This window comes from Streptomyces nodosus, from assembly GCF_008704995.1.
Classification (GTDB): domain Bacteria; phylum Actinomycetota; class Actinomycetes; order Streptomycetales; family Streptomycetaceae; genus Streptomyces; species Streptomyces nodosus.
This window is the reverse complement of record NZ_CP023747.1, coordinates 6124388-6355073: the sequence shown is the minus strand read 5'-3', so window position 1 is coordinate 6355073 and position 230686 is coordinate 6124388. Positions and strand designations below refer to the sequence as shown.

Genomic DNA, 230686 nt, shown 5'->3' with positions numbered 1-230686 from the left:
AGCGGCCGTCATCTCGCTCTCGCGTTCGTACAGGGAGTTCCCCGGACGATCGCGTCCCTCCACGATGGTGGTCCTCCCGGTGCGCTGCCGTTCCGACACTCCGCCGCCCCTGATCTGCCGGTATGCCGGAAGCCTAGCGAAACGCGGACGCGGACCGCAGAGGTGCGGGGGAATTGGTTGCGGTGGCCGTTTCGAGGGCACTCACGCCGGAACGCTCCCGGACGGGCGGGCCGGCCGGGTGCGCCACGGACGCGGCCGAGCCGAACACCCAGCGCGCCGGCCACGCCCGCGCCGAGGCCGAAGCCGAGGGTCGGGGAGAGGGAAGCGCGCCGTGCCCCCGCGCCGACGTCGGCCGCCGGGTCGTGCGGGGCCCGGAAGGGCTCCTCGACCCAACTGGTGCCGACCGCCACGGCGATGCAGACCGCCACGCCGCTGAGAAGGCAGTCCAGGCAGACCGGGATCTCTCCGGCCGCGCCCGCGCACAGTACAGCGCCGGCGGCGAGGGAGGCCACGGTCGCGACGGTCATCGGCGGTCGGCGGCCGTGACGGTCCGAGGCGGCCCCGGGCGCACCCCCGCGTGGAACATCACGGCAGGTCACACACCCGCACCGGCCGCCTCGGGCACCACCCCGACCACATCGGCAACAGGCAGAACTTAAGGACCTGTTGACTCGATTAAATGACGATCATAGGCTCCGTCGCCGACGGCTCCCGCCCGCTCGTACGTCCGAGATCCGGATATGCGTGCGAGTTGCCTCGCGTCGCCCTGCCGGCGGCCGGTCAGGAGCCGCCGCTCGACCGCACCACCTGCACCGCCCCGCACCTGACTCTCCGGGAGGAGCAAGTGAACAGACGTCGCGCGGCCACCTCGGCCGCCTCGGCTCTCGTCACCACCTTCGCGTTGACCGCCACGCTCGCCGGTCCTGCCACCGCGGCGCCCGGCACGGCGACCGAGCCCACCACCACAACGCAGGCCGGGGCGGGGGCGGTTGCCACCGCGACCACCCCCGTCACGCACCAGGAGAACGACCGTGTCCCGGAGGGCTCGGTCTGGACGCAGCACTACTTCCCGTCCTCGGACCGCTCCGGCACCGAGCTGCACGCCGACGTCCTGTTGCCCGAGAACCTGCCCCGGGGCAAGAAGGTTCCCGTCATCCTGTCGATCGGCCCGTACTTCGGGCACTCCGGGCAGACGGACCCCGAGGGCTGGACGCACACCGGTCCCTCGTCCCGCTTCCAGGACTTCGTCGAGGGCACCGACCTGTTCGCCCGCGGCTATGCCTTCGTCATGGTGGACCTGCGGGGCTTCGGCGGCTCCACCGGCTGCCTCGACTGGGGCGGCCCCGGCGAGCAGGCCGATGTCAAGGCCGCGGTCGACTGGGCCTCGAAGCAGTCGTGGAGCACGGGCGCGGTGGGCATGTACGGGAAGTCGTACGACGCCGTCACAGGCCTGATCGGCAACGACCTGAAGCAGAAGCCGCTCAAGGCCGTGGTCGCCCAGGAGCCCGTCTGGGACATGTACCAGTACATCTACTCCAACGGGGTGCCCCGCCCGAACGTCACCGGCACCGCCAACGCCTACAACGGCATCGCCACGCTGCCCCAGTTGGCGGACGACGACCCGCACTACCTGGCCAACGCCGAGTGGGAGAAGACCCACCCGGAGTGCCTCACGGAGAACTCGGCCGGATACAAGATCGCCGACCAGAAGGACAAGCACTGGACGGACCGTGACCTGGCGAAGATGGCCAAGGGCACCACGACCCCGCTGTTCGTCACTCAGGGCTTCGTCGAGAACAACACCAAGCCCGAGGAGATGCAGGAGTACCTCGACAACCACGTGGGCCCCGAGCGCGGCTGGCTCGGCCAGTGGGACCATGTGCGCGGCGGCGACCGGGTCGGCGACGGGCGCCTGGCCATGGGCCGCGAGGGCTGGTACGACGAGACCCTGTCCTTCTACGACGAGTACCTCAAGGGCATCAAGCCAAAGGTGAAGTACCCGGCCTATGTCGTGGAGGACTCCACCGGTGCCTGGCGCACCCAGAAGACCTGGCCGGAGGTGAAGCGGTCCGTCACCCTGCCGCTCGGCAACGGCTCGTACCTGGACGACGGCGGCGCCTCGGGCCGTGCGGCCCTGGCCGCGTCCGGGGAGCAGACGCCGCAGACGCTCGGACGGCCGTCCGGCACCTGGGACATGGAGAACGCGCCCGCGACCGAGCAGCCGGCCCCCAAGGGACTGGCCAAGGGACTGGCGAAGCTCCAGAAGGACGGCAAGGTCACCTCGAGCTTCTTCGTGTGGTCCAAGCCGCTCGGGCAGTCCGCGCGGGTCACCGGCACCCCGCAGGTCTCCCTGACCGCCAAGGGCACGGGCAACGTCATGCTCAAGCTGTACGACGTGGCTCCGAACGGCACCGCCGTCATGTTCGACGAGCAGGTCTCCCTGCTGCACTCGGGCCGGATGACGGTCGACCTCAAGGCCACCGACTGGACCCTGGCGGCCGGGCATGTCCTGGCCGTGGAGATCGGTTCCATCCAGACAGGTTCCTGGCGGGCCACCCCGTCCAAGGAGACGATCGAGGTCAAGGGCGCGCAGCTCCGGCTGGCCCTGAACGACCCGGCCCGTGACATCGCCACCGCCGGCGGCCGCTCACCGTTCCTGGACACCTATCTGCGCCAGTACACGGTGAATCTGCAGGCCGGTCCCGCGACGTTCACGGTGCTCCCGGGCAACCACCTCTGATCCCCGGGCCGGCGTCGGCGGTCGTGGCTTCCGGACCTGACCCGGAACGCCCGCCGGCGCCGGCCCCTCGTCCGTGCCCGGGCACGCGGGTGCCGCGGCCCCGGCGGGACAGGGGGATGCGCGATCCGGCCCGGCGGGACCGGCCCGCACACGGCTACGGCCGAGTGTCCGGCGTGTCCTCGGCGGTGAGGGCGGAGCCGTCGGCGCGGGTTCCGCACAGCCGGTGGGTGCGCACCTCCCGGCAGGTGCGCACCTGCTGGAGGACGAGGGCCGCGAGCACGGCCCCGACCATGGGTGCGACCAGATAGACCCAGAGGAAGCCGAGCCTGCCGGAGACCACCGCAGGGCCGAACTGGCGTGCGGGGTTGTCCGATCCTCCGGAGGTGGTGCCCAGACCGGCGATCGCCCCTCCGATCAGCAGTCCGACGAGCCAGGGGACCAGAGGGGCCAGCCGGGGGCTCTGCAGGAAGAATCCCACCAGATAGACGATGACGCCCATGCTGACGGCCTCCACCACGAACAGTTCGGCGGCCGTCCAGCCGGTCGCGGGCTGCAGGGCCGCATGGGTGACGGGCGGACGCCCCGTCACCGGACCCCACAGCGCTCGGGCCGCGAGCACCCCGAGCAGCGAGCCGACGAGCTGGGCCACCGCATAGGGGGTGACGGCCGCCCCGGGGAAGACGCCGAAGCGCCACATGGCCAGTGAGATCGCCGGGTTGATGTGCCCTCCGGAGATTCTGCCGGGCGGGCTGATGATCAGTGCGGCCAGCAGCAGCCCCACACCGCCGCCGATGATGAGGAGCTGCAGATGGATCTGCGGGACGGCCGCCGAGAGGGGGGAGGGTCCGGCGACCCAGCGCACGATCGTGACCACACCGAAGAGCAGCACGGCCGTCAGCAGCAGTTCCAGGGCGCTGCGTTGTGCGATCACCGCGGGGGTGAAGCGGCTGTCGGCTCCGTTCTGCGGTTCCGGCGGGCCGGACGGTGCGGGGTCGCGGGAGGGATGTGTCATGGCCGGCCTCCTGCCCTGGCCGGGAGGTAGTGGGAGACCTGGAGGGAGTCCGTGGGGTCCAGCATGGCCCTGGTCCTCGCCTCGGCCTCCCGGTCGTAGCCGGTGAGCCGGCCGCCGTGCTGCCGGAGATGTTCTTCCCAGGAGGCCACCAGAAAGGTCTCCAGATAGCGCTCGGGGTCCGCGCCGTCCCGGTAGAGGTTCCAGTGCAGTGCGCCGGTGCGCAGCCGGGAGCGTCCTACCGTGCCCATCGACGTGACGAAGGCGTCGGCGCGGTCAGCGGGCACCCGGTAGGCGACGGTGACCAGGACCGGTCCGGCGAACTGCGCGGGATCGAGCATCATCACGGGTGCCGGGTGGTGCAGTGCGGGAGACCGGTCCAGAAGGTTGTCGGGGACCGCGAGGCGATACCCGGCCAGTGAGCCGACGGCCAGCACCACCGCGGCCACCAGCACGGCGGCGCCCGCACCGACCGCGTCGGCGACCGCTCCCCACACCGCGGCGCCCACGGCCATGCTCCCCTGGAAGGCCGTCAGATAGACGGCCAGGGCCCGTGCCCTGACCCATTCGGGCACCGTGACCTGCATCTGGGAGTTGAGGGTGGACAGTACGGCGACCCAGGCGACGCCCGACAGCACCAGGACCACCCCGATGAGCCAGGGGACGCGCACCAGCGCCAGCAGGGCGAGGACGATCGCAAGGAGGACTCCCCCGCCCACCAGCGCCATATTGCTGGACCACCGGCCGCGGACGCGGGGCAGCAGTACGGCACCGAGCACGGCCCCGACCCCGATCGCGCCGAGCAGCAGCCCGTATCCGCCCGCGCCGAGCCCCAGCTGCCGCCGGGCGAGGACGGGCAGCAGCGACCACAGGGCGGCGCCGGCCGGGACGAACAGCAGGGTGCGGGCCAGCACCCGGCGCACCCGGGGGGCATGGCGCACATAGCGGTAGCCGGCGCGCACCGCGGGGAGCATCCGCTCGGCCCCCAGCGGGTCAGGTTCGCTCCGCCGGTGCCAGGTGAGCAGCGCGGCGACGGTGGCGACGAAGGAGAGCGCGTTGAGGGCGAAGACCGCCGCGGTGCCCACCAGGGCCACCACCAGGCCGCCGAGGGCGGGGCCCACGGCCCTGGCGAGGTTCATGTTCACCCCGCCCAGGGTCGCGGCGGCGGGGATCTGGTCGCGGGGCACCAGCTCGGGCAGGATCGCCTGCCAGGCGGGGTTCATCAGCGCGGTGCCGCAGCCGAGGACGAAGGTCAGGGCGAGTACGCCGTAGGGGTTGATGTGTCCCGCCGCGGTCAGGGCGGCCAGCAGTCCCGCGGCCGCCACCATCAGCACCTGGGCCAGGAGCAGCAGTCGCCGGCGGTCGACGATGTCGGCCAGGGCGCCGGCCAGCAGGCCCAGGAGCAGCACGGGCAGGCTGCTCGCGGTCTGCACCAGAGCGACCATGCCCGCCGCCCCCGGAGCAGGGGTGCATGATTCCGTCGGAACGCGGAGGAATGCCCCCACCGAGATGATCGGCCGTGGCCGCGGGACCTGCCACTCGTCCGGATCTCCGGCCCCAGGATGCGGCACTCCGGCCCGCTGTTTACGCTGTGTGAGCGCCTGACCCCGCCATGTCGACAGGGCGTGGTGAGGCCTGGCGGGCGTCGCCCTGGTCCTGCGCCGGAACGGCACGAGTACCGATCAGGCCCGGTCCCGGGCCGCCGCCATCCGGATGCGAGCGTCGCCGTCGGCCTCCTCGTCCTGAAGGAGCTCCCATGAAGAACCGTGTTCTCGCCTGTCTGCTGCCCATGGCGGTCGCGTCGACCGTGCTGCTCTCCCCGGCGTCCTCCACCTCGGCGGACAGCGACCAGGAAGCCGACCGGAGCAGCCGGGAGCGGATAGCCGTCGGCCCTCAGTACGACACCGCGCATGTGTATGTCGCACCGGGCGAGCTGGCCGCGTTCACCGCCAGTTGGAAGGCCACCTTCGGGGGAACGAGCACCGCCGTCGCGGACACCGATGTCACCCCGACCCCCAGCCGGACCAAGTCCGAGCTGATCTTCTCGCCCGTCGGCACGCTGTCGGTCTTCGGCTTCGAGACACCCGTGCCGTATCCGTTCGGAGCGGAGCGCACCGGCTGGCTCCTGAAGGACTTCGACGCCGGGATCCGGCGCGCCCGGGCCAGCGGGGCACACCTTCTCGTCTCCCCGTTCTCCGACCCGATCGGCCGGGACGCCGTCATCCAGTTCCCCGGCGGCATCAACACCCAGGTGTACTGGCACACCACCGCGCCGTCGTACCAGCCGCTGGCGACGGTTCCGGAGAACCGGGTCTATGTCCCGGCCGACGCGGTCAGCGCCTTCACCCGCTCCTATCTGGCGTTCACCGGCGGATCGGTCGTGTCGGACGACAGGAAGGCGGACGCGGGAGAGATCGGGCTGTCCGGCCGGACGTACCGCAGGATCAGCCTCTCCTCCCCCTTCGGGAACACCCTGGTGATGGTGACCGACGGGCATCTGCCCTATCCGTTCGGGCGGGAGACCACCGGCTACCGGGTCACCCGTCTCACGGACACTCTGGCCAAGGCCAAGTCGGCCGGAGCGACGGTCCTGTGGGGGCCGCACCGCGCCGCGGGCCGCAACAGCGCCCTGGTGAGATTCCCGGGCGGCTATGTCGCCGAGATCCATGACGGGGCGGAGACCCCGACCGTGTGAGCCGGCCGCGTGAACCCGTGATCAGGATCGTACGGCCGGACGAGCGGCCGCCCGTGCGGTCAGTGCGGATCGCGGATCAGGGACATCAGGTGCCGGTGGGTCTCGGCGTCGGCGGCCGCGACGAGCCCGCGGCTCGCCGGCCCGATCGGGGTGCCGTCGATGCCGGTGACCACGCAGCCGGCGGCTCTGCACAGTGCGATGCCGGCGGCGAAGTGGACGCTCGCGGACGGGTCGGCGCCGTCGGTGACATAGGCGGCGCGCTTTCCGGCGGCGACCCAGGCCAGTGCGAGCGTCGTGGAGAGGACCCGCGGCTGGAACCGCTCGGCGAACCCGGGGTGGGCCAACAGGTCCACGGCCCGGAATCCGGGCGCGCTCGGGAACGGCGGATCCAGGTTGACGTCCACCAACCGGCCGGCGGACGTGGGCGTCAGCCGGGTGTCGTCCTCCTCGCCCTTCCGTACCCGGGCGGTCTCACCGTCGGTGAAGAAGATCTCTCCGCTGAACGGGTCGGCCACGGCGGCCGGTCCCGTGCGCAGCGCCACATTGACGGCGACCAGGGGGTTGCCGGCGGCGTAGTTCAGCGTGCCGCACAGGGGATCCACCAGCCATCGGCGCTCCGCGTCGGGATCCCCGTGCCGTCCGCTCTCCTCGCCGAGCACCGCGTCGTCCGGCCGGGCGGCGTGCAGCACGCCGAGGATCGTCCGCTCGGCCTCCACATCCGCTGCCGTGGCGAAGTCCCCGCCGCCCTTGTCGATCCGGGCGAGCCGCCGGCCGTACAGGGTGCGCACCACCTCCGCGCCGGCCCGTGCCGCGGCCAGGGCGACCCCGGCGTCGTCGAGATCCGTGGAGGAGCTGGTCATGCCGCGCAGAATAGTCGAGTACGGACTCGCACCGAGCCGGTTCGGCCTGCATCTGCCCGCCAGGGGGCCGGAGTTCGTGCCCTGGAGGGGGTCCGGCCACGGTCGCGGTCGGGGTGCTCACCGGGTCCCCGCGTTCCTGCCGCGCGCGTCCGGTGGGGCGAAGACCGCCTGCATGGCGTGATGGGCCCGGTCGCGCAGCCACCGGTGGGCGCGGTCGTTGTCGTACCGCTGGTGCCATAGGAGGAACAGCGGGATCGGCGGCATGTCCAGGGGCAACGGCAGTGTCGCCAGGCCCAGTTCCTGCCGGGCGGACCGGGTGACCGCTTCCGGGACGGTCACCAGGAGGTCGGTGCCCAGGGCCAGACGCAGGGCGGTGGCAGCGGTGGGGGTGGCGGCGACGACGCGCCGTCGCAGATCGAGGGCGTCCATGACGTCGTCGACCGGATCGCGCAGCCGTCCGCGGCGGGAGACGGTGAGGTGTTCCGCGGCGGCATAACGCTCGGCGGTGAGCGGTTCGCGTTCAGCGGTGAGCGGGTGCCCGGGGCGCAGGGCGACGACCAGTCGGTCCTCGGCGATGAAGCGGCTCCGGATGTCGGGCACGGCCGGCTCGGCGGACCCGGACTCCAGATCCACTGCGCCGCGGCGCAGTTCGGGGGTGTCGGAGCCCGATTCGGCGACGATCCTCAGGCGGACCCCCGGAGCTTCCCGGTGCACCGCGGCCACCAGGGCAGGTCCGCAGGCCGCGGCCAGCGCGTCGTGCCAGCGCACGGTGAACACCCGCTCCAGCGTGGTCAGATCGACCTCCTGCTCCGGGGACAGCACGGCGTGGGCGCGTTGCACCAGGTCGTGGACCTGTTCACGGATGGCCAGCGCATGGGCGGTGGGGACCATGGTGCGCCCGGTACGGACCAGGATCTGGTCGCCGGTCACCTTCCGGATGCGTCCCAGGGAGCGGCTCATAGCGGGTGCGGTCACATGCAGACGGTCCGCGGCGCCGGCCACGCTGCCCTCCTCCAGCAGCGCGTCCAGTGCGGTGAGCAGATTCAGATCCAATTGCATGAGAGTAATGCTACGGCTTACAAGCATGCACTTGTCGTTAATCCGCTCACTCCTTAACGTCGGAGACACAGGCGGCCCCGGCACCCGGGAACGGGCGCACCCGGCGGCCGCTCCCCCCATTCATCGCGAGGAGTTCTCCATGTCCGCTGCCATGACTCCCGGTGTCGACGAGGTCCTGCTGTCCCGGGTCGTCGCGGCCGTCACCGTCGCCGGGGCCACCCTGCGCGACCGCTCCACCCGCCACGCCCGTGGCGTGAGCCTGCGGGAGGTCGTCGACGAGATCCATGCGAACGACGCCGCGGTTCTGGACGTTCTCAAGGCCCCTCTGCTGGAGGCCCGACCCGGCTCCGGGTGGGCCGAGGACGAGCTGGCGGGCGGCGCGCTGCCGGACGGCGAGTGGTGGGTCGTCGACCCGGCCGAGGGCAACATCAACCATGTCCACGGCATGCCGGACTGGGCGGTGACCGCCACGCTCGTACGGGACAACCGCCCGGTACTGACGGTCGTTCACCTCCCGCTGACCGGCGACACCTACACCGCGCTCGCGGGAGCGGGTGCCGAGCTCAACGGCGCTCCGCTGCACGTCTCCGCCAAGACCGACCTGGCCGCCTCCCTCGTCGGCACCGGCCAGGCGAGGCCCGGCGAGGACGAGACCACCTTCCGCAGGATCGGGGAGTCGGTCACGGCCATGCTGATCAACGGTCTGGTGGTCCGGGTCTCCGTCCCGGCGACCCTCCAGCTGATCCATGTCGCGGCCGGCCGGATGGACGCCTTCTGGCAGTTCTCCGACGTCCGCTCCGGCCTTGTCGCCGGCGCGCTGCTGGTCTCCGAGGCCGGGGGCACCGTCACCGACCTCCATGGCGCCCCCTGGACGCTCGCCCACCGCGACTTCCTGGCCGCCGCCCCCGGCATCCACCGGGCCGCCTCCCGGGTCCTGGCCCCACTCGCCTGAGCACCGCCCGGACCGCGCCCCGACCTGCGACACCTCGACCCTCGCCAACCCCGACCCGTGAGACCCCGACCCGGGACACCTCCATCGACGACACCCGACCGCGACACCCGATCCACGACGACCGATTCACGACAACCGGACAAGGAACCCCGTCACCATGACCACCATCGGCATCCTCGGCACGGGACGCGTCGGCGGCCGGCTGGCCCACGCGCTCGCCTCCGTCGGCCACGACATCATCCTCGGCAGCCGCAACCCCGACGCGATGGACCCGGACCGGACCGCCGGCCTCGGCCCCGCGATCCGCCTCGCCGAGCAGCGCGCCGCCATCGCCCTCTCCGACATCGTCATCCACGCGGGCCCCGGCGACACCGCCCTGGACCGGCTGCGGGCCCACGAGGCCGAACTCGCCGGCAAGATCCTGATCGATGTCTCCAACGCGACCCACGACGCGCCGGACGGGCTCCCCGGCGAACTCGTCCACCCCGACGGCAGCCTGGCCGAACGGCTCCAGCGGGCCCTGCCCGAGACCCGTGTCGTCAAGACCCTGAACACCATGCTCTTCCCGGTGATGACCGCGCCCGGCTCGCTGGCCACGCCGCCGACCGTCTATCTCTCCGGGGACGACGAGGACGCCAAGAAGGCCGTCGCCGGGATCCTGGCCGATCTGGGCTGGCGTCCGGAGTGGATCGAGGATCTCGGAGACATCACCACCGCCCGCGCGACCGAGGCGCTCATCCTGCTGGTCCCCCATGTGATGCGCCGGGGCGGCTTCCGGCCGTTCGCCGTGTCCCTCGCGCGCTGAGGTTCCGCACCGGGACATGCTCTATGTCCGGCCGACCATGGTGGCGGGACGGACGATGCGGTCGAAGTCGTCGGCGCTGATGTAGCCGGAGGCCAGGGCGGCCTCGCGCAGGGTGGTGTCCTCGTCGTCGGCCTTGTGGGCGATCGCGGACGCCTTGTCGTAGCCGATCACGGGTGAGAGCGCGGTGACCAGCATCAGGGACCGGTCGACATAGCTGTCGATCCGGTCCCTGTTGAGCTGGACGCCCTCGATGCAGAACTGACGGAACTTGGTGCAGGCGTCGGCGAGGATGGTCGCCGCGTGCAGGAAATTGTCGATGACGATCGGGCGCATGGCGTTGAGCTCGAAATTGCCCTGGGTGTCGGCGAAGGTGACGGCCCCGTCCTCGGACAGCACCTGGATGCACACCATGACCATGGCCTCGCACTGCGTCGGGTTGACCTTGCCCGGCATGATCGAGGAGCCCGGCTCGTTCGCCGGGAGGGCGAGTTCGTCGAGGCCGCAGCGGGGTCCGGAGGCCAGCCAGCGGATGTCGTTGGCGATCTTCATCAGCGGCAGGGCCAGAGCCCGCAGCCCGGCGGAGGCGCCGCTCATGGCGTCCAGTCCGCCCTGGGCCGCGAACTTGTTCTCCGCGGAGGTGAACGGATAGCCGGTCGCGGAGGCGATCTCGGCCGCGGCCTGCTCGCCGAACCCGGGCGGGGCGTTGAGCCCCGTGCCCACCGCGGTACCGCCCATGGCCAGCTCGTACAGGCCCTCGGCGGAGCCGATGAGCCGGTCGGCGGCCTGCTGCAACTGGTGGGCGTAGCCGGACCATTCCTGCCCCACCGTGAGTGGGACGGCGTCCTCCAGATGGGTACGGCCGATCTTCACCACGTCGTGCCACTGCTGCGCCTTGGTCTCGATGGCCTGCTGCAACGCCCGTACACAGGGCAGCAGATGTTCATGGACCTCCTTGACCGCGGCGATGTGCATGGCGGTGGGGAAGGTGTCGTTGGACGACTGCCCCATGTTGACGTCGTCGTTGGGATGGATCGGGGACTTGCTGCCCAGCTTCCCGCCGACCAGCTGAATGGCACGGTTGCTGATCACCTCGTTGGCGTTCATGTTGGACTGGGTGCCGGAGCCCGTCTGCCACACGAACAGCGGGAAGTGACCGTCGAGTTCGCCGTCGATGACCTCGTCGGCCACCCGCTCGATCAGTTCGGCCTTCCAGCCCGGCAGCCGTCCGGCGCGCCCGTTGACGCGGGCGGCGGCCTTCTTGACGTGGCCGTAGGCGTGGTAGACCGCCTTGGGCATCCGGTCGTCCCCGATGGAGAAGTGGATCAGGGACCGCTGTGTCTGGGCGCCCCAGTAGCGGTCGGCCGGCACCTCGATGGCCCCCATGGAGTCGGTCTCCCGCCGGGTGCCGGTCGCGTCCAGGCCGATGGGGATGTCGAGGATCTCCGGGGCCTCGTCCCGGTGAGCCGGTCCGTCCCGGCCGGGGTCGGAGTGCGGTGTGCTCATGGCCTTGTCCTCCGCCGCCTGTCGAGGGCGTCGCTCCAGGGCGCTGTCGGATTCATGACGCCGTGCCGTCGGTGTAGACCGGCTGCCACATGGCTTCCCGGACGGCCTCTTCGATGTCGGTGGGTTTGCTGGTGGCCACGCCGTCCTCGAGGGCCGCCCTGACCACCGCGATCGCGGTGAGTGCGGAGGATTCCCGGAGATCGTCCACCGGCGGCAGCAGGGAGGCGCCCGGCTCGGACGGGTCGACCTGGTCCGCGACGGCCCCCGCGGCGGCCAGCAGCATGCCCGCGGTCACCTGGGACGCCCCGGAGACGATCGTGCCCAGGCCCAGTCCCGGGTACAGCAGTGCGTTGTTGGCCTGCCCGATCTGATGGGTCACCCCGCCACAGGTCACGGGCGGGACCGGAATGCCGGTCGCGACCAGCGCCTTTCCCCCGGACCAGGCGAGGACGTCGGCGGGCATCGCCTCGATCCGCGAGGTGGGGTTGGAGATCGGGAAGATGACGGGCCGCTCCGTGCCCTCGGCCATGGCCTCGACGACCTCACGGGTGAACGCGCCGTGCACCGTGGAGGTACCCAGCAGGATCGTCGGCCTGACCCGACGCACCGTCTCCAGCAGGGAGATCGCCCCGTCGTCCCTGGCGTCCCTGGCCCAGTCGGCGACCTCGCCGGGATCGCGTGCGTAGGGCTGCTGGAAGTCGCGCAGACCGGTCATGTCCCGGGTGAGCAGCCCCTGTCTGTCGATGAGCCAGACCTGGGCGACGGCCCGTTCCGGATCCTGGCCGTCGCGGATCATCGCGTCACGCAGCTGGTCGGCGATGCCCACCCCGGCGGTCCCGGCACCGAAGACGACCAGCTTCTGGTCCCGCAGCCGCAGCCCGCTGACCTTGACGGCGGAGAGCGCGGCGGCCAAGGTGACGGCCCCGGTGCCCTGGATGTCGTCGTTGAAGATCCGGTAGCGGCCGCCGTGCCGGTCCAGGATCCGCCGTGCGTTGCCGGGGCCGAAGTCCTCGAAGTGCAGCAGGGCGTCGGGGAAGGCGGACGACGCGGTCTCCAGATAGGTCTCGATGAACGCGTCGTACCGCGCGCCGCGGACCCGGGGGTGCCGGTTGCCCAGATACAGCGGGTCCTCCAGCAGCGAGGTACGGTCGGTGCCCACGTCCAGCGACACGGCGACGACACGACGTGGGTCGACACCGGCGGCCGCCGTGTACACCGCCAGTTTGCCGACCGAGATCTGGATCCCGCCCACGCCCCAGTCGCCGATGCCCAGGATCTCCTCCGCGTCGGTGCACACGATCAGATCGACGTCCTCGGGCCCGAGTTGAAGCGTGGCGAAGGCCTTCTCCATGTCGTCGGGCCGGTCGACGGACAGAAAGATCCCGCGGGGGCGGCGGTACTCATGGGAGTACTTCTCGATCGCCTCGCCCACGGTGGGGTCGTAGACGATGGGCAGCAGCTCCGCCAGATGGTCACCGAGAACCTTGAAGTACAGGGTTTCGTTGCGGTCGTGCAGCTGCTCCAGATAGACGTTCTTGGCCAGGTCGCTGCCCTGGGCCCGCATCTGCCGGTAGGCGCGCCGAGCCTGCTGGGTGAGCGTGAGCACTCCGGAAGGCAGGCGCCCGGTCAGGCCGAGGGCCTCGCGTTCCCGCGCCGTGAAGGCCACACCGCGGTTACGCAGCGGATCCACCAGGACGCCGGGGGTGGCCGGGGTCCGCGCGTGACTCTCGGTCATGAGAATCTCCACTCTGTGCGCATGCCGCGCCGGGTCCGGCACGGCTGACCGCACGGGCCCTCCGGGCCACGGTCACCGGCACGTCGGCACATCGATACACGGTCACCGGCACGTCGGCGCATCGATACGTCGACATCCGGGACCCGGCGGACGTATGAAGGTGTGGGAGGACGCCTCTTCGACGCCGGAGCCTGAAATCAGCCTAACCACCGGCCGACGGGCCCCGCGACTTCACCCGTCGGCCTCCACCGGACGACGGCGACGCGTCGCTCCGTCGGGGTGGACGGACGGATGCCCCCGCCTACGGCGTCGAGATCCGGACCGACGGCACCATGACCGAGAGGCATGGCGTCCGGCCTCAAGGCGGGAACGCCATGCCTCTTCACGGTTCATGGGCACCGCGGCGGAGTGCTGTCGCGGTGTTCCGGTAGGCCCCGGAGGGGTCCGGCTAGCCCTGTCTGACGTGGGCCGCCAGAAGGTGGGAGTCGAGCAGGGAGACATCAGCGGTCCGGTCGGCGCGTGCGAAGCCGGCGAGCATCCGCTTGGTGAGCACGAGGGCCTCGGGCGAGCGTCGGACGAGTGGTCTCGTCCAGGCGTCGACGACCTCGTCCAGCCGGTCGGCCGGGGCGACCTTGTGGAGGATGCCGATCCGGTGGGCGGTGGGCGCGTCGAACGATTCGCAGGTGAGCATGAGTTCGCGGATCCTGGCGGCGCCGGCCTCGGCGACCAGGCGGCCCATGGCTCCTCCCCAGGCGGGCGGGAGTCCGATGCCGACCTCCGGCATCCGGAACCGGCAGGTGTCCGCGCCCGCGCGCAGATCGCAGAAGGAGGCGAGGGCGAGCCCGGCGCCGACGACCCTGCCGTGGAGCCGGGCGATGGTGATCGCGTGGGTGTTCTCCAGTGCCTGGCAGAGCCGATGGGCCCGGTCGACGATGCGCCGCACGGACGCGCCGGTCGGGTCGGTGGCCAGCGCCGCCTGGAACTCGTTGCGGTCGGCGCCCAGGCAGAAGTCGGTGCCCAGGGAGGACAGGACCAGGATGCGGGTGTCGGGCCTGTCATGGAGGTCGTCGAGCAGGGCGATGAGATCGTCGAGGACGGCGACGCCCAGGGTGTCGTCCTGCTCGAAGGGGTTGAGGCGTACCTGGACCACCGGCCCTTCCCACTCGACGTGTATCGCCTTGTAGGAGGGCGCGGTGAGGGTACGGGCGGGGTCGGTCATGCGAGGGCCACATCCAGGTTCAGCAGACGCCGGAACGCCACCCGGGGCGCCCAGGTGGGACGTCGTACAAGGGTGAGGCGGGGCAGGCGCAGTATCAGTTGGTGGAGAAGGGTCTGCGCCTCGAGTCGGGCCAGCGGGGCGCCGAGGCAGTAGTGGATGCCTCCGCTGAAGGCGATGTGGCCGGGCTGGCGCAGAGGGTTGAACTCGTCGGGGTCGCTGTGTCTCGCGGGATCCCGGTGCGCCGCGCCCACCAGGAGGTGGACCATCTCGTCCCTGCGGACCTCCACGCCCTCGAGGAGGCAGTCCTGGGAGGCGACGCGGCTGATCACATGGGTGGGCGGGTCATATCGCAGTGTCTCCTCCACGAAGGCGGGCACCAGTTCGGGGTGTGCGGTCAGCAACTCCCACTGCGCCGGGCGCTCGACGAGCAGCAGCGTCATGATCGACAAGAGCGTGGAGGTGGTCTCCAGGGCTGCCAGCATGACGAACAGCGCCAGGAAGTAGACGGCCTCGTCGGCCTTGTCGCGGTCCTGTTCAAGGGTGTCCCAGGTCTGGATCCAACGGGACACGGGATCCTCGCCCGGGTTGGCGCGTCGCCTGCGCACCAGGTCCATGAAGTAGCTGCGCAGTTCGGCCGTCGCGGCGTCCGACAGGGCCAACTGGCTGGCCGAGGGCAGCAGTTCCTGGGTGAAGACCTGGTCGTGGGTGAGCTGCCGCAGCCGGGGCCAGTCCTCCGACGGCAGTCCGAGCCAGTCGCCGATGGTCGCGATCGGCAGTTCGTCGCTCACCAGGGCGGAGAAGTTCGCCTCGCCGTCGCGCAGTCGCTCCGCCAGGGAGTCGAGCAGCTCGGTGGTGACCCGGCTGACCGTCCGGCCGATCTGTTGCACGGTGTTCCGGTCGAAGGTGCCCGCCGCCCGGCGCACTCTGGTGTGGTCGGGCGGATTGAGCGCGGGCAGGGTAGAGCTCATCTCACGCGAGGAGGGCGCGTTCCACCGCGTGCCCGGGCCCTGCCGCGCGCGCCACTCCTTGTCGGGCTCCAGCCAGTCACGGCTGCGCAGAATCTGGTCGCAGACGTCGAAACTCGTCACGATGGAACCACCCCAGGGCGCGGGGCTGACCCCGCCCCGCTCCCGGAGCTCCGCATAGATCGGGTAGGGGTCCGCCTGTCCTCTGGGCGTCCGGAGACGCGAGAAGAGCGACACGGCGGACCGACGGTCGTACGTCGGAGTTGTGGCAACCCCCACTTGACGGCTCCTTTCTGAGCATCAGCCGCCATACGTACCCGTGAAATGATCTAGGCATCCAATAACACTGTGTTCTCGAAGGGTTACTTACATCACTCGCCCCTCGTCCAGGCCAGGAACCGGCTGAACAGACCTCCCTTGGCCGGGGCGGGGCTCCCGCTCACCGAGGGCGCCGTGCCGACCGTGGGGCGCGGGGCCGCGGGCGCCGGTCGCTGGGGGGCCGTCTGGGGACGAGCGGCACCGGCGGTGGACTGCACGCTGCGCGGGGTGAAGCGGATCGGCAGGGTCACCAGCGCGCGGCTCCATGGCGTGGGCACCCAGGTGAGCGTCTTGAAGGGGACGCGCATCGAGACATCGGGCAGCCGGTTGAGGAGCGCCTCCACCGCGGTCACCGCGATCGTGTACGCCGGGTCCTTGGCCGGGCAGGCGTGCGGCCCCGCGCCGAAGGCCAGATGCGCCTTCCCGCTGAGCTGTTCGCGGTGCTCGGTCAGCTTGGGGTCGGTGTTGGCCGCCGCGAACGAGATCAGGACCGGCTCGTTGGCCCGGAGCGTCCGGTCGCCCAGCTCGACGTCGTGGGTCGGGTAGTGGGCCGCGTAGTTGGCGATCGGCGCGAAGTTCCACAGCGTCTGGGCGACCGCGTCCTCGACCGGGAGATCGGTGTGCCAGTCCTCGCTCAGGTAGAGCGCGCTGGCGGTGCCGATGGTGGCGGTCAGGGGCGCGGTGCCGCCGGAGAGCAGGGTCACCAGCTGGTGCAGCACCTCCTCGTCGCTCAGCTGGGAGGGGTGCTTCATCAGACGCGTCGTCAGGTCGTCACCGGGACGGCGTCGCTTGAGGGCGATGAGCTCGGAGAGCGCACCGGCGAGCAGCTCGTCGGCACCGGCGGTGCCTTCGAAGATGCCGCTGATCCCCGCGATCACGCGGTCACCCACCTCGGGCGGACAGCCGAACAGTTCGCTGAAGACCAGCAGCGGCAGCGGCTGGGCGTACTCCGCCATCAACTCCGCCTGACCACGCGGCTCGGAGCTGAAACGGCTGATCAGATAGTCGGCGGACTGCTGGGTCTGCCGGGCGAGCTGAAGCTCGTCGACCGTGGCCAGACTGTCGGTGACGGCCTGGCGCAGCCGGGCGTGGGCCGCCCCGTCGCTGAACAGCGCGTTGGGGCGGTAGCCCATCATGGGCAGGGCGGGGCTGTCCTCGGGGACCCGCCCTTCGTTCAGCGCCTTCCAGCGCCGGGAGTCCCGGACGAAGGAGGCGGGGTTCTGCAGGATGTACAGCGCGGCGTCGTAGCTGGTGACCAGCTCGACCTGGACGTCCGGGGAGATGTCCACGGGTGCGCTCATGCCGAACGAGCGCAGCTGCGCGTAGTGACCGTCCGGGTCGGCCCCGAACGAGGGACCGTACAGCTGGACGTTGGCGTGCGCGGGGCAGCCGGACGTACTTGCCTGACGGTCAAGAGGCTGTTGCATGCCGGACTCCTAGCCGGTGAGTGACATGAGGTGCTGCACGAGGGTGATGAGTGCCTGCGCCGAAGAGCCCTCGCTGCGTACGTCGCACTGCACGACAGGGGTCTCGGCGGAGAGGTTCAGCGCCTCTCGCACTTCGTCGAGGGGGTAGTCGGGGGTCCCCTCGAAGTGGTTGACCCCGATCGCGTACGTCAGACCGAAGCGCTCGACCAGGTCCAGGATGGGGAAGGACTCGTCCAGCCGCTCGGGGTCGACGAGGACCAGCGCGCCCAGCGCGCCGCGGGACAGCTCCTCCCACATCTCCTTGAAACGCTCCTGTCCGGGCGTTCCGAAGAGATAGAGGACCACCGAGTCGCTGAGGGTGAGCCGGCCGAAGTCCATGGCCACGGTGGTGGTGGTCTTGTCCGGCGTGTTCGACAGGTCGTCGAAACCCTCACTGGCCTCGGTGATCTCCTCCTCGGTCCGCAGCGGCTCGATCTCGGAGAGACTGCCGATGCAGGTGGTCTTCCCGACCCCGAAGTGCCCCACTATGAGGATCTTCACCGCGTGGGAGACATCTGGATCCAGGTACACGAGTCACGCTCCGAATCGGTTCTTCAAGCCATCGAGCACGGCGCTGACCAGTTCTCTGTCGAGCCGTTCGGCGCGCGGAATGGGCTTCCTGACGAAGACCAGGCTGCTCTCCTCCAACTGCGCCAGCAGGATGCGTACGACGCCCAGCGGCAGGCGCGTATGGCCGGCCACCTCGGCGACGGACAGGAAGCCGTCGGCGATCAGGTCCATCACCTGACGCGCTTCCGGAGACAGTGTGCGTGCCGCGGTGGAGGCTCCCTCGGCCGCCGTCACCAGAGCGGTGTGCTCGTACTGGTGGGCCGGCGGAAGGGCGCGCCCGTTGGTGATCACGAACAGTGGCACTAATGAGGAGGTGAGCTCCAGCTCCTGGTCCAGGTCGTGTTCGTCAGACACGGTCGAACCCCTCTCCTCGTGCTGTCGTCGCGGTCAGCTTGGGCACGGCATCGTGCAACCGCGTGGTGAACTCCTCGATGTCACAGTCGTGTTCGGCCGCTGCGGCCAGGAAGGCACCGGCGCCGGCCGCGATCAGGAAGATCCAGCCGTGCTGGAACTCGATGACCGTCTGGCGCCACTCGGCGTCCTCCTCCACCCCCGCGAACTGTGAGGTGACACGGCTGTAGGCGTGGATGCCCGTCATGGCGGCGGAGATCGTGTCCGCCAGGTCCCGGCTCATCCCCGAGGTCGCCCCGCGGGGCAGACCGTCGGCTCCCAGCAGCACCGCGTGCCGGGCGCCCTCCACCTCGGTGATCACCTGGTCCAGATCGGCGATCACAAAACCGGGTCCGGCCGCGGCCTCGCGCCGGGCCGGGGCGGCCTCGCTCCCCCCGGCGGCCTCCTGGGCGTTCACCCGCGGCGGCGAGGTGAGGTTGTTGCCCAGCCGGGCGACCAGCCGGTGCATACGGAAGGAGATCTGCTGCATGTCCACGTCGGGGGCAGCGGCGGCGGCCAGATAGGCGCCCTGGCCCGCACCGATCAGAAAGATCCACCCATGGGAGAACTCGATGATCGTCTGGTTCCACTGCCGGTCCTCCGCGGTTCCCGCGAAGTGGGCCGTGGCCCGGCTGAGCGACTGCATCCCCGCCATCGCGGCGGAGATGGTACGCACCTCCTTCTGCGCCAGGCCCTCCGTGGCCCCGCGCGGAAGGCCGTCCGCGGACAGCAGGACGGCGTGCCGTGCCAGGGGCACGTTCTGCACGATGTCCTCAAGCATCCACGACAGGTCAGCGGTCATGCGTCTTCGGACCCTTCACGTGACGGGGCATCAACGTTGCGGCCGGACACGGTGCCGCGCTGGAAGGCCCCCAGCCTGCGACCGGACGTCCGGCCGGCCTCCTCGGTCGTGCGCGGCACGGACCGGGGCGTCCCCGCGTCGGGGACGCTCGCGATGGGCGACTGCCGCGATCCACGCTTGGGCAGTCCGTGCATGGTGCGCGTTCCGCTCTGCTGCGGACGCTCCTCGACGCGCCGGATGTTGCTGACGGGCGCCTCCGGGGCGGGCGGCGGCGTCTCCTCCACGGTCCACAGCTCCTCGGGCAGCAGGACGACGGCCCGGACGCCGCCGTACCGGGAGACTCCCGTGACGTCCACCTTGAAGCCGTACTGACGGGCGATCAGGCCGATGACCGGGAAACCGAACTTCGGCTGGTTTCCCAGCTGGGACAGGCGCGGAACGGCATCGCCGGACAGCAGCACGGTCGCCCGCTGCCGGTCCTCGTCGTTCATGCCGACACCGGCGTCGTCGATGACGATGCACAGGTTGTTCTGGACCCGCTGGAACGTCACCTCGATCGGCGCGTCGTGCTGGGAGAAGCTGGCCGCGTTGTCGAGCAGTTCGGCCACGGCGAGAGCCACGGGTGCCACCGCGGACGCCTTCAGCGCGAGACCGGCCTGCTGCATGATGTCGACCCGGTGGAAGTTGCGGATCTGCCCCTGGGCGCTGCGCACCACGTCGTAGACGCTGGCGGCCTTGTTGCGGCGGCCGAGCGGGGCACCGCACATGACCGCGATGCCCTGCGCCTTACGCGCCATCTGCGCGTTGGCGTGGTGGACTTCCAGCAGGTCGCTGAGGACGGGGTGGCCGCCGTAGGTGCGCTGGATGCCGTCCAGGAGCGTGGTCTGCTCGGCCGCGAGGCTCTGCAGGAAGCGGGCGGCACCCTTGAGGACGGCCTTGGTGTTCTCCTCCGCCGCCTCCTTGGCCTCCAGGATGGTCTCGTCCTGCTCCTCCCGGTACTTCTGCAGCTCGGCCCGCGAGTGGTTCAACTGGCTCTCGGCAGCCTGCAGCTGCCGCCTCAGCTCAGCCTCGGCCTGCTGCTTCTTCGCCCCCAGGGCCTTACTGCGGGCAGCAAGCGCCACGACCGCGACGACGGCTATCGCCGCCACCACGATCAGGCACCACACAAATGCGTCTCGATTCATGGAAACCTTTCCCGGCGCGTGGCATGCAGACGGCGACGGATACGCCCCGCGAGGATCCGCGACACAGCCGCTCGGCACTGCTCGGCGCTGTGGCGCGGGAAGCATGCCGATCTCGATCCAGCCTGTGAATCGAGTGGTTCAAGATCGCAGATGTCGGGATGTTATCACCGGGAACCCCGCCTCAAGCGGCGTCCTCGATCACCCCAGATGCACCCAACGCGGCTTCTGTGCAGCCGCATTGCGAGACAGGAGGCCTTCCGGCCGGGTCGGGCGGCGCGGCGCTCACTCCAGCACCTTTGATTCGTTCACAAATCTTCACCCGAGGCGGCTCGGTCCCTTACACACCCGCGGGCTGCCGGGCGGGCGCCGCCGCTCCGGGCCGGCCCCGGTCATCCCCGCGTTCCGCGCTCCTCACGCACCTTGCGCACCAGGGTGTCGATGAAGCGCTCCAGGAGCCGCCACTCGTCCTCGGGCAATGCCGCGGCCGCTCGAAGTGCCGGGGCACGGCGGTCGGTCTCCGGATCGGCCGCCGCCCGCAGACGGGCGAGCACCGGCTGGAGGGCCTCGTCGAGGGCGGACTCCGGTTCGGCGCTGAGCCAGCCGTTGGGTTCCCCGAAGAAGAAGCGCTCGACACCCGCCTGGGTGGAGGCGAGGGGACCGCCGGGACGCGCCGGCCGTCGTCCCGGATCAGCCGCGTCCCCCGTCTTCTTCGGATTCATACGGCCGTTGACGAGGTTGGACAGGGACGCCCGGGTCGCCCCGAAGGAGGATGCGATCTCCTCGTAGGAGTGCCGGGAACCGTCGGGGCGCCGCCGGGTCTCCCGGAGATGGGCGATACGGCGGACGATCCGGTCGGTGATGTCCTCCAGAGGAGGCCGGCCACCCTTGAGAAGTGTCCGGACGACATCGGGAGGGACACCGCACTCGACCGACAACCGCCCCACATCCAGCACATCATCGCGACACTGCCCTTTTCCCAGCAGGGAGTCGAGAAGGCCCAGGGTCTCGGCGAGCGCCTGGCGCGGGTCTCTCACCAGCAGGTCTCCTGAAGTCAGGCGGGGGGAGCCCCAACGACAGCTCGGTGAACGAGACGATAACGGCCGGCCGAACGGCCCGCCAGACAAGGGATATTCAAATATCCCCGGACGGCTACAGCTGTTGACATCGCCTGCCGGGGGTTGCAGGATCGCCGCACGACGTGACCGCCCGCCCATCGCGTCACCGCAGGGCGACGCCCTGCGTCTCGCGACTGTGCGCTCCCGTCAGGCCCGGCCCTTCGGCCCGGCGCACCGGAAACGGGCTGCGTCCGTGCACGTTTCAGGGGTGCACGGACGCAGCTTTCGGCCTCCACGGCAGACGGAGGGACCGGTCAGGTCCCGCCGGTCCGGCCGTGGAAGGAACCGGAAACACTCACGAAAGGCCCGCCCGCCCCCGCCGTGTCGAGCGCGGGAGCGGGCGGTGCCGCGTCAGGGCCTCACGGCTTCAGGCGCAGCACCTGCGGGTCGTGGTCGCTGGTCTGGTCGGCGAACTCGGAGTTGATGTGCACCACCTCGTAGCTGACCTTGCCCAGCATGGTGGGGTTCACCAGGATGTGGTCCAGCACCTGCGAGTTGCCCTGGAAGACGTAGGAGTAGCGCTCCTCCTTGGGCAGCGTGTTGATCATGTCGGTCAGCACGGTGCCGTTGCCGGTCAGGGTGTTCAGCGCGGGGGAGAACTGGTAGTCGTTGAAGTCGCCCAGGGAGACGATGAGCGCCTTGGAGTCGGCGGCCTCAAGCTTCTTGACGAAGGCGTTCTCCAGCATGGCCTGCTTCATCCGCTGCACCTCGGAGCTGCGGACCGGCTCCTGGATGCGGCCGGCGATGTTCTGGTCGCCGCCCTTGCTGTTGAAGTGGTTGGCGATGACGAAGATCGTCTTGTTGTTCCGGGTGAGGAACTGGCCGACCATCGGCTTGCGGCTGCTGTTCCAGGCCTCGTCGTTCGGGGTGATCCGGCCGGGCGAGACGGTCAGGCTGGTCTTGTTGTTCTTGCCGGTGACGTCCACGGCGGTGGTGGCGTCGCCGCCCGGCCAGTCGACAAAGCTGACCTGCGTCGGGTCGAACAGGAACGCGGTGCGGATGTTGCCGCCCGGCTGACCGCCGTCCTTGTCGTTCTGCGGGCTGATCTGACGCCAGGAGTACTGCGGCCCACCGGCCGCGGCGATGGCGGCGGTCAGCTTGTTCAGCGTCTTGTCGGCGTCGACGGTGCCGTCGTCGACCGCGCCGTTGTTGTCCTGGATCTCCTCCAGGGCGACGATGCCGGGCGCGCGCAGGTTGGTGACCAGGCCCTTGGCCAGGCGGTCGAACTTGCTCTGCGCGTCGGTCGGGGCCAGGTTCTCCACGTTGTACGTGGCGATGGCGACCTCGTTGGACTTGGGCGCCGCGGCGACCTGCGGCTTGAGGCCGTTGTCCACATAGGTGCCGAGCGTGCGGGCCTCGAGGATGTAGGTGCCGGCGTACTGGCTGTAGTCCAGCGGGCCCTCGGTGACGCCCTTGAGGGTGTCACCCACGTTCGCCATCGGGAAGGCGTCCGAGGTGTTCATCGCCTGGACCTGGAGGCGGGTGGAGTTGGGGTCGTCGTAGGACGGGTAGTAGGTGCCGCCGCGCTTGGTCTTGTTGTGCTTGGGGTCGACGCTGACCCACAGCTCCTTGTACGCGTCCGTGGCGCCGACCACACCGGCGTCGGAGATCTGGACGTTCATGCCCTCCAGCGACTCGTAGAAGTCCAGGGCGTACTTGGTCGGCTCGAGCTCGAGGTTGTCGATGCTGCCGTCGCTGCCGCCCGCCGGGGACCAGGCGGTGGGGATGTTCTTCTTGGTGAGGACGACCGGGGCCGGCAGCGCGTTGCCGCTGGACAGCACGGTGACGATCGGCTTGATGATCTCGGTGATCGACTGGATGCCGCTGTCGTAGCCGCCCGGGTAGTACTCGGAGACCACACCGGCGACGGAGACGCTGTCGCCGACCTTCACCGTGGGGTTGGAGCTGGTGTAGACGAAGATGCCCTCGCTGGTGCGGGGGTCCTTGTCCGCCTTCGGGTCCTGCATCCAGAAGCCCTTGGACGTGGAGGACGTGCTGGTGGTGCGGACACCGGTGACGATACCGGTGACGTCCTTGACGTCCTTGGTGGCGAGCGGGGAGCGCCGGGTGGTGCCCTGGATGTCGTGGATCTTCGCCGAGATCGCGTCCGCGGGGGGCGTCGCGGTCGGGGACGGCGACGGGGAGGAGCCGTCATCGCCGGTGCCGCCACCCGCGCCGCCGGAGTTCTCCGGGGTGGGGGCGCCCGCGGCGAAGTCGGCCGCGTTGTCGTCGGTGTCGACCAGGGTCTTGCGGGCGACCGACTCGGTGTTGCTGGCGCCGGCGGCGGCACCCGAGCCCTCGTGGACGACGGCGGTACCGAAGCCGACCAGGTCCTTGACGCGGGAGTCGGCGGCGCAGTCCTCGGCGGTCACGCAGGTCAGCAGGTCGGTGCCCTTGACCAGCGCGACGGTGCCGGTGGTGCCCGACATGTTGATGTTGCCGGTGGCGTCCGGGGTCGGCAGGGTGGTGGTGCCGCCGGTGCCCGCGGCCTCCTGGATCAGGTAACGGCCGTTGCCGGCGAGGCTGCCGGTGAGGCGGGTGGCCTGCCACTTGGTGGTCGGACCGGGGTTGCCCGACAGGTACTGGACGGTGTAGTCGGAGAGGTCCAGGGTGCCCGCACCGGCGTTGGCCAGCTCGATGAAGTCGTTGGTGAAGGTGGCGCCGGAGTTGCCGCCGCCTCCGTAGACCTCGGAGATGACTGCGTCGGCCGACGGCGTGGCGAAGGCGGAGTGGACGCCCACTCCGGCCAGCACCACCGAACCGGTGATCGCCAGCGGTATCAGCCGCTTGCGCAACGGGTTCGCGCGGTGTCGTGCGGGGCGGAACGTTTCTTCATCGCTGGAGTGCGACACGGAATGGGTCTCCTTGGGAACCGGGAAAGGATGGGGGCGCGTTGAGACACGCCGACCGACCCGGATCCGCTGTCAACGGCCGGGGTCAGGCACCGGAATACGTTATGTGCCAAGGCCCGCCCTAAACAGACTCGCGGGTTAAGTCTTGGCGACTTTTGGCCGACGCCTGACCCGTCCGGCGCCGCCGCGGACGGCGGCCCGAGCGAAAGGCGGGCCGGTCGGCCGGAGGTGCAGGTGACCGCGAAAGGGGTCCGGGTGCGGGTCTCGACCCCGGGACCATACCGGAGCGGCCGCGGAGGTCGGGTCCACCGGGCTGCCGCGTGGGCCCTCGGCGAGCCTTGGGTCACCTGGACTGAGACGGCCGGGCCGCCGACCCGTAGGGAAGGTGTGACAGGAGTTGGGCCCCATGACGCAGAGGCCGTCGGCATGCGCTGCGACGGCGACGATGACGGCGACGGCGACGGCGACGGCGACGGCGACGGACAGAGCACACCGACGAGCGGCGACCGCACACCGAGGGACACACGCGAGGACGACCGTCAGGGCGATGGTGAGAAATACGCCGGCCGATACACCGACGCGGCAGGTCACGCGCCGGACGGTGACGCCCCGGTCCCTCCTGCCGCGCTGAAGTCGGCCTTCCGTGACGCGTTGCGCGCGGACGCCCTCGACCCGGCGGCCGAACAGCACGCCCTGGCCGCCTTCCGTGCGGCCCGGGACGCGGAACCGGACCAGGAGGAACGGGCCGGGGGCGACAACGGCCCGCGGGCACCGGGCAGTTCACCACCGCCCCGGATGAGGTCCTGACACCCCCTCCGGGACGGCTCGGCGGACCCGTGACCGATCGGGGCCCTCCTCATGCCGCGGGCCGGGCCGCGTCTCCTCGACGTGGCCCGGCCCGGGATGCTCGCGCCGTGATCCGGCGTGGGGGTGCGGTGGTTGTGCCCGGTCTCAGCAGTTCTGCCACAGCCGGGTCATCACCCGTACCCCGAAGCGCAGCCCTTCGAGCGGGACCCGCTCGTCGACACCGTGGAAGAGCCGTCCGTAGTCCAGATCGTGCGGCAGCTTCAGGCCCTTGAAGCCGAAACAGCGGATGCCGAGCTTGGTGAAGGCCTTCGCGTCGGTGCCGCCCGGGTTGCAGTACGGCACCGGATGGCCCTCGGGGTCCTCGGCGCGTACGGCCTCGCACATGGCGTCGACCAGAGGACCGTCGAAGGAGGTCTCCATGGCGATGTCATGGTTGACCCACTTCCTGGTGACCGACGGCAGCAGCAACTCGTCGATGGTGTCGATGAGTTGCTGCTCATGGCCGGGAAGGAAGCGGCCGTCGACACGGGCGGTGGCCCGGCCCGGGATCACATTGGTCTGGTAACCCGCCGAGAACATGGTGGGGTTGGCGGAGTTGCGCAGCACCACCTGCATGAAGTCGGTGACCGGCCCGAGCTTCGCCAGTTCCGCGTCGAGGTCCTCGGCGTCGAAGTCGACGTCGACGCCCTTGAGCCGTGCGGCCTCGGCGAGCAGTGCGCGCACCGGTTCGATCAGACGGATCGGGAAGGTGTGGCGGCCGATGCGGGTGAGCGACTCGGCGAGGTCGGTGACCGCGTTCTCGTCGTTGGGCGAGGAGCCGTGGCCCGCGCGGCCGGTGGCGGTCAGTTCCATCCAGGCCATGCCGCGCTGGGCGTTCTCGATCGGGTACAGGCGCCGGGTGTCGTCGAGCGCGTAACTGAACCCGCCGCCCTCGCCGATCGCCTCGGTGACACCGGCGAACAGCTCGGGCCGGTGCTCGACCAGCCAGTGGGCGCCGTAGCGGCCGCCCGCCTCCTCGTCGGCGAGGAAGGCCAGGACGATGTCACGGGCCGGACGGCTGCCGGTGCGGGCGAAGCGCCGGGCGGTGGCCAGCATGACGGCCACCGTGTCCTTCATGTCGATGGCGCCCCGGCCCCACAGATAGCCGTCGTGGATCTCACCGGAGAAGGGCGGGACGCGCCACTCGGCCGGGTCGGCCGGCACGACGTCCAGATGTCCGTGGACCAGCAGTGCCCCGCGGGCCGGGTCGGTGCCGGGGATGCGGGCCACCACATTGGCTCGGCCCGGCGCGCTCTCCACCAGTTCCGAGTCGATGCCGGCCTCGGCCAGCCACTCGACGACCCGGTCGGCACAGGCCCGTTCGTTGCTGGTGGGGTTGGAGGTGTCGAAGCGGATCAGCTCCGCGCACAGTTCGACCACCTCGCGCTGTGCCTCCTCGGAGGCGGCGACGAAAGAGGGAGTGATGCTCATGGTGCTCCTACGGGGGCCGTGCCGCTGACGGACGGCGACTGCCCGGCGCCGTCCACGGGCTCGTCGTCCAGGGTGGTGGTGCCGTAGGTCCTGATCCAGCCGGCGAGTCCGAGGACGCAGTACAGGACGAAGGCGGTCAGCAGGGAGTTGAGGGCGGGAATGCCTCCGGTGTAGAACTTGCCGACGCAGAACGCGGCCGCCCAGATGACCAGGGACATGGGCACCCACACCGGTGAGGTGGCGGGCAGGGTCTGTGCCTCGCGGGTCTCGTCGAGCGGTCCCCGCATGCGGCGCACCACCCAGTACTCGGCGACGATGATGCCTCCGACCGGCGGGATGGCGACGCCCAGCACCGACAGGAAGTCGGTGAAGTGGGTCATGATGCCGACCGCGGACAGGGCGGTGCCGGCGATGCCGAGGACGATGGTGACCGCGCCGCGGCGCAGGCGCTTGCGGAAGACGACCTGGAAGAAGTTGACGACGCCGAGCGAAGAGCCGTACAGGTTCCAGTCGTTGATCTTCGCCGTGGACATCAGGACGACCAGCACACCGAAGACGCCGGAGGTGGAGAGCACGATCTGGGAGACCTGGTTGCTGCCCACCATGTGGCCGAGCAGGACACCGGTCAGCCCGACGATGTACTCGGAGAGGATCATGGACGAGGCACTCTGCACGAAGACATGCGCGCCCTTGCGGTTGTAGCGGGTCATCTCGGGAGCGACGATCGCCCCGGTCATGAAGCCGCCCGCGATGGCGGTCGCGGCGACGGACAGCGGCAGCGCCGGGCCGGGTGCCGGGGAGTGGACGAGTTCCGAGAGGGAGTGCTTGCTCAGGGCGTCGGTGACGGACCAGGCGACCATCGCGAAGAACAGCGGGGTGACGATCTTCGCGAAGACCGCCATATAGCGGAACCCGAAGACGACCAGGACCGTGATGGCCAGGCCCGCCACGATGCACCACAGCCAGGACGGGCCGCCGACCAGCGCGGAGACGCTGTTGCCGAAGATCGTGTTCTGCACTCCGAACCAGCCGACGAGGCTGATGGAGATGACGAGGCTGACGAGCGCGGAGCCGTTGCGGCCGAAGCCGACCCAGCGGGTCAGCAGCGGTGTCGCCAGGCCCTCGCGCATTCCGGCGAGTCCGATCGCGAAGATCACGACTTCCAGGATGACCGCGCCGAGGGTGAAGGCGAGGAAGGCGTTGCCGAAGGACATCCCGACGCCGATGGTGGCGCCCAGGGTGAACTGTGAGATCGATCCCGACTGGGCGAGCCACTGGAGCAGCATCGTCCCGAAGCCGAGCCGTTCGTCGCGCGGGACGCGGGCGAGGGCGTAGTCGTCGCTGCCCAGCTCTCTGCGGCCGGCGGCGTCGGTGTCGGCGGTTCTCTTGTGTCCGGTCATGGTCAGGACTCCTGGGATGTGCGGCCGAGGGTCTGCAGGTGGGCCAGCGAGCCGTAGCGGGACACGAGCCGGTCGAACTCCGGAGCGTCGTGGAACTCCAGTCGTCCGCCGCCGTAGGCCTTGGCGGTCTCGACGGCGAAGCGGGCGGCGGCCGCGATGTCGGTCTCGTGGCTGGCGCCGGTCTGGCAGCCGGGCACCGCGGCGGCCGAGGTGATCGCGAGGCCGACGACGGGGGCGGCGGTCGCCGTGGCCGGCTGGAGGATCGAGTTGATGTGGTGGACGCCGTTGCCGTACGGGGTGATGTCCTGGGTGGTCACCGGGTAGGTGACCAGGGGCTCGCCGGTGACCACGGCCAGCAGCTCGCCCAGCTGCTCGGCGACCTTGAGCACCCAGCCCTCCTTGACGGTGGGCGACAGGGCCAGGCCCTTGTGGTTGATGATCCGGTTGCCCTTGGTGGTGTCGATGGAGAGCACCGCCTCCATCTCGTCCGTGACCTCGTGGCGGTTCATGGTGGCGATGTCCACCGGGGAGTCCATGAACGGCACCGGGTCGTGCGGTGCGGTCGGGGCGTTGGGGCAGATGTGTGTGGCCACGATCACATCGCCGTCGAGCACATCGCCGCGCCGGCGCATGTCCAGCAGCTTGGCTGCGGTGGCGAGCGCGGCGATCGCGCCGTCCGCGTCCGAGACCAGGCCGGTCATCTCTGGGCGCGCCCCCACGCCGCCCAGCCGTCCGACCACACCGAGGGTGCGCGAGGAGCCACCGCTGCCGCGGCCGGTGCGGCCCGGCACACGTACCTGGACGAAGTCCGTCGAGCCCTTCTCACCGGTGACGGTGGTGACCTGGGCGCCGGAGCCGTCGGCACCCGCGACGGAGTCGAGGTAGGCGGCGACTCGCTTGCCGTCGGCGCCGGGATCGTCCAGCAGATCCACGATGTCCAGGACGTACTTCAACATGGGCAGCTTCTCCTGATCCGCACCGTGAGGCGGTGCAGACAGAAGGTTCAGGATCCATTAACCTTCTACGCAACAGTTTCCCGTTATTTGCAATTCAGGTCTGAATGGCGAGATGGGCCGAGGGATCGGTCGATCCGGAAGTCGCTGGAGGAGTCACCGTGTCCGAGGTTCCCGTCGAGCGGAAGACACCGGCCGGGGCGCTGCAGACCGTGGACCGGGCCCTGCTGGTGCTGCTGGCCTTCGAGCGCACCCGGCCCGACTGGGGGGTGACGGAGGTCGCCACCGAGTTCGGCTGGGACACCTCGGTCGCCCAGCGGTTGCTGTCCACGCTGGCCGGCCGTGGCTTCCTGGTGTCCGATCCGGCGACCCGCCGCTATCGGATCGGCCCCGCCGCGCTGCGGCTGGGCCGCCTGTGGGAGCGCTCCGGGTCGCTGGAGCTGCTCGCCGAGCCGGTTTTGCAGGAGCTGCGCGCCGCCACCGGTGACACGGTCCTGTTCTGTCTGCCCGACAGCTTCCACATGCGGTGCGTGGCGGCCGTCGAGGGGCGGGAGGGACCGCTGCGCTACTACCCGCTGGTCGGCGAGCTGTATCCGGCGCACGCGGGCGCGACCAGCAAGTCGTACTACGCGTTCCTGCCGGACGATCAGCGCCACCGGCTCTTCCGCGGCCGCCCGATGGCCCGCTTCACCGACCGCACGGTCACCGACCCCGACCAGTTGGAACACGAGTTCCGACAGGTGCGGGCGCAGGGGTACGCCTGGACGGTCGGCGAGTACGACACGGGCATCGGCACCGTCGCCGTACCGGTCTTCCTCGGCGCCGAGCCCTACGGAAGTCTCAGCCTGGGCAGCCCCCGGGACCGCTTTCCCGACGGGCCCGAGGACCGGCTCGACGCGCTGCGCAAGGCGGCCCGGCTGCTGGAACAGCGTCTGACGCACCCTCCCCAGCACCACCGCCGCCCGCGCACCCGCACCGCCTGAAGCACCGAACCGATGGTGAGGAACACCCTGTGAACCTGCTGCTCCTGTCCAACTCCACCCAGTACGGCCGTGGTTACCTGGAACACGCCCTGGACACCGTGACCGCTTTCCTGCCGGCCCGGGCTCGGCTCGCCTTCGTGCCGTACGCCCTCGCCGACCACGACGGCTACACCGCCAAGGTGCGCGCCGCGCTCACGGGCGCCGGCATCGAGGTGCACGGTGTGCACGAGGGCGGGGCCCCGCTCGACCGACTCGCCGAGGCGGACGCCGTGTTCGTCGGAGGCGGCAACTCCTTCCGGCTGTTGAGCGCGCTGTACCGGACGGGCCTGCGGGAGGCGTTGGTCAAGGCGGTCGGGGACGGGCTGCCCTATATGGGCGCCAGCGCGGGCACCAACATGGCGGCCCCCTCCCTGCGCACCACCAACGACATGCCGATCGTGCAGCCCCCGTCCTTCGAGGCCCTGGGGCTGGTCCCGTTCCAGATCAACCCGCACTATCTCGACCCCGATCCGCACTCCACGCACAAGGGCGAGACCCGCGAGGAGCGCCTCACGGAGTTCCTGGAGGAGAACGACGTACCGGTGCTCGGTCTGCGTGAGGGCTCCTGGCTGCGGGTGACCGGGGCCCACGCCTCGGTGGAGGGCGCCCATGCCGCGCGTCTGTTCCGCCGGGGCGCGGAGCCGCGCGAGCTGCTGGCCGGCTCGGACGTGTCCGAACTGCTCACGGTCACACCGGAGTACGACACCGCGGCGCGGTAGTACGGGTCCCGCCGCTCGGCGCCCGTGCCTGGACGTCGTCAGGGCCACTGCCGTGGGGGTGGGGGCGCCGGGCAAGAAGGAGTACGCACCTCTCGCCACTCTCAACCTATAGCGCACCGGGGGGCTTGCGGCAAGGCCCGGGGGATGCCGCACAATCGCTGACCTGGGCCGGAACCTGGGGAAACGGGAGTTTTGCGACGTGCCTATGCAGTTGTCAGCTTGTGAGTCGGACGTCGGCACCGGAGCGCGGGGGCGGGCGTCGTCGGGCGCCGCCGCCCCGGCCGCGGATCGGAGCCGATGACATGGGTTCCACGGCCATCAGCGCGTTCGACCTTCCCGACCGCCTCTCCCCCAAAGCCGACCCGACGCTCATCGCCGCCGACGAGAAGCGTTTCGCGGCCATCGCCGAGAGCCTCGACCAGACGATCGCCGAGCTGTCCGACCGCCTCGCCGCCCTACTCAAGGCACCCGGCGGCGTCGGCCGTGGGGCGCTGGAGCGGGACACGGAGGTGCACCGGCTGAACGGCCGGCTCCGTGCCTTGCGCCGCTTCGGACTTGATCTGTGCCTCGGGCGGATCGTCGGCACGGAGGACCCGGAGCCCGTGTACATCGGACGGCTCGGCCTCACCGACAGCACGGGACGCCGGCTGCTGGTCGACTGGCGCTCCCCCGCGGCCGAGCCGTTCTTCGCGGCGACCCACGCCCGGCCGATGGGGCTGGCGAGCCGCCGCAGATATCGCTGGACCGGCGGCCGGATCAGCGACTACTGGGACGAGGTGTTCACCGCCGAAGGGCTCGAACGGCACGCCGCGCTCGACGACCAGTCCGCCTTCATCGCCGATCTGGGCAGCCATCGGTCGGCCCGGATGCGCGATGTGCTGGCCACCCTCCAGGCCGACCAGGACGCCGTCATCCGGGCGGGATCCCGGGGTGCTCTCGTGGTCGACGGCGGCCCCGGCACGGGGAAGACCGTGGTCGCTCTCCACCGCTCCGCCTATCTCCTCCACTCCGACCCCCGCCTCGGTCACCGTCGGGGCGGTGTGCTGTTCGTCGGTCCGCACCAGCCCTATCTGGCCTATGTCGCCGATGTCCTTCCCAGCCTCGGTGAGGACGGCGTGCGAACCTGCACCCTGCGGGATCTCGTCGCCGAGGGAGCCGGGGCGGAGCACGAGAGCGACCCGGAGGTGGCCCGCCTGAAGTCGTCCGCGGCGATGGTGCGGGCGATCGAGACCGCCGTCAGGTTCTACGAGGAGCCGCCCGCCGAGGGCATGACGGTCACGACCGACTGGGGCGACATGGAACTGAGCGCCGACGACTGGGCCGAGGCCTTCGAGACACCGGGACCGGGTACCCCGCACAACGAGGCACGCGACCAGATCTGGGAGGAACTGGTCACGATCCTGAGGGACCGGCACGACGGTGACGTCCCGCCCGACCTGTTCCGGAGGTCGCTGCGGCGCGACGCGGACCTGGCCGGCACGCTCGACCGCGCATGGCCGCTGATCGAAGCGGCCGACCTCGTCGGGGACCTGTGGTCGGTCCCGGCCTATCTGCGGATGTGCGCTCCCTGGCTCGGCCCGGACGAGGTGCGCCTGCTCCAGCGCCAGGACGCCCGGCGCTGGACGGTGTCCGATCTGCCGCTCCTGGACGCGGCACGGCAGCGGCTCGGCGACCCGGGGGCGTCGCTGCGCAGGCGTCGGCACGACGCCGCCGTCGCCGCCGAACGCGAGCGGATGGCCGGTGTCATCGACCATCTGCTCGAGGCCGACCCAGACGGTGAGGGTGCCGTCACGATGCTGCGCGGACAGGACCTGAAGGACACCCTGGTCGACGAGACCGCACTGCCCGGCTCGCACCCGGAGCCGCTCGCCGGTCCCTTCGCGCATGTCGTCGTGGACGAGGCTCAGGAACTGACCGACGCGGAGTGGCAGATGCTGCTGCTGCGCTGCCCGTCCCGGAGTTTCACCATCGTCGGGGACCGTGCCCAGGCCAGACACGGGTTCACGGAGTCGTGGCGGGAACGGCTCGAGCGGGTCGGGTTCGGCCGGGTCGAGGTGGCCTCGCTGAGCATCAACTACCGGACACCGGAAGAGGTCATGGCGGAAGCCGAGCCGGTGGTCCGGGCCGTGCTCCCGGACGCCAATGTGCCGGTCTCCATCCGCAGCAGCGGCATCCCCGTCGTCCACGGTCCCGTCTCCGACCTGGGTCAGGTCCTCGACTCCTGGCTCACCGCGCATGCCGACGGGACCGCCTGCGTCATCGGCGATCCCACGTTCCGGGCGACACCCCGCGTCCGGTCCCTGACACCCGAGTTGGCGAAGGGACTCGAGTTCGACCTGGTCGTCCTCGTCGACCCGGAGGCGTTCGGCGAGGGGGTCGAGGGAGCGGTCGACCGCTATGTCGCGATGACCCGGGCGACCCGGCAACTCGTGGTCCTCAACAGCCCCTGACGGGGGTGCCCGAAAACCGGTGGAGCGGCGCCGCTGTGCGCCATTACCGTGCTGCCGAACCAAGTCGTCTGGGCAAGGACGTGCCGTTGTACACCCTGTGAGACCTCCCGAGCGCTGATGTGTCGCGCGTCGCGTAGGTGCGCCGCGCTCCTTTTTGCTGCGGATTTCTCACTGAAACCGGTGTACTTCTGTGCTCACGAACTGGGTGATCGTGCCCACCTGCCTGCCGCTCGTTCGCCGCCGTTGCCATACGTGCGGGTCCGAGCGCTTCCGGGCAAGCGGAAAATTCCGCGTCAACGCCAACCACAAGCTCATCGACGTCTGGCTCCTCGCGCTCTGTGCTGCTTGCGGGGAGACCACGAAGCTCACGGTCCTGGAACGCACGCATGTACGCTCCGTACGGCCCGAGTTGCTGGACCGGCTGCATGACAACGACCCTGGCCTGACAGCCGAGCTGCTCCAGGATCCGGTCGTGCAGCGCCGTAATCGCATCGCCCTCGACTGGAACGACGCCTGGCGCCTCGACACCGGCGGATCGGATCACCTGGACCGCGAGGTGATCGACGTCTCGGTCCGCTTCGCGGCGCGGATCCCCGTCCGGCCGGTGCGACTGATCGCTGAAGGCTGCGGAATTCCGCGGGCCGAGGTCGAGAGACTGATCACGGAGGGGAAACTCGTCTCGGCGGTCCGGCTGAGCGGGAGGCTCTCCGGCGACTTCACCTTCACGCTCAAGCGCTGAGCCCCCCTAGGAACCACGGGCCTGTCCGGCGTGCTCCGCCGGACAGGCCCTAGGAGACCTGGGCACCCGGGGCGGGTCAGAGATGGGTGAGGAGGCGTTCCAGGGGGCGGGGGACGCGGTCGGGAGGCAGGTGCGCGACCAGTGCCTGGGCGTAGAGGGCCTTGCGGCCGCTGTGTGTGCCCATGAAGCGCCGTAGCTGGTGTTCCAGGGGGCGTTCCCGTTGGGCCGGCTGGCCCTGGAAGGTGTGGAAGGGGCGCGTCTCGCCCTGGGCGTCGATCACCTGCCGCACGCCCTCGGCGCCGACGGCGCGGATCAGTTCGTCCTCCAGGTCGGCGACGCACACATGGAACCCCAGGGTCTCGAGTCCGGCATGTGTGAGACGGGCCCCGAGCCCGACCCGCTCCAGATGGCGCCGGAAGTGCCGCTCCTCACCTATGTCGCAGAGACCGGCCAGCGGGAGGCCGAGCCCGGGAGGGCCGCACACGTCCAGGAACCGCCCGATGTTGGTCGCACCTCCGAGCGGTACCACCGCTACGCCCTCCGCGCCGAGGTCGCGGCCGTGGCGCGTGGCCAGCGCCTCGAGGGCGACCTGATCGCTGTTCCCCTCGACCAGCACGACCGTCCGCACACCGCCGTCGGCCAGCTCCCGCGCCAGCACGGCGGCCGACCCCGCCTCCGCCCCACCGGCCGCCCATGCGGTCAGCGCACGGCGGAATCGCCTCAACTCGTCCACGAGACCTCGCTTCCCGACGTCGTCCTGCCTCCCTCGACCACGGGAGCGGCCCCTGGGCTCCGCCTGCTACTGCCCCACTCGGCCGTCGACGCATTCCCGCAGCAGGTCGGCGTGGCCGCAGTGGCGGGCGTACTCCTCGACACGGTGGACCCACAGCTCCCGGACGGAGTTGCCGTCCTTGCCCACCCGTGTGCCCAGATCGGTGTACTCGGCGAACGCGGCGTCCGTCGCCGCCTGTTCGCGAGCCAGGTCGGTGAACGCGCCCTCCACCAGGGTCTGTTCCGCGACGGCTCCGTCGAAGTCGCCGTCACGCGCCCCGTACAGCTTCGGTGCCGGGTCTCCCGGCACGATCCAGTTGCGCCAGTCCCGCTCCACCTCGGCAAGATGCCGGACCAGGCCCAGCAGGGACATCGTCGACGGCGGCACAGAGCGGCGCGCCAACTGCTCGGGACCCAGCCCCTCGCACTTCATCCTCAGGGTCAGCCGATAGCCGTCCAGGAAGTCCCGCAGCGTCGCCAACTCACCCTCCGGGCCGGCTCCGTCCTTGTTGCGGGGGTCCTTGTCGGGGTCCGCCCACATATCGGGATAGACGCTGGCCTGGGTCCATCGTTCGGGTACGTCGCTCATCGAGTGCATGATTCTGAACAGCGGTCCGACGGGCAAGCGATTATTCGGGCGTGGCGGCGGCACCGACGGAGGGAGTCACCACGCGGTGGTGCCCCCGGTGAGGAGGGCACCACCGCGCTTCGGACGAGGTCAGGTCAGGAGGTGCGCAGCCAGACGCCGGTGTCCGGGGGGAGCCGGGTGCCGTCGAGGGGGCCCGAGCCGAGCAGCACACTCCGGTGCTCCGGGAGGTCCACGGGAGCGTCGGAGAGGTTGAGGACACAGGTGAAGGTGGCGCCGCGGGCGAATGCGAGGACGCCGGCCGGGGCCTCCAGCCACTGCATGGGGCCGTCACCGAGCGCGGCATGGCCGGCGCGCAGGGACAGTGCCTCGCGGTAGAGCCACAGCATCGAGGCGGGGTCGGTCTCCTGGGCGGCGACGCTCAGGCCCGCCCAGGATGCGGGCTGGGGCAGCCAAGGGCGTTCCGCTCCGTCGGGGCTGAATCCATAGGGCTCGTGGCCGCCGCTCCAGGGCAGCGGGACACGGCAGCCGTCACGGCCGGGGTCCTCGCCGGCGGTGCGGTGGTAGATGGGGTCGTCGCGGCGGTCGGCCGGGATGTCCTCGACCTCCGGCAGTCCGAGTTCTTCTCCCTGGTAGATGTAGACCGCGCCGGGCAGGGCCATGGTCAGCAAGGCCGCGGCGCGGGCTCGGCGGCGCCCGAGGTCCTCGTCGACGACGGGGTTGTACTGGCGGATCCCGGCCGCGGTGCTGGTGTCGGGGCGCCCGTAGCGGGTGACATGGCGGGTGACGTCATGGTTGGACAGCACCCAGGTGCTGGGGGCGCCGACCCCGGCGTGTGCGGCGAGGGTCTGGTCGATGCAGCCGCGCAGTGCTTCGGCGTCCCAACCACAGCCCAGGAAGTCGAAGTTGAAGGCGGAGTGCAGCTCGTCGGAGCGCAGGTACCGGGCGAAGCGCTCGGAGTCGGCGAGCCAGACCTCACCGATCAGGGCGCGCGGCTCGGGGTAGGAGTCGGCGACGGCACGCCAGCCCCGGTAGATCTCGTGGTTGGCGTCGAGGTCGACATAGGGGTGGGGGTCGGGGAGCGTGGTGTGGTCGTAGTCGGGCAGTGCGGGGTCCTTGCTGCACATGGCGGCGGAGTCGACCCGGATGCCGTCCACGCCCCGGTCGAACCAGAAGCGGAGGATGTCCTCGTACTCCGCGCGTACCTGGGGGCTGCGCCAGTTCAGGTCGGGCTGCTCGGGTGCGAACAGATGCAGGTACCACTGTCCGTCCGGGACCCGGGTCCAGGCGGGTCCGCCGAAGATGGACTGCCATGCGTTGGGCGGCAGTGAGCCGTCCTCGCCGCGTCCGTCGCGGAACCAGAACAGTTCGCGTTCCGGGGAGCCCGGAGCGGAGCCGAGTGCCTTGAGGAACCACTCGTGTTCGTTGGAGACATGGTTGGGGACGATGTCCACGATGACGCGGATGTCCCGCTCATGTGCCTCATGGATGAGGTTCTCCGCGTCGGCGAGGGTGCCGAAGCGGGGGTCGATCTGGCGGAAGTCGGTGACGTCGTAGCCGGCGTCGGCCATCGGCGAAAGGTACCAGGGGCTGAACCAGATCGCTTCGACGCCGAGGGCTTTGAGGTAGTCCAGGCGGTCCCGGGCGCCGGCCAGGTCCCCGATGCCGTCGCCGTTGCCGTCGGCGAAGCTGCGCGGGTAGAGCTGGTAGATGGCGGCGTGCCGCCACCATTCGGTGGTGCGGGAGGTCATGTGCCTGCCTTCGTGAGGTGTGCGTGATGAGGGTGCGGGCCCGGCCGGCGGGGACTGTGGCCGGGCCCGCGGTTCGTGCGCGGCTGTCACCAGCCGGAGTTGCCGCTTCCCCGCTGGACGGTGAAGCCGCCGGCCACGTTCAGGGCGCCGTCGGCCGCGTTGCGGACCGTGACACCGCTGAAGCTGCCCTGGCCGGAGGCGTTGATCTCGATGCCGTAGGCGCCCGCCGTGTCGATGGTGGTGTCGGACACCCGCAGGTCGGCGATGTTCTTCTGCCAGGAGACGAGCAGGCCGCTGTAGGTGCTGTCGAGGATGCTGTTGCCGGTGATGATCACCGGGGTGGTGATGTCGGACTGGTCGGCGTAGACCCACAGGGCGCCCAGCTTGCTCTGCCAGTTGGGCTCATAGCCGCCGGTACGGGTGAGGGTGTTGCGGGCGACCGTGGTGGTGCCGCTGAAGGGCAGGCCGAAGCGGCTGCTGACGGCGATGCCTGCGGCGCCGACCACGGTGTCGGAGATCAGGTTGTCCTCGATGCGGTTGCCGCTGCCGCCGTAGATCGCGGCGCCGTTGGCCAGCAGCGGGAGCTGGACGGTGTTGTGGTGGAAGACGTTGTCGACGTCGGCCTGTCCGTCGGACCACATGGCCAGGGCGTCGTCACCGGTGTTGCGGATGCTGGACTGGGTGACGACCGTTCCGGTGACTCCGCCGTGCAGGTTGACGCCGTCGGCGTAGGTGTCGCGGATGCGCAGTCCGGACACGTACAGGCCCGTGGTGGGGCTGGTGGGCCACAGGCCGACCTTGGTGTGCTCGATCCATACGTTCTGGATCGTGCTTCCCTCACCGAAGTCGCCCTCGATCCCGGCGTCGAAGGCGGAGTCGTTGCGGTAGGTGGCATCGCCGAGGATGCTCAGGTCCTGGACGGAGCTGGTGCCGCCCTGCGCGAACAGGCCGCCCTTTCCGTCCTTGCCGCGCAGGACCGTGTACCACTGTCCGGCGCCTGCGACACGGACACCGTTGAGGAGGAGCCGTCCGGAGATGTTGTAGGTGCCCTTGGGCAGCCACAGTCCCTTGCCCTGGCTCCTGGCCTGGTTCAGCGCGGAGTTGAGCGCCCCGGTGTCGTCGGCGTTGTCGTCGGGGGTGACGCCCAGCGTGGTGGCGCTGACGTATCCGTCGGGCATGGTGAGCGCGCCCGGCACGCTCTCGGTCTCCACCAGGTCCAGGGTGTAGCTCGCGGCCGTGTCGCCGGTGCCCTTGGCGAAGCGCAGGGTGGTGCCGGCCGGCAAGGTGCGGTCGAGCTGGACCCGGGTGTCGTCGAAGAACCGGTGCGCCTGGCCGCCCGCCGGGGCGTTGTTGTACGGATAGTCGCCGTACACCCAGGCATGGCGTGAGGTGAGCGACAGCTTGGGCAGGGCAGTGCCGTTCGCGGACAGGCTCAGGGTGGCGTCGGTGCCACGGCCGTCGGCGCTGTCGGGGATCGAGTAGCGCAGGACCAGGGCATCGGCCGGGCTGGTGAGGGTGATCTCGGCGTAGTCGCCGTTCTTCTCCAGGACCACGGCACTGCGGCCGGACGCTTCCGAGGCCACCGTCTTGTAGGTGCGGTCCGGGCTGAGCTTGCGCGCGTTGGTACCGGCGTTCTCCAGCTCGTAGGCGGTGTACGGAACGGTCGCACCGCGCTGGGCCGGTGCGGTGGTGCCGGATATGTCGATGCCGTCGAGGTCGAAGTCACCGTTGTCGCCGGACTCGTTGCGCAGCGAGAGGTTGTTCAGTCCGGCCCGCAGCGTGACCTTGGTGTCGATGGATTTCCAGGCACCGGAGGTGGCCGGCAGGGACAGCCGGGCGGAGCCCCCGCCGTTGGCGCCGACGGTCACGGAGGCGGCCCCCGAGCCGGGGGTGCGGTAGCGCACGGTCAGGGTCTGCTGACCGGCGCCCTCGGCGCGGGCTGCGAAGATCGCCCGGGCGCCGGTCCTGGGGAAGCCGGTGAGGTAGCCGGCGCCGGAGTATCCCGTCGCGGTGGTGGCCTTGGCGGGCCCTCCGGAGGCGAAGGCGCTCTCGGCCTCGTAGGCGACGGTGGAGGACGGCGGGTCGGTGGGGTCGGTCGGGGTGGTGTCCGAATCCGGGGTGGTGGCCGTGAGGTTGTCGATGTTGACATTGCCGCTGTCAGCGCTGGTGAACGTCAGCGCGACCGCGTTCGCACCCTTCACGAAGTCCACCGGCACCCGCACCGTCGACCAACTGTCCCAGCCACCCGTCGCCGGCAGACCGACCTGACCGACCCGGGAACCATTGACCACCAGACTCAACGACATCGTCACACCGGTGCCGTTCGCATAACGCACCGCCACCGAACCCACACCCACATGAGCCGACTGCACCGCGAACGAGACCGACGCACGCCCCTTGTTGGCGTCCGTGAACCCACCGACATAACCCGTGCCGGTGTAACCCGAGTGCTCCCGCTCCACCACCGCACCACCCGACAACGCCGCGGCCTCGGCCTCCAGCACCGTGGGGTCGGTGGGGGTGGTGGTGTCCGAATCCGGGGTGGTGGCCGTGAGGTTGTCGATGTTGACATTGCCGCTGTCAGCGCTGGTGAACGTCAGCGCGACCGCGTTCGCACCCTTCACGAAGTCCACCGGCACCCGCACCGTCGACCAACTGTCCCAGCCACCCGTCGCCGGCAGACCGACCTGACCGACCCGGGAACCATTGACCACCAGACTCAACGACATCGTCACACCGGTGCCGTTCGCATAACGCACCGCCACCGAACCCGCACCCACATGAGCCGACTGCACCGCGAACGCAACCGACGCACGCCCCTTGTTGGCATCGGTGAACCCACCGACATAACCCGTGCCGGTGTAACCCGAGTGCTCCCGCTCCACCACCGCACCACCCGACAACACCGCGGCCTCGGCCTCCAGGGTGCTGCCGGCGGCGTAGGCCTGCGGTGCTGCGGCGACGCTGTAGGAGACGGCGCCGGTGAGAGCGAGGAGGAGAGCGGACAGGGCCGCGGTGGTTCTCAGACGGTGGGTTCGGTGGATCGACACGGTGGTGTGTCCTTCCGGTGTGAGGGGCGTCGGCCCTCGAGGACCGACGGGTGATGCCCGGTGGGCGGTTCAGCCCTTGAGGCTTCCGGCGGTGAGGCCGGCGATGATGTGCCGCTGGAAGAGCAGGAAGATCACCAGCAGCGGGATGGAGGCCATGACCATGCCGGCCAGGAGCTGGTTGGCGGGCATGAACTCGGCCAGGCGGTTGAGCGCGACCGTGACCGGCTGGCGTGCCGGGTCCGGCAGGACCAGCAGCGGCCAGAGGAAGTCCTTCCAGACGCCGACGACCGCGAAGATCGAGACGACGGCGAGCACCGGCCGGGACAGCGGGAGCACCACCCAGAGCAGGACGCGGACCGGTCCGGCACCGTCCAGGCGTGCGGATTCCAGCAGTTCGGCCGGGATCTGGTCGAAGAACCGTTTGAGGATGAAGATGTTGAAGGCGTTGGCGCAGGCCGGCAGCCAGATCGCCCAGGGGGTGTTGATCAGGTTGAGGTGGATCAGGGGCACATCGGTGACGGTCAGATAGGTGGGCACCAGCAGGGCGGACACCGGCAGCATGAGAGTGGCCAGCATCATGCCCAGCACCACATGTCCCAGGGCGGGGCGCAGCCTCGACAGGGAGTAGGCGGCGGCCACATCGACGATCAGCTGGATGAGCCATGCCCCGGCGGCCAGCAGCAGGGTGTTGAGGAAGTACTGGCCCAGTCCGACGTTGGTCCATGCCTGGCTGTACGACTCCGGGTGCCAACTCTGCGGCACCAGCGTCGGGGTGGGGTCGGCCAGCTCCGCGGAGGACTTCAGCGCACCGCTCGCCATCCAGTACAGCGGGAAGACGAACGCGAGGGTGAAGCCCACGACGGTCAGGGTCAGCACGAACCGGTAGAGGACGCGGCCGGTGCGGCGGTTCATCTCGCCGGGAGCGATGAGCGTGCGTTCGGAGGAGGCGGGCATGGTCGTTCCTTTCAGCCCTTGCCGCGGGTCAGACGCAGATAGATCCCGGCGAACAGGCCCAGGACGAGGAAGAGCACGGTGCTCATGGCGCTGGCCAAGCCGAAGTCGTTGTAGACGAACGCATACCGGTACAGCAGCAGGAGGACGGTGACGGTGGCGTCGTCGGGGCCGCCGCCGGTCATCACATACGGTTCGATGAATACCTGCATCGTGCCGATGATCTGCAGCAGCAGCGTGATCATCAGGATGAACCGCAGCTGCGGGATCGTGACGTGCCACAGCCGTCGGCGGATGGACGCGCCGTCCAGTTCGGCCGCCTCGTACAGCTCGCCGGGGATGGAGCCGAGCGCCGCCAGATAGATCAGCGTGGTGGTGCCCATATTGGCCCAGGTGGAGACCAGGACCAGGGAGAGCATGGCGAGGTTCTCCGACTCCAGCCATTGCTGCCCCGGCAGATGGAGGAGCTTCAGGACGTTGTTGAACAGGCCCGGGCCCGGATCGTAGAACCAGCGCCACAGCAGCATGGTGACGATCGGCGGCAGCATCACCGGCAGATAGACGGTCATCCGCAGATACGCCCGGGCGTGCCGGAACTCGTTGAGGACGACCGCGGTCACGAACGGGGCGGCGAACCCGAACACCAACGCGAGGAGGGTGAAGTACCCGGTGTTCTTCCAGGCGGTGAGGAACAGCGGGTCATCGAACAGGCGCCGGTAGTTCTCCCAGCCGACCCAGGTGGCCGGCTGGGCGAAGCTGACCTGCTGGAAGCCCAGCAGCAGCCCCCGGACGATCGGGGACCAGGAGAACACGGCGAAGCACAGCAGTCCCGCGCCGAGGAAGGCGTAGGCGGTGAGGTTCTCGCGGATGCGGCACCGACGCCTTCGCTGGTCGCCCCCGCCGGCCGTACGCGGCTCGGCGGAACTCGTCGGTGTCCGGGTCAGGGTCGGAGCCGCCATGTCACTTGACCGTCGCGAGAATGCCGTCGACCTTCTTGGCCGCCTCGGAGAGCAGCTTGTCCGGGTCGGCGTCCTTCTTGGTCAGCACGGCCTGCATCACGCCGTCCAGCACGGTGTAGATCTGCTGCGCGTTCGGCGGCTCGACCTTCTGCTCGAGCCGGGCGTTACCCTCCACAAAGGGCTTGTAGTTGCCCTGCGGCACATTGGAGTACATGGCGTGGGCGGCGTCCTGCTCGGCCTGCGCCTGCCCGGTGAACAGCCGGTCCAGCGGAAGGCCGATGGGCACTCCGTTGCCGGACGCCCGCTTGTCCTCGAGCGCGGTGCGATCGGGGTTGAGGTACTTCCACTGCACCCACTCGATGCCGGCCTTGATCTTCTCCGGCGAGGCCTTCGGGTTGAACATGAAGCCGTTGCCGCCGCCGAGCGTGGCCCGCCCGCCCGGCATGGCCGCCACCCCGTACTCCTCGTACTTGCGCTCGAACTGCTTGACGATGGTGGGGATGTTGTCCGGGCCGGCCATGTACATACCGAGCTTGCCGGCGCCCATCATCTTCTGCACATCATCGATCTGCAGCAGCTGCCGGGACCCCATGGTGTCGTCGGTCCAGCGCATGTCGTGCAGCATCCGCAGGGTGTTGCGGCCCGCCTCGCTGTCGAAGGCGGCCTTCCATCGGCCGTCCTTCCGGACCGCGATGTCCCCGCCCATCGAGTACACCCAGGAAGTGAAGTGCCAGCCGCCCTGGTTGTTCTTGCTGTAGTCGGCGTAGCCGACGGTGCCGTCGCCCAGTGCGCTGATCTTCTTCGCCGCCTGACGGACCTCCTCCCAGGTGGCCGGGGGCTTGTCCGGGTCGAGGCCCGCCTTCTTGAACAGATCACGGTTGTAGACCAGGCCGAGCGAGTACTGGCCGTTGGGCAGGCCGTATATCTTGCCGTCCGGTCCCGTGAACACCTTCAGGAACTCGGGCTTGACGTCGTCGTAGTACGCCATGCTCTTCACATACGGCGTGATGTCGGCGCCCTGGCCGCGCTGGATCAAACCGGCGGGATCGGTGAAGTAGACGTAGTACACGTCCTCGAGCTGACCGCCGGCCAGCTTGGCGGAGAACGTCTGGGGGTCCATCTGCCCTTCACGGGCGTCGATCCTGATCTTGGGGTGGGACTTCTCGAAGGCCTTCACGTCCTCCTCGAAGTACTTGCGGTCCACCGGCTGCGTCTTGGGCGGCATGCCGTTCACCGTGATCGTGACGACGCCGTCCTTGCCGGCCTCGGACGACTGGCCGCCGCAAGCGGCCAGTCCCCCCATGAGAGCGCAGGCCACGCCCGCGGCGATGAGCCGACGACGGCCCTGGGTGACTGCCATGACAGTTCAGCCTTCCTGCGAAGCATCCGCGCCTGTGAGTCCCATCGCCCACAGCGACAGCGGACACGCAGAAGGTAGAAGTCCTTCGCGCAAATAGTCAATGACTTGTTGCAAAAACCTGACTACTTGCGGGCGTGACCTGGCCTTCCCGTCGAGCCCCGCAGGATCAGCTGGGTCTGGAAAAGGGTCACGCCGGGCTCCACCCGGTGCCCCCGGATCTGCCGCAGCAGTACCTCCACGGCCGCCTCCGCCATCCGGGACACCGGCTGTCTGCAGGTGGTCAGCGGGGGGTCGACCACACCCATGAACAGCGAGTCGTCGAAGCCCACCACGGAGACGTCGCCGGGCACGTCCAGCCCCTGGCGCCGGGCTCCACGGATCGCACCCAGCGCCAGTTCGTCGCTTCCGCACACCAGGGCCGTCGCTCCCTGCCGCAGCAGGCCCGCCGCCACGGAAGCCCCCGCCTCCATGGAGAACAAGGTGTGCCCGACCAGCGGCATCCACTGCTCCGGGGGCACCCGCCCGGCCTTGAAGAAGGCCCCGAAGGCCGCGAGTTTGCGCGCCGAGGGCACATGCCCGACCGGGCCGACCAGCAGTCCTATCCGCTCATGCCCCATCCCGGTCAGATGGGTGAGCGACTGATGCACCGCGTCCGCGTCGTCCGCACTGATCCGCGCCGCGTCCGCGTTCTCGTCGGCCGGGTTGACCAGCACCAACGGCACTTTACGAGCCTTCAGGGCGGCCCCCTGCTCGACCCCCGCGTCGGTGTAGCTGGAGCCGATGAAGACGATCCCGCCGATGTTCTGCGCCAGCAGCATCTCGATGTAGTTCGCCTCGGACACACCGTCAGCCGTGCGGGTGCACAGGGCGGGAATCAGTCCGCGTTTGTTCAGCCGCCCGGCGAGTGCCTCCGCGAACGCCGGGAACACGGGGTTCTGCAGATCCGGCACCACCACTCCGACGAGCGGGCCGCGCTCCTCCTCCATCAGGGCCGGCCGGGGCAGTCCCATCACGTCCAGGGCCCTGAGCACCCGCTCCCTCGTCACCGCGGCGACCAGCGGGCTCCCGTTGAGCGTGCGCCGCACCGTCACCTCGCTGACACCCGCGAACCGGGCGACCTCCGCAACTCTCTCCGTCATGAACGCACCGTACAGCACCTACGCAAGAACTGATCAGAGCTTCGCAAAATACTGACATGACTTGAGGCCGTGCAGAGGCTGCACGGGGCGAGCGCGTGGAGGGTCTGCTGTGTCTTCGCGGACGGCTTCGCGGACGGCTTCGCGGACGGCACACAGCAAAGGCGAGGAGCTGTCCGCTCCTCGCCACTCTCAACGTATAGCGCACCGGGGGCCTTGCGGCAAGGCCCAGGTCGTGCTGCAGAATCTCCGGTCGAAGCCCTACGCAGTCGTCGGAGCGGTCTCACGGAAGGTGTCGGAGGGACCGGAGACGCGGTCGCGAACACTCGGCACCGAGGTGCGGGTGCGCGCGCCTCCGTACTGCGGGGAAGTACCCGGGCGCCCTGCGCCCTTTTCGATGGGGGAACCGATGTTTGACGTGATCGTCGTCGGCGGCGGTCCGACCGGCTTGATGCTGGCAGGTGAGCTGCGGCTGCACGGCGTGCACACCGTGGTGCTGGAGAAGCGGACGGAGCCGACCGTGCAGGCCCGCGCGCTCGGCCTGCACGCACGCAGCGTCGAGGTGATGGACCAGCGCGGGCTGCTGGAACGGTTTCTCGCGCTGGGCAAGCGGGTCGCGAGCGGGGGATTCTTCGCCGGTATCGGCAAGGTCTGGCCCGAACGGCTGGACACCGCGCACTCCTATGTCCTGGCCATTCCGCAGAACACCACCGAGCGTCTGCTGGCCGAGCATGCCACCGACCTCGGTGCCGAGATCCGGCGTGGCTGCGAACTGGTCGGGCTGAGCCAGGACGAGGACGGGGTGACCTGCGAACTCGCCGACGGTACGCGGCTGCGGTCGCGCTACCTCGTGGGCTGTGACGGCGGCCGCAGCACGGTGCGGGGACTGCTCGGCGTGGGCTTCCCGGGCGAGCCCGCCCGGGTGGAGACGCTGCTGGGCGAGGTGGAGGTGACCGCGCCACCGGAGACGCTGGCCGCCCGGGTGGCCGAAGTGCGCAGGACCCATGTGCGGTTCGGCGCCATCCCCCTCGGGGACGGGGTGTATCGCGTCATCGTGCCCGCCGAGGGGGTGGCGGAGGACCGTACGGTCCCGCCGACCCTGGAGGAACTCAGGCAGCAGGTGCGGGCCTTCGCCGGGACCGACTTCGGCGCGCACTCACCACGCTGGATCTCCCGCTTCGGCGACGCCACCCGGCTGGCCGAGCGCTACCGTACCGGCCGGGTGCTGCTGGCCGGCGACGCGGCCCACATCCATCCGCCGACCGGCGGACAGGGCCTCAACCTCGGTGTCCAGGACGCGTTCAACCTCGGTTGGAAGCTGGCCGCCGAGGTGGGTGGCCGGGCCCCGGAGGGGCTGCTGGACAGCTACCACACCGAACGGCACCCGGTGGCCGCCGCCGTGCTGGACAACACCCGCGCCCAGACCGAGCTGCTCTCCCCCGAGCCGGGTGCCCGGGCGGTGCGCCGGCTGGTGGCGGAACTGATGGACTTCGAGGAGGTGAACCGGTTCCTGATCGAGAAGATCACCGCGATCGGGGTCCGTTACGACTTCGGAGCGGGGCATGACCTGCTCGGCCGGCGGCTGCGGGACATCCGGCTGAAGCGGGGACGGCTCTACGAACTGATGCATGCCGGCCGCGGACTGCTGCTCGACCAGACCGGTCGGCTCTCCGTGGAAGGCTGGGCGGACCGGGTCGACCATGTCGTCGACGTCAGCGAGGAACTGGACGCGCCCGCCGTGCTGTTGCGTCCTGACGGCCATGTGGCGTGGGCCGGTGAGGACCAGCGGGCTCTGGTCGGTCAGCTGCCCAGGTGGTTCGGCGCCGCCGTCGGCTGAGTGCGCGGGTGCGGCTCTCGGCTCTCCCGCACCGGGCGGCCGGTACGTCATGACGACGGCCCGTGCCGTACGCCTCTGGCTCCGCTCCAGTGACGTAACAGCACGGGCCGACCGTGCGCGTGACGGCGACCTGCGCTGCACGCCTCCGGCTCCGCTCCGGTGGTGTCACAGCACGGGCCGACCGCCCGCCCTGAACGGCGACCTGTGCCGCACACCACCGGCTCCGCTCCGGTGACCTCACAGCACAGACCGACCGTCCGACACGACAGCGACCTGTGCCGCACGCCCCTGGCTCCGCTCCGGTGGTGTCACAGCACGGGCCGACCGCCCGCCCTGAACGGCAACCCACGCTGGACACCCCCGGCTCGTCCCAGTGACGCAGCAACACGGGCCGACCGTCCGGCGTGACGGCGACCTGTGCCACACACCACCGGCTCCGCTCCGGTGACGTCACAACACAGACCGACCGTCCGCCGTGACGGCCACCCGCACCGCACACCACCGGCTCCGGCCCGACGGCGTCACAGCACAGGCCGACCGTCCGCCCTAAACGGCGACCTGTACGGGACACCCCCGGCTCCGCCCCGGCGACGCGGCAGCACAGGCCGACCGTCCGCCGAAACGACGGCCTACGCCGCACGCCCCCGGTTTCGCTCCGGTGGCGTCGCAGCACGACCGCCGGTGGTGAGGGGCGGGCCCCGCCGGTCACAGGTGCCGGTGGTGGTGTGCGTACTGATGCCGACGGTGCCGGTGTGCCGCCTGGGGGCACCCGCCGGGTCGTACGGGTCACCGGGAGTCGGGCGCCAACGGTCGTCGTCGGGGTCGGTCGAACGCCGGTCGCGATACCTCGGATGCTCGTCGTCGCGTCGGGCGTAGAAATCACTCGCGTCCACACGGAAGACGGCGTCCTCCGCCCGGGACGGCCCCGTGGCCCGGCAGACGGCGGTCGGCACGGTGATGCCGGGTGCCTCCTCGCCGGTCACGACGGCATGCCCCTCGGGGTCACCGCGAGTCGCGGTGGAGTCCGGTTCGAAGTCGGTGGCATCGGCCCCGCCGCGCCCCTCCGGGGGACGGTGGCCGGCCGGGTCACCGTGCCCGCCGGTGCCCTCGGAGGAGGACGGGGAGGCGGTGGGGGCGGTGGGGGCGGGCGCCGGTGCCTTCCAGGTGTCACCATTGCCGTCGGTGTACCGGGTGAGCCGCCCGTCGACCGGGTCATAGGCGGCGGTGGAGTGCACCCGGCCGGAGGGCAGGGTGATCCTGGTCAACTGCCCGATGGCCGTGCGGGCCGCGTAGTGCTCGGTGACGGTGGCGGCGTCCAGGGCGTGGTCGTAGAAGGCCACCTCGTCCAGCTGGCCCTTGAAGTAGTACTCGCCCCTCGCCAGACTCATCCAGCCGGAACTTCCGTGGCCGGCGCCGAGATAGACATGGGCGCGCGCCTGCTCGTCGAGGACTCCGTCCAGGGAGCCGACCTTCGCACCGTCCAGATAGAGGCTCTGGGTGTCCCCACCGGACGTCAGCACCGCATGGTGCCATCGGCCGTCCGTCACGGCCTCGGCCGACACGATGGGGGTCGCCCGGAAGGGACGATCGACGAGGTGGAACTGGCCGCGCAGCCTGCCCGCCCCGTCGATGTTCAGCATCGCCCGCCAGGAGGTGGGCCGTTCACCCAGCTCGGTGTTCTGGAAGCTCACCAGGACGCCGGACGGGGTGCGTGTCCTGAACCACAGCTCGACCGTCGGGGTGGCGGCGGACTCCAGTGTGCCGGCGGGAAGTTCGACCACCGAGCGGGTTCCGTCGAAGGTGGTGGCGGGGTCCTCGGTGCCCTCGATCGCCGGGTCCGCGCTCGGCCGGGTGTCCCGGTGGAGGGCCACCTCGGGGCCCGTGGGCGAGACCGCCTCGCCGATCTCGACGGCCCCCTCGCGCTCACCCAGACGCCAGTAGGAGGAGGGTCCGGCGTCCAGAACGGCGCTGTGGTAGGCCGATCCGTCGCGGTACTCGTAGCTGATGCACCGGGTGGGCGCCGGCGGCGCGCACACCCGGGTCAGCTGATCGCCGTCATAGGCGTAGTTCCAGGTCAGGCCGGGCGTGGCGGCGTCGACGGCGCTGGTGGTCACCGAGGTGACATGGCCGTCGGCCCAGTCGAACGCCAGCGAACGGCCCGACAGGTCGTCGGTCACCTTGCGCACCGGACCGCCGGTCGGGGTCCGGTGCGTGACGGTCTGGCCGCGGCCCGCGGCATCCGTGATCCGGGTCAGCTCACCGTCGGGGAGGAAGCGGTAGATGGCACCGGAGCGTTCCCGTAACACCCAGTCGGCCGACTCACGGGCCAGGGTGAGTGAGCCGTCGCCGGACGGGTCGGAGTAGGTGCCGTCGGTGTTCTCGGTGAACCGCACCCGCGCGCCGTCGGCCAGGGTCACCAGCACGGTGCCGGTGGCCGGCTCCGCACGCAGCCGCATGTCCCAGCGGGTAGACCAGCCGGTGCCGAACGCGCTCCAGGTGCGGGGATCGAGGGAGTTGTAGGTGCGGGTGACCGCCAGCTCCGGGCCGACGGTGCTCAGCGTCGCATCGGTCGCGGTGGTGACATAGGTGCCCTCGTGGGCGCCGATCTCGTCGCCGCCGTCCACGCCGCCGAGGCGACCGGCGCCCGGCCCGGCGGGACCTCCCTCGCCGGGGGCGTCCGTCCCGTCCGTCGGCGAGGCCTGGCCGCGACCGGCCGCGGAGTCCGGCTGTCGTCGCGGTGCCTCCGCCGTCGAGACCGCCTTCTCGCGCCCGCCGATGGACGCGGTCAGCTCGGTGCCGGCGAGCAAGGCCAGCGTCAACGCGGCAGCAACGACAAGCGGACGTGCCGGAAGCACGGAACCGGAACCCCCACCTCGGTGAAACAGAACTGACAAGAGTTCTAAGCGATCTTGAAAGCGGCCCACAAGTGCCCCACCGGACACGGGGGGTCTAAGTGACAAGGGTCACAAAATGTTTACGCCAGGGGCGAAATATCTGGCTGTTATTCGCTTCATTGACCACTTCTCGCCCTCAGGCCGCCCGGCAACCCGCCTGCATCCATGAGGAGTTGAAAGAACGGGCCGGGTGCCGTCGAGATGGAGGCCGCACCCGGACCGAGGTCGGCCGGCCGGGGACCCACGACGTCACCCACAACACGAAAAACCCCGCCCTGTGTGCACAGGGCGGGGTGTGTCTCCGAGCGCCGGGCAGGCCTTGCACCTGCATCTCCCCGCAGGAAGCGGGACGTCTTTCCTTGGACCACCAACGCGTGAACCGGCGCCGGGAGTTCGGCGGCGAGCTCAAGATCAAGTATAGGGCATGACCGCGCCCCGGGTCACCCGGGCGACTGCGCCGTCCCACCGAAGCCAGATCGCCCACCGCCGGTTCGGGGGCCTCAGCCCAGTCCGTGTGCCCGCTTGTACTCCAGCGTGTAGGCGAGCTTCCCGGGCTTGGCGTCGGAGTACGGCTTGCTCAGCTTGTTGAACTCGCCCTTGTTCACCGCGCTTCCGTCGTTCCACCGCTCCAGCGCGCCGAGTTCGGCGGCGGTGAAGCCGCTGTCGACCACGGCGTCCTCGGGCAGCGCCGTCATCGTCTCGGTCAGCGATTTGACGGTGGCCAGATAGCTGTCGAGGTCGTTCGGGTTCCAGTCGGCCAGGTCGACCGGCTCGGCGTCGCGGACCCAACTGCCCCAGTAGAACTCCTGGAACGGCAGCCCGTTCTGGGCGTAACCGATGTCACGGCCGAAGTAGAGCAGGCTGCGGTACCTGTCGTCGGTGAAGCTGGCCAGCCCCACGCCGGTGGGCAGCTTGTTCACGCCGACCTGCTTGCCCTCGGGGTCACGCAGGTACACCCACTTGTGCGCCTTCATCTCGTCCCAGAAGGCCTTGCGGGGGAGGTTGCTGAGATTGGCCTGCACCCGCAGCCGTACATGCAGGCCGGCCCCGCCGTCGGGGGTCTCGTAGAAGGAGGTGAGGGTGTGGTGCCCGTCGGTGAGGAACGGTTCGCCGCCCGGGCCGACGACGACGGTCTTCATGGGGGCGATGCTGTCCGCGGTCTCCGCACCGACCGGGAGTTCACAGGTGAACGAGGAGGGGTCGTCCAGGCGCGCGCCGGGCGACACGGTCGCCGCCGCCGTCCGGCCGTCGGCCTCGCACCAGTCGTCGAACTTCTTGTTGATCGCGTCCTTGCCGAGGGTGTAGCGGCCGAGCTTGTAGTACACCTCGTCATAGCCGAGCGACGGCTGGGTCGGGTGCACATCGCCGATGCGGACGTCGAGCAGTTCACCGGGCTCGGCACACAGATAGCGCGCGAACGGCGTGGAGCGGTGGTCGTGGCCGCAGAACGGCGGCCGGGTGCCCGGAGCACCGGGTGCGGCGCCGGCGGCCGGTGCCAGTGCGGCGGTGCCGGTCCCGACGACGGCGAGGGCCGCCCCGAGGGCCGAGGCCCGGCGGGACGGAGATCCGAAGCGCATGACATGTGCTCCTTGCGGTAGGGGGAACGCCGACGGCAAGCGTCGGGTCGATCACCCAATGCGCTAGATCATCCCGGCGACATCCGGATGAGCCGGAGGTGAACAATTCACTGCGGGGGCACGCGGCTTACGGGCCGTCAGCCGAGCCTGCGCCGCAACTGCAGGGTGTACAGGAGCAGAAGCGAGGGCGCGATCAGTGCGGCCGCGACGCAGGACACCACCAGCAGCACCCACAAGGTGGCCGGCGGTGCCGCCGCGTGCTGGATGGTCAGATGGGTGCCCAGCAGGTAGGGGTACTGGGCGACTCCCCAGCCCGCGACCACGGTGGCGATCGCGAGAGCGGCCAGGGTGCGTACGACGGACGGGCGCCCTCTGCGCAACAGCAGCAGCGCGGCGAGACCGCACAGTCCCGAGACGGCCAGGAGCGGCGCGCCCACCGTGCTCAGCCGGCGGAACAGCCGCGGGGAGTCCGCGTGCAGGACGAACACGCCCACCAGGGCCACCAGCCCCGCACCCACGCCCGCCCCGAGGGCCCGGCGGCGAAAGGCCCTCGTCAGGGAGGTGTCCCCGCGTCGCTGGGCCTGCCCGGTGAGGAACACGGCGGCGAGGTAGGCGCAGACGGTGACCGCGAGGATCCCGCCGAGCAGGGAGGTCGGGTTGAGCCAGCCGGTCAGCGGGGCACCGTGCCCCCTCGAGGGCACCCGGCCGGAGGCGATCCCGCCCGCGATGGTGCCGAAGAAGAACGGGGTGAGCACCGATGAGCAGGCGAAGGCGGCACCGCTGATCCGCTCCCCGTGACGTTCGGTCAGCGCATGACGGAAGGCGAAGCCCGCTCCCCTGGTCACGATCCCCAGCGCCGCCAGTCCGAGGGGGATGTACAGGGTGGTGGTGATGGCGGTGAACGCCTCGGGAAAGCCGGTCCAGATGGTGACGAGGCAGAAGATCAGCCAGGTGTGGTTGGCCTCCCACACCGGGCTGAGGGAGAGGTTGATCAGTTCGCGGACACGGCGTCCCCGCCCGGCGCCCCCGGCGGTCAGGTCCCAGAAGCCGGCTCCGTAGTCGGCCCCGCCGAAGAGGGCGTAGGCGATGACACCGATGAACAGGATCGCCGCGATCACGGTGCTCATACGTCATCAGCTCCGGGAGCGCGCCCGGTCGGCGCCGGCGCGGATCCGGGGCCGTACGGGACCGCCACGGCGTCGGTGCCCTCCTCCGACCAGCGGCGGCGCATGGCCCGGAGCACGAACAGGGCTCCGGCGCCGACGCAGGCGTAGATCGCGAGAACCGTGGCGAACAGCAGCCACAGGTTCCCCTGGGTGGCGACCGCGTCCCTCGTCAGCAGCAGCCCCACGACGGTCCAGGGCTGGCGGCCGACCTCGGTGACCACCCAGCCGCTCTCCAGGGACAGGAGCGCCAGCAGTCCCGCGACGGTCGAGCCGCGCAGGAACCAGCGGTTGGTCGGCACCTCGCGCCGCCGCCACCACAGCCAGCCGAACCACAGGGACAGCAGAAGCAGCAGGGTGGCGCTGCCGACCATGACGTCGAAGGCGAGGTGCACCACATTGACCACCGCCTCCGTGGGACGTACGGCGGCCGGGATCGCGTCGAGGCCCTTGATGACCGCGGAGGAGCGGAAACCGGCGAGGAACGAGGCGATATCGGGAAGCGGGATGCCGTAGCGCACCTTGCCGTCGATGTAGAGGCCGCCGAGGGTCTCCGGGACGTGGTCGCCGGTGGTCGGTACGAGTTCGATGGCGGCGAACTTGGCCGGCTCCCTGTCGTAGACCTGGCGGGCGATGGTGTCCCCGACGATGAACTGCAGCGGCATGGCGATCGCGGCGACCGTGAAGGGGACGAGGAATCCGAGCCGGTGATAGTGGTCCCGGCGCCCCCTGAGCAGGTCCACCGCGTACACCCCGGCGACCAGGAACCCCGCGACGATGTACGCCGCGAGGAGCATGTGCACCATCTCCCACCAGAAGGCCCCGTTGAAGAAGACCCTGGACGGGATCACCTCCGCCACCCGCCCGTTCCTCATCACGATCCCCGCGGGCTGGTTCATCCAGCTGTTGACCGCGATGACGGCGGCGGTACCGCCGATGCCCGCCAGGGTGACCACCACACCGGTGAAGAAGTGCGGCCACGGCGGGAGCCGCTTCCAGCCGTAGATGTAGATGGCCATGAAAATGGCCTCGAGAAAGAAGAAGAGCCCTTCGATGGCGAACGGAAATCCGAACGCCGACCCGTAGGGCCCCATGAGCCCGGGCCAGAGCAGCCCCATTTCGAAAGTCAGTACAGTGCCGGACACGGCCCCCACGGCGAACAGCACGGCGGCCACCTTGGACCAGCGCTGCGCCAGGAGAAGCGCCTGCGGATCGTGCCGGCGCAACGCCCGGTACTGGCAGATCAGCATCATAAAGGTGAAGGCGACACCGAAGGGCACCAGAATGATGTGGAAGCCCAGGGTGAACGCCATCTGCTCGCGTGCGGGGAGGAGTTGGGGCGGGTCGGCTACTCCCGGCAGGGCAGACAACACCATGAAGTCTCTTTCCGGCTGGGGAGAATTCCACCGGGCGGCGAAATTCCGGAGACTGATGCCTGGTCGATGATAAGCAGTCACCCCGCCGCTCGCCGGGGAGGCTTGCGCGAATTCGTCGTCGTGTACGCGATCGCCCCATCGGCCGCAGGAGTCGTCCCCGGAATTCCTCGATTCCGGTCACAGCGACAACGGCGGGGCGGGCATGGGGACATCAGGGGGACATCACGGGAATGCGACGCCCCGTCGGTCCGGTCCGGACGTCAACTACCCACGCCGAGAGGCGATCTCCGCGGCCAGCCGGACACGCAGCCCCTCCACCAGCGCCGCGAGGGACACCTCGAAGGCCAGGTCGGCGGCGGACCGCCCCTGCACCGCCGAGACCTCGTCCCTGGCGTGCACCGCGGCGGCGAACCTGGGCACCTGGGGCGTGTCCGGCCCCGGGTCGAACATCGCGGGCGGTGCCACCAGGTCGAGCGCCGACCCCAGGACGAAGGACTCCACGCCGACCATGACGGGGATGACCGACGCGGTCGGCCAGCCGCCGCGCTCGAGACCGGCCACCACCGACTCGTACATCCGCAGGGTGCGGTGCGCGCCGGACACCGGGATGGTGGCCAGCAGCGAGATGGTCTGCGGATGTGCCGCGAAGGCCGCCCGGTAGAGCCTGGCCCAGCTCACCAGGGCCTCGTCCCAGGGGAGGACGTCGAAGGCCGCCGCGTCGATCGGGTCGGCCACCAGTTCGCGCACTCCGGCCAGGATGTCGTCCCGGCCCTTGACGTGGTTGTACAGCGACGATGGCCGCACCCGGAGCCGCCGGGCCAGCAGGGCGATGGAGAACCCGCCCGCGCCGACCTCGTCGATGAGGTCCAGCGCGCCCCGGACGATCACCTCACGATCGAGCACGGGTGTGCTGGGCCGTCCCGTCCTGCGCGTTCCGGCGCTCATTTCGGTGTCCCCGCCCCTCTTCCCAAGCGTCGCCGCATGAGTCTAGCCTGCGTCCACTAAAACGAATGGCATTCGCTTTGGGAGTACGTATGCCCCTCACCGTCTTCCGCAACGCCACCGTGTGGACCGGTCTGCCCACACCGTCCGACGCCGGGCAGCCGCCGACCGCGCTGGCCGTGCGGGACGGCCGGATCGAGTCCGTCGGCGCCGCGGCCGAGGCGCTCGCCGGCGCCGCCGACGAGCTGCTGGATCTCGGCGGGGGCCTGCTCATGCCCGCGTTCGGAGACGGTCACTGCCACCCCGACCAGGGCGGATTCGAGGCGCTCGGCCCCCGGATCAGGCCCTGTACCAGCGTGGCGGAGCTGGTGGCGGAGGTCGCCCGGTACGCCGCCGAGCACCCGGAGGCCGACTGGATCCTCGGGGGCAGCTATGACTCCACGCTCGCCCCCGACGGCCTCTTCGACGCCCGCTGGCTGGACGCCGCCGTGCCCGACCGCCCGGTCGCCCTGCGGGCCTGGGACTACCACACGCTGTGGTGCAACACCGAGGCCGTACGCCGGGCCGACCTCGACGACTCCGTCCGGGACACCGAGCGCGGACGGTTCCCGCGCCGCCCCGACGGGAGCCTGCTGGGCACCATGATCGAGTGGGACGCGGTCGACGCGGTCCTCGGCGCCGCGCCCGCGCGGGGCCTGGACGAACGGGTACGGGCCCTGGCCCTCGCCACCCGCGGCTACGCCGAGGCCGGGGTCACCTGGATCCAGGACGCCTGGGTGGAGCACGAGGCCGTGGACGCCTATCTGGCGGCGGCCCGGCAGGGCGCACTGGCCACCCGGGTGAACCTCGCCCTGCGCGCCGACCCCTCGCGGTGGCGCGAGCAGCTCGCCGAGTTCGCGGCCGACCGCGACCGGATCGAGGCGGCGGGACTCGACCGGCTGACCGCCCGCACCGCCAAGTTCTTCGTCGACGGGATCATCGAGAACCGCACCGCCGCGCTGCTCGAACCGTACGCCGACGACCCCTGCACCCGGGGCATGCCGGTCTGGGCCGCCGCCGAGCTGCGCGAGGCCCTGGTGGAGATCGACCGGCTGGGACTGCAACCGCATCTGCATGCGATCGGCGACGCCGGCATCCGTACCGCCCTGGACGCCCTGGCCCGTCTCACCGAGGTGTGCGGCCCCCGGGACCGCCGTCCGGTGATCGCCCATGTGCAGATGGTCGACCCCGAGGACCTGCCCCGCTTCGCCGAACTGGGGGTGATCGCCAATATCGAGCCGCTGTGGCTCCAGCCCGACCCGGCGATGACCGACCTCACCATGCCCCGTCTGGGCGAGACCCGCTCCCGGCGGCAGTACCCGCTGGGGTCGCTGCTGCGCAGCGGCGCCCGGGTCTCGTTCGGCAGCGACTGGCCGGTCAGCGACCACCGTCCGCTGACCGGCCTCCCGGTCGCGGTGACCCGGCAGACGCCGGAGCGCCACCCCGAGGGCGGCTGGCTGCCCCAGGAGCGGATCGACATCGAGACCGCGATGTCCTGCTACACGGCCGGCGTCGCCCATCAGGCGATGGCCGACGACCGAGGGGTCCTGGCCCCGGGCCGGGTCGCCGACCTGGTGTGGCTGGACCGGGACCCCCGCGACTGCGACCCGCACGACGTGCCCGCCCTCACCGTGCTCGGCACCTGGCTGGCCGGCGAGCGCACCCACGGCGCCCACGGACACGGGTGACCGCCCGGCGGGGCACCGCCGGGCGCCCCGCCACCGCCATTTGCCGGACCGCCCGGCAATCCGTAACCCTCTCTGCGGAAGGAACGTTCATGACAGCGACCGACATCCCCGCGGAAAACGGACTGAAACGGGTCCTCGGGCTGCCCGGACTGACCCTCTTCGGTCTCACCTATCTCGCCCCGGTGACCGTGTTCACCACCTATGGCGCCGTCACCGGCGTGACCCACGGCCATCTTCCGGCCGCCTATGTGATCGCCCTGGTGGTGATGCTCTTCACGGCCGTCAGTTACGGGCGGATGGTGCGGGCGTTCCCGGCCGCGGGGTCGGCGTACACCTACACCCAGCAGTCCTTCGGCGGGCATGTCGGCTTCATGGTCGGCTGGACGCTGATGCTGGACTACCTCTTTCTGCCGATGATCAACTTCCTGTTGATCGGCATCTATCTGCACAGCCAGTTCCCGTCGGTTCCCGCACGGGTGTTCGTGCTCGCCGCGCTGCTGCTGTCGCTGCTCGTCAATGTGCTGGGCGTGAACTCCATCAACCGCCTCAGCACCCTGGTGGTGGGCCTGGCCGGGGTGCTCGTGGTGGTCTTCGTCGCCCTGTCCGTCCACCACACGCTCGGCCACCATGTCTCCGCGCCGTTCGCCTCGTTCCAGCCGGGCGGCTCCGGGACCTCGGCGGCGTTCTCCGGGGCCGCGATCCTGGCGCTGAGCTTCCTCGGCTTCGACGCGGTCTCCACCATGTCGGAGGAGGCCAAGGACCCGCGGCGCACCATCCCCCGAGCCATCGTGCTGACCACGGTCATCGGCGGTGTGCTGTTCATCGTGGTGTCCTGGATGGGCGCGCTGGTGCACCCGGGTTCCACCTTCACCGACCCCGACAGCGCCGGCCTGGACATCATGCGGACGCTGGGCGGCTCCGCCTTCACCTCGTTCTTCGTGGCCGTCTATGTCGCGGGTGCCTTCGGCTCCGGCGTCACCACACAGGCCAGCGTGTCCCGGATCCTCTACTCGATGGGACGGGACGGGGTGCTGCCCCGGCGGGTGTTCGGCTATCTCCACCCGCGCTTCCGCACCCCGGCGATCGCGGCCTGTCTGGTGTCCGCGGTCTCGCTGGTCGCCCTGTTCATCACCCTCGACAACGCCGTGGTGATGATCAACTTCGGTGCCCTGATCGCCTTCTCGGTGGTCAACCTGAGCGTGGTCAAGCACTATCTGGTCGACAAGGGCCGGCGGAGCGGGCGCGACCTGCTCTCCTACGGGCTGCTGCCGATCGTCGGCTTCGCGCTGACGCTCTGGCTGTGGACCAGCCTGGAGGGCATCACCTTCGAGGTCGGGCTCTGCTGGATGCTGGCCGGTTTCCTGTATCTGCTGTTCCTGACCCGGCTGTTCAGCCGGAAGCCCCCGGTGATGAGCTTCAGCGAGGACCAGGCGGCTGCCGTGGCCGCTCCCGCAGCGGAGGAGAGGGCGGTGCCGCGCTCCTGAACCCCCTGCGCACGGGATCTCCTCCGCCGATCGTCGATACGAAGATCGTTGCCATGGCGCTCGTTGACAGACGCTCGTTGATAACGGTGCGGGACGTCAGTAAAGTGCCATGTGCACACCAATCTGATCATCTGTGCCCCCACGGAGGACCCCGGTGGAGCCCGTCCCGCCTCCCTCAGCGACCGTCCGCGGTGGGGGATCCCGGCGTTCCGCCCTGCCGGAACCCGATGACCGGGAAAGAGACCGGTGAGCGCGGGGTCACGGGCGATGCGGCGGCTGAGCGCCCAGCTCATCCGCAATCTACAGCCGCCGGCCGGTGACGAGGACGTCATCCCCCTGATCGGCCAGGCCCTGACCCGGGTGCGGGGACGCACCGTCCGGCTCCGTAAGGCGGCCTTTCCGCCCGTGACGGCCAGCGGGCTGTGGGTGGACCGCACCAGCCACGACCTGATCGTCTACGAGGAGAACACCGACCCCGAACACCAGCTTGTGATCATCGGCCATGAGGCATGGCACATGTTCCACGGCCACTGCGGCAGCGGTGTCCCTCATGGTGTCGCCGCCTCCCGCGCGACCGACGGCAAAGGGGCGGCGGTCCTCGGGGACATCGTGGCAGCCGTATGCGAGGCCGACGACGCCGATGCGCCCCTCACCGACCGGATGGACGCGGCGCTCCATCACGCCGCGCGCTCGGAGACCCGCGGGATGGACGAGGAACTCGACGCCGAGCGCTTCGGGCTGCGGTTCGCCACCGACCTCCAGACGTCCCTCCTGCATCAGGCGTACTCCCCGGCCGACCCGCACCGGGCAGCCGGGCGGATCGGGGCCTCCCTGGCCCACCGCTTCCCCGGAGCCGGCCCGTTCGGCTCCGGCTCCCGCCGCATATGACGAGGCGGGAGCCGGCACGGTGACAGCGGGCCCGGGCGATGCGGTCTACTACGCCTGCGGGACGACGCTCTTCCTGGTCTGCGTCCTGAAGCTTCCCGCGCTCCTCCGCCGACGGCGCGACCCCTTGCTGCGCTCGGCCTTTCTGCTGCTGCTCGCCGGCGGCTGCATCATGTTCCTCGCCGCCCCGGACTCCATCGTCGCCGTCAACCGGCTCTCCGGGACGACCAACTTCGCCGCGCCGGTCGTCTACGCCACGCTCATCGCGTACTCCGGGGCGAGCCTGCTGCTGATCATCCACTGGCGGCCGGCGCCACCGGAGCAGACCCGGCGCGCCGCCTTCTGGTGCGTGACGGTCTACGCCGTGGCCGTTCTCGCCGTCTTCGTACTGTTCCGGGCCGGCCGTACCCCGGTGGAGCAGATCACGCTGTTCGACGCCTACTACGCCAGGACGCCGTACATCCGGGAGATGATCGTCACCTATCTGGTCGCTCACGGAGTGGCGGCACTCGCCAACGTCGTCCTCTGCGGCCGCTGGTCACGGGAGGTCCGGGGGTCCCTCCGGGCGGGGCTGTGGCTGCTCGTCGCCGCCTATCTGCTCCATGTGAGCTACGACGTCACCCGACTGGTCGCGGTGGGTGCCCGTTGGAGCGGCCACGACCTGGACTTCCTCATCGACCGGGTCTCCCCCCGCTTCGCCGCGCTGTCCGCCTTCCTCGGCGCCCTCGGCTTCACCCTTCCGCTGGTGGGACCTCGGGTGGCCCGGACCACGCGGGCGGTGCACCAGCTACGCCGACTCACCCCGCTGTGGCGGGTGCTGCGGGACGTGCCGACCCCCGGCGCGGTCCGTTCCTCGCCGCCCTGGTGGCGCACTCCCCCGGCCATGCTTCTGACGAGCCGGAAGACGGCCCTCTACGACGCCCTGCTCGCGCTGACTCCCTACTGCGATCCGGCCGTTCGCGACCTGGCCCACCGGGCGGCACTGCGCCGCCGCGACGCGAAGGTCTCCGCCGCGGCCTGTGCGGACGCCGCCATGATCGTTGCCGCGGTCGCGCGGCAACGGTCCGACCCCGAGCGGCTCCACGACAGCACGAACACCTCGGCCTGGCGCTCCAAGGATCTGATCCCGCTGTCCCTCGCTCTGGCCTCGCCCGTCGTCCAAGACCTCCTTGCGCACCGCCGTGCCCCGGCAGAAAGCAGCCCCTCATGAGTGAAGCCTCCCGGCCAGGTCCCACCCGCGCGGTCGTCATCGGGGGCAGCATCGCCGGAATGCTCGCCGCGGCCGCCGTCAAGGACCACGTCGGTTCCGTCGAGATCATCGAGGCCCATGAGCTGCCCGAAGGCCCCGAGCCACGGGTCGGTGTCCCCCAGGCCGTCCATATCCATCTGCTGCAGTCCGGCGGCGCCGAGGCGATGGAGGAATTACTGCACGGCACCGTCGGCCGATTGCTCGCCGCGGGCGCCCACCGCATCCCGATGACCACCGATATGGTCATCTACTCGCCCGAGGGCTGGTACCGCCGTTGGCAGCGGCCCACCCACCATCTGCTGGCCGCGAGCCGGGACCTGACCGACCACATCGTCCGGGAACAGGTCCTCCGAGAACCACGGATCACGGTCCGCACCGGGACCAGGTGCACCGGACTGCTCGGCAGCAGCCGCCGGGTCACCGGTGTGCGCATCCGCACCGCCGGCGGTACGGAGAAGGAGCTCCGTGCCGATCTGGTGATCGACGCCTCCGGCCGGGCCTCCCGCACCCCCCGCTGGCTCACCGAACTGGGGATCACCGGTCTCACCGAGGAGCACATCGACTCCGGTCTGGTCTACGCCAGCCGGATGTACCGTGCTCCGGTCTCCACCCGCGGCTGGCCGATGGTCAGTGTGAACGCCGATCCGCGGCTGCCCCGGCCGGCCAACGCGGGCGGCATCCTGCCGATCGAGGGCGACCGATGGCACGTCAGCCTGATGGGCGCCCCCGGCGGGCAGCCCACCCGGGACCCGGACGCCTTCGAACCCTTCGCGCGCACTCTGCGGCACCCCGTCATCGCCGACCTCCTCACGCACGCCCGGCCGCTGACCGGGGTCAGCATCACCCACAGCACCGCCAACCGCCGTCACCACTACGAGCGGCTCCGTACCTGGCCCGAGGGACTGGTGGCGCTGGGGGACTCCGTCGCGGCCTTCAACCCCGTCTACGGGCAGGGCATCTCGGTGATCGCACAAGGTGCGCTCGCCCTGCGCGAGCTGCTCTCCGAAGGACTGGTCCCGGGATACGCCCGGCGCGCCCAGCGCGCCATCGCCCGCCCCGTCGAGGTGGCATGGGCCCTCGCCGTCGGCCAGGACATCCACTTCTCCACCACGACCGGGAAGAGCCCCGGCCTCGCCGACCGGCTTCTGCACCGCTACGTCAGCCGGCTCTCCCTGACCGCGACCGGGTCCTTCCGCGCCGCCACCGCCCTGACCGATGTGCTGACCCTGCGGGCCCGCCCCACGTCCCTGGTGCGGCCCGGCGTGCTGCTCTCCGCTCTCCTCGGACCACTGCGCCCGCAGCTGCGCGGCCCGCAGTTCACCCCGGCCGAACTCGCCCTTCTCACCGGCCGGCACGAGCAGCCGTAGGCGACGGGAACCCCTGCGCGGCGTCGTGTCGGGGAACATGGACGAGTCCGGATCCGGGAGGGGCACGACGAGGCGACGGCCGACGACGAGGGGCCGACGCGCCTCGGGCAGAGAACCGGAACACTGGGTCGCCACCCCATACGACCGGCCACTCTTATAGGGTCCGCGCATATGCCCCTCCCCCGCAGCCTCTGCCTAAGGTGTGCGCCGCGCGGGACAGACTCGTCGCATCGTCGACAAGGGGGCCGGAGCATGCGATACGGACGAAGCCGAGAAGGCCGGTGGCGTCTGCTGCTCGCCCTGCTGCTGGCAGTGGTGGGCCTGCCGGCCGTCGGTGGCACCGCTTCCGCCGCCGAGCCGCCGCCCTATCTCACCCGTGAGGCGAGCTATGGGGCGGGCACGGTCACCAACGGCTGGGAGAGCGTGGAGCGTTACCTCGACAGCACCAGCGGATTCCGCACCGAGGGGTACCCTCCGGACGGCCGCGGCGACCAGGACGGCAAGCGGGTGACGTACTTCGGCGGTGTCTCCCGCCCGTCCTCCGCGCGCTTTCTGCTCTACTCGGCCCCCGGCTGGAACACCGGCACCCGCACCACGCCGGTGCTCCTGGTGCACGGCGCGAACGACACCGCGGACCGTGCCTGGGCCAATCCGGGTGAGTCGGGCGGCTACGGCTGCGGCGCCCTCTCCTGCCCCTCCACCGGGCTGATGCAGTATCTGTCCGGGCGCGGCCACCGGGTCTTCGCGGTCGGCTTCGCGCACAAGCAGGGCGACAATCTGATGCAGGCGCAGATCGTCGGCGACGCCATCGCCGTCATCAAGGCGAAGCTGGGCGTCGACAAGGTGGACCTGGTCGGCTGGAGCAAGGGCGAGATGTCGGCGCGCGCCTATGTGTCGTCCCTGAAGCCGAGCTGGGGACGGGCGTACGCCGGTGATGTGCGCCGGCTGATCACCGTCGGCGGTCCCAACGGCGGCTACGACTACCCGTACGCGCACGGCTGGGCGCACGACTTCTCCATCTGGCCCGAGTGCGGCGGCACGGTCAACGCGCCCTCCCCGCACTCCCGGATGACCTGTTACGGCCTCTACACCGCGCACCCCGAGTTCTCGATGACGCCCTCCGGCGGCTACGACGACTACCCGGGCCAGCGGCAGATGCTGGCCCGCTGGGACGGCAAGTACGGCGTCGACGGCGCCGCGCAGGACTGGTACACGACGTACTACGGCGGCCAGGGCTTCTACACCGCGGGCAGCGGAATCCAGGCCGCCATCGACGCCGGGTCGCTGATCAAGCCGCTGCAGAACGCCGGAGTACCCGCCTCCGTCACCACCTATCTGCTGGCCGGCGGATCCCCCACCGTCGTCGGCATCTTCAACGAGAACCGCGGGCCGAGCGACGGGGTGGTCTTCATCTCCAGCGCGCTCGACACCACCGGTGTCCCCACGGTCGGCGGCACCGCCACCGTCGTCGGCGCCAACCACTTGGAGCTGGGCTGGAACAGCTCGGCCGCCGCCCAGATCGCCACCTGGCTCGCGTAAGAGGTCGCGCGGATGGATGGGGCGGCATCGCGGGGCCGGGCACGCACATCCGCGGCGTTGTCGTCAATCACCATGGCTCCGCCATGCCTCAGTCCTCCGCCTTGCAGCTGCACACACCCGGCCCCGCTCCTTCCTCCACCCCACCTGTCCGCGCGACCTCTAAAGGACCGCACCTGACCATGAGCAGCATCCGCACCCGCCGTGTGCCCACCGACCGGCTCACCGTCCAGATCACCGAGACCCGGGACGAGGGCGAACCGGTCGTCTTCGTCCACGGCAATGTCTCCTCCTCCGCCTTCTGGCACACCACCCTGCCCCTGCTCCCGGACCACTACCGCGCCATCGCGCCGGACCTGCGCGGCTTCGGCGGCACCGACCCGCTGCCGATCGACGCGACCCGCGGTCTGCGCGACCACTCCGACGACCTCGCCGCGCTGCTGACGGCCCTCGACGTCGACCGGGTGCACCTGGTGGGCTGGTCCCTGGGCGGGGGCGTGGTCATGCAGTATCTGTGCGACCATCCGGCGGCGGTGCGCTCCCTGACCCTGGTCAACCCGGTCTCCCCTTACGGCTTCGGCGGTACCCACGGGGTGGACGGGACCCTCAACTCCGAGGACGGGGCGGGCTCGGGCGGCGGCACGGCCAACCCGGAGTTCGTCACCCGGCTCGCCGAGGGCGACCGCGGCGAGGACTCCCCGACCTCGCCCCGCTCCGTCCTGGCGGCCTGCTACGTCAAGCCGCCCTGGCGCCCGGAGCAGGAGGACGAGAACACCTACGTCGAGTCCATGCTCACCACGCGCACCGGTGACGACCACTATCCCGGCGACAGCGTGCCCTCCCCCGCCTGGCCTGGCCTCGCACCCGGCACCCGTGGGGTCCTCAACTGCCTCTCCCCGGTCCACTTCCGCATCGACGCCCTGCATCTGGTCGATCCCAAGCCGCCGGTGCTGTGGATCCGCGGCGAGGACGATGTGATCGTCTCGGACACCTCGATGTTCGACCTGGCGCACCTGGGCTCGATCGGCGCGGTGCCCGGCTGGGACGGGACCCCCGCCCAGCCGATGGTGGCGCAGACCCGCCATGTCCTGGACCGCTATGCGGCGGCGGGCGGCACGGTGCGGGAGGTCGCCGTGCCGGACGCCGGGCACGCGGTGCATCTGGAACGCCCCGAGGAGTTCCGGGCGGCGCTGCTGGGGATCCTGTCGGCATGACGGTGTGCGGCCCGGAGCGGGACGCCGTCCGCGGAGACTCTCCGCGGACGGCGTGACCGGTGGCCGGTACGGCGAAGGGGGCGGTCCGGCAGGACCGCCCCCTGACAGCTCACCCGCGACGGCGGGCCGGCCGCCCCGCACGGCCGTCGTCCCGCCCTCCTCGTGTGCCGGTCATTCCTTGACGGACCCCGCGTTGGCGCCCCGGACGAAGTGGCGCTGGAAGCTGAAGAACAGCACCGCGACGGGCAGCGTGGACAGCAGGGCCGCCGCCAGCTTCAGGGGGTACTGGGTGCCGCCGCCCAGGCCGCCCGAGACCATCCGGGCCAGTCCGGTGGTCAGCGTCTCGTACTGGCTGGACTGGGTGGCCACGAGGTAGTGGGTGAACTCGTTCCAGGAGCCCTGGAACGCCAGGATCGTCACCGTGATCAGGGCGGGCCTGGCCATCGGCAGGACGACCGACCAGTAGGTGCGGAAGACCCCGGCGCCGTCGACCCGGGCGGCCTCCTCCACCTCCCGGGGGATCGACTCGAAGAACTGCTTCATGATGAAGATCTGTGCCGCGTCCACCAGCAGCGGAAGGATCATGGCCGCGTAGGTGTCGAACAGCCCGAAGGTGTTGAGCACCAGGAACCGCGGGATCAGCAGCACCACCGGGGGCACCGCGATCACGCTGAGGAGGAACCCGAACAGCAGGGTGCGGCCGGGGAAGCGCAGCCGGGCCAGTGCGTACCCGGCCATCGAGGCGAACAGCACCCGCCCGGCGGTGACGACGGTCGCGACGAACACCGTGTTGCCCAGCCAGCGCAGGAACGGCACACCGTCTCCGGCCTGGCTGATGCCGAACAGACGCTGGTAGGCGGCGGTCGTCGGGGTGACCGGGATCATCCCGAGGGGGTGGGCCGCCGCGTCCGGGTCCGTCTTGAACCCGGTGGCCAGCTGGATGGCGAACGGCAGGACGTACAGCAGTCCGAGCCCGATCACCAGTGCGTACCCGAGGATGCGCAGCGGCGGGGGAAAACGTTTCAGCACCGGGCGGCTCTGCGCCCGGGCGGCCGTGGAAGAGGCACTCATCGGTTCCTCCGGGGGCGGGCCGTGCGCTCGCGCAGCAGAAGGCGTTGCAGCGTCGTCATGATCAGGATCACCACGAGCAGGACGAAGGCGATGGCCGCGCCCTGACCGAAGTCGCCGTTGTCGAAGGCGGTGGAGTAGGACAGGAAGGCCGGCGTGAGGGTGGTGTTGCCGGGGGCGCCCTGGCTCATGACGTACACCTGGTCGAAGACCTGCCAGGTGGCGATCAGACCGAGGGTGAGGACGAGGAACAGCACGGGCCGCAGCGCGGGCAGGATCACATACCGCAGCATCTGGAAGCGGTTGACGCCTTCCATCGCGGCCGCCTCCTCCAGCTCGCGCGGGATGTCCTGGAGGGCCGCGAGGAAGATCAGCATGAAGGTGCCGGAGGTCGTCCACACGGCGAGCAGGATGATCGTGCACATCGCCACGGACGGCCCGGACAGCCACTCGAACCAGGACAGTCCCATGACGGAGTGACCGGCCAGCGCACCCGAGGGGTGACCGGTGTCCACGATGCCCAGGCCGCCGAGCAGCAGGGAGAACACTCCCCGCGGGTCGTTGAACCAGTTCGGGCCCTTCACCCCGATCCAGGACAGCACGGCGTTGACGGCGCCGCTGCCCTGGAACAGAAAGAGGAAGATCGTGGAGACCGCGATCGAGCTGGTCACCGCGGGGAAGAAGAACGCGGTGCGCAGGGCGCCCCGTCCGCGCAGCAGCCGCTGGTTGACGATGAGCGCCAGGCTCAGCGCGAGCACCGTCTGCAGCGGCACGGTCAGCAGCACATAGTAGAAGGTGTTGCGCAGCGAGGTCGCGAACAGGGTGCGGTCCAGGCCGTCCTGGGTGAGCAGCGCCCGGTAGTTGTCCAGGCCCGCGAACTCCGTCTGTCCGCTGAAGGGGTTGGACTGTCCGTCCCAGTGCAGCAGGCTGACCCACAGCGCCATCAGGGTCGGCAGGACCAGGAAGAGGCCGAGGACCAGCACCGCGGGGCTGACGAACAGCCAGCCCCAGGCGCCTTCTCCGCGCCGCCGCACCCGCCGGGCGGGTGCGGCGGATGCGGCCGGGTGCGGGCCGGGCCCGCCGGGCGTGTCAGGTTCGCCCGGCGGGCCGGCCGTACGGGACCCCTCGCCCGCGCGGGAGCGCGCATCCGGGCGGGGGTGGCGTGACGTACGCGCGGACACGGTGGTTCAGTGGCCCTTCGCGAGGGCCTGCTCGCCGTTGCGCTGGAGGTCGGCGAGGATCTTCTTGGGGTCGGCGGTGCCCAGTCCCGCGAGGTCGGTGTTGAACTGGCCGAGCACCTTGTCGAAGCCGCCGACGGTCACCGGACCCTGCGCGTAGGCGATGCCGTCGACCCATGCCTTGGCGGCCGGGTTCTGCTGGGTGTAGTCGGCGAGGGCGCTGGTGCGCGAGGGCATCACGCCGAAGGCGTCGGCGTTCTTCAGCTGCTGGGCGCGGGAGTTCAGGTACTCCACCAGGTCCACGGCCGCGGCCCGGTGGGCGCTCTCGGTGGCCACGCCCCAGCACTGGCTGAAGGCGAGCGTGCCCTGACCGGCCGGGCCGGCGGGCAGCGGGACCACCTTGTAGTCGACGTCGGGATAGTCGGCCTTCATGGCGCCGCTGAGCCAGTTGCCCTCGATGGTCATGGCGGCCTTGCCCTTGCCGAGGGCCTCACCGCCCCAGTTGGTGTCGACCTGGTTGGCGTACTTCATGGAGCCGGACTTCAGCAGGGACTGCACATAGCTGAGCGCCTGGGCGTTCTGCGCGCTGTCGGCGGTCATCTTGGTCTGCTCGGCGTCGGTGATCCAGCCGCCGGCCTCCTTCATGAAGACGCCCAGCCGCGCGTATTCGGAGCTGGTGACCAGCCCGGTGACGCCGTGCCCGGTCAGCTTGCCGGCGACCTTCTTCAGCTGCTCCCAGGTCGTGGGGTAGTCCTTGTCGGTCAGCCCGGCCTTCTTCCACAGGCCGGCGTTGACCGCCAGGGCGAGGGTGGAGGTGTCCTTGGGCAGACACACCAGCTTGCCGTCGTAGGTGAAGGAGGCGCGCAGCTGCTCGGAGAAGTCGTCGGCGTCCTTGACCTTGTCCCCGTACGCGTACAGGGAACCGCCCTTGGCGTAGTTGGCGAACTGGTCGGAGTTGACGTAGAAGGCGTCCGGCGGCTTGTGCCCGGCGAACGACTGGGCCAGCTGCTGGTTCATGTCCTTGGCGACATCGACGGTCACCGTGTTGCCGGACTCCTTGGCGTACGCGGCGGCCGCGTCCTTGACGGCCTTGGTCTCGGCGTCGCCCGAGCTGGCTATCAGCACTCTCAGATGCTGGTGGGAGCTGGTGTCCTGGTCCGTCTTCTTGTCGCCGCCGAAGCTCGACGAGCAGCCGGTGGTGGCCAGCAGCACCGCACAGGTGGCGAGGGCCGCGGCGGCCGTACGGTTGGACATGGGTTCCTCCATGGATCGGGGATGGTTGGTGCGGCTCCGCCCGGGCGGCGCGGAACACGGCCGGGGGGTGGAGGAGGAAAGCGCTGGGGGGTGGGTCTGGTGGCGGCCGCTGCCGCTCGACGCCTAGTCGGGCGTCGTCACGGCGGGCGCGGCGGTCGCAAGGAATGCGCCCGCCGCCACAGCGGGCGCGGCGGTCGCGAGGGATTCGGCCGTCGCCTCGGCGGGTGCGGTCGCGTCGGCCTCGGCCGTCGTCCCGGTGGGCGCCGCGTCGGCGCCGGGTTCGCGGGTGCTGTCCCGGACGACCAGGGACGGCGCCAGCAGGATGCGTTCGGGCGGTGCGTCGGGGGCGGCCATCCGGGCCAGCAACAGCCGTACGCACGCCCGGCCGACCTCCTCCAGGGGCTGGGCGACGGAGGTCAGTGCGGGCGACAGCAGCTCGGCGGTCGGTGAGTCGTCGAAGCCGACCACGGCGACATCACGGCCGGGGGCGGTGCCGCGTTCGCGCAGCGTCTGGTAGCAGCCGAGCGCCAGCATGTCGCTGGCCGCGACCACCGCGGTCGCCCCCGCGTCCAGCAGCGGCTCCACCGCGGCGCGGGCCGCGTCCATGTCGTTCACGCTCTGCGCGCGCCGCCCGCGGGTCGGCAGTCCGTGCCGTCGCATGGCCCGCTGCCAGCCCTCGGCACGGTCGTCACCGGCGCCGGAGGAGCCCCGCCCCCAGCCGAGGAAGGCGATCCTGCGGTGTCCCCGGGCGATCAGATGCTCGACGGCGGCGTCCGTCCCGGAGGCGCCGTCGACGTCGACCCAGTCGCCGATCTGCCGCCGCGACCACATCCGGCCGAAGGCGACGAACGGCACACCCCGCTTGGCGAGCCAGGCCTGACGGGGGTCGTTGTGCTCGGTGCCGCTGAGCACGAAGCCGTCGACCTCGTGCTGGTCGAGAAGTTCCTCGTAGCCCTCCAGCGTCGGCGAGCCGGCCGGGCAGGCGAACAGCAGGATCCGGTAGCCCGCTTCGTCGGCGGCCCCCGACAGGGCGTGCAGAAAGCGGTCGAGCACCGGGCTGCTGGCCGGGGCGGGCTGGATGCCGTAGCCGATCAGCTTGCTGGAGCGGGTGCGCAGGGTCTGCGCGGCGCGGCTGGGGCGGTAGCCCATCTCGTCGATCACACGGCGGACCCGCTCCAGGGTCTCGGGCCGCAGCCGGTCCGGCGAGTTGATCGCGTTCGACACGGTCTGCGAGGAGACCCCGGCCCGGCCGGCGACCATGGCGAGGGTCACCGGACCGCCCTTGACGGGCGAGGCGTTCTGGGGGCGGGGCATAGGGAACTCCGGCGTGCAAGGGGCTGAGGTGCAGGTTTTAGCGTTCCAAAATCATTGTCAGCGCTCTGACGTTTGACTTAGTGTTTTTGGAACGATCAAACGTTGAGAGGTTCCACTCCCTTGGATACGACTGTCAAGACCCCGGACACAAATAGCTCCGTCCTGCCGTACCCGCCGGTGACCGAGGGCCTGCAGCCGTTCCTGCATGACGCGGTCGTCACGCTGTACGCACCCAGCTTTGTCATCTCCCGGGCGAACGGGGCCTTCGAAGGGGGTGCGGACGGGTTCTTCCACGGCGACCGCCGGGCGCTCTCCGTGCTGACCGTCGCGGCCGACGGCGTCCCGCTGGTGCCGGTCGGACACGGGCTGCGGGGGGCGGACGGGGCGGACTTCCGGTCGATCCTGCGGGGGCTCGGAGAGGTGACGGCGGACCCCGCGGTCGCCCTGCGGCGCCGTCGGACCACGGCGGCCGGCCGCCTCGAGGAGGTCCTGGAGGTCACCAACGCGGGGACACGATCGGTCCGTTTCCGGCTGACGGTCACCGTCGGCACCGACCTCGCCGGCATGGAGCAGGTCAAGTCGGGGCACCGGCTGGAGACGATGCCCCCGCAGGCCACGGACGCCGGGCGGAGCGAGCTGTCCTGGGCGGACGACGGGTTCTCCGTGCGCCTGACCAGTGAGCCCGCGCCCGACGCCCTGGAGATGCCGACGGGCCGGCTGTCGTACGACATCGCCCTGGACCCCGGTACCTCATGGACGGTCACCCTGCGCTGCACCGCGGGGTACGCGGACGGCGACCAGTTCCCGGCGCCCCCGGCCGACGCCCTGCCGTGGCGCACCCCCGTCCTGCGCAGCGCCGACCGGGGCCTGGACCAGTGGCTTGAGCAGTCGCTGGCCGACCTGGACCGCATGCGCCTGACCGACCCCCGGTCGCCCGGGGAGCGGCCCGACCAGTTCCTGGCCGCCGGCGCCCCGTGGTTCCTGACGCTCTTCGGCCGTGACTCGCTCTGGGCCGCCCGGATGCTGCTGCCGCTCGGCACCGAGCTCGCGGCCGGCACGCTGCGCACCCTGGCCCGCCGTCAGGGCGGCGTCACCGACCCGGCCACCGAGGAGCAGCCGGGCAAGATCCTGCACGAGGTCCGGCGGGGCACCGCGGGGTACAGCGACACCTTCTCGCTCCCGCCGGTGTACTACGGCACGGTGGACGCCACCCCCCTGTGGATCACCCTGCTCCATGACGCCTGGCGCTGGGGCCTGGCACCGGAGCAGGTCGAGCAGTTGCTGCCGCACGCCGAGTCGGCGCTGAGGTGGATGCGCGACCACGGGGACGCCGGCGGCGACGGCTTCCTCAAGTACATCGACCAGACCGGCCGGGGTCTGGCCAATCAGGGCTGGAAGGACTCCGGCGACTCCATCCGCCACCGCGACGGCCGGCTGGCCCATCCGCCGGTCTCGCTGTGCGAGGTACAGGCCTACGGCTATGAGGCCGCGCGGGGCGGAGCGGCGCTGCTGCGGTCCTTCGGCCGCCCGGGGGCCGACGAGTGGGAGGAGTGGGCGGAGGGGCTCGCCGCGCGCTTCCGCGAGCGCTTCTGGGTGGAGGACGAGAAGGGCCCGTACCCGGCGGTGGCGCTGGACGGCGACGGCAGGCCGGTGGACTCGGTCACCTCGGGCTTCGGTCATCTGCTCGGCACGGGCCTGCTGAACGACGAGGAGAGCGCGCTGCTCGCGGCCCGGCTGAGCGGTCCCGACCTGGACGCGGGCCATGGGCTGCGCACGCTGAGCAGCGCGGCGGTGGGCTTCAACCCGTACGGCTACCACATCGGTTCGATCTGGCCGCACGACACGGCGATCGCGGTGCACGGCCTGGTCCGGGCCGGCTTCCCGGACGCCGCGGCGTCGCTGGCGGACGGACTGCTGACGGCCTCGGCCGCCTTCGAGGCACGGCTGCCGGAACTCTTCGCAGGACATGGCACCGAGGCGGGACCCCGTCCCGCGCCCTACCCGGCCTCCTGCCGGCCCCAGGCGTGGGCGGCCGCCTCCTCGGTCCTCGTGCTCCAGTCGGCCCTCGGCCTGTCCGCGGACGTCCCCGCGGGCACCCTCACGGTGAACCCGGCCTTCGCCCGCGCCTACGGCCCGCTGTCGGTCAGCGGACTCCAGGTCGGCGGAGGAAGCCTGGACGTCACGGTGCGGGCCGACGGTTCGGCGGACGTGTCGGCCCCGGAGGGCCTGACCGTGCTCACCGGCTGACGTCCCGATCGGCCCCACCCGTCCCCCGGGAGACTTGGTACAGCTGGTCCGAGTCTTCCGGGGGAGCTGTCCCGCGAGCTTTCCGCGTACACAGTGCCCGTCGGGGTGCTAGGCACGCAGCGTCACCCCGTGGCGGGTGCGCAGCCGGTGGATCTCCCACCAGGCGACGGCGGTCACCGAGGCGGGACCGCCGACCAGGGCCGCGATCCGGATCAGCGGCGGACCCGGCGGCAGGCCGCCCATCGCCAGGCTGATGCCCGTCAGCTCCCAGACCAGGAGGCCGGTCAGGAGCGCGGGCAGCGCGGCGTGCACCTCCGAGGTGTTGAACCCGCTGCGTACGGCGGAGCCGGAGGCGAACACGAGGAACAGCACGGCCCAGACCATGCCGATGAGCACGGCGAGGTAGAGGAAGGGCACCAGATAGAACAGTTCGGCCGGATTGCGCTCCACCGCCGTCAAGGTCAGGACACACCCCACGAAGAGCAGTGGGATCAGGGTGACCACGCCGACGTACCACAGCGCCGACCGCCCGGCACGGCGCAGGCACGGCCGCATGGCCCGCTTCGCTTCCGGCGAGGCCGACGCGTAGAGCACCGCTACCACGGCGGGGGCGCTGAACAGGAGCAGCCACGGGGTGATGACCGGCCGCAGCCAGAACTGCGTCTGGGCCTCGGTGAAGTCGTCCGGCTTGCCGTACACGAGCAGAATGAACAACGAGACGACGACAGCGGTCCAGGCGCGCACCCGCTGCACCCGCATCACCTCCGGGTCCATGATGCGGCGGTGCCCCGTCGGGAAGATCCGCCGTGCCCTGGTGCGGGCCGACCGGAGCACCGCGTAGCCCGTCAGCAACGGCAGGGTCACCATCCAGGTGCACGGGAAAAGGATCACCGCCCACACACACCCGTGGATCCGGTGCCGTCCACCCCTGAGAGCCTGACCGAGCGTCGGCCATTCGTCGTGGCGCAGCCGCTGCCAGAAGGAGGGGCGGGGAAGCGGCGGACCGTACGGGAACGGAACCGGCTGGGGCGGGACGTAGGGCGGCCCCCACCCGGGCGGAGGGCCGTACGGTCCCGGACCCGGCGTTGGCGGCGGTGGATACGGTCCGGTGTTCGGCGGTGGCGGCGGTGGCGGCGGTGGATAGGGTCCGCTGTTCGGCGGCCACGGCGGCTGATACGGATCCTGTCCCCCGAAACTCACGTGGCTCCCCCTCCGGAGACGGTCTCGGCGCTTCGTTCCAGTCAACTGGACCGGGCACGCCGGCACATAGGGGTTGCGCGGAGTTTCCCGGGCAACGGACGCCGCACCCCGCTCACTGCGGAGCGGGGTGCGGGCGGCGGCCGTCGGCCGGACCGGTCAGACGTTGCGGCGGTACTGGCCGCCCACCTCGAAGAACGCCTCCGTGATCTGCTGGAGCGAGCAGACCCGGGCCGCGTCCATGAGGACGGCGAACGCGTTGCGGCCGCTGACGGCCGCGTCCCTCAGGGCCGCCAGCGCGGCATGGGCCTGGTCGCGGTGGTGGTCCTGGAAGTCGAGGACGCGCCGCAGCTGGGACTGCTTCTCCTCCGTGGTGGCACGCGCCAGCTCGATGGCGCCGGGCTCGGCGGTGTCCGCGTGGGGGTTGCGGAAGGTGTTGACACCGATGATGGGCAGGCTGCCGTCGTGCTTGCGCTGCTCGTAGAGCATGGACTCGTCCTGGATGCGGCCGCGCTGGTAGCCGGTCTCCATCGCGCCGAGCACACCGCCGCGTTCGTTGATCCGGTCGAACTCGGCGAGCACCGCCTCCTCCACCAGATCGGTGAGCTGGTCGATGATGAACGAGCCCTGGAGGGGGTTCTCGTTCATCGCCAGGCCCCACTCGCGGTTGATGATCAGCTGGATCGCCAGGGCCCGGCGGACCGATTCCTCGGTGGGGGTGGTGACGGCCTCGTCGTAGGCGTTGGTGTGCAGCGAGTTGGCGTTGTCGTAGATGGCGATCAGCGCCTGGAGGGTGGTGCGGATGTCGTTGAAGTCCATCTCCTGGGCGTGCAGCGAGCGTCCGGAGGTCTGCACGTGGTACTTCAGCTTCTGGGACCGCTCGTTGGCGCCGTACTTCTCCTTCATCGCGACGGCCCAGATGCGGCGGGCGACCCGGCCCAGCACCGAGTACTCCGGGTCCATGCCGTTGGAGAAGAAGAACGACAGGTTGGGGGCGAAGTCGTCGATGTGCATGCCCCGGGCCAGATAGGCCTCTACATAGGTGAATCCGTTGGCCAGGGTGAAAGCCAGCTGGCTGATCGGGTTCGCGCCGGCCTCGGCGATGTGGTAGCCCGAGATCGACACCGAGTAGAAGTTGCGGACCTTGTGGGCGATGAACCACTCCTGGATGTCGGCCATCATCCGCAGGGAGAACTCGGTGGAGAACAGGCAGGTGTTCTGGCCCTGGTCCTCCTTCAGGATGTCGGCCTGCACCGTGCCGCGCACATGGGCGAGTGCGTGCGCGCGCAGCCCTGCCGCCTCTTCGGGCGAGGGGTCTCGGCCCTCGGCGGCGCGGAACTTCTCCGTCTGCTGGTCGATGGCGGTGTTCAGGAAGAAGGCCAGCACGGCGGGGGCCGGGCCGTTGATCGTCATCGACACCGAGGTCGTCGGCGCGACCAGGTCGAAGCCGTCGTAGAGCGCCTTCATGTCGTCCAGGGTCGCGACCGAGACGCCGGAGGTGCCGACCTTGCCGTAGATGTCGGGGCGTTCACCGGGGTCACGGCCGTACAGGGTCACCGAGTCGAACGCGGTGGACAGCCGGGTGGCGGGCTGGTCCTCGGAGAGCAGCTTGAACCGCCGGTTGGTGCGGAACGGATCGCCCTCTCCGGCGAACATCCGCGCCGGGTCCTCCCCGTCCCGCTTGAACGGGAACACACCGGCGGTGAAGGGGAAGTAGCCGGGCAGGTTCTCCCGGCGCCAGAACCGCACCAGTTCCCCGTGGTCCGTGAACGCGGGCAGCGCGACGCGGGGGATCCTGTTGCCCGAGAGGGACTCACGGGTCAGCGCGGTGCGGATCTCCTTGTCCCGGACCTTCACGACCTGTTCGTCACCGGAGTAGGACGCCACGACGGCGGGCCAGCCGGCGATCTGGTCCGCGAGGTCGTGCGGGAGCTGCCTGCGGGCCTCCGCGAGCAGCGACTCCACGCCGCCCGGTTCGGAACCGGCCCGGTCCAGCTCGTCCTTGACCAGGTCCAGACGCTGCACCCGCCGGGCGGCCTCGGCCAGTAGCCCGGTCTCGGTGTGGTAGCCGCGGACCGTGCCGGCGATCTCGGCGAGATAGCGCACCCGCTCCGCGGGAACCACCTGCCGGATACCGGACGAGTGGCGCACCTCGACCGGCGCCAGGGTGCCCTCGGCCAGCGGCAGCCCCTTCTCGGCCAGGGCGGCCCGCAGATACTGGTAGAGCGCGGTGACACCGTCGTCGTGGAAGGTGGCGGCCGAGGTGCCGAACACCGGCATCTCCTCCGGCCGCTTGCCGAACGCCTCGCGGTTGCGTACCAGTTGGCGGCCGACATCGCGCATGGCGTCCTTGGCGCCGCGCCGCTCGAACTTGTTGATCGCCACGACGTCGGCGAAGTCGAGCATGTCGATCTTCTCCAGCTGTGAGGCCGCGCCGAACTCGGGGGTCATCACATACAGGGAGGTGTCCACATACGGCACGATCGCCGCGTCGCCCTGACCGATGCCCGGTGTCTCCACGATCACCAGGTCGAACCCGGCGGCCTTGACCACATCGATCACATCGGGGAGGTGTTCGGGCAGCTCCCGGCTGCCGCGGGTGGCCAGGCTCCGGAAGAAGACCCGGTTCCCGTCGAGCGAGTTCATCCGGATCCGGTCACCGAGCAGCGCGCCACCGCCGCGACGACGGGTGGGGTCGACGGCGATCACCGCGATCCGCAGCTTGTCCTGCTGGTCGACGCGGAACCGGCGGACCAGCTCGTCCGTGAGGGACGACTTTCCGGAGCCACCGGTGCCGGTGATGCCGAGGGTCGGGGTGACCCGGGCCGCCGCGGCGGCGCGCAGCTGCCCCAGGACGTCCTCGGGCAGCTTGCCGAGCTCCGCCCCGGTGATGGCGCGGGCGACGGCGAACCGGTCGCCGGCCAGGACCGCGGCGGCCTCGGTCGGCTTGCTGTCCCAGAGGTCGAAGTCGCATTCCTTCACGACCGAGTTGACCATCCCGGCGAGCCCCATCCGCTGGCCGTCCTCGGGGGAGAAGATGGTCACCCCGCTCCTGCGCAGCCGGGTGATCTCGTCGGGAACGATCACACCGCCGCCGCCGCCCACCACATGGATGTGGTCCGCGCCCTGTGCGCGCAGCGACTCGACCAGGTACTCGAAGTACTCGATGTGTCCGCCCTGGTAGGACGAGACCGCCACGCCGTGCGCGTCCTCCTCCAGCGCGGCGTCCACGACCTCCTGCACCGAACGGTTGTGTCCGAGGTGGATCACCTCGGCGCCCTGCGACTGGAAGATCCGCCGCATGATGTTGATCGAGGCGTCGTGTCCGTCGAACAGGGCCGAAGCGGTGACCAGACGGACGGGGTGCACGGGACGGTGCAGATCGCTCATGGAGGCCTTCCCAGGCGGGCCGGGGGAATGCTGACTACAGAGATAGTAGGACGTCCTAGCAAATTGCAGGAGGCGGCTGCGACGTGACCACCGGCACAGGGCGGCTCGTGGACACACGCTCGTGTGTCACGCCACAGCCGTCGCCCCCGTCACATCTGGAAAGACCCGTGCGTCCTCACCGACGGTGGACGCTGACGGCATAGCCGCCGCCCTGGTAGGGGTCGGCGTCCCAGGTGGCGAAGCGGTCGACGAGGGTGAGGCCGGCTGCGGCACAGCAGTCGTCGTACTCGGACAGCGTGATGCCGGGCGGCACCGGCAGATGGGCTTCGTCCAGGCCGAAGCCGGCGACCAGCAGACCGCCCGGACGCAGGGCCGCGGTCAGGCGCTGGACCACCGTGGCCTCGGTGCCGGCGGCGAGCAGCGGAAATATGTTGCCGGCCGCGACCACGAGATCGAAGTCCGGAGAGACACCGAGCCGTCGCGGCTCGAACTCCGCCAGGTCGGCCTGGTACCAGGACAGTTCCGGCGCCTGCTGCCGCGCCACGGCCAGCATCGAGGCGTCGAGATCCACGCCGACGCAGTCGTACCCCAGCTCCGCGAGCCGGATCATCACCCGTCCGGTACCGCATCCGGCGTCCAGCACCCGCGCCCCGGCAGGCAGAAGGGCCGCGCAGAACCGCGCCTCGCCGTGCACGTCCTTCCCACTACGGGCCAGGGCCGCGAACCGCGCGGCGTAGTCCTCCCCGGACGTCTCCCCGGTCAGGTCCCTCCAACGGCTCATGACCCCGACTATAGATCGGCCACGACCCCGGACCCCCCAGGGACCAACCGCCCTCCCTCCGCCGAACCCCGTACCGGAGCCTCCGCCCGAGGTTCCCGAAGCGGTGGTCGGCGGGCGGCGGTCCGGGGAAGGATGGCCGTCATGAGGGATGACGGCTTCTCCATCGACTCCACCAGGCCCAGCATCGCCCGTGTCTACGACTACCTCCTCGGCGGCAAGGACAACTACGCCGTGGACCGGGAGGTCGGCGATGTGTTCACACGCGACCTTCCCGGTTCGGTGGCGATCGCCTTCGCCAACCGCGCGGCCCTGACGCGGGCGGTCAGGGAGATCACGACGACCACCGGCGTACGGCAGTTCATCGACCTGGGCAGCGGCCTGCCGACCGTCGACAACGTCCACCAGGTCGCGCAGCGGCACGCCCCGGAGTCCCGGGTCGTATACGTCGACAACGACCCCCAGGTGCTGGTCCACGGCCGGGCGCTGCTGGAGGAGAACGACCGGACCCGGGTCGTCCCGGCCGATGTGCGCGACCCCGAGGGCATCCGTACCCACCCGGACACCCTGGAACTGATCGACTTCGATCGTCCCGTCGCCGTCATGTTCAGCGCCGTCCTGCACCACGTCAACGACGAGGAGGACCCGGCCGCGATCGTCCGCCACTGGCGCGACCAGGTGCCTTCCGGGAGCTACTTCTTCGTCAGCCACTTCCGGTCCGGCGACAACCCGGAGACGGCGGAGGCCGAGAGGGTCCTCCAGGAGACGTTCGGCCGCGGCCGGTGGCGCACCGACGAGGAGATCGAATCCCTGCTGGAGGGCCTGGAGATCCTCGGCCCCGGGATCGTCCCCGCCCCCCTGTGGCGTCCCGAGCCGGTCGACGGCCCGTGGAGCTCCGGCGGCGAACGGGAACTCACCGTCTGGGAGCACCTCATCGTCGCCGGGCTGGCGCGGAAGGTGGGGTAGGCCGGACGGGACTCGGTCACAGGAGGCGGACGCGCCAGGACAGTATGCCGCCGGAGACGGCGGGCTGCAGTCGCACGCGCAGGCGTAGGGCGGTGGTGGTCACCGGGTCGAAGGAGATCTGGTTGAAGGTGTCGGTGGCCGTCCCGTACGCCGGGGCGCCGGTCACCGGCTGCCAGGCGCCCGTGGATGTCCGGTGCTCGAGCTGCCAGGACCGGGGTACCCGGCAGGCGCCGTGGCCGGTGTCGTCGTACCAGTACACCGACACCCCGCCGGCGCGGACCGGCTCGGCGTACTCGTACCGCACCCATTCCTCCGTGCCGGTCCGGTCCCACCAGGTGAAGCGGGGGATGGACTGGTCGTAGGAGTCCTCCGGCTCGGCCGTGGCGTTGATGAGGAGGGCCTGGGGGCTGTCCACCCCGCTGAAGGAGGCGGTGCAGTCGACCCATTCGTTCGCCCGCCGGCCCGATCCCGCGGTGGGGAAGGCGGTGATACGCAGCCGTGCGGCGGCGGACGGGATCAGGGTGATCTGCTCGACCGGTTCGGTGGTGCGCACCGGGCTCTGCTGGAGCGGCGCCGCCACCTTCTGGTCGTCGGGCTGCCAGGTGGGGACGCGGCGCGCCCTGGCCTTCAGACGGACGGGGGTGCCGGTGTGGGTGAACGGGTCGGCGGCGCGGGCGCGGGTGTGTTCCGGGGTGAAGGAGCGGGCGGGGTCCTTCTCGTCCAGTACCAGGGCGTAGTTCCACGGCGAGGCCGGGCGCACCTCGTACTCGGGCCAGTCCTCGGTGCCGGCGAACCGCGTCCACTCCTCCTCGATCTGAAGGGAGTAGGTCAGCGGACCGCGGTCGACGGAGACCGAGTCGCGGTTGGCGCCCCAGGTGCGCACGGCGGTGTGCATCGGCAGGCGCAGCTCCACGGTGTCCCGGTGCTGCCAGGAGCGGTCGAGGACGAGATGGCCGCCGCTGCTGCGGGCCTGCGCGGGACGACCGTTCACGCGTACCGAGGGCGCCTTGCACCAGCCCGGTACCCGCAGATACAGCGGGAAGCGCACCGTCCGGGGGGTGGACAGGGTGAAGGTGACGGTCTCGTCGAACGGGTAGTCGGTGTGCTCGTCGATGGTGACCGTGGTGCCGCCGGCGACCTCGGCGCGCACCGAGGACTCCGCGTACAGCGAGGCGCACAGCCCGCCGTCGGCGCCGGCCAGCCAGAGTTCCTCGGCGTAGTAGGGCCAGCCCATGCCGTAGTTGTGCGGGCAGCAGCGGTACTGGTGGATGCCGGGCATGTACGCCTGCATGGCGAAGCCGTTGTCGAACTGGCCGTGGGACTTGGGGAGGTTGTCGAGCTCGACGCTGTTGGCGGAGGTGATGTAGTGGGTGCTCCTCTGCCGCGGGTCGAAGGCGGCCGGCAGCATGTTCAGCGCCAGTTCCTCGCAGCGGTCGGCCCACACCGGGTCGCCGGTGATGCGGGTGAGCAGCTGATGGCTGTGCATGAACTCGACGATGCCGCAGGTCTCGAAGCCCTGGCGGGGGTCGTGGAAGCCGCTGCGGGCGTTCTCGTCCCCGGCGAAGCCGCCGCCGGGGAACTGCCCGTAGCGGCGCATCACGGTGTCGTAGACGCGGTAGGTGGCGTCACGGAAGGACGGGTCGCCGGCCAGCACACCGTACTGGGCGGGTTCGCGGAACCCCTGGGCCAGGTTGACGTTGTGCCAGGTGGGGATCGTGGTGGTGTAGTCGGCGCTGTGGGCGTGCAGGGTGTGCACCAGGTCGAGCAGCCAGGAGTCGCCGGTGCGGTTGTAGAGCCAGTAGGCCGTGTCGATGGTGTCGCCGCAGCGGGCGGAGCCCCAGCCCTGTCCGAACAGGGTGCCGGGCTGGGTGTGGAGGTACTTCAGCCACCCTTGCAGGGCCGGGACCACCCGGTCGTCGCCGCTGTACTCCTGCCAGGTGCGCAGGGCGTCAAGGACCGGCATGTACGGCCAGAAGTCCGGGCCCCCGTTCAGCGCGGTGCGCAGGGCGGCCGGGCCGAAGAAGCCGTCCGGCTGCCGGGTGGCCAGGATGCGGTCGATCCAGGCGCCGGTCGTCTCCAGCACCCTGGCGTCGCCGGTGACATAGCCGAGGTCGCCGAAGCCGCGCAGCCAGTACGGCAGTTCCTCCCAGCCGTCCCGTTCCGGCACCGCCCAGCCGCTGGTGGCCGGATCGAGGTAGTCGGAGATCTCCGGGAGGCGCCCGTTGAGTCCGTCGAGCTGGAGGTCGAGTTGTGCGCGCAGCCAGCCCTTGGGGGTGATGCTGCCCGGGGGAAGCCGCAGAAAGGGCTCCTGCTGCAACGGCGCCCGGTTGGCCGTGTACCGGCTGACGCCGTGTGCGGGGCCGGCCAGGTGTACCGGGGGCCGGGGCGCGGCGGCCCGGGCGGGGAGTCCGGCCGTTCCCGTCAGTGCGGCGCCGCCGACGACGGCCAGTGAGCTGTTGAGGAACGTGCGACGTTCCATGCGGACGTCCTTCCTGGGCTGTCAGGGCCAGGGCGATGGGAGGACAGGTGGCGGTGCTCGGCGGGGACCGCCGAGGCGGGCGCACCGGCCGACGGCGCCGTGCGGACACGACGGGAAACGCGGGGCGGAACGCGGCTTATAACGTTGCAGAGACGGCCGCCGACAGGAATGACAGCACGGGCGGACACTGCTGTCCAGACCTTGAACGCCCGGTGGACGGCGTCGACTTGGCGGACTGCGGACTGGACCGCTCCGATTCACCTCGGTCGAGGGTTCGCGCCGCCCCGGTGTGAAGACTGAGGAATCCGCTGGTCAGGCGTCATGTCAACGGCAGCGAAAGGGACTTGAGGTCTCGGGCGGAGGCGTCCGGAGCCTCGGGCGGGTCGCGCGCCCGGGCAGGAAGTCGTTGCTGCACGGGGGCTGGACACGGTGATGAGGGGCTGCTTTCATGCTCCAGCGCCGGAATTTCCAACGTTATACAAGAGCCCTTCGAGGCGCTTCCCGCTGTTCCACGGGGCGCGAACGCCAGCTCCGGTGCCCCAGGTTCGGGCGTGACATTTTCCGTTACGGAAAGGGTGAGCATGAGCCCAGGCAGACTCCGAACACCGCTCCTCCGCCGACTCGCCGCGCTGCTGCCGCTGCTGCTGGGGGCCGCGTTGCTGGTGCCGACTCCGGTCAGCGCCGCACCGGCGGCGTCCCGTCCCTCCGCCGAGGCCGCCGATCTCGGCCTGCGGGGTGACTACTACCGCATGTCCAGCACCACGGCGCTGGACTTCGCCTCGTACACCGGCACCCGCATCGACGACTCCCTCTACGTCGACGATCTGCTGCCCACGCTGCGCACCTACACCGGCACCACGGACAATGTCGCCGTGCGCTGGACGGGCCGGCTCCAGGTGCCCGCCGACGGCGTCTACACCTTCTACATCAAGGGCGACAACGGTTTCCGGATGTCCCTCGACGGGGCCAGTGTGATCGACCACTGGACCACCGACTGGGACGTCCAGACCACCTCCCAGCCGATCACCCTGACGGCCGGCCTGCACGATCTGGCGGTCGACTACAACCAGGGCAACGGCGGTGCCTATCTGCACACCGAGTGGTCGGGTCCGGGCTTCTCCCGCCAGCCGGTCCCCGACTCGGCGCTGCATCTGCCGGACGGCTTCGCCCCCGCCGACGCCAAGGGCACCGTCGGTACCACCGGCCGGACCGCCACGCTCACGCTGCCCTCCGCCGTGACCGCCGTTCCCGCGGGGGCCGCCAAGCACCTCGCGGTGATCTCCGGAGGCACCCTCTGGAACCCCACGGTGGCCAAGGATCCGGGGAACGCCTCCCGGCTCCAGATCACCCCCGGCAAGGACGACACCCCCGTCTCGCTCAACGCCGATGTGCGGATCAGCTACGACGGAAAGGGCGGCATCACCACCACGGGCGGCCGGGCGCTCGGTCCCTTCTCCGTGGTGGCGCAGAACAACTCCACCTGGTACTTCGCCACCAAGTGGGCCAAGGACGTCTCCGCCAAGAACGCCCTGCCCGAGTACCCGCGGCCGCAGCTGACCCGCAAGAACTGGCAGAACCTCAACGGCACCTGGCAGTTCCAGCCCACCCAGCAGAACGCCGCGCTGCCCACCAAGAAGCTCTCCGGGCAGATCCTGGTGCCGTATCCGATGGAGTCGGCCCTGTCCGGTGTCGCCCGGCACCACGACTGGTCGCTGTACCAGCGCACCTTCACCGTGCCGAACGGCTGGAAGGTGGGTTCGGGCAACCGGCTGCGGCTGAACTTCGGCGCGGTGGACTACGAGGCCTGGGTCTATGTCAACGGCAGGCAGGTCGCCCATCACACCGGCGGCTACGAGGAGTTCAGCGCCGACATCACCGGTGCGCTCACCCCTCGCGGTGCCCAGACCCTGCTGGTGAAGGTCAAGGACACCACGGACGACCGGTACGCGCTCGGCAAGCAGTCCACCGACCCGAGCGGCATCTGGTACACCCCGACCTCCGGCATCTGGCAGACCGTCTGGATGGAGCCGGTCCCCGAGGCGGGCGTCGACTCCCTGGTGCTCACCCCGGACCTGACGGACAACTCGCTCTCCGTCACGGTGCGTCCCACCGCCGGGACCGCCTCGACGGCGAAGGTCACCGCCACCGCCTACGCCGGCAACAAGGCCGTGGGATCGGTCACCGGCCGGGCCGGTACCGCGCTGCGCATCCCGATCAACAAGCCGCATCTGTGGAGCCCGGACGACCCGTACCTGTACGACCTCAAGGTGACCCTGGACGGCGGGCGTGCCGGAAAGGACCAGGTCGGCTCCTACTTCGGCATGCGGTCGATCAAGGTCGACCAGGTCGGCGGCGTCAACAAGATCCTGCTCAACGGGAAGCCCACCTTTGTGATGGCCACCCTGGACCAGGGCTTCTGGCCGGACGGCCTGTACACCGCGCCGACCGACGAGGCCCTGAAGTACGACCTGGTGGAGCACAAGAATCTCGGGTTCAACGCGGTGCGCAAGCACATCAAGGTGGAGCCCGCCCGCTGGTACTACTGGGCCGACCGGCTCGGTCTGATGGTGTGGCAGGACATGCCGAGCCGTATGACGGCGGCGGCGGACACACCGGAGACCAAGACCTTCGTCGACCAGGTGCACACCATCGTCGACCAGCACATCAGCAGCCCGTCGATCGTCATGTGGACGATGATGAACGAGGGCTGGGGCGAATGGAGCAAGGCCGCCACCGGTGAGCTCGCGGACGCGGTCAAGAAGCAGGACCCGTCCCGCCTGGTGGATGCCCACTCCGGAGTCAACTGCTGTGCGTCCAAGGGCGATTCGGGCCGCGGTGACATCATCGACTTCCACGACTACCACGGCCCGGCCAACCCGGCCCCGGACGCGACCCGGGCGTCCGTCGACGGGGAGCACGGCGGCTACTCGTATGTCGTTCCCGGTCACATCCTGGGGACCGCCGGCGGTCAGGACTACGGTGACGCCGCCACCAGCACCGAGGAGCTGACCAAGGCGTATGTGGAGAACACCAGGAAGCTGATCCAGCGCGCCTCCTGCGGGCTCTCCGGCTCGGTCTACACCCAGGTGACGGACGTGGAGGGCGAGCTCAACGGCCTGCTCACCTACGACCGCAAGGTGGTCAAGGTGCTCCCCGGCCCGGTGCGGGACATCAACCGGCAGGTCATCGCGGCGGGCTCGGCCGCGGGCGGGGTGAACGTCCCGTCGGGCACCCCGGGACTGAGCGGAGTGTCCTGGTGGCCGCTGCACCAGCAGTCCGGCACGACCGCCACGGATGTCGCCGGCAAACACGACGGCACCCTGAAGGGCGGCGCCTCCTGGACCTCCGGGCCGAACGGCGGCGCGGTACAGCTGGACGGCAGGACCGGTTATGTGGACGCCGGGGCGCCCGTCCTGGACACCGAGAAGGGCGACTACTCGGTGGCCGCCTGGGTCCGTCTGGACGACAAGGGGCACTTCAGCACCGCGGTGTCCGTCGACGGCGACTCCAGCAGCGCCTTCTACCTCCAGTACTCCCAGGCCGACAAGCGGTTCGCGTTCAGCTTCTCCGGCGCCCGGGCGCTGGCGGACGGCATCGGTGAGCCGCAGACCGGGAAGTGGTACCACCTGGTCGGCAGCTACAGCCACCGGGACGGGGCGCTGCGGATCTATGTGGACGGCACCGAGGCGGGCTCCGTCCGCGCCTGCAACGCGGAGGTGCCCTCCGGGAACCTGGTGATCGGCCGCGGCAAGTACAACGGCGGCCCGGTCGACCACTGGTCCGGTGCGATCGCCGACGTACACGCCTACGACCGCGCCCTGAGCGGGGCCGAGGTGGCCTCGCTGGCGGCCCACGAACCCACCGCGTCCACCCGGCGGTGACGACGGCGGGAGGCTCCCGGGCCGCCCCGGGAGCCTCCCGCCCCGCACCGCACCACGCCGCATTCCCACCCTGCGGCCCTTCGGCGGCCGGTCGAAGACGTCGACCTCGCCGTGCCAGAGCAGTCGCCCCACCACGCAAGGAGTGCACCAACCATGACCACCCCTCGCAGATCCCGTCTCGTGGCCGCCGTCTGCCTCGCTGCCGCCGCGACCCTCGCCGCCGCCGGCTGCTCCAAGGAGGAGGGCTCCGGCTCGGCCTCCTCCGACAGCAGCCAGGGCGCCCAGGTGGTGCAGTCGCCGTCCGCCGGCTCCTCGGGTTCCGGCTGCACCCTGGAGACCTACGGCGCCACCAAGATCGATCTGAAGAACGCGGTCGTCGGCTTCTCCCAGTCCGAGAAGGAGGCCAACCCCTTCCGGATCGCCGAGACCCGGTCCATCAAGGACGAGGCCGCCAAGCTCGGCGTCAAGAAGCTGCTCACCACCAACGCCCAGTCCCAGCTGCCCAAGCAGATCAGCGACATCCAGGACATGCTGGCCCAGGGCGCGCAGCTGCTCATCGTGGCGCCGCTGAACTCCGACGGCCTGGAGCCGGCGCTGCAGGCCGCCGCGGCCAGGCATGTGCCCGTGATCACCGTCGACCGCAAGCTCAACGCCACCGCCTGCAAGGACTATGTGGCCTTCCTGGGCTCGGACTTCGTCGAACAGGGCAAGCGGGCGGCGGACGCGATGATCGAGGTCACCGGGGGCAAGGGGAAGGTCGCGATCCTGCTGGGCTCGTCCGGGAACAACGTCACCACCGACCGCACCAAGGGCTTCGTCGACCAGCTCAAGGCCAAGGCCCCGGGCCTGGAGATCGTCGCCCAGCAGACCGGCGAGTTCGCCCGGGACAAGGGCCAGCAGGTGATGGAGCAGCTGATCCAGTCCAAGCCGGACATCACCGCCGTGTACGCGGAGAACGACGAGATGGGCCTGGGCGCGGTCACCGCGCTCAAGGGAGCCGGCAAGAAGCCGGGCAAGGACGTCAAGATCATCTCCGTCGACGGCACCCGCAACGCCGTACAGGCGCTGGCCGACGGCGAGTACAACGGGGTGATCGAGTCCAACCCCCGGTTCGGTCCGCTGGCCTTCGCCACCGCGCAGAAGTTCTTCGCCGGCGAGTCCATCCCGGAGAACGTGATCATCTCCGACCGCGCCTACGACGCGTCCAACGCCAAGGGCTCCCTGGGCGGAGCCTACTGAGAGGTCGCGCGGACACCCTTCGGGCCGCCCGGGTCCCCGGGACCCGGGCGGCCCGCTCCCGGCTGACCCACCGACGGAAGGCCTGACCCCATGGCACCCCCCGAAGCGGCAGTCGCCGCACCGCACCCGGCCCCGGAAGGCGCCGCACCACCGACGGTGCTGGAGGCCGTCGGCGTCGGCAAACGCTTCCCCGGCGTGGTGGCGCTGGACGACGTCTCCCTGACGCTGCGCCGCGGTGAGATCCACGCCCTGGTCGGCGAGAACGGCGCCGGCAAGTCCACCCTGATCAAGGTGCTCACCGGCGTGCACCGCCCCGACACCGGGGAGCTGCGCCTGGGCGGAAGCCCGGTCTCCTTCGCCCGGCCGCACGAGGCGCAGCAGGCCGGCGTGTCGACCATCTACCAGGAGGTCAATCTCGTCCCGATGATGAGCGTGGCGCGGAACATCTTCCTGGGCCGGGAGCCCAAGAACCGTCTGCGTCTGATCGACTTCCCCCGGATGCACCGGGAGGCGGCCGAGCTGCTGGCCGGCTTCGGGGTCACGGCCGATGTGCGCCGCCCCCTGAACACCCTGGGGGTGGGAACCCAGCAGATGGTGGCGCTGGCCCGCGCGGTCTCGGTGCAGGCCCGGGTGGTGGTGATGGACGAGCCGACCTCCGCGCTGGAACCGCGTGAGGTGGAGACGCTCTTCCGGGTCATCGAGGAACTGCACCGCAGGGACATCGCCATCCTCTATGTCAGCCACCGGATGGACGAGCTGTACCGGATCTGCGACCGGGTCACCGTGCTCCGTGACGGGCGGCTGGTGCACACCGGGCCGCTCGCGGACCTGGACCGGATGCAACTGGTCTCGATGATGCTCGGGCGGGAGGTCTCCGAGGTCCGCCGGCACGGCGTCACCGGCTTCGGCGCCGGTCATGACGCGGGCCGTGAGCCGGTGCTCAGCGCCGAGCGGCTCAGCCGCCGTCATCTCCTCCACGAGGTGTCACTGGAGTTGCGTCCGGGCGAGGTCCTGGGCCTGGGCGGCCTGCTGGGCTCCGGGCGCACCGAGACCGCCAAGGCCCTGGTCGGTGCGCTGCCGCTGGACTCCGGCACGGTCTCGGTGGCGGGCAGCCCGTTGCGCCGGCTGTCTCCCGCCGCGGCGATCCGGGCCGGTGTCAGTCTGCTCTCCGAGGACCGCAAGGCCGAAGGCATCGTGCCCGGACTGTCGGTGCGGGAGAACATCGTCCTGGCCGCGATGCCCCGTCTCTCCCGGGCCGGTGTGGTCTCCCGCAAGCAGCAGGACCGCATTGTCGAGATCTTCATGAAACGGCTGCGGATCAAGGCGGCGGGCCCCGAGCAGAAGGCCGGGGAGCTCTCCGGCGGCAACCAGCAGAAGGTGCTGCTGGCGCGCTGGCTCTGTCTGGAGCCCAGGGTGCTGCTGCTGGACGAGCCCACCCGCGGGATCGACGTCGGCGCCAAGGCCGAGGTGCAGACGCTCATCGACGAACTGGCGCAGGAGGGGCTGGCGGTGCTGCTCATCTCCTCCGACGTCGAGGAGCTGGTGGAGGGCGCGGACCGGCTGGTGGTGCTGCGCGGCGGCGCGGTGGCCGGTGAGCTGACCGGCGAGATGGTCAGCGAGGGCGAACTGCTGGACGTGCTGGCCGCGCACACCCCGGAGCCCGCCGCCGAGGCGCCGCACACAGACGAGGAGCAGGAATGACCCAGCTGTCGCCGGCCCTGGGACGCGGCGCGGTCCGGCTCGCCGCACCGGCCTGGTTCCAGAAGTACGGCGTCTATACGGCGGTGTTGGTGCTGCTCGCCTTCAACGCCGCCTTCACCGAACACTTTCTGACCGCCGCCAATCTGCGGACCCAGCTGGTGCAGGTCGCCCCCGTCGTCATCGTGGCGCTCGGCATGGCGCTGGTGATCGGCACCGAGGGCGTGGACCTGTCGGTGGGGTCCACGATGGCGCTGGCCACCGCGGTGCTGCCGCTCTATCTCGGCTACGGCCTGGTTCCGGCACTGCTCGTGGCGCTGCTGGCCGGGGTCGTCGTGGGCGTGGTCAACGGCACCCTGGTCGCGGTGGTGGGACTGCAACCCATCGTGGCCACCCTGGCCCTGTTCGTCGGCGGCCGGGGGCTCGCCCTGGTGCTGGCGGACGGTCAGCTCAAACAGATCGTCAACCCGGACCTGCTGGCGCTGGGCAGCGGCGAGGTGCTGGGCGTCCCCGTGGTGGTCCTGACCGCGGGCGTCCTGGCGCTGGCGATGGCCGGTCTGGTGCACCGCACCACCTTCGGCCGGCAGTTGGTCGCGGTGGGCGGCAACCGGGCCGCCGCCGGGCTCGCCGGGCTGCCGGTCAGGCGGGTCCTGATCGGCGTCTATGTCCTGTGCGGGGTGCTGGCGGCGCTCGCCGGTGTGCTGGCCACCGCCCGGCTGACCGCCAGCGACCCCTCCGCGCTCGGCAACCTCATGGAGCTGTCCGCGATCACCGCGGTGGTGGTCGGCGGCACCCCGCTGACCGGCGGCTCGGTGCGGGTGCTGGGCACCGTCACCGGTGCGCTGCTGATGCAGCTGCTGCGGGCCACCCTGGTCAAGCACGATCTGCCGGACTCCACCGCGCAGATCGCCCAGGCCGTCATCATCCTCGTCGCCGTCTATGTCGCCCGGGAGCGTCGGTCCCGATGAACTCACTCACCACACCGCGGCCCACCCCGGCCTCCCCCCGTCCGACGGCGTCCCCCTCCCCGGCCCTCGACCAGGAGCGGATCGCCTCGCTGCTGCAACGGCACGGCGCCCTCGCCGTCCTGGTCGCCGTCGTCCTGGTGTCCTCCTTCGTCTTCCCGTCCTTCGGCACGCTCGACAACGCCCAGAACATCGCGGTGCAGGCGTCCTTCATCTCCGTCGTCGCCCTGGGCATGACGCTGGTGATCATCACCGGTGGCATCGACCTCTCGGTCGGATCGGTGTTCGCGCTCGGCGGTGTGCTGGCCGCCTGGGCCTCGCAGTACGGTCTCTGGGCCGCGCTGCTGCTGCCGCTGGTGGTCTGCGGGGCGATCGGGGCGCTGAACGGGCTGCTGATCGCCCGGGCCGGGATGGCCCCCTTCATCGTCACCCTGGCCACCCTGCTGGGCGCCCGGGGCCTGCTGCTCGCCCTCACCCATGAGGGCGCCACCACCTATCTGGTGTCACGGGGCTCGGCCTTCGCCGAACTCGGCCAGGGGACGGTCGGCGGATTCGGATATCCCGTGCTCATCGCGCTGGCGCTGTTCGCCGCGGGCGGGGTGGTGTTGCAGCGCACCTCGTTCGGCCAGTCGCTGTTCGCGGTGGGCGGCAGTTCGGACGCCGCGACCCTAATGGGGCTGCCGGTGGCCCGCACCCGGGTGCTGGTCTATCTGCTCAGCGGGCTGCTGGCGGGGTTCGCGGGCGCGCTCAACGCCGCCCGGCTCTCCTCCGGGGTGACGATCATCGGAACGGGCATGGAGCTGGACGCCATCGCCGCGGTGGTCATCGGCGGCACCCTGCTGGTGGGCGGCGCCGGCTCGGTGAGCGGGACCCTGTGGGGGGTGCTGCTGCTCGCCGTCATCCAGAACCTCATCAACCAGATAGGCTCGCTCAATTCGTCCTACCAGTCCGTGGTCAGCGGCGGCTTCCTCATCGTGGTGGTCGTGGCCCAGCGATATCTCGCGCGGGCTCGCCGCACCAGATGACAGACGCCGTGCCGCAGGACCGTCGCTGTCCTGCGCCCGGCCCGACAAGGAAGGAACTCCGTGGGCGTCAGCCTGAAAGACGTCGCGCTGCGAGCGGGAGTGTCCATCAAGACCGTCTCGAACGTCGTCAACGACTATCCGCACGTCACCCCCGCCATGCGGGCCCGGGTCCAGCAGGCGATCGATGAGCTCGGCTACCGCCCCAACCTCACGGCGCGCCATCTGCGCAAGGGCCGCACCGGAATCATCGCGCTGGCCGTCCCCGAACTGGGCAACCCCTACTTCGCCGAGCTGGCCAGCGCGGTCATCGACGCCGCGGCACGCCACCACTACACCGTGCTGCTCGACCACACCGCCGGCATGCGGGAGAAGGAGATGCTGGTCTGCCAGGGGTTCCGGACCCATGTGATCGACGGTCTGATCCTCTCCCCCATCGAACTGGAGAACCAGGACCTGCGCGGCCGCACCGACGCGGCGCCGCTCGTGCTGCTCGGCGAGCGGGAGTACGACGCCCCCTACGACCACATCGCGATCGACAACGTGGCCGCGGCGCGCAGCGCGGTCCGCCATCTGGCCGGCATGGGACGGCAGCGGATCGCCTTCCTCGGCGCGCGGGCGGAGAGCGCCCGGCAGCCGGCCCATCTGCGCCTTCAGGGGTGGCGGGAGGAACTGGCGGCGGCCGGGCTGCCGCACGACGACTCGCTGGTGGCCCCCACCGACGGCTACGGCCGGGCGGACGGCGCGCAGGCCATGACCACCCTGCTGGACCGCGGGGCACGGCCCGACGCGGTCTTCGCCTACAACGACCTCCAGGCGATCGGCGCCATGAGGGTGCTCGGGGAGCGCGGGCTGCGGGTCCCGCAGGACGTCGCGGTGGTGGGGTTCGACGACATAGAGGAGGGCCGCTACGGGGCGATCACCCTGACCACGGTCTCCCCCGACAAGCAGGCCATCGCCCGCCAGGCCGTCGGCTGCGTCATCTCACGGCTGACCGGCTCGGCCGAGGCCGAGCCACGCCGACTGCGGCCGGGCCACGACCTGGTGGTCCGCGAGTCCACCCTGGGCCGCCACCGCTGAACCGGGCGGGGCCCTTCCGCACGGCGGCGCGCGCCGGCCCTGTACCGGGGCACCCCGGACCGTACGAGCCCGGCACCGCCTCGCGCACCCCTCATACCGGCCGTCCCGCCCGATGCCGTGCCCCGTCCCCGAGCGACCCGACGGTGCACCTCCCGCTCGGCTCCGGCCGTACGCGGGCCGTCACCGCGGCCGGCTCGCCGCCCCTCGGGGTTCCGCCGTCGGTCGGCGGCACCGACGCCCCTGTTCCACCGACCCTCCACGGTGTTCGGCGAAACAGGGGCGCGGCGTCCGCTCGTTCGGCGACCGGAGGTCAGCGCGCCGAGTACGCCTTCGGCAGGCGCATGCCGCGCTCGGCCATGATCTGGCGGACGTGGTTCGGGTAGTTGGTGATGATGCCGTCGATGCCCATGTCCATGAGGGCCTTGACGGTGTCCGGGTCGTCACAGGTCCAGGGGATGACCGTCAGACCCCGGGCGTGCGCCGACTTGACCATCTCCTTGGTCACATAGAAGCGGAAGTCCGGGTCGGCGACGGTGCCGTTCTGCGGGAAGCCGTAGACCGGGGAGAGCGCCTTGACGCCCTTGATGGAGGCCGCGGCCCTGACGAAGTCGCCGTCGTAGTCGTCGGCGTCGATGCCGCCCAGCCACGGGGACTTGCCGGGCTTGCCCACCTGGAGGAAGTCGTAGTTGGTCAGGGCGACCAGGGGCCACGTGGGCGCGAGCTTGTGTATCTCCTTCAGCGCGCCCCAGTCGAAGGACTGGATGGTGACCTGCTTCTCGATGCCCGAGGCGTGGATCTCCTCGTAGACCCGGCGGACGAACAGCTCCCGCGGCGCGGTCTCCTCGGGGGCTCCCGCCTCGACCTTGGTCTCGATGTTGAGCTTGACGCCCTTGGCCTTGTACCTCTTGACCAGGCCGAGGACGTCCTTGAGCTCCACCATGCGGAAGCCCTTGATCTGCTCCTGCTCGGGGAAGCCGGGCAGCTGCTGGAAACCGCAGTCCATGGTCTTAATCTGAGCGAGCGTCAGATCCTTGATGTACTTGCCGACATACGGGTACATCGGGTCGTTCGGCGTCACCGGCGCGGTGTCGGCGCACTTGTCCTTGCTGATCTGCCGGTCGTGGTTGACGACGACCTTGCGGTCCTTGGTGATGTGCGTGTCCAGCTCGAGCGTGGTGACACCCAGCCGCAGGGCCTTGCCGAAACCCTCCAGGGACTCCTCGGTCGTCATCCCGATGCCGCCGCGGTGCGCCTGCAGATCGAAGTGGGTCTTCTGCGGCAGCACGGACGGGCCGGCGGCCGGAGAGGCATGGGCGACGGTGGGCGAGGCGAGCACGGCTACCAGAGTCAAACTCGCCAGGACATTACGCGCAGTCAACTGTGACATCAGAAACCTTGCTTCTCGGGGCTGGGGGGCGACCGGAAGCTATGGGCGGGACCCGGCCCGCACCGCAACCGGGCATGAGGGAAACATGAACGGTCGCGGAAGACGCCGCCCGTCACCGGATGTCCACGGCCGTCATCGCGCCGTGAACGCCGTGGGTGGGGTCCGTGGTCGGGTGGTGCATGGCGCCCCGGAATCGGAACGGCAAATTTTCAGAGGTTTACCTGAGGTGCTTCCGCCCCCTTTGCTGGCTTTTTCACGGAAGTTGACGGAGGAACTCACCGCCGGTTGTTTATAGCCTCTCCTTCTGGACCTCTCCACCGGAGACTTCCCAGAGGATCCCCCCGAGCTGCCTGACCTGAGCCAGACGTGGAGCAAAACATGTTTAATGGTCAACCAGCTTCAGTTCCGGCATCGCATCCCGCCCTACGGCACCGGTCCCGTCTGCTGCGCTACGCCAACCGGCTCACCGCGGGCGACCCGCACCGCGCCGAGGACATCGTGCAGGAAACCCTGCTGCGGGCCTGGCTCACCGCCCCCGACCTCGACGCACCCGACGAGGAGCGGCTGATCGCCTGGCTCTACCGTGTGGCGCACAACCTCGCCGTCGACGCCCGCCGCCGCGACCGTGCCGTCCCGGTCGGTGTGCTCGGCGACGACATGCTGCGCCGGCCGGAGGGCTACGGCGACCTCGCCGACACCGTGGTGGACCGGCAGATCGTCCGACGGGCCCTGGCCCGGTTGTCGCCCGAACACCGGGAGGTGCTGTTCCACGTCCATCTGCGCGACCGCACCCGGGCGGAGGCCGCCCGCGCCATAGGCGTGCCCCAGGGCACCGTCAAGTCGCGCAACCACTACGCCCTCCAGGCCATGCGGCGGGAGATGCCGGCGGCGTGAGACACGGCGAACCCCTCACCGTGACGGCACAGTCCGCCGCCCACGGCACCCCGCGCACCGGCGCACCCGGCACCCCGACCGTCCCCATCCCCGCAGGGAAGCGCCGCCCCGGCGGCGGGGACGGCGAACGGCCGGGCGCCCCGGCACACCCCGACCCCACCGCCCCACGGGACGGCGCATCCGGCGCGGCGGCGCACAGGCCTTCCGGCCGTGCCCGGCGCACCGCTCCGGTGCGACACCTCGATCCCGGCGGCCCGAAGGAAACCCCATGAGGCATACCGACCCGTTCGTCTGGTTCCACCAGCACAGCGACGCCGTCTTCCGATGGCTCGGCATCGCCGGCGCCGTGCTGCTCTGCTTCCTGCTGCTGCGGATGTGGGCGATGCGCTGGGGCGGCTGGCGCAAGGCCTGGGCCCGGCTGCTCCGCGAACTGTCCCTCACCGTCCACGCGTTCGCCGAGCCCGTCCGCGCCTGGCTGCGCTACCGCAGCACCCTGCGGATGCTGGTGCGCCGGCTGGGCACACCCGCCGTGTGGCGCGACGCCGAACGCGCCCTGGCCGCCGCCCGCGTCGCCGCCGCCCCCGACCGTCCCTACGCCGCGCTGGTGGGCACCGGCACGGTGACCGTGCTGCTGGCCGGGCCCGACGACCCGGAGCCCTGGACCGTCACCCGAGCCGAACTGCCCCCGGTGACCCCGGAGGCGGCCGACGCCCGCCCCCTCGTGGTCGCCATCGGCGCCATGGAGCACGGGGCGGAACGTCAGTGCGCCTTCCTCGATCTGGCGGTGGGTCCGCCCGTGGTGTCCGTCACCGGTGACGAACGTGCCTCCCGGGCCCTGCTCCAGGCCGTCACCGCCCAGCTGGACATGCGACTGCCCGACCGGCTGGTCGTGGTCGCGGAGGGGGTGCACCGCAACCACCCCGGCCTCCCGGTCCGCGACGCCTACCGGGAGGCCCGGAAGACCCCGCCCCGGCTCGGCCTCGTGCCGGTCCTGGTCTCCGCCGGGCTGCCCGACCCGCTGCCGCCGGAGCTGGCCGCGCCGCCCGGGGAAGCCCCCGCCCTGCGGGCCCTGATCCTCGGCCCCGGCCGGGGGTATGTCCGGGGCCTGCTGACCGAGCCGTACGGGCGGGTCGCCGTCACCGGCACCCCCCTGCTGGCGCGCTGCGACGCACTGGGCCGGGCCGTGGCACGGGTGCTGGACACCGTGCCGCCCGTGCTTGCGCCCGCCCCGGCCGCCGAGGCCGCCACCGGACAGAGCGTCGACGAACTCTTCGCGGAGGCGGAGGAGGCGGCCCCGGTGTTCCGCTCCGGCCCGGCGAAGACCGCCGCCCCGGTGCCGGCCGCCCCCGCCCGACCGACCGAGACCACCGAGCCGACCCAGGCCCCGAAACGGACCGCCACGTGAAACTCACCCTCACCACCGCCGACGCCACCGGCCGCCGGGCGGACCATCTGCTGGAGCTGCCCGAGGGTGCGACCGTCGCCGACCTCGGCACGGCCCTCAACTCCCCGCGTCTCTACCTCGGGGAGCGCCCCCTCAACCCCGATCTGCCGGTCGGCGCCAGCGGCATCCGCGCCGGCGCGCTGCTCGGCCTGGACACCCCGGTCTCCTCGGACACCGCCACCCGGGCCTGGGAGCCGCCGTCCACCGACCCGCTCCTCGTGGAGGTGCGGCACGTGGGCGGCCCCGGGTCCGGGCGGTCCTGGCGGCTCGGCCCCGGCAGCCATGAGATCGGCACCGACCGCGGCTGTGCGCTGCGGCTGACCGGCGGCGACGCGCCCGAGCAGGGCGTGTGGATCACCGTGGGCACCGACGGGCAGGTCACCTACCGGCTGCCCGAGGACGCGGACCCCGCCCGGCACGGGCTGCGCAGCCTCACCCCGCCGCCCCCGGTCGACCCCGAGACCGGCACCCCGCTCACCGCCGAGGAACCGGCCGAGCCCGTGGACGGCGGACCCGGCGGCCACACCCCGCGCCCCGCGCCGCCCGGTCCCGACGGGCTGCCCACCCCGCCGCCCCTGCCCCGGCCCGGCCACCGGCCGCCGCCGGAGGACGGCTCCGAGGCCTGGCCGCCGTACGCGGACCTCGCGCTCGGCGCCCATCTGCTGCGGCTCGCCCCGCCGTTCGAGGCGGACGCGGCCGTCAACCCCTCGGCCGACGGACTCGCCGTGGAGTACAACCGGCCGCCGCGCATCGCCCCGCATCTGGACACCGAGACCATCCGGATGCAGGGCCCGCCCGGGGAGCGCAGGAACCGGCCCTTCCCGTTCCTGATGATGATGGCGCCGCTGGTCATGGGCCTCGTCATGATGAGCCTGTTCCGCACGATCTACTTCGCCGTGTTCATCTTCTTCACCCCGATGATGGCGATCAGCAACTGGATCATGGGCCGGCGCACCAACCGGCAGCAGCAGGAGGAGTCGCTCCGGCTGTACCGGCTGCGCCGGGCGGCACTGGAGCTGGAGGTGCGGGACGCCACGCTGGCCGAACGCGACCTGCGCAATGTGACGTTCCCCGACCCGGCCACCGTGCTGCTCACCGCCACCGGACCCGGCAGCCTGCTGTGGCAGCGCCGCCGCCGCGACCCCGACCACCTCACCCTGCGGCTCGGCACGGTCACCCGGCCCTCCCTCAAGCGGATCGACGACCACGCCCGCGAGGCCAATCACCGTCAGGTGCACTGGCGGGTCGCCGATGTGCCCTTCGGCGTCGAACTCGCGGACCACGGCGTCGTCGGCGTCTCCGGCCCCGGCGACACCCCGCGCCGGGTGGCCTGCTGGGCGGTGGCGCAGGCCGCCGTGCTGCACAGCCCGCGCGATCTGCGGATCGTGGTGCTGACCGGGGACGAGCACGCGGACGCCTGGAGCTGGGTGCGCTGGCTGCCGCATCTGCGGCCGGGACGGCCGGGCAGCGTGATCGCGCTGGGCAACGACCCGGAGAGCACCGCCCACCGGGTCAACGAGCTGATCGCCGACATCCAGGCCCGTACCACGGCCCAGGGCGCCTCGGCGCTCGGCCACACCCTGCTGCGCGAGCCCGATGTGCTGGTCGTGCTCGACGGCGCCCGGCGGCTGCGCGACGTGCCCGGCATGGTGCAACTGCTCACCCAGGGCCCCTCGGTGCGGATCTTCAGCCTCTGCGTCGACGAGCGGGAGCGACTGCTGCCCGAGGAGTGCACGGCGGTCGTCACCGCGGAGGGCAACCGGCTCACCGTGCGGTCCTCCGGGGTCCCGGTGGTCGAGGGCGTGCGCGCCGACCTGGTGGACACCGCCTGGTGCGAGGAGGTCGCCCGGGCGCTCGCCCCGGTGCGGGACGTCACGGTGGACAGCGACTCCGGGCTGCCCTCCGACGTACGGCTGCTGCCGCTGCTCGGGCAGGAACCGCCCAACCCGGCGGCGCTGGCCGCCGAATGGGCCCGCCGGCCCGCCTCCACCGTGTTCACCCTGGGCGCCGGGTACGAGGGCACGCTCCGGCTCGACCTGGTCAAGGACGGTCCGCACGGGCTGATCGGCGGCACCACCGGGTCAGGCAAGTCGGAGCTGCTGCAGACCCTGATCGCCTCGCTGGCCGCGGCCAACCGGCCCGACGAGCTGACCTTCGTGCTCGTCGACTACAAGGGCGGCAGCGCCTTCCGGGAGTGTGCCGAACTCCCGCACACCCTGGGCATGATCACCGACCTGGACGGGCATCTGGTGCAGCGGGCGCTGGCCTCGCTCGACGCCGAACTGCGCCGCCGGGAGCAGGTGCTGGCCGAGGTCGAGGCGAAGGACCACCCCGAGTACCGGGCCAAGCGGGCCCGCGACCCGAAGCTGCCCCCGCTGCCGCGGCTCATCCTGGTCATCGACGAGTTCGCCACCCTGGTACGGGAGTTGCCGGAGTTCGTGCCCGGTCTGATCAGCCTCGCCCAGCGGGGCCGGTCGCTCGGTCTGCATCTGATCCTGGCCACCCAGCGGCCGGGCGGCTCCGTCAGCAACGAGATCCGCGCCAACACCAATCTGCGGATCGCGCTGCGCGTCACCGACCGCTCCGAGAGCCAGGACATCATCAACGCCCCCGACGCGGTGAGCATCTCGCCCTCCAGCCCCGGCCGGGCGCTGCTGCGGCGCGGCGCCGGGGCCCCGGTCCCGTTCCAGACGGCCTGGGTGGGCGCCGAGCGCGGCGCGGGCACGGCGCAGGAGGAGTCCGCCCCCCGGCCCGTGCGCGGCGTCGAGCTGACCTGGCAGCGGCTGGGCCGCCCGGCTGAGCTGTCCGCACCGGAGGAGGACGAGCTGTTCCTCGAGGCGCTGTCCGCCGAGGAGCCGCTGACCGATCTGCGTGCCCTGGTGGAGGCCGTCGGCCAGGCCTCCGCCCTGCTGGACGACTTCGTGCCGCAGCCGAGCCCCTGGCTGCCGCCGCTGCCCGAGGCCGTCCGCGCGGAGGACCTGCCGCCCGTCCCGCCGGTACCGCCGGGCGCACTGCCGCTCGTCCCGTACGCCCTGCTCGACCTGCCCAAGCTCCAGCAGCAGCGGCTCGGCACGATCGACTTCGCCACCTTCGGGCATCTGTATGTGATCGGCTCACCGCGCTCCGGACGCACCCAGGTGCTGCGGACCGTCGCGGGTTCGGCGGCCCTGGTGACCCCCTCCTCGGATCTGCACATCTACGGCATCGACGCGTCCGGCGGCGGCCTGGCCGCTCTGGAGGCCCTGCCGCACTGCGGGGCGGTCGTCTCACGGCACGACACCGAGCGGCTGGAGCGACTGGTCGCCCGGCTGGTCGGCGAGTTGACGCGCCGTCAGCGGCTGATCGCGCAGCATGACAGCGCGGGCCTGGGCGAACTGCGGTCCAAGCTGCCGAAGGACCGCCGTCCGGCCCGGATCCTGGTGCTGGTCGACGGCTGGGACGCGCTCAGCGCGATGCTGGACGACTACGACGGCGGCCGGGTCTACTCCGAGGTGGTCCGGCTGCTGCGCGAGGGCGCGGCGGCCGGCATCCATGTCATCGCCACCTCCGAGCGGCTGCTGCTGGGCGGGCGGCTCGCGGCGCACAACGACAACCGGCTGCTGCTCAAGCAGGCCGATCTCAGCGATTACAACATCGCCGGGCTCGGCCGCAACAAGGTGCCGGCCCATATCCCCCCGGGGCGCGGCTGGCTGGCGCCCAGCGGGATCGAGGCGCAGATCGCGCTGCTGCCGACGGAGGACGGGGGCGACCAGGCGGACGCGCTGCGCGAGATCGGCCGCCGTACGACGGCCCGGGACGCGCAGCTGTCGGCGGCCCGGCGGCCGTTCAGGGTGGAGGAACTGCCGACGCTGATCGGCTTCCAGGACGCCATCGACCAGGTGCCCCAGACCGAACGTCGTCCGCTGTGGGCGCTGCTGGGGGTGGGCGGCGACGCGGGCGAGCCGCTCGGCTACGACTTCACGGTCGGCGGCGGGTCGTTCATGGTCGCCGGTCCTCCGCGCTCCGGGCGCAGCACCGCGCTCGCCTCGATGTGTGTGTCCCTGCTGCTGGGCGGCACCGCGCTGGTGGTCCTCACGCCGCGCGACTCGCAGTTGCGGCAGTTGGCGGCGCACGATCTGGCGCAGGTCATCACCGACCCCGACCCGTCGGCGGAGACCGTGGCCGAGGCGCTGAAGGCGGTCGCGGGCAAGCCGTCGGTGGTGGTCGTGGACGACGCGGATCTGATGCTGAGCTGCCGTGCGGACAAGGTACTGCGCCAGGTCGCGACCTCCGGGCGCGACCACGGTCAGGGCCTGCTGCTGGCGGGTCTGCCCGAGTCGATGAGCTCCCTGGGCTGGGTGGGCATGGCCCGCCGCTCCCGCCGGGGTGTGCTGCTAGGCCCGAAGTCCATCGGCGAGGGCGACCTCATCGGTGCCCGGCTGTCCGCGGAGCAGGTCCGCACGCCCCTGGTGGCCGGCCGCGGCTGGACGGCGAGCGAGTCGGGCACCGCCATCATGGTCCAGGTGCCGCTCACGGTCCTGGGCGGCTGAGAAACACCCGGACACACGGGCATGTGAAGGGGGCCGGGCACACTGCCGCGGCCCCCTTCGGCACAGCTGGTTCAGCCCTGGTTGGCGCTGCTGTCCGCCTGTGCCTTCTGCACATCGGCGGCGATCTTCTGGTCGGACTCGGCGAGGGAGTCGGCGATCTGGTTGAAGCTGTCCGCGTAGTCCTGGATGTTCTTCGCGGACGTCTTCATCTGGTTGCTGAAGTCCTCGTAGGCCGCCTGCAGGGCGGGGCTGGCCTTCTCGAAGACCAGACCGTCGTGGAGAAGGCCGCTCACGGTCGTCTCCAGGTTGGTCAGCTCGTCGGAGATGTCGCTGAGCTTGGTGCCCATGGTCGTGGCGACCCGGGCGATCTCGTTGTAATCGACTACGACGTCTGCTGTGCCGGCCATCTCGTGGGTCTCCTGTCGGTCCTGCGGGGGGATGTGTGCTGGTGCCGCGGCCCGGTCAGCCGTTGCTCCTGACCTTCTCGGCGAGGTCGTGGTCCATGTCCTTGATGGAGTTCATGATCTGGCGGAACTGCTCCGCGTAGTCCTTGATGCTCTGGGTGGCGTCCTTGAGCGCGCCGGTGAACTTCTCGTACTGCGTCTGGAGGGCGGGGCTCGCCTCGGTGAGGACGAGGGAGGTCTCGAGGAGGGTGTCCACCTCGGCCTTGGCCTCCTCCATGCGCGGGACCAGGGTCTGCTCGACACTGGTGTCCAGGAGGTTGGAGACGCGTTCGATCTCGGCGTAGGAGAGGCTGATGTTGGCGGGCATGGGGTGAACCTTTCTTCTCTGCTGGGAACGGACCGTGGTCGTCGGCCCGGTCGTCCTACTGGTCCTCGGGTTCGGACCAGTCGGCGTCGGGGCCCGAGCGGGTGGAGACCGTCACCTTGCCGTCGCCGTCGGTCATGGTCATGGTCCCGGAGCCGTCGTCGTTGATCACCACCGTGCTGGTGGTCTTCGATCCGTCCGCGTACGTGGTCTCCATCGTGTAGTCGCGCACGTCCATGCGCGTGCCGTCCTCGAAGGTGACGTACTGCGGCGCGGAGTCATAGGTGGTGACGGACGTGTACGACTGACCGTTCGGCGTGGTGATGGTGGACGTCTCCTTCATCACGTTGTGGTCGTCGTCCAGTTCGAGCCGGACGTCGACCTTGCCCTTGTCGTCCTCGTAGGTGTACGAGGTGGGCGGGTCGTCGCTGGGCTTGGGCGGTGGGGCGCCCGGGTCGTCAGGGACGGTGACGTCGTGGTTGTCCAGGTCGTTCTGCCATGCCTCGCAGAAGCCGGGCGGGCTGTCGGCGCTGCACACGTCCCCGATGTGGGCGTCGGGGTGCTGGTCGAAGTAGTCGGCGGCGCCGATCTTCTCCAGGTAGTCGTGCCACGCCTTGTCGTCCGACGCCCACTGGTCGTAGGCGGCCTTCTGGTTCTTCCAGTCGTCCAGTCCGAGCTTGGAGCCCATCAGGCCGCCGGAGGAGGCGAGCTGGGCGTCGGCCTGGAAGAACGTGTCGGAGACGCCCTTGAAGGTGTCGGCGAGCTGGGTGAGGCCGTCCTTGGCCTGCTTGGTGCGCGAACTGGAGCGCGAGTAGAAGAGGTTGAAGGCGGAGGAGAGGTCGGCGGAACCGAGCACCGACCTCCGCTCGGAGGCGGTGGCCTCACCGATCTCCCGGAAGACCCCGGTCGCCCCGCCCGAGCCGGCGTCGTCCGCGAGATTGCGCATCTTCTGCTGCACCGTCTGCAGAGCTGAGTAGTCGATGGAGAAGTCGACCACCGTGCCTCCTCGTCGGTCCTGCCCCGGCCTGTCGGCCGGGTCGCCCCGGTTTCCCTACCGCCCCCTCCACGCACCAGGGGCCCCGAAAGGTTCAGTGAGGGGATTTCCGCACGGTGGTTGAACCTTTTCCCACCCTCGGTGCGTGGTAGGGACGGCAGTTGCCCCGCACCCCGGAAGGAGAGCGCCCCCGATGGCCCGTCCCGGCGACTGGAATGCCCTCGGCCTGGACAGCGACCCGACACCCGGGGATCCGGACCGTGTCGACGCGCTGATCCTCTCCCAGGACGACCTGATCAGTCTGGCCGACACCATCGACGCCGGTCTGACGGACATCAAGAACACCACGGACGGCGCCTTCGTCGGCGAGACCGCGGACGCGCTGCGCAAGGTGATCGACAACGATCTGCGCAACTACGTCTCCACCTTCCGGCAGGCGCACCAGGACGCCCAGTCGGCGCTGCGCACCTATGTCGGCGTGATGCGGGAGCAGCAGCAGCGCGCGGACGAGGCGCTGAACGCGGCGGCGGCCCTGGCGGAGGACGACGAGGAGGGGCGCGAGACGCACAAGGCGACCGCCGAGGACGCCAGGAGCACCCTGTCGGACGCGGCGGGCACCGCGGCGAGCGCGCTGCGCAGGGCGGCGGAGAGCATCGCCTCACCGGTGGACGAGTGCGAGGAGTTCTGGAAGGCGCTGGGCTGGCTGGCGTTGATCCTCGTCATCCCGGCGATGATCGTGGGCGGTCCGCTGGCGCTCTTCACCATCGGGCTCAATGTGGCGCTGCTGATCAAGACGGCGGTGGACTTCTCCCAGGGCAAGGCGAGCGTCACCGATCTGGTGCTGTCGATCCTCGGCGTCATCGCGCCCACCACCAAGGGAATCCGCCTCGGCACCCTGTGGAAGGGCCTGAAGAGCATCGGGGTCGCCGGCCTCAAGGGCGGCAAGGAGCTCCTCCTCGGCGGCCCGAACGCGCTCGGGCTCTTCGGCCGGCTGACCTTCGGCCTCGACAACACCATCAAGGTCACCGGCGTCTGGATGAAGGGCATCCACGGCCTGGAGGGCGTGCGGTTCACGGCCGGCTTCAAGTTCATGCCGGGCGTCAAGGGCTTCACCATGGGCAGCGAGTCGATCGCCACCTCCTTCCGGTTCGTGCCGGCCGCCGCCGAGCTGACCGTGATCAACCTGATGGGTGCGAAGACGTTCTTCGGACTGCGCTCCCTGATGACCGGACTCAACGGGCTCAAGGGCCTGGGCAGCGCGGTCGGGAGCGGCATGCTGAACAGCGTGCGCGGGCTGAACGGGCTGCGGCTCTTCCTGCCGGTGGCCGGCGACGAACTCGGGCACGGGCTGGCCTTCGCGCTCAAGGTCGGCGTCATCGACCGGGGCATCTTCGGCATGTACCGGTACGGCGCCTTCGCGGGCGGCCATTTCCTCGGCGCCGGCAGCAAGATCAGCGGCGGGGTCGCGGCCGGTCTGGACATCGCGCGGGCCGGCGAGGGCCTGGGTTCGCTGTCGTCCCTCCACCTCAGCCAGTTCGTCCCGAACTCCCCGGGCAGCGGGCTGGGTGCGGGGGTCGGCACGCTGCGGACGCTCTCGATGAGCGACTCGATCGGGACGGTCGCGCTCGGCGATTTCCACGGGATCAGCTCGCTCTCCTCCTCCACGCCCGGCATCGGGGCCCGCCTGGTGGACCTGCCGACGCCGGGCGGGCTCAGCGGGATGGACGGCATCCATCTGCCGCAGCTGGGCCCGGTGACCTCGGTGTCGACGCCCGGTCTGAACGGGCTGAACGTGCCGTCGGTCCCGGCGGCCGGCCATGGCGTCGGCTCGGTGACGGTGCAGCAGATCGGGGTTCCGCATCTGAACACCCCCGGCTCCGGGGTGACCCGGATCGAGATGCCGTCCCTCGGCGGCGAGGCCCTTGCGACCCCCGCGGTCCACACGCCCTCCGTCGGCGCCGTCCATGTGCCGTCGGCGGGCCTGGCCGACATGCCGTCGCCGGGACAGATCAATGTGCCGAGCCTGGGCTCGGTGGCCCACGGGCCGACGGTCACCCGGATCGACACACCCGGCATGGGCGCCCGGCTGAGCGACCTCCCCGCGATCGGCGGGATGCCCCGGGTGGATGTGCCGCCGGTCGCCCGGGTGGAGGCGCCGGCCGCGGGCGCCTCGTCCACCGGGATCACCGTGCCGTCGGTGGGCCGGGTCGACGTACCGGGAGTCTCCTCCGCCACCGGTGGCATCACGGCGCCGTCGCCGGGCCGCGTGGACGTTCCCGGGGTCGGCACCTCGGTCAACGGCATCACCACTCCCTCGGTCGGTCATGTCGACGTGCCCGGGGGCAACTCCTCGGCCAACGGCATCACCACCCCCTCGGTCGGTCAGGTGCACGTCCCGGGTGCGGGCGGCTCGGGCATCGGGATCGACGTTCCCGCGCCGTCCCGCGTCGAGGTCCCCTCGGTGGGCCAGGTGGACCTCCCCGCGATCGATGTGCACCAGGCGGAGAGCCCGGCGGTGGCCGCGCCCCATCTGGAGACGGCGGCTCCCCACGCCGGCGCCGTGCACGCCCCGGCGGTCCCGGTGGCACAGGTGGACGCGCCCTCGGTGCACGCCGCCGCGATCCAGCCGCCCGCCCTGTCCACCACCGGCCTGGACGCCTCCGCCCCGGTCACCGGCCGGCTCGACACCCCCGCCGTCCCGCCGGCGGTCTCCGTCTCCCACATCACTCCGACGCCGGCCCCCACCCCGGCCACCACGGGCGGCCTGGCCGCTCCCGGCCCCGGCGCCCTCGTCGCGGACCCGTTCAAGCTGGGCCGGGTGGACCTGGCCATCCTCGCGCACCAGACGATCGAGGTGCGGATGATGCAGGTGGGCGGGCTCAACTTCGAGCACACCTTCGCCCAGATCGATCCCTCGCTGCCCGGCGTCCGTGTCGAGGTCCACATCGGCAACGGCCCGCACGGGACGAACCTGACGGTCCACAACCCGCAGGGCGTCCCGGGCGTCACCGCCGTGCACGAGGTGGTGGGCGGTCAGGACGTGCTGCGCGTGGAACGCGGTCTGCCGGGCGGCGGCACGGACCGCTGGAACTACGCGCTCCAGGCCCCGGACTACCCGCGCCTCGGCGATGTGCAGCATCTGCCCGCGGGCGCCTCCGACGACATCGAGCTGATGCCCACCGCCCCGCGGGCGGACACCGCGCCCGTCCCCGCCGTCTCCGGCGCTCCGGCCCTGGTGGGCCCGTCGAACGCCGTGCCCGCCCCGGTGCCCGGCCCCGCCCTGGTGCCCGCTCCCGCCGTCCACTCCCGGGTCCTCGACCTGCCCGGCACGGGCGGGCACAGCATCGAGATCCGCTTCGGCGAGACGCCCGGCCGGATCGTCGACGTCCGGCAGGTCGTGCCCGACGGCGGCACGCCCGTGGTCCACCCGCGGGTCACCACCGACGCGCACGGCGCCCAGATCGTGAACGTACGACAGCCCGTGAACGCGGTCGAGGTCCGCAGCCTGGACTTCGCCGTCGACCCGAACGGTCTGCGGCCGCTCGGCGAGGAACGCCTGATCACCCTTCAGGACGGCACCCACTCCGGCGCGACGGTCGGCATCGACCCGGGCAGCGGCGCCGTCCGGCACGTGGAGGGCACCGCGGTGCCGGGCGGGCCGCTCGGCCTGCACGGCGGCGAGCTGGTGCTGCCCACCCCGGGCGGCTTCCAGCTCTACGACCCGGCGACCGGCCTCGGCACCCGGGCCGGCACCCGGCTCACGGGCGGCGGCGCCGCGGACGGCCTGTTCGTGCTGCCGGCCCACGACGGCCGGACGTTCCAGATCACCGACGCGGGCGCCCGGGTCCACGGCACCGTCACCGTCACCCCGGTGCAGGACGTCCTCCATGTGCACAGCCCCCGCAACGGGCAGGGCGTCGTCGACGTCCACACCGCCGACGGCCGCTTCTCCCACACGGCACTGGACGTCCAGGACAGCGCCTATGTCAACCTGGCGAACCATCACCTGGTCGACGCCGCCGGCAACGACATCCCCGGCGCCACCGTCCGCCCGCAGCCCCACGGCTACCGCATCGACGACGGCACCCACCACCTCGTGGCCGACGCACAGGGCGTCCACACCCATGACGTGGTCACCCTCCAGGGCACGGGCGACCTGGTCCATCTGGACCGGAACACCGGCATACCGATGCGTCTGGACGCGGACGGACACCCACGGGGACCGATCACCCGGGTCGGCGACGAACTCCATGTCCCCGGCCCCCCGCACCACACCACCGTCCACGACCTCGGCGGCGCCCACACCCACGACCTGCTCGACCTGCACGGCGGACCGTTCGACCACCGCACCCTGCATGTCGACCTCGACGGGACCGGCGCTCTCGGCGACGCCCGGGTCGTCCGCCAGCACGACGGGAGCTTCCGGATCCAGGAGGACGGCCACCACGCCGTCGTCGACGCCGACGGCCGGTACACCCATGAAGTCGTCCCGCTCCAGGGCACCCAGGACCTGGTCCACCTCCCGGTGGGCGGCGGCGCCCCGCTGCGGGTGAACGCGGACGGGATCGCCCAGGGCCCGGTCACCCGCGTCGGCACCGAGTTCCATGTCCCCGCGGGCGGCAACCGCACCACCGTCTACGACGGCCGGGGCGTCCACACCGACAATCTGCTCACCGTCCAGGACGGCCTCTACCGCGGCCGGGACATCCGCCTCGGCGCCGACGGTGCGACGCCCCGTCTGGACGGCGCCCGGGTGGTCCCGGGCGCCGACGGCTTCCGCGTCCAGGGCCCGCACGGCCATGTCACGCTCGACGCCCAGGGCGGCCAGACCGGCCATGTCGTCGCGCTGGCAGGCACGGACCACCTCGTGCATGTGCCGACCACCGGCGGCGGCGCGCCGACCCTGCACGCCGCCGACGGCGCGCCCGTCCCGCACCACACCCTCACCTCCCGCGCGGACGGCACCCTCGTCGTCGACGGACCGGGCGGCATCCGGGTGCACGGCAACGACGGCACCCTGCTGCACACCCTGACCCCCCTCGCCGACGGGACGGCCGTACGGCTGCACCCGGGCGGCGGCCTGGAACTGCTCGACGGCGACCTCGCCAGGGTCGCCGACAACACGGTCACCGCCCGTCCCGGCGGCGGCTTCCGGGTCACCACCGCGAACGGCGAGGTACGGCTGCACGGCGCGGGCGGCGGCCTGGAGCACACCATCACCCCGCCCGCCGACGGCGCCCATATCTTCCATGTCACCGACGCCCAGGGCGCGCACCAGTTCGACATGGTGCAGCTCTCCGACAGCGTGGGCACCCGCTTCGTGCGCACGGACACCCATGCGCTGCTCGACGGCGACCTGACCGCCGTCCCCCCGGCTGGGCACGGGACGTTCGCCCGGGACCCCGGCGGCGGTTACCGCTTCGACCACACCACGGGCCCCCGCAGCGGCGAGTTCACGGTGTACGACGTGCACGGCAAGCTCACCGAGCAGCGGATCAACGTCATCGACAAGGGCGTCCCCAAGCCGAACGAGCATCTGCTGGTCACCCACCCGGCGGACGGGAGCAAGCCGACCTGGCAGCGGGTCACCCTGGACGGGGCCGGCCAGGCGGTCGCGCAGCACGGCGCCCGCCACTGGTACGACTTCGGCACCGTCGAGACCAAGGGCCTCGGCAACGGGCGGGTCAAGCTGCTCAGCGGCTCCGGTGTGGAGGTCATGGAACGGCGCCCGCTGCCGAACGGGCACTCGGTGGACGCGTACCACTCCACGGCGGGCGTCGGCACCTTCGGGCGGCTCAACCAGCGCGGTGTGTGGACGGAGTTCGACGCCAACGGCGGCGTGGCCCGGGTCGGCACCCGGCACTGGGGCGAGAGCGGCCGGAGCTGGTTCGATGTGACGACGTCCAAGGGCGTCGACACCCGGGTACGCCACTTCCAGGAGAACCCGGACGGCGGCCATGTCCTGGCGAACCTGGACCGGCATCCGTTCGCCCAGAGCCTCGCGACGACGGACTGGACCCGTTTCGACGCCGAGTTCAAGGAGATCGCGCACGGCACCCGGTCCTGGGGGCCCGGCCGCGGCTACACCGACACCATGGTCCATCCGCACTCGGGCGACTCGGTCGTGGCGCACGAGAAGTGGGGCCGCTTCACCCTCAGCACGCACGATGTGCGCCGCTACCACCAGCTGGAGATCGGCGCGGACGGCGTACCGAAGAAGGACTTCACCTCCTGGTCGGCGCACGGCAAGGAGAACGGACGCGGACTGACGCTCAAGAACGGCGACTTCCTGGAGAGCCGGCGGTTCGCCGAGCAGCGCCCCCCGGTGGCCTTCCGCTGGCTGGCGAGCGGCGACTACCGCGCCGTGAACTTCGACAACGTGCCCTGGCTCGCGAAGGACAGCAAGCTCCAGATACATCACTGGACCCAGACCTCGGCCGACGGGAAGACCGTCACCCAGGGCGTGCGGTTCGTCAGCCAGAACGGCGCGATCACCGACATCGCCCGCGACGGCGAGATCCTCCGCGACACCCGCAAGCTGCTCGGCGGCGACACCGTCACCGCCGGCGATGTGAAGCTGCCGGACGGAGTGGGCCACCGGGACGGCCATCTGCCCTGGTCCCAGGGCGAGGGCAGGCCGCAGGGCCATCGCACCTTCGACCGCACCGACTTCGCCGACCTCCCCGGCGTGGACACCCGGCGCATCCGCTGGCAGGACAAGGTCACCGACGACCTCGCCGACGGCGACTGGTACACCCCGGACGCGGGCAAGCAGTGGAACGTGGTCCGGGTCGGCCTGGACGACGGCACAGTGATCGACTACCGCCCGGCGCCCGGCCCCGATGCCCGCACCGGACACGCCGGTGCCGGCGACTGGACCCACTACGACCACCACGGCCTGGTCGTCGCCCGCCAGGACACCTGGCCCGAGCCGCACACCGGTGGCGGCCTGCCGGTCCAGGTCACCACCACGGACATGCTGCGCGGCGGGGAACTGCGCTGGCACGACAGCCTCGGCAACGACGGCGTGCGCAAACTCAACTTCAACCGCGGCGACATGACCCGCTGGGGCTGGGACCGGGAGTCGTACCAGGACTTCCTGGGCGACCGGCTGATCCGCGAACACCATCTGTTCAAGGACGGCACCACCGTGGATGCCTGGGCGGTGCGCGGGCCGGGCGGCCGGGAGACCTGGCACTGGAACAAGACCGGCGCGGACGGGGAGATCAAGGCCTTCGGCACCGGGCCCGCCGACCGGGTGCGGCACTGGTTCGACGCGGACGGCAACGGGCTGATGCGGTGGGAGCCCGGCGCCCGCTGGGAGGACCACCTGGCCGGCCAGGGCAACCTCAAGATCCAGGAGATCCCCGCCAAGCCCGCCGGCGCCGGATGGTTCACCGACGCCCCGCACCGGGTCCGCGAGTATCTGCCCGACCCGGGCGGCACCCACAACCCGCATGTCTTCAAGGAGTACGAGAACGGCCTCGAACTGGGCCGCAAGGTCGAGCTGTCGGACGGCACCTTCCTGGAGAGCGAGGACTGGCACAAGCAGTGGCGCCGGTTCGGCGCCGACGGCGTCACGATGATCGACGAGCGGACCATCCCGGGGTACGTCTGGCACACCGACACCGACACCTTCGGCCGGACCAATGTCTCGCTGATCGGCCGGGAGACCAACTTCACCGGCGCGTTCAACGAGTACCGGGGCTACAGCCGGATGCTGCGCGAGGTCAACCGCTGGGAGTGGGGCGCCACCGCGAACGGCGTCTCCACCACCACCCCGTTCCTCGGCCGGGTCGCGACCGCGCTCGCCGTGGAGTTCGTGCAGGAGTGGGTGCTCGACTTCACGATGAACCTCATCGTCTCCGGCATCGTCAGCGCCGTCAACGGAACCCCGTTCACGCCCAAGGACGTCGCCCGCGCCGCCTTCGGCGCGACCGTCGGCGCCAGTGTGAAGGGGACCTTCAGCGCCGGGCACTTCGCCGCCCACCGCGGTGGCCCCTGGAAGACCGGGCTCAGCCAGATCGACCAGGGCAACCCGTTCACCCGCCGCCCCAACGACGACTCCTGGGCGGCCGAGTTCGCCGGCAACGAGAAGGTGACCCGCTGGCGGTCGGGCACCTACGACTTCGGGGTCGGCCTGGTCAGCGGCGCCGTCTCCGGATTCGTCGGCGGGGCCGCGTCCTCCGCGATCTTCGGAGTGAAGGACAAGGACGGCCATGTCCACCATCTCTCCGGCTCGGACGCCCTGCTGGCGGGCGCGCTTGGCGCCGCGGGCAGCCTGGCCGGCGCCCTCACCACCGGCCTGGGCCGTACGATGATCATCCAGAACCTCGGCGGCCGCTGGTACCACCGCCAGGGCTTCTTCGACATCTTCGCCGTCGGCGGCCTGGGCAAGCTGGTGGACAAGATCTTCTCCAACCTGTTTCTGTCGGGGGCGATCGTCAAGTCCGCCCAGCCGGGCTACTACCAGGGCTCGGGCGAGGCACCGGGCGCGAACGGGGGGCAGTGATGACAGTCGTCCACGTCGCACCGAAGGGCCGGGGCGCCCACCGCACCCTCACCGCCGCCCTGGCCGCCGCGCCCGCCGGCGCCGTGGTGCGGATCGCGCCGGGCAGCTACGAGGAGTCCCTGCGGCTCACCCGGCGCGTCACGCTGGAGCCGGAGGCCGGTTCCGGCTCGGTGGAGCTGCGTTCCCCCGGCGGGCCCGCCCTGACCGTGACCGCCCCGGGCTGTGTGCTCACCGGTCTGGTGCTGCGGGGCGCGGACCCGGCGGAGGTACTGGTCCGGGTCGCCGACGCGGCCGGGCTGACCCTCGCCGACTGCGAACTGAGCGGCGGCCGGGTCGAGGTGACCGGCTCCGCGTCGGGCGCCTCCGCGGTGGCCAACACGGCCCTGGGACTCGACGACGACCTGTCCGCCGAGCTGTCCGACCCCGTCGACGGCGGCGGGGTGCTGCTGCTGCGCCGCACCCGGCTGGGCTCCGTGCGGAACACGGCACTGCATCTGACCGGGGACGCGCGGGCCCGCGTCGAGGACACGCTGATCCATGAGGTGGAGGGCATCGGCGCGGTGCTCTCCGGCTCGGCGGTGCTGCTCGCCGAGGGGCTGCGGATCGAGGAGACCTCCGGCTCCGCGCTGCGTGCCCGGGGCAACGGCCGGCTGCTGGCCGCGGACTGTGTGCTCACCGGAGTGGGCCGCAACGGGGTGCTGGTGCAGGACGCCGCCGAGGCCCTGCTCGACGCCTGCCGGATCGAGCGGCCGGCCGGATCGGGGGTCCAGGTCTCGCACCAGGCGGGGGCCGAGCTGACGGACTGCCGGATCAACGGGGCCGGCGGCAACGGCGTGACGGCCGACGAGGCGGCCCGGCTGACCGCGCGGGGCTGCCGGGTGACCGAGCCCGGCGGGCACGCGGTCCTCGCCACCGGCGCCGCGACGGTGACCCTCGCCGACTCGGAGTTCGACCGGACCGGGGCCACCGCGCTCCACCTGGGCGGGCAGGCGCACGCCCGGGTGACGGGCTGCCGGGTGCGCGGCACCGGCGACCACGGTCTCGCGGCGGCCGAGCGGGCGCGGGCCGAGGTGGCGGACAGCTCCCTGGACGGCTTCGTCGTCTGCGGAGTGCATGTGGAGGGCGAGGCGCGCGCGGTCCTCGACGCGGTCCGGGTGACGGGCGGCGAGACCGGCGTACGGCTGCGGTCCACCGCCGAGGAGCCGTCGGAACTGCGGGACTGCTGGGTGGCCGGGCAGCGGCGCAGCGGTGTCGAGGTGGGCGTGGAGTCCTCGGCCGCGCTGGCCGGCACCCGGGTGGCCGAGGTGGGTGGCGCGGGCGTGGCCGTGGACACCGGGGGCCGGCTGCGGATGGCCGGCGGCACGGTCGCCGGGGCGATGGGCAGCGGGCTGGTGCTGGAGCGGGGCGCCGCCGCCGAGGTGCGCGCGGTGCGGATCGAGGACTGTCAGAAGAACGGGATCCTGGCCGGGGAGGCCGTCACCGGCACGTTCGACCACTGCGATCTGTCGCGCTCCGCGTTCCCCGCGCTGCACATCGGCAAGGGCGCGGACGTACGGTTCCGCGGCTGCCGGGTGTTCGACTGCGGACAGGACGTGGGGCTCTCCGACGGGGCGCAGCCGGTGTTCGAGGACTGCGCGGCCGTCCGGGTGCGCACGGCCGTGCTGCCGGCGCTGGCGGACCGCACGGGCGCGCCCCCGCCGGGTCCGCTCACGCCCGTCTCCTCCGACCGCCCGGACGCCCCGGCGGCCGAGGGGGCGCCGGCGGCGGGCGCGGCGGACCTGTGGCAGCAGGGCGAGCCCGAACCGGAGCCGGAGACCCTGGAGGACCTGCTGGCCGAGCTGGACGAGCTGGTCGGTCTGGACGGGGTGAAGCGCGATGTGAGCGGCATGGTCAAGCTGATGCAGACGGTACGACTGCGGGAGCAGGCCGGGCTGCCCGCGCCGCCGCTCAGCCGCCATCTGGTCTTCGCCGGCAACCCGGGCACCGGCAAGACCACGGTGGCCCGTCTCTACGGGCGGCTCCTCAAGGCCCTCGGTCTGCTCACCCGGGGCCATCTGGTGGAGGTCGACCGCAGCGCGCTGGTCGGCGAGTACGTCGGCCATACCGGGCCCAAGACCACCGAGGCCTTCCATCGCGCCCGCGGCGGGGTGCTCTTCATCGACGAGGCGTACGCCCTGGTCCCGGCGGGCGCCGCCAACGACTTCGGCACGGAGGCCATCGCCACCCTGGTCAAGCTCATGGAGGACCACCGGGACGAGGTCGTGGTGATCGCCGCCGGCTACCCGGACGACATGAGCCGCTTCGTCACCTCCAACCCGGGCCTGTCCTCCCGCTTCACCCGCACCCTGCTCTTCGCCGACTACACCTCGGCCGAGCTGGTCAGCATCGTCGAGCACCACGCCCAGCGGCACCAGTACGAGCTGACCGCCGACGCCCACCGGGCGCTCACCTCGTATGTCGAGCGGATCCCGCGCAACGCCCAGTTCGGCAACGGGCGCACCGCCCGTCAGCTCTTCCAGCGGATGACGGAGCGGCAGGCGCTGCGGGTCGCCGAGCTGGTCTCGCCCGACTCCGCCCAGCTCATCCAGCTGGACGAGCAGGACCTGCAGTAATCCCCGATCCCTCTGGAGCCCGATCGTCATGTCCTCGCAGCGCTTCGCCGACACCTTCCGCGACAAGCCGGCCCGTGCCCCGCGCGGCCTGGTCCCCGGCCGCCGGGTCTGGGCGACGGTCGGCTGGACCGCCGCCGCGACCGCCACGGTCACCCTGTCCGCCTCGCTGGCGCAGCATGTGAGGTTCGGCGACGACGGCCAGGACGCGACGACCGTGACCGCCGCGTCCGCCGCGCCCGTGGCGGCGGAGCCCGGATCGCCGTCCTCGAGCGAGCCCACCCCGTCGGCGTCCTCCGCCTCCCCGGGCGAGAAGCCCGCGCAGCAGCAGAAGACGGTGGAGCACATCACCGTCCAGCAGCCGCCCGTGGCGCCCGACGCTCCGCGGACCGAGGAGAAGAAGACGGAGCCGACCACCTCCGACACGGCCGAGAAGCCGGCCGAGAAGCCGACCAAGAAGCCGGCCGCGACGACCCCGAAGACCGAGAAGGCGCAGGCACCCGCGCAGGAAGTCTCCGGGCCGGTCGGCGCCATCTCGGGCCGCTACGACGCGTTCGTCGGCAAGTGTGTGCAGCTCGTCGGCAGCGCGCTCCAGCTCTACCCCTGCAACGGCAGCGCCGACCAGCAGTGGAAGTTCGCCTCCGACGGCACCCTCCGCAAGAACGGCCGCTGTCTCACCACGGCCGGCCGCTCCACGCTGGACGGCGCCCGGGTCGTGATGAACACCTGCGATGCGACCGACGTCATGCAGTGGCGCCACTCCGCCGGCCACGACATCGTCAACGTCGCGGCCGACAAATGCCTCGACGTGGCCGGCGCCGGCACGGCGAACGGGACGCCCCTGCAGATCGCCTGGTGCTCGGGCAATGCGGCCCAGAAGTGGAACGTGCCCTGACCCGGTCCCCCGGCCCGGGCGGGCGACCGCCCGGCCTCCGCGGTGAAGGACCTCTGACGAATGCACCGTCTCGGGTTAACTCCGCGAAACATCCTCGGACTTGACGGAAAACTCTCACCGCTTGTCGTTGACATGACACTATCTACGCGCGTCATCATGAGGGCATGAGGATCCCCCCGCGCATCACCCGTATCGGTGCCTCCGTCGCCGTCCTGTCCGCCCTGCTCATCGGCGGCACCGTCGCCGCCCCCACCGCCAGCGCCGCGGTCGGCAGCATCTGCTACAGCAAGCTGCCCTCCCAGGCGTACGACACTCTGAAGCTGATCGACAAGGGCGGCCCCTTCCCCTACTCGCAGGACGGCGTGGTCTTCCAGAACCGCGAAGGCGTCCTGCCCAGCCAGTCCAGCGGCTACTACCACGAGTACACGGTGAAGACCCCCGGCGAATCGACCCGTGGCGCCCGCCGCATCGTGACCGGGAAGAAGACCAACGAGGACTACTACACCGCGGACCACTACGTCACGTTCAACCTGATCAACTTCGGCTGCTGAGACCGACCCCGCCGAAAAGGCCCTGGGAGTGCCCCGCTCCCAGGGCCTTTCGGCATCCGCACGTCATGCCGCCGAGCCCCCGGGGGGGGCCGGGTCCGCCGCCAGGCGCCCGGTGCGTGTGGTCCGGCTCACTTCTCTTCGCGGCGGTCGGCTGTACATTCGAGAGGACACCGGCCGGTGGCTGTCGCCATCTGCCGCGCTCGTCCGAAGCCGCCGCTCGTGGAGCCGCCCCGGCCGTCCGGGGCTCCGGCCCGACCCGGCAGGTGAACCTCCGCCGGATCGCGGGGGCGGTCGGCCCGCTGCCGTCGCCCGGCGACCGGCCCGTTCTCCCCCCCTGGAAGGCATGACTCAGTACACAGACGTCGCAACTCCTGCGGTAGACACCCCGGCCCCCGTGCACCCCGGCGGGAAGGCACCGGCGAGTCGGCTGATCGGGCTGGACCTGGCCCGCGGACTCGCGGTGTTCGGCATGTACGCGGCCCATGTGGGACCCGACGCCGACCAGGGGGGTGTCACCGGTTTCCTGATGGAGCTGACCCACGGCAGGTCCTCCGCGCTCTTCGCCTTCCTGGCGGGCTTCGCCGTCGTTCTCATCACCGGGCGCAGGGCGCCGAGGACCGGGCGGGACGGGCGCCAGGCAGTGGCCAAGGTGGTGATCCGGGCCGTGATCCTGCTGGCCCTGGGCACCGCCCTGACCATGAGCGGCACCCCGGTCGATGTGATCCTTGCCTTCTACGGCCTCTACTTCCTGCTCGTACTGCCGCTGTACCGGCTCGGCCCCGGCCCCCTGGCGGTGATCGCCGCGGGAACGGCCCTGGTGCTGCCCCAGGTGCTCTACGGGGTGCAGCAGATGCTCGGCAACGGTGACGTCCGCTCGCCCGGTGAGCCCGACGGCATCCTCTCGCTGCTCTTCACCGGCACCTACCCGGCCCTGACCTGGATCCCGTTCGTGATCGCCGGTATGGCCGTGGCCCGCCTGGACCTGGCCGCCACCGCCGTCCGGGCGCGTCTGGCCCTCATGGGTGCGGCCCTCATGATCACCGGCTATGGAGGCTCCTGGCTGGCGCTGCACGCCTTTCCCGGCGTCGCCCGCGCCATCGACGCATCGACCTCGGCCGGGGGTGCGGCGAGCGTGTGGTGGTCCGACGCGGCCGGCTATCCCTCCGGGGACACCCCCGCCTGGCTGCTGGCCGCCTCCCCGCACAGCGAGACCACCCTGTCGATCGTGGGCAGCACCGGCGTGGCGCTCCTGGCCGTGATCGCGTGCCTGGCCGCGACGGACGCCCTCCCTCGGCTCCGGTCCCTGGCCCGGCCGGTCATCGCCGTCGGTTCCATGTCACTGACCGCGTATGTCTTCCACCTCTTCGGCATCCGCTTCCTGGGCATCGAGGAGCTGCCCGGATCACCGCTGCACGTGCTGTTCGGCTTCATCGCGGCCGCCATGGTGTTCGCCACCGTCTGGTCGCGCTTCCAGCGGCGCGGCCCCCTCGAATGGCTGATGACCAGGGCGACGGGCCTGGCCCGGCACATCGGCTGAGCCGCGCCCCCTGTCCGGCCGTGCGGCGCACGGCCGGACAGGGGGCGCGCGACGACTCAGACGTGCTGTCCGTCACCGGCCGACGCGGCCTTGACGCCCCGGGCGATCCGGTCCAGCACGGAGGGATCCGGCGCGTTCTTCCCGACGTCGATGCCCATCCGGATCACGACGAGCCTCGCGGTGTTCGCGGGCGACGGGAAGACCAGCGATTCGACATAGCCGTCGGAGCCCTTGCCGGTGACCGCTTTCCAGCGGACCAGGTAGCCCTGCTGCCCGGCCACGGTGACGGCCCTGGAGGCCAGCACCTTGTGCGAGGTGATCCCGCCGTAGCCCGTTCCGTACGATTCCTCGGCGTTCTTGGCGATGTCCTGCTTGGCCGCCGCCTCCGCGGTGGTGGCCGTCAGCCCCTGCGCCTCGGCGGACGCCGAGTACGCCCCGCCGGTGGTGCAGCTCTGCGAGGTGTCCCCCGGGCATGCGTACTGATGCGTCGAGTCGAGCGCCGCGCCGCCGTCGATGGTCCCGCCGCTCCACCCGTCCGGCACGGGGATGCTGATGCCGTTGACGATGTCGGTGGCGTAACCGTCCTCGATCCCCGGCTGCCCGGACCGCTGGGGCACGGGGGCCTCGCCGCCCGGGCCTCCGGACCCGCCCGATCCGCCCGGTCCGCCGAAGGGGCCGCCGCCCCGGCCATCCTGGCCGCCGGAGCCGCCCTGTCCCGGGGCGGCCGCGGAGTTCCCGCCGCCGTCGTGCGCGGTGAGGGCGTAGACACCGCCGCCTATGCCCGCGAGCACCAGCACCGCGGCCGCGACGGCTGCCCCGATCCGTATCCTGCGCCGTGCGCGGGAGGGCGGGGCAGCGGGATACGGGAAACCGAAGGGCGCGCCCGGCTGCGCGCCGAATCCCGGGGGGCCGCCCACGGCCTGCGCCTGCCCCGGCGGACCCCAGGGGGCGGCCGGTTCTGCGGGGCGGACATGGTCCGTCCACGCCTTGCCGTCCCACCAGCGCTCGGTGGCCGGACCATCATTTGTCTGCCCGGGGTCGGGGTACCAGCCGGGAGGAGTCACCTGCGTCATGGAACCACCGTATGAGCCACGCGTGAAAGTGTGATGAGAGCCCTGGTGGCCCCCGGGGGTTCAGACGCCGCCGCCGGGCTCATGAGGTCTCCCCGGAGCGGACCGCCCGGCCGGCCTCGGCCCAGTTCGCGTGCAGCTTGTCGAGGTAGGACCTGGCCTGGCTGCCGGGTGTGGCCCCGCGGGCGAAGGCGAGCATATTGCCCTGGCCGGTGTTGTAGCCGAGGGCCAGCAGGTCGTTCGTGCCGTAGGGGCCCGTCCGGTGGGCGGGCAGCGCGGCGGCGAGGTCGTGCAGATACCAGGCCGCGGCCTCGACGGCGAGGTCGCGGTCGTCGGGCAGTTCGTCCCAGGCGCGGCCGGCGAAGTCACGGCCCTTCCTGGTGGCGTCGAAGGTGGCACGGTGCATGTTGGCGATACCGAACGCGGCGTCCGGCTTGTACTTCTGCCAGGACCGTTCGAAGCCGGGGTCGTGGGGTTTGTACGACTCGTTGTAGAGGATCGCCATCAGCAGCTGGGCGCTGACGCCCGCCTGCCCGGCCCTCCTGCGGACCTCGGGGGCGTAGTCGGCCGGGTCGTACGGTCCCGCGGCCGTCGTCGCCGAGGGGCGCGCCGGGCCGGAGGGCGGGGCCGGGGCGGAGGCCGACGGGGCGGACCGGGGAGGAGCGGGGGACGGCGACCCACCGGCCCCGCGCATCGCGCCGTAGAGGAGGGCGGCGGCGACCACGACCACCGGCCATCGCCACCTCGACCGGACACCGGCCATGTTCCGCCCTCCTCGTCCCGCCCCGGCCCTCGCGGGGGGGGCCGCTCAGTCCTCGTAGTAGTTGTTGATCACGACGTCCGGCTCGTCGTCACTGAACGCCTCGTTCAGCAGGGCACCGCCGACCAGTCCCGCCGCGCCGGCGCCTATCAGGGCGCCGGTGCCGAAGCGGCGGCCGCCCTGCTGCTGGTCGCCCTGGGGAGCCGGGTAGCCCTGCTGGACCGGGGCGGCCGGGTAGCCCTGCTGGGCCTGGGGATACCCCGGCTGCACGGGCGGCGGGCTCACCGGCTGGGGCGGAGTGTAGTAGGGCGGCGCGGTGGTCTGGACGCGCTGTGCACAGCCGGCGCACGCCTGGACCGGCCGGGGCACGCCCCACTGCGGGTACCAGCTCACGCTCGTCGTGCCGGGTCCGTGGGCGGGGTCGAAGAAGCAGGTCATGTCGGGGCTCCCGGAGGGTTGCGGTGGTGCGATGACGGTCGGTGGTTGCGGGGACACGAGGGACGGTGCGGCGGGCGCGAAGGCGGGCGGGGGCGGGTCGTACGTTCCCGGGGCCGGGGCCGGAGCCGGGTCGGCCTCACGCAGGACGTCCACCCCGTAGTCGGTGGCGATGCCCGCGAGACCCGAGGCGTACCCCTGGCCGACCGCCCGGAACTTCCACTCCGCGCCGTGCCGGTACAGCTCGCCGAAGACCAGCGCCGTCTCGTCGGCCGCGCCGCCGGGCGCCAGGTCGTAGCGGGCGAGCTCGGTGCCGCCCTCCTGGTCGAGCACGCGGATGTGGGCGCGCGGCACATGGCCGAAGGTCTGGCCGCGGGCGGCTCCCTCGTAGATCGAGACCGGGAAAACGATCTTCGTGACCTCTCCCGGTACCCGGGTGAGGTCGACGCTGATCTGCTGGTCGTCGCCGACGACCGGGCTGCCGCCGGAGTGGCGCACCGAACCGTCAGGGCTGCTCAGGTTGTTGAAGAAGACGAAGTGCTCGTCGGACAGCACCTTGCCGGACCCGTCGCACAACAGCGCGCTGGCGTCCAGCTCACACCCGGCATCCGTCTGCCAGCCCAGCCCGACCGTGACCGCCGTCAGGCCGGGAGCCTGCCGGCTCAGCGAGACGTTGCCACCCTTGGCCAAGGGCACACTCATCGAACTCCTCCGCAGCTGTTCCTGTCCCCCGTCTTCATGAAGATCAACGCGCGTGCCCTCGCCCGCAGTTCCAGGGTTGCGCGACTGTCGGGACGACCGTCGAGGACAGAGTGCGCGGCACCCTGGAGAGGGGAGAGGGGAGAGAAAGCGCGATGCGCACCAGCGACGAGATCTATCACCGGGTCCGCTGGGATCCGCGGTTCGACCCGTCCCGGTTCGTGCTGGGGATCAGACAGCGCGGGGACGCCCTCACCCGCGTCCCGCTGCCTTCCTTCGTGCCCGGCGGCGACATCCCCTGGCACCGGGTGGTGTTCATCGAGGCGGACGGCGAGGTGGTCTGGGACCGGGCCACGGGCACGGACCGCATCGACACATCGGACGCCGGCCGGGTGCGGGACCCGCGAGCCGCCCCGGGCTTCGGCACGGGCTCCGGCACGGGTGGGCCCGCCGGCGTCCTCGATGTGCCCCCGACGGGCCGTACGGCGGTGGCCTGGATCCCGCCCGCGGAGCTGTGGCCGCCGGTCCAGGACATCCGCCGGGATCACGATCCGCAGATCCACCGCTGGCCGCCGCATGTCAATGTGCTCTTCGGTTTCGTGCCGGAGTCCGACTTCGAACGGGCCGCCCCGCTGCTCACCGCGGCGACGGCCCGGACCCCGGTCTTCACCGCCCGGCTGGACGGGGTACGCACCTTCCGGCACCGGGCGTACTTCACCGTCTGGCTCGACCCGACGGCGGCCGGCGAGGAGCCGTGGACGGACCTGCACCAAGCGCTCCACCGCCGCTTCCCGCGCTGCGGCGGGCCCGCCCGGCGCTTCACCCCCCATCTGTCCCTGGGCCGGACCCGGGATCCGCGACATGTCACCGCCGACTGCGCCGACCGGCTCCGAGCCATGACGGCGACGGTCTGGGAACTCGTCCTGCTCTCCCGCAGGGGCGACGGGCCGATGCGACCACGGGCCACGGTCGCCCTGCGCACGGGCGAGTTCCGCCGGCTGCCCGCCCCCGGTCCCGAAGCACCGGGCCCGGAGGACACGGCATGGCTCTCCGAGATCACCGACAGATGACGCCCTGGCCGGGACACCGCCGCCACCGTCTCCGATTGGCGCCCCACCTCACCGCCCCGCCCCCCACCAGGTGTGATGCGCCAAGCGAAGCCAGGCGGAGTAGCGTGGAGGAGTGCCGGGCGACCGTGTGACAAGAGGGCGTATGCGCGCAGCCGACGACTCTTCGCAGAGTCCTGTGGGTGCACTGGGGAAGGTGACGGTGGCGATCCCGCAGGACGGTCCCGGGGAAGTTCTTGTGGCCGTCCGGGGCGGCTCGGAAGCCTATGCGGCCTGGGCCGCGGCGCCGGTCGCCAAGGACGTCCGCGTGATCGTGACCGACTCCATCTCGGCACGCTCGGTGATCGTCGAGCCGCTGCCGGCCTGAAGTGTTTCTTGGTTCCGCAGGACGCGAGGTGGTCCCTCATGCTCTTCTGGCAGGTCCCCGCACCGAATGAGGCAATGCTCATCTCCGGCTCCAAACGGCAGGCCGAGGAGACCCAGTTCCGCATCGTCACCGGTCACGGCAGTTTCGTCCTCCCCGTCAAGCAGAAGGCCCGGATGCTGTCGCTGGCCCTGCGGGAGGCGGAAATCAGGGAAGACTGCGTGACCCAGCAGGGAATCCGGCTGACCGTGCGGGCCGTGTGCGTGTTCAAGGTGGGTGACGACGCGGTGTCGATCGCCAATGCCGCCCGCCGGTTCCTGTCGGAACAGCATCGGATGGAGGAGCTGGTCGGCCGGATCTTCGCGGGACATCTGCGTTCCATCGTCGGCGGACTCACGGTGGAGCAGATCATCCGGGAGCGCAGCCGGGTCTCCCAGGAAGTGGTGGCGGGCAGCCACGGTGAGATGGAGAAACTCGGCATCGTCGTGGACGCGCTCCAGATCCAGGAGATCGAGGACGCCACCGGATACATCGACAACCTGGCCGCACCGCACGCCGCCGCGGTGGCGAGCCAGGCGCGGATAGCGCAGGCCAAGGCCGATCAGGAGGCGGCCGAGCGGGAGCAGCAGGCCGCCGCGCTCAAGGCCGAGTACGAACGGGACACCGCGATCAAGCGGGCGGGCTTCACCGCCGAGACCGAGCAGTACAACGCCCGTGCCGCACAGGCGGGCCCCCTCGCCCAGGCCAAGGCGTCCCAGGAGGTCATCGAGGAACAGACCGCCCTGGCACAGCGTCAGGCCGGACTGGCGGCCCAGCGGCTGGAGGCGGAGGTACGGCGCCCGGCGGACGCCGAGGCCTATCGGCAGCGGACCCTGGCAGAGGCGGGCCGCGACCGGGCCAGGTTCGAGGCCGACGGAAGCGCCTACGCCGAGCGCACGATCGCCCAGGCCCAGGCCGACGCCAACACGGCTCGCGCGGGCTCGCTCCGTGACGGCAATCAGGAACTGATCGCGGCCAACCGGGTCGTGGAGAATCTGCCCGCCCTCGCCGAGGCGGCGGCCCGCGGCATGTCCGGGGCCAAACTCACCGTGCTGAACGGCACCGACGGCATCAACCAGGTGGCGGCGGGAGTGGTGGCGCAGGGTCTTTCCATCCTCGACTCGCTCCAGCACACGATGCCCTCACCCGCCACCGGGAAGCAGGTTCCGGCGGAGCCCGAGAAGCCCGGTGCCGGCCGAGTCCGTAAAGGCCTGAACCCGTCGGAAGCCCTGAACTCGGAGGAGTGACGCCCGTCATGGATTCCGATCGTGCCCAGCGCGTGGTGGCGGCCCTGCGGGCCCGGAAGGTGATGGCCCATCTCGTGGAGGCGGGCGTCTACGAGTTCGGCATCAGGGTCGTGCTGGACGAGGGCGTCGAGGCGCTCTGGGACATCGACGGCGCATCGGGGCTGGACGCGGAGATCGTCAGCGACGGTGTGCTCATCGGTTTCGTGCCTCATGTGCCGGCCTCGGAGAACTTCACCGAGCAGCAGATCGTGGACAGCATCGCCACCACCCGGTACTCCACGGAAGGCCTGCACCCGCCCCAGGACACCCCACCACCGCCCTCCCCCACCGACCCTTCCCACACGGATCACCCACCGGCCGGCCCACCGGTCGCCCGGTACCAGCGCCGGGCACACTGGATCCACCGCTGCGGACGGTGACACTCCCCGGCCCGGCACCAGGTCGTGGTCCGCATGGCATGTGTCGTGCAGCGGCGTTCGGTGATCTCTCCGCGGACTCTTCGTCAATTGCAACCGCAGGCCTCCGCGTGAATCCCGCCCGGTGCGCTCGCCCGAGACATCCGGCCGGAATTGACGACCATTTCCCGCATGTGAGCGACATCACATTCCAGGCGGGGGTCACCCCCCGTGATGATCGGGATCGAAACGTTCACCTCTTCAGTCCGTAGACTTTGACCGGATCTCACGATCCAGCAATAACTGCACGCACACCCAAAACTCTTGAGGTCACGGCCGTCATGGAATGCTTCTGAAGTACGAGCGAGTGGCCGAGAACCGCCTGTCCGGTCTCGATGAACCTCGAGGACGGGCCGCCTGCCGAGAACGTCAGCAATCCGGGACAAAGTTGATCAGCTTCGGCGACACACGGTGACGCGCGTTGCCGCTATCGTGATTCCCGCAGGCCAGAACCCTTGTCGCCACTTGTGCGGCTGATCTACTCTCCACTGGTCGCGAGTTGAGGCTCCCACTCGGGGGCCTTCTCGCGAGGCACGGCAACCAAATGTGCGACAGGGGGAGACGGGCATGAGGGTTGCATTCCGTTCACAACGTGTCAGCTGACGTGTTGTGACGCTCAGGGAACTCCTCTGAGCTTCTCCATATCTCGACCCATGCGGTCAGCATTTCCGTGTGAATTTTGCGATGGCGACCCTGCGGTCGATCCCCTTTCTGGCCAGCCGGCTGCCGTGTGTTCATTTACTCGTCGAAATGGCATCTCCATGCCATAAAGGGAGTCAGAATGAAGTCTGCCGTGATACGTTCAGGAATCGCCGCCACCGTGATGCTGGGCCTCATGACGGCCACTCCGGCTGCATCGGCGGCCGAGCACCCTGCCCTCAAGGCGAATGCGCCCATCTCGACCGTGAACATCAACGGCATCCAGGTGTCCACGGAGGCATCGGCAGAGACGAGACGTCTCATCGAGGCCAACTCCGTCGCTGCTGTCGCCGCTGCCAATGTGTGTGGCTCCGGCTACACGATCTCTACCGGTGCTTACCGCTACGGCACCTACGGATCCACTTACACCTGGACCAATGGCACTTCGGGCTCCGGGTACTACGACAAGCCGATCTGTGCCGTCTTCTTCAATGACACCGGCGCCAGTCGATCCATGGGCGTGCGCCTGTACTCCAATTTCACCGCGGATCCCGCGGACGAGGACTTCGGCACCTTCAGCTCCTACGCCGGTCCGGTGTACCAGAAGCGCGGATACTGCGGCAAGGTCTACTCGTACATGAAGGATGCGAGCGGCAAGGTCGTCGTGGACAACTACGGAACCGTCGGGTCCTGTAACTGAGCCCGAGCACACCCGGTTCCCGTAGCCGTCGCCGTTGTCGCGGTGACAGCGCTGGTCCTCTCGGCATGCAGCAGGAAGGCGGGGGCGCCGGTTCGCCGGCGGCCCCCGCCGTCGCGACGCCTCGATTCGTGGCCGGCACATGCGGGCTCAACGAGCCGTCAGGGCCCTCAACCCCGCGAGCGCCCGCCAAGAGCCCCCCGATGCGTACATACGTCCGCCCCGGCCGCAGAATGATCGCCCTATCTCTGATCATCACGGCGAGGAGCGCGGCTCATGGCAGGATCCACCACTCAGCAGGACCCGGGGCGGACGACGGCGGCCCCTGAGGCGGCACCCCCGGGGACCGAAGGGCTGGGGCAACTGCGGGAGACATTCCTGCCGAAGCGCTTCGGCACCCTGCGGATCACCGCCCTGCTGCTCATGGGAATCGTCGGTCTGATCGTTCCTCCCGTGGGCGCCTACTTCATCTGGCTCGCCCTCAAGACGCCCGATCTCTCGAGCAAGCAGGCTGCCCGCCGACTTCACCTCTTCGAGCACGGCCTGGCCGAGGTGGGCAAGAACGGCGAGGTCTCCGTCTTCCGCTGGGACTCGACGACCGCGACCCAGGAGATCACCGAGCGGTACGCGAACGGCCTCTACGTCGGGACCACCTATGTCTACACGCTCTACCGCGAGGACGGTACGAGGCTCAAGGTGACCGACTTCTACGCCCAGCCCGAGCACTGGGGCCCGGCGGTCCAGCAGGAGATCACCCGGGCGCAGCTGCCCGGGCTGCTCACCGCGCTGGAGCAGGGCCGGACCCTGGCCTACGGGAGCCTCACGGTGAGCCTGGGCGGTGTGGCCACGGCGAAGGGCAGCCTGACCTGGTCGGAGATCGAGAAGATCGACATGGCGCAGGGAATGCTGCTGCTGTGCAAGTCGGGCAAGAAGCTGCCCTGGGCGAGGGTGCAGATCAAGAAGGTCCCGAACCTCTTCCTCTTCCTCGCCCTCGCCGACCGGCTCAGACACGGCGGCCCGCGCCAGGACGCCTGATCGCCGGTTCCGCCGGAACACGGAGCGCCCGGGACCGCTCGAAGCGGCCCCGGGCGCGGTGTCCGGCCATGCCTTCGTCCGGCACCGGGTTCCGGGTTCACGCCTCCCTGCGTGCACCGCGCAGGACCGCCGCCGCCACCGAGCCGAGTATGAGCACCGCGGCGGTCGCGAGTGCTCGCTGGGCGTGGTCGGTCGCCGTGTGCCGCAGGAACTGGTCGGGCATCCCGCTCAGCATGGTGGGAAGCCAGTGCGACACCTGGGGCAGAGCGCCCAGGAGCGGAAGCCCGAAGAGGACGAGAAGGGCGTAGCCCACGGTGCCGAGTGTGGTGCGTGCCAGCGTGCCGGCCAGCGCGGTGACGGCAACCGCGAACACCAGATAGACCGCACCGACGAGCGCTGTCTGCCCCATGGCGACCGTGTCGGGGTTTCCCAGCAGTACGGCGGTCTCGTACCACGCGGCGAGCAGCCCGGCGAGGTAACCGCCCACGGCCGCGACGGCGCTGACCACTAGCCTCGGCACGAGGAGATCGCGGTAGCGCGCGGTGCGGGACCGGTAGAAGACCGAGAGCGCCGGCTTGGCGTCGACCGAGCACGCGTACGCCGCCACGACGACCGTCACGATGAGGCCGATCTGCAGCGCGCTGCTCACATACTGGCTTATCCCGTCCGCCGGGACGGGGGGCGGGACGATGATCGTCACCTGTTGGCCGTGGTTGCCGGCGTGCTTGAGCAGTTGCGGGGTGTACCTGGCGAGCAACGGGCCGGTGAACCCGAAGAGCACGAAGACGCCCAGCAGCGCGATCAGCCGTCGGGTGCGCAGCAGCCGCAGCCACTCCACACGCCATACCGACAGTTCCCTCATACCGCACCTGCCTGGTCCGTCCGCCGTCCCTCGGGGGGCCGGTGTGGTGTACGGGTCAGTGCCAGAAAGGCGGCTTCCAGGTCGGCGTCGAGGGGGCGAAGGCTGATCAGTGCGGCACCGGCCGCGGCGATCGCTCCGGGCAGTTCCCGTTCACCGACGTCCGTGCTCTCCGCCTCGACACGCACCGAACCGTTGCCCTTCACCTGTACCGAGGTGACCCATTCCTGACGCCGCAGCAGGTCGACCAGCGGTTGCTCGGTCTCCTCGCGCACGCGCAGCTCCCAGGCCGGCCGGAGGTGCCGGTCGATCAGGTCGCGTACCGGACCCTGGAAGAGGATCGTGCCGCGGTCGAGCACGCCCACGGTGTCGGCGACCCGCTGGACGTCCGCCAGGACATGGCTGGAGAAGATCACGGTGCGGTCCCGGCCGAGCCGGGCTATCAGGGCCAGCATGTCCGCCCGGCCGACCGGGTCCAGCGCACTGCTGGGTTCGTCCAGGATGAGCAGTTCGGGCTCCAGGATCAACGCGACCGCCAGGCCGAGCCGTTGCGTCATACCGCGGGAGAAGCCGCCGGTGCGCCGGTCGGCGGCCTCGGTCAGGCCGACGTCGGCCAGTACCCGCGCGACCGGAACGGGGGACGAGGGATCGGCGTCCCGTGTCCCGCGTGCCGCGCGTCCGGAACGGGTGGCCAGTCCGTACGACTGACGTACCACCTCGGCCGCCGTGAGCCAGGGTTCGAACTCGGGGGCGTCGGGGCAGACCGCGAGCCGGCCCGTCCCGAGGGACAGGCGGACCTCACCGGCGTCGGCTCGGCGCAGGCCGGCGACGATGGACAGCAGCGTCGTCTTTCCGGCGCCGTTCGGGCCGACCAGTCCGTAGACACCGCCTCGGGGCACGACGAGGTCCACACCGTGCAGCCCCGCGCCGTCGCCGTAGTCGCGCACCAGGCCGGTGGTCGTGACCGCCGGCGTGTTCATCGGCCCTCGCCGCGGCCCACCATGAGGTAGGCGATGGCACCGAAGGGGTTCACAAACAGGCACAGCAGCACCCAGGCCCAGCGGGGCATATGGCGGGAGTCGGCATGCCGGGCGAGGTCGACCAGGCAGTAGGCGACCAGAGCGAGCTCGGCGACGGCCAAGGGGACGATCGCAGCCCAGGGGATCCCCGACGCATGGGCTATGGCAGCTTGCACAAGACAGAACTCTCTGTGGGGCGGTGGATGCAGAGACGCAGGCCACCGGCGGGTGTTAGCGAACCGGGCAGCGGCCGGCGATGTCACCGGCGGCGGATCATGGATGAACGCGTTACGGCGTCTCCGGCGGGAGAATGAACATCCCGGCGACCTTCTCGTCCGTGTCGAACGCGACCCGGGCCTTCATGTCGCCGGCCTCGTAGCGCATCGGAATGTCGACGACCGTGTGATCACCGATGCGCCGGACGAACGACTCGGCCTGGCCGAATCCCTCGAACGCGCCGACCAGGCCGGCGACCGTGGCGAGGCTGTCGCCTCGCACCTCGTCGGTGAACGCCGCCAGGACTTCGGCGTTGAACGACCGCCGGGCTTCGTCCATCCGGCCTTCCAGCACCGCCGTGACGACGGTGAGGGCGCGGGCCGCAGCGTCGGCCATGTGCACGGTCTTGTCCATGGGTGCTCCCGTCCGGGGATCGATGGGTTTGCCGAACCGCTGGAAGGCGGCTTGGCGGGTGACTCCCAGCAGGTCCCCGATCTCCTGCCAGGTGTGGCCGGCGTCGCGAGACTGCTGCACGCACAGCTTGAGCAGTTGTTCCGCCAAGCCGTCGACCGCCTGGGAGCGCCGGACCAGGTCGAGATAGGCCTGCGGTTGCAAGGGGCTGGCCAGCGCGTCGGCCAGGCCCCCGGCACGCTCGGCCAGCAGGGCGCTCAAGGCGGTGAGAGTCATCGGGGAATCGTCCACACGTAAAGGATGCCTTTACATCTCTAGACGTGTCAAGGGTTCCTTTACACCACAACCGACGGCCGCACCCCCTGGACGACCTGCAAAGTCGCCAACCGGAGAGCCCCTCGACCCGTGGCGCACCACCCTCGATGTACTTATATGACTATTTGAGCTGAATGAGGAGTTCATTGGCATTCAGTAACAGTCGGCGCTTTTCGGGGATTTGCCGGTTCCGGAGGGGCAGGATCGACACGTCCCCGGCCGAACAGGTCCGGGAAACGGCGGGGTTGAAGCCCCGGCTCGCACAGAAAGGCCTGAACATGATCAACGGATTGAAGAGGGCCGCGGCCCTGGGAGCGGCGACGGTGGCCCTCGCGGCGGGCGCGCTCGCCGGCACGGTCGGCACCGCATCGGCCGCGCCGCAGCACCACCGGCCGCCGGTGGCGTCGCACCACTGCAAGAAGACGGTGGGCCACTGGGAGCGGCGCTGGCACCCGGAGTACCGGGACCGGCACCACCACCGGCACGCCGGGTACTGGATCCGCGTCTGGCGCCCCGCCCACCAGGACTGCCGCCGCTGACCCCATAGCCGCCACCGGCACCCCTCTCTCCTCCCGGCAGGAGCCGCAGCGATCCGACCGGCCCCGGCACGCCTCTTCGACGGCGTGCCGGGGCCGGTCGTTTCGGTCGGATCGGGGTGGCCCCGGGTCGGTCAGGCCCTGGCGATGCTCCTGCCCGGCATCGGCTCCGCGAGTGCCGTCCGCCATTCAGGCGCACCGAAGGCGTCCGTGAAGTACTGCGTCTCGTGCACCACGTGCCCGTCGGCGAATTCCATGATGCTCACCGAGTGGCTGGGCACCCCGTCGTAGGTGATGACGCACTCGCTCACCCACAGATCCCCGCTGCCGACGATCCGCTGGACAGTGAAGTGCCGGCTGGCGGGGTGCCCACCGCGTTGCGCCGAGATCGTCGCGCGCCCCCGGAACCGTTCACCCGACTGGGGATAGTCGAGGATCGCGTCCGCGGCGTAGATGGCGTGCTCCGCTTCCACATCCCCACGTTCCGATGCCCGCCAGTGTTCCTCGAGTGCGGCCCTGGTCCGCATATCAGGATCCATCGCCTTGTCCCCTCGCCAGAGCGTTGCCCCGGACTCCCCCGAGCGTCCCCGTCTTCCCCGACTTCCTCGTCTGTGCAGGTCAGCAGGGGGTATGGAGGGTGTCCGGGCCGTGATGATCGTTCACGGGTTCCACTGTCCTTCAGGAGCCGTCCGGGACCCATGAGTGCCCCACCTGCGAGTTGTCCCGGCCCGGGCCGGGCGAGCCGCCTCCGGCCGCCTACCCGGACCACTCTTCCTGGGCCGCTGAGGACAGGCTAGCGGCGCCGGCACTCGATCGCCTGGCGGCACTGGTGACCGCCATCATGGGGACATGGCCAACCCGAACCTGACCACCGGCAGTATGTGGCGGCTCCACCATGGCGACCAGGAGATCGCCCGGCTGATGGTGACAGGCCCCGAAGTCGAGACGCTCCCTGGCTTTGAAGAGTTCCGTCGCCTCTTCATGACGAGCCCTGCGACGCGGTGAACCCATGACACGCTGGGTTCGCTGTTTCTGGGACGAGGACTCCGTCTGGTTCTACTTCGAGCTGGACGCCGATGGGTACGTGCTCCGGCAGGTCGAACTGCAGGAACCCGGAGGCAAGGCATTGGCCGCCGCCTCGCTGGCCGAGTGGCAAGAAGCCCAGAGAGAGGGTCGGTTGGCCGCATACGAGAGCATCTACGGTCTGACCGCCGAGCCGCCCATCTCTGAGTGGGAGGGACACGACCCGCAGTGGTTGTCGGCCGATGACTTCGAGGTCGTGTGGTCGACCGCCCGTCGACAGCTCCAGGATCGTCAGCGGCGACATCCTTCCTGAGCGCATCCATCCGACAACACTGGCGCAGAGGCAGTTGCCTTCAAGGGTGCCGCATCTTGGCGGCTCGGCGGCTGTCTAAGGTCACATGCATGTCGAGGACCACACCGCCGCGCCCGCTCGATGTCGAGGCGCTGTTCCCGGAGCTGTCGGCCTACCGGGGCACCACCACCCGGCTCCATCCGCGCCCGGGCCGACCCGACGTGGCGGACAGTTCCGTGGGCGGTCCGCTGCTGTGGCCGGTGCACGAACCCTGGCCGGTATGCACCGAGTCCCACCGCCACTCGCGTGGTCGTCGCCCGGCGGACATTCACCGGTATCGGCAGATCCTGGCTTCTGCATGGCGCCGTGAACCGGGCTCCGGCCCCACGGACGAGGAACGGCTGCTGCTGAAGCAACTGGACCAGGGACACCGCGTTGAAGAGTCCGCTGCGAACAGTCCGCTGCCGCTTATCGGCCTAGCCCAGCTGTACCGGAGGGACATCCCCGACCTGCCGGCCGGGCCGGACGGCTGTGATCTGCTCCAGGTGTTCTGGTGCCCCTTCGACGCACACGGCCCCACCGGCTACGGCATGCTGCTCGACCTACGCTGGCACCGGTCGTGGGAGGTCACCGAAGTGCAGACCTCACCGCCACAGCCACAGGTCGTCGGCTCCGAGGGGTACGTGCCCGAGGCGTGCGTGCTTCATCCGGAGCAGGTGGCCACCTACCCCTTCGCCGGCCTCCTCCCGGAGGACCTGTGCGCCCGGATCGACGCCTGGGAAGAAGCGCTGGAGGAAGAGGCCGAGCAGTCGACGGACGAAGATGCCGTGGAGCCGGTGAGCTACCAGTACGACCTGTCCATCCCACCAGGATGGCGCGCCGGCGGTTTCGCCTCCTGGCACACCACCGACCCGTCCCCCATGAACTGCCGGACCTGCTCGACACCGATGGACCTGCTGCTGACCATCGACAGTTCGGAATGGGACGGTGGCAGCGGCAGCTGGAAGCCGCTGGAAGAACAGGGCCTGCCAGCACGCCTGTCCGCCACTCCGACCGAGGTCACCGTGGGCCGCTGGGGCGAACTCAACATCTTCACCTGCCCCGAAGAGCCCACCCACCCGCACCGCTGGAGCATCCAGTAGGCCACTCAGCCATACCCCATGCACGTACTTGAGGGAGGACATTCCCCGTGAGCAGCCTGAGCCCCGAGCCTTCCCTCGGAGGAGCGGGGAACGCTCGCGACATCTCGTGCTGTCAGGCATCGTCCGGCGGCTCAATATGAGCCTGTGCAGTGCGGCAGTACGGTCTCGTTGCGAGAAGCCGAAGGCGCATGAGGTGATATCCGCGTCGTTCACCATCACCCTGTGCTGGTGGATATTTCCGGAGGCGACGCGGCGTTCACGGTAGGCGCCGCTTGAGGCCGTGATGGCGTCATTGGCGCACGTCGTACCACTGGGCTCGATACCGTTACACGAGAAGCCGTAACACGTGGCGGTGGCTGCGCGTGGGCAGTCGGGGCGGTGAAGGTGATCGTCCCGCACAGCAGCGCGGTGGAGGAGCTGCGTCTGCGAGGCACAAAGAAGTGAAACTGCCTGATGGGCGGGCCTGAAACGCTGTAGGCCGGCTGACCGCGCGCGGCGTCCCCGGCTTCAGTCTGGGGGCGGCGCAGCTCCGGGCCCGCGGCTGGCTGAGCCCGAAAGGGACGGAAGCGTGCTGATAGCAGCTCACGAAGACGGCGTGCGTATCTCGGACGGTTCGGCGACCTGCGAGTCACGGGGAGAGGCAATCGATTACTGCAGATGCGCCACCGAGGTGATGTCGACAACGGACAGGTGATCCAGCGTGGTGATCGCGCAGGAGGGGACACTGTGTTGCATCAGGTCGTCCGGTACCGCGCGGTCACCGATCAAGGTGCGCAGCAGATCCACGGTGACCCCGCCATGCGTCACCAGAGCGATGGGGCCAGGTTCTTCGGTCAAGTCGGTCAAGCATGCGCGCAGGCGTTCGGCGGCAGCGCGGGAGGAGTCACCGCGGGCAGGTACCAGATCCCGGTCCTCCACTGTGGCGGCCCAGTCCTTGAGGAAGTCTTCCATGGGCTGGGATCCGTCCCAGTTCATCCGCTCGCGGATACGAGCGTCTTGCTGAACACGCAGGCCGGTCGGCGCGGCAATGATCCCTGCCGTCTGACGAGCGCGCCGCAGAGGGCTGCTGAACACCGCGCGCAGGCCGAGCTGCCGCAGCCGCTCAGCTGTTCGCGCAGCCTGGCGTCGCCCCAGATCGGTCAGGCCCGGATCGCCGGGCTGAGGTTCCTTCTCCGCGTGCTGCACCAGATAGAAGAGGGTCACACCAGGCAGGGTGACGGACCAAAGTGATGTCGGCCACCGGATATCCGCCAGGGGCCTCGCTCGGGCTGTGGCCGGCAAGGGGCGGCCTCCCCAGTGGATGCCGCCTCTCTCTTGCCCTGTTCGCTCTGGTCGCGGAACGCCAGGCCGCCCGATGCAGCAGCTCGGCTTGACGGGGCGCGTTTCGGAATGGGGTCGCTCGGTTCGACGTCGGTTCGCGTGGCGGCTACCCGTCGGAGCGCTTCGGCGACCGGGCGGACAGTGCCCGGCCCAGCGCCAGCAGGCTGAGGCCGAACATCAGGACGCCCAGGGGGACATGGATCGACGGCACATGGGCGATGCCCAGCACCACCTGCACCGAGGCGAGTACGAGAAAGCCGGACGCGTGCAGGATGGGCCGTGGCGCCCCGCCGCCCGGCCGCCACGCCAGGATCGCGGCAAGAACGTACAGCATCGATGCGCCGTACATCACGCGCGCTCCGACGCTGTGCAGCACCTCGCCGTGGGAGGAGGACAGCAGCAGTCCGGCGGTGACCGCCTGGAAGAAGATGGCCAGGGTCTGCAGGGCGATCGCGATCTGTAGGAACGTGAGGCTGCGCTGTTCTGCCGTCGTCCGTGTGGTGGCCATGACGCTGTCCTCTTCTCTGCCTCGCGGCGCTGATCGGTAGTCTCCGGGTAGTCCGACGACGCAGGCCCGCGAAATGTGAGGCGAAGCGCCGAACTTCACGGTCCGGCGCGGGATTTCACCGAAAGAGGCGGACGAGAAGGACCAGGGAGCGAACGCGGCCATGAGCACCCCGCCCGAGCGAGGGCACGACCGGTCCGAGCCGAGCCTGAGCGCGATCGTCGGCGAGCGGCGTCAACTGATCAATCTCGCCTATCGGCTGCTCGGTTCGCTGACCGAGGCCGAGGACGCCGTGCAGGAGGCCTACTCCCGCTGGTACGCGATGTCCGGGCGACAGCAGCAGGCCGTCGAGTCGCCCGGCGCCTGGCTGACGACGGTGGCCGGCCGTATCTGCCTGGACCTGCTCGGCTCGGCGCGGGTCCGGCGCGAGCGCTACGTCGGCCAATGGATACCCGAGCCGCTGCCCGACCGTACGGAGTGGGTCAGCGGGTCGGCGGGCGGCGACGGGGCCGACCCCGCCGACCGGGTCACCCTGAACGAATCGGTGAGCATGGCGTTTCTCGTCGTACTCGAGTCGATGACGCCGGCCGAACGCGTGGCGTTCGTCCTGCACGATGTCTTCCGCTACCCCTTCACCGAGATCGCCGGGATCGTCGGCCGGACGCCGGGGGCCTGCCGACAGCTGGCGTCCTCGGGCCGGCGGCGTATCGGCGCCGCGCAGGCTTCGGCGGTTCCGACAGCCGGGCAGGCCGGTCTGGTGCGTCATTTCAAGGAGGCGTGGGAGGCCAGGGACATCGAGGCCCTCGTCGGACTCCTGGACCCTCACGCCACGATGATCGCCGACGGCGGCGGACTGGTCAGCAGTGTCCTCCGCCCGGTCGAGGGCAGCGAGAACATCGCCCAGTACCTGATCCATATCGCGGGCAGAGCCCCCGGGCTGACGCTCCTGGAGCGTACGGTCAACGGTCAGCCCGGGCTGGTCGCCCAGCACTCCGGCGTCACCGTGACCGTGGCGGCGTTCGGCCTCGACGGCGACCGCATCACGCGCATCTGGGCGATCCGCAACCCGGAGAAACTCCGTCCGTGGAACGGGACCGGACAGACCTGACTCAGCACCTCGATCCACGGCCCGTGGACATCACAAGCCCCGGGAACCGCCGTACCTCTGATGGCGCCCCCACCACCGCGTCAGGTCAGCCGGTCAGGAGTCCTCCCCACGGGCCGCGGCCATGGTGGATTCGTAGACGCGCAAGGTGTCGAGGAAAAGGCCGCGTTCCCGCGGGGTGAGCCTCTCGAAAGCGGCGCGCCAGGCGACCGCGCCGGCGGCGAGCCAGTCCTCGACGGCGTCCTGTTGTTCGGAGGCGATGGCGATGATGGCGCGGCGCCGGTCGGAGGGGTCTTCGCGGCGCTCCAGCACGCCCTGCCGGGTGAGATCGCCGACCATGAGGCTCACCGTGGTGGGCGCCACCTCCAGGCGGCGGGCCAGCTCGTTGACGCCGAGCGGCCCGTCGAAGACCAGGTAGCCCATGAGCGACAGATGGCGCGGCGCGAGGTTGAAGGAGCGCAGCCCGGGAGGCGGGGGCGTCCGCTTGGTGCGGGCGACCACGCGCGGCATCAGCAGCAGGATCGCGCGGATCGCCTCGTCCACGTCCGGCGCGCCCGCGTCCTCGGCAGGCTCAGGATCGGTTGACATGCCTCACACTTCCAAATAGCTTTGCTCTCAAAGCAAAGCATTTTCCTTGTGACGATGCTAGCCCGAGGCGTCGCCACAGGCCACCAAGTGCCCGGAAAGAGCTCCGGAAAGAGCGAGGTCATGCCCGACAACGCCCTCCCCCAGGACCTGGCAGCCTCGGCAGCCGGGCCCCCCTTCTCCCCCGCGCCCCTGGTCGCCCCCGAGCCCCGCTACAGCCCCAAACGCTGGCTCGCGCTGGCGGTGACCCTGCTCGCGGTCCTGATGGACATGGTCGACGCGACCGTGATCAACGTCGCGCTGCCGTCGCTGCGCGAGGACCTGCACGCCTCCTCCACCCAGCTCGAGTGGTCGGTGGCCGGCTACACCCTGGCGTTCGCCGCCGGGATGATCGCCGGCGGCCGGCTCGGCGACCGCTACGGCCGGCGGCTGATCTTCATGGTGGGCCTGGCCGCCTTCACCGTCACATCCGCGCTGGCGGGGCTCGCCGACGGGCCCGACATGCTGATCGCCACCCGGGTGCTGCAAGGTGCCTCCGCCGCGCTGATGGTGCCGCAGGTCCTCGCCATGGTGCAGGTGGAGTTCCCCAAGGCCGAGCAGCCGAAGGCGATGTCGATGTACGGCATGACGTTCGCGCTCGGCGGCCTGGGCGGGCCGCTGCTCGGCGGTGTACTGCTGGACGCGGACCTGTTCGGCGAGGGCTGGCGGCCGATCTTCTACGTCAATGTGCCGATCGGACTGCTCGGCCTGCTGGGCGCCTGGCTGCTGGCCCGCGAGTCCCGCCGGGAGGGCGCGCCGGGCGCCGACCCGACCGGCACGCTCATCGTCACCGCCGGCCTGGTGGCCCTGCTCTACCCGCTGGTCGAGGGGCGCACCCTGGACTGGCCGTGGTGGACGGTGGTGCTCATGCTGCTGTGCCCGGTGATTCTGTTCCTCTTCCACCGGTACGAGCAGGGCGTGGTCCGGCGCGGCAGGGCGCCGCTGATCGACCCTGACCTGTTCCGCTTCCGCGGCGCGGTCGGCGGGCTGCTGGTCGCGGTGGTCTTCTTCGGCGGCACCGCGTACACGCTGGTGCTCACCGTCCATCTGCAGACCGGCATCGGCTACTCGCCGCTGCACACCGCGCTGTCGATGATCCCGTTCACCGTCGGTGTGGGTGCCGGCTCCGGGTTCGCGCCCCAACTGATGGTGCTGGGGCGGCGGCTGGTGGCGGCCGGGTCCCTCGTCATGGCGGTCGGCATGACGGTGGTGCTGCTCACCATCGACCGCTACGGCAGCGGGCTGCACTCCTGGCAGTTGATCCCGGGGCTCGTCATCTCCGGCTTCGGCATGGCGATGGTGGCCGGCACGCTGGTCAACATCGTGCTGGCGAAGGTGCCGCGGGAGCACTCCGGACCGGCCTCGTCCCTGGTCAACACCACCATCCAGGTGGGCGTGGCGGCCGGTGTGGCGCTCATCGGCACCGTGTACTTCGGGCAGTTGGAGGACGGGCACTCTCCGGTGCGTTCGGCGGAGGTCGGGCTGTGGGTGGTCGTCGGGCTGTATGTGCTGTCGGCGGCGGTGGCGTTCGTACTGCCCGCCGGGCGGGTGGAGCCCATCGACGAGACGGCCGAGGAGGCGACCGCCGAAGTGCGGGTGGACGCGGCGGGTCCGGGCGACAGCGGGGTGGCGACGCCCGCGGCGCGGCCGTCGGTGCGGCAGCCCTGAGGCCTTCGTGCGGATGAGGCCGGATCAGCCCGGCCCGATCCGGACGAGAGGCCGTGGCGGTACTCCTGGTCGTCGGTGCGGACGCGCCGACGACCAGGAGGTTCCCGGACCCGGTCCGGTGGCGGGCCCCCGTCGCGCCACCGGACCGGCCCGTTTCCTCGAGTTCCTCGGGCGCCACGCCGGCCTCGGTGAGCGCGCGGCAGCACAGCCGTGCCCCGGAGCCTGCGCCGCAGCCCCTCCCATGTCGCCGCGCCGCCCCGCACCGCCGGTCCGGACATTCCCGCCACCCTCCTGCTGCCCGCCGAAAGTCACCTCAGGGTCGGCGGCGCGGGTCGAGCTCCTCTGGAGAGCCGGTGGAGGGCGGGTCAGGCCATCCAGAAGAAGACGGCCGTCATACGCCTCTCCGCCAGGTCGCTGCCCCAGTAACCGGTCGCGCTGTGCATGATGTTGGCCTTGTAGAGGAGCAGCCGGTTGTAGCGCTGGGGGACGCGGATGTCCTCGGTGAACGCGTCCGAGGGAACGTACCGCGTACCCAGCGCCTCGACCAGGTTGTTGTGCGGTGCCTGGACCATGTTGCCGCCGAGGACGCCGCCGGGCAGGTTCTGCCGGTAGAAGCTCGTACCGCAGTCCTTGGGGATGTTCGGGCTGAGGTAGAGCACTGCGGCATAGCGGCACAGGGCACGCGAGTCGGTGTGCGGACGTGGTTCGCCCTCGGTTCTGCCGACGACCTGGACACAGTTGTGGTTCAGGGTGCCGCCGCCGGGCGCGGTCTCCTGCCACAGCTTCCGCGCGCCGGTCTCCCGGCACACCAGCCGTTCGAGCCGGGCGAGTTCACCCGGTTCGAGCCCCGGCATGGTCCGCAGCCCCGGCCAGCTCTCCTGTGTGTAGGGGTACCCCTTGGTCCAGTCGTCCTCGTCTCTGGCGAGACAACGGGCCCGTATCTCGTCCACGTTGGGCAGGACGTCGTCGAGGATCCAGTAGTCACGGCCGCGCGTGGGCTTGCGATACGGGAGCACGGGCAGGCGTGAGAGCGGGGGTTGTGGGGGCACGGGGGTGAACATACATTCCGAGATCGCCACCGTTCTCTCTTCCGTTGGTCAACGTTCCGCCAACTCGACCGCCCTTGAACTGGGGGAATTCCGGGGGCCCGACGCCCCCGCGGTGGTACGTCGCAGGCGCTGTCTCCGAGCCGGGCCTCCGAACGCCGCGCGGGCGCGGTGGCCTTCGCGCGCTCAGTCGCCGCCCACCCGGACCGTCTCCACCCAGGAGGGTGGTGGCTCGGCCCCTTCGCCGATCAGTGCGGCGATCAGCCGACAGGACGCGGGCTCCGCGGGCCACGGGGTCAGTCCGTCGGTGAGTACGACCACGATGCCAGGGCGGTCGGGCCGTGCCAGTGCCGCGTCGATGCCCACCCGCATGTCGGTGCCGCCCCCACCGGCCAGCGTGACCTCGTCCACAGAGGTCACCCGGGACACCGCCTGCACATCGGCGTCGCAGGCCAGTACGGTGACGCGATTGCCGCGCAACCCGACCTCACTCAGCACGCCGGTGATCTCTCCGAGGGCGGCGTCGAGTTCCTCCTCCCCCATCGAGCCGGAGGTGTCGACGACCACGGCCACCCGGGGAAGCGGCCGGCGCAGGCTGGGCAGGACGATGCCGCGCAGTGCCGGGGTACGGCGCGACGGACGACGGTAGGTGTAGTCGACGGCCCCGCCCGCCCAGGCTGCCGCCTCACGGACGGCCCCGGCGAGGACCTGCCGCCAGTCCACGGTGGGCTCCAGAACCTGCTCGGCCCAGCGCTGCCAGCCACCCGGGAGGGTGCCCCGGCCCCGCTGGTGGGCCCGCATCGCCTCGGCGGTGGTCCGGCGCAACGCCTCCGCCTCGGCGGGGCCGAGCCGCGCGGGTCCGTCGTTCCCGTCGAGCTCCCACGGTGCCGGAGAGCCATGGGCTCCCGAGCCGCAGTCGAGCGACAGATCGTGGCTGTGCGGTATGCGGGAGAGGTACGCCTCGAACATGCCGCCCGTGGGCAGTCCGAAGAGGCGTGGTTCCATCCGGCCGGCGGGCAGCGGAAGGCCGTCCGCGATCAGGTCGTCGTTGATCTCGCAGTCCTGTGCGACATTGAGCCGGAGAGCGTCCCGCTGGTCGCCCGCGGGCAGTCGGCCGGCACGGCCGTGGTGGTCACGCAGCAGATGTGCCACCTCATGGATCCACACCGCCGCCAGTTCGTCGACCGGCGTGGCCCGGACGAATCCGGGCGAGACATAACAGCGCCAGTGACGGTCCACCCCCATGGTCGGGACCCGCGAACTCGGCACGACGGTGAGGGCGTACAACGCGGAGGCGAGGTACGGCCGGTCGGTGGCCGCCCGGTAGCGGGCGGCGAGCAGCTTGGTCATGTCGATCCGGTCGGGGTCTTTGTGAGGCTGCGTCATGTGCCGTGCCCTCGCCGGCCCGATCAGTTGCCGCCGGGCAGCGCGCCGGACAGCTGCAGCAGGTCGAGAAAGGCGTCGATGCCGTCCGGCACGGGCCAGTCGGTGTCCCGGAGCGCGGCCAGATCGACCGCCGCGCGGGCGGCGACATCGGGCACCCCTCGGTCGACGGCCTTGGCCAGGACGGCCCAGCCGGCCTCCCAGCGCTCGCGGGTGAGGTGGCTCTGGACCGCGGCGACCACCGCGATGAGGAAGGCGAGCTGACGGTCTCCCCGCTCCGGCAGGGCGAAGGCGTCGGGGTCGGCCAGGACCCGGTCGGGATCGGGCAGGTCGAGATTCTCGAGGTAGGACAGAAACTCCATACCGGCCCCGTCCCCGACCGCTCCGGTGAGCGCGGCGGCCACCGCCTCGTGGCCGACTCCGGTCGCGTACCCGGTGGCGAGCAGCTTCAGCGCCATCTCCCAGGTGCGCGGCGAGGGCCAGGCGCGCCCCCGGGACTGCGCGTCCCCCGGCAGATGGTGGACCAGGCCGGGCCGAGCGGTGAGGAAGCCGGAGACCGCCCCACGTGCCCGGGCGACGGCGCCCGGCACCCTGGCGCGGTCGACGACCGGCACCGTGAACTGTGGCCAGGTGCCCGTCATCCCGCGTGCGACGGTGCGGGGGTCGTGCGTCCAGTGGAGGTGGACGAAGCGGTTGGCGAGCGGCGGGCTGAGGTGCCAGCCGTCGGCGGCGCTGGACGGCGGGTTGGCCGCGGCGACGATCCTGACCGGCTCGGGCAGGACCAGGCTGCCGACACGGCGTTCGAGGACCACCCGCAGCAGTGCGGCCTGCACGGCCGGCGGGGCGGAGGACAGCTCGTCGAAGAAGAGCAGGCCCTGTCCGGTGCGGGCGAGTCGTACCGCCCAGTCCGGTGGGGCCATCGGCACACCGGTGGTGGCCGGGTCGTCGCCCACGATCGGCAGACCGGCGAAGTCGGACGGCTCATGGACGCTGGCGATGACGGTCTCCAGCGGGCAGCCGAGCCCGGCGGCGAGCTGCTCGATACCGGCCGACTTCCCGATACCGGGCTCGCCCCACAGCAGCACCGGCTGATTGGCCGTCACCGCCAGGGACAGGGCCTCCAGCTGAGGGTCGGCCGAGGGCTCGCCACGGCGGGCGCGGAGGCGGGCGTTGAGGTCGTCCGCCGCGTCCAGGGGGCTGGTCGTCACTGGTTCTCGTCCTCCGGACTTTCGTCCTCGTCCACGTACGCGTCGTGATACTCGTCCCACCACTCGTCGCCGACGCCCGGGTGCTCGGCGCGGACCCGCTGGGCGAGGAAGTCCAGGTCGGTCCGCTTGTACCGCCGGATCGTCTGGGCGAGCGACAGATCCATCTTGCTGTAGGCGTCGGTCGGCGCGACGACGTCGATCCGGGCGCCGGCCGTGAGCAGTGCCTCCACCAGCGCCCGCGAACCGCCGTCCTGGACGACCGAGTAGAGGGGCGTGCGACCCTGTCTGTCCTTCGCCTCCAGGCCGAGGCCGGCCTTCAGGAGCCGGGGCAGCAGCGCCTGGTGGTCCAGCAGGTGCAGCACATGCAGCAGCGTGCGCCCTCTTGCGTCACGGACCTGCGGATCCATGCCCGCGTCCAGCAGGGCCAGGACGCTCGGGGTGTCGCCGTGCTCCACGCACTGGAACAGTTCCTGCCGCTGGAGTCGCAGCGCCTTGGGCAGCCGGCCCTCGCCCGACCGCCATGCCTGCTGGACCGCGAAGCAGCCGGTGACCGCGCCGCCGAAGGCCCGCATCGCCTGCTCCCGGCGCTGCTCCTCCTCGGTGTGCGGCATGTCCAGCCGCCCTTCACGCACGATCAGTTGATGCCAGACGGCGTCCCGGCAGCGTACCCGGACGGGCTGTGGGGCGGCGGGTGCGGGCGGACCGACCGGACCTTCGCCGACGGGGAGTCGGGGGAACAGGGACGCGGCGACCAAGGGGTGCAGCTGGGCAGGCTCCACTCCCCCGACACGCAGCAGGTCGAGATCGGGGAGCCGCCGCCAGACGCCCTCGGCCAGGGCGGGCGTCGCCTCGGCCTCCGCGCGGCCCACCACCCGGGCCCTCAAGTCACCCCGTGGGCCGTTGCGTTCAAGGAGTACGACGCTGCTCCAGTCGCCGGCCACGAGCCACCGTTCGTCACCGGTGCGGGCCGTGATGCGCCGGAGTTCACGGTCGAGGCCGGCCAGATCGAGCGCCAGCCGCTCCACGATGGGAAGAGGTTCCCGCTCATGCCACTTGTTGATCTTGACGGGGACGAGGTCAAGGCCGATGCCTGCGGCGGCGAACCCGGCCTCGACGCCGTCCCGTTCGCGGAGCAACGTGATCCATTCGGTGCGGGCGGCGATGTCGTCGGGACCGGGGTCCTCGACCGGAAGCCGGGCCGGATCGCGCGGGGTGCCGTCGGGAAGGAAGAACGGTGCGCGGTCCGGACCGCCGCCGCAGCGCTCCCGGAGCTCGTGCGCGTACCGGGCGTCCCACAGATGGCGGGCCACGGTCCAGTCCTCGACCCCGGGGGCCGACCGGTACGACCCGGTCCCCGGGCGGGGCTTCCCGAATCGGAGCGACACCCGCTGAGGCCCCTTGGTCATCGCGGGTGTGGTCAGATGCAACTGCGCGTCGCTGGTGCCGTATTCGGCCAGGACCACGGTTCGCGCCGTGGCCAGCGTCGTCCGCCCGCCCAGCGCCCGGGGCAGATGCCAGCGGACCAGGTCGGGCACCAGGTGCCGCAGGTCCTCCTCCAGCCGGACGGCGACCTGCCCGCCGTGCGTCCGGGAGATGTCCTCCAAGGTGAAGGTGACGTCCACCAGGCAGACGGCACAGGCTCCGGCCCAGTCGCCGGCGCGGCGACGGCGCTCCGACTGCTCGATCATCCACCGGGGCACGGCATGGCGCCGGATGCGCCGCCAGGACGACTGCTCGTCCCGGGGGAAGGCCGCAGGGACCGGGCGCGGGGTCACCGGTAGACGCTCCCTATCGCGCGCAGATCGGGGTGTGCGGCGGACGCGGGCCGCAGGCGGCGCGCGAAGGACCGCTTCACCTTGCGCGGCAGACCCGGCCCCAGCCCCACGTATTCCAGGCAGGACCGCTCCTCCACCGCGGACAGCAGGGCCTTGGCGCCTCGTCCAGTCAGGCCGGTGTGCCGCAGTTCCAGGCGGCGCAGCGGGCTGCCGGGCAGGGCCGCGGCCAGGGCGTGGACGCCTGCGTCGCCGGACGTGTTGGCGGGTGCGCCGAGGCTCCGCTCGGACGGCGGACGTCCCAGGTCGAGCATCTCGATACCGCCGAGAGCCCCCGCGAGGGCGCGCGTGCCGACGGGCCCGATGCCGTTGCCGCCCAGCCCGAGGCGGACCGGGCGGCCGGGGTCGCCGGCGACCGCGGCGAGGACGGCGGCGCCCTCGTCGCCGAGGTGGTTGGCGGGCAGATACAGTTCGCGGACCCCGGCGTCGCGGACGAGTGCGGCGAGCAGCGGCGCGGCCTCGGCGGTGAGCCCGTTGCCCCCGAGGAACAGCCGTTCCAGGGGACGGGAGCGTCCCGTCAGGGCCTCCAGGAGGGCGCGCAGCCCGTCGGGCCCGATCCCGGTGTTGACCAGATCGAGGGTGCGCAGCGTGGCGTTGGTGCGCAGCATCGCGGCCAGGGCGCGGACACCGTCGTCACCGGCCGGGTTGCGCTTGAGCCACAGGGCGTGGACGGTTTCGTCCGAGGCCAGCGTCTCGGCGAGGGCCGTGACACCGTCGGGGCCGATCCGGTTGCAGCCGAGGTAGAGCGTGCGCAGCCCGTGCCCGGGCACCAGGGCGTCGGCGACGGTACGGGCACCGCGGTCCCCGACGGCGTTGGTGCCCAGAAGCAGATGAACGGCGTGCGGCGAAGCGGCCGCCACGGGCAGCAGCCTGGTCGCGCCGGCCGCCCCGAGTCCCTGCTTGCACAGATCGATCCGCCCGTCCGCGCGCACCGTGCCGAGCGGAAACGCCTCGTCCGCGGCGACGGGCAGCGGCGACTCCAGCCGGACGAGGAGCGGATCGAGTCGCGCCGGATCGGCGAGTGGAAGGTCCGGATGCTCAACAGCAGGGCAGCGTACGGGTGTCGGCTGCGTCATCACCACTCCACCGGTCCGTCCTGGCCGACGCCCCGGTGCAGGGCGGACGGCGGAATCGCAAGGGTGGCAAGGCCGGTCGGATTCGAACCGACGTCCTCCAGCTCGCAGCTAGGGCGCGACGACCTCTGCGCTACGGCCTTGCCGCTGGTGAGCATAGTGGCTGCCGCAGACATGTTCGATCACGGGACGCGCCCGTGCCGGTGTCCGTGTCCGGCCTGAACCTGCGCGAGCAGCAGGGCCGTACGCGGGAAGCACCGGACCTGTGAGAAAAAGGCACCATGCTGCATCTGCGTCTGATAGCCCCGGTGGAGAAGACCGACGAGGTGGTGCGCCTGATCGAAGAGACGGTCGGCACCACCCATCTGATCGTGGTGCGGGGTGCCGCCCGCAATCCCGCCGGGGACGTGGTGATGTGCGACGTCGCCCGCGAGTCGGGAGAGGAACTGATCGGCGGACTGAAGGGTCTGGGGCTGGAGGAGACGGGTTCGATCGCGATCGAGAACATCGACCTGTCGCTGTCCCGGCGCGCCGACAAGGCCGAGGAGGAGGCACCGGGCGACGGCGCGGACGCGGTGCTGTGGGAACAGCTCGCGGACGAGACGCACGAGGAGTCGACGCTCTCGGTCACCTATGTCGCCTTCATCACCCTCGCCACGATGATCGCGGCCTGCGGTGTCGTCCTCGACAACGCGATCCTGATCGTGGGCGCGATGGCGGTGGGCCCGGAGTTCGGCCCGCTGGCGGGAATCAGCACGGCGCTGGTGCAGCGGACGCCACGGCAGGCACTCCGCTCGCTGACCGCGCTGCTGGTGGGCTTCGCGGCAGCCATGCTGGTGACGGTCGGCTTCACCTACTTCATGGACGCGTTGGACCTGTTCAGCAAGGTCCAACTGGAGGCCGTGCGCCCGAACACCAACTTCATCTACCATCCGGACCCGTTCTCGTTCGTGGTCGCCGTCCTGGCGGGCATCGCCGGCACGCTGTCGCTGACGTCCGCGAAGTCGGGTGCGCTGGTCGGCGTCGCGATCTCGGTGACCACCGTCCCCGCGGCGGCCAATGCGGCCGTGGCCTTCTCCTACGACGAGTACCGTCAGGCGTGGGGCTCCAGCGAACAGCTCCTGCTGAACCTGCTCGGCATCGTCCTGGCGAGCACGCTCACGCTGCTGGCCCAGAAGTGGCTCTGGTCCAGGCAGCACCGACGTGCCGCAAGGACGGAAAGGGTCCAGCCCCAAGGCGGGTGACTCAAGGTGGTCGACGGTCGGGCTGCGGCTGAGTAATTCGTACATCTGCCCACGTCCGACCGGGCACGATATCGCTCATGACAGCAACGCCCCCTCAGCTCTCCGGGCTTCCCTATCACCGTATGGCCCGGTACACCGCTTTCCACCGCTGGTGGCGACCGCTGCTCGGCACTCTGCTGCTGGTCTGCGGGTCGGTCCTGGTCTCGGCCTTCCTGTACATCCTCGCCGATGTGCTCGGCAGGGCCGCCGGCTACCCGGAACTGCCGAACGGGGACGTCGACTTCGGTCCGATTCCGGGCACGGCCATGGATCTGGCGTTCATAGCCCTGGATCTTCCGCTGGTCCTGCTGACCGTCCGCTGGGTGGGCCGGCGTCCGGCCGGCACGGTGTCGTCGGTGACCGGGCGTCCGCGGTGGCGATGGCTGGCCTGGTGCCTGCTGGCAGCGGTCCCCGCCATGATGCTGCTGCCGGCGGTCTCGATCTTTCTTCCGGACGAGCAGGGCGACGCCGGAGCGGCCGATGTATGGGTGGGGTGGCAGACGTTCCTCCTCTCCCTGGCCATGTTGGCCGCCCTGGTGCCTCTGCAGGCCGCGGCGGAGGAGTATGTCTTCCGGGGCTGGCTGTTGCAGGCGGCAGGGAGCTTCGTCCGCTCCCCGTGGTTCGCGGTGCTGCCGCAGGCGGTGCTCTTCGCGGCCGCGCACGGCTGGGGAACGGCCTGGGGCTTCGCCGATCTGGTGTTCTTCGGCCTGGTGGCCGGCTGGCTGACCATCCGCACGGGTGGCCTGGAGGCATCCGTCGCCCTGCATGTGATGAACAACCTGCTGGCCTTCGGTCTGTCCGCCGCGTTCGTGGACGGCCTCGCGTCCGACGACACGGCGGCCGACGCCCCCTGGCAACTGGCCGTCGCCGACATGTCGACGGTCGCGGTCTATGCCGCGATCGTGCTGTGGCTGGCCCGGCGCCGTGCTCCGCTGAACGTGTCTCCCCCGGCCCCGGCACCGACCGCGCCCTCCCTTCCGTACCCGCAGGCACCGCATCCGTACGGCCCGTACGGCCCGTACGCGCAACCGCAGGGTCCCTACGGCCCGTACGCGCAACCGCAGGGCCCGTACGGCTCGTACGCGCAGCCGCAGAGTCCCTACGGGCCGTACCAGCAATCGCAGGGCATGTACGGGCCGTACGGAACGCCGCCACCGGCCCCGGACGTGCCCGACGCCGGTGGGTCCGACGCCCGCGAGCAGCCGCCTCACCGGCGCGGCGAGCCTCGGGACGGCTGAGGCGCCGGGCTCGACACCGCTCGGCTGAGGACCATGTACAGGCGGTCGGTCACCCGGTCGCCGTGGGCGCGGCGGGCAGGTCGATCTCGGTGCGCATGCCGTCCGGCCAGACGAGCGTGATGAGCCGGCCGCCGTCGGGCGTCGGCCGCACCGTCAGTGCGGGGTCGGTGACGTCCGGGGCTCCCCGGTCCAGCAGCACCACTGCGGCGAGCACCTCGCCGTACGGCAGTTCTCCGTCCGTGGCGAGCCAGGGGATCGCCGTCCAGGAACCGAGGGGGCTGGTGCCCTGCTCGGTGGTGATCCCGGCATGGTCGAATCCGCGCAGGGTGCGCAGGCCCGAGCGCAGTGACGCCGTTCGGGCCTCGGCGGACGGGCCCGGCTCGCCGGGGGTGACCCGTGTGTCCGGCCGAGTGTCGGCCGCCACCGGCCAGCCGCCCAGGCGGACGGTGCGCCAGGACGGGTTCGCCCCGGTGGTCGCGGGTGCGTCGACCCGGGCGAGACGGATCTCCACCCCGTCGCGCAGCACCGAGGCGACGGTGACCGTCGGCCCCGGGGTCACCGGCCCCCGCCGTCCGGAGCCGTAGTCGGGGGAGTCGTCGGCGTCGGTGTCGACCCAGTGCGCCGGTCCGCGGGAGGCGGCGGCCAGTACGCCGCCCGGCAACTCCCGGGCGAAGAGCTGCTCGAACCCGGAGCGGTGGGAGGCCCGGCCGGCGTCGTCGAGCAGTACGACCGTGTTGTCCGTCGGTGAGGCCACCGCGTCCGCGGTCAGCGGGGGGACCGTGGCGGTGGAGTAGCCGAGCCGTGCGTACGGGGGCGAGTCCGCGCTGGTGTCGCCGGGGCGGGCATGGTCGGTGCCGTGGTTGAGGACCACCGCGATCCCGTCGCGGTGGCGGGCGGAGAGCAGCCAGCCGGGAGCGGTGAGGACCCGCTCCGTGTCGGCGATCTCGATGGGGAGTGGTAGTTCGGTGTCCGTCCACACCGGATGGCCGGCGGGCAGCATCAGTCCGAGCATGCCCTTGGACGCCCAGTACGGTGAGCCGGAGCCTGAGTAGGACTGGCGCATCGCCGGCCAGGGATGGTGCCAGCCGAGCGTCAGCAGCCCGTCCCGGTCGGGAGCGCCCCGGTCGGTGAAGTGCCGGACGATGCCTCCGGTCACGCGGCGTACCAGGCCCGGCGGTTGCCCTCCGGCTCCGGTGACCGCGCCGACCCAGAACGGCGCGGCGGCGGCGAACCGGTAGGTGAGGCTGCGGCCCTGCAGCAGCGGGGAGCCGTCCGCTCCGACCAGGCGCACCGCGTCGTCGAGGTAGTCACGCAGATCCGCCGCCCAGGTCTCGCGCAGCCGCGGCGGGCAGAGCGAGCCGGTGACGTCGAAAAGGTGGGCCCACAGCAGCGGGTAGAGGTGCAGGGCCCAGCCGGTGTAGTGGTCGTAGGAGCGTTCCTCGCCGTCGCTGAGCCAGCCGCCGGGCCTGCGCATCGCGGCGTGGAAATCGAGGTCCTCCTGGATGTCGGCGGCCGACCACGGGCCGCCCGCCTCGCGCAGGAAGGACTCCACGACGATCCTGAACCAGACCCAGTTGTTCCGCGGGTACGGCTGTCCGAGGACGGTCGCCAGCCAGTCGACGGTCCGCTCGCGCACCCCGTCGTCGAGCCGGTCCCACAGCCAGGGCCGGGTCAGTTGCAGCACCAGGGCTATGGACGCGGCCTCGACCTTGGCCTGGCCGAGTCGGTCGGGGCGCGGCCAGGCCTCCGGTGAACGGGGGTCGGTGCCCGCCGCCAGGCCGCGGGCGTACCGGTCCAGCAGTCCGCCGGGGTCGGCGCCCTTCTCCCCGGCGATCCGGAAGCCGGCCAGCAGAAAGGTGCGGGCGAAGCCCTCCAGGCCGTCGGAGTCGGTGCCGTACATGCTGGTGGGGCCCGGCAGGGCGATGCGGGCACCGGCCGGGGAGCGGTACGGCTCGAGGGCGGCGAGCATCCGGTCCGCGAGCGCGGTCCAGTGGTCGCGGGTCCACCCGGTGTACGGGGAGCGGATCCGGTCCTCCGGGACGGTCGTACGGGGGTGGATGGTCATGCCTGGGCTCCCACAGGGTCTCGATGGGCATGGCTGAGGGCGAGATCGGCGGCCGGTGCCACCGTCGTGAGCATCGCGTCGCTGTTGCGCCGTACGACGAAGAGGGTGCAGCCCGGCAGCACGGCGAGGCCGAGCAGGGGCGCCTGGTTGACGAGGACGAGGGTGATGCCGAGCAGAGCGAGGTTCAGCAGCCCCAGCCACCAGCGCCGCACCGAGGCGTAGCACGCGGTCAGCAGGGTGCGCGGTGAGATCCGCGGCTCGTCCCCCAGGGCGGCCATCGTCACGGTGCCGGAGCTCGCGGCGACGAGCGCGACGACGACCAGCAGCGGTACCAGGGCCGGCCCGGGTGCGGTCCTCCGGAGGACGGCCATGTCGGTGGCCGCCACCGCGACCAACAGCACCCATGGCGCCCAGCCGAGCAGCGCCGGGACGAACAGGCGCCGGTAGCCGCGGAACAGGTCGGCCACCGGGGCCCGGTCGTCCTCGATGGTCCGGCGCAGATAGTGGAAGGCGGCGGCGAGGGAGGGCCCGAGGCCGAAGGACAGCAGTACGAAGAAGACCGGGTACTGCCACGGCCGGTGCACCACGCCCAGGGCGAGCAGCAACGGCGCGTTCGTCACCGCCAGGCCCAGGTTGACGACCAGGACCCGGTGGATGTGCGACCAGACCAGCTCCCAGGACCCGTGGTCGAGATTGAGCCCGGGGCGCCGGCCGGCGACGGGGTTGTTCATGGCCGCCTCACTTCATTCCGCTGGTGGCGATGCCCTGGACGAAGTAGCGCTGTCCGGCCAGGAAGACGACCAGGATCGGCAGTACCGACACCACCGAACCGGTCATGATCATGGCGTACTGGGAGTCGTAGACGCCGACGAACTGCCGCAGTCCGAGCTGCACCGTCCACAGCTCGTTGTCGGTCAGGTAGATGAACGGCCCCATGTAGTCGTTCCAGGTGTTGACGAAGGTCAGCAGGGCGAGGCCGGCCAGCGCGGGCTTGGACAGGGGCAGCACGATCCGTGCCCAGATGCCGTACTCGCTGAGTCCGTCCAGCCGCGCTGCCTCGCTGATCTCGTCCGGGATCGTCAGGTAGTACTGGCGCATCAGGAACACCCCGAACGCGCCGAACGCCTGCAGCAGGATCAGCGAAAGGCGGGTGTTCACCAGTCCCAGGCGCTCCATGATGATGTACTGCGGCACCATGTACGCCTGCCACGGCACCGCGATGGTGCTGACATAGGCGAGGAACAGGGCATCGCGCCCGGGGAAACGGGTCTTGGCGAAGCCGTAGGCCGCGAAGCTCCCGGTCAGCACCTGCAGCCCGGTGATCGTGACACTGAGGAACAGCGAGTTCCCCAGGTAGGTGAGCAGCGGGATCCGGGTCCAGATGTGGGTGAAGTTGTCCCAGCGGAACTCCTCGGGGATCCATTGGATCGGCACCGTGAGCACGTCGCTGTCCCGTTTGACCGAGGAGACCAGCATCCAGGCGAAGGGGACCAGGATCGCCGCCGCCAGCGCGATCAGAGCCGCGTGGAGCAGGACGCGGCCCAGCAGCCGCACCGCCCGGCGGCGCGCGGCGGGACCGGAGCGGCCCGCCCCGTCACCGCCGAGTGGCCGCGCCGCCCCACCCGTTGTGCTGTCCTCGGGCAGCACGCTCGTGTTCATCGCTCGTTCCTCCGCTGGAACCGGAACTGGACCACGGTGATCGTCAGCACGATGACGAAGAGCACCAGGGAAATCGCCGAGGAGTAGCCGAAGCGCCCCTGCTTGATGCCCTCCCGGAAGATCACCTGGGACAGCACCAGGGTCGACCGGCCGGGACCTCCCTCGGTCATGATCTGCACCAGGTCGAAGACCTTGAAGCTGGAGATCGTCAGCATGACCAGCACAAAGAACGTGGTGGGCCGGAGGGCCGGGACGGTGATGTGCCGGAACCGCTGCCAGGGGCCGGCCCCGTCCACCCGCGCCGCCTCGTACAACTCCGCCGGGATGGCCTGGAGTCCGGCGAGATAGAGCACCATGTAGTAGCCCATGTCCCGCCACACACTGGTGATGACGACCGCGGGCATCGCCCAGTCGGTGGAGGTGGTCCACCCCGGTGGATGGCCGACCCCCACGGCCTTCAGCAGCTGGTTCACGGGGCCCAGGTCGGGGCTGAGGAGCATGTTCCACACCACTGCCACCGCGACCAGCGAGGTGACGTACGGGAAGAAGAAGGCCGTGCGCAGGAACCCGACGCCGCGGAGCTTCTGGTTGAGCAGCACGGCCAGGCCGAGGGACGCCGCCAGCGTGAGCGGGATATGGCCGACGGCGTACCACCCGGTGTTGCTCAGCGCGACCCAGAAGGTGTCGCTGTCGAGCATCCTGCGGAAGTTCTCGAGCCCGACCCACTGGGGCGTGGAGTAGGAGTTCCAGTCGGTGAACGCCAGCAGCAGCGTCGCGAGCACCGGTATCAGGGTCAGGGCCGCGAAACCGAGGAAGTTCGGAAGGATGAAACTCCAGCCGACCAGTGTGGTGCGCCGCTGTCGCCGCTTGAGTGCCGTCGCGCCGGACTCGGGGCTCATCCGACTTCGGACTTCACTCGGGAGTCCATCTCCTTGATGCCCGCGTCGAGCGACTTCTCGCCCGTCATCACGAGTTGGTGTTCCTCGGTGAGGATGGTGTCGACGTCGGAGGACTTCTCACTGATCGGCATCTCCAGCTTCACCGTGTCCGGGTGCATGGCCTTCTTGGTGAGGTCGTCGGAGGGCATGCCCTGGTTGGAGAAGTAGGTGTTCATGATCGCCTCGTCGGTGTAGGACGGGGTGATACCGATCTTCGCAACCGCGGCGGCACCCTCGGGACCGGACGCGAAGGAGAGGAACTTCCGGGCCGCGTCGGAGTTCTTCGCCTTCTTGTTGACGGCGAACGCGGTCGGTGCGCCGAACGTGGTCGCCTTGCCGTCGGCGGTGAGCTGCGGCAGCGGCGCCATGCCCCAGTCGTCCTTGAAGTTGCCCGCGGCCTTCTCCTGCAGCAGGACCGCGGCGAACCAGGTGCCCATCGGCATCATCACGGTCTTGTCGGTGGTGAACATCGTCTTGTAGGTGACCTTCTGGCTGTTGGCCGTGGCCCATGGCATGGCGGCACCGGACTTCTGCAGGTCGAGGGCCATGGCGTACTGGTCCTTGAAGAACCCGTAGTCACCCCCGAGCAGGTCACCACCGGTCTGCGCCGCCGCGATCGCCTGGACGAGGGAACGCCAGGTGTGCTGGTAGGTGCCGTAGACCTTCGACCCGCCGCTGCCCCTGGTCTGCTGCTTCGCCAGCGCGGCGTAGTCGGGCCAGGTCAGCCCGGACAGGTCAGCGCCGCTGTCCTTGAGCAGCGACTTGTTGTAGTAGAGGACGTAGAAATCCTGCCGGTAGGGCAGTGCGTAGTACTCGCCGTCCATGTCGTAGGCGTCGAGCCCGCCGTACTTCGCCTTGTCCAGCTTGGCGGCCTCGTCGGTGACCGACTGCAGCTGACCCCGTGTCCCGAACCGGGCGTAGTCGGTGAGGGTCTTCATCGTCAGCACATCGGTGGTGTCACCACCGGCCAGCATGGTGGTGACCTTCTCGGAGTAGTCGTCGGAGAGGATGTCGACCGGGCGGACCTCGATGTCCGGGTACTTCGCCTTGAACCCGTCGATCAGCGCCTTGAACTCGGGTGTCTGGTCGTAGTTCCACAGGGCGATCCGGAGCACCTTCTTGCCGTCGGCGGTGGTGTCGGAACCACCGCTGCCGCACCCGGCGGTGAGCAGAGCCAGCGCAATGGCTGCCGTCAGGACCTTGGCGGGTCGTCTCATGGTGCGTATCTCCTTCGGTGTTCGGCGAATGGAAGACATCGGCTCAGGCACTCAGTCCAAGGGCCCAGGACTCCGCGGTGACCTCTCCCCGCAGCGGCTGCTGCCCGAGCCACCGGGCCAGCTCGTCGATGGTGTGGTCGGTGAGGCGCCCGATCTCCGAACCGAGCGACCCCGCCACATGCGGGGTGACCATGACCTGGGCCAGCCGCCGCAACGGTGAACTCGCGGGCAGCGGCTCCGGATCGGTCACATCGAGGATGGCGAAGAGGCGGCCGGACGCGCACTCGGCGGCGAGTGCGTCGGAGTCGACCAGGCTGCCGCGCGCCGTGTTGATGACCGTCGCATGGTCCGGAAGCAGACGCAGTTGCTCGGCACCGATGAGGTGCCGGGTCTCCTGCAACTCGGGGGCGTGCAGGGACAATACGTCGACTCTGGGCAGCAGCTCCCGCAGCTCGACCAGGGTCGCGCCGGCCGCCGCGACCTCCGCCGGATCGGCGTACGGATCCGCGACCAGACAGGTGGTGTCGTCGAGAACCTTGAGGAGTTCGACCACCTTGCGGCCGATGCGGGAGAATCCGACGATTCCCACGGTCTGCGCGAAGTTCGACAGGTCCCCGTAACCGGTCACCCTGCCCCACCCCTCATACGCGAGGCGCTCGTCGGCGGCGATGAAGGGAACCTTCTTGCCCGCGAAGATGATGGCCGCCAAGGTGTACTCGGCCACGGGAACGGCGTTGGTGTCGGCCGCGCTGGTGATCCGGATCCCCCGCCGCCACACATCGTCCCCCACCAGGCCCCGCACGCTGCCGGCGCAGTGCAGCACCATGCGCAGCGCGGGCGCCGCATCGAGCCGCTCCGGTGTCAGCCGGGGAGCCCCCCAGGACGTCAGCATCACCTCGACGTCCGCCAGCCGGGCCCGTACCGCCGGTGTGTCGAGGTCGTCGGTCCAGACCGGATCACCCAGCGTCACCAGGTCCGCCAGCCGCGCGAGACGGGCGGCGTCGAAGTGCGCTTCGAAGCTCTCCCTGCTCATCACGACCAATGCGGATGGGGTCGTCTGCATCAAGCGTCGAGTCCTTCCCTCGGCCGGTTCCACACCGGTGCCGGCGAGCGCCCCTTGCCGGTCGCGTGGGGAAAGAGATAGTGGTGATGGGCACAGACCCGCTACGGCTCGTACAGGAACGAAGCGATTCGTTCAGGGTCGAACACACAGGATCGGGGGAGGGTGGACCGATGGCCGGTGACCGGCTCTTCGCTCTGCAACGCAGGGAACGGCTCATGGACGAACTGCGCCAGCACGGCGCCGTCCGGGTCCGCGAGCTGGCCCTCATGCTCGAGGTCAGTGAACTGACGGTGCGGCGCGACATCGCCGCACTCGCCGACCGCGGTCTGCTCACCAAGGTGCACGGAGGCGCCACCCTCCCGACCGAGACCGACTCGGCTCCCCAGCGCCGGATCCGCCCCGGATCCACGCCGTTCACCATCGGCATGGTCGTCCCCTCGCTGGACTACTACTGGCCGGCCATCGTGACCGGCGCCCGGGCGGCCTCGGTCGCGTTGGGCGTCCAGATCCAGCTGCGCGGGTCCAGCTACGACCGGGCCGAGGACCGCAGGCAGATCAGCCGGCTGATCGAGGCCAAGCAGGTGCAGGGACTGCTGCTGGCGCCCAGCCTGGAGGCCGACGGCGCCGACGAGATGATCGACTGGATCGGCAGGCTGCCGGTGCCGACCATCCTCGTGGAACGGCAGACCCCGCCCTGGACCCCGACACCGCGACAGCTCGAATGGGTACGCAGCGACCACGCGCTGGGCCTGGAGACGGCAGTTCGCCATCTGCACGAACACGGCCACCGCCGGATCGGGTTGGTGCTCGCGAACGGCAGCCCGACCTCGACACACCTCGCCCAGGGCTGGCTGCGGGCCTGCGCGGAACTCGGCCTGCCCGGCGACTTCGTGGTCCGCGAGAGCGTGGCCCTCGACATACCCGGCCACCGGCAGATCATCGAGGAGATCCTGCTCCGCTGCCGCCGGTCCCGGACCACCGCGCTCATCGTGCACAGCGACCAGGACGCGATGTCCGTCGCCCAGTACGCCGCCGAACAGGGCATCGCGATCCCGGACGACCTGGCCCTCGTCAGTTACGACGACGAGGTGGCCCAGCTCGCCGAGCCGGCCATGACGGCGGTCCGCCCGCCCAAGGCCCGGGTGGGCCGGGTCGCCGTGGAGATGATGGTCTCCAGGCTGCTGGAGGGCAAACGCCGCCCGGCACAGCGCGTCCTGGTCCTGCCGGAGCTGATCATCCGCAACTCCTCGCTCAGGACGGGGACCGGCCGGTGACCGGGAGGGGACGGCCGAGGCCGCCGGCTCCGGTGGGGTCCGAAGCGTCTGAACGGGCCTGGCCGCCGAAGGCCTGCCGTCACAACCATCCGTTGCGCTGGGCCTGCAGGGCCAGTTGGAAACGGTTCGCGGCGCCGAGCCGGGCCATCAGGATCTGAAGGCGGCGGAACAGCGTACGGCGGCTGATTCCCAGTTCTCGGGCGATGAGGTCGTCGCTCGTACCGCCGGCCAGGAGCCACAGCAGACGGCGGTCGGCAGGGGGCAGACCCCCTGGGCGGGTCGTGCCGCCGTGGAAGGGCAGAGCCTGCTGCCACGACTGCTCGAACAACGCGATGAGGGCGGAGAGCAGACCGCACGGCTGTACGACCAGCATGGTGTTGTGCACGTCGGCCTCCTTGATCGACAGTGACACCAGCGCGTACGCCTCGTCGATGATCAGGAGCTTGACGGGGACGGACGGCAGCACTCTGGCCTGCTCACCGGCGTCGATGCACGGTTCGATGACATGTCTGAGGTGGTCCGGGCGTTCCAGCGACTCGCGGGAGTACACGACGCGTTGCGTGACACCGCGGGCCAGCGTGGCCAGTGCGTCGTCGGTGGCACCAGCCACGGGAGAGTAGGGGGGTGACTCCAACTGCCGGATCTGGTGGCGGGCACTGGCCCAGGCCTGCCGCATCCTGGGGCCGACGGCGTCGCCGGTGACGATCTCGACGAGGTGGTCGTCGTGGGCCGCGAGCCGCCGGCGCCGGAACGAGTCGAAGGCGCCCGAGACCGCGATGCGGGACTTCTCGACATCGGCCACACGACGCCGGGCGAGGACCTCGAGACCGGCGGCCGGCACCACCGGCGCCACCACATCCTCGTCCCTCTCGGCGGCAGCGGCCAGACCGGCGTCGACGAGCTCGGCGTACGCCGCGGCCAGGCCGGGGCCGTCCAGACCGGCCGCGGCGGCGATCTCGCTCAGCGGCGCGGGGGCCAGCTCCAGCAGGGTGAGATAGACCCGGGTAGCCGCCTGGCCGACGCCCAGGAGACGCAGTGCCTCGCCGAGATTCGCGTTCGTCATGAGCCGCATTATCGACGGCCGCGGCCGGCCGGGCGTGGCCGATCTGTGCCAGTGGCACCACTGCGCACCAAACGTGGGCGCCGCGGGATAACGTCACCGAGCCGTCGGCACGCGGCGGCGCTCGATTCCCAGGAAGGCGGACACCGTGGCGAAGGGCCGGAAGAACGGTTTGTACTCAGGGATCTCCGAGGAACTGTCCGCGTCGATGCGGACGGGCTGGGCGGACACCGAACGGCACGAACTGCCGCTCGACGAGCAGGCCCCGTACGCGGCCGCACGCCGGGCCGCGCTCTCCGCGCGCTTCCCGGGTGAACGGCTGGTGATCCCCTCGGGGAACCTCAAGGTCCGTTCGAACGACGACACCTACCCGTTCCGGCCGTACTCCGGCTATGTGCACATGACCGGCGACCAGGCCCGGGACGGCGCCCTTGTCCTCGAACCCCGGGCGGACGGCGGCCACGACGCCTACTGCTACCAGCTCCCACGGGACAGCAGGGACGACAACGAGTTCTGGACCGGTGCCACGGCAGAGCTGTGGATGGGCCGGCGCCGCTCCCTCGCCGAGGCGGAGCGCGTGCTCGGCCTGGAGTGCCGGGACGTCCGCACGGCGGCCGCCGACCTGGCAGCCGTCTCCGGCACACCGACCCGCATCGTCCGCGGTGTCGACCCGTCCCTGGAGGCCGCCGTCACCACCGAGGCGGAACGGGACGCGGAGCTGGAAGAGGCCCTCAGCGATCTACGCATCGTGAAGGACGAGTGGGAGATCAAGGAGATCCGCTCGGCCGTGGACTCCACGGTGCGCAGCTTCACGGATGTCGTCGGTGAGCTGTCGCGGGCGATCGCGTCGTCCGAGCGGTGGATCGAGGGCACCTTCTTCCGTCGCGCCCGCCTCGAGGGCAACGCCGTGGGCTATGGCACGATCTGCGCCGCGGGCGAGCACGCCACGATCATGCACTGGACCGACAACGACGGACCGGTCCGCCCCGGGGAACTGCTCCTGCTCGACGCGGGCGTGGAGTCACGGACCCTGTACACCGCCGACGTCACGCGCACTCTGCCGATCAGCGGCACCTTCACCCCCGTCCAGCGCCAGGTCTACGACGCGGTGTACGAGGCCCAGGAGGCGGGCATGGCGGCCGTCAAGCCGGGTGCCGCGTATCGGGACTTCCATGAGGCGGCCCAGCGTTCCCTGGCGGCACGGCTGGTCGAGTGGGGTTTCATCGAGGGGCCTGCCGACCGCGCCTACGAGCTGGGCCTCCAGCGCCGCTTCACGATGGCCGGTACCGGTCATATGCTCGGCCTGGACGTCCACGACTGCGCACAGGCCCGGACCGAGGAGTACGTCGACGGCGTACTGGAGCCGGGCATGGTGCTCACCGTCGAGCCCGGCCTGTACTTCCAGCCGGACGACCTGACCGTGCCTCAGGAGTGGCGCGGCATCGGCGTACGCATCGAGGACGACCTGCTCGTCACCGCCGACGGCCACGAGAATCTGTCCGCGGGCCTGCCACGGTCCGCGGCTGAGGTCGAATCATGGATGGCCCGCTTCGGGGGCTGAACACACCGAGAACCGAACCGAGGGCAGGACCACTGCCGTTGCCGTCCACTACTACCGTCACCCCCACGCTGAAGCCCCGCCAGGACACACCTGACGGGGCTTCAATTTCACTATGGCTACCGGTCCGCCCGTACCCGGAAAACCTTGCCGCCCTTGATTGCGTCAGGACTAGGGGATTCCTGCATCAGGGGGCTTGACTCTGTAGCGAGGATAAAAACTTCAGCCCAGAAGATACAGCCCGCAACAATATAATCAAGCGGATTATCCTCGGAGACTCGAAAGAGTTTACTCTCTCGCCATCTACGCCCAGCCCTCTGCTCTTCAGTTCGCAAAACATCTGGGCCCGCATCCGACACACTAAGACCTAAGTACTGGTCGGCCAGCGAGATCCGGGAAACATCCTGGAATACGACATCGAAGACCCTAGGGACGCCCCCTTCCTCACCGCCCAAGAAACCGCGAATCAGGATTTTACTGTGGCCTACCTCAATAGCCCACGGTTTGAAAATTCCCCGGAGGCTCAGAGGGAGATGACCATCCACCAGCTGGTATGTCACTAGCTAAACTTACTCCTGCGAGATCTCAAAATCACGCGGTGCTTTTGCAGCGAGTCACGGTACCTGAACTCAAGTTGCACCTGAACGTAAGCCTCGTGCTCCCCGGAGGAGTCGGCCACTTCGAGCTGTCGATCGTCGAGAAGCGCCCCACCGCCTGAGTCAGCCCCGATAGCGACGATCCGAAGCCTTCCGTCTCCTCGGCAATCCGACGCGCGGTACGTGCCGCCGCCTCCACCTTCTGCTTCCTGGACATGGTCACCTTTCAGCTCCGGTACTACACGCCCGATAGTGCTCAGGCAGACCTAGGAGTTGGGGCCGATCCCGAGCGCCCCTTCCAGTGCCTCCTTCATGTCTTGCTCGCTATAATAGGGAAGCCCCTCCCCTGGGCGATACAGGGAAACCGCCTCAGTCAATTTCTCATATAGATCCGCGTCAAGGAATTCAGAGATCAGGATATTTTCAATCTTCCCTACCAATCTCATCGACCGGTCACGACCATCAATGAATTCCTGCGCGAGTTCCTTGATTTCCTCTATCGGTTTCACGGCACCTTTACTTCCTTGGGGACCATGACCGTCCCGTTCGTCATGGAGCACGCGCCCCCACGGTCCACGCCCTCAGGGCTCCTCAGGTCCCGCGGATGGCCGTTCTGGCGTCTTTAGCGGCCAACGAAAAGAGAGGTGATCGCCAACACAAAGGCTATCGCCATGGATATTTCGACGACCATGTCTCGAACAATCCCGCGCCCCACGACTGGGTTGACATCCTGTGTGCGGCGAGCCTTTTTCTTGGCCTTATTGATCACCTTCGCCGCCCTTTCCGCCGTACGGAAATGTTGATCTATGAGCGATCCGGCAAATCCGATTGAGTAAACCTCGGCGTCTTGCTCGAGAGCCCCCTTGACATACACCGCCAGACCTCGGCCGCGCCCCGCCTCTGCCTTTTTCAGGAGGCTGTAAGGAATCTCGCGCCAGAACACGCAATTCACAACCAGGATCCCCGTAGACGTCAGGTGCACACGGGACCTTACCAAACTGTACACGGCGGCACCCAAAACGAGAGCCATCACCGCCACCTGCAGCCCATCCGTTTCCCTTTTCCTGAACCCGTCCAAAGCGGCGTCAGCAGCCACACCTACGTACACAATGGGCGTGAGCCACGAAAGCAGCTTGAACGACCTTCTCCAGAGAATCACCCCGGACTTGATGCTGCGGTAACGCCCCACTCGTCTCACTCCTTCATTGACAGGGTGGCCGGCAGGGCGATCACCTGCCAACTTCCTCCTGACTGCCCCATACGACACGAACAGCAAATAACCAGAGCCTTGCATGGGCCCAATATGACTACCGAACCAGAGGCTCTACCGCAAGAAAGAGGAACGCTAGAACAAGCGCGCCGTCTGCTGTCCAGCATCTGCGAAAGCTACGGCTCAAAACAGCTCCAGTCCCCGCTGCTAACGCACTCGCACCGCCAACCGTCCCTCAGAATCCCTGCGAAAGCTGCGAGTTGACTGACCGCGCCCAGCCGGGCAAGCATCGCAGCCAGCACCGCACGGATCCACTCCGAGCAGTTCCAGGCCCGCCAGGCGATCAAGGTATGCAGGTGGCGGTTCGCCCGCTGCCAGGCCGCTCTCGACGCCGGAGCCGATCCGGGCGTCGTCACCCAGTGAGCCTTTGCCAACTTGCCTCGTGAGCTGGTCAGTTGGGTCGACAGATGAGTGAAGCCCCTGGTAGACGGGTTCACGACCAAGATCACCCGGTACCCACCAGAGGCTTCGCATGCTTGTCTACCCGTGTGGGCTGGACGTGTCCAGTCGATCCCTGTCCTTCCTCGCTGCTCGCCTGCGAGAACACCATCGTCGGATCAAGAGCCGCTGGCGCCGGCTCCCGGTCGGCCGTCAAGCCCTGCTGGTGTTGGCGCATCTGCGGAACGGAACCACGTACGCCCAGCTCGCGGCGGGTTTCGGGGTCGGGACGAGCACGGTCTACCGCTACATCAGCGAGGCCGTCGACCTGCTGGCCGCACTGGCACCGACCCTCGACGAGGCCGTCCGGGCTGCTTCGACGAAAGCGTACGTCCTGCTCGACGGGACGCTCCTCCCCATCGACCGGATCGCCGCCGACCGGCCCTTCTACTCGGGGAAGCATAAGAAGCACGGCATGAACGTGCAGGTCATCGCCGATCCGTTCGGCCGGCTGCTATGGGCCTCGCCCGCACTGCCAGGAGCCGTTCACGACGTTCGGGCGGCCCGCGAACACGGCATCATCAACGCCCTCGACCAGGCCCGAATCCCTTGCTGGGCGGACAAGGGCTACCAGGGCGCCCGCGGTACGGTCCGGGTTCCGTTCCGCGGCCGATGGGAGACACTTTCCACAGGTCAGCAGGCCGTGAACCGATCCCAGGCCAAAATCCGTGCCCTCGTCGAACAAGCCATGGCTACCCTCAAGAACTGGCGACTCCTTCGCAAACTCCGCTGCTCGACCACCCGCATCACGGGCCTGGTCCAAGCTGTCCTCACCCTGCATCACGCCAGCTCACCAGCAGGTTGAAAAGACCTCAGTGGATCAACGCGGCGCAGCAAGACAAGGACGCGGTGCAGAAGAAGCTCGAGGTGCCGCCCGCAGTCAGCCTGAAGAAGGAATCTCCCGTCACCACCGACCAGATCCAGGCGATCGCTGAGAGGCTCGGCGACATCGCACAGCTGATCCAAGCCGCCGATGCCTGGACATCGCCTTCAGCTACGAACACAAAGAGGACCACGACCGTCAGGTCGAGGTCCTCTTCTGCGTATCCTCAGTGATTGTGGGACGTTCACGAGATCCTTTGACCAGCCGCAACAGGACTTATTGATGTTGAGGTTCCCGCGAGCCGCAAGATCATCCCTCGAGAATATGCACACGCAATTGTTTTGATGGGATGCGCTGTGCCCGTGAGGTGGCTCGTCCGCGCAGCTTCCATGCAGGCACGCTCTGTGTCTCACAGCTCGCACAGGCTGCTTGAGCTGGAGGACCCCGATTTCACCTTGGACCAAGCTAGGCCGGTCGCAAAAGGCCAGCATCACCCTCAGCTACGTCGACCGGGTGGCCGTAGGGCCACCATCGCGTTCGAGGTTTCGGGCAACCCCGCACCACGCACCACGTGAGTGCGAGCGCGCCTACGCCTACGCGGACAACGCAGGGAACACGACCACCGAGCCGTCCTTGTTGCGGGCAATCTCAATCGCCACGTCTGTCGTGCGGCTGTCGACCATGACGCCGTCGCCCAGCTTGCGAATCCGGTTTGCCGCGCGCATCAGGCGATCGACTTCACCGGTCGTGAAGACGGGGCGCAGACCTTGCGGACCTGCCAGCTCCAGCGCCGACAAGCGCTCCAGGACACCGGCAATGCTCGACTCCAGTTCGTCGAGGCGCTGCTGGTCGCGCTTGAGCTCGCGAGTGAAGTTCTCGAACAAGTTGTCAGGGTGGTCCTGGGCATGCTCGACAGCCTGCAGGACGACAACCCGCCGCTTCAGCGCAATGGCCAGGGCAGCGAGTTCGAGGTGGGCGCGGAACATGCCGCCATGCTCGTCGATGCCGGGGAATGACTTGGCCAGCGTGCTGATCTCGACGGACTTGCCCTCGGGCAGCTTGTCGAGTGCGCTCCGCCACCGGGCAAGGCGGCGGTCAGCGGCGCCCAGCGCCGTGTTGATGGCGTGTACTGCCGAGTCCAGTCCCAGGGAGGCTCCGAGCTTGCCCTGGTCGAGCAGAATGGCGGTGGCTTTGTCGATGGCATCGCGGCAGCCGTCGAGGTCGCTGTGCTCCTCTTCGAGCTTCTGTTCGTGCAGCTGCTCCAGCAGCTCTGTGATGTGCTCGATAGCCTGCTGGCGCTTGTAGTCGGCATGCGCGCTCACGCCCACCGCTACGGCCATGAGCACGAGCGGCGCGGCCACGGTGAGCGCCGCGCTGCCCGCGGCCGCGACGCCGGCTGTCGCACCGGCTCCGCCGACCGCGCCTGCTGCCGCCGCTTTGCCGACTGGCACGAACGTCGCATTGGCGGCGATGCCCGTCGAGTTCATGAGTGCACTGTGGATGCCACCGGCCGCCGCCCTCGACGCCATCGGGCGAACGATGCCCTGGCCGAACTGGGCGGCAACCTTCGCCGGAACCACCATGCGATACAGGTTTTCGCCGGCAGCGGTCGCCCTGGCCGCCGTAAGGGAACTTCGCGTCGATTGCGTGATGAACTGTGACAGGTGCTGCGCCAGGGGACTCGCGGCATCGAGCGGGATACCTCGGCTGTGATCGAGCTTGTCGGGCAGCGGATGCACCTCAAGTGTGGTGATCGGCGCGTCGGCCAGGGCGGCCAGCACACCGCGCAGTTCAGCCAGGCGCTCAGTCGTCATCGGCTCGCCTCCGGCCAATGCCGGCACCCGGACGTCACCGGTCGCCAGCGTCCACACCGGAACGACTGAGCCCTTTCCAACTTGAGGTCCGAGCTTGGCAGTTGGGCTGACAACGTGGTGAAGCCCCTGGTAGATGGGTTTTCGACCAAGAGAACCGTCTCCACCAGAGGCTTCACGTGCTTGTTTACCCGTCCGGCATCGACGTGTCCAGCTCTGCCCTTCGCTTCCTCGCTCAGGAGTTGCGGCGGCACCGCCGTGTGATCGGTTCCCGTTGGCGGCGGCTGAGCGCCGGTCGTCAGGCCCTCCTCGCACTCGCCCATCTGCGGGTGGGGCATACCTATGCCCAGCTCGCGGCCGGATTCGGCGTCGGAACCACGACCGTATACCGCTACGTCACCGAGGCCGTCGACCTACTGGCCGCCCTCGCACCCAGCCTGGCCGACGCCGTCCGCACCGCGTCGGCGAAGGCGTATCTGCTCCTGGACGGCACACTCCTGCCGATCGACCGCATCGCCGCGGACCGGCCCTTCTACTCCGGCAAACACAAGAGGCACGGGATGAACGTGCAGGTCCTCGCCGATCCCTTCGGCCGGCTGTTGCGGGCCTCGCCGGCCCTGCCCGGCGCCGTCCACGACGTCCGTGCGGCCCGCGAACACGGCATCGTCGACGCCCTTGCCGAGGCCGACATCAAGTGCTGGGCCGACAAAGGCTACCGGGGTGCCGGCGGCACGGTCCGTACCCCGTGCTGGGGGCGATGGGAGACCCTTTCCACAGGCCAGCAGGCGGTGAACCGGTCCCACGCGAAGATCCGCGCACTCGTCGAGCAGGCCATGGCCACCCTCAAGTCCTGGCGGCTCCTCCGCAAGATCCGGTGCTCGACCACCCGGATCACCTGCCTCGTCCAGGCCGTCCTCACTCTGCATCTGGCCAGCTCAGACCAATGATGGACAAGCCTCACTGCCTTGCGAGCGTCGGTCATCGTCTCCCCCTTGATTTCAACAACAGCCTACGGCTGACGTCCGACAAGAACGGCATGAACCTCGTGTATGCAGCTACGGGCTCTGTCTCCCGGTGAACTGACGGTCTCACAACGGAGGGACGACGCCCCCACCTGCAATGATCTGGCCGGGACCGACGGCTCGTGGTGCGGGCCGACGAGACCCGTTGGGCACGCGGGAATCGCACGCTGCTAAAGATCGCGGACACCGGCGGCCGCATAGCAGCCTCAAAGTCGCCCTGACCACAGCGCTCCCGCAAGGCATCTGAGATCCGGGAACTTGCAACCGTCCTGGATGTAGACGGCATGGCGAAGTCGGCTAACCTCGGGCTTTCACGAAGCGGGCTGTCCAAGGGCTGACCAGAAACGAGGAAAGCGCCCTTGACCTGCAACGATAGGACTTGCTGAGGGTCCTGTTGGCTGCAAGGAAAAGAGCACTTTCCAGGTGAGAGAGCCTATCTCGTCGTACCCGCGTGTCCGTGTCCAGGGGGACGGCCGTCAGGTGGTCTCGCAGGCAGGTTCGGTCCTGCTGGTGGAAACGGTCCGCAAGGCCGGTCTCGACCAGGTGATATCCGCCGTGCTTGCTCCGTGGCGGAGGCCGCGGGCCCTCCACGACCCGGGGAAGGTCGTCCTGGACCTCGCCCTGGCGGTCGCGATGGGCGGGGACTGCTTGGCCGACGTGGGCATGCTGCGGGCCGAGCCGGCCGTGTTCGGGCCGGTCGCCTCCGACCCGACGGTCTCCCGCCTGATCGACACCCTCGCCGCCTCCGGCGACACCGCCTTGCAGGCCATCCGGTCCGCTCGGGCCGAAGTCCGCGACAAAGTCTGGGAGTTGGCTGGCCGGAAGGCGCCAGACGCGGACGGGACGGTGACCATCGACCTGGACGGGGTGCTGGTGATCGCGCACTCCGACAAACAGGACGCCGCCCCGACCTGGAAGCGGACCTACGGCCACCACCCGCTGATGGGGTTCGTCGACCACGGCCCGGCCGGCACCGGGGAACCCGTCGCGGCCCTGCTCAGGCCCGGGAACGCGGGATCGAACACCGCCTGTGACCACATCACCGCAGCCCGCCTGGCCCTCGCTCAACTGCCGAAGAAGTACCGGCGCGGACGGCAGACCCTGATCCGCACCGACTCCGCAGGCGGCACCCACGACTTCGTCGCCTGGCTCGCCCAGCGCGGGCGCTGGCTGTCCTACTCCGTCGGCATGGTGATCACCGACGCGATCCACCAGCACGTGCTGAAGGTCCCGACCTCGGCCTGGACACCGGCCGTCGAGCCGGACGGCGAGATCCGGGACGGCGCCTGGGTTGCCGAACTCACCGGCGACGTCCTGGCCGGCTGGCCGAAGGGCATGCGGCTGATCGTCCGCAAGGAACGACCTCACCCGGGCGCCCAGTTGAGGCTCACCGACGCGGACGGCATGCGGCTGACCTGCTTCGCCACCAACACCGTTACCCGGCCGATCGCCGACCTCGAACTCCGTCACCGGCTGCGGGCCCGGGCCGAGGACCGCATCCGGGCCGCCCGGGCCACCGGGCTGCGGAACCTGCCCCTGCACCACACCGCCCAGAACCGCATCTGGCTCGAGATCGTCCAGATCGCGCTGGACCTGCTGGCCTGGATGCCGATGCTCGCGCTGACCGGCAAGGCCAGACTCTGGGAACCCCGCCGCCTGCGGCTCCGCCTGTTCACCGCGGCCGGGCAACTCGTCACCACCGGGCGCCGGCGGATCCTCCGTCTCGCCCGGCACTGGCCCTGGACCAGCCACATCACTGCCGCCCTCGACCGGCTCGCGCACCTCCCGAACCCCGGCTGACCAGCAGATTCCCTGTCCCGACAAGCAGCACCACCCGACCCGGAGCAGTGGAACCCGGCGCCTACCCGAGGCGACACCCGGGCCGCAGCCCTGCCCGCCCTCAACCGCAGAACGAGAAATGGTCCGCCAACTCCGTCGGCGGACCATCACGAAAGTTCGAGGCTAATGCGCTGTCTGTCGTCGCTGCCCATGGGATTCGTGAATCGATCGCCTGCGTCAGCACCGAACTCAACTCGGGCGATGCCGAAAGCCAAGTCGCGGACGGCCTTGAGGCGAGATCGGGCGCGTCCCGGCAACTTCCCGAATCCAGTCGACGGTACTGGCCCCTCGTCCGAAGTCAGCATCTACCCTGAGGCAGAGTCAGGCAGCTCCTGCCGATGCAAGGCTCCGGCAGCCGACAAGGGGTGGCAAGTGACAGCGGATGTCCGTGGGCCGGCATGGGCACTCGAGGGATTGGGCGTGCGGTCCGGGCGCTATCCCCTGGCGGTGGAGGGCCCGGTGATGCGGGCGGTGGACCGGTTGGTTCCCGGAGTGTCCACGGTGACCCGCTACATCCGTTACCACTCGCTGTATGCGGCGATCGCGGCGCATGCGGAACGGAACGCGTGGGACATCACCGCGTGCCGCCGGGCGGTCCGCCGCAGCGAGGTCCTGCTGGCGGCGCTTCAGCACCACACGGAGACAGATCCAGCATGGCTGGCCCACGGGGTCGACCGGGTGCGGCGCTTCTGCACGGGCGAACTGGAACTTGCGCGAGCCGCCGACGAGGAGCAGTTGAGCCAGTCGTACTCACCACGCCGCTGGGGCTTTTGGGACCAGTACGGCGGACCCGCCACGGTGCTCGGCACCGTGCACGCCCGGGACGGAGTGCTCAGACCCGGCTGGCACGCGTGCCCTCCCGCGGTCAAGGAGCTCTTCGCCCCTCTGCTGTCTCTCGCGGAGCGGGATGTCGTGTCCTTCGCCGACCTGGAGACAGCGGGGCAGGCGGCTCTTGGTGTCCCGTGTCCCGCCGAGCGGGCATGGCTGACGGACGTGCTGGCCGCAACTCGCGGTGGAGGAACCCACGCGCAGGGGGACTGGGAGGCGTCCGACCGCACTCGGCGTGCGACCCTCCGTATCCTCGGTCGGGCGATCGATCTCCACGGTCATGAGGGCGACGGGTATCAGGAGACGCTGCGCTCCGCGGTGGCCTTCGGTGGCGAGGCGACAACGGATCCCGCTCTGGCGGCGATTCCCGAGACGGCCGGTTGGCGGGGAGTGCTGCTGCGTCATTACTCCGTCGGCGCCTGGCGTCGGCTGTGGGCGGCACTGGTGGCCGGTGTCGGCTCCAAGGACGGCGAGGCCGACCGGTCGGCTGAGGAACTGCGCGACTGGCTGGCACAACAGGCCCCGGATGCGAATGTGCGGCGGGTCCTGGACGACCTGCCTCCGCTCAAGAACGCGGCAGGTCAGTTGCTGCCGGTCGAACGGCAACTCCTGACGCAGGGTGCCGATGCCCCGATAACCAATGTGCTGCTCCTGATGGTGGGTGCGCTGCGCTCCCGAGAGGGTCATCTGCCAGACGACGTACGGGCCGTCTTCCTGGGCCGTCAGCGGCGCTGGGCCGAGTTCCTCGACCCGACGTGGGTCGACGGCCTCATCGACGACTACGCCGACCGGCCGGTCCGCGACCTGGCCGCCCGGCTGGTGGACGACATGCTCGCCCAGTCCCGCAGAGTCGCCCTCGCGAAGCTGCGCACCGACCCCGCGACCGGCGGGCTGAAGATCTTCTCCCGTCTACACCTTCGCAACGAGCGTTATTTCAAGACCGGTGACGAAGGAGACTCCGACATCGGCACCCGCATCCCCCAACTGGGCTCCCTGGCGGCGCAGCTGGGGCTCTTCGCCGTCCGCGACAACTGCCACACCCTCACCGCGGAGGGACGGCGCATCCTGGAGACGAACCCATGAGCGCGGCACAGCACACCCGGTTCGCATCTCCCGTCACGCTGCTGAGAGAGTGGAGCGAACGCAGTGATCAGCAGGCGCTGCACGAAGCGCTCTTCCTCGGTTTCACAGTTGATCTTCCCTTCCTGGAGAAGGTCGCCATACCCGTCGCCCGTGGCCTTGGTGCCCGCACTGCGGTGATCGGTGATGCGGCCCAAGGGCTGTACGACCCGGTCGATGTGCGCATGGCCGGCCGCAGCTATCTGCACGGCCTGGCCTCCTGCCAGCGTGCGTTCCACCCCAAGGTCGTCCTTCTGGTCGGAGAACACGCCTGCCGGCTCGCAGTGGGTTCGGGGAACCCGACGCTGTCCGGCTGGGGCGCCAACGACGAGCTGTGGACGGTGGTGGAAACCGAGGACGACGACTCCCACGCGCTCCTGGCCGACCTCGCCGACTGGTTGGACGCACTGCCCTCCGCCGTGGAACTGGCCCCTTGGTCGGCGAGTCATCTGACGGAACTGGCTGCCCTTCTGACCGAACGGCATGTCAACGCCCCGGCCGGACCGGAATCAGGTGCCCGGCTTCTGCACAACCTCCAGGAGAGTCTGTTGGACCAACTGCCTCTCGGTCCTGTCGACGAACTGCACGCGTACGCCCCGTTCGTCGACGAGGCCGGTCATGCCCTCAGCGGGCTGGTCGGCCGTCTGACACCCCGCCGCACCGTCCTCGGGCTCCAGCCTCGCTGGTCCAGCTACGACGCCGGAGCGATCAAGAGGGCACTCGGCGGCTTCGACGCGCAGATCCGTTTCCTCGAGGAGACTCGGATGCGGCACGGCAAATTCGTCGAATGGCAGGTCGGCGGCCGCCGATACGCTCTCACCGGGAGCCCGAATCTCACCCGCGCCGCGCTGTGTACCAGCACCCGGGACGGCGGCAACTGCGAGCTCGCCGTAATCGCCGCCGACACCGCGCCGCTGCTTCCCGAACAGGGGCGCATCACCCAACTCGCGAGCCTGACGGGCCGCACCATCCGGCCCTTCCTGTCCACCGGTCACACGCTCGTCCTGTTGGGTGCGAAGACGGACAGCGAAGGCCTGCACGTCTCTCTGGCGCACCCGCAGCCCGTGCCCGTGGTGATCAGCACGTCTCCGGACGGTTCACCGGGTTCCTGGACGCAGACCGGAACCATTCCGGCGCGGTCGTCGGCCCGTTCCTTCCCGCTGCCCGAGGTTCCCGGTGCGGCGGTTCGCGCCACGTGCGCGCGCCCTGACGGCACCACAGCCGAATCCGCCGTCGTCTTCGTCTACAGCCCCGTGCACTGCGCCCGGCGCCACAGCGCCGACAGCGGTCCCCGGCTCAGATACGACTACACGGCGCAAACCCTGTTCGCCGACGAGCGTGCCGCACGCCGTTTCGAAACCGATCTGCTGCGCCTGCGCGAACTCACCGCCGGAACGTCCGCTCCCCGGGTGAGCCCGGCGGGTGAAACGACAGCCGGCTCGGTGACATCCAGCGGTGTCGACCGCTGGGACGCCTACCTCGCCGACTGCCGCCGGATGATCGGGGCGCCGTTGACGGATCTGGCGTTCGGTACCCCGCCGCTCGACCTGCCGCAGGCACCCTCGTCGCGGTGGATCGTGTCGGCGGTCACTCTTGGCGTGCGGGAGGAGGACGACGAAGAGCACGAGGACGGGACGGAGGAGGTGGACCTCCCCACCACGAGCGAGCCGCTCGCCCCGTACGTCGCGCCAGAGCAGCGTGCCCGTTGTCGCGCCTGGGCCCAGCGCTGGGTCGGGGCGCTCACGGGCCCTGCCGGTTCAGCCGCGGCACCGGTTCCGGTCCGGCTGCTCGTGGCCAACCTGTATGTCCAGCTGCTGGCCGCCGGAGTCTGGGACGAGCAGGACCAGAGCTGGCGCGACGGTCTCAGCCGCCTCCTCGAAGCACTCCGTTCCGAAGACCCAGCAGCCGAGGCGGATCACGAGACTCCGCCCGAGACCCGGCGACGGCTGGACGCGGTGGCGGCCGTGGTGATGACACTGCTCGTCCAGGACGCCACGTTCACCGGCGGCGGCGAGCACGACGTACTCGCGGCCCGCGCCTGGCACGGCAGCAAGGCGATGATCGCGCGTGCCGAGCCCGCCGAGGCGGAGGACCTGATGATCCCGCCGGAGCGGGCGCTCGCCCGCGTCGCGCCCTGGAGCGAGGTGGACAGACTCATCGCTCTGGCGCAGGAGGACGACCCCTACGCGGAGGTGATCGACGGGCTCACCGCGGCTGGCTGGTCGGTCGTGTGCGAGGACGGGCTCTGGGAGATCACGGGCTCCTTCGGCAATCCGCTTCCGGTCGTGGCCAAGGCCGCCGAACGACTCGGGCGGCACCAGGCCGACGGCGTGCTTGTACGAGCCCGCAGCAAGAGCCGCTGGGCCTTCATGGCGTGGGCGGACCCCTACTTGGTCCTGCTGAATCCCCCGGCGCGCGTCTGGTTCACCTACCAGGTACGCCCCCCTGCCACACCGGAATCACGGTTCAGTGGCGGCGACCTTTCCGCAGTGCCCGGCCGAGTCAGTTCGGCCCCGCTGCAGAAGGGCCCGCCGGAAGCGCTCATGAAGATTCTCGCCGAATCAGGCCTCACCTACCCGGAGTTGGTCAGTCGCCTGTTCACACTCGACACGTGACAGAGAAAGAAGGCGATCAGTGCCGTGACGCCGCCGGCGATGGACCGTGGAGCGGCTGAGTTCCCTTGATCGGCCTCGGACCGCACGTCCGGAGAAGTCGGTCTGTTCACCCGCCGGCTCAGCGCTTCGCCGTTGTCGGAGATTGCCGTCAGCAGGAGGTGGAAGTCCCAGCCGGGCGCGTGGCCGTGCCGTACGGCGTTGGCGGCGAGGCTCGATGGCCAGCTCGGCGGCGGCTGTGTCTCGAGCACCGAGTGCCCGTCATCTGCTGCGTGCTGCACTACCGGCCGGTCCCAGGTGATCACATAGTGTGATCTTCTTCAAAGCAGAGGAAGATCAGCAACCCACTGCGCCGCGCAACGATCCCTCGATAGAGTGATCTGTCTGACACTCTTGACGAGGAGCGATGGCATGAGCGTGGTGCAGGTCCGATACGTCCGTAAGGTGCTCGAAGAGCGCTTCACGGATCTGATCGACCTGACGGACAAGAAGTGGCCCACAGAGAAGCACCGCGAGGATGACTTCCTCAGCCGTAGCCTCGCCGCCCTAGCCACCCAAATCGAGCACCCGTGCAGCGACGGGATTGCCGCCCAGGCCGTCTTCGACGGGCAGGACGACCGCGGCTTGGACGCCATCGCTGTCGAACTACGGTCCTCTCAACCGCGGATCTCCCTCGTCCAGGCCAAGTGGAACCACCAGGGCAGAGCCAAGTTCGGCGAGGACGAAGTCCACAAGATGCTGCGCGGGCTGGATCTGATCCTGCACCTCGACTTCAACCGGTTCAATCGCCGCTTTCAGCGGCATGTACCACAGCTTGAGCAGGCCTTCGACACCGAGGGCGGAACTCCGAAGATCACCCTCGTGCTCGCGCTGGTGCGCACCGAGCCACTCAACTCCGAAGTGCTCCAGCTCCTCCAGGAGGGCATAGACAAGCACAACCGGATTGTGGACATGGTCGACTACAAGATCCTCGATCTGCGTGACTTCCACCGCGAGATCCTCGGCAACGCCGCTGCACCGAAGATCGACACCCGTGTGCGCCTCGAAGGCTTCGGATACGAGTCGATGCCGTACCAGGCCATGTACGGCACGATGTCCATACCGGAAGTCGCCGCCCTGTTCACCGAGCACCGCCGGGGGCTGTTCGCCAGGAACATCCGTGACGCCCTGGACCTGACCGATGTCAATATCAAGATCCGAAACACCCTGCTCGAACACCCCGAGCACTTCTGGTACTTCAGCAACGGCATCACGATGCTCTGCGATAACATCAAGCCAGCTGGGCCCTCGGTAGTGCCGGGTGGCGTGGGTGACTTCAACCTCAAGGGCGTCAGCGTGGTGAACGGGGCCCAGACCGTTAGCGCGATCCACAAGGCCTACACAACCGACGCCGAGAAGACCTCCAGAGGGCGGGTGTTGGTACGCCTGATCTCCCTGGAGAATTGCCCGCCCGGCTTTGGCGACCAGGTCACCATGAGTACGAACACGCAGAACCCCATCGAGGACCGCGACTTCAAGTCCCTCGATCCAGGCCAGATCAAGCTGCGCGAGGACTTCGCGCTCATTCTGCACCGCAGTTACGTCATCAAGCGTGGCGAGCCGAAACCCGACCGCGAGCACGGCTGCTCGATCACCGAGGCAGCCGAGGCACTTGCGGCCGCTCATCCCAACGCGGAGTTTGCCGCACTGGCCAAGCGCGACCTCTCCGCACTCTGGGGAGACGACACATATAAGGAGCTTTTCGGCTCTTCGCTCAATGTGCACAAGGTGTGGCGTTCCGTTCAACTGCTGCGTGCTGTCCGCGATCGACTCACCGAACTGCGGGATGGGCTGCGCGGACGGGCAGAGGCAGCGGCAAGTTACGGTGACCTCTTGATCGCTCATGTCGTGTACCGCCAGCTCGACACCAGCACCATCCAGGACCCGGACACCGACTGGGACGTGCAGCTCGCTCGCGTTCCCGCGCTCGTCGAGGACGCTCTCGGCTGGGCTCTGCAGGCCATCGATAAGGAGTACGGGCCCACCAGTCACATGATCGCGGCTGTACGGAATACCGAGCGCATGCAGAGGGTGGCGCGCACCGCCGTACGAGGCATGCTGGCCGGCCACCCCGCCCCGCCGTTGGACGCGGAGTACCAGGTCGCGGACAGCGACGAGCCGAAGGGCCGACAGGTGGATGCCGTTAAAACGCTGGTGACCGCCGACCGCATACCCGACGGCACGGTGCTGGAGTTCCGCCCGAGCAGCAGGCCGCAGCGTCGCGAGATGACGGAATGGCTGGCCGAGGAACCCGCCCGGGGTCTGGCCGTGTGGCGGAATTCCGCTTCGAAGCAGCTGCAGTGGCACGCCGATATGCAGTGGTACTCGCCCAGCGGTCTGGTACGGCAGATGCGCCGCATGGCGTCAGGGAAGGACATCGCCGCACAGGGCCCCGAGCACTGGTACGTCCCCGAAGAGGGATCACTCAGCTTCCTCGCCGACGCGGTGCGCGCCGAGCAAGGCCTGGTGGTGAGCGAGACAGACGAGGAAGGGTAAATCTCCCACCTGCTGTGACGCAGGTACCCTGCACGCCGCGTATCACACACCGTCCTGTCCTTCACGCTCAGCAGACGATTGTCAGTGGTGCCCAGTAGGCTCACCCCGCGTGCTGAAGAGCGGGGAGTGTCCGCTTCCGCGGCCGTAAAATCGCTGGTGGAGCGGGATCGGTCACTGGCCCATCTGCGCCGCATGAGCCCGGATACACAGAGATGAGTGGACCTTGATGGAGGAGTTGACCTTGGACCTGGAAATTCCGCGTCCTACGGAACCGGAAGTGTCCCCGGAGGCGGTGCCCCAGCCCCAGGTCACGACGCTCGGCGAGGGCCAGATCGTCGACTACATCACCAACACTCCGGTCAAGGACACCCCGAAGGAGAGGGTCCGCCAGCGCATCGCCCGTGCCCTGTTCCACGAGCACGGCATCTCACCGGGCGACATGGCGGCGGACTTTCCCATTACGGTCAGTACAGACGGTGCCCGTGCCCGGAAGAAGAAGGCCGACATCGCGATCTTCGTGCACGGCACAAAGCCGTCCGAGCGCTCCGAGGAGAACCTCCGGCGGGTCGTCGTCTGCAAGCCGGAGCCCAAGCGCGGCAAGAATGTGGTGAAGCTCCGTGAGCCTGCTCAGGCGCAGAAGGATCTTCAGGAGCTTAAGGATCTGCTCGGCGCTGAGGATCGCCCGCAGTGTACCGACGGCATGTGGACCGATGGGGTCGACTTCTTCTTCCTCAAGAAGATCGTCAACAAGTTCGGCGCAACGTATGAGGACCGCAGCGACTGGGACGTCGCGCCCGAGAGCGTCGGCAGCCGTACGGTCGTCTCCCATCAGCGGCTACGCCGAGCCGAGCCGGAGATGCTCAAGACGACCTTCCGCCGCTGCCACAACTACATTCACGGCAATGAAGGCATGCCGAAGGACGCCGCGTTCTGGCAGTTCCTCTACCTCCTCTTCGCCAAGATGTACGACGAGCGCAAGAGCCGCGGAACGGGCCGCGCCCGATTCCGGACGGACATGACTGAGCCGTTCTCCGACGAGGGCCGGGCCGCCATCCGGAAACGGATCGAGAGTCTCTTCGAGGAGGTCAAAGCCGAGTACGCGCCGCTGAACGTCTTCAAGCAGACGGACGAGATCACACTCTCCGACCGGGCCCTGGCGTTCATCGTGAGCGAGCTTGCCCCCTACGACCTCGGCGGCACCGACGTCGATGCCAAGGGCATCGCCTACCAGGAGCTGGTTGGCACCAACCTGCGCGGGGACCGGGGCCAGTACTTCACTCCCCGTGGCGCTGTTCGGCTGATGGTGGAGATTCTCAACCCGCAGGAGGACGAGACCGTCCTAGACCCGACCTGCGGCACCGGCGGCTTCCTTCAGGCCACGCTCAACCACCTGCACCACACCTGGCAGAAGGAAGACGGGACGTACGGCTTCCCGGACAGCCCCGAGCAGACGGAGCGCTACCGGGACAAGCTCCGTGCCTACGCCGACAAGCACCTGTTCGGTTCGGACTTCGACCCGTTCCTGGTGCGCGCCACCACCATGAACATCATGACCCTGGCGGACACCACGGGGAACGTCTTCCACATGGATTCCCTCGCCTTCCCGCGGGGGCATCTGTCGGGTGTGGAGCCCGCAAAGGCGAAGATCCCGCTCGGCGAGACCGTGGATGTGCTGCTCACCAACCCTCCCTTCGGCGCGGACATCCCGATCAGCGACGAATCGGTGCTGGGGTCGTTCCGCGACGGCGTCGCCAAGTCCTGGGGGCGAGACAAGGACACCGGCGAGCTCGTCGAGAGCATCAGCAAGCCGACGAGCATGGCTCCCGAAGAGCTGTTCATCCAGCGGGCCATTGAATGGGTCAAACCCGGAGGCCGTATCGGCATCGTCCTGCCCAACGGTGTTCTGTCCAACCCCGGCCCCACTGCCGAAGCGATCCGCCGCTACATCCTGGAGCAGTGCTGGGTCCTTGCCAGCGTCGAGCTGCCGGTGGAGACCTTCATCGTCGACGCCAACGTCAACATCCTGACTACGCTGCTCTTCCTGAAGAAGAAGACCGCCCAAGAGGTGCGCAACCACCGAATCGGCACCGAGAAGCCCTACCCGGTGTTCATGGCCGTCGCCGAAAAGGTGGGCTTCGACCGGCGCGGCAATGAGCTGTACAAGCGCCACCCGAATGGTGACGTGGTAATGGAGGCGACGGTTGAGCGTGAGCGGATCCGGATCAACGGAAAAGACGAGGTCCGCGAGCTGAAGCGGAGCCGGCCGGTCGTCGACAACGACCTGCCGGTCATCGCTGAGAAGTACCGGGAGTTCCGCGCGAAGTACCCCATGCCAGGGGCCGATCCCCGTGCCGCATCCGCTGGCAGCCCGGCATGATCACCAGAATCGAGGCGTACCAGTACCGCTGCTTCCGTGCGCTAGCTGTGGACCTCGGCCAGTTTCAAGTGCTCGCCGGACCCAACGGCGCCGGCAAGACGACGCTGCTGGACATCCCGGGGCTGCTGGGTGATCTGCTACGACCGCGGCAGACCGTAGCCGACGCGTTCCTCGTGCCGCAGGACAACGCGGCCGTCCCCCGCACACACACGCTCCGGGAGCTGGTGCACTGCAACCGTGGCAATACCTTCACGCTCACGGTGGAAGCACAGCTGCCCGACGAGCTCGCCCGGGAGTTCGCGGCGGAAACGGCCGGGCCGCACCCCCCAACCCACCTGCGGTACGAGGTGAGCCTGGAAATCTTCAACGACACGCTCCAGGTCGCCGAAGAGTATCTGTTGCTGTTCAACGAACATCGCAACCGGCCGCTGCTCGGCAGCACCCTGCAGGGACGGCCTACCGGCGCGAACCGGATGCCGGCGCACCGCGAATGGCGTTACGTCGTCCGTCGCGAGCGCGGCGACGACCCGTACTTCCGCCCGGAGCTGCCACGCAAGGCACCCGGTGCCACCAGGCGCGTCCCTGCGGACCAGCTCGCACTGGCGACGCTCCCGCAGGACCGCGACCAGTACCCCGCGGCCCTCTGGTTCATCGAGCTGGTCCAGCAGAACGCCGTCTCGTATGCCCCCGACTGGGGGATACTACGCAAGGCATCCCCTCCCGGCGACCGCCTGTTGCCGCTGCGTGGTGACGGCCGCAACGTCCCATGGTTGGCGCTCGGCCTGCGGGAACAGGATCCGGACAGCTACCAGGCGTGGGTGGAGCACATCCAGACCGCGCTGCCCCAGATCGACACGGTGGATGTGCGCGTACGGGACGAGGACCGTTACGCCTACTTCGACGTCCAGTACCAGGGGGGCCACCGCGTTACTAGCAGCGGCCTGTCCGATGGCACCCTACGGGTGCTGGCGCTGACCCTTTTGCCCTATCTTCCGGAACCTCCACGGATACTCGTCACCGAAGAACCTGAGAACGGCATCCATCCACGGGCGATCGAGACCGTCGTCCAGTCGCTGGCATCGATGTACGACACCCAGGTGTGGGTATCCACCCATTCGCCGCTGGTTCTGGCTCACGTAGAGCTGAGTGACGTGCTGGCCGCCCGCCTCAACGGTGACGGACAGGTCACCGTTGTCCCGGGCGACCAGCATCCGCGGCTCAAGGACTGGCAAGGGGCACTCGACATCGGCACGCTGTTCGCGGCGGGGGTACTGAGTTGACGACGGAACGACGGGTCATCTTCCTGCTGGCCGACGGGGCGATGGAACAGATGCTGCTCGGCTTCTTCGGCCGGGACCAATTCCACAAGCGGCTCGGTTGTGCCTCGTTCACGTACGAGACGGTCGTGGCCCCCACTAAGGATCCGGGCGTCTACAACACAGCACGTGAACTGCTCCGACCGTACGAGCGCGACGAGTCCTACGCCGTCGTACTCGTCGACGCCCAGTGGGAGGGCAGCCCCGGCGCAGCCGCGATCCGAGCGCGGGTCGAAGAACAGCTCGACGGGGTATGGAAGAGCTCCGCCGTGATCGTTCTTGACCCCGAGCTAGAGGTGTGGTTCTGGCGCGATCACCCCGAGCTCGGAACGGTACTGAATCTCCCCCGGCAGCACCGCGGCACGCCGGTCCGGGAGCTGTTGCCCGCCATGGGGCCCGCTTCCTGGCCACCTGGTAAGGCAAAACCGACCGACCCCAAAGAAGCGTTGCAATTCCTGCGGAAGAGCAAGCAGTATCGCGCGGACAAGTCCAACGCCGTCTTCAAGCGGGTTGCCGCGCTGTCCACCAACGGCTGCACCGATCCCGCGTTCCAGCGCCTACAGTCCATCCTCCGCACCTGGTTCCCCCCGGAGTACGCCTCGTGAAGCTTGTCAGCCTGTCCCACCCGGTCACGTCGGATTGGCTCGCCGACCAGGGGTTCCGGCTGGATCCTTCGCCCTATTTGTCGGGGGCGTTGGAGGCTCGGAAGCTGTTGGAGCGGTTGCCGAATACCGTGCGTCTGAACAACATGACCGCGGGACACAATGGGGGAATTTTCAACGGACCGAAGTTCAGCAGGGTTTACCTGGATGACCTGAACCACACCGTGCCCTTCTTGGGTAGCACCGACATGATGGAGGCAGACTTCAGCTTTCTGCCCCAGCTGAGCACGAAGGTCGCGGACAAGTTTCCGTACCTCGAAGTCGAGCCGGGCATGACGCTCATCTCGTGCTCAGGAACGGTTGGGCGGATGGCCTACGTACGCCCAGACATGGCTGGCATCTGGTCTTCCCAGCACGTCATGAAGGTGGCAGCGAACACAGAACGGATCCCGTCCGGCTACCTGTACACCTTCCTGCGCAGCAAGTTCGGCGTCCCGATGATCGCGAGTTCGGCGTACGGCGCGATCATCCAGCACATCGAGCCGCACCACATCGCCGACCTGCCCGTACCTCGGTTCGAAGAGAACTTGGAAGAGCGGATCCACCGCATGGTGGAGCTCAGCGCCCGCCTGCGCGCACGCTTCCAGACCGGGCTGGTGACCGCGACGGAGGACTTCTTCAGGAGCGTCGACCTGCCTGAGTTGATCGACATTTGCTGGCACCAGCAGGAGCGGGACCTCGGATTCGAGGTGGGGGAAGTCGGACCGACCACCTTGCGTGCGCTCAACTTCGCCCCAAGGGCCCGGCGTCTCATCGAAAAGCTCGACACAGCGCCCAACAAAACACTGGGCGAGATCTGCTCGGGTGGCCAACTGAGCCGTGGAGTTCGCTTCAAGCGCATCGACAGCGATCCTGAGCACGGTGTGCAACTTGTCGGTCAACGGCAGGCATTCTGGCTCCGGCCGGAAGGTCGGTGGATCAGTACAGCAGCGACCCCAGAGGAAGTGTTCGCGGAGGACGAGACGATCCTCGTCGCCGCTCGCGGCACGCTGGGCGAGAACGAAGTCTACTGCCGCCCGATCCTGGCGGCAGGTTCCTGGACCCAGTACGCCTTTTCGGAGGACTTCCTCCGCATCCTCAGCGGCGACCCAGATATCCCCGGCGCCTATCTCTTCGCCTTCTTCCGCTCCGAGGCCGCCTTTCGTCTCCTTCGCTCCATGAGCACCGGAGGCAAGCAGCAGGACATCCACGAAGCTCTGCGAGCCGAGATTCCCATCCCCATCGCCGCCCCCGAAGACCGCCACCGCATCGCCGAAACAGTCCGCCGCGCCTACCGCAACCGCGACCGCGCCGATGTCCTCGAAGACCAGGCGCTCGCCCTGCTGACCGAAGCCATCGAGGAGGCCGCTGCCTGATGGGAGCCAGGATCGTTGCTGTTGGGGAGGCCGTCAACGATGCCGAGCGGCGGGTGATCGCGCATCTGCGCGATCAGGGCCCGGACGACTGGACGGTCCTGCACTCTGTCGAAATACCGCAGCGAGACGAGCTGTTTGAGGTCGACCTCGTTGTGGTCACCGGGCATGCCGTGTACGTCATCGACGTCAAGGGCACCCGGGGCCGCATCGAGGTCGAGGGAAGCCGGTGGCATCCGGCGAGGCGCGCGCCGTTCAGGAGCCCGTTGCCAAAGCTGCGCGGCCACGCCAAGAAGCTGAAGAGCATCCTGGAAAACGCGCACCCGCAACTGGCCCGTGTCTACACGGATGCGCTCGTCGTGCTGCCGGCCCCTGACGCAGTACTGGTCGATCACACGCCGGACCAACGGGACCTCAAGGCGACCGTGACGCTGCCCGAGCTGATCGGTCGTCTCGCCGACGCCGGCCGCGTTCCTGTAGCGACCCGTCCTGTGGATGCCGACATCTCGGCGCACCACGCGACTATCGTCGGCACTGTCCAGGGCAGCTCCCGTGCCCCGTCCGGCCCGCTCCGCTTCGGGAGCTGGGAGGTGATCGAGCGGCTCAGCGAGTCCCAGCGCGCTCCCGGCATCGACGTACTGGACGAGTACCGGGCGAAGAACGCCCTCGCTGTGCAGGGTTCGGGCACGGTACGGCTCTCGGTACGCGCCGCCGACCCGTACGCTCCCGCCGCGGACCGGTTGATGCGGCAGAAGCAGATCGGGATCGCGTACGAGGCACTCGGCAAGCTGCCTCCCCACCCGCATATCGTCGGGGTGCGGGACTTCTTCGCGCTGGATGACGAGAGCGCGTACGTCACCGTCTACGACGACGTTCCGGGCCATGCCCTGCGGCTTCATCTGGGTGAGGGCGCCGACGATCCTCTCACGGCGGACGCGAAGTTGCGGACCATCCGTCACATCCTGCTCGGCCTGGCCCACGCGCACAGCCGCCGCATCGCGCACCGCGAGCTCAGCCCGTCCACCGTCCTGATCACGCAGGACGGCCGGGCCGTGCTCACGGGCTTCGACTACGCGAAGACGGCGCAGCAGCGCGGCCACACCGTGATGCACCAGGCCCGTGCCGCGGCCGAGACGGCATACCTGGCGCCTGAGTGCCATGCCGATCCGAGACGGATGCTCGAACCCGCGGACATCTACGCCGTAGGCGTCATCGGCTTCGAGTTGCTCACCGGGCATGTGCCGTTCTCCTCCGCCACGAAGCAGGCCAGTGCAGACGGCCGGCTGCCCGCCAGTGAGCTCGAAGCCGCCGGTGTTCGCACCGAGCTGGCGCACTGGCTGCAGACGTTGTGCGCCACGGATCCGAACGAGCGCCCGACAGCTGTCGAAGCTCTGCGCAGACTGAATCTCGCGGTGGGCGCGCAGCGTGCCCCGCGGAAACGTCTGAGTTCCGCGGCTCCCCCCACGCCGCCCGGCACTCCGCCACCGGCACCTGCGGCAGCTGCCGACGGGCCCCGCGACCCCTCGTTCTTCAAGAACCTGGCCGCCGACTTCCAGCTCGGCACGAAGTACATCGTGCGCAACCGGCTGGGCCGCCCCGGTTCCTTCGGTGTCGCCTACCGGGTGTACGACACGATAAGGAACGTCGACCGGGCAGTGAAGCTCGTCCTGCACGACCGCGACTCGCCGCTGGAGCGGCTGCGCCGCGAGGCGAGCGTTCTGGAGCGTCTGACCAGCGCTCCGCACCCCAATGTGGTGGCGATGGTGGACGCTGACCGGTTGCTGCCTCCGGACAACTATCCCTATCTCGTGTTCGCGTTCGTCGAGGGCAGGGACGTCAGCGAGGTGATCCGCGACGGTCGGCTCGGCCCGGCCGATGTACTGCGCCTCGGAACCGACACGGCCCGGGGGCTCGCGCATATCCACCGGCTCGGTGTGTGGCACTGCGACATCAAGCCCAGCAACCTGCTGTGGACCGACGACGGCGTCAAGCTCATCGACTTCGGAATCGCCAAGACCGCGGACTCCTCCGAGGGGCACACCCACACCAGTCCCCGCTATACCCCGCCCGATCTGGATGAGGTGCCTGCCGACGGCAGCGGTTTCGCCGACCGTGATCTGTTCGCCCTGGGCGTCACGATGTACGAGGCTCTCACGGGCGGACAGTACCCGTGGGGAGACGCCGGTCAGCCGCCGCCCGGCATGCAGGCCCTTGATCCGCGCACCATCTTCAGCGGCTTCGGCGATCTCTCGCCTGGGCTGGTGGAAATCCTGCTGAGGGCCGCCTCGCCGTACCGTGCGGAGCGCTTCAGCTCGGCCGAGGAACTACTCTCCGCGCTGGAGACTCTGGGAGCCGCCCGTGTGCCTGTGCCTCGGTCCGCCCAGCCAGAGGATGCCGACCCTGCCAGTGTGTCCCCGGCCGCCCCGGCTGCCGAACCGGCGCCCAACACCAACCCGTACGTAGCCCACTTGCAGACGCTCTACAGCCAGAGCCACCGCAGCAACCGCGGCACCCGCGGTCTCGACCCTCAGGGCATGCAGGTGTACGTCGAGACGGCCCTGGACCGCGCGTTGGTCCCTGCTCTGCGCGCGGGAAAGCACGCGCTGGTCATCGTCACCGGTAACGCGGGTGATGGGAAAACCGCGTTCCTGGAGAGCTTCGAGGCCCAGGCGCGCAAACTCGATGCCCAGTTCGGACCCGATCGCCTCAACGGCAGTGATTTCACGCTCGACGGACATCGCTTCCGAACCAACCACGACGGCAGCCAGGACGAGGCCGACGCCGCCAGCGACCACGTACTGGAGGACTTCTTCGCACCGTACGCCGGCGAAGACGCCACCGGCTGGGCGGGGCAAAGGGAAACTCGCCTGATCGCGGTGAACGAGGGACGCCTGGTGGACTTTCTCAGCCACCACCACGAGCGCTTCCCGCTCCTGTCCAAGCTGGTCAACATCGGCCTGGCGGGCGGGGAAACCGGTGACGCGGTCGCCGTGGTCAACCTCAACACACGTGATGTGACCGCCCGCCCGGCCGACGAGGAAGGCAACCCTGTCGACGACGAGTCGATTCTGGAGCGGATGCTGGACCGCATGACGCATGAGCGCTTCTGGGAGGTGTGCGCGTCCTGCGACATCGCCGACACCTGCTACGCGCGGCACAACGCCCAGACGTTCCGCCACCCCGACGCGGGTCCACAGGTCAAGCGTCGGCTGCGCAGGGTCTACGAGCTCACCCAACTGCGCGGCCGGCTCCACATCACCCTGCGCGATCTGCGTTCCGCTCTCGCCTACACGCTCACCTCGGGACGAGACTGCGCGGAGATTCACGCAGTGCACGCGGCAGACGAGGCGCAACCCCTGCTCGACAGCTACTACTTCTCCGCCTACCTGGGCACCCCACCGGCTCCGAACGGACTGCCCAGAGAGCGGGACCGACTACTGAGGCTGCTTCGGGAGACGGACGTTGCCGCTTCGCCCCAGCCGCAGCTGGACCGGCGGCTCGACTACACCGGGCTCATCGACGACCGCGCCTTGGTCGCCATCGACGGACGCTCCGATCGGGACAGGCAGCTGATCGCGGCGCAGTTCGCCATGCTGGCGCGGTCCACCTCCGCGCTGTCGGAGGACATCCTCGCGCACCGCCGCCATCTGGGCGCGGCGCGGCGGCTGCTCTACTTCGAGCTCCGGGACGACGCGCGTGCCGAGCGCATGCTGCCCTACCCGTCCGCGCTGCGATTTCTTTCTCTGCTCGCCTCACCGACGGCTGCTGCGGCGGCCCGGGACGAGCTGCTGTACGCGCTCAACCGGGGAGAGGGGCTGGCAGCGCCGGACCGGATCGGTGAGGCCATGGCGTTGAAGCTGCGTACCGTGCCGCACGGCACGGTACGCAGCTTCCGGCTGTTCCCTGCGGCTGGCTTCACGCTGGAGCCCGGGGACGCCCCGGCCTCGATATACGTCGAAGGCAGCCGGACGGCACTGCGACTGCGCTTCCAGGATCCTGACGGACGTCAGGGAGCGGAGGCTGAACTGGCCATCGGGCTCGACCTGTTCGAACTGCTGCAGCGCTTCGCCCAGGGGTACCGGCCGGGCGTCGCCGACGTGCAGGGGCAGCAGCTCGCCCTCTCCGTGTTCAAGAATCGGCTCGCCTCGGTGCCGTACCAGGAAGTGTTGCTCACCGCCCACGGACACGATCTGCGCCGGGTCCACCGCACACCGGATCATGCGCTGCACATGGAGGACCTGTCCGCCGTGTCCGGTGACGGGGATGAGGAGGAGACATGGCGCTGACCAGTGTGCACAGCAAGTTCCACCATCCCGGGGTGAGCCGTGTCGACTACAAGACGCTCCACATGGACCGGGTTCTGACCGCTTTCCTGGCTCGCTTGTGGCATCGCGGTCTGCCGAGCAAGCTCAGTCGCGCCGGAGATCTCACCGTCGACGACTTCGTGGACCTCTTCCTGGCCAACCCTGATGTCTTCGAGGGCTTCGACCGGGACACGACGACCCGCTGGGTGAACACACACCTGATGGATCTGGTCAACCGGGGCCGGGTGAACGAGGCCGTGGCGGGCCCCCGCCCTCTTCACGGCTTCACCTACCGCTTCCGCAACAGTCGCAAGTCCCGTCCGTACGGGGCCGATGAGCAGCTCTACGAGATGCTCGCCGAGACGCCCAGTGCGCTGCAGGAGCTGCGGTCGTTCTTCTTCTCTGACGTGGACCGGACCACCGGTGCGATCAAACCGGGTCCTGACACCGACGTGGAGACGCAGGCGCTGCTGCACCTGGTGAGCAAGGCGTACGGCAAGGTCGAGGACCGGCCGGACACGAGCAAGCCCCGCAGGCCCTATCCGCTGCTGTGCCGGGAGCCCGCGCGGCTGCTCGCGGAGGACGTCATGCGGCTGCTCTACCACCAGGAGCACATGCCGCGCACGGTCCTTGTAGAGTACTTGAAGATCCTCTTCGCCTTCCATCTGGCGCTTTACCACTTGCGGATGATCAAACTGCTGCCCAGAGCGGTGGCCGCCGGCGCCGTGGACACCTCGTGTGCGAGTGGGCACAAGGGAGCGGATGCGGCCCATCAATGCCCCTACCGCGTCCACCTCTTCGTGGACGTCGAGGGTGTCCCCGGCACCTCGGCTGCCCTTCTCGCAGAGCACAGCGCCAGCGTGTGGTATGGCCGCATCCAGCGGTTCGTCAAAGCCACGTTCGAGGTGAAGAAGCTGGACGAGTTCGCCGAGCACCTGATGACCAAGCGTCGCAAGCTCACCGCTCCCCAGGACCGTCCCTACTTCTCGGCCGCCGAAGTCCTGACCTTGCTCGGCAAGGGGTACAAGAGTGAGCGGGACAACTTCTTCGACCAGCGCGTGAACGGGGTGCTGGACGACGAGACCGACCCGCCCTCCGAGGTACGGCAGATCGCGGACCTGGGCCTGAGCCCGTTCGACGAATACATCGAGATGCTGCTGCACTACAAGGGCCGATACCACCGCGGATACATCGTCGACTGCCTGGACTCCCTGCTACTGAAGAACCGGCCCGGCGCATTGCTGGCCCAGCCGCGTGGCACCCGGGGGGAGCGCCGCTTCGTCCTCGACGCACGGCTGCTGGAGATTCTGCTGCAGATTTCGCTGCTGCGCCCTGGGCCTGACGGGAATCTGTCGACCTCACCCATGCGTATCGACGAGTTCCTCGCCGTGCTGCGCGAGCGCTACGGCCTGTACGTCGACCAGCTGCCCGACTCGGACGGCTTCACGGGCGCCGACCTCGACGACCAGTCCGCGCTGCGAGCGAACTCCACCGCTTTCACCCATCGCCTCCGCGAGATCGGCTACTACCAGGACATGTCGGACGCCTATCTGACGCAGACCATCACTCCTCGCTACTCCATGGGTACGACGCTCGGCGCGGAGGTGGTCCGGTGAGCACTGTGGGCCTGACCGAGCCGAGCACCGCAGATCTGCGCGATGCGCTGGAGGGCGTGCTGGTACCCCGGCTCACGTCTCTGCTCGCCTCGCGCGACGCGGGCCACTGCATGCGGGTGACCGAAGTGGACGCCGCCCTCGCGGCGCGTCTGGTGCGCAGGCTCAGGAGCGCCAACGGCTCGGGGGCCGAGGTGTGTCTGCTGGGGCCTGCACGGGACACCGAGGAAGGCAGCGAGCTGCGGGATGTCACAGTGACCAGCACCAAGCTGGTCGAGTTGCGCAACCGCACGGAGCAGCCTCAGCCGGACGGCGCTGCCGGACCCCTGCTCGTCTTCGTGCCGCCGGGGCTCAGGGCCAGCGCAGAGGACTCTTTCGGTGTCGCGACCTTCGAGGAGATCTCTCTCGGAGACAGCTACGACCTCCTCGCCGCCCAGCTGCTGGACGAGGTGCCGGCCACGCTGCGACCAAGTGTGGAGGAGCTGCTCGCGCTCCTGGGCGAGGTCCCCGACCAGCGCGCGAGTGCACGGGCCCGTGCCGCGTACCTGCTCGCTCTCAAGGCCAACGGCTACGGAGAACAGGCCGCCGGGGCCGCGGTCTTCCATTTCGGCCTGGTTCCGGACTTCGAGCTGTTTGCCCAACCGAGCGAGGTGCGGGAGCGAGCCGACCGTAATCGCGACCTCGTCGACAAGCTGACCGAGTCCGCCCGCTCGGAGCGACAGCGGGTGCTGGAACTCGGGCTCACTGACTCGGAATTCGCCGGCCGCCTTGCCGGATTCGTGGCCCGCTGCGGGCTGGAGGACCGCGTCGCGTGGACGCGGCGTATCGTCGTCGACCGGGAGAACTGGGCGCTTTCTTTCGGGAACTGGCGCCTCGACGACCGCCAGCGTGCCTCGATCTCCATCGAGGTGCAGGAACTCGGACTGCCCCGCGCGGGTGACGTGCCCGACGATCTGGCCGCGTACCCCGCGTTGTCCGCCATAGCTGGCCAGCCCTATCTGCTGGCCGGTCCGAAGGGCGTCAGCGAGCTCCTCGCCCACTTCACGGTCGACCCCCTCCCTCGCAAGGTGGAGGGGCTCGCCCGATTCCGTGTGGAGATCGCGTCGGAGAAGTCCGGGCCGATCGGCCGCAGCACCTCAGTGAAGAAGGCTGCCAAGGCCGAACACAAAGCGAAGCTGCCCAAACTCACGAAGATCGACTGGGACGAAGGATGGCACTACCTCACCGTCACACCGCTCGACGACCAGGAGCAGCCTCTCGATGTCGAGTCGGCCGGCGACGGTCTGCCAGGGGGGCAGAGCGAGCGGTTCTACGTCGTGCCCGATGCGGAGACGGAGGAGCCACCAGAGCGCAGTGCGGGCCGGTACGAGGGTGTCGTACAGGCCCTGCGCGACCTTCAGTTCCAGGCGCTAGCGAACAGTGACGACCCGGCACGTGTCGCGCTCGGCGAAGTCCGGTGGAAGGCAGGCACCGCCCGCGCCCAGCAACGGACGCTGAGCGCCCGGGTCAGCGCCGCCGGGACGGTGGACATCCGCCTCTCCCCCACCCTCACTGTGCTTCAGCAGCGCATCCTCGCAGCGGCAGACCGGCCGGGGCTGTGGCAGCTCAGCCTGGGACCGGGGAGTGCCGGAGACCCTGTGCTCGATGCCGATGACGGGTTGGTGGCCTCGCTGACCGGTCGGACGGCCGAAGCCTTCGACGCTTTCCTCGCGGCGAGGCGGGATTATTTCTCCGCACTCCGCGGCGCCGGCGACGCGGCAGAAGAAGAGAGTCTCCTGGTCACCGAGGCCGTCGACTTCTCGGCGGTGCGCATAGAGCTCGCCGCGTACGCGCAGGCGTACACCGAGCTCATCGCGGCGCAGCTGCACCACCTGGAGCGGGCCGGGGACACGGAGCGGGCGTCAGTTCTCGTCCGTCTCGCCCAGATCCTGCAGTTCGACTGCGTGGCCGCGACGCTCACCGATGGGCTTGGACAACGCCACCACGTCCTGCTCGTGGCTCCTACGCACCCGCTACGCGCCCTGTGGCTGGCAACCTGGTCGGCCCTGGGCGCCGACTGGATCACGCGGCTGACGGGCGCCGACCGGCGCCAGGTCGTCGCCGCTCGCGGCTCGCTGATGGACGAGCTGTCCTCGCTGGGGTTTCCCTTCGCGGTGCCGCGGCGGGACGGACGCCTCCTGGTGGCTGCGGAGAACCTCACTCCGTACTGGGGGGCCTATCTGCCCAGTGAGGTGGAAGACCCGCGCGGGCTGCTCGGCCAACTGGCCTCAGTACTGCGACTGCCGACTGCTACATCCGGTACCGGTGCCGGGTCCACCGGTCTGTCGGGCACGCATCTCGCAGACCGCGTGGAGCGCTATGTGCGCCTGCATCCGTATGTCCACACCCTCGTGATGAACGTCGTGAACGCGGGGCGCGGTGAGCTGCTTGCCGACATGCTGCTGGAGCTCCAACGGCGGGAGGTGACGCGGTCTCTGCGCTTCGACCTGCGTCTGTGTGTTGGCGATCCGGAGGCGCCGGAGGCGGGAGAGGCGCTCGCTGAGCTGCTGCGCGCGGAGGCCCAGGTCTCAGCCGCCGAGGCGGAGGCGTTCCTCAACCCTTCGGGGGGCGCGTTCCAGGCGAAGCTGGCCTTCTCCGTCCGGTCGGTGGACGAGTTCACTGCCAACCCTGGCGAATTCGACGCGCACCTCACCGTTCTCATCGACGCCTTCGGCGGGGAACAACTCGGCTCAACCCAGCACGAGGACATCGCGCACGCGCCGGTCCACGGACTAGTGCAGGCGATGGCATCGCGGTACGTAGAGAACGAACAGCAGGTCGCGTGGCGCAAGTTCCCCCGGCACGGCGAAGCACCGGTTCTGGACGATGCCGAGGACCTCACCACGCTTCTTGGCCACCTCCCCGCGCTCATGGCCTCGGCCGCCGCGAGTGTCGCCACCGCAGGCCGCGCACTGCGGCACGTCCCCTGCACCGTGCTCGCCCTGGAAACCGCGGACCGCGCTCTGCTGTACCAGGCCCATCAAGTCAGCGACTGGGTCGTCACCATCGACCGGACCTTGGGGCTGGAGTACTTCGACCACTCCGGCGATGACGGACGCCCCGAGTACGTCATCGACTACGTGCCGCAGGCAGGCGGAACTCTGGGCCACCAGATCATGGTCAGCTCCAAGTCCGTGGACGAACTGCGCGCCCTGCTCGGTCCGGTCGCCGCAGACCACGACCTGAATGTCGACCAGCGGCACCTTCACACATTCTTCGATCAGTTGCGGCTGCTGTCGGGGAACCTGGCCTTCAAGCTGGCGTCCGCCGCTCCCACCCAGCGCACGGAAGTCCTCGGCCTCTCGCTCGCCCGGCTCTACCTCGACTACCAGGGGGTCCTCACCAACCAGATCATCGTCCCATTGGACGCACATCCAGAGCTGTATCGCGAAGCACGCCGCCAGGTGCGAGAACTGGGGGACTCCCTCTCCTTCCACCGCAGCGATCTGGCCCTGTTCCACCTCGACGACCGGCGCAGGACGATCACCTGCCGCCTGGTCGAGGTCAAGTGCTACACAGCCTTGAACAACATCGGCGCCTACCAGCAGCTCAAGGCGAAGGTCGCCGAGCAGCTCGAGCGCAGCCAGGATGTTCTCGCGACCGCCTTCGACCCTCATCGCAGCACTCCGGACCGTGTCGACCGCGGTGTGAAGAACCTCGCGCTCAGCTCCTTGCTCCGCTTCTACCTGACACGTGCCTTCCGCCACGGCACGATGGGCAAGGCCCCGTACGAAGCAGCACACCGCCTTCTGGACCGCCTCGACGACGGCTATACGCTGCAGTTCACCCGCAGTGGACTGGTCTTCGACCTCGCCCGATCGGGCACCGACCGGGAACTCGACCACGCCATAGAGTTCCACCGCATCGGCCGCGATCTGATCAAGGAACTGATCGACGCGATCCCGACTGTCCAGAACAAGGTCCAGCCGCAGCCTCAGGACCTCGAACCGTCTGATGACGTTCCCGATGGCAGCGGCGGTGATCCAGCTGCCACCCTGTCTCGGCTCGATCTGACGGTGCCCCGGATTGCCGACGCCGCGTTCCGCGCGCCAGAGGTCGAAGTCGTACCAGCCCCGCCGGCAGCGGACCGAGAGACCCCTGCCTCCCCAGAAGCTGTGGAGGCGACATCAGGAGCGGCCCTCACGAACACCGCTCCTGGCCCTCAGCAGCCGTCCCTGTCGACCACGCTGAGTGAGTCGCCACAGACACAGGCAAGGCCGGAGCCTGCGCCATCGCGGCCAGCCGTCAGTTCTACGGCGTCCAATGACGCACCGGCTACCGACGTGCCCCGCGTAGTTCCCTCACTCGTTCCGGACGCGTTCCTCGGCGTCATGCGCCCGTCCCCTCAGTACGGCGTACTCGGTGACATCGCCGGCCGCACCATCGCCCTCGACCTCTATGAGACGCACACCATCAGCCTGTTCGGCGTCCAGGGCGGCGGCAAAAGCTACACCCTGGGCAGCATCATGGAAATGGCCTCCCTCCCGGCACCCCCCGTGAACGAGCTACCGCATCCGCTGGCGACAGTGGTCTTCCACTACAGCCAGACGCAGGATTACGCGCCCGAGTTCACGTCCATGGCGCATCCGAACGACGACGAGACGCAGCTCCGAACGCTCAAGGAGCGCTACGGAGCACAGCCCAAAGCCCTCCAGGACGTCCTGCTCCTCGTGCCGGCGGCCCAGCTCGCAGAGCGGCGCTCCGAGTACCCAGGTATCGAGGTGCAGCCCCTCACCTTCGCGTCGAACGAACTGCAGGCCGCGCACTGGCGCTTCCTTATGGGCGCGGTCGGCAACCAGTCCGTCTACATCCGCCAGCTCACTCGCATCATGCGAGCCCACCGGGACAACCTGAACCTGGCGGCCATCCGCCAGGGCGTGGAGGAGTCCGAACTACCCGATCACCTGAAGCGGCTGGCGCAGGAACGGCTCAACCTCGCCGCCGAGTACATCGACGACACAACACGCCTGACCAGCCTGGTCCGGCCAGGTCGGCTGATCATCGTCGACCTGCGCGACGAGTTCATCGAGAAGGACGAAGCACTCGGCCTGTTCGTCGTCCTGATGCAGCTGTTCGCGGAAGCCCGCGACGGCGACGAGCACTTCAACAAGCTCGTGGTGTTCGACGAGGCTCACAAGTACATCGACAGCCCGGACCTGGTGTCAGGGCTGGTTGAGACCGTCCGAGAGATGCGCCACAAGGGCATGAGCATCCTGGTCGCCAGCCAGGACCCACCCTCGGTCCCGATCTCCCTGATCGAACTCTCCGACCATGTCATCCTGCACAAGTTCACCTCCCCCGCGTGGCTCAAGCACCTGCAGAAGGCCAACGCCGCACTCTCCACACTCAGTTCCGACCAGATGTCGCGACTGCAGCCTGGCGAGGCATACGTGTGGGCGAGCAAGGCCACGGACCCGGCGTTCACTCACGGGGCCGTACGCATCCGATGCCGCCCGCGCGTGACCAAGCACGGTGGGGCCACCAAGACGGCTGGCGGAGGACAGTAGGCCGGGCCTCGGTCATGGGCATTTAGCCGAAGCACCGCATTTCAGCAGCCGCATCCAACAGGGGAGAAGCATGTCGCGCAGCACGTCCGGAGAGCTCACGGCGCAGCGGGAAGAGTGGTTCCGTGAGATCCAAGAGGGGCTGCTGTGGCACGTGAGGGATGTCCCGGCCCTGGGCATGGACCGCCTGCGCGACGACCTCGGCGAGCCCAGGCTCATCGGCTCCATGCTGGTCGCGCGGGTCGCCGTCCAGCTCGCCCAGGGCCAAAGCACATCGAACATCCGTGGAATGCTCGCCGCCAGCCCGCTATTCGCGGCGCCCGGCCCTGATACCGAAGAACTCACCAAACTCATCGGCAAGATCCAGTTCGGGTTCGAGCACGACGGACTGGCCAACACCGTTGTGGTACTCGACGGTCTGGGCCTGCTCCCCTGGAGTCCGGAGAGCACCTACATGCTGCTAATCGAATACTGGGCTGCCCAGCGGGGCCGTACTGTGCCTCGTTCGCGTGTGGAACGGGAGCTGAGCGAACTGTGGGACACAGCGGACTCACGTGTCCTCGCGGCACACTCCTCGCTGCCCGCTTTCCCGCTGGAGGGGTACCCCGACCTGTGGGAGAGGCTGAAGGCCGAGCCGGATTTCCGGGTCGGCAATGCCGGAGCTATGACGCTGACCCAGCGTGGTGGCGGCGACCAGGCCTGGGAGCGCTGGATGTCCACCCGCCCCTGGAGCACTCTCAAGGCCCGCCACTTGGTGAGCCTTGGCGGCGATCTCGTACGCTGCCAAGCCGCGCAGCGCGCTCTGGGCCGTCTCCTCGATCAGGCTCCGTCGGACGATGAGTTCCGCGGGGTTCTCGTGCGGGCTGCGGAGATCATCCAGGAGCAGCTTGAACGCATCGCGCTGGCCGTGGAGGGCATGAGCGCCATCGAGTACGAGCTGCTGCGTGAGCGCAGCAAGGATGAGCACTTCCAGGACGGCTGCCTCGCCACGTTCCAGAAGCATCTGCTGGAGCGGTACCAGATCTTCTCCCCCTTCCTTGAGCACGAAACGACACACGGCACATGGGGCCCACTTCCCTGGTGGTCGATCGCCCTTCACGGCGAACGCGAACGGCAGGCGGCGGAGGGGCTGCTTGTGCGCGGCGGCATGCAGCTGAGCGTCAACGCCAAGACCCACGATGCTGACGAGCTCATCATCACCTGCCAGGAGCCGGGACTCGGGCCGTCGGGGCTCTCCGCCCGCCTCCGCTTCGACCTCCGCGACGCCGTGCACGCCTGCGAGCTGCTACTTCTTGCCCGCCGACAGTCCGTGGCGGTGGACTTCGTCACAGAGCACATCGACGAGTGGGATGATCGCGAAGTGAACCTCGTCGGCACTCTGGATATCGCAATAGGCGGCGACATCGGTGCGACGCTCGCTGGCATCGCGACGCGTGCCCTGCGCCGACTCATGCCAGGTGCGTCAGGACCAGCCCTTTACCACGACGCGGTCCCGGCGCCTGAGCGACTCCTGAAGTCGTCACGGCTCCCCGAGATCTGCCGCCACCCGAGGTAGAGGCAGACCCGCTGCGAGCCGCTGACGCATGGGCTGCTGAGCGCCGTGCCCCTCTAGTGCACAGCCGGCCAGAAGGGCTACCTCCTCTTCGACAAGAAGAACATCATCACGGAGAAGTTCAACGGTGGCGCGCTGGAGGTCTGCGTGGCCATGACGTCGTCGTTCGGTTCAGGCACGAATGTGCGGCGGACAGCAAACCCAGCGACTGGAGAAGAATTTGGAGGACACCGCAGTGAAGCTGCGCTCGGTGATCAGCGACGTCACCGCAGTGGCCGACTGCACAATTCTCAGGCAGCGGTCACTGCGGGGTCCGTGCGGCTTGTGGGCTGCCCGGGCGCGGATCACATTCACCGCATTAAGCTCAGAAATGAAACTCGCGTCGATCCAGGACACGAGTGGCCGGTTAAGCGGCCACATGTCAGGATCGGACCGTGCCTGTTTTCCTGGACGCTGCCGAGAGTTCGGGCCGCCCTGCCGTGCCGCCTCCCAGGATGCGGCGGGTGGTGTTCGTCGCGTTGCTGAGCTCGGACGGGCGGCTTGCCCTGGTGACAGACGACCTGCCTGGAGCTGGTCCCCGGTGGGTACTCCCTTCAGGATCCGCCCGAGCCGCAGAACCCTACCGTGAAGCGGCAGTGCGCGTTCTCCGCGAAGCGGTCGGCGCGATGCCGGTGCGCGGGGGCACTGTTGAAGGATGCCGCTGGGCTCAGGTGCCTGTGCCCGTAGGCCGGAGCCGTCGAGAGGCGCACGTGTTCATCTTTCGTCTCCCTGAAGCTGGCGATCCGCCGGAGCCTCTGTCCTGGAGGGGAGCGACACGCTGGGCGGGGCCTGAGCAGTGGCAGGAGTTGTGCACACGGTGTGATCTGCCAGATGTAGATGTGCTGTTGACGGGATACCTGGAGGGGTAGATCCCGGACGGGCGGATCACATTGGGGCCTTGAGCCCCGGTACCTCGGCGCCCGCTGTCACTCTGCCCTGGCGATCGTGGTGGCGGTCTCCTGCAAGGCCGTGGCAATCGCTGGCATGTCCCGTTCACGCAGACGTACGGCGGGTGCGTACACGGAGATCGCGGCGAGCGGTTCCCCGATGCGGTTGCGGATGGCCACGCCTACGCCGTGCAGGTCGTGTGCACTTTCCTCGAGGTCTGCCGCCCATCCTCGGGCTCTAACTTCCTCCAACTCCACCTCAAGCAGTGGCCACTCAGTGATGCTTCCTGCCGCTGTGGCAGGGAGCGCGGCCGGGAGTGTCGTGCGTACATCTGCCGGGTCGCGCAGTGCGAGCAAAGCCTTGCCCGCCGCTGTGACGTGGGCGGGGAGCTCCTGTCCGAGCGGAACGCTGACGCGCAGGACATGCCGGCACTCGACTCCGTCGAGTAGTCGGACGACGGCCGCATCCAGGGAGTACAGGCACACCGTCTCCTGCAGCTTCTCGGAGAGCTCCTCCAGGGGTCTGCGCGCCTGTCGTCGGACGTCCAGCTGGGCGATCGCGGTCAGTCCCATGCGTACGAGCTGCGGACCCGCCGAGTATCCGTGCTGGCCAGGATCGTGACGCAGGAAACCCGTGCGCTGCAGGGTGACCAGGATGCGGTGTGCGGTGGAACGTGAGATACCGAGCTCCCGGGCGGTTTCGGTAACACCGATTTCCCCCCGGTCATACGCCAGGACTAGAACATCCAGGGCCTTCGTCACCGACGCCAAGGCCTCTGTCGCCGACAGATGCTTGCCATCCACCATGAAGGAACCGTAACGCTCAAACGTTCCCGGAGACCGGGAGCTTCGACAGAATCCACACGTCAGAATTCTGTGGTGGCACGTCTCACAGTTCCGGAGCGGCATCGCACGAACCCGGCGAGCCAACTCTGCGCCAAGACAGGTCGAGTCCTGCGATAACCCCGACCGGACTTGCCGTGCTTGAGCGCATTGCTGACCGTTTGATAGCGCCTAACAGGAACTGCGTGCGTGCCACAGTGTGCCGTCCCTACACTGGCAGCGGCCTTCCTTAGGAGTTCGCTATGGCGGGATACCGGACCAGCGCACCTGCGTCAGACAAGGGTGTCTACATCGGCCAGGCCCGGCATGCCGTGAAGGAGCTGATCACTTCACTGCGCGGCGAGTTGGCGACATTGGAAGCTGTGTACGCGATGATGTGCCAGGGCGTCGAATCCACCGATGTCCGCGAAGAGCCTCCGGACACTGGCGAGGACGCGGAAATCGCCCAGCCTTCCCGGGAGGGTCCGTCTGAAGTTTCTGTCGCCGACGAGGATCTTTCGTCCGAAGATGCGCGCCCGGGCATTGGCACTCGGACCCTAGGGCCACCGCGTAACGGAAGCATGCGCGATGCGATCCTCACACTCCTGTGCGCCGCTCAAGAGGCAATGTCCATCACCGATATCGCGGCGGCGGTGCGCCCGGGAGCGGACGCGACGGTCCGCTCATCCGTAGGAAAAACCCTCAACCGCATGAAGCAACTTGGCGAGGTGGAAAACGTAGCACCGGGAATGTTCCGGGCCGTGCTGTCATCCCGGGCCGCTTGATCCACCCGAGAACGACCCTAACCCAACAAGCAGGCCTCCCTCGATTAGCGGTCGAGGGAGGCCGCCAAACACGCGAACGGACGCTTCTCCTAGCAGGGTTCCGGTCCGTCGCGCACGTTCACTCTAGCGCCCCCACGGGTGGCGCTATAGGGCGTCTGCGCCATTCCGTACCTGAGCGTGCACGACTGACCTCAAAGAGGCAATTGGGGATCAGTCATGAGCACATTGGGTCGTATTCGATCCGGGCCAGAGCGCCAAGCCCAGGGCACGCTCCAGTCGGCAGACCGTCAGTACATCCGGCCAGGTGGCGCCCGCCAGCAGATCCCCGATGGTCTGTCTGCCGACGTTGCTCTGGGCGGCCAGGGCACGCAGCGAGAGCTCCGGCCTCTCACGCAGGGCGGCGGCGAGGCGGCGGGCAATCGTCTGGACCACCGCCGCGGCGGGCTCCCCGGCGATCCGGGCATCCGGCCACTCCTCCGGATCGACGGCGTAGCTCCATGGCGGCGCCGTGCGCGCTCGGCCTCCGGTCATAAAGATGCGTTCCTTCAGATCGTGATCGACACTGACACGAGTGGCCGGTTAACCGGCCACCTGTCATGGGCCTTGCGCCTGGAGGTCGCTGTGTCGAATCGCCTGCTGGCCTACGCACCGAAGGCGGAGACGGTGCCTCCCGCCCAGTGGCGCCGCATCGCTCCGGTCGTCCGTTCGCTGGGATTCATGGCCGTCGCAGCGGGACCCTACGGACCAGACGTGGTCATGACACCGCTCGCACGGCTGGTCGCCTGGGTCGAGGCCCAGGGCCTCCCGCTCGAACCCTCGGTGATCCTTGACCAGAGCACCGTCGAACGGTTCATCCTCGTCGGCTGCCGCGACATGGCCGCCAACAGCCGCCGAACCTGCAGCAGCCAGCTGCGCCGGGCTTCCGAAGCGCTCTTGTTGGACCAGCTCGGACAGCATCCGCCGATCCGGCTGAAGGCCACCGCCGCCCCAGTGGCCCCCTACCCGCCGGCGGAAATCGCCTACTGGCTGATCTGGGCGCAGAGCCTGCCCACCCCCGCCCAGCGGCGCAACGCCTGTCTTCTGTTCTGTCTCGGTGTTGGTTGCGGGCTCGCCGTTGAGGATCTTGTGTACGTTCGGGGGCGGGACATCCTGGCGGGCCCCACCGGCCGGGCACTGGTGAAGGTGCACGGGCGCCGTCCGCGCACTGTCGTATGCCGGTACGCCTACGAGGAACTGCTGCTGGCGGAAGCCGCCCACATCCCGGCAGACGCGTACGCCTTCCGGCCGGACTGGCAGGACCGCACCAGCAAGCACATCGCATCGGACTGGCTGGCCAGGTACCCGCGGATCATCGGCCGTTGTGACGGTGCAGTGCTGCAGCCCCAGCGGCTGCGCACGACCTGGCTCGTCGATCTGCTGAATGCAGGTATTCCGCTGAAGGTGATCCTCAAAGCGTCGGGGCTCGGGACCCTGCACAGCCTCTCGCGCTACCTCGTCTTCCTCCACGACGTGCCCGAAGCGGAGGCATCCGATCTGTTGCGGGGGGCGGCGGCATGAGCAGGAAGAACCCGGAGGACAAACCCTGCCGGCGTACCGGCCTCGCCTTACGCCCTGCACCGCAGGCCCCCGGCCGTACCCTCAGCGACCGCGTCGTGAGGCAGGTCTTCGACCTCGTGCGCCACAGCGGAGCACTGGAACGCCTTCCCTCCAACGAGCACCGGCCAGGCCCGAAGGGCTTGCCGTTCCGCACAGTGCTGATCGGCCTGATCCTGTCGCAGTACATGGGCAAGAGCGCGAACATCAACGACGCATGGGAGACGCTCTTCTTCGCCTTGTCTCCAGGGTCCAAAGCCCTCCTTGACGTCCCCGACGTCGACCTGCACATCCGCGAGGGCGCAACCCGAGAAGAAAACGACAGCGTCGCGCACCACCAATACGCCACGTCGAAGCGCGTCTACCGGTCCTGGGCCTCGATGACCCGGCGCCTCGACCCTGCACCGCACGACCGCCGCAAGAGGCTGTCGCTCAGCGAGGCCAAGAAGATCCGCCGGAAGTGGAATGCCCGCGACAACCAGGACACCGTGCGCAACCTGGAGGCCATCGCCCAGAATCTGATCCTCGCTCCGGTGATGGCTTCCTACCGGCGCGGCGACTTCGCTCAGTGGCCTGGCCACATCGCGGTCGACGACACTCCGGTTCCGGTCTGGGGCAAAGAGCCGGACTACCACCAGGACCGGGCCTCGCTCGAGATCACCGCCGGGATGTACGTGAAGGGAGGAACACAGAAGAAGTCGCCCAGCGGCAAAGCTGCGGCCTCCACAAACACTGGCACCCGGCGCGGCACGGCAAACAAGCCAGCAACTCGCAAGACCAAGTCGGCACGGGAGAAGAAGGCCAAGGCGCCGGAGAAGAGAGAGTTCCGCTACGCCATGATGGCCGCGTTCCCAGGCCATGGCCATGGCGACCTCGCCGGCGCCTACCCCGCGGTCTGCCTCGGCATGATCCTCCACACCCCGGGCACCGAACCCGGCCCGGCCGCCCTGCGCGCCATCCAGCCGGCCTTCGAACGAGGCCTGGTCAAAGACCTGTTCTGCGCCGACCGGGGCATCACCCAGGCCAAGCCTCACAACCTGCATCTGCAGCTGCTGAAACTCGGGCTCAACGCGGTGAAGCACTACAACGACGACAAGGTCGACCGGCAGGGAGAGTTCCGCGGCATGCAGCTGGTCGGCGGCGAGTTCTACTGCCCGCTGTTGCCCACCCCGCTCGTCACTGCGGGCGCCACATACATCAACAGCCGCACGGACGAGGACCGCGCCCACGCACTCAACCTGATCCAGTCCCGGAAGGACTACCAGACCAAGATCAAGGAATACGGGCCCGCAGGGGACCAGCGTCGACATTGCCCCGCCCTCGGGTCCCACGCCACGGTCACCTGCTACCGCCGGCCCCAGCCCCGCCCGTCCACCGTTGTCGACCTGGACGCCCCCACTGTCCGTACCCCGGCAGCCCTGCCCACCATCCCCAGGCCCAAGAGGGACACCCCTGTCTACCCAGACATCTGCAGAGGGAAGAGCATCACCGTCCCGGGCACCGTGTTGGCCAAGTGGCGGCAGAAATACCCCCTGTTCACCCCTCTGTGGCAGGAAGCCTGGTCCGGACTGCGCAGCCAGAACGAGGGCGGCAACGGCAACCTCAAGAAGTCCGCCCTCGACAGCATCGACAATCCCCAGCTCCGCCTGCCGCACGGACGCGTCGCGCAGACCCTGCTCAATGCCGTCATCATCTTCGTGGCGAACCTCAGGGCCATCCGACGGTTCCTCCGCGACCAGGGCATCCAGCCCCGCAAAGCCAGCACGCAGAGCGCCGCAACCCAAGCCGGTGAACCCTCCGACCCGCCCCCGGCGCCGCTTCCGACCGAGCAGGCCGAGCCTCCGCCACGCGAGTGACACACCCCCGCCGCGCTCCGCCCCCGGAAAACCCCACATGCCTGCGCCACGGCTACCAGCCGTCGCGCAGGCATGTCCTGTTTCCGCAGGTGAGAGGCGCAGTACCTGAACCGCCACCGCCTCACCCCCTCATCGAGCCGAGCACGAGGCTCAAGGCCCCAGAAACGACGAAATGCCGGTGAGTCACATGACTCGACCGGTAATTCGTGAACGCTTCGGGACGATCTCGTGAACGTCCCAGTGATTGTGTCCGAGGGGGGACTTGAACCCCCACGCCCGATAAAGGGCACTAGCACCTCAAGCTAGCGCGTCTGCCATTCCGCCACCCGGACCAGGTGTCTGTCGCCTTGCCGAGGGGCCTCCCCGTGGCGACAGGGACAACAATACCAAGGTTTCGCGGTGGCATTCACCCGCATATCCGGGGCCGGGACAGGCCGTGCAGCGACCTCACGGACAGTGGCATGGGCGCTACGGAGATGCGAGAAAGCTCAGGTCAGGTGGGGTGGGCGGGTGCCCTGAGCATCAGGGGCAGCGGGCCATCAGGGCATCAGCTGGTAGTCGGGGAAGTTGCCCGGGAGTCTCTCCCCCGCCGGACCCCGGGTCACCGCGTGTACCAGGAGTTCGCCGCCGACGAAGGCGCCGCGCCAGGAGGCGCCGAAGCCGCCGAAGAGTTCGTCGCGGTCGCCGCGTGAGCGTGGGGTGCCGTGGCCGATCTTGAAGGCGCGGATCTGGGGGGCCAGGCGGTCGTAGGTGGCCTGGTCGTCGGTGGAGAGGGTGGCGACCAGGGCGCCGTTGGAGGCGTTCATCGCCGCCAGCAGCTCGGCCTCCGTGTCGACCAGGACGATCGTGTCGACCGGGCCGAACGGCTCGGAGTGGTGGAGGGGGGAGGACGGGGGCGGGTTGAGGAGCGTGACCGGGTGGACGTACGCCGAGGTGTCCTGGCCCGGCAGGAAGCGGGCGTCGGCCGCGCTGCCGCGGTGCAGGGGGACGGCGCCGCGGTCGATGGCCTCGGCGATCTGGTCGGTGAGCTCCTTCGCCTTGGCCGCGTTGATCACCGGGCCGAAGTCCAGTTCCGGGTAGGGGTCGTCGCCGTGCTCCACCGCCAGGGGGTGGCCGACCCTGAGCGTGCGGACCGCCGGCAGATAGGCCGCCAGGAACGCGTCGAAGAGGGAGCGCTGTACGACGAAGCGGGGGTAGGCGGTGCAGCGCTGTTTGCCGTAGTCGAAGAGTTTCGGGATGACGGCGGTGAGTGACTCCCAGTCCGAGTGGTTCCAGATGCCCCAGGTGTTCAGGCCCTCCTGTTCCAGGATGTGCGGCTTGCCCAGGTCGGCGACGGCCGTGGCCACCGCGGCGCCGGTGTCGCGGCCGCCGACGAAGGAGACACAGCCGATCTCGGGCGCCCGCACCAGCTCCTCCGACAGCTCGCCCCCGCTGCCGCTGACCAGGGTGACGGGGATCCCCTCGCGCGCGGCGAGCGCGCAGGCCAGGGTGAGGCAGGCGACGCCGCCGTCGGTCGGGGTCTTGGCGATCACCGCGTTGCCCGCGAGGGCCTGGACCAGCATCGCGTGGACCAGGACGCTCATCGGGTAGTTCCAGCTCGCGATGTTGGAGACGGGGCCGTCCAGCGGGGGCCGATTGTCGAGCATTCGTTCGATTTCTTCGACGTACCAGCGTACGCCGTCGATGGCCCGGTCCACATCGGCCCGGGCGAGCTTCCAGGGCTTGCCGATCTCCCAGACCAGCAGAAGGGCGAGCAGCTCGCGGTGGTCGGTGAGCGCGTCCAGGGTCGCGGAGACCCGGGCCCGGCGTTCGGTCACGGGTACCTCGCGCCAGGCGCGGTGCTGGTCAAGGGCCGCGTGCACGGCGCGGCGGGCGGTGTCCGGGCCGAGGCGCGGCGGGCCCGCGACGGGGCGGCCGTCGACCGGGCTGGTGGCGGGCAGGGCCCGGCCGTCGAGCCGCCAGGAGGAACCCCAGAGGTTGAGGACACGGTCGTCCCGGAAGGCCTCGGGGGCGGCGGCGAGGCAGCGCTGCCAGGCGTCGGTCCACGCGGTACCGGATTTGAGGGTGAGGGTGGGTGGTGCCATCGGATTGCTCCGCTCTCGGCGCACAGTCGGAGGTGAGGGAATGAGGAAAGTGGCAGGTGGGAGATGGGTGGCGAAAGGTGGGCATGACGCCCATACCGCCCACCTCCCCTTCTACCCCCTTCCTGCAACTTCGCCCCTTCTTCCTCACATGCTCACTGTCGTGGCGCCGCTACTTGCAGCGAAGGGCGGCGAGGTTCTGGTAGCCGATGCGGGCGTGGGTCAGGGACTGGGCGGGGTCGGTGGAGCTGGGCGCGTTGTCCTGCTCGACCATCGGGTTGTGGTAGTTGCGGTCGCCGACCCGGGAGAAGAACGTCGTGTAGTCGATGACACCGGTGCCGAACGGGACCATGTCATAGCCCTGGCCGTTGGTGGTGTTGACGACGCCGTCCTTGGCGTGGAACAGGGGGTAGCGCTTGTTGTGGCGGGTGACCAGGCCGGCCGGGTCGAAGACCTTCTCCCGCCCGGAGCCGTCGTGGGCGGTGTAGGTGTGGAACTTGTACTGGGCCACATGCGCCCAGTAGATGTCCATCTCCAGCCAGACCAGCTTGGGGTCGGTGACCGAGAGGAAGTACTCCAGCTTACGGATGCCGGAGCTGCGGGTCGGGCGGCCCTGGGCGTCGAGCGGGCCGCCGTCGAGCAGGAAGTCGTATGCCGCGTCGTGGTTGTGGGTGTAGAGCTTGATCCCGGCGCTGCGGGCGATCCGTCCGAGTGTGTTCCACTTCTCGGCGGCCACGTCCCAGTCGGCCCGGTAGGCGCTGCCGGTGGGGTCGTTGCCGGTGCCCATGTGGTCCATGCCGAGGATGTTGGCGATCTCCAGGTGCTTCTTGAAGGTGTCCAGGTCCGCGGTGGTCAGGGGCCAGGATCCCGGGATGAAGCCGTGGTTGCCCTGGGCGCGCAGTCCGTACTCGTCCAGCCAGCGGCGCAGCAGCTGGGCGCCCTGGACGGTTTCCAGGTCGGCTCCGCCGGGCGCGTTGGCGTGCTGGCCGTAGCCGGCGAACTCCACCTGGCGGTAGCCGAAGCGGGCGAGCTGCTGGAACACGGCGCGGAAGCCGGAGGGCAGGGTGGTGGAGAGGGGGTCGCGGCCGGTGGCGTCGCGGACGGTGTAGAGGATGATGCCGCGCTTGTCCGCGGGGACGAGTTCATGGCCCTTGGCCTTGCCCTTGCCCTTCGACGCGGGGGTCGCGGGCGCGGCGAAGGAGGGGGCCGCGCCGAGGACGGGGGCGGCGACCGCGCCCGCCGCGACGGCGGTGCAGGTGCTCAGAAAGCGGCGGCGGCCGACGCCGAGGCTGCGGCGCAGGAGTTCGTCGGGGCCGGCGGTGCCGTTGTCTGTCGGGTGGATGTGGTTCACGGATGCCTCTCTCTGGACCGGTGGTCGGGGAGTCCCGCCAGGGTGAGCAGCAGTGACTTCACGTCGGTGGCCGCGAGACGGCCGTCGACGGCGCGGGGGGTGGAGCACAGGAGGAGCGGACCGTCCTCGTCGCGGGTGGGAAGCCGGCCGTGGCTGCCGCGGACGGGGGACGGGTCGAGGGGCACGACCGCCATGCGGTAGCGCATGCCGAGTTTCTTGCGGGCCAGGGCGGTGGCGGCCTTGACCTTGACATAGGGGTCGAGGGGATCCATGAACAGCTCGACCGGGTCGTAGCCGGGTTTGCGGTGGATCTCGACGAGTTGCGCGAAGTCGGGCGCGCGGGCGTCGTCGAGCCAGTAGTAGTACGTGAACCAGGCGTCCGGCTCGGCGACGGCGACCAGTTCACCGGCGCGCGGATGGTCGAGCTGATGGGCCTTCTTGCCCTCGTCGTCGAGGAGTTGCTCGATGCCGGGCAGACCGTCGAGTGCGGCCCGGGTGGCGTCCAGGTCCTCGGGGCGGCGCACATAGACATGGGCGATCTGGTGGTCGGCGACCGCGAAGGCGCGGGAGGCCATCGGGTCGAGGTACTCCATGCCGTCCTGGGTGTGGACCTCCAGCAGGCCGGCGCGGCGCAGGGCGCGGTTGATGTCGACCGGGCGGCTGACCGGGGTGATGCCGTACTCGGACAGCGCGACGACGGTACGGCCCTCGGCGCGGGCGTCGTCCAGGAGCGGCGCGACGGTGGCGTCCAGGTCGGCGGCGGCCTGGAGGGAGCGCGGGTCGTCGGGGCCGTAGCGCTGGAGGTCGTAGTCGAGGTGGGGGAGGTAGCAGAGCGCCAGGTCGGGGTGGCGGGTGCGGATGATGTGGCGGGTGGCGTCGACGATCCATTCACTGGAGGCCAGGCCGGCGCCGGGGCCCCAGAACTGGAAGAGGGGGAAGGTGCCGAGCCTCTCGGTGAGTTCGTCGTGCAGTTCCGCGGGCCTGGTGTAGCAGTCGGGTTCCTTGCGGCCGTCGGCGTAGTAGACCGGGCGCGGGGTGACGGTGATGTCGGTGTCGGCGCCCATGGCGTACCACCAGCAGATGTTGGCGACGGTGTAGCCGGGGTACGCGCGGCGGGCGGCGTCCCACAGTTTGTCCCCGGAGACCAGGCCGTTGTGCTGGCGCCACAGCAGTACGTCGCCCAGCTCGCGGAAGTACCAGCCGTTGCCGACGATGCCGTGCTCGGAGGGCATGGTGCCGGTGAGGAAGGTGGACTGGGCGGCGCAGGTGACGGCGGGCAGCACGGTGCCGAGCGCCGCGCGGGAGCCGGACCGGCCGAGTGCCCGGAGGTGCGGCATATGGTCGAGCAGGCGGGGGGTGAGGCCGACGACGTCCAGGACGAGCAGCGGGGTGGGGCGCCCGTCGCTCCGCGGGGTGCTCATGGCAGTTCCTTCAGGCCGAGATCGGTCAGCAGGTCGCGGGCGAGGGAGAGTTCGGCGGCGATGCCGTCGGCGAGGCGGCTGCGGTCGCGGGGCCGCAGCTCGGGCGGAAGGGCCGCCCAGGTGTAGGTCTCCACTTCGAGGTGCCGGGTGAGCGGGGCGGGTCCGCCGACGAGCCGGGTCAGGGCGGCCTCGAGGACGGGGAGGGTGGAGGTGAGGGGGGCCGCGGGTGGCGCGTGCAGCGGGACATGGAAGTGGGCGCGCCAGGGTGCGGTGTCGGGGAGGGCGCCGTCGTCGAGGGCCTGCCGGAGGTCGTCGGTGCCGTACAGCCCGGCGGCGAGGGGGGTTCCTGCCGCCTGCCCGGGGTCGGGAGCCAGGACGGTGCGGGTCTGGTGCAGGAAGCGGGGTTCAGCGAAGGCGGCCAGGGCCTCGCGGACCTCGGGGAGATGGGGGTGTTCGGCGTGCAGGGCCGCGGAGAGCTGGGACTTGACGAGGGGGACGCCGGCCCGGGTGAGGGCATCCAGGGCGGTGCCCGGGTCCTCGAAGGAGGTGGCGAGATGGCAGGTATCGACGCAGATGCCGATGCGGGGGTGGGCTACGGCGGACAGCGGGGCGATGGCGTCGGCGGTGGTCTCGATGGTGCAGCCGGGTTCCGGCTCCAGTCCGATACGGATCGAGCGTCCGGTCAACTCGGCCAGGGCGTCGAGGCGTTCGCCGAGGGTGCGCAGGGCGGCGCGGGCGGCTGTGGCGCGCTGTTCGTCGGCGGCGGTGCGCCAGTACAGCGGCAGGGTGGAGATGCTGCCCTCGGTGATGTCGTCGGGCAGCAGTCCGGCGAGCAGCCGGGCGAGGGCGGTGGTGTGCTCCAGGCGTGCGGGGTCGGCCCAGTCGGGGCTGTAGACGCGGTACTTGACCTCCTGGGCGCCGAAGCCCTCGTAGGGGAAGCCGTTGAGGGTGACGACCTCGAGGCCGCGTCGGTCGAGTTCGGTGCGCAGGCCGCGCAGCGCGGCGGGTTCGGTGACGAGGGCGCGGGCGGCGTCCTTGGCGAGCCACAGTCCGATGCCGAGGCGGTCGCGGCCCAGTCGGCGGCGCACCGGTTCGCAGTGGTCGCGGAGTTGGGCGAGGACACCGTCCAGTGTCTCGGCCGGGTGGACGTTGGTGCAGTAGGCCAGATGGACGGTGGAGCCGTCGGGGTGGCGGAAGCGCATGGCTCACTCCCCGCCGCGGAGGATGGAGTTGCCCTCGTGGGTGGCCCCGGTCCCGGTCGCGCCGGTGTCGGTGTCGGTGAGGTCGAGGCTCAGTCGGCCGCTGAGTCCGTAGAAGGCGACGGGGTTGCGCCACAGCACCCGGTCGACGTCGTCCTCGGTGAAGCCCCGGGCGAGCATCAGGTCGCCCACCGCGCGGGTCTTGAGCGGGTCGCTTCTGCCCCAGTCCGCGGCGGAGTTGACCAGGACCCGTTCGGGTCCGTGGGCGCGGAGGATCGCGACCATCCGCTCCTCGTCCATCTTGGTGTCGGGGTAGACGGAGAAGCCCAGCCAGCAGCCGCTGTTGTCGGCCTCCTTCAGGGTGGTCTCGTTGAGGTGGTCGACCAGGACGCGTTCGGGGGGCAGCGCTGACTCCCGGACCACGTCGAGGGTGCGGCGCAGACCGGCGAGCTTGTCCCGGTGCGGGGTGTGGACGAGCGCGGGCAGCCCGTGGTCGGCGGCGAGCTGGAGCTGGGCGGCGAGGGCGTGGTCCTCGGCGGGGGTCATGGAGTCGTAGCCGATCTCGCCGACGGCGACCACTCGGTCCTTGACCAGATACCGGGGCAGTTCGTCGAGGACGGGGGTGCAGCGGGGGTCGCCCGCCTCCTTGGGGTTGAGGGCGAGGGTGCAGTGGTGGGCGATGCCGTACTGGGCGGCGCGGAAGGGTTCCCAGCCGAGCAGGGAGTCGAAGTAGTCCAGGAAGGAGGCGGGCGAGGTGCGGGGCTGGCCGAGCCAGAAGGAGGGCTCGACGAGGGCGCGGACGCCCGCGGCGTGCATGGCCTCGTAGTCGTCGGTGGTGCGGGAGGTCATATGGATATGGGGGTCGAAGATGCGCATCAGGACTCCTTGCCGTGGGGGTCGTCCGTGGTGTGCAGGGCGGGCGCGGACCCGGTCAGGGCGAGCACATGGTGCAGTCCTTGGGGCACGGGACGGCCCGCGGCGGTGCGTTCGGCGGCGTAGTCGCCGAGCATGCGGGCGAGTTCGGCGTCCCCGGCGGCGCGCCCGGCCAGGTCGGCGACCTCCTCGACGGGGACGCCGGTGAACAGGCACTTCAGGACGGCGTGCCGCCAGGAGTGGGCGTCCAGATGCCGGGCGGCGTAGGGGCCGACGGCCGCGGCGAGGAGCCGGGTGTCGTTGGTCCGCAGCGCGTCCTCGACCAGCGGGACGGCTTCGGGGCCGGGCAGCAGGTGGGCCAGGGCGTGCAGGACGGCGCGGCGTTCGTCGGCGGTGCCCTGCCGGTAGACGCGGGTGAGGGCGTCGGTGCCGGGGTGTGCGGCGCTGAGGATGAGGACCCGGACGGCGTCGGCGTGCGCGGGGCCGCAGCGGCGGCCGGCCTCGGCGAGCCGCAACTCCCAGGCGGAGACGGGCCCATGGGTGTCCGGGTGGCCGGCGGCTTCGTCGAGGGCCCGGTCGAGCCAGGCGCGGGCGGCGGGGTCGAGACGGCGGTCGAGGCGGGCGCGCAGCTCGTCCGGGGAGGCGAGGGCGGGGGTGGTGCCCGTCTCCGGGCCGGCCGGGGTGGGGTGGGTCTGGCTCATCCGGTGCTCCCTTCGGGGGTGGCGGAGGGCTCGCCATGGGGAGGTACGGCCGCCGGCTCCGTGGCGGGTCCGGACCCGGCGAATGCCGTGCGGAGGAACGGGAGGGAGCGTTCCGCGTAGTGAGGTCCGGCGTGGGAGTGGCGGGGGAGTTCGACGACGGTCAGGCCCCGGTAGCCGGTGGCGGACAGGGCCGCGAGGACGGTCGGGAAGTCGATCTCGCCCTCCCCGAGGGGAAGGTGTTCATGGACGCCGCGCCGCATGTCCTCGATCTGGACGTGCCGCAGCCAGGGGGCGGCGGCGCGCACACAGTCGGCGGGCGGCAGCGGTTCGAGGCACTGGCAGTGGCCGATGTCCAGGGTGAGACCGAGGTGTCCGGGGTCGTCGAGGGTGCGCCGGAGCCGATGGAAGTCGGCGAGGGTCGCCAGCAGATGTCCGGGTTCGGGCTCCACGGCGAGGGGGACGCCCGAGGCGCCGGCCGCCGCCAGGACAGGGGCGAGACCCTCGGCGAGCCGCTTCCATGCGGTGTCCTCGTCGGTTCCGGCCGGGGTCACCCCGCTGAAGCAGTGCACCGCATGGGCGCCGAGTTCGGCGGCGACCCGGACGGCGTCGGTGAGCAGGGCGGTGCGGCGGGCGCGGTCGTCGGGGTCCGGGTCGAGGAGGGAGGGGCCGTGTTTGCGGCGCGGGTCGAGCACATAGCGGGCGCCCGTCTCCACGGTGACCTCCAGGCCGAGCGCCGCCAGGCGGTGCGCGACCCGGCGGGTGCGGGCGGCGAGGTCGGGGGCGAGCGGGTCGAGGTGCATATGGTCGAGGGTCAGTCCGACGCCGTCGTAGCCGAGGTCGGCGAGGAGGCCGAGGGCGTCGTCCAGACGGAGGTCGGCGAGCCCGTTGGTGCCGTAGCCGAACCGCAGGGGGCTTCGGGGGGCCGCCCGTCCGGTCGCCGGGGAGCGGGAGGGCTGAGGGGTCATGTCACGCTCACCTTTCTCGCGAACCTCGCGGCGATCGGGGCCAGGGCGGCGGTGAACAGCGCGCTGACCGGGGCGCCGGAGCGGGCGGTGAGCGCCGCCTGGAGCGGGATCATGGCGCGGATGCCGCCGCCGACGGCGCGTTGGGTGAGCGGGGGTGACGGGTTGAGAACGGCATGGGCGCAGGGGCGGGCTGCGGTCGTGGCGTAGGCGGCGGCGAGGAGGCCGCTCAGGGCGTCCCCGGCGGTGCGGCCGGCGTGCGGAGGGCCGCCCCCCGCGTCCCCGGCGGTGCGGCCGGTCCGCGGGAGGCCGCCCCCGGACGGCTGTGCGCCCCCGTCCGACGGCTCCGGCCCGGCCGTGTCCCCTCGGCCCGGCGGGAGCCGTCGGCCGCGCCCGGCCCCCGGGCCGAGGCGTCCGGCTCCGGGGGTGCGCCGGCGGGTCAGCATCGTGGTGAGCGCGCCGGTCGTGGCGAGCGCGGCCAGGGCGGTCAGGGGCGCGCCGCCGCGGGTCTCATGGCGGGAGACCGCGGTGACCGCGAGGGTGTGGGTGGAGAGCAGGGCCGCCGGGCGCAGGGCCGGGCGGACCCGGCCGGCGCCTGCCGCGGCGCCGAGCAGCAGGTCGAGGCCCCGGGCCGCCGCCATCGCGGCCGGTCCCGCCGGGGTGTGTTTCAGCGTCAGGTCGTACGCCCACACGGTCGCCGCCAGGGGGGCCGCGACGGCGAGTGCGGGGCGGCCCGCGCGGGCCGCCAGGGTGAGACCGGCCGCGGTGAGGGCGCAGGCCGCGGCCAGGGCCGCGGTGGGGTGCACCCGGCCGGAGGGGAGGGGGCGGTGCGGGCGTTCCCGGGCGTCCTCGTCACGGTCGGCCCAGTCGTTGAGGGCCATGCCCGCCTCGTACAGGCACAGGGAGGAGCCGATGGCCAGCAGGGTTCGGGGGGTGGGGCGGGCGGAGACGGCGGCGGCGCCCGCCAGTGCGTCGCCGGGGACGGTGAACAGGGCGGGTACGCGGAGGAGTTCGGCCCAGGCGTGGAGTGTGCCGCGGCGGCCGTCGCTCCGGGTGCGCAGGGCCGATGGGGGTGTGACGGCGGTTCCGGACGGACCGGCGCCCGGCTCGTCGTGGCTCATCGCGGCTCCCCGGTGGGCGCCTCGGCCGCCGCGCGCAGCCGTGCCGCGAACCCGGCCAGTGCCGCGTACTGCTCCCCGAGCGCCGAGGGTCCCTCCCCCACCGGGTCCTTGAAGTAGAAGCCCAGTTCGCCCAGGGGCCCGGACAGTCCGACCCGGTGGGCGCGCAGGGTCAGCCGGGCGAGGTCGAGGACCAGCGGGGCGGCCAGCGCCGAGTCGCAGCCCTGCCAGATGGTCTGCAGCACCATGCGGGCGCCGAGGAAGCCGTCGAAGGCGATGTGGTCCCAGGCGGTCTTCCAGTCGCCGAGTGCGGGTACGTCGTCGATGTGCACCTCGCCCTCCGGGGTGGTGCCGAGGGTGTCGGCGAGGACTCTTTCCTTGCCGGCGTTCTTGGCGGCCGCCGCGGCCGGGTCGGCCAGGGAGCTGCCGTCGCCGCCGCCCAGCAGATTGGTGCCGGACCAGGCCCGTACCGACAGGGCGCGCTGCGCGAACATCGGGCCGAGGACCGATCGCAGCAGTGTCTGGCCGGTCTTGCCGTCCCGTCCCGCGTAGGGCAGTCCGCTGGCCGCCGCCGTCGCGGCCAGCGCCGGATGGTGCAGTCCCGTCGACGGGGTGAAGTTCACATAGGGGCAGCCGGCCTCGAGGGCGGCGGCTGCGTACAGGGCGCTCGGCGGCAGCCGGTCGCCGGTCGCCGCGGGCTCGGTGGAGGCCACATTGACGACGACCGCCCCCGCGAGCCCGTGCCGTCGTACGAAGTCCCGGACGTCCGTGGCGAAGGAGGAGATCAGTTCCCGCTCGTCCCGCTCGTCGTGCGGGGCGGGGCCGCCGGGTCTGATCTCGGCTTCGGCGGCGGCGAGTTCGGCGGCGACGGCGGAGGGCAGTCCGCGCGGCAGCACCCCGCCCGCGGCCAGCGCCTCGGCCCGCTTGGGCAGGGGGCAGTCCACGGTGTCATGGCCGCCGAAGACGAGGGAGGACAGGGCCGGGAGGCCACAGCCGGCGAACACCGGTGTCTCGGTGACCAGGCCCGTGGGCGGGTGCAGGCCCCCGGTCAGGGCGCCGCAGCCCGCGACGACGGTGGTGGCGACGGAGCCCCGGGCACCGATCAGCCACACCCCGTGGCGGCTTCGGGAGGGGGACGCGGACATGGGCAGCCTCCTTGTCGTGCGAGAAGAACCCAACAGAGACGAAGAACCCGACGGAGACGGAGGGGAAGGCGGCGGGCGGGAGTCCGGCGTCTCCCGCCCGCCGCCGCTCAGTGGCCCTCGACGGGCAGTTCCTTGATCCGGATGTCGCGGAAGGACACCTGGTCGTCGGCTCCGTGGTTCTGGATGCCGAGGTGTCCGTCGCGCAGGCTCCGGGCCGGATCGGTGTTGGTGAAATCGTTGATCTGCACGCCGTTGAGCCAGATGCGGAGGCGCTCGCCCTCCACACGGATCTCGTACGTGTTCCACTCCCCCGGCGGGTTCAGCGCGCGGTCGCGCTTCTTCAGGTCGGCGGACTGGAAGCCGTAGACGGCCCCGGTGGTCCGGTCGGGTTCGTCGGTGGCGTCGATCTGGATCTCATATCCGTTGTCCACGGCCGACCAGGGGTCGTCCGAGGGCGGGAAGCCCACGAACACACCGGAGTTGTCGTCGCCGGCCATCTTCCAGTCGAGCTTGAGCGAGTACGCCTGGTACGTACGCTCGGCGTACCAGAGCAGGCCCATGCCGCCCGTCGAGGTCAGGGTGCCGTCCTCGTCCAGGGTGAAGGAGCCCGGGCCCGCCTGCTTCCAGCCGGACAGCGAGCCGGCCGTGCCGTCGAAGAGCGGCCGGTAGCCGTTCTCCGGGCGGCAGTCCGCCTGTGCGTCGCCGATGGTCCAGCGGATTCCGCCCAGCAGGTGCCGGAGGAAGGCCGGTTCGGCGTAGGACTCCTTGGTGTGGCCGCCGCCGGTGTAGAAGGCCCGGCCGCCCCGGTAGTTCTGGCACCAGGCGATCGGATGGTCCCCGTGCATGGTGCCGCCGGTGTACGAGGACTCGTCGAGCGAGGCGAGGACATGGGCCCGGTCCCGTGGATCGGAGCGGTAGTTGTACCACTCGTCGGTGCGTTCCCAGGTCCGTGCCAGTTCCGAGGTCGCCGGGTGGGCGCGGTCCTCCACGTCCACCCGGGCGCTCTGGATCTCCGGGTGCGACTCGAAGTAGGCCCCGGCGAGGCCGCCGTAGAACTCCCAGTCGTACTCGGTGTCGGCGGCGGCGTGCACGCCCACATAGCCGCCGCCCTTGTGGATGTAGTCCTCGAAGGCCCGCTGCTGCGCGGGGTCGAGCACATCTCCCGTCGTCGACAGGAACACCACCGCGTCATAGCGCTTCAGGTGCCCCGGGGTGAAGGCCTTCGCGTCCTCCGTGGCGTCGACGGTGAAGCCGCCCTGCTCGCCGAGCCGCTTCACCGCCTCGATGCCCTCCGGGATGGAGTCGTGGCGGAAGCCGGCGGTCCTGGAGAAGACCAGCACCCGCTTCCCCGTCCTGTCCGGCTTGCCCGAGGCCTGGGACAGGGCCGGTTGTGAGACGCAGCCCAGTACCAGCGCGGCTCCCACGACGGCGGTCGTCAGTCGGCCGGTGATCCGCATGGCGTCCTCCCCTCAGCCGGTGGTGAAGGTGAAGTCGTCCACGTCGAAGAGGGCCCCGGAGCCGCCTCTGAAGACCAGATAGAGCGTGGTGGTGGCCTTCGGTGCCTTGGACAGTTTCGCGCTGACGTCCTGGAAGGTCTCCCAGCCGCCGGTCACCGGCACGGTGGCCTTGCCGAGCAGGGTGCCCTTCGGGGAGCCGGTGCGGATCTCCAGGGTGCCGCCCGCGCCGCCGGAGGAGATGCGCGCCGTGAACGTCCTGGCGTCGCTCAGGGCGTAGGGGGTGAAGGAGATCCAGTCGCCGTCATGGATGTCGCCGACCGTCTTGGCGCCGTGCGCGGCGTCCTTGGCGATCACGGAGATGCCGGAGGAGTCACCGAAGTGCTCGGCCTGGCGGTGGCGGGGCTGGGTGACATTGCGGGCGTGGGTGGTAAGCGGGGCCTGGCCGCCGCCCCCGCCGTCGGTGTATTCGGCGTCGAAGACACCGAAGATGTTGGCGTTCTCGTCATGGCCGCCGTCGGCGCTGGTCCGGATGGTGCCGGAGCAGCCGTCGGCTGAGGTCAGCGGGTGGCCGTGGGTGTCGTGGCCGAGGATGAAGGTGACCTTGACCTTGGTGCAGTCGATCTTCTTGTCCTCGGGGTCGGTGACCTTCACCTTGAACGGAATCGCGTCACCGAAGGAGAACAGCTGCCCGTCCTGCGGGAGTTGCAGGGTCACGGTGGGCGCGGTGTTGCCGACCACGATCTGCACGCTCGCGTTGCCGCTGAACCCGGTGGGGTCCTTGACGGTCAGGGTCGCCGTGTAGGTCCCGTTCTTGTTGTATTTGTGCGTCGGGTTGAGGGCGGTGGAGGTGCCGCCGTCACCGAAGTCCCAGTGGTAGGTGAGCGCGTCGCCGTCCTGGTCGCCGGTGCCCGCGGAGGAGAAGGTCACCTTGAGCGGGGCCTTTCCTGAGGTGCGGTCGGCCGCGGCCCGGGCCACCGGTGCGTGGCCGTCGGTGACGTTCTCGATGCGGTAGAGGCCCGAGTTGTCGTCGCCGCCGAACCAGGAGGTGCCGTAGTCCAGGACGTAGAGGGCGCCGTCGGGGCCGAAGGCCATGTCCATCACCTGGGTGCCGCTCCAGGGGAAGGGGTTGATGGACCGGACGGTGCCGTCGTCGTCGGTGACGATCCGCTTGATCCAGCGCCGGCCGAACTCCCCGGCGAAGAAGTTGCCGTCGTACTCCTCGGGGAACTTCACCGCCGAGTCGAGGGTCGGGTCGTAGTGGTAGACCGGTCCGCCCATCGGGGACTCGGAGCCGTCGCCGAACTCGGGTACGGACGGGCCGTCGTAGGGGATCCAGGCGGGCTGGGCCGGGGGCAGATCGGTCAGTCCGGTGTTGTGCGGCGAGGTGTTCTTCGGGGCGTCGCAGTCGTAGGCGGCACCCGAGGTGCGGGTGGCGAAGTCGTACTCGCGGTAGGCGTCGTTGGCGCCCGTGCAGTACGGCCAGCCGAAGTTGCCGGCGCCGGTGATGCGGTTGAACTCGACCTGTCCGGCAGGGCCGCGCTGGGGGTCGGCGGCGCCTGCGTCGGGGCCGTAGTCGCCGACGTAGAGGATGCCGGTGGCCTTGTCGACGCTGAAGCGGAAGGGGTTGCGCAGGCCCATGGCATAGATCTCGGGGCGGGTCCGGTCGGTGCCGGGCGGGAAGAGGTTGCCCTCGGGGATGGAGTACGAGCCGTCGGCGTTCACCTTGATGCGCAGGATCTTGCCGCGCAGGTCGTTGGTGTTGCCGGCCGAACGCCGGGCGTCGAAGGCGGGGTTGCGGCCGTCGCGGCCGTCCAGGGGGGCGTAGCCGTCCGACTGGAACGGGTTGCTGTCGTCGCCCGTCGACAGATACAGGTTGCCGTCCTGGTCGAAGTCGATGTCGCCGCCGACATGGCAGCAGATCCCTCGGGAGGTCGCGACGTCGAGGATCTTCTGCTCGCTCGACGCGTCGAGCGTCCCGTCGGTGTTCAGGACGAAGCGCGACAGCCGGTTGACGCCGTCGTAGGGCGCGAAGTCGGCGGCGGTGCCGTTCTCCGGGGCGTCGTCGCCCGGAGTGTTCAACGGGGGTGCGTAGTAGAGGTAGATGAACCGGTTGTCGTTGAAGTCCGGGTCGACGCCGACGCCTTGGAGGCCCTCTTCGTCGTGCGAGTAGACGTCGAGCTTGCCGGCCAGCCGGGTGGTGCCGTCGGCGTCGGTGATACGGAGTTCTCCGCTGCGCGAGGTGTGCAGTACGGAGCGGTCCGGGAGGACCGCGAGCGACATGGGCTCGCCGACCTCCGCCTCGCCCTTGGCGAGGGTGACCTGCTGGAAGTCCGGCTCGGCGGCCGTGGTTCCCGGGTCGGCGACGGCTGCGCCGGCCCCCGGGGCGGTGAGGGTGAGGCCGGCGCCCGCCAGCAGCAGCCCGCCGAGGAGCGCGACGGCCTTGCGGAAGGACGGGCGTCGTCTGTGGGTCTCGATTCTGCCGGTACCGGTGGTGCGATCGTTCCCGTGCACGGATGCCTCCAGAGAAAGGCCGGTCGTACGGGGCGGGTGCGGTGCGCCGGGATGCGCCGTCATCCCGGGGTCATGGGGGGTGCTGCGGTGGTGCGCCGGGGCGGTGTCCGGTGGTTCCGGTCGGGCGGAACCACCGGACAGCGCTCAGTCGTTGCCGCCGAACGCCGCGTCGAAGGAGGCCGACGGCGGCTCGAAGTCGTACGCCTTGAGGCGGGTCAGTGCCTCGGGGGCGCCCTGGAGCCGGTCCATCCCGGCGTCCTCCCACTCGACGGAGACGGGACCCTGGTATCCGATGGAGCGCAGCATGCGGAAGACGTCCTCCCAGGGGACGTCACCGTGCCCGGCGGAGACGAAGTCCCAGCCGCGGCGGGGATCGCCCCAGGGCAGATGGGAGCCGAGCCGGCCGTTGCGTCCGTCGAGGCGTTTGCGGGCCTCCTTGCAGTCCACGTGGTAGATGCGGTCGCGGAAGTCCCACAGGAAGCCGACCGGGTCGAGGTCCTGCCACACGAAGTGCGAGGGGTCGAAGTTCAGTCCGAAGGCGGGACGGTGGTCGACGGCGGCCAGGGCCCGCTGGGTCGTCCAGTAGTCGTAGGCGATCTCGCTGGGGTGGACCTCGTGCGCGAACCGTACGCCCTCGGTGTCGAAGACGTCGAGGATCGGGTTCCAGCGCTCGGCGAAGTCCTGGTAGCCGCGTTCGATCATGGATTCGGGGGCGGGCGGGAACATGGCGACCAGATGCCAGACGGCGGAGCCGGTGAAGCCGATCACGGTGTCGACGCCGAAGGCGGCGGCGGCCCGCGCGGTGTCTGCGATCTCGGTCGCGGCCCGGCGCCGTACGCCCTCCGCCTCGCCGTCGCCCCAGATGCGGGCGGGCAGGATGGCCCGGTGGCGTTCGTCGATGATGGCGTCGCACACGGCCTGGCCGACCAGATGGTTGGAGATCGCCCAGCACTTGAGGCCGTACTTGTCGAGCAGCTGATGCCGGGAGGCGAGGTACCCCGGGTCGGCGAGGGCCTTGTCGACCTCGAAATGGTCTCCCCAGCAGGCGAGTTCCAGTCCGTCGTAGCCGAAGTCCCGGGCGAGGCGGCAGACCTCCTCGAGGGGGAGGTCCGCCCACTGACCGGTGAAGAGTGTGAAGGTGCGCGGCATGACGGGGCCTCCTCAGACGGCGACGGTGGTGTAGACGGAGTTCTTCGCGGCGCTCTCCTCGACCGCCGCCAGGACGCGCTGGACCTGGAGCCCGTCGGCGAAGGAGGGGTCGGCCTCGCGGCCCTCGGCGATCGCGTGCACGAGGTCGTGGGCCTGGTGGACGAAGGTGTGCTCATAGCCGAGGCCGTGGCCCGGCGGCCACCAGGCGTGCAGATAGGGGTGGTCGGGTTCGGTGACGAGGATGCGGCGGAAGCCGGCGTACATCCCCGGTTCCGTACCGTCGTGGTATTCCAGCTCGTTGAGCCGCTCCAGGTCGAAGGCGAGCGAGCCGCGCTCGCCGTTGAGCTCGATGCGCAGCGCGTTCCTGCGTCCGGTGGCGTACCGGGTGGCCTCGAAGGAGGCCAGGGCGCCGGAGGTGAACCGGCCGGCGAACAGGGCCGCGTCGTCCACGGTGACCGGTCCGGTGCCGCCGCTCGCCACGGCGGACAGACCGCTGGTGGGTCCGCCGGGCAGCGGGCGTTCACGGACGAAGGTCTCGGTGAGGGCGGAGACCCCGGCCAGCCGCTCCCCCGCGAGGAACTGGGCGAGGTCGACGGCATGGGCACCCAGATCGCCGAGCGCCCCCGATCCCGCGGACTCCTTGCGCAGCCGCCAGGTCAGCGGGAAGTCCGGGTCCACCAGCCAGTCCTGGAGATACGCGACCCGGACGTGGCGCAGGGTGCCGATCCGGCCCTCGGTCACCATCCGCCGGGCCAGCGCCATGGCGGGCAGGCGCCGGTAGTTGAAGCCCACCATCGCCAGCCGGCCCCGCTCCCGGGCGGCTTCTGCCGCCCGGGTCATCGCCTCGGCCTCCGCGACGGTGTTGGCGAGGGGCTTCTCGCACAGCACATGCTTGCCTGCCGCGAGGGCGGCGAGGGCGATCTCCGCATGGCTGTCGCCGGGGGTGCAGATGTCGACGAGGTCGATGTCGTCCCGGGCGATCAGGGCCCGCCAGTCGGTCTCGGCCGTCGCCCAGCCGTGCCGGTCGGCGGCCGCCCGCACGGCGGTCGCGTCGCGGCCGCAGATCGCGGCGAGGACCGGGGTCAGCGGCAGATCGAAGACCCGGCCCACGGTGCGCCAGCCCTGGGAGTGGGCGGCGCCCATGAAGGCGTAGCCGACCATGCCGACGCGGAGCGCCGGCCTCGCGGTCCGGGCACGCTCCGGCCCCCCGGCCGCGGCGCCCGCCGACTGCTCGGCGGCGGACGGCCGTTCGCTCTCTGCCCCTTCTGACTGCTGCGGCTGTGCCATGCGTGAGTACTCCTCGTCGTCCTCGTCGTGATAAGGCCGTGGGGGTGCAGGGCCGAAGGATCAGCGGAAGCCGGTGGGCATGTACCGGTCGACGTTGTCCTTGTCGACGACGGCCGAATAGAGAGTGATCGAGGCCGGGATCTCGTACTCGGCGAGGCCGCCGATCCCCTTGCCCTGGCCGAGGGCGCGGGCGAGGTCGATCGCGGAGGCGGCCATGGTCGGCGGATACAGCACGGTCGCCTTCAGCACGCCGTTGTCCTGCTTGATGGCCTCGAAGGCGGACAGCGCGCCCGCGCCGCCGACCATCAGAAAGCCGTCCCGGCCGGCCTGTTCGACGGCCCGCAGGGCACCCACGCCCTGGTCGTCGTCGTGATTCCACACGGCGTCGAACTTCGGCTGGGCCTGGAGGAGTTGGGCCATCTTGGCCTGTCCGGACTCGACCGTGAACTCGGCGGCCTGGCGGGCCACCTTCTTGATGTTCGGGTAGTTCTTGAGCGCGTCGTCGAAGCCCTGGGTGCGCTGTTTGGTGAGTTCCAGGTTGTCGAGGCCGGCCAGTTCGATGACCCGGGCGTCGGACTTCCCCTTGAGCTTCTCGCCGATGTAGTGGCCGGCGTTGAGCCCCATGCCGTAGTTGTCGCCGCCGACCCAGCAGCGGTAGGCCTGGGGGGTGTTGAAGATGCGGTCGAGGTTGACGACCGGGATGCCCGCGCGCATCGCCTTCAGCCCGACCTGGGTGAGCGCCTTGCCGTCGGCGGGCAGCACCACCAGGACGTCGACCTTCTTGTTGATGAGGGTCTCGATCTGACCGATCTGCGCGGCCGTGTCGTTGGAACCCTCGGTGATCTCCAGGGTGACGTCCTCGTACTTCTCGGCGCGGCTCTTGGCGTTGTCGTTGATGGCGTTGAGCCAGCCGTGGTCGGCCTGGGGTCCGGCGAAGCCGATGGTGACGTGCGTGCCGGGCTTGCCGTCGGTGGCCGGGGTGTCGTTCGCGGCGGTCTTCTCGCTCTTGGGCTCGTTGCTCGTGCACGCGGTGAGGAAGGCACCGGCGGACACGGCGGCGGTCCCGAAGAGCAGTCCTCTGCGGCTGGTGAACGGCGTCTGCTGTGACATGGCGGTGAACCCTTTCCTCAGGTCGTGCTCGCGGTACGGCGCTGGACCAGCACGGCGGCGACGATGATCGCGCCCTTGGCGATCTCCTGGACGTCGCTCTGCAGGTTGTTCAGGGCGAAGATGTTGGTGATCGTGGTGAAGATCAGGACACCGAGCACGGAGCCGGTGATGGTGCCGCGGCCCCCGCTGAGCAGCGTGCCGCCGATGATCGCCGCCGCAATGGCGTCGAGTTCATAGAGGTTGCCGTTGGTGTTCTGGCCCGAGCCGGACAGGACGATCAGCAGGAAGGCGGCGATGCCGCAGGCCAGTCCGGACAGCAGATACAGATACAGCCGCTGACGGCGTACGTCGATGCCGGCCAGCCGGGCCGCCTCCGGGTTGCCGCCCACGGCGACCGTGCGGCGCCCGAAGGTGGTGCGGTTGAGCACCAGCCAGCCGATCACGGTGACGGCGGCGAAGACGAGCACCAGCGGCGGGACGCCCAGCACATAGGAGTCGCGTTCGCCGAGCCTGAGCACACTGCCGACGGTGACGATCTGGGTCCTGCCGTCGGTGATCTGGAGGGCGAGTCCGCGGGCCGAGGCCAGCATGGCGAGGGTGGCGATGAACGGGACCATCCCGCCGTAGGCGATCAGCAGTCCGTTGACCAGTCCGCAGCCCACTCCGACGATCATCGCGGTGAAGAGGATGCCCGCGAAGCCGTACCCCTGGGTCGCGACGGTGGTCGCCCAGACCGAGGAGAGGGCGACGATCGCGCCGACCGAGAGATCGATGCCGCCCGAGGTGATGACGAAGGTCATGCCGACGGTGACGACACCGATCACCGAGGCCTGGGTGAGGACGAGTTGGAGGTTGCGGGTGTCCAGGAACTCGTCCGGTCTGGTGATCCCGCCGATCAGGATCAGCACGGCGAGCACACCCAGCAGGGACAGGGTGCGGACATCGGCGCGGGCCGGCAGGGAGCGCCAGGCGGGGAGTCCGCCGGCCGGGGGCAGCTTGCCGGCGCTGTCCCGGGGCGGGGAGACGTGCTGCGTCATGATGCCGGGCTTCCTTCCATGACCAGGTCGAGTACGCGGTGTTCGTCCAGGGCCCGGGCGGGCGCCTCGTGCACCACGCGGCCCTCGCGCAGCACCAGGACACGGTCGGCCAGGCCGAGCACCTCGGGCACCTCGCTGGAGACCAGCAGCACCGCGAGGCCCTCGTCGGCGAGGCGCCGGACGACCGCGTACAACTCGGCGCGCGCTCCCACGTCGACGCCGCGGGTCGGCTCGTCGAGCAGCAGCACCCGGCAGCCGCGCAGCAGCCAGCGGGCCAGGACGGCCTTCTGCTGGTTGCCGCCGGAGAGGGTGCGGACCGGCACGGAGGGGTTGTCGGGGCGCAGCGACAGCTCGCGGGTCGCCGCGCGTGCCGCGCCGCGTTCGGCGCCCCGGTCGATCCATCCTCCGCGCGCGAAGCGGGACAGGGAGGATACGGACACATTGCGGGTGACGGACTCCAGCATCAGCAGGGCCTGTGCCTTGCGTTCCTCGGGTGCCAGCCCGAGCCCGGCGCGCACCGCGGCGGGTACGCTACCGGGGCGCAACGGCCGTCCGTCCACGAGGACTTGACCGGCGGTGGGCCTGCGGGCGCCGTAGACGGTCTCCAGGATCTCGGAGCGTCCGGAGCCGACGAGGCCCGCGAGGCCGACGATCTCGCCGGGGTGGACGGCGAGGTCGAGCGGCGCGAACTCTCCCTCCCGGGCCAGCCCCCGGACCTCAAGGACGGGCGTGCCGCCCGGTGGCGAGGGGGGCCGTTCGGGGAAGACGTACTCGACGTTCCGTCCCGTCATCAGCGCCACGACCTCGCGGGTCGGTGTGGTCCTCGCCGGCAGTCCGCCCGCCACGGCCCGCCCGTCCTTGAGGACCGTCACCCGGTCGCCGATGCGGCGGATCTCCTCCAGGCGGTGCGAGATGTACACCACGGCGACCCCTTGGGCGGTCAGGTCGCCCACGATGCGGAACAGGTTGTCGACCTCGTCCGGGTCGAGCGCGGCGGACGGCTCGTCCATCACGATGAGCCGTACGTCGTGGGAGAGCGCCCGTGCCATCGACACGATCTGCTGCTGGGCCGCCGACAGTTCACCGACGAGACGGGCGGGATCGATCTCGGGGTGTCCGAGTCTGGCGAGGAGCCGGGCCGTCGACGCGCGGGCCGCTCCCTTCCGTACGACGAATCCGGCGGCCGTGGGTTCATGGCCGAGGTGGACGTTCTCGGCCACCGACAGGTGCCCGACCAGGTCGAGTTCCTGGTAGATGGTGGCGATGCCGCGGCGCATGGCGGCGCTGGGCGAGCGGAGGGTGACCTCTTCCCCGCACCAGCGGATGGTGCCGGTGTCGGGCTGGTGGGCGCCGGCCAGGACCTTGATCAGGGTGGACTTCCCGGCCCCGTTCTGGCCGAGCAGACAGTGCACTTCTCCGGCCTGGACGTCGAGGTCGACGCCGTCGAGGGCCCGGACTCCGGGGAACGACTTGGTGATGCCGGACATGGTGAGCAGCGGCGGTTCTGGTGCCATGTGGGTCCCCCAGGCGGGCGTACGGGCCGGGTTCGGAACGGAACGCGTACCGGGCAGGCGTGTTCGGGGCGGGGCGATGCGGGGCGGTGGCCGGGTGGTGCGGGGGCAGAGCTTGGTTGCACGTGGAGCCGAGGTGCGGGCGGAGCCGAGTCGGTGCGGGACGGTGCGGTGCCGTGCGCCGGGTGATCTCCGCGGGTCTCGCTGCGGGCGGTCACCGCGGTGATCTCAGCGGTGGTCCTGCGAGTGCTGTGTACGGGTGGTCCCGCGGTGCGGGTGTGCGGTGGTCCTGCAGTACGGGTGGACCTGCGGTGCGGGTGCGGTGGTCCTGCGGTACGGGTGTACGAGCGATCCTGCGGTGCAGCTGTGCGGTGGTCCTGCGGTGCGGATGTACGAGTGATCCTGCGGTGCGCTGCGCGGTGGTCCCGCGGATGCTGTCCGCGGGTGATCTCTGCTGGAGCCGGACGGGCCGTCTACACGGGGGAGAACAGGTGGTCGCTGATGAGGCGGGCCGCGCCGATGACTCCGGCCTTGTGGCCCAACTCGCCGAGGACGATGGGCAGATTGCCCGTCGCCAGCGGCAGAGACTGGCGGTAGACCTGGGTGCGGATCGCGGCGAGCAGGGTGTGACCGAGGCCGGTCACTCCGCCGCCGATCACCACGAGACCGGGGTTGAAGAAGCTGACCAGGCCGGCGATGACCTGGCCGGTACGGGTGCCGCCCTCCCTGATGAGGTCGAGCGCGGTGGCGTCGCCCGCGGCGGCCGCGGCGGCGACATCGACGGCGGTGAGACCGCCCTGGGTCTCCAGCCGTGCCGCGAGCTCCGGGGACAGTCCCTGCTGGGCCGCCTCCAGTGCGTCACGGGCCAGGGCCGCGCCACCGAAGTGGGCCTCCAGGCAACCCCGGTTGCCACAGGCGCAGGGGCGTCCCTCGGGCACGGCCTGGATATGGCCGATGTCGCCCGCGCTGCCCGTCGCACCACGGTGGACCTCACCGCCGGCGACGATGCCGCAGCCGATGCCGGTACCGATCTTGATGCAGAGGAAGTCGCCCACGGAGCGGGCGACGCCCGCGTGCTGCTCCCCCATGGCCATCAGGTTCACATCGTTGTCGACCATGACGGGGCAGCCGAGTTCCTGGCTGAGTGCCTCCCGGACCGGGAAGCCGTCCCAGCCCGGCATGATCGGCGGGGCGACCGGTACGCCTTCGGGGAAGCGGACCGGGCCCGGGACGCCGATACCGGCGCCGTCGAAGCCCTCCGCCAGCCCGGTGGCCTTCAACTTCGCGGCCATGGACAGGGCTTGCTCGAAGACCGCGACCGGGCCCTCGCGTACGTCCATGGGCTGGTTGAGGTGTCCCAGCACCTCCAGTTCGGCGTTGGTGACCGCGACGTCGACCGAGGTCGCGCCGATGTCGACGCTGAGGAAGCGCAGATGGGGGGCGAGCCGGATGTTGTGGGAGCGGCGTCCGCCGCGCGAGGCGGCGAACCCGTCCGCGACGACCAGCCCCGTCTCCAGCAGCCGGTCGACCTCCACGGCCAGCTTCGACCGTGACAGTTCGATCTGATCGCCCAGTTGCGCGCGGGAGTTGGGACCCCCGTCGCGCAACAGCCTGAGCAGCCGGGCCTGGTGCGCGTTCGCCGGTCGTGCCGTCATTCGTCTCACGCGCCCCTCCCCGCCCCGCATCGGCCGATCGCTCCGGGCTTTCGAGGGGAACGTATCAGCGACTGCCGGAACTGGGAAGAAGTTTCACAGCAATCACCGACGACTTTCCCCACTGCCAGGACAAAGTGACGGCCCGGCGACTGCTCAGGGGCAGCGGACCACCTGGCCCGCGTACGACAGATTGCCGCCGAAGCCGAAGAGCAGCACTTCGTCCCCGGTCGAGATCTCCCCGCGTTCCACGAGCTTGGAGAAGGCCAGCGGGATGCTCGCCGCGGAGGTGTTCCCGGATTCGCTGACATCGCGGGCGACCACCGCGTTCACGGCACCGAGCTTCTGGGCGAGCGGCTCGATGATGCGCAGGTTGGCCTGGTGCAGCACGACCGCGGCCAGGTCCTCGGGCGCGGTGCCGGCCCGCTCGCAGACCCGGCGGGCGATGGGCGGCAGCTGGGTGGTCGCCCACCGGTACACGCTCTGGCCCTCCTGGGCGAACCGCGGGGGCATGCCCTCGATGCGCACCGCGTGCCCCATCTCGGGCACCGAACCCCACAGCACGGGCCCGATCCCGGGCGCCTCGGCGGACGGGTCGGCCTCGACGACGGCGGCCCCGGCACCGTCGCCGACCAGCACACAGGTCGTGCGGTCGCTCCAGTCCGCCACCTCGGACATCTTGTCCGCCCCGATGACGAGCGCCCGGGTGGCCGCGCCCGCGCGCACCGCGTGGTCGGTGGTGGCCAGCGCATGGGTGAAACCGGCGCAGACGACATTGACGTCCATCGCCGCCGGGGAGGGGATGCCGAGGCGGGCAGCGACCCGGGCCGCGGTGTTGGGCGAGCGGTCGACGGCGGTGGAGGTGGCGACCACGACCAGGTCGATGTCACGGGGCGCCAGTCCCGCCGACGCGAGCGCCTTGGCTGCGGCGTGCGCGGCCAGCTCGTCGACGGGTTCGTCGTCGCCGGCGATATGACGCGTCCGGATGCCCACCCGGGTCCTGATCCACTCGTCGTTGGTGTCGACCATGGTGGCCAGGTCCTCGTTGGTGAGCACCTTGGCGGGCTGGTAGTGGCCGACGGCGACGATACGCGAGCCGGTCATGGGCGGGTCCCCCTTGTGGCCGTGGGTAGCGGGATCCACCAGTCTGATCAATGACTCACGGGTATGACGGCAGGCGAAGTGACAGGAAAGGGGCGCCCTTGTTGTCGGCTTCCCGCAGCCCCTCGGACACCCTCGTGCCCCTACGGCCGCCCGGAGCAGCGGATGTCACCCGGTGGGCCGGGGCGAACGGGTGCGGCTCGGCGTGGCGCTCCCGTGCAGGGGGCGTACCACCCCCTCGCCGGGGCCCCGTGTCTGCGGGACCATGTGCAGGACAATGAGATCGTCGGGGTCACCCCGCCGCACCGCGGCGACCGGTGACCCGGGCGACCGCCGCATCGAGGGCCGCTCCGTCCGGCCGCACGCACAGACCCGGGGCTGATGAGGACATGGGACGAGTCACGGAACGACGCAAGGTGATCCGCATCCGCAACGGGACGGTCTCCGCCCGGCCGGACACGCTCGTCGCCGAGGAGCCGCTGGAGATCAGGCTCAACGGGAAGCCCCTCGCCATCACCATGCGCACCCCGGGCGACGACTTCGCGCTGGCCGCCGGGTTCCTGGTCAGCGAGGGTGCCCTGGGCGGACAGGGAGACGTGCAGAGCATCGTGTACTGCGCGGGGGCCACCCATGGGGACGGCTCCCCCGCGGACGACGGGGCCGGGGCGCCGAGCGGGCCACCGGGCTCGAACACCTACAACGTGGTGGATGTGCGGACCTCGCCGGGCGTGGTGCTGCCCGACATCACGCTGGAGCGCAATGTCTACACCACCTCCTCCTGCGGACTGTGCGGCAAGGCGAGCCTGGACGCGGTCCGCACCACGGCGCGCTGGCCCATCGCCGACGCCCCGCCGCTCCGGGTGGACCCGGAGCTGCTGGCGCTGCTCCCCGACCGGCTGCGTGCGGCCCAGCGGGTCTTCGACCGGACCGGGGGCCTGCATGCGGCGGCCCTGTTCACCGAGGACGGCGAGCTGCTCGACGTCCGCGAGGACGTGGGCCGGCACAACGCGGTGGACAAACTGGTCGGCCGCGCCCTGCAGAACGGGGATCTGCCCCTGTCCCGGGCCGTCCTGCTGGTCTCGGGCCGGGCCTCCTTCGAGCTGGCGCAGAAGGCCGTGATGGCGGGCATCCCGGTACTGGCCGCGGTCTCGGCGCCGTCGTCGCTCGCGGTGGACCTGGCCGCCGAGACCGGACTGACCCTGGTGGGCTTTCTGCGGGGCAGCTCCATGAACGTGTACGCGGGCGAGCACCGCATCCCCCTGCACACCCCGGCCGGCCGGGGCTGACCGGTCCCCGTCGCCGTCCCGGGCGAATCCGGCCGGGACGGCCTCGACCGGGACGGCCTCAGCCTGGCAGGCTCCCCGTGCCGACCGCGCCCGGTGCGCCTATGGCCCTCCCCGCGTCGGCATCGCCCGGCCGTGGGTCGCGGGCGCGGCGTTTGGCGATCACCGCGCAGACCATGAGCTGCATCTGGTGGAAGAGCATCAGCGGCAGCACGGCGAGCGAGGCATGCGTCCCGAACAGCACGCTCGCCATCGGCAGTCCGGAGGCGAGGGACTTCTTCGACCCGGCGAACTGGATCGCGATCCGGTCCTCCCGGTCGAAGCCCAGGGCACGGCCGCCGTACCAGGTCAGCAGGAGCATCACGGCCAGCAGCGCCGCCTCGACCACCAGGAGGCCGCCCAGTCTGAGCAGGCTCACCTGGTGCCAGATGCCCTGGACCACGCCCTCGCTGAACGCGGTGTAGACGACCAGCAGGATCGAGCCGCGGTCCACCAGTCCCAGCACCGTACGGTGCCGCGTGAGAAAGCCCCCGACCCAGCGGCGCAGCAGCTGCCCGGCGAGGAACGGCACCAGCAGCTGCAGCACGATCTTGACGAGCGAGTCCGTCGAGAGACCGCCGCCGCTGTTGCCGAGCAGCACCGCCGCGAGCAGCGGGGTGACGAAGATGCCGGCGAGCGAGGAGAAGGAGCCCGCGCAGATCGCGGCGGGCACATTGCCGCGGGCGATGGAGGTGAAGGCGATCGACGACTGGATGGTCGAGGGGACGAGGGTCAGAAAGAGCAGGCCGGTGTAGAGGTCGTGCGTCAGGAGTCCCGGCACCAGGCCGCGCGTGGCGAGGCCGAGTGCGGGAAAGACGAGGAATGTGCAGGCCAGCACGGTGACATGGAGTCGCCAGTGCCGGAGCCCGGCCAGTGCCTCATGGGTGGAGAGCCGGGCCCCGTAGAGAAAGAACAGAAAGGCGATCGCGGCCGTGGCAGCGCCCGATGCTACGGGGGCGGCCGTGCCCCGCGCCGGGACGAGGGCCGCGAGTCCCACGGTGCCCAGCAGCAGAAGGATGTACGGATCGACCGGCATCCATCGAGGCCATGACAGACGTTTCACTGTGCTCCCGTACTCGGTGCTTCCGGCTCGTTCACCCTCCCCATGCTCCCCTTCCGGACAGCGATCGGGAATCCGGCACACCCCTCTGACTGCTATCACGCTTCGCGATAACCTGAGCCTGTGTACGACCCTTCCCATCTGCGGACGTTCCTCGCGGTGGCCCAGACGCTGAGTTTCACCCAGGCCGCCCGGCGGCTGGGGCTGCGCCAGTCCACCGTGAGCCAGCATGTGCGGCGGCTGGAGGAGGCGGCCGGGCGCCGGCTGTTCACCCGGGACACCCACTCCGTGGAGCTGACGGAGGACGGCGAGGCGATGCTCGGCTTCGCCCGGCGGCTCCTGGAGGTGCACGAGCAGGCGGCGGCGTTCTTCACCGGGACCCGGCCGCGGGGCCGGCTGCGGTTCGGCGCCTCCGAGGACTTCGTGCTGACCAGACTGCCGGAGATCCTGGAGCGCTTCCGGTACGAGCATCCCGAGGTCGACCTGGAGCTGACGGTCGAGCTGTCGGGCACGCTGCACGAACGGCTCGCGGCGGGCCGGCTCGACCTGGTGCTCGCCAAGCGGCGGCCCGAGGACCCGCACGGTGAACTGGTCCGGCACGACAGGCTGGTGTGGATCGGCGCGGAACGGCTGCGTCTCGACCCCGACCGGCCCGTTCCGCTCATCGTTTATCCCCCGCCGGGCATCACCCGCGCCCGTGCCCTGGAGGCGCTGGAGCGTGAGGGCCGGCCCTGGCGCATCGTGTGCACCAGCGGCAGCCTCAACGGTCTGATCGCGGCGGCCCGCGCCGGTCTGGGGGTGATGGCCCACTCCCGGGGGCTGGTCCCGCCCGGGCTGGTGCGTGTCCCGGAGCGTGCGGGCCTGCCGGAACTGGGCGAGGTCGACTTCGTACTGCTCCACGCGGCCCGGCCCGGCACGGCCCGGAGCGCGGCCGGGGCACTGGCGGCTGCGATCCTCGCGGGCGGCGACCGGCTGCACCGGGGTCGGCGCGAGCCGAACTGGTAGCCGCCGCCACCCGCGGACGGCCGAGCCGACCGCTCAGGCGGGAGTACGGGCCTGTCGGCGCTCAGGCGGGAGTACGGGTCTACGGGGCCGCCGTGGGCAGCTCCACGGTGATGCGGATCCCGCCGGCGGGGCGCGGAGCGAGGGTGAGCGTGCCGTCGTGTGCCTGGGTGATGGTGTCGGCGATGGCCAGGCCGAGGCCGACGCCCGCGTGGTCGGTGCGGAGGCGTTCGGTGCCGCGCCGGAACGGTTCGGTGAGGGTCGGGACCAGTTCCGGGGAGAGCTGCTCGCCGGTGTTCTCGACCGTGAGCACCGCGGCCCCGGGGCGGACGTCCGCGGAGACCCACACGGTGCCCCGCTCGGGCAGGTTGTGGACGATCGCGTTGTGCACCAGGTTCATGGTCAGCTGGAGCAGCAGCGCCTGCGATCCGAACGTGGGGGTGAGATCGCCGCGGATCTCGACGGTGACGCCGTGCTTCTCCGCGAGGGGGAGCAGGGTTTCGGTGGCTTCTTCCACCACGAGGGAGAGGTCGAGGTGTTCTCGGGTGAAGGAGCGCTGTTCGGCGCGGCTGAGCAGGAGCAGCGCCTCGGTGAGGTCGATCGCCCGGGTGTTGACGGTGTGCAGGCGCTCGACGAGCTCGCCGGTGTCACGGTCCGGATCGGTGCGGGCCACCTCGAGGAGCGCCTTGGAGATCGCCAGCGGGGTGCGCAGCTCATGGGAGGCGTTGGCCGCGAATCTCCGCTGTTCGGCGACGTGCGCCTCGAGCCGGGCGAGCATCGTGTCGAAGGCGTCGGCGAGTTCGCGGAACTCGTCCTTGCGGCCCGGGAGCCGGATCCGGTGGGAGAGTGATCCGTTCGTGGCCGTGCGGGTGGCGCCCGTGATGCGGGTCAGCGGGGCCAGCATCCGGCCGGCCAGGATCCACCCTCCCACCAGGCCGAACACCAGCAGGATCACCAGTACCGCGGCCGCCCTCGGAGCGAAGACGTGCAGAAGGCTGGACCGGACGGGAAAGACACCGGGCGTGAGGGTGTCCGTGGAGCCGGGGATGATGAGCGCGCGTTCGGGGATGTATCGCAGCAGGAACAGCCACACCGCCGCGAGCAGCAGAACGCCGGCGAGCATCAGGAATCCGGTGTAGCTGAGGGTGAGTTTGAGGCGAACGCTCACCCCGGGCGGTCTATCCACGCTCCTCTCCTTCCGGTCCTTCCGGTCCGGCCCCCGGTCCCGTGTCGATGCGGTAGCCGGTGCCCGGCACGGTGGCGATGATCCAGGGTTCGCCGAGACGCTTGCGCAGGGCCGAGACGGTGATGCGCACGGCGTTGGTGAACGGGTCGGCGTTCTCGTCCCACGCGCGTTCCAGGACTTCTTCCGCGCTGACGACACCGCCCTCGGCGGCGACCAGGACTTCGAGCACCGCGAACTGCTTCCTGGTCAGCGCGACATAGCGGCCGTGCCGGTAGACCTCCCGGCGAAACGGGTCCAGTCGCAGACCCGCGATCTCCCGCACGGGCGGCCTGTTGTGGGCCCGTCTGCGGTCGAGCGCTCTGAGCCTGAGCGCGAGTTCCCGGAGCGCGAAGGGCTTGGTGAGGTAGTCGTCGGCGCCGAGTCCGAACCCGGAGGCCTTGTCGTCGAGACGGTCGGCCGCGGTGAGCATCAGGATCGGCATGCCGCTGCCGGAGGCGACGATGTGTGCGGCGATCTCGTCACCGGACGGTCCGGGAACGTCCCGGTCGAGGACGGCGATGTCGTAGGTGTTGACTCCCAGCAGTTCCAGAGCGGTGTGGCCGTCACCCGCGATGTCGGCCGCGATCGCTTCCAGGCGCAGGCCGTCGCGGATGGCTTCCGCCAGATAGGGTTCGTCCTCGACGATCAGCACACGCATGTCGTCGACGATACAAGTCGGCGCATATCGTCCCCGTATCGAGAACCGCATACGTGCCTGCGACACCGCACCGCCTTGACTGGCGAGTATGACTCAAGCCCCACCACCGCCGGCACGGACGACGCCCCGCCGCATCCACCGGCTCCTACCGGCACGGACGACGACCCGGGCGGACACGGCGGAGACCGCGCAGGGCGGCACCGGCCCCCATGACATCGGCTCCGGTTCCTGGCGCGCGGGCGTCCGGCGGGTGATCACGATCGGCTCCCGGCCCGGGCCGTGGAAGCGCGGCCCGGTGCTCGCGGCGCTGGCGCTGCTGCTGGGCCTGATCATGCTGGGGCACGCGGAGATCCCGAACCGGATCGGGAACCTCGGCAGCCTCACGGAGACCCTGCTGCCGTGGTTCGGCCTGTTCGTCCCGGTGCTGCTGGCCGGGGCACTGTGGCGCCGCTCCGCCTCCGCGGTGGTCGCGCTGCTGCTGCCGGCCGTGGTGTGGCTGAACATCTTCGGCGGGCTGCTCGGCGACAAGTCCCACCCGGGCGGCGACCTCACCGTGGCCAGCCACAACGTCAGTGCCGACAACCCCGACCCGGCCGGCACCGCCCGTGACCTGGCCGCCTCCGGCGCGGACCTGCTGGCCCTGGAGGAGATCACCGCGCAGGCGAAGCCGCTGTACGAGAGGGAACTGGCGAAGGCGTACCCGTACCACACGGTGCTGGGGACGGTCGGGCTCTGGAGCAGGCTGCCGCTGTCGGACACCCGGCCGGTCGACATCGAGATGGACTACGGGCCGCTGGGGGACACCAAGCCGGCCGAGGTCAAGTTGACCTACAACCGGGCGCTGCGCACCACGGTGGCCACCGACCGGGGTCCGCTGGCGGTGTATGTGGCTCATCTGGGCTCCGCGCGGGTGAATCCCCGGGCGGGCTTCTGGACGGCGTCACGGGACAGGGGCGCCCAGGCACTCGGCACGGCCCTCGCCGCCGAGCGCACCGAGCGGGTGGTGCTGCTCGGCGATCTGAACGGCACCATGGACGACCGCGCGTTCAGCGGCATCACCGCGCGGCTGCACTCGGCCCAGGAGGTGGCCGGCAGCGGCTTCGGCTTCAGCTGGCCGGCGGCGTTCCCGATGGTGCGGATCGACCAGATCCTGGTCCGCGGGGTGAAGCCGGAGAGCTCATGGGTGCTGCCGGCCACGGGCAGCGACCACCTGCCGGTGGCGGCCCGGCTCAGCTGGTGACCACCGTGTGTCCGGCCGCCCGGCCCGCCGGAGGTGGCCCGAGCCACTGACGGGCCCGAGCCCCGCGCCGACGCGTCGCGCGCCTGTTCCGTCGGATCCCGCACCCATGAGGGCGGTTACCGCCGAGTTCGGTGGGCGGAGGTCGTCGTACGGGGGAGGACGCACCCATCGCACAGGAGAGTGGGGACGACGACATGCGCTCATGGGTGCCGCTCATCGCGGTCTGTCTGGGAACGTTCATGCTGCTGCTGGACGTGACGATCGCCATCGTCGCGCTGCCCGACATGGCACGGGCGCTGCACGCGTCGCTCAGCGATCTGCAATGGGTGATGGACGGATATGCGCTGGCCCTGGCCGCGCTGCTGCTCGGCGCCGGGGCCGCGGCGGACGTGCTGGGCCACCGCAGGGTGCAGATCACCGGTGTGGTGGTGTTCGCCCTCGCCTCGCTGCTGTGCGGCCTGTCCACGGGGCCCGGGATGCTGGTGGCCGCCCGTGGGCTGCAGGGGGCGGGCGCGGCGGCGATGTTCGCGACGACACTGCCGCTGCTGGGCACGGTCTACCAGGGCAAGCAGCGGTCCACGGCACTCGGGGTGTGGGGCGCGATCAGCGGTGCCGCGGCCGCGGTGGGGCCGGTCCTCGGGGGGCTGCTCACCGACGGGCCCGGCTGGCGGTGGATCTTCTTCGTGAATCTTCCGGTGAGTGTCCTCGCGGTGGTGCTGACGCTGCGGGTGGTGCCGGAGTCCCGCCCGGTCGCACGGGAGGGTTCACGGGCCAGGGTCGATGTCGTGGGCCTGGTGGCCTTCGCGGTCTGCGCGGGCGGGGTGACCTACGGGGCGGTGCGGGCCGGCGACCACGGCTGGTCCGAGCCGGGGACGCTGGCCTCCTTCACGGTGGCGCTGATGGCGCTCGGGGTGTTTCTGGCGGTCGAACGGCGCGTCGCTCATCCGCTGATCGACCTGAGCATGTTCCGCAGGCCCGCCTTCCTCGGGGTGATGGTGGGCGCCCTGGCCTTCAACGCGGCGGCGTTCGGCATGTCGCCCTATACCTCGATCTGGTTGCAGACGCTGCTCGGCATGAGCCCGGTGCGCGCCGGGCTGGTCCTGCTGTGGCTGTCGGCGGCCTCGTTCGTCGTCGCGGGGATCGGCGGCCGGCTGCTGCACGGGGTGCCGTCGCGGATCCCGATCGGCGGCGGGCTGCTGCTGATCGGGGTCGGCTGCTTCTGCCAGGCGGTGCTCGACGCGGGTTCGACGGCGAGCACCCTGGTGCCGGGTCTGGTGCTGGTGGGCATCGGTACGGGTCTGGTGTCGCCCGCCATCGCGGGGGCCGCGCTGGCCGTGGCGCCCAGGGAGCGGGCGGGGATGGCGGGCGGCGCGGTCAACACCTTCCGCCAGCTGGGCTATGCGCTGGGCATCGCCGTCTTCGGGACGGTGCTCACCTCCCGGATGCGGGACGCCCTCCCACCCGGCGCGGCGCACGCCCTCGCGGGCGGCGGGGCGCCGGCGCTGCGCGCGTCGCTGCCGGAGCACACCCTGCGGTCCGCCTTCGCCGCCGGGCTCGACGCGGCGCTGCTGACGGCCGGCGGGGTGGCCGTGGTCGCGGGGGCGGCGGTGCTGGCCCTGGTACGGACGCCGCGGGCCACCCCGGCACCGACGGCGGCCGAGGCGCAGCAGGAAGCGGCGGTGCGGCAGGGCTGAACGGCCGGGGCGGCCGTCTTCCCGCGCGCCCGCGGCGGCGGGACACGCGGAGCGTCCGCCGTTTCGTACAGATTCCATGGAGATTGCGAGCCGGGCGTGGGCATGAACGTGGGGGATTCCGGCCACACCTGCCCGTCATGGGCGTTCCATGCCGGTATTTTCCCTGGCCGGTCGGTGTCGGTGCCGGGGAGCCCGGGTTTGCGCCCCCTCCCGCCCGGTCGTGCGGTGGGGTAGCTTTCACGGCGCTGTGCCGAGCGTCACACGGAGGAGCGGGGATTGCGCGAGTTCACCAACCCTCCCCTGGAGTCGGAGCCGCTGGTGGGCGGGCTGGCCGATGTCGTCTTCGAGTACGCCCGGGCGGATCCCCGCCGGGTCGCCCTCGGCCGCAGGGACGGTGAGGGCCGCTGGCGCGAGGTGACCGCCGCCGAGTTCCGTGACGAGGTCCTCGCTCTCGCCAAGGGCCTGCTGGTGCAGGGCGTCCGGTTCGGGGACCGGGTCGCGATCATGTGCCGTACCCGCTACGAGTGGACGCTCTTCGACTACGCGCTCTGGACGATCGGCGCCCAGGTCGTGCCCGTCTACCCCACCTCGTCCGCCGAGCAGGTCGGCTGGATCCTGCACGACGCCCGGGTGACGGCCGCGATGGTGGAGCACGAGGACCATGCGATGACCATCGCCACGGTCATCGACCGGCTGCCCGGACTGCGCCGGCTGTGGCAGCTCGACGCGGGCGCCGTGCGGGAGCTGTTCGACGCCGGCACGCAACTCGAGGACGAGGTGGTGCACCGGCACCGGCAGGCGGTCACCCCGGACTCGACGGCGACGGTCATCTACACCTCCGGCACCACCGGCCGCCCCAAGGGATGCGTCATCTCGCACGGCAACTTCATGTTCGAGGCCGACACGGTCATCGAGCGCTGGAAGCCGGTCTTCCGCTCCCGGCGGGGCGAGGAGGCGGCCACCCTGCTGTTCCTTCCGCTGGCCCATGTCTTCGGACGGATGGTGCAGATCGCGGCCGTCCGCGGACAGGTCAGATTCGGTCATCAGCCCCAGCTGAACGCGGCGGCGCTGCTGCCCGACCTGGCCGCGTTCCGGCCGACGTTCGTCCTCGCCGTGCCCTATGTCTTCGAGAAGGTGTTCCGGGCGGCCCGGCGCAAGGCCGAGAAGGAGGGCCGCTCGGGCGCCTTCGAGAAGGCGGTCGAGGTGGCCGTCGGCTATGCGGAGGCGATGGAGACCAAGGCCTGGGGCCTCGGCCCGGGTCCCTCACCGGGGCTGCGCATGCAGCACCAGTTCTTCGACAAGGTGGTGTACTCCAGGATCCGGGACGCGATGGGCGGCCGGGTGCGGCACGCGATGTCCGGCGGCTCGGCGATGGACCGCCGGCTCGGACTGTTCTTCGCGGGCGCCGGCATACGGATCTACGAGGGCTACGGGCTCACCGAGTCGACGGCCGCCGCCACCGCCAATCCGCCGGGGCGCACCCGGTACGGCTCGGTCGGGCAGGCCATCCCGGGCACCACGGTGCGCATCGCGGACGACGGGGAGGTGTGGCTGCGCGGCGGCCATGTCTTCCAGGGGTACCTCAACGATCCCGCGGCCACCGGGGAAGCCCTGCGCGACGGCTGGCTGGCCACCGGCGATCTGGGCTCCCTCGACGAGGACGGCTATCTCACCCTCACCGGGCGCAAGAAGGAGATCCTGGTGACCTCCGGCGGCAAGAGCGTCTCCCCCGCCCTGATCGAGGAGCGGGTACGGGAGCATCCGCTGGTCGCCCAGTGCATCGTCGTCGGCAACGACCGCCCCTATGTCTCCGCGCTGATCACCCTCGACCCCGAGGCGGTGCACCACTGGCTGCAGATGCGCGGCAGGCCCTCGCTGCCCCCGGCGCAGCTGGTGAGCGACCCCGAGCTGGAGAGCGAGGTGCGGCGTGCGGTGGTGGCCGCCAACACGCTGGTCTCCCAGGCCGAGTCGATCCGCACGTTCCGCGTCCTCGCCCGGCAGTTCACCGAGGAGCAGGGCCTGCTCACCCCGTCGCTGAAGCTGAAGCGCAGGGCGATCGAGCAGGCCTACGCCGACGAGGTGGAGGCGCTGTACCGGACCTGAGCGCGGCGCGGGACGGCGGGCGGGAGCGGGTTCGGGCAGGTGGGAGGGGGTGCATCGCGAGCCGTGATCGTTCAGGATGGGGGTAACACCTACGACTGAAGGATCGAGAGCTCGTGAGCACCAAGGTCCCCCCGACCATCCTGAACAACGGCGTCGAGATGCCCCAGCTGGGCTTCGGCGTCTGGCAGGTGCCGGACGCCGAGGCGGAGCGCGCCGTCGCCACCGCGCTGGAGGCCGGGTACCGCAGCATCGACACAGCGGCGATCTACGGCAACGAGGAGGGCGTCGGCAGGGCGGTGTCCGCCTCCGGCATCGCCCGTGAGGACCTCTTCATCACCACCAAGCTCTGGAACTCCGACCAGGGGTACGACTCCACGATGCGTGCCTTCGACGCCTCGCTGGAGAAGCTGGGCCTGGAGTATGTGGATCTGTATCTGATCCACTGGCCGGTGCCGTCCCGGGGTGATTTCGTCGAGACGTACCAGGCCTTCGAGAAGATCTACGCGGACGGCCGCGCCAAGGCGATCGGGGTCTCCAACTTCCTTCCGGAGCACCTGGAGACGCTGATCGCGCAGACGTCGGTGATCCCCGCGGTCAACCAGATCGAGCTGCACCCGCATCTCCAGCAGCTCGCCGCGCGGGAGTTCCACGCGGAGCAGGGCATCGCGACCGAGGCGTGGTCGCCGCTGGGCCAGGGCAAGGGCCTCCTGGAGGTTCCGGCGATCGTCGCCATCGGCCAGAAGCACAACCGCACCCCGGCCCAGATCGTGCTGCGCTGGCACATCCAGCTCGGCACCATCGTGATCCCGAAGTCCGTGACCCCGTCCCGGATCAAGGAGAACATCGAGGTCTTCGACTTCTCGCTGGACACCGAGGACATGGCGGCGATCAGCGCCCTCAACGAGGACCGCCGCATCGGCCCGGACCCGGCCACGTTCGACCCGAGCTGACCGCGGCCCGTCCGTACGCCCCCGCCCGCCCGGGTGGGGCCGACCGCCACGCCCGACGGCCCGGCCGCGTCCCCACGCGGCCGGGCCGCTCCCCTCACGGTCCGGAACGAAGGACCGGAGGGAAAGGGCGCGCCCGGTACGGCACCGGGGGCGGGCGTCCCTCGGTCGGCTGCCCGATCGGCCTTGCCGACCACGGCGGTCCGCCGAACGGGGCCGCGGGCCCGGCTCAGGGGGTCCGGCTCAGGGGGTCCGTACAGCCGTGTGCACCGTGTGCGCCTTCAGCACGAACACATCCCTCCTGCGGTGGACGCTCGCCGGGTCCTCGGGGTCGAGCAGCCGGGCGAGGGTGGCGCGGTCGTCGGCGTCGATCCCCTCGCCGATGACCTCATGGAGCCGGGTCAGGGAGGCGACGACATAGTCCCGCGCACGGTCGGTGACCGGGGCCGGCAGATCCAGCAGGAAGCTGCGGGTACCGGTGTGCGTCAGACCGGCAGCGTCCAGCAGCGCCGGCCAGTCCTCGGTCTCCGTCACGGCGCCGGGCAGTTCGGCACGCATCCGGGTGAACCACTCCGACTCCACCGCGTCGAGCCGCGCCTGCAGGCCCGGACGCCCGATGCCGATGTCCCTCGGCAGGAACCGCGCGGGCAGCCCGCCCTCCAGCAGGGCCAGGGTGCCGCCGGGCGCCAGCCGCGCGCCGAACGAGGCGAGTGCGGAGCGCTGGTCGCCCAGATGGTGCAGGCTGTTGCTGGCCCACAGCAGATCTGCCGGATAGTCCAACTCGTCGAGAGCACCGGGGAGTTCACCGGCGATCGTCCTGAAGCGGTCGGCGAGGCCGGCCCGGGCGGCCCGGGCGCGGGCCCGCTCGAGGAGGGGCTCGGAGCCGTCCACCGCGACGACCCGGGCGCCGGGGAACGTCTCGGCGAACAGACAGGAGACGACACCCGGACCGCTGCCGGTGTCGACGATCTGCCCGGGCTCCGGCACCGACTGCCCCAGCCAGGCCATGGCCTCCTGGTACAGGGGCGCGAACAGCTCCGCCTGGCTCTCCAGCATCGGGGCCATCACGGCCCAGTCGATATCGGTGTGGTCATGATGGTGGCCGTGCCGCCCGGGTTCCCCCTGCGGCCCGTGCCGGTGCTGCCGGTCGTGCTGGTCGTGTCGGTCCCGCGCCATGGTGATTCAGCCTCTCTTCCGGGTGCCGCCAGCCTGCGCCGACGCACCGGACGAGGGCCACTTCCGTTGCCGGGACGGCAAAAACCGGGCCGCCTCCGGGCACCGGGGGGCGACCCGGTGTCCGGAGGGACCCGTGCGTGATCAGCCCGGGGCCGGCCCGTCAGCGCCGGCCCCGGAGGATCGCCTCAGCTCATGACAGAGGCGGGTACGCGTTCTTCATCAGCTCCTGGAACTGGGCCGAGAACCAGTGACCGGAGACCGGGGCGTTCGCCAGCGCACCGGACGCGTTGTTGCCGTTGCGGGCGTTGCCGCCGTAGGTCGGGTCACACATGCGGTCGAAGCCCTTGCCCTCGTCGTTCGAGATGGCGGTGCTGGAGCCGTCGGACTCCCCCGGGGGCTTCATCCACACATAGGCGTCGATACCGGCGGCCGGTGCGGCCTTCGGGCGCTCACCGAGACCGGCACCCGACTGGTTGCACCAGTTACCCATGTGGATACGGCGGTCGTAACGCCCGCCGTCGACATAGGTGTCCACGTTGGTCTTGGCACCCGGACCGGCCGGACGGGCCGATCCGCCCCAGCCGTTCCTGGAGGTGTCGATCAGCATGCCGATGTTCGAGTTGAAGCCGACCGAGACCAGCTTCTGGCGGAAGGCCTGGGCGAACGACTGCTCGTCGACGTACTGGTTCCAGTCCACCCACTTGGACTGGCGCACCGAGGTGCCGTTCACGCTGTCGTTGATCGTGAAGTTGTTCTCCTTCAGCGCGCTGTAGTTGGCCGTGTTGGTGATGAAGCCGGCCACGTCGTTGACGGACGCGCCCTCGCTGGTGGCCGCCTGCTTGAAGATGTCGGCCGAGGCGCCGAAGTTGTCGTCCCAGCCGATCCAGCCGTGGTGCCCGGCGTCCACGTAGTTGTAGACGTTCGGGATCTTGCCCAGCTTGCCGAGCGCGTAGCCGACGCCCTTGATGTAGTTGCCGTTCGCCTTCATCGTGTCGCACTGAGGCGTGGCGGTCTCACGGCTGCCGGTGTTGGTGACCAGGTTCGGCAGCGAGTCGATCTCGATCGTGGTGACGATCCGCAGCGAGGAGTACTTGGCGTCGCCGAGGATGGCCGCGATCGGGTCGATGAACTGCGTCTTGTACTTGTCGATCTCGGTGGGGCCCAGCTCTCCGTTGGAGGCGAGGGCCGCGCAGTCACGTCCCGGCAGGTCGTAGACGACCACCTGGATGACCTCCTCGCCGGTGCCCTTCTGCTTCAGGGCCTCGTCGAGGTGGGCCCGCAGGCCCATGCCGCCGTTCACGCCGTTGATCGCGGCGATGCGGTCCAGCCAGACGCCGGTGGGCTGGTTGGAGACGCGGGAGCCGCCCGGCTCTGCGGCCGCGTTCTTCGACCACTCCGGGTTCACATACACCTTGGCGCCGACGTACGGGTTGTCGACGCGGCTGCCGTTGCCGCCGCCGGGGTTGCCGCCGCCCGGGTCACCGCCACCCGGGTCGCCGCCGCCGGGGTTGCCTCCGCCGTTGTCGACGTTGCAGGTGACGCCGTCGAGGGTGAAGGCGGCCGGGATCGCGTTGCTGCCGCTGTAGGTGCCCTGGAAGCCGAAGTTGACCGAGCCGCCCGTGGCCAGGTTGCCGTTGTAGGTCTCGTTGGCCGCGGTGACATTGGCACCGCTCTGGCTGATCTTGGCGTTCCAGCCGCTGGTGACCTTCTGGTTACCGGCGTACGTCCACTTCAGCGACCAGTTGGACTTGGCGGCACCGTTGTTGGTGACGGTGACATCGGCGGTGAAGCCGCTGTCCCACTGGTTCACCTTGTAGTCGACGGTACAGGGGACGGCTGCGGTGCCGACGCTCGACGACGGGGCGGCGGCGAGCGCCGTTCCCGACGCACCGGCGACCAGCGCCAGGGCAGCGAGTATCGCTGTTCTGGTACGACTCATGAGTGCGAGTTTCCTTCTCTCTTGCGGACGTTGTCCGTTTCGGGAGTGCTCATCCGTTCAGGGCGCGCAGATGATCACGCAGCCCCATGCCGTACGACGTGGGGGTTCCGTCGTAGTCGGAGATCAGGGAC

General features: G+C 70.2%; 171 protein-coding genes, 2 tRNA genes and 1 pseudogene (2 of these 174 cut by a window edge). 74 read left to right on the top strand and 100 right to left on the bottom strand.

Going from position 1 to position 230686, the window contains the following annotated elements; translation table 11 throughout:
• A protein-coding gene (locus tag CP978_RS28300; protein WP_227745489.1) for an ATP-binding protein crosses the window boundary here: on the bottom strand, positions 1 to 63 show its start. The gene continues 2646 nt to the left of window position 1, outside the view; the window shows 63 of its 2709 coding nt (coding positions 1–63); its start codon is at positions 61 to 63; its stop codon lies off the left edge, out of view.
• Between the two features lie 781 nt (positions 64 to 844).
• Here CP978_RS28300 and CP978_RS28295 point away from each other — a divergent pair.
• Positions 845 to 2740: a CocE/NonD family hydrolase gene (locus CP978_RS28295; RefSeq protein ID WP_043449709.1), complete on the top strand. Its 1896-nt coding sequence runs from the start codon at positions 845 to 847 to the stop codon at positions 2738 to 2740.
• Between the two features lie 154 nt (positions 2741 to 2894).
• Here CP978_RS28295 and CP978_RS28290 read toward each other — a convergent pair whose 3' ends face one another.
• Positions 2895 to 3752: an MIP/aquaporin family protein gene (locus CP978_RS28290; RefSeq protein WP_052454332.1), complete on the bottom strand. Its 858-nt coding sequence runs from the start codon at positions 3750 to 3752 to the stop codon at positions 2895 to 2897.
• A complete protein-coding gene (locus CP978_RS28285; protein WP_052454331.1) occupies positions 3749 to 5194 on the bottom strand; it encodes an MFS transporter in 1446 nt (481 codons plus the stop codon). The genes CP978_RS28290 and CP978_RS28285 overlap by 4 nt, the downstream gene beginning before the upstream one ends.
• Before the next feature lie 311 nt (positions 5195 to 5505).
• On the opposite strand from CP978_RS28285, the gene CP978_RS28280 reads away from it, so the two are divergent.
• Complete coding sequence (locus tag CP978_RS28280; protein ID WP_043445408.1) at positions 5506 to 6444, top strand: hypothetical protein; 939 nt, start codon at positions 5506 to 5508, stop codon at positions 6442 to 6444.
• A 59-nt stretch (positions 6445 to 6503) separates the two neighbouring features.
• Here CP978_RS28280 and CP978_RS28275 read toward each other — a convergent pair whose 3' ends face one another.
• Together CP978_RS28275 and CP978_RS28270 are read right to left on the bottom strand one after the other, a co-directional pair.
• Positions 6504 to 7304, bottom strand: coding sequence for an inositol monophosphatase family protein (locus CP978_RS28275; protein WP_043445405.1), 801 nt, complete (start codon positions 7302 to 7304; stop codon positions 6504 to 6506).
• A gap of 117 nt (positions 7305 to 7421) precedes the next feature.
• Positions 7422 to 8363 (bottom strand): LysR family transcriptional regulator, encoded by a 942-nt coding sequence (locus tag CP978_RS28270; protein ID WP_043445403.1) that lies wholly within the window; start codon positions 8361 to 8363, stop codon positions 7422 to 7424.
• Positions 8364 to 8502: 139 nt separating this feature from the next.
• Here CP978_RS28270 and CP978_RS28265 point away from each other — a divergent pair, with 139 nt between their 5' ends.
• Both CP978_RS28265 and CP978_RS28260 read left to right on the top strand, forming a co-directional pair.
• The gene (locus tag CP978_RS28265) at positions 8503 to 9315 is read left to right on the top strand and encodes an inositol monophosphatase family protein (RefSeq protein ID WP_043445401.1); all 813 of its coding nucleotides are present in this window, start codon (positions 8503 to 8505) and stop codon (positions 9313 to 9315) included.
• A gap of 157 nt (positions 9316 to 9472) precedes the next feature.
• The gene (locus tag CP978_RS28260; RefSeq protein WP_043445400.1) at positions 9473 to 10120 is read left to right on the top strand and encodes an NADPH-dependent F420 reductase; all 648 of its coding nucleotides are present in this window, start codon (positions 9473 to 9475) and stop codon (positions 10118 to 10120) included.
• 21 nt (positions 10121 to 10141) lie between these two features.
• Here CP978_RS28260 and fumC read toward each other — a convergent pair whose 3' ends face one another.
• From fumC to CP978_RS28205, 11 genes are all read right to left on the bottom strand, one after another.
• A complete protein-coding gene (gene fumC, locus CP978_RS28255) occupies positions 10142 to 11623 on the bottom strand; it encodes a class II fumarate hydratase (protein WP_052454330.1) in 1482 nt (493 codons plus the stop codon).
• A 52-nt stretch (positions 11624 to 11675) separates the two neighbouring features.
• Complete coding sequence (locus tag CP978_RS28250; protein WP_043445398.1) at positions 11676 to 13358, bottom strand: NAD-dependent malic enzyme; 1683 nt, start codon at positions 13356 to 13358, stop codon at positions 11676 to 11678.
• Positions 13359 to 13806: 448 nt separating this feature from the next.
• The gene (locus tag CP978_RS28245) at positions 13807 to 14577 is read right to left on the bottom strand and encodes an enoyl-CoA hydratase/isomerase family protein (protein WP_043445396.1); all 771 of its coding nucleotides are present in this window, start codon (positions 14575 to 14577) and stop codon (positions 13807 to 13809) included.
• On the bottom strand, positions 14574 to 15821 hold the full coding sequence (locus CP978_RS28240) for a cytochrome P450 (RefSeq protein ID WP_043445394.1): 1248 nt from the start codon (positions 15819 to 15821) through the stop codon (positions 14574 to 14576). Before CP978_RS28240 ends, CP978_RS28245 begins: the two co-directional genes overlap by 4 nt.
• Positions 15822 to 15913: 92 nt before the next feature.
• Entirely contained in the window at positions 15914 to 17287 is a 1374-nt protein-coding gene (locus tag CP978_RS28235) for a cytochrome P450 family protein (RefSeq protein WP_043445391.1), read from the bottom strand.
• A gap of 9 nt (positions 17288 to 17296) precedes the next feature.
• Positions 17297 to 17857: a GTP-binding protein gene (locus CP978_RS28230; protein ID WP_043445389.1), complete on the bottom strand. Its 561-nt coding sequence runs from the start codon at positions 17855 to 17857 to the stop codon at positions 17297 to 17299.
• A gap of 3 nt (positions 17858 to 17860) precedes the next feature.
• Positions 17861 to 18250, bottom strand: a complete 390-nt coding sequence (locus CP978_RS28225; RefSeq protein ID WP_043445387.1) for a DUF742 domain-containing protein — start codon at positions 18248 to 18250, stop codon at positions 17861 to 17863.
• Entirely contained in the window at positions 18243 to 19088 is an 846-nt protein-coding gene (locus CP978_RS28220) for a roadblock/LC7 domain-containing protein (protein ID WP_227745488.1), read from the bottom strand. Before CP978_RS28220 ends, CP978_RS28225 begins: the two co-directional genes overlap by 8 nt.
• On the bottom strand, positions 19085 to 20272 hold the full coding sequence (locus tag CP978_RS28215; protein ID WP_043445385.1) for an ATP-binding protein: 1188 nt from the start codon (positions 20270 to 20272) through the stop codon (positions 19085 to 19087). The genes CP978_RS28220 and CP978_RS28215 overlap by 4 nt, the downstream gene beginning before the upstream one ends.
• A 389-nt stretch (positions 20273 to 20661) precedes the next feature.
• Entirely contained in the window at positions 20662 to 21306 is a 645-nt protein-coding gene (locus tag CP978_RS28210; RefSeq protein ID WP_043445383.1) for a hypothetical protein, read from the bottom strand.
• 440 nt (positions 21307 to 21746) lie between these two features.
• On the bottom strand, positions 21747 to 24239 hold the full coding sequence (locus CP978_RS28205; RefSeq protein ID WP_311775043.1) for an endonuclease/exonuclease/phosphatase family protein: 2493 nt from the start codon (positions 24237 to 24239) through the stop codon (positions 21747 to 21749).
• 387 nt (positions 24240 to 24626) lie between these two features.
• Here CP978_RS28205 and CP978_RS28200 point away from each other — a divergent pair, with 387 nt between their 5' ends.
• Positions 24627 to 25046: a hypothetical protein gene (locus CP978_RS28200; protein WP_144401498.1), complete on the top strand. Its 420-nt coding sequence runs from the start codon at positions 24627 to 24629 to the stop codon at positions 25044 to 25046.
• A gap of 144 nt (positions 25047 to 25190) precedes the next feature.
• Here the strand turns inward: CP978_RS28200 and CP978_RS28195 are convergent, their stop codons facing one another.
• From CP978_RS28195 to CP978_RS28185, 3 genes are read right to left on the bottom strand one after another with little or no spacing between them, the layout of a single operon-like run.
• Positions 25191 to 26516: a M20/M25/M40 family metallo-hydrolase gene (locus CP978_RS28195; protein WP_043445377.1), complete on the bottom strand. Its 1326-nt coding sequence runs from the start codon at positions 26514 to 26516 to the stop codon at positions 25191 to 25193.
• The gene (locus CP978_RS28190) at positions 26513 to 27916 is read right to left on the bottom strand and encodes a cytosine permease (protein WP_043445376.1); all 1404 of its coding nucleotides are present in this window, start codon (positions 27914 to 27916) and stop codon (positions 26513 to 26515) included. Before CP978_RS28190 ends, CP978_RS28195 begins: the two co-directional genes overlap by 4 nt.
• Before the next feature lie 2 nt (positions 27917 to 27918).
• Complete coding sequence (locus CP978_RS28185; protein WP_043445374.1) at positions 27919 to 28872, bottom strand: DUF1177 domain-containing protein; 954 nt, start codon at positions 28870 to 28872, stop codon at positions 27919 to 27921.
• 158 nt (positions 28873 to 29030) lie between these two features.
• Between CP978_RS28185 and CP978_RS28180 the strand changes: the two genes are divergently transcribed.
• From CP978_RS28180 to CP978_RS28165, 4 genes are all read left to right on the top strand, one after another.
• Positions 29031 to 29852, top strand: coding sequence for an IclR family transcriptional regulator (locus CP978_RS28180; protein WP_043445371.1), 822 nt, complete (start codon positions 29031 to 29033; stop codon positions 29850 to 29852).
• A gap of 29 nt (positions 29853 to 29881) precedes the next feature.
• Complete coding sequence (pepE, locus tag CP978_RS28175; RefSeq protein ID WP_043445369.1) at positions 29882 to 30610, top strand: dipeptidase PepE; 729 nt, start codon at positions 29882 to 29884, stop codon at positions 30608 to 30610.
• Between the two features lie 302 nt (positions 30611 to 30912).
• Positions 30913 to 33060, top strand: a complete 2148-nt coding sequence (gene helR / locus CP978_RS28170; RefSeq protein ID WP_043445367.1) for an RNA polymerase recycling motor ATPase HelR — start codon at positions 30913 to 30915, stop codon at positions 33058 to 33060.
• Positions 33061 to 33250: 190 nt separating this feature from the next.
• Positions 33251 to 33799 carry a DUF1062 domain-containing protein gene (locus tag CP978_RS28165; protein ID WP_150478326.1) on the top strand — a complete coding sequence of 183 codons (549 nt, stop codon included), beginning with the start codon at positions 33251 to 33253 and terminating at the stop codon, positions 33797 to 33799.
• Positions 33800 to 33875: 76 nt separating this feature from the next.
• Here CP978_RS28165 and CP978_RS28160 read toward each other — a convergent pair whose 3' ends face one another.
• The 8 genes from CP978_RS28160 to CP978_RS28125 all read right to left on the bottom strand — a co-directional run bounded on the left by CP978_RS28160 (position 33876) and on the right by CP978_RS28125 (position 44366).
• Positions 33876 to 34532 (bottom strand): ATP-dependent endonuclease, encoded by a 657-nt coding sequence (locus CP978_RS28160; RefSeq protein ID WP_043445365.1) that lies wholly within the window; start codon positions 34530 to 34532, stop codon positions 33876 to 33878.
• A 66-nt stretch (positions 34533 to 34598) separates the two neighbouring features.
• Complete coding sequence (locus CP978_RS28155; protein WP_043449700.1) at positions 34599 to 35159, bottom strand: DinB family protein; 561 nt, start codon at positions 35157 to 35159, stop codon at positions 34599 to 34601.
• A gap of 134 nt (positions 35160 to 35293) precedes the next feature.
• Positions 35294 to 36907, bottom strand: a complete 1614-nt coding sequence (locus CP978_RS28150; protein ID WP_043445363.1) for a glycoside hydrolase family 13 protein — start codon at positions 36905 to 36907, stop codon at positions 35294 to 35296.
• An 86-nt stretch (positions 36908 to 36993) separates the two neighbouring features.
• Positions 36994 to 39957, bottom strand: a complete 2964-nt coding sequence (locus CP978_RS28145) for a CBM35 domain-containing protein (RefSeq protein WP_052454329.1) — start codon at positions 39955 to 39957, stop codon at positions 36994 to 36996.
• A gap of 69 nt (positions 39958 to 40026) precedes the next feature.
• Positions 40027 to 40911, bottom strand: coding sequence for a carbohydrate ABC transporter permease (locus CP978_RS28140; protein WP_043445360.1), 885 nt, complete (start codon positions 40909 to 40911; stop codon positions 40027 to 40029).
• Between the two features lie 11 nt (positions 40912 to 40922).
• Complete coding sequence (locus CP978_RS28135) at positions 40923 to 41867, bottom strand: carbohydrate ABC transporter permease (RefSeq protein WP_227745487.1); 945 nt, start codon at positions 41865 to 41867, stop codon at positions 40923 to 40925.
• Position 41868: 1 nt separating this feature from the next.
• Positions 41869 to 43227 carry an ABC transporter substrate-binding protein gene (locus CP978_RS28130; RefSeq protein WP_043445358.1) on the bottom strand — a complete coding sequence of 453 codons (1359 nt, stop codon included), beginning with the start codon at positions 43225 to 43227 and terminating at the stop codon, positions 41869 to 41871.
• 122 nt (positions 43228 to 43349) lie between these two features.
• Positions 43350 to 44366, bottom strand: a complete 1017-nt coding sequence (locus CP978_RS28125; RefSeq protein WP_043445356.1) for a LacI family DNA-binding transcriptional regulator — start codon at positions 44364 to 44366, stop codon at positions 43350 to 43352.
• A 406-nt stretch (positions 44367 to 44772) separates the two neighbouring features.
• Here CP978_RS28125 and rox point away from each other — a divergent pair, with 406 nt between their 5' ends.
• The gene (gene rox / locus CP978_RS28115; RefSeq protein ID WP_043449694.1) at positions 44773 to 46200 is read left to right on the top strand and encodes a rifampin monooxygenase; all 1428 of its coding nucleotides are present in this window, start codon (positions 44773 to 44775) and stop codon (positions 46198 to 46200) included.
• A gap of 629 nt (positions 46201 to 46829) precedes the next feature.
• Here rox and CP978_RS28110 read toward each other — a convergent pair.
• From CP978_RS28110 to CP978_RS28090, 5 genes are all read right to left on the bottom strand, one after another.
• Complete coding sequence (locus tag CP978_RS28110; protein ID WP_227745485.1) at positions 46830 to 49019, bottom strand: LamG-like jellyroll fold domain-containing protein; 2190 nt, start codon at positions 49017 to 49019, stop codon at positions 46830 to 46832.
• A gap of 575 nt (positions 49020 to 49594) precedes the next feature.
• The gene (locus tag CP978_RS28105) at positions 49595 to 50671 is read right to left on the bottom strand and encodes a ParB/Srx family N-terminal domain-containing protein (RefSeq protein WP_043445354.1); all 1077 of its coding nucleotides are present in this window, start codon (positions 50669 to 50671) and stop codon (positions 49595 to 49597) included.
• Positions 50672 to 50808: 137 nt separating this feature from the next.
• On the bottom strand, positions 50809 to 51798 hold the full coding sequence (locus tag CP978_RS28100) for a cytochrome d ubiquinol oxidase subunit II (protein ID WP_043445352.1): 990 nt from the start codon (positions 51796 to 51798) through the stop codon (positions 50809 to 50811).
• On the bottom strand, positions 51795 to 53210 hold the full coding sequence (locus tag CP978_RS28095) for a cytochrome ubiquinol oxidase subunit I (RefSeq protein ID WP_043445350.1): 1416 nt from the start codon (positions 53208 to 53210) through the stop codon (positions 51795 to 51797). Before CP978_RS28095 ends, CP978_RS28100 begins: the two co-directional genes overlap by 4 nt.
• A 264-nt stretch (positions 53211 to 53474) precedes the next feature.
• Positions 53475 to 54155, bottom strand: a complete 681-nt coding sequence (locus CP978_RS28090; protein ID WP_043445348.1) for a TetR/AcrR family transcriptional regulator — start codon at positions 54153 to 54155, stop codon at positions 53475 to 53477.
• Between the two features lie 89 nt (positions 54156 to 54244).
• On the opposite strand from CP978_RS28090, the gene CP978_RS28085 reads away from it, so the two are divergent.
• From CP978_RS28085 to CP978_RS28050, 7 genes are all read left to right on the top strand, one after another.
• Positions 54245 to 55879: an amidohydrolase gene (locus tag CP978_RS28085; protein WP_043445346.1), complete on the top strand. Its 1635-nt coding sequence runs from the start codon at positions 54245 to 54247 to the stop codon at positions 55877 to 55879.
• Between the two features lie 89 nt (positions 55880 to 55968).
• A complete protein-coding gene (locus CP978_RS28080; RefSeq protein ID WP_043445344.1) occupies positions 55969 to 57363 on the top strand; it encodes an APC family permease in 1395 nt (464 codons plus the stop codon).
• A 246-nt stretch (positions 57364 to 57609) separates the two neighbouring features.
• Positions 57610 to 58251 (top strand): toxin-antitoxin system, toxin component, encoded by a 642-nt coding sequence (locus CP978_RS28075; protein ID WP_107070459.1) that lies wholly within the window; start codon positions 57610 to 57612, stop codon positions 58249 to 58251.
• Between the two features lie 19 nt (positions 58252 to 58270).
• Positions 58271 to 59458 (top strand): MAB_1171c family putative transporter, encoded by a 1188-nt coding sequence (locus CP978_RS28070; RefSeq protein WP_052454326.1) that lies wholly within the window; start codon positions 58271 to 58273, stop codon positions 59456 to 59458.
• On the top strand, positions 59455 to 60864 hold the full coding sequence (locus CP978_RS28065; RefSeq protein WP_150478325.1) for an FAD-dependent oxidoreductase: 1410 nt from the start codon (positions 59455 to 59457) through the stop codon (positions 60862 to 60864). Before CP978_RS28070 ends, CP978_RS28065 begins: the two co-directional genes overlap by 4 nt.
• Positions 60865 to 61116: 252 nt before the next feature.
• Entirely contained in the window at positions 61117 to 62403 is a 1287-nt protein-coding gene (locus CP978_RS28060; protein ID WP_043445340.1) for an esterase/lipase family protein, read from the top strand.
• A 179-nt stretch (positions 62404 to 62582) separates the two neighbouring features.
• Positions 62583 to 63614 (top strand): alpha/beta fold hydrolase, encoded by a 1032-nt coding sequence (locus CP978_RS28050; RefSeq protein ID WP_043445338.1) that lies wholly within the window; start codon positions 62583 to 62585, stop codon positions 63612 to 63614.
• Between the two features lie 171 nt (positions 63615 to 63785).
• On the opposite strand, the gene CP978_RS28045 is transcribed toward CP978_RS28050, so the two are convergent.
• From CP978_RS28045 to CP978_RS28030, 4 genes are all read right to left on the bottom strand, one after another.
• Positions 63786 to 64685, bottom strand: a complete 900-nt coding sequence (locus CP978_RS28045; protein ID WP_052454325.1) for a carbohydrate ABC transporter permease — start codon at positions 64683 to 64685, stop codon at positions 63786 to 63788.
• A complete protein-coding gene (locus tag CP978_RS28040) occupies positions 64682 to 65863 on the bottom strand; it encodes a carbohydrate ABC transporter permease (RefSeq protein WP_150478324.1) in 1182 nt (393 codons plus the stop codon). The genes CP978_RS28045 and CP978_RS28040 overlap by 4 nt, the downstream gene beginning before the upstream one ends.
• Before the next feature lie 6 nt (positions 65864 to 65869).
• Complete coding sequence (locus CP978_RS28035; RefSeq protein WP_043445334.1) at positions 65870 to 67114, bottom strand: sugar ABC transporter substrate-binding protein; 1245 nt, start codon at positions 67112 to 67114, stop codon at positions 65870 to 65872.
• Positions 67115 to 67237: 123 nt separating this feature from the next.
• Positions 67238 to 68428 (bottom strand): LacI family DNA-binding transcriptional regulator, encoded by a 1191-nt coding sequence (locus CP978_RS28030; RefSeq protein WP_079162347.1) that lies wholly within the window; start codon positions 68426 to 68428, stop codon positions 67238 to 67240.
• A 120-nt stretch (positions 68429 to 68548) separates the two neighbouring features.
• Between CP978_RS28030 and CP978_RS28025 the strand changes: the two genes are divergently transcribed.
• Complete coding sequence (locus tag CP978_RS28025) at positions 68549 to 70675, top strand: amylo-alpha-1,6-glucosidase (RefSeq protein ID WP_043445332.1); 2127 nt, start codon at positions 68549 to 68551, stop codon at positions 70673 to 70675.
• Positions 70676 to 70783: 108 nt separating this feature from the next.
• Here CP978_RS28025 and CP978_RS28020 read toward each other — a convergent pair whose 3' ends face one another.
• The 3 genes from CP978_RS28020 to CP978_RS28010 all read right to left on the bottom strand — a co-directional run bounded on the left by CP978_RS28020 (position 70784) and on the right by CP978_RS28010 (position 76043).
• On the bottom strand, positions 70784 to 71566 hold the full coding sequence (locus CP978_RS28020; RefSeq protein WP_227745483.1) for a hypothetical protein: 783 nt from the start codon (positions 71564 to 71566) through the stop codon (positions 70784 to 70786).
• Between the two features lie 465 nt (positions 71567 to 72031).
• Positions 72032 to 75262 (bottom strand): fused isobutyryl-CoA mutase/GTPase IcmF, encoded by a 3231-nt coding sequence (icmF, locus tag CP978_RS28015; protein ID WP_043445330.1) that lies wholly within the window; start codon positions 75260 to 75262, stop codon positions 72032 to 72034.
• 175 nt (positions 75263 to 75437) lie between these two features.
• A complete protein-coding gene (locus tag CP978_RS28010) occupies positions 75438 to 76043 on the bottom strand; it encodes a class I SAM-dependent methyltransferase (RefSeq protein WP_043445328.1) in 606 nt (201 codons plus the stop codon).
• A gap of 141 nt (positions 76044 to 76184) precedes the next feature.
• Here CP978_RS28010 and CP978_RS28005 point away from each other — a divergent pair, with 141 nt between their 5' ends.
• A complete protein-coding gene (locus CP978_RS28005; protein ID WP_043445327.1) occupies positions 76185 to 77006 on the top strand; it encodes an SAM-dependent methyltransferase in 822 nt (273 codons plus the stop codon).
• A 16-nt stretch (positions 77007 to 77022) separates the two neighbouring features.
• Here the strand turns inward: CP978_RS28005 and CP978_RS28000 are convergent, their stop codons facing one another.
• Positions 77023 to 79485, bottom strand: a complete 2463-nt coding sequence (locus CP978_RS28000; protein WP_043445325.1) for a beta-L-arabinofuranosidase domain-containing protein — start codon at positions 79483 to 79485, stop codon at positions 77023 to 77025.
• 581 nt (positions 79486 to 80066) lie between these two features.
• Here CP978_RS28000 and CP978_RS27995 point away from each other — a divergent pair.
• The 6 genes from CP978_RS27995 (at position 80067) to CP978_RS27970 (ending at position 89370) form a co-directional block, all read left to right on the top strand.
• Positions 80067 to 83366, top strand: a complete 3300-nt coding sequence (locus CP978_RS27995; protein WP_043445323.1) for a glycoside hydrolase family 2 — start codon at positions 80067 to 80069, stop codon at positions 83364 to 83366.
• A gap of 153 nt (positions 83367 to 83519) precedes the next feature.
• Positions 83520 to 84605: an ABC transporter substrate-binding protein gene (locus tag CP978_RS27990; RefSeq protein WP_043445321.1), complete on the top strand. Its 1086-nt coding sequence runs from the start codon at positions 83520 to 83522 to the stop codon at positions 84603 to 84605.
• Positions 84606 to 84695: 90 nt separating this feature from the next.
• On the top strand, positions 84696 to 86306 hold the full coding sequence (locus tag CP978_RS27985) for a sugar ABC transporter ATP-binding protein (RefSeq protein ID WP_043445319.1): 1611 nt from the start codon (positions 84696 to 84698) through the stop codon (positions 86304 to 86306).
• A complete protein-coding gene (locus CP978_RS27980; protein ID WP_043445316.1) occupies positions 86303 to 87271 on the top strand; it encodes an ABC transporter permease in 969 nt (322 codons plus the stop codon). The genes CP978_RS27985 and CP978_RS27980 overlap by 4 nt, the downstream gene beginning before the upstream one ends.
• Positions 87268 to 88293 carry an ABC transporter permease gene (locus CP978_RS27975; protein ID WP_043445314.1) on the top strand — a complete coding sequence of 342 codons (1026 nt, stop codon included), beginning with the start codon at positions 87268 to 87270 and terminating at the stop codon, positions 88291 to 88293. The genes CP978_RS27980 and CP978_RS27975 overlap by 4 nt, the downstream gene beginning before the upstream one ends.
• A gap of 60 nt (positions 88294 to 88353) precedes the next feature.
• Entirely contained in the window at positions 88354 to 89370 is a 1017-nt protein-coding gene (locus CP978_RS27970) for a LacI family DNA-binding transcriptional regulator (protein ID WP_043445312.1), read from the top strand.
• Positions 89371 to 89680: 310 nt separating this feature from the next.
• On the opposite strand, the gene CP978_RS27965 is transcribed toward CP978_RS27970, so the two are convergent.
• Positions 89681 to 90748, bottom strand: coding sequence for a glycerophosphodiester phosphodiesterase family protein (locus CP978_RS27965; protein WP_043449680.1), 1068 nt, complete (start codon positions 90746 to 90748; stop codon positions 89681 to 89683).
• A gap of 387 nt (positions 90749 to 91135) precedes the next feature.
• Here CP978_RS27965 and CP978_RS27960 point away from each other — a divergent pair, with 387 nt between their 5' ends.
• The 3 genes from CP978_RS27960 (at position 91136) to CP978_RS27950 (ending at position 97624) form a co-directional block, all read left to right on the top strand.
• Complete coding sequence (locus CP978_RS27960; RefSeq protein ID WP_043445310.1) at positions 91136 to 91651, top strand: sigma-70 family RNA polymerase sigma factor; 516 nt, start codon at positions 91136 to 91138, stop codon at positions 91649 to 91651.
• A 268-nt stretch (positions 91652 to 91919) separates the two neighbouring features.
• Positions 91920 to 93056, top strand: a complete 1137-nt coding sequence (locus tag CP978_RS27955; protein ID WP_052454324.1) for a hypothetical protein — start codon at positions 91920 to 91922, stop codon at positions 93054 to 93056.
• Positions 93053 to 97624 (top strand): FtsK/SpoIIIE domain-containing protein, encoded by a 4572-nt coding sequence (locus tag CP978_RS27950; protein ID WP_150478323.1) that lies wholly within the window; start codon positions 93053 to 93055, stop codon positions 97622 to 97624. The genes CP978_RS27955 and CP978_RS27950 overlap by 4 nt, the downstream gene beginning before the upstream one ends.
• A gap of 71 nt (positions 97625 to 97695) precedes the next feature.
• Here the strand turns inward: CP978_RS27950 and CP978_RS27945 are convergent, their stop codons facing one another.
• The 3 genes from CP978_RS27945 to CP978_RS27935 are packed head-to-tail and all read right to left on the bottom strand — an operon-like array spanning position 97696 to position 99389.
• A complete protein-coding gene (locus CP978_RS27945; RefSeq protein WP_043445306.1) occupies positions 97696 to 98031 on the bottom strand; it encodes a WXG100 family type VII secretion target in 336 nt (111 codons plus the stop codon).
• 55 nt (positions 98032 to 98086) lie between these two features.
• Positions 98087 to 98395: a hypothetical protein gene (locus CP978_RS27940; RefSeq protein WP_043445304.1), complete on the bottom strand. Its 309-nt coding sequence runs from the start codon at positions 98393 to 98395 to the stop codon at positions 98087 to 98089.
• Between the two features lie 55 nt (positions 98396 to 98450).
• Complete coding sequence (locus CP978_RS27935) at positions 98451 to 99389, bottom strand: hypothetical protein (RefSeq protein ID WP_043445302.1); 939 nt, start codon at positions 99387 to 99389, stop codon at positions 98451 to 98453.
• A gap of 190 nt (positions 99390 to 99579) precedes the next feature.
• Here CP978_RS27935 and CP978_RS27930 point away from each other — a divergent pair, with 190 nt between their 5' ends.
• From CP978_RS27930 to CP978_RS27910, 5 genes are all read left to right on the top strand, one after another.
• Positions 99580 to 107898 carry a hypothetical protein gene (locus CP978_RS27930; RefSeq protein WP_052454323.1) on the top strand — a complete coding sequence of 2773 codons (8319 nt, stop codon included), beginning with the start codon at positions 99580 to 99582 and terminating at the stop codon, positions 107896 to 107898.
• A complete protein-coding gene (locus tag CP978_RS27925) occupies positions 107898 to 110510 on the top strand; it encodes a right-handed parallel beta-helix repeat-containing protein (RefSeq protein ID WP_150478322.1) in 2613 nt (870 codons plus the stop codon). The genes CP978_RS27930 and CP978_RS27925 overlap by 1 nt, the downstream gene beginning before the upstream one ends.
• Positions 110511 to 110538: 28 nt before the next feature.
• A complete protein-coding gene (locus CP978_RS27920) occupies positions 110539 to 111402 on the top strand; it encodes an RICIN domain-containing protein (RefSeq protein WP_052454322.1) in 864 nt (287 codons plus the stop codon).
• Positions 111403 to 111566: 164 nt separating this feature from the next.
• Positions 111567 to 111953 carry a guanyl-specific ribonuclease gene (locus tag CP978_RS27915; RefSeq protein ID WP_043445300.1) on the top strand — a complete coding sequence of 129 codons (387 nt, stop codon included), beginning with the start codon at positions 111567 to 111569 and terminating at the stop codon, positions 111951 to 111953.
• Between the two features lie 343 nt (positions 111954 to 112296).
• Positions 112297 to 113490 carry a DUF418 domain-containing protein gene (locus CP978_RS27910; RefSeq protein WP_043445298.1) on the top strand — a complete coding sequence of 398 codons (1194 nt, stop codon included), beginning with the start codon at positions 112297 to 112299 and terminating at the stop codon, positions 113488 to 113490.
• A 56-nt stretch (positions 113491 to 113546) separates the two neighbouring features.
• On the opposite strand, the gene CP978_RS27905 is transcribed toward CP978_RS27910, so the two are convergent.
• From CP978_RS27905 to CP978_RS36265, 3 genes and pseudogenes are all read right to left on the bottom strand, one after another.
• Positions 113547 to 114563 (bottom strand): DUF2510 domain-containing protein, encoded by a 1017-nt coding sequence (locus tag CP978_RS27905; protein ID WP_043445296.1) that lies wholly within the window; start codon positions 114561 to 114563, stop codon positions 113547 to 113549.
• Positions 114564 to 114642: 79 nt separating this feature from the next.
• Positions 114643 to 115323, bottom strand: a complete 681-nt coding sequence (locus CP978_RS27900) for a hypothetical protein (RefSeq protein WP_043445294.1) — start codon at positions 115321 to 115323, stop codon at positions 114643 to 114645.
• Between the two features lie 579 nt (positions 115324 to 115902).
• Positions 115903 to 116457, bottom strand: a pseudogene (locus tag CP978_RS36265) (TerD family protein); the annotation flags it as partial.
• 152 nt (positions 116458 to 116609) lie between these two features.
• On the opposite strand from CP978_RS36265, the gene CP978_RS27890 reads away from it, so the two are divergent.
• From CP978_RS27890 to CP978_RS27870, 6 genes are all read left to right on the top strand, one after another.
• A complete protein-coding gene (locus CP978_RS27890; protein ID WP_043445290.1) occupies positions 116610 to 117524 on the top strand; it encodes an RNA repair domain-containing protein in 915 nt (304 codons plus the stop codon).
• A 193-nt stretch (positions 117525 to 117717) separates the two neighbouring features.
• The gene (locus CP978_RS35035; protein WP_158508358.1) at positions 117718 to 117888 is read left to right on the top strand and encodes a hypothetical protein; all 171 of its coding nucleotides are present in this window, start codon (positions 117718 to 117720) and stop codon (positions 117886 to 117888) included.
• 38 nt (positions 117889 to 117926) lie between these two features.
• Positions 117927 to 119171 carry an SPFH domain-containing protein gene (locus CP978_RS27885; protein WP_079162346.1) on the top strand — a complete coding sequence of 415 codons (1245 nt, stop codon included), beginning with the start codon at positions 117927 to 117929 and terminating at the stop codon, positions 119169 to 119171.
• An 8-nt stretch (positions 119172 to 119179) separates the two neighbouring features.
• Positions 119180 to 119590, top strand: a complete 411-nt coding sequence (locus CP978_RS27880) for a hypothetical protein (protein WP_043445288.1) — start codon at positions 119180 to 119182, stop codon at positions 119588 to 119590.
• Positions 119591 to 120407: 817 nt separating this feature from the next.
• Complete coding sequence (locus CP978_RS27875; protein ID WP_221501003.1) at positions 120408 to 120965, top strand: hypothetical protein; 558 nt, start codon at positions 120408 to 120410, stop codon at positions 120963 to 120965.
• A gap of 273 nt (positions 120966 to 121238) precedes the next feature.
• Positions 121239 to 121997: a DUF6585 family protein gene (locus CP978_RS27870; protein ID WP_043445286.1), complete on the top strand. Its 759-nt coding sequence runs from the start codon at positions 121239 to 121241 to the stop codon at positions 121995 to 121997.
• Positions 121998 to 122094: 97 nt separating this feature from the next.
• Here CP978_RS27870 and CP978_RS27865 read toward each other — a convergent pair whose 3' ends face one another.
• From CP978_RS27865 to CP978_RS27850, 4 genes are all read right to left on the bottom strand, one after another.
• Positions 122095 to 122859, bottom strand: a complete 765-nt coding sequence (locus CP978_RS27865) for a hypothetical protein (RefSeq protein WP_043445284.1) — start codon at positions 122857 to 122859, stop codon at positions 122095 to 122097.
• On the bottom strand, positions 122856 to 123836 hold the full coding sequence (locus tag CP978_RS27860; RefSeq protein ID WP_052454321.1) for an ABC transporter ATP-binding protein: 981 nt from the start codon (positions 123834 to 123836) through the stop codon (positions 122856 to 122858). The genes CP978_RS27865 and CP978_RS27860 overlap by 4 nt, the downstream gene beginning before the upstream one ends.
• Positions 123833 to 123997 (bottom strand): PLD nuclease N-terminal domain-containing protein, encoded by a 165-nt coding sequence (locus CP978_RS35030; protein ID WP_158508357.1) that lies wholly within the window; start codon positions 123995 to 123997, stop codon positions 123833 to 123835. The genes CP978_RS27860 and CP978_RS35030 overlap by 4 nt, the downstream gene beginning before the upstream one ends.
• 166 nt (positions 123998 to 124163) lie before the next feature.
• Entirely contained in the window at positions 124164 to 124778 is a 615-nt protein-coding gene (locus CP978_RS27850) for a DUF3887 domain-containing protein (RefSeq protein WP_052454320.1), read from the bottom strand.
• 317 nt (positions 124779 to 125095) lie between these two features.
• Between CP978_RS27850 and CP978_RS27845 the strand changes: the two genes are divergently transcribed.
• Positions 125096 to 125356 (top strand): hypothetical protein, encoded by a 261-nt coding sequence (locus tag CP978_RS27845; RefSeq protein WP_043449663.1) that lies wholly within the window; start codon positions 125096 to 125098, stop codon positions 125354 to 125356.
• 131 nt (positions 125357 to 125487) lie between these two features.
• Here CP978_RS27845 and CP978_RS27840 read toward each other — a convergent pair whose 3' ends face one another.
• Entirely contained in the window at positions 125488 to 125880 is a 393-nt protein-coding gene (locus CP978_RS27840) for a nuclear transport factor 2 family protein (protein ID WP_227745479.1), read from the bottom strand.
• A gap of 322 nt (positions 125881 to 126202) precedes the next feature.
• Here CP978_RS27840 and CP978_RS35025 point away from each other — a divergent pair, with 322 nt between their 5' ends.
• The 3 genes from CP978_RS35025 (at position 126203) to CP978_RS27830 (ending at position 127810) form a co-directional block, all read left to right on the top strand.
• The gene (locus CP978_RS35025) at positions 126203 to 126358 is read left to right on the top strand and encodes a hypothetical protein (RefSeq protein WP_158508356.1); all 156 of its coding nucleotides are present in this window, start codon (positions 126203 to 126205) and stop codon (positions 126356 to 126358) included.
• Positions 126359 to 126362: 4 nt separating this feature from the next.
• Positions 126363 to 126689 carry a hypothetical protein gene (locus CP978_RS27835; RefSeq protein ID WP_043445280.1) on the top strand — a complete coding sequence of 109 codons (327 nt, stop codon included), beginning with the start codon at positions 126363 to 126365 and terminating at the stop codon, positions 126687 to 126689.
• An 89-nt stretch (positions 126690 to 126778) separates the two neighbouring features.
• Complete coding sequence (locus CP978_RS27830) at positions 126779 to 127810, top strand: hypothetical protein (protein ID WP_043445278.1); 1032 nt, start codon at positions 126779 to 126781, stop codon at positions 127808 to 127810.
• A gap of 648 nt (positions 127811 to 128458) precedes the next feature.
• Here CP978_RS27830 and CP978_RS27825 read toward each other — a convergent pair.
• Together CP978_RS27825 and CP978_RS27820 are read right to left on the bottom strand one after the other, a co-directional pair.
• Positions 128459 to 129013, bottom strand: a complete 555-nt coding sequence (locus CP978_RS27825) for a histidine phosphatase family protein (RefSeq protein ID WP_043445277.1) — start codon at positions 129011 to 129013, stop codon at positions 128459 to 128461.
• Positions 129014 to 129236: 223 nt separating this feature from the next.
• On the bottom strand, positions 129237 to 129638 hold the full coding sequence (locus CP978_RS27820) for a hypothetical protein (RefSeq protein WP_043445276.1): 402 nt from the start codon (positions 129636 to 129638) through the stop codon (positions 129237 to 129239).
• A 160-nt stretch (positions 129639 to 129798) separates the two neighbouring features.
• Here CP978_RS27820 and sigJ point away from each other — a divergent pair, with 160 nt between their 5' ends.
• The gene (sigJ, locus tag CP978_RS27815; protein WP_043445275.1) at positions 129799 to 130743 is read left to right on the top strand and encodes an RNA polymerase sigma factor SigJ; all 945 of its coding nucleotides are present in this window, start codon (positions 129799 to 129801) and stop codon (positions 130741 to 130743) included.
• A gap of 93 nt (positions 130744 to 130836) precedes the next feature.
• Here the strand turns inward: sigJ and CP978_RS27810 are convergent, their stop codons facing one another.
• Complete coding sequence (locus CP978_RS27810; RefSeq protein ID WP_043445273.1) at positions 130837 to 131328, bottom strand: MarR family winged helix-turn-helix transcriptional regulator; 492 nt, start codon at positions 131326 to 131328, stop codon at positions 130837 to 130839.
• 120 nt (positions 131329 to 131448) lie between these two features.
• Here CP978_RS27810 and CP978_RS27805 point away from each other — a divergent pair, with 120 nt between their 5' ends.
• Positions 131449 to 133032 carry an MFS transporter gene (locus CP978_RS27805; RefSeq protein ID WP_052454318.1) on the top strand — a complete coding sequence of 528 codons (1584 nt, stop codon included), beginning with the start codon at positions 131449 to 131451 and terminating at the stop codon, positions 133030 to 133032.
• 365 nt (positions 133033 to 133397) lie between these two features.
• Here the strand turns inward: CP978_RS27805 and CP978_RS27800 are convergent, their stop codons facing one another.
• The 6 genes from CP978_RS27800 to CP978_RS27775 all read right to left on the bottom strand — a co-directional run bounded on the left by CP978_RS27800 (position 133398) and on the right by CP978_RS27775 (position 139717).
• Complete coding sequence (locus tag CP978_RS27800) at positions 133398 to 134093, bottom strand: DUF6445 family protein (protein ID WP_174498739.1); 696 nt, start codon at positions 134091 to 134093, stop codon at positions 133398 to 133400.
• A 171-nt stretch (positions 134094 to 134264) separates the two neighbouring features.
• Positions 134265 to 135464, bottom strand: a complete 1200-nt coding sequence (locus tag CP978_RS27795; protein WP_043445272.1) for a vWA domain-containing protein — start codon at positions 135462 to 135464, stop codon at positions 134265 to 134267.
• A gap of 23 nt (positions 135465 to 135487) precedes the next feature.
• On the bottom strand, positions 135488 to 136669 hold the full coding sequence (locus CP978_RS27790) for an AAA family ATPase (RefSeq protein ID WP_043445271.1): 1182 nt from the start codon (positions 136667 to 136669) through the stop codon (positions 135488 to 135490).
• Positions 136666 to 138444, bottom strand: a complete 1779-nt coding sequence (locus tag CP978_RS27785) for an ankyrin repeat domain-containing protein (RefSeq protein WP_043445270.1) — start codon at positions 138442 to 138444, stop codon at positions 136666 to 136668. The genes CP978_RS27790 and CP978_RS27785 overlap by 4 nt, the downstream gene beginning before the upstream one ends.
• Positions 138441 to 139577 (bottom strand): leucine-rich repeat domain-containing protein, encoded by a 1137-nt coding sequence (locus CP978_RS27780; protein WP_043449657.1) that lies wholly within the window; start codon positions 139575 to 139577, stop codon positions 138441 to 138443. The genes CP978_RS27785 and CP978_RS27780 overlap by 4 nt, the downstream gene beginning before the upstream one ends.
• A 64-nt stretch (positions 139578 to 139641) precedes the next feature.
• A tRNA-Arg gene (locus tag CP978_RS27775) sits at positions 139642 to 139717 on the bottom strand.
• A gap of 138 nt (positions 139718 to 139855) precedes the next feature.
• Between CP978_RS27775 and CP978_RS27770 the strand changes: the two genes are divergently transcribed.
• Both CP978_RS27770 and CP978_RS27765 read left to right on the top strand, forming a co-directional pair.
• Positions 139856 to 140818, top strand: a complete 963-nt coding sequence (locus CP978_RS27770) for a DUF389 domain-containing protein (protein WP_043445269.1) — start codon at positions 139856 to 139858, stop codon at positions 140816 to 140818.
• Positions 140819 to 140895: 77 nt separating this feature from the next.
• Complete coding sequence (locus CP978_RS27765) at positions 140896 to 142095, top strand: CPBP family intramembrane glutamic endopeptidase (RefSeq protein ID WP_227745478.1); 1200 nt, start codon at positions 140896 to 140898, stop codon at positions 142093 to 142095.
• Positions 142096 to 142144: 49 nt separating this feature from the next.
• Here CP978_RS27765 and CP978_RS27760 read toward each other — a convergent pair whose 3' ends face one another.
• From CP978_RS27760 to CP978_RS27735, 6 genes are read right to left on the bottom strand one after another with little or no spacing between them, the layout of a single operon-like run.
• Positions 142145 to 144160 carry a DUF2264 domain-containing protein gene (locus tag CP978_RS27760; RefSeq protein ID WP_043445268.1) on the bottom strand — a complete coding sequence of 672 codons (2016 nt, stop codon included), beginning with the start codon at positions 144158 to 144160 and terminating at the stop codon, positions 142145 to 142147.
• The gene (locus CP978_RS27755; protein WP_052454317.1) at positions 144157 to 144891 is read right to left on the bottom strand and encodes a DUF624 domain-containing protein; all 735 of its coding nucleotides are present in this window, start codon (positions 144889 to 144891) and stop codon (positions 144157 to 144159) included. The genes CP978_RS27760 and CP978_RS27755 overlap by 4 nt, the downstream gene beginning before the upstream one ends.
• 7 nt (positions 144892 to 144898) lie before the next feature.
• Entirely contained in the window at positions 144899 to 145819 is a 921-nt protein-coding gene (locus CP978_RS27750; RefSeq protein ID WP_043445267.1) for a carbohydrate ABC transporter permease, read from the bottom strand.
• Positions 145816 to 146718 (bottom strand): carbohydrate ABC transporter permease, encoded by a 903-nt coding sequence (locus tag CP978_RS27745; RefSeq protein ID WP_043445266.1) that lies wholly within the window; start codon positions 146716 to 146718, stop codon positions 145816 to 145818. The genes CP978_RS27750 and CP978_RS27745 overlap by 4 nt, the downstream gene beginning before the upstream one ends.
• Positions 146715 to 147974 (bottom strand): ABC transporter substrate-binding protein, encoded by a 1260-nt coding sequence (locus tag CP978_RS27740; protein WP_043445265.1) that lies wholly within the window; start codon positions 147972 to 147974, stop codon positions 146715 to 146717. Before CP978_RS27740 ends, CP978_RS27745 begins: the two co-directional genes overlap by 4 nt.
• 43 nt (positions 147975 to 148017) lie before the next feature.
• Positions 148018 to 149037, bottom strand: a complete 1020-nt coding sequence (locus tag CP978_RS27735; RefSeq protein WP_043445264.1) for a hydroxyacid dehydrogenase — start codon at positions 149035 to 149037, stop codon at positions 148018 to 148020.
• A 170-nt stretch (positions 149038 to 149207) separates the two neighbouring features.
• On the opposite strand from CP978_RS27735, the gene CP978_RS27730 reads away from it, so the two are divergent.
• Positions 149208 to 150311, top strand: a complete 1104-nt coding sequence (locus tag CP978_RS27730; protein ID WP_043445263.1) for a substrate-binding domain-containing protein — start codon at positions 149208 to 149210, stop codon at positions 150309 to 150311.
• A gap of 79 nt (positions 150312 to 150390) precedes the next feature.
• Here CP978_RS27730 and CP978_RS27725 read toward each other — a convergent pair whose 3' ends face one another.
• Positions 150391 to 151374: a response regulator transcription factor gene (locus tag CP978_RS27725; protein ID WP_174498688.1), complete on the bottom strand. Its 984-nt coding sequence runs from the start codon at positions 151372 to 151374 to the stop codon at positions 150391 to 150393.
• A 145-nt stretch (positions 151375 to 151519) separates the two neighbouring features.
• Between CP978_RS27725 and CP978_RS27720 the strand changes: the two genes are divergently transcribed.
• The gene (locus CP978_RS27720) at positions 151520 to 152932 is read left to right on the top strand and encodes an aminopeptidase P family protein (RefSeq protein WP_043445259.1); all 1413 of its coding nucleotides are present in this window, start codon (positions 151520 to 151522) and stop codon (positions 152930 to 152932) included.
• A gap of 859 nt (positions 152933 to 153791) precedes the next feature.
• On the opposite strand, the gene CP978_RS27715 is transcribed toward CP978_RS27720, so the two are convergent.
• Positions 153792 to 154034, bottom strand: a complete 243-nt coding sequence (locus CP978_RS27715; RefSeq protein ID WP_043445257.1) for a hypothetical protein — start codon at positions 154032 to 154034, stop codon at positions 153792 to 153794.
• A gap of 113 nt (positions 154035 to 154147) precedes the next feature.
• Positions 154148 to 154714, bottom strand: coding sequence for a hypothetical protein (locus CP978_RS27710; RefSeq protein WP_043445256.1), 567 nt, complete (start codon positions 154712 to 154714; stop codon positions 154148 to 154150).
• A 553-nt stretch (positions 154715 to 155267) separates the two neighbouring features.
• Here CP978_RS27710 and CP978_RS27705 point away from each other — a divergent pair.
• Positions 155268 to 156038, top strand: coding sequence for an IS5 family transposase (locus CP978_RS27705; RefSeq protein WP_150478254.1), 771 nt, complete (start codon positions 155268 to 155270; stop codon positions 156036 to 156038).
• A 44-nt stretch (positions 156039 to 156082) separates the two neighbouring features.
• Positions 156083 to 156289 carry a hypothetical protein gene (locus CP978_RS27700; protein ID WP_144401497.1) on the top strand — a complete coding sequence of 69 codons (207 nt, stop codon included), beginning with the start codon at positions 156083 to 156085 and terminating at the stop codon, positions 156287 to 156289.
• 360 nt (positions 156290 to 156649) lie between these two features.
• On the opposite strand, the gene CP978_RS27695 is transcribed toward CP978_RS27700, so the two are convergent.
• On the bottom strand, positions 156650 to 157870 hold the full coding sequence (locus CP978_RS27695) for a hypothetical protein (protein WP_227745477.1): 1221 nt from the start codon (positions 157868 to 157870) through the stop codon (positions 156650 to 156652).
• Between the two features lie 176 nt (positions 157871 to 158046).
• Here CP978_RS27695 and CP978_RS27690 point away from each other — a divergent pair, with 176 nt between their 5' ends.
• From CP978_RS27690 to CP978_RS27675, 4 genes are all read left to right on the top strand, one after another.
• Positions 158047 to 158814 (top strand): IS5/IS1182 family transposase, encoded by a 768-nt coding sequence (locus tag CP978_RS27690; RefSeq protein WP_043445250.1) that lies wholly within the window; start codon positions 158047 to 158049, stop codon positions 158812 to 158814.
• A 498-nt stretch (positions 158815 to 159312) separates the two neighbouring features.
• Complete coding sequence (locus CP978_RS27685) at positions 159313 to 160689, top strand: IS1380 family transposase (RefSeq protein ID WP_043441155.1); 1377 nt, start codon at positions 159313 to 159315, stop codon at positions 160687 to 160689.
• A 459-nt stretch (positions 160690 to 161148) separates the two neighbouring features.
• Positions 161149 to 162639 carry a hypothetical protein gene (locus CP978_RS27680; RefSeq protein ID WP_043445248.1) on the top strand — a complete coding sequence of 497 codons (1491 nt, stop codon included), beginning with the start codon at positions 161149 to 161151 and terminating at the stop codon, positions 162637 to 162639.
• Positions 162636 to 165290: a phospholipase D-like domain-containing protein gene (locus tag CP978_RS27675; protein WP_043445245.1), complete on the top strand. Its 2655-nt coding sequence runs from the start codon at positions 162636 to 162638 to the stop codon at positions 165288 to 165290. The genes CP978_RS27680 and CP978_RS27675 overlap by 4 nt, the downstream gene beginning before the upstream one ends.
• Here CP978_RS27675 and CP978_RS27670 read toward each other — a convergent pair.
• A complete protein-coding gene (locus CP978_RS27670; protein ID WP_150478321.1) occupies positions 165248 to 165592 on the bottom strand; it encodes a hypothetical protein in 345 nt (114 codons plus the stop codon). The two genes, CP978_RS27675 and CP978_RS27670, sit on opposite strands and share 43 nt — an antisense overlap.
• Before the next feature lie 106 nt (positions 165593 to 165698).
• On the opposite strand from CP978_RS27670, the gene CP978_RS27665 reads away from it, so the two are divergent.
• From CP978_RS27665 to CP978_RS27625, 9 genes are all read left to right on the top strand, one after another.
• Positions 165699 to 167822, top strand: a complete 2124-nt coding sequence (locus CP978_RS27665; protein WP_043445242.1) for an AIPR family protein — start codon at positions 165699 to 165701, stop codon at positions 167820 to 167822.
• A gap of 241 nt (positions 167823 to 168063) precedes the next feature.
• A complete protein-coding gene (mads2, locus tag CP978_RS27660; protein WP_227745476.1) occupies positions 168064 to 170199 on the top strand; it encodes a methylation-associated defense system DNA methyltransferase MAD2 in 2136 nt (711 codons plus the stop codon).
• Positions 170196 to 171479, top strand: a complete 1284-nt coding sequence (gene mads3 / locus CP978_RS27655; RefSeq protein ID WP_043445240.1) for a methylation-associated defense system AAA family ATPase MAD3 — start codon at positions 170196 to 170198, stop codon at positions 171477 to 171479. Before mads2 ends, mads3 begins: the two co-directional genes overlap by 4 nt.
• Positions 171476 to 172120, top strand: coding sequence for a methylation-associated defense system protein MAD4 (gene mads4, locus CP978_RS27650; RefSeq protein ID WP_043445238.1), 645 nt, complete (start codon positions 171476 to 171478; stop codon positions 172118 to 172120). The genes mads3 and mads4 overlap by 4 nt, the downstream gene beginning before the upstream one ends.
• The gene (gene mads5 / locus CP978_RS27645) at positions 172117 to 173532 is read left to right on the top strand and encodes a methylation-associated defense system restriction endonuclease subunit S MAD5 (protein ID WP_043445236.1); all 1416 of its coding nucleotides are present in this window, start codon (positions 172117 to 172119) and stop codon (positions 173530 to 173532) included. Before mads4 ends, mads5 begins: the two co-directional genes overlap by 4 nt.
• Positions 173532 to 177815: a methylation-associated defense system protein kinase MAD6 gene (mads6, locus tag CP978_RS27640; RefSeq protein WP_063839087.1), complete on the top strand. Its 4284-nt coding sequence runs from the start codon at positions 173532 to 173534 to the stop codon at positions 177813 to 177815. The genes mads5 and mads6 overlap by 1 nt, the downstream gene beginning before the upstream one ends.
• Entirely contained in the window at positions 177806 to 179449 is a 1644-nt protein-coding gene (gene mads7, locus CP978_RS27635; RefSeq protein WP_043445234.1) for a methylation-associated defense system protein MAD7, read from the top strand. The genes mads6 and mads7 overlap by 10 nt, the downstream gene beginning before the upstream one ends.
• Positions 179446 to 184992 (top strand): methylation-associated defense system ATP-binding protein MAD8, encoded by a 5547-nt coding sequence (mads8, locus tag CP978_RS35840; protein WP_052454314.1) that lies wholly within the window; start codon positions 179446 to 179448, stop codon positions 184990 to 184992. The genes mads7 and mads8 overlap by 4 nt, the downstream gene beginning before the upstream one ends.
• Positions 184993 to 185062: 70 nt before the next feature.
• Positions 185063 to 186544, top strand: a complete 1482-nt coding sequence (locus CP978_RS27625) for a hypothetical protein (protein WP_043445233.1) — start codon at positions 185063 to 185065, stop codon at positions 186542 to 186544.
• A 168-nt stretch (positions 186545 to 186712) separates the two neighbouring features.
• Here CP978_RS27625 and CP978_RS27620 read toward each other — a convergent pair whose 3' ends face one another.
• Entirely contained in the window at positions 186713 to 186937 is a 225-nt protein-coding gene (locus CP978_RS27620; RefSeq protein WP_144401496.1) for a hypothetical protein, read from the bottom strand.
• Between the two features lie 98 nt (positions 186938 to 187035).
• On the opposite strand from CP978_RS27620, the gene CP978_RS36445 reads away from it, so the two are divergent.
• Positions 187036 to 187449 (top strand): NUDIX domain-containing protein, encoded by a 414-nt coding sequence (locus tag CP978_RS36445; protein WP_227745657.1) that lies wholly within the window; start codon positions 187036 to 187038, stop codon positions 187447 to 187449.
• Between the two features lie 57 nt (positions 187450 to 187506).
• Here the strand turns inward: CP978_RS36445 and CP978_RS27615 are convergent, their stop codons facing one another.
• Positions 187507 to 188274 carry an IclR family transcriptional regulator gene (locus tag CP978_RS27615; protein ID WP_043445232.1) on the bottom strand — a complete coding sequence of 256 codons (768 nt, stop codon included), beginning with the start codon at positions 188272 to 188274 and terminating at the stop codon, positions 187507 to 187509.
• A gap of 278 nt (positions 188275 to 188552) precedes the next feature.
• Between CP978_RS27615 and CP978_RS27610 the strand changes: the two genes are divergently transcribed.
• Positions 188553 to 189074 carry a hypothetical protein gene (locus tag CP978_RS27610; protein ID WP_043445231.1) on the top strand — a complete coding sequence of 174 codons (522 nt, stop codon included), beginning with the start codon at positions 188553 to 188555 and terminating at the stop codon, positions 189072 to 189074.
• A gap of 210 nt (positions 189075 to 189284) precedes the next feature.
• On the opposite strand, the gene CP978_RS27605 is transcribed toward CP978_RS27610, so the two are convergent.
• The gene (locus CP978_RS27605; RefSeq protein ID WP_043445230.1) at positions 189285 to 189605 is read right to left on the bottom strand and encodes a helix-turn-helix domain-containing protein; all 321 of its coding nucleotides are present in this window, start codon (positions 189603 to 189605) and stop codon (positions 189285 to 189287) included.
• A gap of 21 nt (positions 189606 to 189626) precedes the next feature.
• On the opposite strand from CP978_RS27605, the gene CP978_RS27600 reads away from it, so the two are divergent.
• Both CP978_RS27600 and CP978_RS27595 read left to right on the top strand, forming a co-directional pair.
• Complete coding sequence (locus CP978_RS27600) at positions 189627 to 190631, top strand: site-specific integrase (protein ID WP_144401495.1); 1005 nt, start codon at positions 189627 to 189629, stop codon at positions 190629 to 190631.
• Positions 190628 to 192523 carry a hypothetical protein gene (locus CP978_RS27595; RefSeq protein WP_043445227.1) on the top strand — a complete coding sequence of 632 codons (1896 nt, stop codon included), beginning with the start codon at positions 190628 to 190630 and terminating at the stop codon, positions 192521 to 192523. The genes CP978_RS27600 and CP978_RS27595 overlap by 4 nt, the downstream gene beginning before the upstream one ends.
• 247 nt (positions 192524 to 192770) lie before the next feature.
• On the opposite strand, the gene CP978_RS27590 is transcribed toward CP978_RS27595, so the two are convergent.
• The 19 genes from CP978_RS27590 to CP978_RS27500 all read right to left on the bottom strand — a co-directional run bounded on the left by CP978_RS27590 (position 192771) and on the right by CP978_RS27500 (position 216192).
• Positions 192771 to 192855, bottom strand: a tRNA-Leu gene (locus tag CP978_RS27590).
• 207 nt (positions 192856 to 193062) lie between these two features.
• Positions 193063 to 194607: an aldehyde dehydrogenase family protein gene (locus CP978_RS27585; protein ID WP_043445225.1), complete on the bottom strand. Its 1545-nt coding sequence runs from the start codon at positions 194605 to 194607 to the stop codon at positions 193063 to 193065.
• 169 nt (positions 194608 to 194776) lie between these two features.
• Positions 194777 to 195955 carry a sugar phosphate isomerase/epimerase family protein gene (locus tag CP978_RS27580; RefSeq protein WP_227745473.1) on the bottom strand — a complete coding sequence of 393 codons (1179 nt, stop codon included), beginning with the start codon at positions 195953 to 195955 and terminating at the stop codon, positions 194777 to 194779.
• On the bottom strand, positions 195952 to 197376 hold the full coding sequence (locus CP978_RS27575; RefSeq protein WP_043445223.1) for an alkaline phosphatase family protein: 1425 nt from the start codon (positions 197374 to 197376) through the stop codon (positions 195952 to 195954). The genes CP978_RS27580 and CP978_RS27575 overlap by 4 nt, the downstream gene beginning before the upstream one ends.
• Positions 197373 to 198578, bottom strand: coding sequence for a metabolite traffic protein EboE (eboE, locus tag CP978_RS27570; protein ID WP_043445221.1), 1206 nt, complete (start codon positions 198576 to 198578; stop codon positions 197373 to 197375). The genes CP978_RS27575 and eboE overlap by 4 nt, the downstream gene beginning before the upstream one ends.
• Before the next feature lie 3 nt (positions 198579 to 198581).
• On the bottom strand, positions 198582 to 199451 hold the full coding sequence (locus tag CP978_RS27565) for a TatD family hydrolase (protein ID WP_043445219.1): 870 nt from the start codon (positions 199449 to 199451) through the stop codon (positions 198582 to 198584).
• Positions 199451 to 200149 carry an EboA domain-containing protein gene (locus tag CP978_RS27560; RefSeq protein ID WP_043445217.1) on the bottom strand — a complete coding sequence of 233 codons (699 nt, stop codon included), beginning with the start codon at positions 200147 to 200149 and terminating at the stop codon, positions 199451 to 199453. Before CP978_RS27560 ends, CP978_RS27565 begins: the two co-directional genes overlap by 1 nt.
• The gene (locus tag CP978_RS27555) at positions 200146 to 201114 is read right to left on the bottom strand and encodes a sugar phosphate isomerase/epimerase family protein (protein ID WP_043445215.1); all 969 of its coding nucleotides are present in this window, start codon (positions 201112 to 201114) and stop codon (positions 200146 to 200148) included. The genes CP978_RS27560 and CP978_RS27555 overlap by 4 nt, the downstream gene beginning before the upstream one ends.
• Positions 201111 to 202232, bottom strand: coding sequence for an SCO3242 family prenyltransferase (locus CP978_RS27550; protein ID WP_150478320.1), 1122 nt, complete (start codon positions 202230 to 202232; stop codon positions 201111 to 201113). The genes CP978_RS27555 and CP978_RS27550 overlap by 4 nt, the downstream gene beginning before the upstream one ends.
• Positions 202229 to 203374: an inositol-3-phosphate synthase gene (locus CP978_RS27545; protein WP_043445213.1), complete on the bottom strand. Its 1146-nt coding sequence runs from the start codon at positions 203372 to 203374 to the stop codon at positions 202229 to 202231. Before CP978_RS27545 ends, CP978_RS27550 begins: the two co-directional genes overlap by 4 nt.
• Before the next feature lie 107 nt (positions 203375 to 203481).
• The gene (locus tag CP978_RS27540; protein WP_043445212.1) at positions 203482 to 204831 is read right to left on the bottom strand and encodes a ThuA domain-containing protein; all 1350 of its coding nucleotides are present in this window, start codon (positions 204829 to 204831) and stop codon (positions 203482 to 203484) included.
• Between the two features lie 12 nt (positions 204832 to 204843).
• Positions 204844 to 207342 carry a PQQ-dependent sugar dehydrogenase gene (locus CP978_RS27535; protein ID WP_043445209.1) on the bottom strand — a complete coding sequence of 833 codons (2499 nt, stop codon included), beginning with the start codon at positions 207340 to 207342 and terminating at the stop codon, positions 204844 to 204846.
• A 144-nt stretch (positions 207343 to 207486) separates the two neighbouring features.
• Positions 207487 to 208491, bottom strand: a complete 1005-nt coding sequence (locus tag CP978_RS27530) for a sugar phosphate isomerase/epimerase family protein (protein WP_043445207.1) — start codon at positions 208489 to 208491, stop codon at positions 207487 to 207489.
• 12 nt (positions 208492 to 208503) lie between these two features.
• Positions 208504 to 209778: a Gfo/Idh/MocA family protein gene (locus CP978_RS27525; protein WP_043445205.1), complete on the bottom strand. Its 1275-nt coding sequence runs from the start codon at positions 209776 to 209778 to the stop codon at positions 208504 to 208506.
• Between the two features lie 60 nt (positions 209779 to 209838).
• The gene (locus CP978_RS27520; protein ID WP_043445203.1) at positions 209839 to 210888 is read right to left on the bottom strand and encodes a substrate-binding domain-containing protein; all 1050 of its coding nucleotides are present in this window, start codon (positions 210886 to 210888) and stop codon (positions 209839 to 209841) included.
• A 17-nt stretch (positions 210889 to 210905) separates the two neighbouring features.
• A complete protein-coding gene (locus tag CP978_RS27515; protein WP_043445201.1) occupies positions 210906 to 211925 on the bottom strand; it encodes an ABC transporter permease in 1020 nt (339 codons plus the stop codon).
• A complete protein-coding gene (locus CP978_RS27510; RefSeq protein WP_043445198.1) occupies positions 211922 to 213439 on the bottom strand; it encodes a sugar ABC transporter ATP-binding protein in 1518 nt (505 codons plus the stop codon). Before CP978_RS27510 ends, CP978_RS27515 begins: the two co-directional genes overlap by 4 nt.
• Positions 213440 to 213909: 470 nt before the next feature.
• Positions 213910 to 215091: an ROK family transcriptional regulator gene (locus CP978_RS27505; protein ID WP_043445195.1), complete on the bottom strand. Its 1182-nt coding sequence runs from the start codon at positions 215089 to 215091 to the stop codon at positions 213910 to 213912.
• Between the two features lie 153 nt (positions 215092 to 215244).
• Entirely contained in the window at positions 215245 to 216192 is a 948-nt protein-coding gene (locus CP978_RS27500) for a beta-ketoacyl-ACP synthase III (RefSeq protein WP_043445193.1), read from the bottom strand.
• 386 nt (positions 216193 to 216578) lie between these two features.
• Here CP978_RS27500 and fdhD point away from each other — a divergent pair, with 386 nt between their 5' ends.
• Positions 216579 to 217475, top strand: a complete 897-nt coding sequence (fdhD, locus tag CP978_RS27495; RefSeq protein ID WP_043445191.1) for a formate dehydrogenase accessory sulfurtransferase FdhD — start codon at positions 216579 to 216581, stop codon at positions 217473 to 217475.
• 58 nt (positions 217476 to 217533) lie between these two features.
• Here the strand turns inward: fdhD and CP978_RS27490 are convergent, their stop codons facing one another.
• Positions 217534 to 218574 (bottom strand): bile acid:sodium symporter family protein, encoded by a 1041-nt coding sequence (locus CP978_RS27490; protein WP_043445190.1) that lies wholly within the window; start codon positions 218572 to 218574, stop codon positions 217534 to 217536.
• Between the two features lie 120 nt (positions 218575 to 218694).
• On the opposite strand from CP978_RS27490, the gene CP978_RS27485 reads away from it, so the two are divergent.
• Positions 218695 to 219576, top strand: a complete 882-nt coding sequence (locus CP978_RS27485) for a LysR substrate-binding domain-containing protein (protein ID WP_043445187.1) — start codon at positions 218695 to 218697, stop codon at positions 219574 to 219576.
• Between the two features lie 79 nt (positions 219577 to 219655).
• Here CP978_RS27485 and CP978_RS27480 read toward each other — a convergent pair whose 3' ends face one another.
• Both CP978_RS27480 and CP978_RS27475 read right to left on the bottom strand, forming a co-directional pair.
• Positions 219656 to 220759 carry a sensor histidine kinase gene (locus tag CP978_RS27480; protein ID WP_043445185.1) on the bottom strand — a complete coding sequence of 368 codons (1104 nt, stop codon included), beginning with the start codon at positions 220757 to 220759 and terminating at the stop codon, positions 219656 to 219658.
• On the bottom strand, positions 220752 to 221456 hold the full coding sequence (locus tag CP978_RS27475; RefSeq protein WP_043445183.1) for a response regulator transcription factor: 705 nt from the start codon (positions 221454 to 221456) through the stop codon (positions 220752 to 220754). Before CP978_RS27475 ends, CP978_RS27480 begins: the two co-directional genes overlap by 8 nt.
• An 88-nt stretch (positions 221457 to 221544) precedes the next feature.
• On the opposite strand from CP978_RS27475, the gene CP978_RS27470 reads away from it, so the two are divergent.
• The 4 genes from CP978_RS27470 (at position 221545) to CP978_RS27455 (ending at position 227443) form a co-directional block, all read left to right on the top strand.
• Positions 221545 to 222696 carry an endonuclease/exonuclease/phosphatase family protein gene (locus CP978_RS27470; RefSeq protein ID WP_079162340.1) on the top strand — a complete coding sequence of 384 codons (1152 nt, stop codon included), beginning with the start codon at positions 221545 to 221547 and terminating at the stop codon, positions 222694 to 222696.
• 194 nt (positions 222697 to 222890) lie between these two features.
• Positions 222891 to 224390, top strand: a complete 1500-nt coding sequence (locus CP978_RS27465; RefSeq protein WP_150478319.1) for an MFS transporter — start codon at positions 222891 to 222893, stop codon at positions 224388 to 224390.
• Between the two features lie 276 nt (positions 224391 to 224666).
• Complete coding sequence (locus tag CP978_RS27460; RefSeq protein ID WP_043445181.1) at positions 224667 to 226493, top strand: AMP-dependent synthetase/ligase; 1827 nt, start codon at positions 224667 to 224669, stop codon at positions 226491 to 226493.
• A 113-nt stretch (positions 226494 to 226606) separates the two neighbouring features.
• Entirely contained in the window at positions 226607 to 227443 is an 837-nt protein-coding gene (locus CP978_RS27455; RefSeq protein WP_043445179.1) for an aldo/keto reductase, read from the top strand.
• A 240-nt stretch (positions 227444 to 227683) separates the two neighbouring features.
• Here the strand turns inward: CP978_RS27455 and CP978_RS27450 are convergent, their stop codons facing one another.
• The 3 genes from CP978_RS27450 to CP978_RS27440 all read right to left on the bottom strand — a co-directional run.
• The gene (locus CP978_RS27450; RefSeq protein WP_043445177.1) at positions 227684 to 228616 is read right to left on the bottom strand and encodes a class I SAM-dependent methyltransferase; all 933 of its coding nucleotides are present in this window, start codon (positions 228614 to 228616) and stop codon (positions 227684 to 227686) included.
• 190 nt (positions 228617 to 228806) lie between these two features.
• Positions 228807 to 230555, bottom strand: a complete 1749-nt coding sequence (locus CP978_RS27445) for a glycoside hydrolase family 6 protein (protein WP_043445175.1) — start codon at positions 230553 to 230555, stop codon at positions 228807 to 228809.
• Between the two features lie 49 nt (positions 230556 to 230604).
• Positions 230605 to 230686, bottom strand: the final stretch of a protein-coding gene (locus tag CP978_RS27440) for a cellulase family glycosylhydrolase (protein ID WP_079162339.1). Its footprint extends 1406 nt past the window's final position; 82 of the gene's 1488 nt are visible here — the last part of the coding sequence; the start codon falls outside the window, past its right edge — the gene reads right to left on this strand; the stop codon is at positions 230605 to 230607.

Excerpts from the sequence above, each read along its gene's own strand:
- CP978_RS28290 (WP_052454332.1), bottom strand. The coding sequence starts at position 3,752 with ATGACACATCCCTCCCGCGACCCCGCACCGTCCGGCCCGCCGGAACCG.
- CP978_RS28285 (WP_052454331.1), bottom strand. The coding sequence starts at position 5,194 with ATGGTCGCTCTGGTGCAGACCGCGAGCAGCCTGCCCGTGCTGCTCCTG.
- CP978_RS28280 (WP_043445408.1), top strand. The coding sequence starts at position 5,506 with ATGAAGAACCGTGTTCTCGCCTGTCTGCTGCCCATGGCGGTCGCGTCG.
- CP978_RS28275 (WP_043445405.1), bottom strand. The coding sequence starts at position 7,304 with ATGACCAGCTCCTCCACGGATCTCGACGACGCCGGGGTCGCCCTGGCC.
- CP978_RS28270 (WP_043445403.1), bottom strand. The coding sequence starts at position 8,363 with ATGCAATTGGATCTGAATCTGCTCACCGCACTGGACGCGCTGCTGGAG.
- CP978_RS28265 (WP_043445401.1), top strand. The coding sequence starts at position 8,503 with ATGTCCGCTGCCATGACTCCCGGTGTCGACGAGGTCCTGCTGTCCCGG.
- CP978_RS28260 (WP_043445400.1), top strand. The coding sequence starts at position 9,473 with ATGACCACCATCGGCATCCTCGGCACGGGACGCGTCGGCGGCCGGCTG.
- fumC (WP_052454330.1), bottom strand. The coding sequence starts at position 11,623 with ATGAGCACACCGCACTCCGACCCCGGCCGGGACGGACCGGCTCACCGG.
- CP978_RS28250 (WP_043445398.1), bottom strand. The coding sequence starts at position 13,358 with ATGACCGAGAGTCACGCGCGGACCCCGGCCACCCCCGGCGTCCTGGTG.
- CP978_RS28245 (WP_043445396.1), bottom strand. The coding sequence starts at position 14,577 with ATGACCGACCCCGCCCGTACCCTCACCGCGCCCTCCTACAAGGCGATA.
- CP978_RS28235 (WP_043445391.1), bottom strand. The coding sequence starts at position 17,287 with ATGCAACAGCCTCTTGACCGTCAGGCAAGTACGTCCGGCTGCCCCGCG.
- CP978_RS28220 (WP_227745488.1), bottom strand. The coding sequence starts at position 19,088 with ATGACCGCTGACCTGTCGTGGATGCTTGAGGACATCGTGCAGAACGTG.
- CP978_RS28215 (WP_043445385.1), bottom strand. The coding sequence starts at position 20,272 with ATGAATCGAGACGCATTTGTGTGGTGCCTGATCGTGGTGGCGGCGATA.
- CP978_RS28195 (WP_043445377.1), bottom strand. The coding sequence starts at position 26,516 with ATGAGCATCACTCCCTCTTTCGTCGCCGCCTCCGAGGAGGCACAGCGC.
- CP978_RS28190 (WP_043445376.1), bottom strand. The coding sequence starts at position 27,916 with ATGACCGGACACAAGAGAACCGCCGACACCGACGCCGCCGGCCGCAGA.
- CP978_RS28185 (WP_043445374.1), bottom strand. The coding sequence starts at position 28,872 with ATGTTGAAGTACGTCCTGGACATCGTGGATCTGCTGGACGATCCCGGC.
- helR (WP_043445367.1), top strand. The coding sequence starts at position 30,913 with ATGGGTTCCACGGCCATCAGCGCGTTCGACCTTCCCGACCGCCTCTCC.
- CP978_RS28155 (WP_043449700.1), bottom strand. The coding sequence starts at position 35,159 with ATGAGCGACGTACCCGAACGATGGACCCAGGCCAGCGTCTATCCCGAT.
- CP978_RS28150 (WP_043445363.1), bottom strand. The coding sequence starts at position 36,907 with ATGACCTCCCGCACCACCGAATGGTGGCGGCACGCCGCCATCTACCAG.
- CP978_RS28140 (WP_043445360.1), bottom strand. The coding sequence starts at position 40,911 with ATGCCCGCCTCCTCCGAACGCACGCTCATCGCTCCCGGCGAGATGAAC.
- CP978_RS28135 (WP_227745487.1), bottom strand. The coding sequence starts at position 41,867 with ATGGCGGCTCCGACCCTGACCCGGACACCGACGAGTTCCGCCGAGCCG.
- CP978_RS28130 (WP_043445358.1), bottom strand. The coding sequence starts at position 43,227 with ATGGCAGTCACCCAGGGCCGTCGTCGGCTCATCGCCGCGGGCGTGGCC.
- CP978_RS28125 (WP_043445356.1), bottom strand. The coding sequence starts at position 44,366 with ATGACGGAGAGAGTTGCGGAGGTCGCCCGGTTCGCGGGTGTCAGCGAG.
- rox (WP_043449694.1), top strand. The coding sequence starts at position 44,773 with ATGTTTGACGTGATCGTCGTCGGCGGCGGTCCGACCGGCTTGATGCTG.
- CP978_RS28105 (WP_043445354.1), bottom strand. The coding sequence starts at position 50,671 with ATGCGCTTCGGATCTCCGTCCCGCCGGGCCTCGGCCCTCGGGGCGGCC.
- CP978_RS28100 (WP_043445352.1), bottom strand. The coding sequence starts at position 51,798 with ATGAGCACCGTGATCGCGGCGATCCTGTTCATCGGTGTCATCGCCTAC.
- CP978_RS28095 (WP_043445350.1), bottom strand. The coding sequence starts at position 53,210 with ATGGTGTTGTCTGCCCTGCCGGGAGTAGCCGACCCGCCCCAACTCCTC.
- CP978_RS28090 (WP_043445348.1), bottom strand. The coding sequence starts at position 54,155 with ATGAGCGCCGGAACGCGCAGGACGGGACGGCCCAGCACACCCGTGCTC.
- CP978_RS28085 (WP_043445346.1), top strand. The coding sequence starts at position 54,245 with ATGCCCCTCACCGTCTTCCGCAACGCCACCGTGTGGACCGGTCTGCCC.
- CP978_RS28080 (WP_043445344.1), top strand. The coding sequence starts at position 55,969 with ATGACAGCGACCGACATCCCCGCGGAAAACGGACTGAAACGGGTCCTC.
- CP978_RS28065 (WP_150478325.1), top strand. The coding sequence starts at position 59,455 with ATGAGTGAAGCCTCCCGGCCAGGTCCCACCCGCGCGGTCGTCATCGGG.
- CP978_RS28060 (WP_043445340.1), top strand. The coding sequence starts at position 61,117 with ATGCGATACGGACGAAGCCGAGAAGGCCGGTGGCGTCTGCTGCTCGCC.
- CP978_RS28050 (WP_043445338.1), top strand. The coding sequence starts at position 62,583 with ATGAGCAGCATCCGCACCCGCCGTGTGCCCACCGACCGGCTCACCGTC.
- CP978_RS28045 (WP_052454325.1), bottom strand. The coding sequence starts at position 64,685 with ATGAGTGCCTCTTCCACGGCCGCCCGGGCGCAGAGCCGCCCGGTGCTG.
- CP978_RS28035 (WP_043445334.1), bottom strand. The coding sequence starts at position 67,114 with ATGTCCAACCGTACGGCCGCCGCGGCCCTCGCCACCTGTGCGGTGCTG.
- CP978_RS28030 (WP_079162347.1), bottom strand. The coding sequence starts at position 68,428 with ATGCCCCGCCCCCAGAACGCCTCGCCCGTCAAGGGCGGTCCGGTGACC.
- icmF (WP_043445330.1), bottom strand. The coding sequence starts at position 75,262 with ATGAGCGATCTGCACCGTCCCGTGCACCCCGTCCGTCTGGTCACCGCT.
- CP978_RS28010 (WP_043445328.1), bottom strand. The coding sequence starts at position 76,043 with ATGAGCCGTTGGAGGGACCTGACCGGGGAGACGTCCGGGGAGGACTAC.
- CP978_RS28005 (WP_043445327.1), top strand. The coding sequence starts at position 76,185 with ATGAGGGATGACGGCTTCTCCATCGACTCCACCAGGCCCAGCATCGCC.
- CP978_RS28000 (WP_043445325.1), bottom strand. The coding sequence starts at position 79,485 with ATGGAACGTCGCACGTTCCTCAACAGCTCACTGGCCGTCGTCGGCGGC.
- CP978_RS27995 (WP_043445323.1), top strand. The coding sequence starts at position 80,067 with ATGAGCCCAGGCAGACTCCGAACACCGCTCCTCCGCCGACTCGCCGCG.
- CP978_RS27990 (WP_043445321.1), top strand. The coding sequence starts at position 83,520 with ATGACCACCCCTCGCAGATCCCGTCTCGTGGCCGCCGTCTGCCTCGCT.
- CP978_RS27985 (WP_043445319.1), top strand. The coding sequence starts at position 84,696 with ATGGCACCCCCCGAAGCGGCAGTCGCCGCACCGCACCCGGCCCCGGAA.
- CP978_RS27980 (WP_043445316.1), top strand. The coding sequence starts at position 86,303 with ATGACCCAGCTGTCGCCGGCCCTGGGACGCGGCGCGGTCCGGCTCGCC.
- CP978_RS27975 (WP_043445314.1), top strand. The coding sequence starts at position 87,268 with ATGAACTCACTCACCACACCGCGGCCCACCCCGGCCTCCCCCCGTCCG.
- CP978_RS27960 (WP_043445310.1), top strand. The coding sequence starts at position 91,136 with ATGTTTAATGGTCAACCAGCTTCAGTTCCGGCATCGCATCCCGCCCTA.
- CP978_RS27955 (WP_052454324.1), top strand. The coding sequence starts at position 91,920 with ATGAGGCATACCGACCCGTTCGTCTGGTTCCACCAGCACAGCGACGCC.
- CP978_RS27945 (WP_043445306.1), bottom strand. The coding sequence starts at position 98,031 with ATGGCCGGCACAGCAGACGTCGTAGTCGATTACAACGAGATCGCCCGG.
- CP978_RS27940 (WP_043445304.1), bottom strand. The coding sequence starts at position 98,395 with ATGCCCGCCAACATCAGCCTCTCCTACGCCGAGATCGAACGCGTCTCC.
- CP978_RS27930 (WP_052454323.1), top strand. The coding sequence starts at position 99,580 with ATGGCCCGTCCCGGCGACTGGAATGCCCTCGGCCTGGACAGCGACCCG.
- CP978_RS27925 (WP_150478322.1), top strand. The coding sequence starts at position 107,898 with ATGACAGTCGTCCACGTCGCACCGAAGGGCCGGGGCGCCCACCGCACC.
- CP978_RS27920 (WP_052454322.1), top strand. The coding sequence starts at position 110,539 with ATGTCCTCGCAGCGCTTCGCCGACACCTTCCGCGACAAGCCGGCCCGT.
- CP978_RS27915 (WP_043445300.1), top strand. The coding sequence starts at position 111,567 with ATGAGGATCCCCCCGCGCATCACCCGTATCGGTGCCTCCGTCGCCGTC.
- CP978_RS27910 (WP_043445298.1), top strand. The coding sequence starts at position 112,297 with ATGACTCAGTACACAGACGTCGCAACTCCTGCGGTAGACACCCCGGCC.
- CP978_RS27905 (WP_043445296.1), bottom strand. The coding sequence starts at position 114,563 with ATGACGCAGGTGACTCCTCCCGGCTGGTACCCCGACCCCGGGCAGACA.
- CP978_RS27900 (WP_043445294.1), bottom strand. The coding sequence starts at position 115,323 with ATGGCCGGTGTCCGGTCGAGGTGGCGATGGCCGGTGGTCGTGGTCGCC.
- CP978_RS27890 (WP_043445290.1), top strand. The coding sequence starts at position 116,610 with ATGCGCACCAGCGACGAGATCTATCACCGGGTCCGCTGGGATCCGCGG.
- CP978_RS27885 (WP_079162346.1), top strand. The coding sequence starts at position 117,927 with ATGCTCTTCTGGCAGGTCCCCGCACCGAATGAGGCAATGCTCATCTCC.
- CP978_RS27880 (WP_043445288.1), top strand. The coding sequence starts at position 119,180 with ATGGATTCCGATCGTGCCCAGCGCGTGGTGGCGGCCCTGCGGGCCCGG.
- CP978_RS27875 (WP_221501003.1), top strand. The coding sequence starts at position 120,408 with ATGAAGTCTGCCGTGATACGTTCAGGAATCGCCGCCACCGTGATGCTG.
- CP978_RS27870 (WP_043445286.1), top strand. The coding sequence starts at position 121,239 with ATGGCAGGATCCACCACTCAGCAGGACCCGGGGCGGACGACGGCGGCC.
- CP978_RS27865 (WP_043445284.1), bottom strand. The coding sequence starts at position 122,859 with ATGAGGGAACTGTCGGTATGGCGTGTGGAGTGGCTGCGGCTGCTGCGC.
- CP978_RS27860 (WP_052454321.1), bottom strand. The coding sequence starts at position 123,836 with ATGAACACGCCGGCGGTCACGACCACCGGCCTGGTGCGCGACTACGGC.
- CP978_RS27850 (WP_052454320.1), bottom strand. The coding sequence starts at position 124,778 with ATGACTCTCACCGCCTTGAGCGCCCTGCTGGCCGAGCGTGCCGGGGGC.
- CP978_RS27845 (WP_043449663.1), top strand. The coding sequence starts at position 125,096 with ATGATCAACGGATTGAAGAGGGCCGCGGCCCTGGGAGCGGCGACGGTG.
- CP978_RS27840 (WP_227745479.1), bottom strand. The coding sequence starts at position 125,880 with ATGCGGACCAGGGCCGCACTCGAGGAACACTGGCGGGCATCGGAACGT.
- CP978_RS35025 (WP_158508356.1), top strand. The coding sequence starts at position 126,203 with ATGGCCAACCCGAACCTGACCACCGGCAGTATGTGGCGGCTCCACCAT.
- CP978_RS27835 (WP_043445280.1), top strand. The coding sequence starts at position 126,363 with ATGACACGCTGGGTTCGCTGTTTCTGGGACGAGGACTCCGTCTGGTTC.
- CP978_RS27830 (WP_043445278.1), top strand. The coding sequence starts at position 126,779 with ATGTCGAGGACCACACCGCCGCGCCCGCTCGATGTCGAGGCGCTGTTC.
- CP978_RS27820 (WP_043445276.1), bottom strand. The coding sequence starts at position 129,638 with ATGGCCACCACACGGACGACGGCAGAACAGCGCAGCCTCACGTTCCTA.
- sigJ (WP_043445275.1), top strand. The coding sequence starts at position 129,799 with ATGAGCACCCCGCCCGAGCGAGGGCACGACCGGTCCGAGCCGAGCCTG.
- CP978_RS27810 (WP_043445273.1), bottom strand. The coding sequence starts at position 131,328 with ATGTCAACCGATCCTGAGCCTGCCGAGGACGCGGGCGCGCCGGACGTG.
- CP978_RS27805 (WP_052454318.1), top strand. The coding sequence starts at position 131,449 with ATGCCCGACAACGCCCTCCCCCAGGACCTGGCAGCCTCGGCAGCCGGG.
- CP978_RS27800 (WP_174498739.1), bottom strand. The coding sequence starts at position 134,093 with ATGTTCACCCCCGTGCCCCCACAACCCCCGCTCTCACGCCTGCCCGTG.
- CP978_RS27795 (WP_043445272.1), bottom strand. The coding sequence starts at position 135,464 with ATGACGCAGCCTCACAAAGACCCCGACCGGATCGACATGACCAAGCTG.
- CP978_RS27780 (WP_043449657.1), bottom strand. The coding sequence starts at position 139,577 with ATGACGCAGCCGACACCCGTACGCTGCCCTGCTGTTGAGCATCCGGAC.
- CP978_RS27770 (WP_043445269.1), top strand. The coding sequence starts at position 139,856 with ATGCTGCATCTGCGTCTGATAGCCCCGGTGGAGAAGACCGACGAGGTG.
- CP978_RS27765 (WP_227745478.1), top strand. The coding sequence starts at position 140,896 with ATGACAGCAACGCCCCCTCAGCTCTCCGGGCTTCCCTATCACCGTATG.
- CP978_RS27760 (WP_043445268.1), bottom strand. The coding sequence starts at position 144,160 with ATGACCATCCACCCCCGTACGACCGTCCCGGAGGACCGGATCCGCTCC.
- CP978_RS27755 (WP_052454317.1), bottom strand. The coding sequence starts at position 144,891 with ATGAACAACCCCGTCGCCGGCCGGCGCCCCGGGCTCAATCTCGACCAC.
- CP978_RS27750 (WP_043445267.1), bottom strand. The coding sequence starts at position 145,819 with ATGAACACGAGCGTGCTGCCCGAGGACAGCACAACGGGTGGGGCGGCG.
- CP978_RS27745 (WP_043445266.1), bottom strand. The coding sequence starts at position 146,718 with ATGAGCCCCGAGTCCGGCGCGACGGCACTCAAGCGGCGACAGCGGCGC.
- CP978_RS27740 (WP_043445265.1), bottom strand. The coding sequence starts at position 147,974 with ATGAGACGACCCGCCAAGGTCCTGACGGCAGCCATTGCGCTGGCTCTG.
- CP978_RS27735 (WP_043445264.1), bottom strand. The coding sequence starts at position 149,037 with ATGCAGACGACCCCATCCGCATTGGTCGTGATGAGCAGGGAGAGCTTC.
- CP978_RS27730 (WP_043445263.1), top strand. The coding sequence starts at position 149,208 with ATGGCCGGTGACCGGCTCTTCGCTCTGCAACGCAGGGAACGGCTCATG.
- CP978_RS27725 (WP_174498688.1), bottom strand. The coding sequence starts at position 151,374 with ATGACGAACGCGAATCTCGGCGAGGCACTGCGTCTCCTGGGCGTCGGC.
- CP978_RS27705 (WP_150478254.1), top strand. The coding sequence starts at position 155,268 with ATGCTTGTCTACCCGTGTGGGCTGGACGTGTCCAGTCGATCCCTGTCC.
- CP978_RS27695 (WP_227745477.1), bottom strand. The coding sequence starts at position 157,870 with ATGACGACTGAGCGCCTGGCTGAACTGCGCGGTGTGCTGGCCGCCCTG.
- CP978_RS27675 (WP_043445245.1), top strand. The coding sequence starts at position 162,636 with ATGAGCGCGGCACAGCACACCCGGTTCGCATCTCCCGTCACGCTGCTG.
- CP978_RS27665 (WP_043445242.1), top strand. The coding sequence starts at position 165,699 with ATGAGCGTGGTGCAGGTCCGATACGTCCGTAAGGTGCTCGAAGAGCGC.
- mads3 (WP_043445240.1), top strand. The coding sequence starts at position 170,196 with ATGATCACCAGAATCGAGGCGTACCAGTACCGCTGCTTCCGTGCGCTA.
- mads6 (WP_063839087.1), top strand. The coding sequence starts at position 173,532 with ATGGGAGCCAGGATCGTTGCTGTTGGGGAGGCCGTCAACGATGCCGAG.
- mads7 (WP_043445234.1), top strand. The coding sequence starts at position 177,806 with ATGGCGCTGACCAGTGTGCACAGCAAGTTCCACCATCCCGGGGTGAGC.
- CP978_RS27625 (WP_043445233.1), top strand. The coding sequence starts at position 185,063 with ATGTCGCGCAGCACGTCCGGAGAGCTCACGGCGCAGCGGGAAGAGTGG.
- CP978_RS36445 (WP_227745657.1), top strand. The coding sequence starts at position 187,036 with ATGCGGCGGGTGGTGTTCGTCGCGTTGCTGAGCTCGGACGGGCGGCTT.
- CP978_RS27615 (WP_043445232.1), bottom strand. The coding sequence starts at position 188,274 with ATGGTGGATGGCAAGCATCTGTCGGCGACAGAGGCCTTGGCGTCGGTG.
- CP978_RS27610 (WP_043445231.1), top strand. The coding sequence starts at position 188,553 with ATGGCGGGATACCGGACCAGCGCACCTGCGTCAGACAAGGGTGTCTAC.
- CP978_RS27605 (WP_043445230.1), bottom strand. The coding sequence starts at position 189,605 with ATGACCGGAGGCCGAGCGCGCACGGCGCCGCCATGGAGCTACGCCGTC.
- CP978_RS27595 (WP_043445227.1), top strand. The coding sequence starts at position 190,628 with ATGAGCAGGAAGAACCCGGAGGACAAACCCTGCCGGCGTACCGGCCTC.
- CP978_RS27585 (WP_043445225.1), bottom strand. The coding sequence starts at position 194,607 with ATGGCACCACCCACCCTCACCCTCAAATCCGGTACCGCGTGGACCGAC.
- CP978_RS27575 (WP_043445223.1), bottom strand. The coding sequence starts at position 197,376 with ATGAGCACCCCGCGGAGCGACGGGCGCCCCACCCCGCTGCTCGTCCTG.
- eboE (WP_043445221.1), bottom strand. The coding sequence starts at position 198,578 with ATGCGCTTCCGCCACCCCGACGGCTCCACCGTCCATCTGGCCTACTGC.
- CP978_RS27565 (WP_043445219.1), bottom strand. The coding sequence starts at position 199,451 with ATGCGCATCTTCGACCCCCATATCCATATGACCTCCCGCACCACCGAC.
- CP978_RS27560 (WP_043445217.1), bottom strand. The coding sequence starts at position 200,149 with ATGAGCCAGACCCACCCCACCCCGGCCGGCCCGGAGACGGGCACCACC.
- CP978_RS27555 (WP_043445215.1), bottom strand. The coding sequence starts at position 201,114 with ATGACCCCTCAGCCCTCCCGCTCCCCGGCGACCGGACGGGCGGCCCCC.
- CP978_RS27550 (WP_150478320.1), bottom strand. The coding sequence starts at position 202,232 with ATGAGCCACGACGAGCCGGGCGCCGGTCCGTCCGGAACCGCCGTCACA.
- CP978_RS27545 (WP_043445213.1), bottom strand. The coding sequence starts at position 203,374 with ATGTCCGCGTCCCCCTCCCGAAGCCGCCACGGGGTGTGGCTGATCGGT.
- CP978_RS27540 (WP_043445212.1), bottom strand. The coding sequence starts at position 204,831 with ATGCGGATCACCGGCCGACTGACGACCGCCGTCGTGGGAGCCGCGCTG.
- CP978_RS27530 (WP_043445207.1), bottom strand. The coding sequence starts at position 208,491 with ATGCCGCGCACCTTCACACTCTTCACCGGTCAGTGGGCGGACCTCCCC.
- CP978_RS27525 (WP_043445205.1), bottom strand. The coding sequence starts at position 209,778 with ATGGCACAGCCGCAGCAGTCAGAAGGGGCAGAGAGCGAACGGCCGTCC.
- CP978_RS27520 (WP_043445203.1), bottom strand. The coding sequence starts at position 210,888 with ATGTCACAGCAGACGCCGTTCACCAGCCGCAGAGGACTGCTCTTCGGG.
- CP978_RS27515 (WP_043445201.1), bottom strand. The coding sequence starts at position 211,925 with ATGACGCAGCACGTCTCCCCGCCCCGGGACAGCGCCGGCAAGCTGCCC.
- CP978_RS27510 (WP_043445198.1), bottom strand. The coding sequence starts at position 213,439 with ATGGCACCAGAACCGCCGCTGCTCACCATGTCCGGCATCACCAAGTCG.
- CP978_RS27505 (WP_043445195.1), bottom strand. The coding sequence starts at position 215,091 with ATGACGGCACGACCGGCGAACGCGCACCAGGCCCGGCTGCTCAGGCTG.
- CP978_RS27500 (WP_043445193.1), bottom strand. The coding sequence starts at position 216,192 with ATGACCGGCTCGCGTATCGTCGCCGTCGGCCACTACCAGCCCGCCAAG.
- fdhD (WP_043445191.1), top strand. The coding sequence starts at position 216,579 with ATGGGACGAGTCACGGAACGACGCAAGGTGATCCGCATCCGCAACGGG.
- CP978_RS27475 (WP_043445183.1), bottom strand. The coding sequence starts at position 221,456 with ATGCGTGTGCTGATCGTCGAGGACGAACCCTATCTGGCGGAAGCCATC.
- CP978_RS27470 (WP_079162340.1), top strand. The coding sequence starts at position 221,545 with ATGACTCAAGCCCCACCACCGCCGGCACGGACGACGCCCCGCCGCATC.
- CP978_RS27465 (WP_150478319.1), top strand. The coding sequence starts at position 222,891 with ATGCGCTCATGGGTGCCGCTCATCGCGGTCTGTCTGGGAACGTTCATG.
- CP978_RS27450 (WP_043445177.1), bottom strand. The coding sequence starts at position 228,616 with ATGGCGCGGGACCGACACGACCAGCACGACCGGCAGCACCGGCACGGG.
- CP978_RS27445 (WP_043445175.1), bottom strand. The coding sequence starts at position 230,555 with ATGAGTCGTACCAGAACAGCGATACTCGCTGCCCTGGCGCTGGTCGCC.